The sequence below is a fragment of the Billgrantia lactosivorans genome, from assembly GCF_003254665.1.
GTDB classification, from domain to species: domain Bacteria; phylum Pseudomonadota; class Gammaproteobacteria; order Pseudomonadales; family Halomonadaceae; genus Halomonas; species Halomonas lactosivorans.
This window is the reverse complement of the sequence record NZ_QHGY01000001.1, coordinates 965,307-1,194,403: the sequence shown is the minus strand read 5'-3', so window position 1 is coordinate 1,194,403 and position 229,097 is coordinate 965,307. Positions and strand designations below refer to the sequence as shown.

The following is a 229,097-nucleotide window of genomic DNA, read 5'->3' as shown; positions in this document are numbered from 1 at the left end:
CCAGGCGCGGCGCAGCTCGGGCAGGCCGCGGCGCAGGTCGATCTCGGCCGCCGGGTCGGTGTAGGGGCCCGAGGTGTCGTAGACCAGCAGCGGCGGGTTCTGCTCATCCGGGCCCATCCCGGATGTCTTGGTCGGCGACAGCGAGATCTCGCGGAAGGGCACGCGGATGTCGGGGCGCGAGCCCGTCACAAAGACCTTGCGCGAACCGGGCAGCGGCTGGATGGCGGCCTCGTCGACCTGGGCGGTCTCGGCGAGGAAGTGGGCGGTCTTGCTCATGGGTGGGGATCCTTGTGGCGTTGTTGTCGGTCAGGGGAGCGTCAGAGGCTGCGGTCGAGCCCCATCTGCCAGAAATCGATCTCGAGGCGGGTGGCGTCGCGGAACACCTCGGCCAGCTCGGCGAAGCGCGCCGGGGTGACGTCGGCCAGGCGGGCGTCGAGCCACTCGAGCTCGGCACGCATGGCGACCTGGAAGTCGTCGCTTGCGTACATGGCGATCCAGGCGTCATAGGGATTGGCGTCGCCGCGCACGGTATCCGGCTGGGCGTTCAGCCAGTTGGCGATCTCGCCGTAGCCCACCAGGCAGGGGGCCAGCGCCACGTGCAGGTCGAGCAGGTCGCCGCGGTTGCCGGTATCGAGCACGTAGCGGGTGTAGGCCAGGGTGGCTCGGGCCTCGGGCAGTGCGGCCAGCTCCGCCTCACTGATCCCCCATTCGCGGCAGTAGCCCACGTGCAGTTCGAGCTCCACGTCGAGAATCGCCTTGAGCCCCTCATGGGCCTGGCGCAGATCACTCAGGGTGCGGCTCTTGTAGGCGGCCAACGCATAGGCGCGGGCGAAGTGGATCAGGAACAGGTAGTCCTGCTGCAGGTAGTGGCGAAAGGCGCCTTCGTCGAGGGTGCCGCTGCCCAGCCGGCGCACGAAGCCGTGCTCGATGTAGGCGCGCCAGTCGTTATGGCAGGCGTCGGTCAGGTCGGTGAAGCGATAGCCCATCTTGCCTCCGGTGTGAATGGATCCGGAGTGCGGGCGAAGGGGAAGAGTGGGTCGGGGCTGAGGAGGGAGTACTGGCGCCCTGGCCACCGCTTGATTCCTACGCCGGTACGAGCCGGATCAGGTTCAACGGGCCCCGCCGTGACGACACTCTGGTTCAGAATATCGTATGGCGATCTCAGCCGGTTCCACCGGCACCCCGTCAAGCGTTGTGGCCAGTCTAGCAGGTCGTTGGCCGCTTTCCAGCCATCTTCCTGACTTGGCGGTTCATTCGGCCTGGGCATCCAGGTGTTCGAACCAGGTCCCGCTATCGGGTAGCGTCAGCTCGCTGGCGGGCTGGCCGCTGGCGTACCACTCGCGGGCGTTGCGCAGCTGCCAGCGGCGTCGGTCGCCGTCCACTTCCATTCCCAGACGAAGCGGCCCGTAGCGGGCAAAGGCGCGGCCCGTCAGGTGAGAATCGCGCAGGGCGAGATTGGCCAGCAGCTCCAGACGCTTGCCAGCCTGCACGGCAAGGTTCTCCACTCGCACGGTATCGTCGTTCAGCATCACCCGCGCCTCGCCGTGCACCTCGCCCAGCGTCAGTCGCTCGCGCAGCCAGCGCCGCTCACGGGCGGCATCGACGAGCAGGTTGACCAGCAGGCCGCTGTCGCGCATGGCCAGGTCGAGCCGGGCGTCGAGCGCGAGCGGTGCCGTCCAGCGCAGGCGCCCCTCGGGCAGCGCGAGCCGCGCCCACCAGCCGTGGCTGAGGCTGCCGTTATCGCTCTCCAGCCGTACGTGCTCCAGGCGCAGCCGCGAGCCGGAGACGTCGAAGTCGAGAGTCTCCAGGTCGCCGTCGGCGAGATGGGTGTCGAGCTGCAGTTCGCCCTCGAGGGTGTGGCCCTGCAGCGCGAGACGGGCCTCGGGCGCCTGCAGTGCCAGGTGGCCGGTGGCATGCCTGCCCTCCAGCTGAAGGTGACTGGCGAGGCGAGCCTCGCCGGCAAGCAGCGTGAAGCCGGCATCCTCCGGCAGGTAGGCGTTGAGGGCGGCGAGGTCCGGCGTCACCAGGTGTGGCATGTCGATGCGCGTGCTCAGCCCGCGCAGCCCCTCGCGCATATCGAAGTGCCGTGCGCGGCTGTGAATCTCCAGCAGCCGGCCCTCGACCAGGTCGCTCGGCGTCTCCTGGCGGCGCAGGCCGAAGCGGGGCATCGAGAGGGCCAATGTCGCGCCAGGATCCTGCACCTCCAGGCGGAGCGAGCCGTCGCCGAAGGCCTCGTAGTGCAGGAAGCGCGCGGCGAGCCGGTCGGAGCGAACGTCGAGCCGGCTTGCCGGCGCCGCCTCGCCCTCCACGAAGCGCAGGTCGGCGCTCAGCCGTCCGCCGCCCTGGATCGCCAGGCCGTGCTCGTCGGGGAGGAAGGCGTCGAGAAAGCCGAGCCGGTCGAGCAGGCCGTCCAGTTGCAGCGTGCCGGAAAGCGGCCGGCGTGGCGCTTCGCTGCCGGGCCAGTCGAAGCCACCCTCGAGCCGCGCCCGGCGGAGTAGCAGCAGGGTGTGCAGCGGCTCTCCACGACTTGCCGCGGCGCTCAGCTCCAGCCGGCTTCCGGAGAGGTCGACCCGCTGGCGAGCGGCCACGAGGTCACGCAGCCGCAGCGTCACGTCCAGCTCGCCCTGGAAGTCTTCCTCCAGCAAACGGCCTTCGATGGCTTCGCCCGCCAGGGTGAGGCGGCCCCGGGTGCGCTCCCCTTCGATGAAGAGGTGTCCGTCGCTGCCGGCCTGGCCGTTGCGCAGCCGCAATGGGGCGGTGCGGGGAAGATAGGCGTTGAGGACGCTGACGTCGGGGATGCTTGCGCCGCGCCACGCCACCCGGCCCGTGGTGGGGCGCCCGGCCTGGGCGGCCGCCGCGAGCGCGAGCTGCTCGGCCTGGAACAGCCGGCGGCCATCCTCGAGGCGGGAGAGGTCGGCCCCGTCGAAGGCGAGTTCGACCCTTGCCTCGGGGTGGGGCTCGCCGGGCGTCAGGGTCAGGGATGCGCGCCCGTCGCCGCGCGCGAGAAAGCCGAGGAAGCGCGCGCCCAGCGCTTCGGAGCGCACCACGAGCCGGCTGCCCGTCAGCGGCTGGCCGTCGCGCACCTGGAGCACGCCATCGAGCCGGCCGCCGCCCTGCAGGGCGAGCCCGCGCCCGCCGAACAGGCCGGCGAGGAAGGGGTCGAGCACGCCGAGGTTGGCGACGCGGCTGTGCAGTTCCAGCTCGGCGGACCAGGGCAGCTCGCCACCGAGCAGGCTGCCGTCGTCCAGCTCGCGCCAGGCCAGCGGCGAGTGAAAGCGGGCCACGGGCAGTTCCAGCGTGGTGGTGAGCGGTCGTGTCTCGCCGGGAGCGGCAGCCTCGAGGTCGAAGCGGGTCCCGGACAGATCCACGCTACCGCCTGTCACGTCGAGTTCGGCAATCGGCAGGTGCAGGTCGAGCCGCCCGGTCAGCGGTCGCTCCCCGAGTCGCAGGGCGATGCGGTCGCCGCCCAGGTCGAAGCCACCCGAGAGGCGTTCGGCGTCGTAGGCGAGCCCACCCTGCAACCGAGCCGAACCGCTCTCCAGCGTCAGCGGCACGGGGGGTGGCAGGTAGCGATCGAAGAGGGCGATGTCGTGGGCCTCGGCGTTGCGCCAGCGCAGCTCGGCACCCTGCAGTTCGTCGGGTGGAGCGTGCAGGCGCAGGGCGTCCGTGGCCAGGGTGAGGCGGAACCCCTCGCCGACGAGCAGCGCTCGCGTCGAGGCGTCAGGCTCGGCCCCGAACATCGCGATGTCGTCGAGTGCCAGATCCAGGCGGGCGTGGCGGGAAACCTCGACCTCCACCGCGCCGGAGCCGTCGATCCGGTAGCGCGTTCCCGCGTCCAGCCAGCGGCGCTCGTCGAGCCGCACGCTCAAGCGGGGCGAGTCGAGGCGCAGGCGGCTGCCCGGCTGCACCTCGCCGTTCTCGATGGCGAGGTCGGCCGCCAGGTCGCCGCGGCCGCCGATCTCGAGCCAGCCCAGGTCGGCGAGGTAGGGGTTGAAGACGTCGTAGGCGTCGCTGCGGCCGGCCAGGGTGAGGGTGCCGGAGACGAAGCGCGCCGCCTCGGCGCCGGGATGCTCGGCCAGCCTCAGCGGCGCCAGCTGCAGCTCGGCGTCGAGCGCCACGCCCTCCACCAGCGGCGTATCGCCATGCAGCACGGCGCCCTCGTCCAGCTGCAGCGCGATGCGTCCAGCGGCCAGCTCACCGCCATGCCAGTGCGCGTCGGCCAGGCGCAGCGTGCCGCGGCCCTGCAGGCGGTAGGCATCGAGGCCAGCCTGGCGAATGCCTTCGGCCTCGAGTCGGCGGAGCCGTACCTCGCGGGCAAGCAGCGCGGCGAGCGACACGCGCAGGCTGGCGTGCTCGGCCTCGAGGACATAGCGGCGCTTGGCGCTGGTGCCGACCAGGGACGGCTGCGTGAGTGTCACGTGGCCGGGGAAGAGCGTCCAGGCGCGCTCCCACTCCAGCGTCAGCCACGGCGAGCGGTCGAGCTGGGCGCGGCCCCAGGCGCTGGCGAGCAGGACGTTGGCGGCAAGGAGGTAACCCCCATAGAGCAACACCAGAGGCAGAACCAGCCAGGCCAGCGCCCTGAGCGGCGTGGGGCGGGTCATGGCTGGCGCTCTCGTCCTTGAGGCATGCCTCCTCCTGGGGCCGGCGTGCGGCGGCGGTCAGTAGAGCCGATACTGGCGGTGGTTGGGCACGCCCTGCTGCTCCTCGATCACCTTGCGGTAACGCTTGTACTCCCACTGGTACTGGGCCGGGTCGAGGGCGATGGCATCCTCCACGCAGGCATTGACGCCGGTGGCGGATTCGGTCTCGTCGACGGCGTAGACCCGCTCGTCGGCGGCGAGAAAGTGGATGGCAAAGCCGCGGCCGGGAAGGCGTCGCGCCACGCCGGTGACCACCCGGGCGTCGGTGCGTGCCACCAGCTTGGGCAGCAGGGTCGCGGTGTAGGCGAGGCGATGGTAGAAGGGGGCGAACACCCCGCTGCCCCAGTCGGGCTCCTGGTCAGGCAGGATGCCCACCGCCTCGCTGCGCTTGAGCGCCTTGAGCAGGGCGGCGACGCCGCGCGGGTTGGTCGGCACCAGGCTCGCCCCCATGCGCTCGCGGCCCTGGCGGATCACAGGGTCGAGCTCGGCGATCTTCGGCGGCTCGTACATGGCGGTGAAGGGGAAGTGGCTCGAGAGCCAGAAGTTGAGCACCTCCCAGTTGCCGAAGTGCGGGGCTAGCACGATGACCCCGCGGCCCTCGGCGCGGGCGTCGTCGAGCAGCTCGCGGCCGTGGATCTCGAGAATGGCGTCCTCGACCCGCTGTGGGGCGGCCATCCAGGCGAAGCCCAGCTCGAGCATGGTGGCGGCGGAGTGGGTCAGGCTCTCGCGGGCCAGCCGACGGCGCTCGGCCCGATCCTGCCCGGGATGGACCTGGGCAAGGTTGATCTCGGTGACTTCGCGCTCGCGGCGGCTGAAGCGATGGATCAGGGGGCCGGCGAGGCGGGCCAGCCGCCACAGCGTGGCGGGTCGGCGGCCGGCCAGGGCATGCCACAGCATGGCGATGGCACGGCCCTGCAGGGAGGCGGTGGGTGGCGGCGTCTCGCTCATGGGCTCAGATCAGCCAGGCGTCCACGTTGTCGGGGGCGCGGTGCTGCTGCAGACGCTTGATGCCCTTGACGCAGCGAATGACCAGCCAGACCACCACCAGCAGCCAGGTCACGAAGCCGATCATGACCAGCATCAGCAGGGAGGAGATGGCAAGATAGAGCAGCGTGAGCCAGAAGGTGCGGATCTGGTAGCGATAGTGCTCGTCGAGCCAGTGCGGCCCCTCGCCGCGATAGACGTAGGCGATCACCACGCCGATCAGCGTCGTCAGGCCGCCGCTGACGATGCCCGCCAGGAGCAGGGCATAGACGACGATGGGCAGGGTGATGTCGGGCTCGCCGCCCGAATCGATGACGCTGCGGCTCTCGGGGCTGTCGTTCATGGGGGATCCCGTCGGTCATGGTTTGCGACAATGATACCGGCCGTGGGCGACAATGCCAGGAAGGGGACTAATCGGCAGCCTCCTTGAGCGGGCGACTGATCTCGAGCAGGTTGCCATCGGGGTCGCGCAGGTAGAGCGACTCGATGAGGCCGTTGGCACCCTGGCGGGTGACGGGGCCGAGCTCGACCTCCACGTCAAGCGCCGCCAGGTGGCGCTGGACCTCGTCCAGCGGCAGCAGGCTGCGCAGGCAGAGGTCGAGGCTTCCCGGCGTCGGGGTGGCGGCGCGCGGCTCGATGTCGGTGGCCGTCCAGTGCAGGCGCAGGGCGATGTCGCCGAGCATCAGGTCGACGCGCTCGCGATCGCGATAGCGCACCTCGAGCCCGAGCACCCGGGAGTAGAAGTCCACGGCACGGGAAATGTCGGTCACGGTGATGACCAGGTGGTCCAGACCTGACAGCATTGCCGGCCTCCTCGTTGTTTTGAGTGTTTCGCCAGGCCCAAAAGGATACGACGATGCCGACCTGCCCGCTATGCGCATCCCCGCATTCGCGACATTTTCATCGCGACGCGCGACGCGACTACTATCGCTGCGACGTCTGCCGGCTGGCCTATGTGCCGCCGGCGCAGCGCCTTGCCCCCGAGCAGGAGAGGGCGGTCTACGACCGGCACCAGAACCACCCCGACGACCCCGGCTACCGGCGTTTCCTGTCGCGGCTGTACGAACCGCTGCAGTGCCGGCTGACACCGGGCGCTCGCGGCCTCGACTTCGGCGCCGGCCCCGGCCCGACGCTGTCGCTGATGTTCGAGGAGGCGGGATACCCGATGGCGATCTACGACCCCTACTATGCCCCGGACGCCTCCGTGCTCGAGCGGCGCTACGATTTCGTCACCGCCACCGAGGTGGTGGAGCACCTCTTCGCCCCGGGGCGCGAGCTCGAGCGCCTGGCGGCCCTGCTGCCCGCGGGCGGCTGGCTGGGGCTGATGACCAAGCGGGTGACCAGCGAGGAAGCCTTCGCCCGCTGGCACTACATCCTCGATCCCACCCACGTGTGCTTCTTCAGCGAGGCGAGCTTCGAGTGGCTGGCGCAGCGGCTCGGCATGAGCCTCGAGTTTCCTGCCGCCGACGTGGCGCTGCTGCGGAAACGCTGAGAGAGGCGTTACCCTGTTTTTCAGCAGGACTTGCTGCCAGGTGAGGTGCTTGGGGTGTTTTGTACTGACATTGAGTGCGCGCAGGGAATAAGCGTTTGACACTGGCGTTGCCAGGCGTATGATTCGCGCCGCCCGGCTCGAGCGGCGCGCTTTTTTCGGCGTCGCGACGGGGGCGGTGGGCAGCGTTCCACGGCGTTTTCTGGCATCTTTTTCCCTTTACTCATCTGCTGTCGAGAGGCGCGCTCATGTCGCGGCAACTTCTGGCCATGGCCCTGGCTCCTCTGCTGGGGCTCTTCATCCTGGGCATCGGCAACGGCTTCCTGGCCACCCTGATTACCCTGCGGCTGGACGCGGCCGGGGAGTCGCCGGTGGTCATCGGCTGGGTCTCGTCGGCCTACTTCATCGGCCTGGCGCTGGGCGCCATGTTCAACGACAGGCTGCTGCTGCGTATCGGCCATATACGCGCCTATGGCAGTTTCGCCTCGCTGGTGGCGGTCACCGTGCTGCTGCAGGCGCTGATCTTCGAACCCTGGGCCTGGTTCGCCCTGCGCCTGGTCGGCGGCTGGGCCACCGTGGGGGTCTACCTGGTCATCGAGAGCTGGCTGCTCACCTCGGGCGACCAGAAGGTACGCGGGCGGCTGCTGGCGCTCTACATGATCTCGCTGTATGCCGCCGGGGTGATCGGCCAGCTGCTGCTCGGCGTCACCGATGCCATGGGCGAGACAGCGCCGTTCATGGTCATCGGCATGCTGGCCTCGCTGTCGGTGCTGCCCATGGCCATGATTCCCCGCGTCTCGCCGCTGATCGAGCATGCCGAGCCGCTCTCGCCGATGCGCCTGATCACGATGACGCCCACCGGGGTGATGGGCAGCTTCGGCTCGGGCCTGGCGGTCGCCGCCGTCTACACGCTGCTGCCGCTCTACCTGCAGCGTGTCGGCCTGTCGGTGGGGCAGGTGGGCCAGATGATGGCGGTCGTCGTGCTCGGCGCCATGCTGCTGCAGTATCCCCTCGGGCGCTGGTCCGACCGCCACGACCGCCAGATCGTGCTGATCATGATCGGCGCCTTCTGTGCGCTGATCTCGGCCGGCATGTTGCTGCTGCCGCTGTCGACCTGGGTGCTGGCGGCGCTGCTGTTCCTGCTGGGCGGCGGGGTCTTCGCGCTCTACCCGGTGGCGGTGAGCCACGCCGCCGACCGCGCGCCGGCGGGGGCGCTGGTGCGCATGAGCCAGGGCCTGCTGCTGATCAACGCCATCGGCTCGACGGTGAGCCCCCCGCTGATCTCGCCGGTGATGGCCTGGGCGGGGGATGCCGGGCTGTTCTGGGCCTTCGGCGCCATGAGCCTGTTCCTGGTGGGCTTCTTCGCCTGGCGGCGCAGCGTGCGCCCGGCGCCGGTGCCGGTGGCGCCCTTCGCACCCTCGACACCGATGTCGTCGGCGGGCGCCGAGCTTACCGTCACCGAGGAGCTGGTGCAGGGCGCCACCGAGCACGAATACGTGGAGGACCTCTCCCACGTGGTGCCGGAAGTCGACGTGGCCGAGCCCCTCGTCGGCCCACCGCCGCCGGATGAGCCGCATATCGTCTTCTACGCCGATGAGGACGATAGCGCCCCGGCGGCGGCGGATGAGCCCGAGCGAGCCGAGGCGTTCGGCGGCGAGGCGCGCCGCTGATCCGACACGTCCCTCCTGCCGCGAGAGCTCCTGTGTGCGCCCGATGCCCCGCATCGGGCGCTTTGCGTCGGGGTGCGACCTAGGGATAATGGTTAACGAAAAATAGTGAAACTACTATCGCCGTTATCATTTTTCCCGAGGTAGTGCCATGTTCCCCTTCGCCGCCTCCGTTCGTGATCTTCGCTTCGTGCTCGAGGAACTGCTCGAACACCGCTCGCTCGACCTGCCCGGCTTCGAGGAGGCCAGCCCCGACCTGGTCGAGGCCGTGCTGGAAGAGGCGGCCAAGCTGGCCGGCGAGGTGTGGGCCCCGCTCAACGCCAGCGGCGACCGCCAGGGCTGCACGCGCCGGGAGGACGGCGGCGTGACCCTGCCCGACGGCTTCGCCGAGGCCTACCGCGCCTATGCCGAAGGCGGCTGGAACGGCATCGGCGTGTCCCAGGCGCTGGGCGGCCAGGGCCTTCCCGAGGTGGTGGCGAGCAGCGTGCAGGAGATGCTGCATGGCGCCAACATGGCGCTGGGGCTGTGCCCGATGCTCACCGCCGGTGCCATCGAGGCACTGGCTCACCACGGCAGCGAGGCGCTCAAGGCGACCTACCTGCCCAGGCTGGTCGAGGGCAGCTGGACCGGTACCATGAACCTCACCGAGCCCCAGGCCGGCTCCGATCTCTCCAAGGTGCGGACTCGCGCCGTCCCCGAAGACGATCATTACCGCCTGTTCGGCCAGAAGATCTTCATCACCTGGGGCGAGCACGACGCCAGCGAGAACATCATCCACCTGGTGCTGGCGCGCAAGCCCGACGCCCCCGAGGGCAACAAGGGCATCTCGCTGTTCCTGGTACCGAAATTCCTGGTCAACGAGGACGGTTCGCTGGGCGAGCGCAACGACGTCACCTGCGCTTCCATCGAGCACAAGCTGGGCATCCACGGCTCGCCCACCTGCACCCTGAGCTTCGGCGAGCACGATGGCGCCATCGGCTACCTGGTGGGCGAGGAGGGGCGCGGCCTCAACCACATGTTCACCATGATGAACGAGGCGCGCCACAAGGTCGGCGTGCAGGGCATCGGCGTGGCCGAGCGTGCCTGCCAGCACGCCTTCGCCTATGCCCTGGACCGCGTGCAGGGCAGGGCGCGCGGCGCCGAGGCCACCATCAGCGAGCACCTCGACGTACGCCGTATGCTGCTCTCCATGCGTGCCCGCACCGATGCCCTGCGGGCACTGGCGCTCACCTGCGCCGCCCAGCTCGACGTGGCGCGCCATGCGGCCGACGCCGCCGAGCGCGAGGCCGCCCAGGCGCGGGCCGACGTGCTGATCCCGGTGGTCAAGGCGTTCTCCACCGACCAGGCCGTGGAAATCGCTTCGCTGGGCGTGCAGGTGCATGGCGGCATGGGCTATATCGAAGAGACCGGCGCCGCCCAACTGCTGCGCGACGCCCGCATCGCACCGATCTACGAGGGCACCAACGGCATCCAGGCCCTCGACCTGGCCGGACGCAAGCTTTCCCGCGATGGCGGTGCGGCGCTGAGCGGGCTGGTCGAGGAGGTCGAGGTTACCGCCGGTGAGCTGCGTGACAGCGGCGAGCTTGCCGCCCTGGGGGAGAGCCTGGCCGCCGGTGCCGCCGACCTGCGTGCCGCCATGGCTCTGGTGCTCGAGGCGGGGCGCGATACGCAAACCGGGCCGGATGCCGTCCAGGCCTACGCCACGCCGTTCCTCGCCCTGGCCGGGCACGTGCTGTGCGCCTGGCAGATGGGGCGCGCGGCGCTCAAGGCCCGCGCCGCCCTGGCCGGCGGTAGCGACGAGCCCTTCTACCGGGCCAAGCTGGCTGCCGCCGACTTCGCCCTGCGCCACTGGCTGCCGCTCGGCCGTGCCAATCGTAGCGTGATCGAGGCCGGCATGCAGAGCCTGGTCGACTTCCCGCTCACCGCCTCCTGAGGCAGCGGGCAGCGCTTTACAATAACGACACCACACCCGGAGCCCACCATGAACGACAGCATCTTCGAACAGGACTTGCCCAAGACGCCGGCCAACTTCGTCCCGCTATCGCCACTGACCTTCATCGAGCGCAGCGCCTCCATCTACCCCGACTACCCGGCGGTGGTCCACGGCGGCGTCCGCCGCAGCTGGAGCGAGACCTGGGCGCGCTGCCGCCGGCTCGCCTCGGCGCTCGGGAAGCGCGGCATCAAGCCCGGCGAGACGGTGGCCGCCATGCTGCCCAACGTGCCGGCCATGTTCGAGGCGCACTTCGGCGTGCCGCTGGCCGGCTGCGTGCTCAACACGCTCAACATCCGCCTCGACGCCGAGGCCATCGCCTACATGCTCGAACACGGCGAGGCCCAGGCGATCCTGGTCGACCCCGAGTTCGCCGGGGTGATCGAGGAGGCCGTGTCGCGGCTCGCCATCAAGCCGCTGGTGATCGACGTCGACGACGCCCTGTTCGAGGGCGAGGCGCGCCACATCGGCGAGATCGAGTACGAGGCGCTGCTGGCCGAGGGCGATGCCGACTACGCCTACCGCCTGCCCGAGGACGAGTGGCAGGCGATCTCGCTCAACTACACCTCGGGTACCACCGGCAAGCCCAAGGGCGTGGTCTACCACCACCGCGGCGCCTACCTCAACGCGGTGAGCAACATCCTCGAGTGGGCCATGCCGCACCATCCGGTCTACCTCTGGACCCTGCCGATGTTCCACTGCAACGGCTGGTGCTTCCCCTGGACCATCGCCGCCAACGCCGGGACCAGCGTATGCCTGCGCAAGGTCGATCCCAAGCGGATCATGGACCTGATCGCCGATGAAAAGGTCACCCACTTCAGCGGCGCGCCGATCGTGCTCAACGGCCTGGTCAACCTGCCGGCGGAGCACAAGCGCGAGTTCGACCACCCGGTGAAGGTCACCACCGCCGGCGCCGCGCCACCCGCCTCGGTGATCGCCGGAGTCGAGACGCTCGGCATCGAGGTGACCCATGTCTACGGTCTCACCGAGGTCTACGGGCCGGTGACCGTGTGCGCCTGGCGCGAGGCGTGGGACGAGCTGCCGCTGGAACAGCGTGCCCGGATCAAGGCGCGCCAGGGGGTGCGCTACCACATGCTGGAAGCGCTCTGCGTGGCCGACCCCAACACCCTGGAACCGGTACCCAAGGATGGCGAGACCATCGGCGAGATCCTGATGCGCGGCAACAACGTGATGAAGGGCTACCTCAAGAACGAGGCCGCCACCGAGCAGGCGCTGGAGGGCGGCTGGTACCACACCGGCGACCTCGCCGTATGGCATCCGGACGGCTACATCGAGATCAAGGACCGCTCCAAGGACATCATCATCTCCGGCGGCGAGAACATCTCCACCATCGAGGTCGAGGATGCCATCTACTCGCATCCGGCCGTTGAGGAGGCCGCGGTGGTGGCCAAGCCCGACGAGAAGTGGGGCGAGACGCCCTGCGCCTTCGTCAAGCTCAAGGTGGGCTACGGCGAGGTGACCGAAGCCGACATCATCGAGCACTGCCGTGAACACCTGGCGCGCTTCAAGGTGCCCAAGACGGTGATCTTCACCGAGCTGCCCAAGACCTCCACCGGCAAGATCCAGAAATTCGTCCTGCGCGAAGAAGCGCGCAAGCACTGAACGGGAGACAGACCATGACGCAACAGTCTATCGGCGTGGTCGGCGCCGGCACCATGGGGCAGGGTATCGCCCAGGTGCTAGTCGCGAGCGGCCTGCCCGTGCAGCTCTACGACGTGGCCGACGAACAGCTCGGCCGGGCCCAGGCCGCCATCGACAAGGGGCTGGGCAAGCTGGTGGCCAAGGAGAAGCTCGGCGAGGCCGAGAAGGGCGAGGCCATGGCGCGCCTCGAGCTGACCACCTCGCTCGAGGCCCTGCGCGGCTGCGAGGTGATCGTCGAGGCCGCCCCCGAGCAGCCGGCGCTGAAGGAGAAGCTGTTCCGCGACCTGAGCCGCCTGAGCCACGATGCGATACTCGCCTCGAACACCTCGTCGCTGTCGCTGACCCGGCTCGCCGCGGTGTGCGAGCGCCCCGAGCGCGTGGTGGGCATGCACTTCTTCAACCCGGTGCCGGTGCTCAAGCTGGTCGAGGTGATCCGCGCCGAGCAGACCTCTGACGCCACCGTGGCGCGCATCGAGGAACTGGCCAGGCAACTGGGCAAGACCCCGGTGGCCATCGCCGACTCGCCGGGCTTCGCCGTCAACCGCCTGCTGGTGCCGATGATCAACGAGGCGGCATTCCTGCTTCAGGAGGGGGCTGCCAGCGCCGAGGACATCGACCAGTCGATGAAGCTCGGCGCCGCCCACCCGATGGGGCCGCTGGCGCTCGCCGACCTGATCGGGCTGGACGTCTGCCTGGCGATCATGGACGTGCTGCAGGAGGGCTTCGGCGATCCCAAGTATCGCCCCTGCCCGCTGCTCCGACGCATGGTCGCGGCCGGCTATCTGGGGCGGAAAACGGGTCGCGGCTTCCACATCTACGAATAAGGGATTGCCGACCAACCAAGCGTTCGCTAGGGTTGGTCGGTATCGTTCCGACAACAAGCAAGGAGCCCCCATGAGCGACAAACTGATCGAGGTCGTCGACAACGCCGGCGTCGTGCGCCTGACCATCAACCGGCCCAAGGCGCTGAACGCCCTCAACAGCGCCGTGCTCGGCGAGCTGGAAACCGTGCTCACCGAGCTCGAGCAGCGCAGCGACCTGCGCGCCGTGTTGATTACCGGGGCGGGCGAGAAATCCTTTGTCGCCGGCGCCGACATCACCGAGATGCGCGAAAAGACCCCGGAGGAGGCGCGCGCCTTCGCCAGCCAGGCCCTGCGCACCATCAAGCGACTGGAGACCCTTCCGGTGCCGGTGGTCGCCCTGGTCAACGGGTTTTGTCTTGGCGGCGGCTGCGAACTGGCGCTGGCCTGCGACTGGGCCGTAGCCAGCGACAACGCCATCTTCGGCCAGCCCGAGGTGCTGCTGGGCGTGATTCCCGGCTTCGGTGGCACCCAGCGGTTGCCGCGTCGGGTCGGCCCCGCCATGGCGATCGACCTGGTTACCACCGGGCGCAAGATCGACGCCCAGGAGGCCCTGCGCATCGGCCTGGTCAACCGGGTGATGCCCCAGGCCGAGCTCGAGGCCTACGCCGAGGAACTGATCAAGCAGCTGTCAGGCAACGGTCCTCGGGCGGTACGTGCCGCCAAGCAGGCGGTGCACGACGGCATGGACCAGGACCTCGACAGCGCCCTGGCGCTGGAGACCGCGCTGTTCGCCTTCTGCTTCGCCGGCAGCGAGCAGAAGGAGGGCATGGGCGCCTTCGTCGAGAAGCGCAAGCCGAACTTCTGAGCCGGTACCCAAGCGAGTCACCCACGGGCGGCGGCGAGCTATCTCGCCGCCGCCCGTGGGTAAAAAGCGCCTCTCTCAGCTATGGTGATGCGTGCAGCTCACCCGAGGATTGAACGACTCGAGGTGAACGGTGCCGTCGTCGCTGAACCAGACATGCTGGTCGTAGTGCGGTTCAAAGCCGTGGGCTTCGTCGATCGCCGTGGCGGGGTCGTCGGCCATGGTATCCCACGAGCGTCCGGCGAACGTGGGGGGGGCGCTATTCCCGGCGGCGTGCCAGGCCTTCTGGAACACCAGGTTCTCGACCCCCGCCAGCTTCAGCGTTCCATCCTCCTGGGGTTCGTAGAGCAGGATGGCGGGGTTGAGGAAATCGGTATGGACGCCGGTGCCGTCGACTCGGGGTTCGCTCGCCGAGAGGCCGAGCAGGTCGGGGCGCAGGTAATGGATCCCCATGCCTCCCAGTTCGCCGGGCAATCCTTCCGATGCCGCGCTGATGCACCGGCCCGTAGGGTCCGGCACGTAGCCCTCCGCCAAGGCGACCTCGACGCTCTCGAAGCGTCGGGTGGCCGTGCGTATCGCTTCCAGCAAAGCCGTTGTCTCCACTGCTGTCTCGCCTGTCTCGCCTGTCTCGCCTGGCGTGTAGGCCGGGGCCTCAACCGGCATGACCAGACTCCCGCCGAGCAGCATGCTCGCCAGGAGAGTTCCCTCCCATCTCGCTTTCATGGTTCAGATCCTCGCCTCGAACGGGCTCGCCTGGCCCGCTTTCGGAGCATAGCAAGCGGCATTCGCCTGGCACGGCTGGTTCGTCTAATGCGCTGATAGGGTGAAGGCTCAGGCCGTTTCGCGCCGTCGCCAGCGGAGCATCCCGGTGGCGATGGCGGTGCCCGCCAGGGTGATGGTCATGCCGACCATGACCTGCAGGCTGAGTTGCTCGCCGAGCAGCAGATAGCCCCACAGCAGCGCGCTGACCGGCACCAGGAAGGTCACCGTCGAGGTGGCGGTGGCGCCGGCACTGGTGATCAGCCCGAAGTAGAGCAGGAAGGCGAGGGTGGTGCTGAAGGCGGCGAGCCCCAGGCCGTTGGCCCAGGCCAGCCCGCTGATCGGTTCGCTGGGCCACAGCCACAGCCCTGGCACCAGCAGGATCAGCGCCGACATGGCGGTGCTGCCGGCGGCCAGGACCCGCACCGGCAGATGCGAGAGGTAGGTCTTGGAGTAGTTGCTCGCCACGCCGTAGCAGAAGGTGGCGCCCACCGCGGCGAGGATGAACCAGCCATCGCCGCCCAGGGCGAAGTCAAGCCGATCGGCCGACAGCACGTAGACCCCGAAGAAGGCCAGCGCCAGGCCCAGGTACTGCTGGCGCTGCACCGGCGTGGTGAAGAACAGCGCGCCGAGCAGGGCGGTGAAGATCGGCGTGGTGGCGTTGATCAACGAGGTGAAGCCCGCTTCCAGGCGAAGGGTGGCCACGGCCAGCAGCACGAAGGGCAGCACGTGGTTGGCCAGCCCCAGCAGCAGCAGCCCGCCCTTGTGCTCCCACACCAGCCGGAGGTAGCGCAGGCTGAAGAGCAGCGGCAATAGCAGCAGTGAGCCGACGCCCATGCGCACCAGGATCAGCGGCACCGGGCCGAACTCGGGCACTGCCACGCGCATGAAGATGAACGACATGCCCCATAGCGTCGAGAGCAGGATCAGGCGTAGGGAATCGGCCGGTGACATGCGGCGGCGTCCTTGAGCAGGCAGTGTCGGAGAAGTGAGCGTAGTCTATGCCGCCAGCCTATGGGAAGGCTTTGATTGATCAATAATCGTGATGTCAGCCATCAGCGAAATGTGCCGTCAGGTCGCCGCGCCGATGACGACCCAGCCCGACTCGTCGACCCTCACCGGCACCGGGTCGAGGGCACAGCCGAGCCCCAGCCCGCCAAGGCCCTCTCCGGTTCGTACCGAGAAGGTGGCGTCGTGGTTGCTGCAGCGAAGCTGTTCGCCGTCGCGGCTGAGGATCCGCGCACCGCGCTGATCGAGGGGCAGGTACTGGTGAGGGCAGGCATTGACGTAGCCGAGCAGCGCATCGTCGAGGCGAATCAGCAGCAGCGGGAAGCTCCCCTTGTCGCCCGTCAGGGTCAGGCTGTGGGTGTCGCGCGGCGTCAGCTCCTCCAGCCTGACGAGGCGCGTTCCCGGCGCGGGTGCGCTACGATAGTGCTGCCATGCCTGGGCCATGCCGAAAATCCTCGTACTGAGAGCGGACCGCCATTGTCGCCAATGACGGCCAGCCTGTCAGCGCCGGGTATCGCTCGGGCCTTTACCCCCGGCGTGCAACATGGCGCCCAACGGAGGAACGGAGCGTGAGAATCAAGGAACTCAACGTCTACCCGGTCAAGTCACTGCGCGGCATCGCACTCGAGCAGGCGACCCTGGGGGTGCGTGGCCTGGCTTACGACCGCAACTGGATGGTGGTCGACCAGGTGGGGCGCTTCGTCACCCAGCGCCAGATGCCGGGAATGGCGCGGGTCACGGTTCGGCTCGAGGACGACTGGCTGGTACTCGAGCATCCCGAAGCGCAGCCGCTGGCCGTCGCGCTGGCACGCCGCGACCAGCCGCGCCTGACCGCTTACGTCTGGGACGATGCCTGCCCGGCACTGGACGAAGGGGAGGAGGCCGCCGATTGGTTGACCGGGGTACTGGGCGACCTGCGCGGCAGTCGCCTGCGCCTGGTGCGCTTCGACGACGGCCACCGGCGCCCGGTGGAGGCCCGCCACCTCCAGGGCGAAGTGGCCCATACCGCCTTTGCCGACGGTTACCCCTACCTGATCGCCTCGCAAGGCTCGCTCGATGCGCTCAACGTCGTGCTTCAGGAGAAGGGGCTGATACCGCTGCCCATGAACCGCTTCCGGCCCAATATCGTCGTCGAAGGCGCTGCCGCTTTCGCCGAGGATGGCTGGCATGAGGTGGGCTCCGTGGAGGGGCACTACCGCCTGGGACTGCGCAAGCCGTGCCAGCGCTGCAAGATCACCACCATCGACCAGGCCCGCGGTACCATCGATGTGCCCGGCGAGCCGCTGCAGACCCTGATCGAGATGAAGACCCAGCCGTTGCGCCCGGGAGCGTACTTCGGCCAGAACGCCACGCTGCTGGCCGGTGCCGGGGAATCGATCACGGTAGGGGAGACGCTGCTCGTCTGACCCGATGGCGACGTAGAGAAATGTAGCCCTGTGTTTGGATTCCATTGCCGGCGCTGTCTTCCCTCGACGGCTGAGCTAACTTGAGGAAGGAATGCCGATCGGGGCCCGGTCACACCGAGACGGTGGCACAGCTGTCGAGCGGATGCCCTGGCTCGGTGCTCTCCCCGGCGTGACGGTCTCGCGCCGGGGCCGACATCAAGGAGGATGAACATGAAGATGTACCTCAGGTTCGCCGCCATGATCCTCACATCGACGGTGATCATGTACGGCCTCATGTACCTCAATACCTTTCGTCTCGACCACCTGACGTTCAGCGAGACACGCACCTACATGGCGCTGATCATGGGCTCGTGCATGGCCATCGTCATGCTGACCTACATGATCGGCATGTACCCCAACCGCAAGTTGAATGCCGCCATCTACCTTGGCAGCGTGGTGGTCTTCGCCGGTTCGCTCTGGCTGGTCAGGAGCCAGGCCACCGTCGACGACACCTCCTACATGAGCGCCATGATCCCGCACCACTCCATTGCCATCCTGACGAGCGAGCGCGCCAACATCTCCGACCCGCGCGTCAGGGAGCTGGCCGACGAGATCATCGAAGCGCAGCGTGAAGAGATCGCCGAGATGAAGCGCTTGATCAGCGATCTCGAGAGCGAATGAACCCTGCTGGCTGGGCGCGGCCGTGATCCGCCCAAAAAGAAGCCCGCCGAGAAGCGGGCATTAAGCAAGGGACTCACGACTGCTGTGCAAGAACCGGCGTGAGTAGATTCAAGATAGCGCTGTTCCTGAAGTGAGAATGTCATCAATTCTCCTTCCGTGATGTAGGAAATTGACTACGCAGGCTGTAAGCCGGGAGCGAGGGTTGGCCGCTTGGCGCCACCCACGGCTGGCCGCGACGTCCTGCTGCACTACGCCAGTATCCTTGCTGAGCCCGAATGGCAAAGGAGTGTGCCGCGATGGGTATTACCCTCAAACGTGCCTATGAAGCGCCTTCCTCTCGGGATGGCTATCGCGTCCTCGTCGATCGCCTCTGGCCTCGCGGCGTCTCGAAGGAGGACGCCGCGATCGATGCCTGGCTCAAGGAGGTGGCCCCGAGCGACGAGCTGCGCAGGGCGTTCCACGATGGCAAGCTCCCCTGGGGCGAGTTTCGCCGTCGCTACCTGTCGGAACTGAAGGCCCAGCGGGACGTCCTGCGTGAACTGGCGGAGCGTGCACGGAAGGGCAGCGTCACGCTGGTGTTCAGCGCCAAGGACGAGCGCCGCAACAATGCCGTGGTGCTCAAGCAATACCTGGAGATGCTGCACCGCTAGGTGTCGGCAGGCTGCGATTTTTACGGCTTTTTTAGGTCGGGGTATGGTTTCATGCCTGCACGATGGGTTGCGGAGCAGGGCACCTCCTATGCGCGCCATTCAAGCTGGCAATGAGCTGGGCTTGCGTGTCAGGCACCACTGGCAGAGCTGGACTCCCGTCCTCAAGGTGATCTCCGTGATGTGGATGGTACTGGCCGTCTTCATGGCGATACCCTGGATTGTCCTCGTCGTCGAACGGGATCCCGATGCCCGCGCCTTCGGGCTGTCGATCCTGCTGGTGCTGGTAGCGGTCGGGCTGGTGTGGTTCTCCACGCTGCGTACCCAGATCGAACTCAAGCCCTGGCAGATGTTCGTGCTGACTACCCTGAGCTGGGTCAGCGTCAGCGGCTTCGCCAGCCTGCCGCTGGTGCTGGGGGCGCCGCAGTTGTCACCGACCAATGCCGTGTTCGAATCGGTGTCGGCGATCACCACCACCGGCTCCACCGTGCTGGTGGGCATCGAGGACCTCTCCGATGGCTTGAAACTCTGGCGCGGCATCATGCAGTGGCTGGGGGGGATCGGCATCATCGTCATGGGTATCGCCATCCTGCCCTTCCTCAAGGTGGGGGGCATGCGGCTGTTCCATACCGAGTCGTCGGACTGGTCGGACAAGGTCATGCCCCGCACCGGCGGCATCGCCAAGGCGACCCTGAGCATCTACTGTGGCTTCACCCTGCTCGCCATGCTGGCTTACTGGCTGGGAGGCATGAGGCCGCTGGACGCCGCCGTGCACAGCATGACGTCGCTTGCCACCGGCGGCTTCGCCAATTCCGATGCCTCCTTCGGCGCCTACGCCGACCAGCCTCACCTGTTATGGCTGGGGTCGCTGTTCATGCTGGCAGGCGCCATGCCGTTCGTGCTCTATATCCGCATGCTGCGAGGGTCGCGCCTGGCGCTGTGGCGAGACCAGCAGGTGCAGGGCCTGCTGGTGCTGCTGGCGATGGTCATCCTCGGGCTCACGCTATGGCGCATCTGGCTCGGCACGCCGGCGTTCGATGCGTTGACCCATGTCGCCTTCAACGTCATCTCGGTGGTGACCACCACCGGCTACGCTTCCGACGACTACAGCGTCTGGGGGCCGCTGGCCTACGTGGCGTTCTTCTATCTCACCTTCGTCGGCGGCTGCAGCGGTTCCACCAGCGGCGGCATGAAGATCTTCCGCTTCCAGGTCGCCACCCTCCTGCTGCGCAACCAGCTGCGCTTCCTGGTGCACTCGCATGGCGTATTCGCCTCTCGCTACAACGGCCAGCCACTCACCGACGACATCACGCGCGGGGTGGTGGCGTTCTCGTTCTTCTTCTTCCTGACCATCGCCGGCCTGGCCCTGGGGCTGGCGCTGATGGGGCTGGACATGACCACGGCGCTCTCGGGGGCCGCCACCGCGGTGGCCAACGTCGGCCCGGGGCTGGGCGACATCATCGGACCGTCGGGCAATTTCGCCACGCTGCCCGATGCCGCCAAGTGGCTGCTGTGTGTCGGCATGCTGCTCGGGCGCCTCGAGATCCTCACGGTGCTGGTCCTGCTGACGCCGATGTTCTGGCGTCAGTAGGCAGGAGGCGTCCATGAACTCATCGCCGCCACAGGACGAGCTACGCACCGGCCCGGTGGGCCCGAGGCGCCCGCAGCTGCTGGTTGCCCTGGGGGGGCGTCGCGAGGAGGATGCCGCCCTGGTGCGGGCGGCACATCGCCATGCGCAGCGCGAGGGCGTCCACTGGCTGGCCGTGCACGTGGACAACGGCCGGGCCGGACCCCGGCAGCGGCTGGCCCTGGATCAGGGGCTGGCGCTGGTGAACCGGCTGGGCGGTGAGGCGCGCATCCTGCAGGGAGCGGGGCGGGCACGAGAGCTGCACGACTATGCCATGGAGCAGGGCGTTGCCACCTTGATGGTCGGGCGGACGCGCCCTTCGGGCTGGCGCTTCTGGCGACAACCGCTGGCGGCGCAGTTGCTGCGATATGGCGGCGCCTATGACGTGGTGGTCGTTGCCGAGGCGCGTCCGCGGCGTCGGTTCCGACCCGTTCGCGGGCCGCATCCGCTGGGCTGGCGCGAGGGCATGGTCGTGGCAGGCAGCTTTCTCGCCGCCGTGGCCGTGGCCTGGGCGCTGGACTTCTGGCTGGAGCTGGCCAACCTGTCGTTGATCTTCCTTGCCGCGGTGCTGGTCAGCGCCACCCTGGCGGGCACCCGGGCCGCCATGATCAACGCCGCACTTGGCTTCGTGGCCTTCAATTTTCTTTTCACTCGACCGCGCTTCTCCCTGGCAATGGTCGAGCGCGAACAGCTGTTGACGGTCATCTTCTTCCTGCTGGTGGCGGTAGTGGTGGGGCAGCTCGCGGGAAGTGGCCGCAGGCGCCTGATGGCGCTGCGCAGCAGTCGCGAGCAGAGCCATCGGCTGCTCTCCTTCTCGCGTGCGCTCTCGGTCGCCACCGATCGGGAGCAGGTGCGCGATGTCGGCGTCTCCACCCTGGAGCGCTGGCTGGGGGTGCCGGTGGCGTTTCTTGATCAGGACGATACCGCAAGCGGCCTGGTGGTACGCAGTGCGGTACCGGCGAATGCCCGGCTTGGCGCCCAGGAGGAGGCCGCCGCGGCATGGAGCTGGCAGCAGCGCAAGCCCAGCGGCGCCGGCACGGCCACCCAGAGCTCGCTGCGCTGGCGCTTCATTCCGCTGGTCGAACAGGAGCGCATGCTGGGCATCGTGGGGCTCGAGCTCGCCGTGCGCGAGCGCCCGCTCGGTCCCGACCAGGAGACCCTGGTCACCACCCTGACGCGCCAGCTCGGCATGGCCCTGGAGCGCACCCGGCTGGTGGCCGAGCTGGGCGCCTCGCGGCTCTCGGAGGAGAACGAACGGCTGCGCTCGGCACTGCTGTCGTCGGTGTCGCACGACCTGCGTACGCCGCTCGCGTCGATTATCGGCTCGGCCAGCTCGCTGCGGGAGCTTGAACCCCAGCTCAGCCGCGCCGACAGGCGCGAACTGCTCGACGGCATCCTCGCCGAGAGCGAGCGTCTCAACCGCTACATTCAGAACCTGCTCGACATGACCCGGCTGGGCCATGGCAGCCTCAAGCTCGAGCGCGACTGGGTCGCGTTCGACGATCTCGTCACCGCCGCCCTGAAGCGGCTTGGCGCCTCACTGGAGCGGGTGCGAATCGAACGCGATGGGGCCGACGGGCTGCCGCTGCTGTACGTGCATCCGGCCCTGATCGAGCAGGCACTGGTCAACGTCATCGACAACGCCGTGCGCTTCTCGCCGGCGAACGGCCGGGTGGGGATCCATGCCCGCCTCGACGAGAGTGGCGAGTGGCTGGAGGTACGGGTCACCGACCAGGGGCCCGGCATTCCCCCGACGCAGCGCGAGGCGGTGTTCGACATGTTCTTCACCGGCGGCGAGGGCGATCGCGGTCGTCACGGCAGTGGCCTGGGCCTGGCCATCTGCCGCGGCATGCTGGGCGCCCATGGCGGCAGCGTCGAGGCCTTGCCCGGCCAAGATGGGCAGGGCACGGCCATCGTCATGCGGTTGCCGCTGACGGAGCAGCAGGAGTCCACCCGCAATGGCGATTGAACGGCCGCATATCCTGATCATCGATGACGAGCCCCAGATCCGACGCTTCCTGCGCATCAGCCTGGTGTCCCAGGACTTCATCGTGAGCGAGGCGGCAACCGGCAGGGAAGGGCTCAGCCTCGTCGCTTCCCGCGGTCCGGACCTGGTGCTGCTGGATCTCGGCCTGCCCGACATGGACGGTCAGCACCTGCTCGACGAACTGCGCCGGTCGAGCCAGGTGCCGGTGATCGTGGTATCGGTACGCGAGCAGGAGGCGGAAAAGGTGCGCGCCCTCGACTCGGGCGCCAACGACTACGTCACCAAGCCGTTCGGCATCCAGGAGCTGCTGGCGCGGATCCGCGCGCTGCTGCGACAGCAGGGCACGACGGGGGCCGTCCCGGCGACGCTGCACATCGAGCGGGCGGGGCTCGAGATCGATCTCGCCGCACGCCGCGTCAGGCTGGGTGGGCAGGATCTGCATCTCACGCCCAAGGAGTTCGCCGTGCTCGACCAGCTGTCGCGCCATCCCGGCCGGGTGGTGACCCAGACCCAACTGTTGCGGCACGTCTGGGGTCCCACCCACACCCAGGACACTCATTACCTGCGAATCGTCGTCAGCAAGCTGCGTCACAAGCTGGGGGACGACCCCTACTCGCCGCAGTTGCTGCAGACCGAGGCCGGCGTAGGCTATCGCCTGCTGGTCGATCCCGGCGACAAACGTTGAGTCACCTGGCCAGGCCGGAGGGCATCGGTTGCCGGGCGTTGGGGGCCGACGCCCGGCAGGAGCCTCACAGCGTCATGTACGGCGACGGCTGCTGATCGGTGAACTGATAGACGTTCCACTCCTCGCGCTTCGGCCCCGGCATGCCGGGCGTGCCGATGGGCATGCCAGCGAGGCCGATGCCACCGATCTTCGGGCGCTCCTCGAACAGTCGCTCCACCGCCTCGAAGGGCACGTGGCCCTCGATGGCATAGCCGCCCATCAGCAGCGTGTGGCAGGAGCCGAGCCCGTAGGGCAGCCCGGCGTCCTGCTTGATCTCGCCCATGTCCATGTCGTCGACGATATGCACCGTCACGCCGCGCTCCTCGAGCTGGCGGGCGTACTCGTCGCAGCAGCCGCACTGCGGGTTCTTGTACAGGGTGGCCTCCTCGGGCAGGGCGGCGTGTGCGGCGGTGGCGCCCAGCAGCAGGCTGGCGGAGAGCAGCAGGGAAGTGGCACGACGGTTCATGATTCGGCTCCGGTAGTCGGCTTGCGGGTGGTAAAGAGATACTTGAGCAGGGCGGCGATGCCGAGGCCCAGCAGGGCAAGAATCGCCAGGGGCATCAGCCAACCCAGCCAGCTCATGTGGCCCATCAGGGCAAGGCAGTCGGTAGTCATGTCGTCAACTCCTGTGTGGGTTGGTTCGTCGTCACTCGTCGCGATGATGATGGCCGTGGCGATGCATCAGGAAGTGCATGCCCAGGCACAGCAGCATGGGCAGCAGCAGCCAGGCGCCGCCGGCACCCTGGCCGCGCCACATCAGCAGTACGACGGCGAGCCCCATCAGCCCCAGGCAGAGGGGCATCATCCAGGCGTGGAGCCCCCGGGTCCGTGACGCCGGAGGACGACCTGCCGAGCCGGGTTCCGCGGCGGGAGACGGGGGCTGCGGGTGGGTGTCGGGACGATGGCGGTTCATCATGGCTTTCCTCCGGCGTGGTAACGGGCATGGCGGCGCTTGAGCAGCAGCGAGTTGCCGATCACCGACAGCGAGCTGGCCGTCATGGCAATCACCCCGATCATGGGGTGAAGCAGCCCGGCGGCGGCCATGGGAATCGCCGCCGCGTTGTAGCCGCTGGCCCAGAGCAGGTTCTGCACGATCTTGCGAAAGGTGGCGCGGGAGAGGTGCATGGCATCCACCACCCCGCTGAGCTCGCCACGTACCAGGGTCACGTCGGCGGCCTCGATGGCGACGTCGGCGCCGGCGCCGATGGCGATGCCGACGTTGGCCTGCTTGAGCGCGGGGGCATCGTTGATGCCATCGCCCACCATGGCGACATGGGGGCCATGCTTCTCCTGCAGCCGGCGGATGGCGTCGACCTTGCCCTCCGGCAGCACGCCGGCCTCGACCTCGTCGATACCGACCTCGTCGGCCACGGCACGGGCGGCACGTGCGTTGTCGCCGGTGATCATCACCACGTGCAGGCCGAGCGCGTGCATGCCGCGGATGGCCTCGACCGACGCCTGCTTGAGGGTGTCGGCCACCGCCACGATGCCCATGGCCCGGCCGTCGGCGGCCACGATCACGGCCGTACGGCCCTTGCCTTCGAGTGCCTGCATGGCCGCGTCCAGCGCTTCCAGACCTGTGATGTCCGCCTCCTCGAGCAGCCGGCGATTGCCGATCAGCACGTGGCGCCCTTCGACCCTGCCGGACACGCCGCGGGCGCCGGTGGAGCGGAACTCGCTGACCTCGCCGGGCCTGACGCCGCGTTCGCCGGCGCCGTCGACGATGGCCCGCGCGATGGGGTGCTCCGAGGCGTTCTCGACGCTGGCGGCCAGCGTGAGCAGCTCGTTCTCATTGATGCCCTCGGCGGCGACCACCTCGGTCAGCTTCGGCTCGCCGCGGGTGATGGTGCCGGTCTTGTCGAGCACCATCACCTTGATGTCCTTGAAGGTCTGGATCGCCTCGCCGGAGCGGATCAGGATGCCGCGCTCGGCGCCGATGCCGGAGCCGACCATCAGCGCCGTGGGGGTGGCGAGCCCGAGCGCGCAGGGGCAGGCGATGACCAGCACGGCGATGGCGGCGATCAAGGCCAGCACCGGGGTGCTGGCCTCGGGGTTGACCCACGGCAGGACAGTGGCGCCCCACTCGAGGACTGGCCGCAGGGCGCCGGGAAACAGCAGCCAGGCCGCCAGGCTGGCCAGCGAGATCAGCAGCACCACCGGCACGAAGCGTCCGGTCATGCGGTCGGCGAACTCCTGGATCGGCACCCGCGAGCCCTGGGCCTGGTCGATCAGGCGCACCACCTGGGCGAGGAAGGTGTCGCCGCCCACCCGGGTGGCGCGCACGCGCAGCCGCCCCTCCTTGTTGATGGTGGCGCCGATCACGCTGTCGCCGACGCTCTTGTAGACCGGTACCGACTCGCCGGTGGCGATCGACTCGTCGAGATGGCTCTCGCCCTCGATGACCTCGCCGTCGGTGGGCATCTTGTCGCCGGGGCGCACGACCATGATATCGCCCGGGGCGAGTTCCTTGACCGGCACCTCGATCTCCTTGCCGCCGCGCTCCACCCGGGCCGTCTTGGCGCCGAGCGTGAGCAGGCGTCGGATGGCCTGTGAGGCGCGTCCCTTGGCCAGCGCCTCGAGATAGCGCCCCAGCAGATGGAAGGTCGTGATGGTGGCGGCCATCTCGATGAACGAGGTCATCGGGTAGACGAAGCCCACCAGGCCGATCAGGTAGGGCGGCAGGCTGCCCATGGAGATCAGCACGTCCATGTTGAAGGTACCGTTCTTCAGCGAGCGCCAGCTCGAGCGGTGGGTGGCGGCTCCGCCGTAGAGGAACACCACCGGGAAGGCGAGCAGGGCGACGATGAACAGGTAGCCGGGGATCGGCTGCCAGAACATGTGCGGCATCATCAGGAGCATGATCAGCGTGGTGGGCACCCCGGCGATCCACAGCCGCTTGCGGGCCTGGGACAGGTAGCCCTCCTCGATGGCGGCCTCGGCTTCGCCGTCATGCTCGGCCTGGCCGCTCACCGCCGCGACGTCGTAGCCGGCCCCTTCGACGGCCCGTTTCAAGGCGTCGCCATCGGGGCCGTTCGCCGCGACATCGACGCTGACCCGATGGCTGGCGATATTGGTCTCGATCTCCTCCACGCCGTTCAGGCGCTGGAGGGTGGTGCGTACGATACCGGCGCAGTGGTCACTGCCCATGCCGGGCACGGTCAGGGTGATCTTCGTCGTCGCCGTGGTGCTCATCGCGGACCCTCTGTCGCGGAAGTAGGGGCGGCGTGAGCCGCCGATGCGAGGGAAGGACGCCCCCGGTCAATGATGGGCCTCATGATCGTCTGGATCGGCGGCCTCGGGGGTGGCCTGCTGCAACCGCTCGCGCTGCTCGGCGGTCATGAGGTCCTGCGTGCTGTTATGCAGGCGTACGCTTTCCGTCAGCATCTCGCCCTGCAGCTCCGCCATCCGGGCGTGGAGCGTCTGGATGGTTTCCAGTTCAGGGCGTTCGGCCTGCAAGGCGACGGCCATGTCGTCACGCAGGTTCATCAGCTGTCCCAGACGCTGCAGCTGGGCGGGGCGATGCTCGTGAATCAGCTCGCGCAGTTCGCTGCGCTGTTCGGGCTCGAGCTTCTGCATCACACTCTTGCCGCCATCCATCATCGGGCAGGGCATCATGCCGCCGCTCATCATGCCGCCGCCCATCATGCCGCCGCCCATCATGTCGCCGCCCATCATGTCGCCGCCCATCATGCCGGGGCTCCTCGTACCGTCGCCGATCGGGTCGGCGTTCATCTGCTGTGCCGTGGCGGCACTTGCCGTGGCACTCAGTACGACGGCCAGGCCGAGACAGAAGGGAAGTCGGGAAATCGTCATGTCATTCTCCTCGCGGGCATGCGCCCATGGGTAGCGCCTGTAGCAGGCGCCGGGATCTCAGGAGCCGGCGTCGTGACGCAGGCCCTTACCGTTGCCGAAGGAGTGACACTCAGGATCGAAAGCGCTCGGTTACCAGATAGAGCGGAAGCGGGGAGGGATCGGGGCGCGTTCTGGGGGAGCCCAGGGGTGAGCTTCGATGGGCCAGGGAGCCCTGCCCAGAGTCGAGCGACTCGAGAGGAGGGGCATCCAGGCTGTCGTGGCGCTCACTGCGCAGCGTGACGTCGCTTGGCTGGACGACCCGTGTTCCGTGATGGCACTCCTGACCATGATCGGCGGAGAGAGCCATGCCGCTGGACGCCTCGCCACTGGCCACGATCGCGTCCGCCTTGGCGGGAGACGCAAGGAGCAGGATGGCCAGACCCAGTGCAGCGAACAGCCAATACCGAACCCATGCACGGGCGGGTGCAGGCTGGGGTCTGGCAATGGCGGATCGTAGGTCCATGACACCACTCTGTGCGAGCCACTGGGTCACTTCAGCCTAGCCGAACCGGTCCGGGCGAGAGTTGACGCATATCAAACGATCGACACTCATGCAGCCTCGCCCGAAGGCAGGTGCTGCCTTCGAGCGGACGGGTTCACGAGACACGGCATCGGACGCCATCCAAACTTGACGTGCATCGGCAAAGACGATGGTGCAATGCGCTGAACATTCTGCGGGCCGCTTTTCGCGGTGCGACGGTAGGGAATGGGGTCGCCGACTGTCCTAACCCTCCGGGGGCGAATAGACTAGGGCGCCGATACCTTCATTCCGTGAGGAAGGACAAGCGAGTGATTACCGACATGACGCATCATGCCAACGCCGGCCAGCGCTCCGGGGCGCCGGGGCGATTGTCCGGCCTGCTTCCGCTCCTGCTGGTCATGCTGTGCGCGTTGTCGCCGACGGCGTGGGCTGACGAGGACGAGTCAGCCGAGCGCGAGTGGCCGAAGGGCCACTATCCGCTGCCCGAGCGAGGCGACGTCATCGGCGAGGATTATGTCGTCGAGGTGGAGGGCGACGAGACCCTGCTCGACGTCGCCCGCAAGCACAACGTGGGCTACGAGGAGATCCGCCGGGCGAACCCGGATGTCAGCGTCTGGCTGCCGGGCGAGGGCACCGAGGTGGTGATACCCGGACGCTTCATCCTGCCGCCGGTGGAGCGGGAGGGTATCGTGATCAACGTCGCCGAACTGCGGCTTTACTACTACCCGCCGACCGAGGGCGACGAGCCGCCGCGAGTGGAGACCTACCCGATCGGCATCGGGCGGGAGGGCTTCGATACGCCGCTGGGCAAGACCGAAGTGACCATGCGGCTGGAGGATCCGGCCTGGTACCCGCCGAGCTCGGTGCGCGAGGAGGCCGCCGAACGCGGCGAGGAGGCGCCGGCCGTGGTGCCGGCGGGGCCGGACAACCCGCTGGGCAGCCATGCCATCCTGCTCGACATCCCCGGCTATCTCATCCATGGCACCAACCAGCCGGATGGCGTCGGCATGCGCGCCAGCCGTGGCTGTGTGCGCATGTTCCCGGAGGATATCGAGTCGATCTTCGGCCGCGTGCCCGTCGGCACCCAGGTGCAGCTGATCAATCAGCCGATCAAGGCCGGCTGGGACGGCGACATGCCTTACGTGCAGGTCTACGAGCCGCTGGGCGAGCAGGATGCCGGCATGGCCGCGCTGATGGAGACCCTGGCGATGCTCGAGGGAGAAGACGAACCCGACACGCCGCTCAACTACGAGCGGCTGCGCGAGCTGCTCGAGAATCCCAGCGGCGAGGTCGTCGCGCTGGCTCCCCCCCAGGCGTCCGAGGCGGAGCCCGAAGAGCAAAATGAGGAGGACGGCGAGGAGGAAGAGAGCCGACTGTGGGAGGAACTCGCGGTCTAGCCGCGGCGGCTCGGGTGAGATCGGGCGGCGTTGTCCAAGGTGAGGCGCCACTCCAGCCGGATCCTGGCAGGCCAGGCTGAAGTGGCGTTCTCGATCAGCCGGCCATGGCGGCGCACTCCTCGGCACAACGACGGCAGGCGTCGGCGCACTCCTGGCAGTGGCCGGCCTGGTGCTTGGCGCACTCGTCACCGCACTGGCGGCAGATATCGGCACATAGCCGACAGAGCTCGCGGGCGTACTCGCTGCCCTGGGCCATGAAGGAAGCCGCCAGGCGGCAGATCTGCGCGCACTGCATGTCGAGGCGGATGCACTCCGCCATCATCTTGACATCGTCCTCCTTGAGGCACTCCGTGGCGCACTTGTCGCAGTAGGCAGCACAGACGTGGCACGCTTCGATACACGACTTGAACTTTCCAAAATCCATCTCGGTTCCTCCTGTCGAGCAGGCGTGATGTTGCCGAAAGCATCGGGACTCCGCCCGACGCTTGTGAAACCTAGATAGCCGGGAGTGGCAGCGTCAAGAAGCCTTTGTCATGGCCTGTAACAAAGGCAAAGAATAGTGAATGGCGAGCGCGCAAGAATCGGAGCTTCTCCTTTATTGCCATGACATTACGCTCCCGCACGGCATAGATGAAAAAAATCGATTCAGCCTGGGTTCAGCCAGGGCGGCTAAAAGTGTGCCTCCCCTTGATGAACGGAGAAATTTCCATGCGCACGTCGACCTGGGTTGTCCTCGGGGCCTGTTGGCCAGCCCTGGCCCTGGCTGCCACCGAGCAGGAGAGCGGTGCGGCCTCACCCGACCGTACCATCACGTTCGAGGCCAGCGAGATGATGTACGATCCCGAGGCGTTGGCCATCCAGGCGGGCGAGACGGTACGCTTCGAGATCCACAACAGCGGAGCGCTGGAGCACGAGTTCGTGATCGGCGATGCCGCGGCCCAGGAGGAGCACCGCCGCATGATGCAGGAGATGGAGGGCCACGACCACGAGCATGGCGACCACGGCGGCCACGACATGGCCGAGGGCGAGCATGGCGGCAGCATGCCGGCCGTGACCGTGGCGCCGGGCGAGACCGCCACGCTGGAGTGGACGGCCCCCCGGGGCGTAAGCCGGCTGGAATACGCCTGCAACATTCCCGGTCACTATGAGGCCGGCATGTCGGGGGAGATCACTCTCCAGGAGTGAGCACGGTGAAGGTACTGCTTGTCGAAGACGACGACCTGCTGGCCGAGAGCCTCTCCGAGACCCTGGAGGACAATGGCTATCGCGTCGATACCGCCGCGACCCTGGGCGCCGCGGAGACCCTCGTCTCGACCGAGACGTATGGCCTGGCGATCGTCGACATCGGCCTGCCGGACGGCTCGGGGCTCGATCTCGTCGCCCGCTGGCGCGCCCGCGGGCGGCAACTGCCCATCATTGCCCTGACCGCGCGCGACACCTGGGAGGACAAGGTCGTGGGGCTGCGCCGCGGCGCCGACGACTACCTCACCAAGCCCTTCCACGAGGCGGAGCTGCTGGCGCGCCTGCAGGCCCTGCTGAGGCGGCAGGCGCGCAGCCTGAGCCAGGTGCTTCGTGTCAACGGTATCCAGCTTGACGAGAGCACGCAGCAGGTCAGCGTCGACGGCAGGCGATGGCAGACGCTGACCGCCACCGAGTTCCGCCTGCTGCGTTACCTGATGCACCACCCCGACCGCGTCCTGTCCAAGGCGCAACTGCTCGACCAGCTCTACTCCCTCGAGCAGGACGCCCCCGCGCCGAACCTGGTGGAGGTCTATATCGGGCGCCTGCGCCGCCGGCTCGGCCGGGAGGCGATCCAGACCCGGCGCGGCCAGGGCTATGTCCTTGCGTCGCGTTGATCGTCGCAGCCTGCGCTTCCGCCTGCTGGCCTGGTTGGGGGGCGCAGCGCTGATCGTGGTGGGCGTCACCTGGCTGCTGCACGGCGTGCTGTTGAGCGACCTGGCACGCAGCTTCCTCGGTGAACGGCTGCGCCAGGAGGCGGAGCATACGCTGCGCCAGTTCCGCCAGGGGCAGCTCTCGACGCAGCTGTGGCGCGAGACGGAGAGCCCCGCGCTGCAAGTCTTTCATCACCTCTATGTGCTGCAACTGGACGGCGAGATCACCACTTCCCACCCGCGCTGGCTCGACACGCTGTCGCCCTACCTGGAGGGCGAGGACCAGGCGCTGGAACTCGTGACAACCGGCGAGCGTCACCTGCTGGTCTACCGCGCACGCTTCGAGTACGACGGCCGCGCTGGCGTGCTGCTGATCGGCGAGGACTTCGGCCAGGTGGAGGATGGCCTGGAGGCGCTGCACTGGTGGGTCGGCGCCATCGCCGGGTTGCTGCTGCTGCTGCTGATCGGGCTCAACCTGATGGCGGTCAACCGCGCGCTGCGCCCGCTCTCGCGGCTGCGCGGACAGCTCGACGAGCTGCGTTGCGGGGCGCGCGAACGGCTGCATCTCGAAGCGCCGTCGGAACTCGACGGCCTGGTGGCGCAGCTCAATCGGCTGATGGACGAACACGCGCGGCGTCTCCAGCGCTCGCGCGAGTCCCTGGCCAACCTGTCGCATGCGCTCAAGACGCCGCTGACCGCGGTGGTCCAGGTGCTGCGCGGCTCGCGCCCCATCGACGCCGAACGCAGGCGGAAGATGCTGCAGCGGCTCGAGGACATGCATGCCCAGCTCGAGACCGAGCTGAAGCGCTCGCGGATTGCCGGCCCCACGGCGGGGCAGCGCGCCGAGCTGCGGCGGGAAGCCGAGCAGCTCGTCGAGCTATTCTCGAGCCTCTACCCAGAACGGCAGTTCCGGCTCGCCATCGATGCCTCGCTGCCGGCCAGGACCGGCATCGAGCGACAGGACTTCGTCGAGATCCTGGGCATCCTGCTGGACAATGCCGGCAAGTGGGCCGCCCGTGAGGTCCACTGCCGCCTGTGGCGAGACGCCGCACTGAGGATTCGCGTCGAGGACGACGGCCCCGGGGTCGCGCCGGGCGACCTCGGCCGCCTGGGGCGGCGTGGCGCCCGGCTCGACGAGGGCAAGCCCGGGCATGGGCTCGGCCTGTCCATCCTGCGTCAGCTCGTCGAGCGCTACGCCGGCCAAGTGCGTTTCGCACCCTCTCCAGAGGGAGGGCTACGAGTCGAGGTCTTGCTTCCGCTGAACGAAGCGGGCTGACTGTTCAGCCTGCTTTCAGCAATCCACCGCATCATGGCGCCTGGAGTTCCCCTGACAGGAGCCACGCATGACCACCAACAACGCCGCCGGCCTGACCCTCTCCCGCCGACAGCTGCTCAAGCGCGGAGCCGCCTTCGGCCTGGGCGCCTCGGCCCTGGGACTGGCCCCGGCCTGGGCCGATCCCTGGGGGCAGAGCAACGCCTACCCGCAGGGGGCGGTGGAGGGCAACGACATCGCCCTGGCCATTCGCCGCGAGACGCTGGAGATCAACGGGCGCAGCGCGCGCCCCATCACCATCAACGGCACGAGCCCCGGGCCCATGATCCGGCTGCGGGAGGGGCAGGACGCCACCCTTCGCGTCACCAACCTGCTGGACGAGCCGACGTCCATCCATTGGCACGGCCTGATCCTGCCGGCGCAGGTCGACGGCGCCCCGGGGATCAGCTTTGCCGGGATCGACCCGGGGGAGACCTTCGTCTACCGCTTTCCGGTGGTGCAGCACGGTACCTACTGGTATCACAGCCACTCCGGCCTGCAGGAGCAACTGGGGCACGCGGGGCCGATCGTCATCGACGCCGCCGAGCGCGAGCCATTTCGCTACGACCGCGAACACGTGGTGATGCTGACCGACTGGACCTACGAGGAGCCGGCCTCGGTCTTTCGCAACCTGAAGAGCGCGGAGGGCTACTACAACCTTCAGGAGCGCACCGTCGCCGACTTTCTCGCCGAGGTGCGCGAGAACGGCTTCCGCGAGACCGCCCGGACGCGCGCGATGTGGGCGCGGATGCGCATGAGCTCCCGCGACATCGCCGACGTCACCGCCAGCACCTACACCTACCTGGTCAACGGCCAGGCGCCCGAGCAGAACTGGACGGCGCTGTTCAAGCCGGGCGAGCGGCTGCGCCTGCGCTTCATCAACGGCTCGGCGATGACCTACTTCGACGTGCGCATCCCGGGGCTCAAGATGACCGTGGTCGCCGCCGACGGCCAGCCCGTTCAGCCCGTACCGGTCGACGAGTTCCGTATCGCCGTTGCCGAAACCTATGATGTCATCGTGATGCCCGAGGCGGATACCGCGTATACGGTGTTCGCCGAAACCATGGACCGCAGTGGCTTCGCCCGTGCCACCCTGGCGCCGCGACTGGGGATGCAGGCCGAGCTTCCCGAGCGCCGCCGGATCGCCGACCGGGGCATGGAGGCGATGGGCGCGCATGACATGGACCACGCCGGCATGGAGGACATGGACCACTCGCGGATGGAGGGCATGGACCACGCCGGCATGGAGGGCATGGACCACTCACGGATGGAGGGCATGGACCACTCACGGATGGAGGGCATGGACCACGCCGGCATGGAGGGCATGGACCACTCGCAGATGGAGGGCATGGACCACTCGCGGATGGAGGGCATGGACCACTCGCGGATGGAAGGCATGGACCACTCACGGATGGAGGGCATGGACCACGCCGAGGGGCAGCGCGCCGCGTCGCCTGCCAACGCGCAGGGCGACCTGCTGCCGGCCGGGACCGCCCAGCCCGGCTCGCAGTACGATCAGGCGGGCATCGGCATCGATCCCGACGAGCGGCGCATCCTGGTGTATCGCGACCTCAAGGCGTTTCGCCCCTGGCCGGACCGCCGCGGGCCCGAACGCGAGATGGAGATCCACCTGACCGGCAACATGGAGCGCTACATGTGGTCATTCGATGGCCGGACGTTCAGCCAGGTCGATGGCCCCCTGCATTTCCGCAAGGACGAGCGCCTGCGCCTGATCCTGGTCAACGACACCATGATGGAGCATCCCATCCACCTGCACGGCATGTGGATGGAGCTGGAGAACGGCGCGGGGGAGCTCATTCCACGCAAGCACACCATCAACGTGAAGCCGGGCGAGCGGGTCTCCGCACTGATCACCGCCGATGCCGAGGGTAGCTGGGCGTTCCACTGCCATCTCCTCTACCACATGGACGCCGGCATGTTCCGGGTCGTCAAGGTCTCGTGAAGGAGTACGCATGAAAACCGGAAAAGTACTGCCCGTTGCCTGCGCCGCCCTGGCCCTGCTGGCGACGACCGGGGCGCATGCCGAGGATGGCTACGATGCCCCGGAGGAGTGGCCCTCGCCGATGGCGGCCCATCCCGTCTGGGCCGCGGGATTCGACCGGCTGGAGTATGCCTGGCCCGAGGGCGAGGAGGAGAGCCTCGTGTGGGATTTCGAGGCCTGGTACGGCGGCGACATCAGCCGGGTCTACCTCAAGAGCGAAGGCGAAAACGCCATGGGCGACGGTGACAGCGCCGAGTTCGAGGGCCTCGACCTGCGCTACAGCCATCTGGTGGCCGACTTCTGGGAGCTCCAGGGCGGCATCGGCTACCAGGGCGGCGTCGGTTCCAGCGACCACCCCGAGCGCTTCTACGGCGTCGTCGGCCTGCAGGGCACGGCGCCCTATCGCATCGAGACCAGCCTCGACCTCAAGGTCAGCGAGGACGGCGACGCCTGGGCGCACCTCGAGGCCGAGCATGACGTGCGCCTGACCCAGCGCTGGTACCTGCAGCCGCGGGTGGAGCTGGTGGCTTCCGGCACGGATGTCGAGGCGTTTCACATGGGCAGCGGCTTGAACTCGCTGAACGCCGGCCTGCGGCTGCGTTACGAGGACACCCGCAAGTTCGCCCCTTACGTCGGCGCCTACTGGGAGAAGCGCTACGGCAATACGGCCGACATGGCGCGCAGTCACGCCGAGCCCAGCGAGACGACTGGCCTGGTGGCTGGCCTCCAGCTGTCTTTCTAGCCTGGCCCAGGCAGGGCTGGCCGGGGACGACATCGCGAAGCAAGGCCAGCACGCACTGCTCGCTCCCCGGGCCATTCCGCCAGGGAAAGGAACCGGGCGCCCTGGCGGCGCCCGGTTGCGTCAATGGTCATGCGCCCGTGAGTCGCGCTCCTGCTGGTCGTGTGCCAGGCCGTGACGGATGTAGTGCACCACCGACCAGATCTCTTTCTCGTTCAACTTCTCCGCGAAGCGGGGCATGGCACTGGCAGCGTTGCCTTCATGAATGACCCAGGCATACTCGCCGGCGTCATGACCGGGTCCATGCAGCGCCAGGTTGGCGGGGCTGGGGTCGAAGGTCGCCACGGCGGGCGCCTGGCCGTCGCCGCGCCCCGTCGGACCATGACAGGTCGAGCAGAAGCGCTGGAATACCTGCTCCCCGGCGGCCAGGGTGGCAGGATCGAGCGGTAGCGGGTTGTCCCGCGAGGCCCACGCCGGGGGCACCACGCGGGCACCGGAGGCGCCGCCGTCGTGGCTGGCGTGCCCCTCCTCGGCGGAGTGAGACTGCCCCGGCGAAGGCGCGTCAGCGGCGCGGTTTCCCGCGTCATGCTCGTCCTGCGTCGGCACCTGCTCGTGCTCGGTGCGTGCCGGCTGGCCGGTGTCGTGGCCGATGTCATGTTCATGGTCGGCCGGGTGCGCTGCTTCATGGCCAGCAGGGGCCTTGGCTGGCCCGGCATGGGCGAGGCTCGGGAACGCCACGGCAATGGCGAGCGCCACGCCGGCCGCGACAAGGGCAGCGTGGAAAGGCGAGCGGGTCGGGTGGGCATTGCCAGGCCGGCAGTGGCCCGGGAGCGGGCGTGTCACGGTAAGGGCCATGTTAGCTCCTGATCGGCATGTGAAGAATAGGGTGCGGGCACCACGTCGTTCGTAGCGATCAGGCGCTTCTGGGGGGGCGCTCCTTCAGTGCAGGGGGCGGGGCCGCTCGATCCGGTGCCGGGGAAAGCGGCCGATCGGCCCTGGCGGGCAGCGGGAGCCTGGCGATGAAAGGCATGGCGCCAGCCGTGCAGTGGCTGCTGTCGAGGCAGGGCTCGTCGCTCTCCTGTGCCTGGGCCTGGCTGCACCCCGGCGGCACCTCGGCGGCGGGATGTGCCGCATGAGACGCGGCCGACACGGTATCGAAGGCAGCCGCCTGTTCGGCGAGCACCGTCGAGCCTGCCGACAGCGACAGGATCAGGCACAGGCTGAGCAGGGCAAGCAGTGTTCGGAACATGCGTGACGGCACTCGAGTCTCGATAGCGACATGATCGACGCAGACTCGGGGTCGGGCAACCCGAGGCCGCGGGCAAACCGCCAGCAATGGCGCTTTTACTGATCCCGGTCAGGTAACGGCTCGACCAGCCCCAGCGCCACGCAGAGGCGCACCAGCTCGGCCAGGTTGCCGGCCCCCAGTACCTTCATCGCCCGCAGGCGGTAGACCTCCACCGTCTTGGCGCTGACGCCGAGCCGCTCGGCGATCTCGCGGCTGGTCATGCCCTCGGCGACGTGCACCAGGATTTCGCGCTCCTTGGGGCGCAGGGCGTCGTAGCGCTCGCGCAGGGTCTCGATACGCTCACGCACCGCGCGCAGGCGCTGGTGCTCGGCCAGCGCCTGCTGCACGGCGTCGATCAGCTGCTGCTGGTTGAAGGGCTTCTCGATGAAATCGAAGGCGCCGGCCTTGAGTGCGGCGACCGCCATGGGCACGTCGCCGTGGCCGGTCATGAAGATCACCGGCGCGCTGTCGCCGCGCTCGTTGAGGCGCTGTTGCACCTGCAGCCCCGAGAGCCCCGGCATGCGCACGTCGAGCAGCACGGCGTCGCAGGCGTCGGCGCCCGCCGCCAGGAAGGCCTCGCCGTCGGCGAAGGCGCGGGTGGCGAGGCCCACGGAGTCGAGCAGCCAGGCCAGCGAGTCGCGCAGGGCCTCGTCGTCGTCGACCACGGCGATGCAGGGGGCGGCGGTGGGCTGGATCACGGCTGGCTCCAAGGCGGCTGGCGGCGGTAGGTGGGGCTGGGCTCGGCCAGCAGTGTACCGGCAAAGGTGGCGCCGCCGGAACCGTCGGCCAGGGCCAGGTTGCCGCCCATCGCCTCCATCAGCGAGCGGCTGATGGCGAGCCCCATGCCGAGCCCTTGCGGGCGGCTGGAGTGGAAGGGAACGAAGATCGCCTGGGCCTCGTCGTCGCCAATGCCGGGACCCTGGTCGCTGACGCTGAACGTGACCTCGCGCGGTCCGCTCTGGCGGGCGCGTATCGTGACGCGAGCGGCCCCGGGGTGCGCGCGGCTGGCCTCCAGCGCATTGAGCAGCAGGTTGACCAGTACCTGCTCCAGGGCGATGGGGTCGGCCTGAACGCGTGGAAGCGCTGCCTCCAGCTCGTGCTCGAGGGCGATGCCGCCCTGCTGGTACTGCCACTCGCACAGGCGACAGGCGGCGTCGACCACGTCGAGCAGGACGACGGGGCGCGGCCGGGTCTGGCCCTTGCGCACGAAGGTGCGGATATGGCGCAGCCGCTCGCCGAGTCGCTGCACCTGTTCGTCGATGCGCTCGAGGGGCAGGGCCAGGTCGCCGGCGGGGCGGTCCGGGTCGGCGCGCAGCTGCAGCATCGCGCCGCTGGCGTAGTTGGCGATGGCCCCAAGCGGCTGGTTGAGCTCGTGGGCGATGTTGGAAGCGAGCTCGCCGGTAGTCGCCAGGCGGTTGGCGTGAGCGATCTGCTCCTGATGATGGCGGGCCTGGTCCTCGGCGGCCTTGCGCAGGCCGATGTCGCGGTTGAGCAGGGAGAGATGATCGGGCTCGGCGCCGGGGCCGTGATGGGCCAGCACCACGCTGAGCACCGGCACCGGCCCCCTGGGGCCCGGCATCTCGAGCTCGCCGCTCCAGGAGCCGTAGCGCGCCACGGCGGGCAGCACGACCTCGCGCAGGATGGAAAGCGAGGCCGGCGTATAGGCCCGCTCGAGGCGGGCGTCGAGCCGCTCGCGCGGCAGTCCCAGCAGCCTTCTTGCCGCCTCGTTGGAGTAGAACAGCCGTTCGTCGCCGTCGCAGAACAGCACGTAGTCGGTGGTCGACTCCACCACCCGCGCCAGGCGCTCGCGGTTGGCCTCGGCGCGAATGCGCCGGCCCACGTCGCGCGAGACGCAGAGCACGTCGAGCAGCTCGCCGCTGACCGGGTCGCGGCGGGTGCGGCTGGTGGTCTCGAACCACACGTAGTGCCCGTCCTTGGCGCGAAAGCGATAGGTCTGCTGGTAGAAGCCGTCGTGGTAGTAGACCCGCGGCGACTTGTTGAGCAGGTCGGCGAGGTCGGAGGGGTGAAAGAGGTCGTAGGCCGAGACGCCGATCAGCTCCTCCGGTTCGTAGCCGAGCAGGTCGCGGGCGGCCTGCGAGGCGTAGAGGAAGGTGCCGTCGCGGGCGTGGCGCGAGATCAGGTCGGTGGTGCTCTCCGCCAGCCATCGGTAGTGGCGCTTCTGCTCGTCGAGCTCGGCCACGCGGGCCTCGAGCTCGCCATTGCGCCGCTCGAGCTCGGCCAGCCGCGCGCGCAGCGCCTCGGTCTCGCGGGCCATCAGTGCGCCGGGTCCACCCGGCCGCCCAGCGAGGCGTTGCGCCGGAACCAGCCGGCGATGCTGGCCCGCGGCAGGCGGGTCGGCAGCACCTCGTGGGGCACGCGCTCGGAGAGAAAGCAGGCGAAGTTGCCGGCCTCGGGTCGCACCCGTGCCAGCTCGCGCTCGGGCGCGTCGGCGGCGAAGATCGCCATCTCGCCGCCGCCGTCCGCCGGCCAGTCGGGGTTGAGGTAGCCCACCGTGGAAACCACCCGGTTGGCGCGGCCGCGGAAGCTGTCCAGGTGTTTCTTGTAGAAGGCCCCGGGCGGGTAGTGGGCGAAGTGCGCCTCGTACTCGAACAGCCCCAGGAACAGCGCCTGGTTCAGCTCGCGCTGCAGCTCGCCCATGGCTTCCAGGTAACGCCGCTGGGCCAGGCTCTCGCGGTCGAGCCAGTGGATGGCGTCGCCGCGGATGTCGCGGCGCAGCTGGTGCTCGTCGCCGCGTCCGACGCCGGCGGCGGCCAGCGCCTCGTGCTCGGCCATCTGCGTCAGCTCACGATGCAACTCGTGGCACAGCTCGGCGTCGAGGAAGGCCGTGCCGATATACCAGCCCTGCTCGACCAGGGCATCGACCAGCTGGGGCAGGGCATCGGCGGCATAGGCCGGTCGAGTATGCAGCGACATGGGCGAGGGGCAACCTCCGCGGTGGCAATGGAATCGATGAGCGATATCAGGAGAGGCGCGTCTCGGTATCGGGACGGCGCAACAGCCGCTCGGGAAAATAGCATAGCCGGCCGCGGGACGGCTCATCGAACAGGCTGATGCGGCGCCCGAATCCCTCGGCCAGCAGTTCCACCAGCATCATCGCCGAGAGGCCCCAGATCACCTGGCCCTGGGTGTGATAGCTGGGCACGTAGTGGGGGCGGCCGTCGACCGGGATCACGTCGGTGTGGTGGCGCCGGTCCTCGAGGAACAGCGAAAGCGGCACCTCGAAGATGGCGTCGAGCTCGCTCGGGTCTGGCGCCAGCGGCAGGTCGGGCGGGATCAGCCCCACGTAGGGCGTGACCAGAATGCCGTGCAGCGAGATCACGTCCGACAGGCGGCCGAGCAGCTCGACCCGCTCCGGCGGCAGGGCGATCTCCTCTTCCGATTCGCGCAGGGCGGTGGCCAGCAGGTCGCGGTCGGCGTCCTCGCGCTTGCCACCGGGGAACGCCACCTGGCCACTGTGGGTATTGAGATGGCCCGCCCGGCGGGTGAACAGCAGCGTCGGCTCGGGCCGGTCGACGATCGGCATCAGCACCGCGGCCTGGGGCATGGCAAGTCGCAGGCGGCGGGGAGCGTGCGCTTGCAGGCGCTGGCGAAGTTTCTCTAACATGGGGTTTCCATCGGATTTGGTTCCTTCTACCCGGGGGCCTTCGCCGACGTCAAGCCTGCCAGGGAGACCCATGAACTTCTGCAGCCACTGTGGCCAAGCCGTGCGCTTCGCGATCCCGGCAGGGGACGACCGACCCAGGTACCTGTGCGACGCCTGCGGCTCGATCCACTATCAGAATCCACGCATCGTCGCCGGCACCCTGCCGGTGAGCGGCACGCGCATCCTGCTCTGCCGGCGGGCGATCGCCCCGCGCAAGGGCTACTGGACCCTGCCGGCGGGCTTCATGGAGAACGCCGAGACCACCGTCGAGGCCGCCGCCCGCGAGACCCGCGAGGAGGCCTGCGCCGAGGTCGACATCCATGGACTCTATACCCTGATCAACCTGCCGCACATCAACCAGGTCTACATGATCTTCCGCGCCGATCTCGCCGGCGGCTTCTCGCCCGGACCGGAAAGCCTGGAGGTGGCGCTGTTCGAGGAGCACGAGATCCCCTGGGACGAGCTGGCCTTTCCCACCATCGAGCGCACCCTGCGCCATTTCTACGCCGATCGAAACAACGATCACTACCCGCTGCACGTCAGCGACATCACCGCCGAGGATCGCGAACGCTACTTCGGATCGGCCTGAGGGCAATCGAGAAGGAATGCCAACGTGGACAAGTTCGAGCTGAAGCTGGATCAGGCGGCACGCGCGGCCTGGCTCTCCTACGTGGGAGGGCGTACCCAGGACGAGATCGCCAGCCAGCTTGGGGTGTCGCGGCCCGGCGTGCAGCGGCTGCTGGCCCTGGCGCGCCAGGAGGGGCTGGTCAAGGTGCACATCGACCACCCGCTGGCCAACTGCATGGTAATGTCGGACGCCATCCTCCAACGCTTCGGGCTCGAGTTCTGCGACGTGGTGCCGGCCGACCCGGAAGCCCCCGAGAGCAGTGCCCACTACCTGGCGGTGGCGGGGGCGGAGCGGCTGTCCAAGCTGATCGAACGCTCCGAGCCACTGACCCTGTCGCTGGGCACGGGGCGCTCGGTGCGCGCCACGGTGGAGTCGCTCAGCCGTATCGAGCGACCCCAGCACCGCTTCGTCTCGCTGGTCGGCAACGTCGCCCGCGACGGCTCGGCCAACCGCTACGATGGCGTCATGGTGCTGGCCGACAAGACCGGCGGCGAGCGCTTCCTGCTGCCGGCGCCGGTGGTGGCCGGCACGGTGGAGGAGAAGGAGGCGATGCTTGGCCAGCGGCTGTTCCAGGCCATCGTCGAGGTCGCCAAGGATGCCGAGGCCGCCTATATCGGCGTAGGGCGCATCGACCGCCAGGCCACCCTATTCCAGGACCACTTCATCAGCGAGGCCGAACTCGACGAGCTGCTCGCTCGCCAGGCCGTGGGCGAGCTGCTCGGCTGGCCGCTCGACCGCCACGGCGAGGTAATCGACTGCTCGATCACCCGCCGGGTCACCAGCCTGCCGCTCGCCATGTTTCGCGACCAGACCCTCGTGGCCCTGGCCGGCGGCCGCGACAAGGGGCCGGCCATCCTCGCCGCGCTGCGTGGCGGTTGGCTCAAGGGGCTCGTCACCGACGAGAGTGCGGCTCGCTTCATCCTAGAGCGCGATGGCTGACCAGGCGTCGCCCTTCCTTATATAGCCTAAAGTCTAAGAGCGTTCCTTTGCCTTTTGGCGCGACGTGTTCGATCATTTGATCGTTACCTGAGTAGAATGATCAAAACAACGACTCCCGGCAATCACCAACAACAAGCGCCCCACGGGGCAAGCCCAGCACACAGGAGCCCGACATGAAGCTCGCTCATGCCTTTCCCATGGCCGGCCTGGCCATGGCCGTTGCCACCGCGGCCCAGGCCGAGACCATCACCGTGGCCACGGTCAACAACAACGACATGGTCATCATGCAGAGCCTGACCGAGGCCTTCGAGGAGGCTCACCCCGACATCGAGGTCAACTGGGTGGTGCTCGAGGAGAACGTGCTGCGCCAGCGCCTGACCACCGACATCGCCACCGAGGGCGGCCAGTTCGACGTCATGACCATCGGCACCTACGAGGCGCCGATCTGGGCCGAGCGCGGCTGGCTCGTCGCCCTCGATGACCTGCCCGAGACGTACCGGGAAGAGGATCTGCTTCAGCCGGTGCGAGACGGCCTCTCCCACGATGGCACGCTCTACGCGCTGCCGTTCTATGCCGAGAGCTCGATGCTGTACTACCGCACCGACCTGTTCGAGGAGGCCGGCATCGAGATGCCCGAGCAGCCGAGCTGGGAGCAGGTGCGCGACTGGGCGGCCGAGCTTCACGATCCCGACAACCAGCTGGCCGGCATCTGCCTGCGCGGCAAGCCGGGCTGGGGCGAGAACATGGCCTTCGTCTCGACCCTGGTGAACACCTTTGGCGGGCGCTGGTTCGACGAGGAGTGGAACCCCGAGCTCGATTCGCCGGCCTGGCAGGAGGCGATCGGCTTCTATGTCGACCTGCTCGGCAACTATGGCCCGCCGGGCGCCAGCTCCAACGGCTTCAACGAGAACCTGGCGCTGTTCTCGCGCGGTAACTGCGCCATGTGGGTCGACGCCACCTCGGCGGCAGGCAAGCTCTACAACCCGGACGAATCGCAGGTGGCCGACCGTCTCGGCTTCGCCCCGGCGCCGGTGGCCGAGACGCCCAAGGGCGCGCATTGGCTGTGGTCATGGGCCCTGGCCATTCCCGCTTCGTCGGAGAAGCAGGAGGCCGCCCAGACCTTCCTGACTTGGGCCACCTCCCAGGAGTACGTCGAGCTGGTCGGCGAGAGCGAAGGCTGGACCAGCGTACCGCCGGGCACCCGCGAGTCGACCTACGAGAATGAGCGGTACCAGGAGGAGGCGCCCTTCGCCGGCTTCGTGCTCGACGCGATCAACAGTGCCGACCCGACCGATTCGACGCTGGAGCCAAGCCCCTATGTCGGGGTGCAGTTCGTCGGCATTCCCGAATTCCAGTCGATCGGCACCCAGGTGGGGCAGACCGTCGCCTCGGCCCTGACCGGCGACATCAGCGTCGAGCAGGCACTGCAGAACGCCCAGCGCGCTACCGCGCGCACCATGCAGCGCGCCGGTTACTGAACCGGCGCACCCGACCTCGCCGGGGCCCGCCCCGGCGACAAACCCTGACGTTTCATGGTGATGCTATGAGCAAGACACGCGCCTCGGGGCGTACCGTCGGTGGCCTGCGCTCGCTGTCGCTGCAGGCGCCCGCGGTCACGCTGCTGCTGCTGTGGATGCTGGTCCCGCTGGGCATGACCGTGTGGTTCTCGCTGCAGCGCTACAACCTGCTGATGCCCGGCATGGAGAGCTTCGCCGGCCTGGAGAACTACGAGTACCTGTTCACCGACCCGGCGCTGTGGCGCGCCATGGGCAATACCCTGCTGCTGGTGGGGTCGGTGCTGGTGATCACCGTGGGCGGCGGTGTGCTGCTGGCCGTGCTGTTCCAGCAGGAGTTTCCCGGCCGCGGCATCGCCCGGGTGCTGGCCATCTCGCCGTTCTTCGTCATGCCCACGGTCAGTGCGCTGGTGTGGAAGAACATGATGATGCACCCCTCCAATGGGGTGCTGGCATGGCTGGCCGGGGTGTTCGGCCTGCCGGCGGTGGACTGGTTCTCGTCGCTGCCGCTGACCTCGATCATCATCATCGTGGCCTGGCAGTGGCTGCCGTTCGCGCTGCTGATCCTGCTCACTGCCATGCAGTCGCTCGACGAGGACCAGGTCGAGGCGGCGCGCATGGACGGGGCGGGGCCGCTAGCCATCTTCTTCTACATCACGCTGCCGCACCTCAAGCGGGCCATCAGCGTGGTGATCATGATCGAGATGATCTTCCTGCTGACGGTCTTCGCCGAGATCTACGTCACCACCTCCGGCGGGCCGGGGCTCGCCACCACCAACCTGGCCTTCCTGATCTACATCCAGGCGCTGCTCGACTTCGACGTCGGCCTGGCCTCCGCCGGCGGGGTGGTCGCCATCATCCTGGCCAATATTGTCGCCATCTTCCTGGTCCGGCTGGTGGCCAGGAACCTGGAAAGCTGAGGCGAGGAGCCGCTCATGACGACACTCAAGACCAAGCAGGCCCTGCCGGCCGAGGGCCACCTGGCCACTGCGCCAGCCAGCGAAGTGCGGGCCCGGCACACGCCGCTGGTGCCCAGCGCCGGAGCACGGCGGGTCTGGCTCACGCTGCTGGGCTGGGGGATCGCACTGCTCATCTTCTTCCCCATCCTGTGGATGGTGCTGACCGGCTTCAAGAGCGAGGCCGAGGCGATCGCCGATCCCAGCCTGATCTTCTCGCCGACGCTCGAAAGCTACATCGCCGTGCAGGCCCGGGCCGACTACTTCAAGTTCGCTCTCAACAGCGTGGTGGTGGCCTTCGGCTCGACCCTGCTGGCGCTGGTGATCGCCATTCCGTCGGCCTATGCCATGGCCTTCCTGCCCACTCGGCGCACCAAGGGCACGCTGCTGTGGATGCTCTCCACCAAGATGCTGCCGCCGGTAGGCGTGCTGGTGCCGATCTACCTGCTGTTCCGCGACGTCGGCCTGCTCGACACCCGCACCGGGCTGGTCATCGTCTACACCCTGATGAACCTGCCGATCGTGGTGTGGATGCTCTACACCTTCTTCAAGGACCTGCCGCGGGACATCCTCGAGGCGGGGCGCATGGACGGCGCCAGTACGCTGCAGGAAGTGCTCTACCTGCTGCTGCCGCTGACCCTGCCGGGCATCGCCTCCACCGGGTTGCTGTCGGTGATCCTGAGCTGGAACGAGGCGTTCTGGAGCCTCAACCTGACCTCATCCAGCGCGGCGCCGCTCACCGCCTACATCGCGTCGTTCTCGAGCCCCGAGGGGCTGTTCTGGGCCAAGCTTTCCGCCGCCTCCACCATGGCCATCGCCCCGATCCTGGTGTTCGGCTGGCTCACCCAGAAACAGATGGTACGCGGCCTCACCTTCGGCGCCGTCAAGTAACGAGGTATTTCCATGGCAACGCTACAACTTCACAACATCGTCAAGCGCTTCGAAGGCACCGAGGTGATCAAGGGCGTCGACCTGGAGGTCAACGACCGCGAGTTCGTGGTCTTCGTCGGCCCCTCCGGCTGCGGCAAGTCGACCCTGCTGCGCATGATCGCCGGCCTCGAGAACGCCACCAGCGGCGATATCATGATCGACGGCAAGCGCATCAACGAGGTCGGCCCTGCCGAGCGCGGTCTGGCGATGGTGTTCCAGAGCTACGCCCTCTACCCGCACATGACCGTCGAGGACAACATGGGCTTCAGCCTCAAGCTCGCCGGGGTGCCCAAGGAGGAGCGTCGGCGCAAGGTGCGCGAGGCGGCCTCGATCCTGCAGCTCGAGCCGCTGCTCGAACGCAAGCCCAAGGCGCTCTCCGGCGGGCAGCGTCAGCGCGTGGCCATCGGCCGTGCCATCGTGCGCAACCCCAGCATCTTTCTGTTCGACGAGCCGCTCTCCAACCTCGACGCGGCGCTGCGGGTGCAGATGCGCATCGAGCTGGCGCGCCTGCACGAGGAGCTCGACGCCACCATGATCTACGTCACCCACGACCAGATCGAGGCCATGACCATGGCCGACAAGATCGTCGTGCTGCAAGGCGGCGTGGTCGAGCAGGTGGGCTCGCCGATGGAGCTCTACCACCATCCGCGCAACCGCTTCGTGGCCGGTTTCATCGGTTCGCCGAAGATGAACTTCCTGGCGGTGGAGCGCGTCGACGCCGGACCCGATGGCGTCGAGGTGCGCCTGCCCGGCGGGGAGACCTGCACGGTGCCGGTCGACGGCAGCAGCCTTCGTGACGACGCCCTGACCCTGGGCATTCGCCCCGAACACCTCGAACTCGACCCGCAGGGGCCGCTCTCGGGGCGCATCGAGGTGATCGAGCGCCTCGGCGGGGTGACCTCGCTCTACGTGCGCATGCAGGACACCCTGATCACCGTAAGCGCCGACGGCAACGTCGCCAGCCGGGTCGGCGATACCCTGCGCTTCGGCTTCGAGCGGGCCTGTGCCCATCTCTTCGATGCCGAGGACCTGGCCCTGCCCAGCCTGGCGCGTCATCCCCTGGCGGGGCTCAACCGCCAGGACAACCGCGCCTCGTCCATGGCCGGCGGCCAATGAGCGGGGCGGGCATGGAAACGTTGATCTTCGACTGCGACGGCGTGCTGGTGGACAGCGAGGTCGTCGCCGAGGCCACGCTGGCGCAGCAGCTTAGCCTGCTGCTGCCGGACATTCCCGAGGACGTCGCCCTGCGCCAGGCGCTGGGCATGACCACCGCGGCGATCCTCGCCCGGCTGGAGCGGCAGAGTGCGCATCGGCTTCCGGCGGATGCGCTGGAGCGCATCGACAGCGCCATCGAGGCGCGCCTGGCCGAGGAGCTGCGCGCCGTCGAGGGGGTGGCGGAGACGCTGGCGCGGATCGAGTTGCCGCTGGCCATCGTCTCCAACAGCCGTCGCCGCCGGGTGCTAGCGTCGCTCGCCGTCACGGGGCTCGACGCCCGGCTGGGCGAGGTGCCGCTGTTCACTGCCGAGGAGGTCGAGCGGCCCAAGCCGGCCCCCGACCTCTACCAACTGGCGGCGCGCCGCATGGGCCGGTCGCCGAGCGACTGCCTGGTGGTCGAGGACAGTGTCTCCGGCGTTACTGCTGCGCATGCCGCCGGCATGACGGTGATCGGCTTCACCGGCGCTAGCCATATCGAGGCGGGGCACGCCGAACGGCTGCGCCAGGCGGGGGCGTGGCGGGTGCTGCCGGCCATGCACGGTCTGGAGGCATTGATCCAGCAGTGGCGCGAGCAACGGCGCACCGGCGCGAAGGTGGCCACCAGCGAAACCGACGAGGACAACCCGAGATGAAACTGCAGGACAAGGTGGCGGTAATCACCGGCGGCGCGCGCGGCATCGGCCTGGCCATCGCCGAGCGCTATCTCGCCGAGGGCGCACGGGTCGCCGTGGCCGATATCGACGTGGCGGCGGTGGAGGAAGCGGTGGCCGGCCTGCGTCCGCTGGGCGCCGAGCGCGTGATGGGCGTCCGCCTGGACGTCTGCGACGTCGACTCCATCCAGGCGATGGTCCAGGCGGTCACCCAGCACCTCGGTGCCATCGACATTCTGGTCAACAACGCCGCGGTATTCGACATGGCGCCGGTGCTCGAGGTCAGTGAAGCCAGCTTCGACCGCCAGTTCGCCGTCAACACCAAGGGCCTGTTCTTCACCCTTCAGGCGGTGGCCCGGCACATGGTGGCTCGCGGCGAGGGCGGGACGATCATCAACATGGCCTCCCAGGCGGGGCGCCGCGGCGAGGCACTGGTGAGCACTTACTGCGCTACCAAGGCCGCGGTGATCAGCCTGACCCAGTCGTGTGCACTCGACCTGATTCGCTACGGCATCCGGGTCAACGGCATCGCCCCGGGGGTGGTCGACACGCCGATGTGGGACGAGGTCGATGCGCTGTTCGCCCGCTTTGAGAATCGCCCGCTGGGCGAGAAGAAGCGCCTGGTCGGCGAGGCAGTGCCCTATGGGCGCATGGGAAAACCCGAAGATCACGCCGGGGCGGCGGTGTTCCTCGCCTCGGACGATAGCGAATATGTCCTCGCTCAAACCTTGAACGTCGATGGAGGCAACTGGATGAGCTAGGCATATACGAAAACTGGCTGCGCTTGCTCGCTGCCTTTTCGAACTCGCCTGATGCCTGCGCTTTAAGTAGGAAACAACAATGAATCCCAATATCCATGACATGGCGGTGCGTTTATTGGAGGCCGCCGAGAATCGGCAGCGCTTCATCGTCGCCCTGGCCGGGCCGCCGGGGGCGGGCAAGTCGTTCCTCTCCGAGTGGCTGTGCCGCGAACTCAACGAGCGGCAGGCGGGCATCGCTGCGGTGGTGCCGATGGATGGCTATCACCTCGACAACGCCATTCTCGAGCCGCTGGGGCAGCTGCCGATCAAGGGCGCTCCGGAGACCTTCGACCCCGATGGCTTGAAGCACGACCTGGAGCGCATTCGCCGTGCCGACAGAGCCGTAGCGGTACCGGTGTTCGACCGCCCGCTGGACCTGGCCCGGGCCGGCGGACGCCTGATCACCCTCGAGCATCGCATCGTCATTGTCGAAGGCAACTACCTGCTGCTCGACCGCGACCCCTGGCGCGAGCTGCACCCGCTGTTCGACATGACCCTGCTGCTCGAAGTCGCCGACGAAGTGCTCGAGGCGCGCCTGATCCAGCGCTGGCTGGGGATGGGGCAGGAGCAGCAGGGCGCCATCGACAAGGCGCGGAACAAGGACATGCTCAATGCCCGGCTGATCAAGCGCGAGTCCATCGCGCCGGACCTCTACTGGCGCTGACCCGCGACTCGTTCGGGCCGCCACCCATTTTCGTTCATTGCCGCCTGCGGCAAGGAGTGCCCCTATGCCTGCTCTCAGCAACGCCACGCTCGCCCGCCTCGACCCACGTGTGGCCGTGCCGCGCTATGACCGCCGTGAGGTGACGCCGGGCATCGTCCATATCGGCGTCGGCGGTTTCCATCGCGCTCACCAGGCCCTGTACCTCGACGAACTGATGAACCGCGGCGAGGCGCTTGACTGGGGTATCGTCGGCGTCGGCGTGCTGCCGGGCGACCGACGCATGCAGGAAGCATTGGCGGCGCAGGACCATCTCTATACGCTGGTGGTGAAGCACACCGATGGCGAGCGCGAGCCGCGGGTGATCGGCGCCATGCTCGACTACCTGTTCGCCCCCGACGACCCCGAGGCCGTCATCGAACGCATGGCCGATCCCGCCATTCGCATCGTCTCGTTGACCGTCACCGAGGGGGGCTACAACTTCCATCCCGTCAGCGGCGAGTTCGATCTCGACAACCCCGAGGTTCGCCACGATCTGGTCCGTCCCGATGCGCCGCGTACCACCTTCGGCCTGGTGGTCGAGGCCCTGGTGCGACGACGCCAGCGTGGCCTAGCACCGTTCACGATCCTCTCGTGCGACAACATCCAGGGCAACGGTGAGGTGGCCAGGCGCATGTTCGCCGCCTTCGCCCGGGCCCGCGACCCGGCGCTGGGCGAGTGGATGGAGACCGAGGTGGCTTTCCCCAATGCCATGGTCGACCGCATCACGCCGGTTACCCAGGAGGACGACATCGCCGAGCTGGCGAGCGAGTTCGGCGTCGAGGATGCCTGGCCGGTGGTGTGCGAACCCTTCACCCAGTGGGTGCTGGAGGACCGTTTCGCCTGCGGCCGGCCGCCCCTCGAGCGGGTCGGCGTCCAGCTGGTCGAGGACGTGGTGCCCTACGAGCTGATGAAGCTGCGCCTGCTCAATGCCAGCCACCAGGCGCTATGTTACTTCGGCACCCTGGCGGGCTATCGCTATGCTCACGAGGTATGCCGCGATCCGCTGTTCGTCGACTTCCTGCTCGGCTACATGCGCCACGAGGGCAGCCCGACGCTGGCGCCGGTGCCGGGGGTGGATCTCGAGCAGTACCGCCAGACCCTGATCGAGCGCTTCGCCAACCCCGAGATCAAGGACACCCTGGCGCGACTGTGCGCCGAAAGCTCCGATCGCATTCCCAAGTGGCTGGTGCCGGTGATTCGCGAGCAGCTCGAGGCAGGCGGCGAGATCCGCCGCAGCGCCGCGGTAGTGGCGAGCTGGGCGCGCTACGCCGAGGGCGTCGACGAGCAGGGCGAACCGATCGTAGTGGTCGACCGCCTCAAGGAGGAACTGATGGCCCTGGCCGCCGAAAACCGCCGTCGGCCCACCGCCTTCATCGACAACCGCGAGCTGTTCGGCGACCTGGTCGAGCACGAGCGCTTCCGCGACGCCTACCTGGCGGCGCTCGAGAGCCTGCACGAACGCGGCGCGCGCGCTACCCTTGAAACCCTGGTCGGGGAGTGAGGAGCGGCGGCATGTATATCGGGGTGGATTGCGGTACCCAGAGCACCAAGGTCGTGGTGGTCGACGTCGAGGGCGAGACGATCCTCGCCGAGGCGAGTCGTCCCCATCGCCTGGTGGAGGGGGCGAGCGGGCGTCGCGAGCAGGCACCGGAGGAGTGGCTCGAGGCCTTCCGCGGCGCCTTCGAGGAGGCCATGGGCCGGGCCGGCATCGCTCGCGGGGCGATCCGTGCCATCGGCGTCTCCGGCCAGCAGCACGGCATGGTGGCACTGGATGCCGAGGGCCTGCCGGTGCATCCCGCCAAGCTGTGGTGCGACACCGAGACGGCGGCGCACAACGCCGCGCTGGTCGAGCGCCTGGGCGGGGCGGCGGGCTGTCTCGACAAGCTCGGCCTGGTGCTGCAGACCGGCTACACCGCCTCCAAGCTCGCCTGGCTGCGCGATACCAACCCCACCGCCTATCGACGTATCGACACCATCCTGCTGCCCCACGACTACCTCAACTACTGGCTCACCGGCGAGAAGGTGGCGGAGGCGGGCGATGCTTCCGGCACCGGCTACTTCGATACTCGCTCGCGACGCTGGCGCCATGACGTCTTCGCCGCGATCGCTCCGGAGCTCGAGCCCTCGCGCGTGCTGCCGCGCCTGATCGACTCCCGCGAGCCCGCCGGCACGCTGCGCCCGAAGATTGCCCGCGAACTGGGGCTGGGCGAGGGCGTGCTGGTCGCGAGCGGGGGAGGCGACAATATGCTCGGTGCCATCGGCACCGGCAACATCGCCCCCGGCATCGTCACCCTGAGCCTAGGCACCTCGGGCACGGTGTGTGCCTATTCGCCCGAGCCGGTACGTGCCGAGAGCGACATGGTGGCCAACTTCTGCGCCAGCCATGGCGGCTGGTTGCCGCTGATCTGCACCATGAATGTGACCTCCGCGAGTACCCTGGTTCGCGAACTCTTCGACCTGGACCTGATCGCCTTCGGCGAGCGCATGGCCGCGGCGCCGATCGGCGCCGCGGGCATCACGGTGCTGCCGTTCTTCAACGGCGAACGGGTCCCGGCGCTGCCGCACGCCTCGGCCAGCTTCCTGGGGCTCGACAGCCGCAACCTGACCCAGGCCAACCTGTGCCGGGCGGTGGTGGAGAGCGCCACCTTCGGCCTGCGCTATGGCCTCGAACTGCTGGGTCCGCTGGCCGCCGGGGCGAGCCAGATACGCCTGATCGGCGGCGGCGCCAAGAGCCCGCTATGGCGCCAGATGGTGGCCGACGTGACCGCGACCCAGGTGGTCTGCCCGCAGGTGACCGATGCCGCCGCACTGGGGGCGGCGCTCCAGGCGGCCTGGTGTGAGCGTCCGGACGCCACGCTGCCCGCGCTGTGCGAGCGCCTGGTGCATCTCGACGAGGCCTCGCTGGCCGAACCGAAGGCGACCAGCGTAAGCGCCTACGAGACAGTCTACGCACGCTATCGCGAGGCGCTGTCCGCCCAGCACGGCATTCCGGCCTGAATCCCTTCCTTCCTCAGCCTAAGGAGCATTGTCCATGACGACGCGACTCGACGCCCTCAAGCAACATTCGCTGGTCGTCGCCGACACCGGCGACCTCGAGGCCATTCGTCGCTACCGGCCGCAGGATGCCACCACCAATCCCTCGCTGCTGCTCAAGGCCTTCGATCTGCCGGGCTACCAGGCGCTGATCGACGAGGAGCTCGCCGCGGTCATGGCCGAAGCCGGCGACCTGCAGGCCCGGGTCGAGCGCGCCGTGGACCGCCTGGCGGTAGCCAAGGGGGCGGAAATCACCCGGCTGGTGCCGGGGCGAGTATCCACCGAAGTGGCCGCCAAGCTCTCCTTCGACACCGCGGCCAGCGTGCGCAAGGCCCATGAGCTGGTCGAGCTGTACGAGCGGCGAGGCGTCGGCCGCGAGCGGGTGCTGATCAAGCTGGCTTCCACCTGGGAGGGCATTCGCGCCGCCGAACGACTCGAGCGGGAGGGCATCAATTGCAACCTCACGCTGTTGTTCAGCGACGCCCAGGCCCAGGCCTGCTTCGATGCCGGGGTGTTCCTGATCTCGCCGTTCGTCGGCCGGGTCACCGACTGGTACAAGAAGGAGACCGGCAAGGAGTACGCGCCGGACGAAGACCCCGGGGTGGAGTTCGTGCGCGGTGTGTGCGAGCGCGCCGGTCGTGGTGGCTATGACACCGTGGTGATGGGGGCGAGCTTTCGCACCAGCGGCCAGGTACTGGCGCTGGCCGGCTGTCATCGCCTGACGATCTCCCCGGCGCTGCTGGAGGAGCTTGCCTCGCAGGAGGGCGACGTCGAGCCACGGGTGACCTTCCCCGCCCCCGGCGAGCGCCCCGCGGCGCTCCCCGAGCCCACGTTCCGCTGGCAGCACAACCAGGACGCCATGGCCAACGACAAGTTGGCCGAAGGCATTCGCCGCTTCGCCGAGGACCAGGAGCAGCTCGAGCGGCGCATCGCCGCGCGGTTGGAGTGAGGCCTAAGCCAGCCTAAAAGGCTTCCAGCTTCCACACGTCGTAGGCCGGCTCCTCGTAGGGGTGCGCACGGCGCAGGGCGTCGACGGCATCGCGGATGAGCGCATCCTCGCACACCAGCTCCACCTTGAGCTCCTCGACCCGCTCCAGGTCGCCCACCGTGCCGATGTGCGGATTGGCGCCGGCGAGCGGGCGAAACTGGCCGCTACCGCGGGTCTCGAAGCAGCACGCCTCGTAGTCGCCGATGCGTCCCGCGCCGGTGGCGAACACGGCTTCCTTGACCGCGTCGGCCTCCGCGAGCGGAACGTAGAAGGCAAGCTTGTACATCTCTTTCTCCTTATCGCATGGGCATGGCGCTGGCCAGGCCGCACCGGGTCGCGCCCGGGGGCATGGCCCTGGTCCCATTGTGGCCACCGGCCCCGCCCGCGTCAGCCCTCGAGAGGAGGCCGGCGGAGGGCAAAAATAAATATTGTGCAATAGCTGTACATGATCTAGATTTCGTACAAGGCGGCGATCTGGCCGCCCGGGGTACCAAGTCAACACTGTGAGGAAACGCATCGATGAAGACGTTTCAAGTGGTTGCCGCCCGGTGGCTGGGAGCGGGCATGCTGGGGGCCATGCTGGCTGGCGGGGTGCAGGCCGATAGCCATGGCGAAAAGCAGGACATCGTCGATACCGCCGTGGCGGCAGGGCAGTTCGAGACGCTGGCCGCCGCGCTGGAAGCGGCCGACCTGGTCGAGACCCTCAAGGGGGACGGGCCGTTCACCGTCTTCGCTCCCACTGACGAGGCATTTGCCGCGCTGCCGGAAGGCACCGTGGACGAGCTGCTTGAGCCGGAGAACCGCGAGCAGCTCGCGGCCGTGCTCACTTACCATGTCGTGTCAGGCAAGGTCATGGCCGAGGATGCCATGGGGCTCGACAGCGCGACGACCGTACAGGGGCAGGACATCTCGATCTCCAGCTCGGACGGCAGCGTCATGATCAACGACGCCAACGTGATCCAGGCCGATATCGAGGCAAGCAACGGCGTCATCCATGTAATCGACAGCGTGCTGATCCCCGAGTGACAGCGTCATCCCCGCCGTGCCCGACTAGCCACCCCTCCGGGGGTGGTTTTTTTTGGCCTTGGGCAAGGGCGCCGGGCATGGCATGGTGGAGGGCTTCTGCCCGAACGAGCTGAGCGCCAAGGGGGACGCCATGGACACGACACTCGACGCACTGCTGGAAGCCACGGGGCTCTCGCCCATGGGGCCGTCACATCCGCTCGGGGGCGGCGATATCGCCGCCGTCTACCGGCTCGAGACGTCGCGGGGGCCGGTCGTGGCCAAGCGCGACGACCCCGGGCGCCTGGCCGGTGAGGCCGAGGGTCTCGAGGCCCTGCGCGATGCCGCGAGCCCGCTGATCGTGCCCGAGGTGCTGGCGCTGGGTGACGGCTGGCTGGTGATGGAGGCGCTGGAGACGGGCTCGCGCACGCCGCGCTCGGCGGCGGCGCTGGGCGAGGGGCTGCGCCAGCTGCACGCCCACACCGCCGCCGAGCATGGCTGGCCGCGGGACAACGCTTGCGGGCGTACGCCGCAGGCCAATGCGCCGTTCGCCGACGGACGTGCCTTCCAGCGCGAGCGCCGCCTGCTGCCGCTGGCCCGGGCCTGCCACGAGCGCGGGTTGTTGGACGACCGGCTGCGCGGGCGCATCGAAGCGCTGGCGGAGGGCCTGGAAACCTGGCTGCCCGACGCGCCGGCGAGCCTGCTGCACGGCGACCTGTGGGCGGGCAATGTGCTCCACACGCCGCGGGGGCCGGCGATCCTCGACCCGGCGGTGTACCGCCACTACCCCGAGGTGGACCTGGCCATGCTGACGCTGTTCGGTTCGCCCGGTGCGGCCTTCTTCGAGGCCTACTGGGACGGCAGCACGCCGGCCGACTGGCCGCGGCGCGAGGCGCTGTTCCAGCTCTACCCGCTGCTCAACCACCTGCTGCTGTTCGGTGGCGGCTATCGTGGCGGGGTAGAGCGAGCAGTCGCCAGGACCGAACGGGGTTGAAGGAGCCGCCTCGCCGGCAGGCGAGCACGGCTTCCAGCAATTCCTACCAGGCCTTGTAGGGCAGGAACTTGCCGTTGAGCGTCAGTAGTACCCGGTCGCCCTTGGGGTCCTCTACCTTGTCGACATCCATGGTGAAATCGATGGCGCTCATGATGCCGTCGCCGAACTTCTCCTGAACCACGTCCTTGAGCGTTTCGCCATAGACACCCACTACCTCGTAGAGCCGGTAAACGAACGGATCCTGTGGAATCGCCTCGTCCCAGGCCTTGACAGGAAAGGCCTGCAACGCTTCGGCGACGTCGCTTTCCACTTCGAGCACGTCGCACAGCTTGTGGGCCACGGTTTGGCTGGCGCTGTTCATACCGTAGCAGGCCGAGGCCGTCCATACCGGCGACATGCCGATGGCGCTGGCGATCTCGTCCCAGCTCAGCTTCTTGCGGGCCTTGGCGGCGAGTAGGGTATGGCGCATTTCGAGCTTATCCATGGTGGGTCTCCTTGGGAGTGAAGCTGACCAGCTTATGGGTGGTTGGATCGGTGGGCAGGCCTTCGGCCTTGCCGGAGCTGGCCGAGGCAGCCGCCTCGGCTATGGGGTCGACCTGCCGGGGGTAGTGCAGGCCGCGTGAATCGGGTTTGGCGGTGCGTAGCTCGCTGGCCCGATTCACCAGGAAGTCGACCAGGTAGTTGCGCAGGGCATAGAAGTGCGGATGCTTGACGATCTCGCCCCGTGAGCGTGGCCTCGGCAGGTCGATCTCCACGGCTTCGGCGATGCGCGCTTCGGGTCCGTTGGTCATCAGCAGGATGCGGTCGGCCAGCAGGATCGCCTCGTCGACGTCGTGGGTAATCATGAATACCGTCTGGCGATCCTGACTCCAGATCTTGAGCAGCTCGTCCTGGATTACGCCACGGGTGAGCGCGTCCAGCGCACCGAAAGGTTCGTCGAGCAGCAGTAGTTCTGGCCTGGTGGCGAACGCCCGGGCGATGCTCACGCGCTGGCGCATCCCGCCGGAAAGCTGGGCCGGCTTGCGCGTGATCACGTCCTTCAGGCCGACCATCTGCAGGTAGCGCAGGCTGTGCTCGGTGACCTGGCGCTCATCCCACTCCTTCCAGCGGGCACGCACGCCGAAACGCACGTTTTCCAGCGCCGTCAGCCAGGGCAGCAGGCTGTAGTTCTGGAATACCACGCCCCGCTCGAGGCTGGGGCCGCCGATCTCGCGACCATCCATGATCATGGCGCCGTCGCTAAGGCTGTCGAGTCCTGCCAGGGCGTTCATGATGGTCGACTTGCCACAGCCGGAATGGCCGATGATGCAGACGAATTCCCCCTTCTGCAGCTGGAAACTGACGTTCTCGAATACCGTGAGGTCGGGGCTTCCCTTGTTGCCGGGAAAGCGCTTGGCGGCCTGCTGGACTTCCACGAAGGCATGAGTCATGGCGCTTACTCCTGGTAGGTGACCAGTCGGGCGATCGATGAGAGGGCAAGATCGAGCAGCATGCCTACCACGCCGATCATCAGGATCGAGAAGATTACGCTGGTCAGGTCGAGGTTGTTCCATTCGTTCCACACGTAGTAGCCGATGCCGGTGCCGCCCACGAGCATCTCGGCGGCGACGATCACCAGCCAGGCAATGCCGATGGAGATGCGCATGCCGGTGAGGATGGTGGGGGCCGCGGCGGGCAGGATGACCTTGAAGGCCGTCTTCAATGGCGACAGCTCGTGGGTACGGGCCACATTGACCCAATCGCGGCGTACGCCGGCCACACCGAAGGCGGTATTGAGCAGCATCGGCCAGATCGAGCAGATAAAAATCACGAAGATCGCCGAGGCCTCGGAGTCGCGGATGATGAACAGCGCCAAGGGCATCCACGCCAGCGGTGAGATGGGGCGTAGCACCTGTATGTAGGGGTTGAGCGCCTTGTACATCAGCGGTGACATGCCGATCAGAAAGCCCACGGGAATGGCGATCATGGCTGCGGCCAGGTAGCCCGAAAGGACTCGAAACAGTGAATAGCCGAGCTGGATACCGATACCCTTGTCGTTGGGGCCGGCATCGTAGAAGGGGTTGGAGAGCTCGGTCCAGGCGCGTTCAATGATGGCTGAGGGCGGCGGCATCCGTGCCCTCTCGTCAGCGCCGCCCATCAGCATCTCGTACTCGCTGAGCTCTCCACCGCCGCCCAGCAAGGGTGCGCGATCGAGGCCTTCCCACAGGCCCAGGCCGACTACCAGCAACAGCACGGCCAGCACCGTCGCCCTGACATTGAGGCTCAGGTTCCATTCGGTAGTGGTGCGGTCCATGTCAGCTCCTCCGTATCGCGAAGCTCTCGACGTAGGCTTCGGGTTGGGTGTAGTCGAAGGTCTTGCCCATGATTTCGAAATTTCGAGCGTTCTCGTCCGGCGCGTCGTAGCCCAGTTCACGCATCACCTCGCGGGTCTCGGTGGCGAGGTAGACATCGCGGGCGACCTGTTGATAATCAACGTGGTCTTCGATGTAGCCCCAGCGTTTCATTTGGGTGAGGATCCATACCGCCATCGATTGCCAGGGAAAGGGGTCAAAGTCGATGCGGTCGGGCACGTTCTGCACGTTGCCCAGTCCGTCGGCGAAACGTCCGGTGAGTACCTGCTCGATCACCGACGCCGGCTGGTTGAGGTAATTCGTGGGAGCAATCGCTTCGGCGATCTCCTTGCGGTTTTCCGGGTTCGACGAGTACTGGGTGGCATCGACGATCGAGCGCAGCAGTGCGCCGTAGGTGTTGGGGTTCTCGCGGGCGAAGCGCGCACTGGTGGCAAAGGCGCAGCAGGGGTGGCCGTCCCAGATCTCCTTGGTCAGCAGGTGGATGAAGCCAATGCGCTCGAACACCGCACGCTGATTGAACGGGTCGGGCGAGAGGAAACCGTCGATATTTCCGGCACGCAGGTTGGCGACCATCTCGGGCGGCGGGATCACCCGGATCTGGAGGTCCTGGTCGGGATCGAGGCCGTGCTCGGCGACGTAGTAGCGCAGCAGGAAGTTGTGCATCGAGTACTCGAAGGGCACACCGAAGGTGAAGCCCTTCCACTGCTGCGGGGCGCGCTTGTCCTGATGGTCGTTGTGCAGCACTATCGCCTGGCCGTTGATGTTCTCCACCGCTGGCATGATGAAGTGCTCGGGGCTGGAACCGGCGCCCAGGGTCATGGCCAGTGGCATCGGGGTGAGCATGTGCGCGGCGTCGTACTCACGGTTGAGCGACTTGTCGCGGGCCACTGCCCAACCGGCAGTCTTGATCACGCTGACGTCGAGCCCGTAGCGCTCATAGAAACCCATGGGATGCGCCATGATGATCGGCGTGGCGCAGGTGATCGGCACGAAGCCGACGTCGAGCCGGGTCTTCTCCAGTGGGCCGAGATCCTCCTTCACGGCGGCCTTGATGGCGTCCATGGGCAGCAGGCTCGCCAGGGCCGCGGCCACGGTACCGCCGCCGACCAGCTTCATGAACTGGCGCCGATGCATGTCGCTATGGCCGAACATGCCGCGGACCAGGGCGCTCTCGACCATGCGGTCCATCATCGCTTCGCTGTCGTGTGGGATGTCGGCGCCGCTGCCGGTAGCGGCGCGAGCGCCTTGGTTGCACTCTTCGCAGCCGCAATGACGGGCGTGGATCAGCGACTGGCGATGGTCGAATGGGTTTCCCAGACTGTTGTGATCGTTGTTCATGTCGTTGTTCACCTCGAGTGCGCGGGGAAGTCGGTTGCCTGCACTGACCTGGTGCATGGGGACAAGGCGTGCCGGCATTCCAGCATCTCCAAGCCAGAGGCGTGCCATCGCGGAGAGTGGGTGACTTTTTGCTTTGTCTTCAGTTCGTTGCATTTGCCCGATCTGGTACGTGGAGGATCCGGGTGGGCGACGATATTTCGTCATTTACGATATCTCGTTGCTGCGTCGACGAATTTTCGTCGCTGGTACGCGGTTTGTATGGTTTCGGTAAAACGCACCGGAGCCGTCATGTCCCTGTCTGCCATCACTGACGAGGTCTTCCGTCAATCTCCCATCGCCCTGTTGCTGGTCGACCCCTCGGCCGACCGGCTGCTGGCGGCCAATGCCGCGGCGTGCTGCCTGCTAGGTGCAACCTTCGAGCGATTGGCCTCACGCCCCTTCAGTCACTGCCTCGGGCCTTCGTTGCCGCTCTGGGTGGCCTTCAGCGACGAAACCATGCAGCGTTCGCCGACTTGGTCGGACGACCTGCAACTGCACGACGTGCAGCGCGTGCCGCATCGAGTGGAGGTCTATGGCCAGGCACGCGAGGACCAGAGCCTGATTTTCGCCGTGATCGAGCTCGACAAGGCCGAGCAGCATCGGGCACGGGCCGATCTGTGGCGACGCCACCGCCGCGGCCATGTGGGCTGGGAGCGGGTCGAGCAGGTGTTCGAGCGTATCGAGCGGCAGAATCAGTTGATCCTGGGTGCTGCCGGCGAGGGCATCTACGGGCTCGATGCCGAGGGCAGGACCACCTTCGTCAACCCTGCCGCCGAACGCATACTGGGCTGGAGCAGCGAAGACATGGTGGGACACGACGCCCATCAGATGTTCCACCACACTCACGCCGACGGCAGCCACTTCCCGGTACAGCAGTGCTCCATCCACGCCTCCTTCAGCGACGGCCAGGTGCATCGGGTAGACAGCGAGGTGTTCTGGCACAAGAACGGGGAGGCGATTCCGGTCGAGTACACCAGCACGCCGATTTTCGAGACGGGGCGGCTGGTGGGGGCGGTGGTGCTGTTCCGCGACATTCGCGAGCGCAAGCGCGCCGAACAGCAGCTGCGCGATGCGCTGGCCGAGGTCGAGTCGCTCAAGCAGCGTCTGGAACTCGAGAACCAGTACTTGCAGGAGGAGATCACCGCCGAGATCAACCACCGCGAGATCGTCGGCGAGAGCCCAGCAGTTGCGCATCTGGTGCGCCAGCTCGCGCTGGTCGCGCCCACCGATGCCAATGTGCTAGTCACCGGTGAATCGGGTACCGGTAAGGAGCTGATTGCTCGGGCCATCCATGCCGCAAGCCAGCGCAGCGACCGACCGCTGATCCGAGTCAACTGTGCGGCGATCCCCCGCGACCTGTTCGAGAGCGAGTTCTTCGGCCACGTGAAAGGGGCATTCACCGGCGCGGTGAACGATCGTCCGGGACGCTTCGAGCTGGCCGATGGCGGCACGCTGTTCCTCGACGAGGTCGGCGAGATACCGCTCGAACTGCAGAGCAAGCTACTGCGCGTGCTGCAGGATCAGCAGTTCGAACGCGTCGGCGACGACCGCACCCGTGAGGTCGATGTGCGCGTGATCGCGGCAACCAATCGTCAACTGAGCGAGATGATCGCCGCTGGCCTATTCCGCGAGGATCTATACTTTCGTCTCAATGTCTTTCCCATCACCTCGGTGCCGCTGCGCGAACGCATCGGCGATGTGCCGCTACTGGCCAGTCATTTCCTGCGCCGCGCCTGCCAGAAGTTCAACAAGCCCGGCATGCGCATCCCGCCGGCTCAGATGGAGGCGCTCAAGCGCTACGCCTGGCCGGGCAACATCCGCGAACTGGAGAACGTGATCGAGCGCCAGGTGATCGTCACGCAGCGCCGCGATCTTGCCTTCGACGAGCTCCTGGCGGCGGCCGGGGCGGTGTCGTTGGCTGCGCCCGAGAGAATGTCCTGGGCGGGAGCGGTGGATCCGCCCGGGCCGCTGTCCGAGCAGGAGATGGCCCTGCGCCAGCGCGACAATGTCGTGGCGGCATTACGTGCCTGTGGCGGCAAGGTGGCGGGCCAGGGTGGAGCGGCCGAGCTGCTGGGATTGCGCCCGACGACGCTGCGCTCGCGGCTCAAGGCATGGCGCATCGAGCCGCGCGACTTCCGCGCCTAGCCTTGGGCGGCTTCCTGCCTATACTGGAGGCCTGAGGCAGGCATGCCGAGTATGACGGTGAACGCGGGAGGGCATAACCATGAAGCAGTCGGTGGGAGCCGATCGGGTACGCGCTTGCATCATGGCTATGGTGGGTTGCTGTGCCGCGGGTGCCGCCGCCTGGGCTGCGCCGGGTGAGCCGCGCCACGCGCCGGCGTTCTCCGCCTGGCAGCCGGTCCTTCAACCCTTCGCATGGCAGCGCGAGCACTGGCGGCAGCGCAGGCGACACGACCCCTCCTTCGTCATCGAGCTGCCCCCATCGCTCTTCGACCCGAACCCCAACTGGGGGCATGCGCCGACACCCGCCGTGCCACCACGCCCCGCTCCGGTAGCTTCCCAAGAGCGCGGCGAGATGTGGCGCGACGACGTGGTGGGTTCCGGCAGTGGGGGGCGGATCGAGGTGCAGCCCGAAGGACGAATACTGCGCAGCCGGCCGCGCTCGGACTGATCAGTGTCGCCCCAGCGAGATGCCAACTAAGTTGACGAGTCGGTGCCCTTGAGAGGTTTTCCCTGCCTCGCCCAGGCAAGAAACCGCTGCCACCAACTTTCTGAATAGCGCCGGGGGCTGCGGTGGGGGCGGGTGAGAAATTCGGCAATGGGCGCGACCTGGCTATCGCGGTCGAGCATCGGTGCGTGTCCGCAGCCGTGCACTTCCAGGGTAACCAGAGCGGGTTGTACTTCGGCCATCTTCAGAAGGCTCTCGGCATCCAGCAAAGGCGAGTCGGCACCGCGTATCGCCATCAGTGGGCACTGGATGGCTCGCCAGTCTGCCCAGGTGTCCCGGGGTGTGTCGTGGATAAATTGTTCGGCAATGCGGGGGTCGTAATGATAGGTCCAACTGCCGTCAGGCAGGCGCCGTGCGCTGCCAAGTGCCAACTGACGCCAGGCATCCTCGCTCTCAATGCCGAAACCGGCATAATGCTCGGTCAGCGCTGCTTGTAGCTGGGCGAAGGTGGTGAAACGATGCGGCCTGCCGAAATAGAGCGCCAGCTGCGTCAGGCCCTGGGGGTTCAATTCGGGGCCGACGTCATTGAGCACCAGGCGTTCGATACGATGCGCGCTCTCGGGGTCGGCTGCCAGCAGCATACCCAGCAGTCCACCCATGGAGGTGCCGACCCAAGGCACTTTCTCCAGCTCGAAGTGGTCCAGCACGGCCAGCGCCACCTTCTTGTAGTTGTGATAAAGGTAGTCCTGCGCCGGCATGAGCGACCAGCTCGAAAGCCCTCGCCCCGGCGTGTCGGGGGCCAGTACCCTCCATCCGGGCCCGAGCGCGCGGGCAAAACCTTCGAAATCGCCACCGTGGCGTGCCAAGCCATGCCAGACGACCACGGTTCTCGATGCGTCGGGGTGCCAGATGCGCACTGCTATTTCCAAGCTTCCGAGTGGAACCAGCTCCAGTGCATCCATTCCAACCTCCGTCATGGCCGCTATGTTGCTATGCAGCATAGCCTGTTTTTCTGCCGTCGCTCTACTGGCGGGAAGCAATGGAACCTGGCCACGACTCGTGCATACATGGCTGTAGCTATCTTCCATCGCAAGCAAGTTAACCGCATATGTCGCTACGATGGGTGTGTGGTGGCAGTGATGGAACGTGGTGCACCCCGAAGGGCGCATCCTGCGCAATCGACCGCGTGGCGACTGAGCTTTCCCGCCATTCGATTTACATCCATACATGCATGAATGTAAAATTCGCCGACCTTTGGCGTATCAACGGAAACGACGCACATCATGAAAAGAACATCTCGACTTGGCCGGGCCATGTTGATGGCCCTGGCCGCCGGTTCGTTGCTGGCCGCCTGTGGTCAGGAGGAGAACCCGCAGGATCAGCAGCAGGCCGCCCCGGAGCGTCAACCGCATCCCGTCGAGGTCGTGGCGATCGAGCGCCAGGACATCGCTATGGAGAAGTCCTATCCGTCGCTGCTGCGCAGCGACGACGAGGTCACGCTCGTGGCGCGTATCTCCGGCATCCTCGAGGAGCGGCACTTCGAACCTGGCGAAAGGGTCGAGCAGGGGGAGCGCCTCTACTCCATCGAGCCGGACGTCTACCAGGCGGCGGTCAACCAGAACGAGGCCAACCTGCAGAGCGCCCAGGCCGAGCTGTCCCGTGCCCAGCGGGATGCCGAGCGCTTCGAGCGCCTGCTGAGCCAGAACTCGGTGAGCCAGCAGCAGGTCGACCAGGCCCGCGCGGAGCTGGGCGTGGCTCGGGCCGCCGTGGCCCAGGCCGAGGCGGCACTGGCGAGTGCTCGCATCGACCTGGCCTACGCCGAGGTCACCGCGCCGGTGTCGGGGGTGATCGGGCTGTCGCAGATCAACGTCGGCAACCTGGTCAGCCCCGGCTCGGTGCTGGCCACCATTACCCCGCTGGATCCGCTGGAAGTGCGCTTCCAGCTGCCGCAGCGCGACGCGCTCGAGCTGCGCCAGCAGCTGAACGGCCGCGGCGGCGAGTCGATTCGTGCCACGCTGAACGTGCCCGGCAGCGCTGGCGCGGCCGCCCAACGCCTGGAGGGGCAGCTCGATTTCCTGGGCTCGCGCGTCGACGATCGCACCAGCACGGTTCAGGCCAGTGCCACCTTCCGCAACCCCGATACCCGCGTACTGCCCGGCCAGTTCGCCCGCGTCAGCCTGGACGGGCTCAAGCGTTTCGACGTGCTGGCGGTTCCCGAGATCGCCGTGACCCAGGGCCTGATGGGGCCCCAGGTGTTCGTGCTCGACGAGGACGAAGTGGCGCGGGCGCGTACCGTGGAGCTGGGCGAAGTGGCGGGCCCCTGGCAGATCATCCGCGGCGGCCTCGAGTCCGGCGAGCGGGTGGTGGTGGGCGACCCGGCGGGTATCGAACCCGGCACGCCCATCGACCCCCAGCCCTTCGAAGGCGATGCCGAGACCCTGGTCGAGGAAGTCGAGCAGGCCGAAGCCGAGGCGGAGCAGGAGGCCGCCGAGTCCATGCAGGAGCAGGAAGCCGCCGAGGCCATGCCGGATGAGGAAGCCGCCGAGGGTGGTGAGGACGACGCATGAATTTTTCCAACTTCTTCATCAAGCGCCCGATCTTCGCCACGGTGCTGGCGATCATCCTCACCGTGATGGGGGTGGTCAGCATGCGGGTGCTGCCCATCGAGCAGTACCCCAGCGTGGTACCGCCCACGGTGTCGGTGCGTGCCCAGTTCCCGGGCGCCGATGCCGAGACCGTGGCGCAGACGGTGGCGGCGCCGCTGGCCGAGGCGATCAACGGCGTCGAGGACATGCTCTACATGACCTCGAACAGCGGCGACAACGGCTCCATGAGCCTCGACGTGGCCTTCGACATCGGCACCGATGGCGACATCAACACCATCAACGTCAACAACCGGGTGCAGGGTGCGCTGTCGCGCCTGCCCGAAGCGGTGCAGGCCCAGGGCGTGCAGGTGGAGCTGCGCTCCAGCTCGATCCTGATGCTGGTGTCGCTGATCTCCCCCGAGGGCGACTACGACAACGTCTTCATGCAGAACTACGCCACGCTCAACATCCTCGATGAGCTGCGCCAGGTGCCCGGCGTCGGCGAGGCCGAGGTGCTGGGGGGCGGCGAGTTTGCCATGCGCGTGTGGATGGATCCCGACAAGCTGGCGCAGTACGACCTGACTCCCACCGAAGTGGCACGAGCCATCCGCGCCCAGAACACCGAGGTGCCGGCAGGTAACCTGGCAGCCACGCCGCAGCGCGATCCTCGCGCGTTCACCTACACCATCACGGCGGGCGGTCGCCTCAGCGACGTCGAGGACTTCCGCGACATCTTCCTGCGCACCAATCCCGACGGCTCCTCGCTGCGCCTGGAGGACGTGGCGCGCATCGAGCTGGGCGCCTCCTACTACGGCGTTCAGGCGCGCCTCAACGGCGCCACCATGACGCCGATCATCATCAACCAGCAGCCAGGGGCCAATGCGCTGGAGACGGCCCAGGCGGTGCAGGACACCATGGCCGAGCTGGAGTCGCGCTTCCCGCCGGGGCTCGAGTACGTGGTGCCCTACGACACCACGCTGTTCATCGATGCCTCGGTGGACACGGTGACCAAGGTGTTCATCGAGGCGTTCCTGATCGTCGGCGTGATCCTGTTCATCTTCCTGCAGAACTGGCGCTTCACGGTGATCGCCATGTCGGTGGTGCCGGTGTCGGTGCTGGCCACCTTCGCCGGCTTCTACCTGTTCGGCTTCTCGATCAACCTGCTGACGCTGTTCGCCCTGGTGCTCTCCATCGGCATCGTGGTCGACGACGCCATCCTGGTGGTGGAGAACGTCGAGCGGGTGCTCAGCGAGGACGACGAGATCACGGTGACCCAGGCCACCATCCGCGCCATGAAGGAAGTGGGCGGCCCGGTCATCGCCACCTCGCTGATCATGGCGGCGGTGTTCGTGCCGGTGGCGTTCCTGGGCGGCTTCACCGGCCAGATCTACCAGCAGTTCGCCATTACCGTGGCCGTCTCGGTGGCCTTCTCGGCGCTCATGGCGTTGACCTTTACCCCGGCGCTGTCGGCACTGTTCATCAAGCACAAGCCGAAGGGCGTGGGCGAGTCCAGGCTGAAGCGGGCGATCAATACCCCGCTGCGGCTGTTCGACCGCCTGTTCGCCGGCGTGACCGCCGCCTACATGTGGCTGGTCAAGGTGCTGGTGCGCTTCTGGGGCCTGGCGCTGCTGCTGACGGGGCTGGTCATCGGTGGCTCCTGGTGGCTCTATCAGATCACGCCCTCGACCCTGGTGCCCGAGACCGACCAGGGCATCGTGCTGGCCAGCGTCCAGCTGCCCGACTCCGCCTCCCTGGCACGCACCCAGCACTACATGGACGAGCTCAGCTCGCGCATCGAGGAGATCCCCGGGGTGCGGTACTCCACCGCGGTGGCCGGCTACGACATCCTCTCCAGCGCGGTCAACACCGCACGCGGGATCATGTTCATCAACATGGAGCCCTGGGACGAGCGCGAGCTGACCGCCACCGAACTGGTGGGGCGGATCATGCAGCTGGGCGCGGAGATCCCCGGCGGTTCGGCCATGGCCTTCAACGTGCCGCCGATCATGGGGCTCTCGACCACCGGCGGCTTCACCGGCTACCTGCAGTCGTTCGAGGGGGCCTCGCCGCAGGAGCTGTTCCAGGCTTCGGTGGAGGTCATGCAGGCGGCCAACCAGCACCCCGCCCTGCAACAGGTGTTCACCACCTTCAACGTCAACGTGCCGGGCTATCGCGCCGAGATCGATCAGCAGAAGGCCCTGAGCTACGGCGTGGCGCTGGAGGACCTGAACGCGACCCTGTCGAACACCTTCGGCAACGGTTTCGTCAACTTCTTCAGCTACCAGAACCGCAACTTCCAGGTCTACCTGCAGAACGAGGACGACTTCCGCAAGACCCCGGACGACGTCAGCAGCGTCTACGTACGCGGCGGCAACGGCGAGCGGATTCCGCTGTCGGAATTCGTCACCCTGGAACGCCAGGCCAAGCCGGCGGTGGTGTCGCGCTTCGGGGTCTACCTGGGGGCGCAGTTCCAGGGGGGGCCGGCGCCGGGCTACAGCTCGGGCCAGGCGATCGCCGCCATGGACGAGATCGTCGAGGAGACCCTCGGCGGTGGCTGGGGGATGGGCTGGACCGGTACCGCCTACCAGGAGAGCCAGCTCGGCAACACCGCGACGCTGGCCATCGTCTTCGGCATCCTGATGGTGTTCCTGATCCTGGCGGCGCAGTACGAGAGCTGGTCGCTGCCGTTGGCGGTGCTGACGGCGACGCCGTTCGCCTTCCTCGGCGGCATCGGCGGCATCGTGCTGCGCGGGCTCGACACCAGCGTCTACGTGGAGATCGGCATGCTGGTGGTGGTGGGGCTGGCGGCCAAGAACGCCATCCTGATCGTCGAGTTTGCCGAACTTCAACGCAAGGAGCAGGGCAAGTCGATCCTCGAGGCGGCGATCACCGCGGCGGAGCTGCGTTTCCGGCCGATCGTGATGACCTCGCTGGCGTTCATCTTCGGCACCCTGCCGCTGGCGTTGGCGAGCGGAGCGAGCGATGTCAGCAGCCACCACATCGGTACCACCGTGGCGCTGGGCATGGCCTCGGTGGCGGTGCTCGGCAGCCTCTTCGTGCCGAGCTTCTATGCCGTGATCGCCCGCGTTTCCGACTGGCTGCGCCGTCGGTTGCGAGGCCGGCAGGCGACCGCGAGCGAACGTTCCTGAACCATTCGCCGCAAGTGTCAGGGCGCCACCGGGAGGTGGCGCCCTTTTTCCTGATCCGGCGCAGCCCGGCCCGGGGCGCCATGGGCTAGGCTGAGGGTGAGTCGAGCGAAATCGCGAGGAGGCTGCCATGGAAGCCCTGCGTCAGATTGCCCTGAGTTTTCCGGTCGTCGTCTTCACTGCCCTGCTGCCCCTGGTGCTGCTCTACTGGCTGCTGGTGCTGCTGCGCCTGGCGCCGCTGGAGCTGTTCGCGCACGACAGCCTGAAGGGGGATCATCTGGCCAGCACCATGGTGGCGCTGGGCTTCGCCGGCGTACCGGTCTCCTTCGCCCTCAGCGTGCTGCTGGCGCTGGCGGGCGCCATCACCGTGGCCTTCGAGCTGGCCGTGCTGCGCTGGTTGCCGCTGGGCCTGTTCCGCATCCCCGTCGGCGTGGCGGTGCTATGGGCAGCCTTCGTGCTCGCCTCGCCGCTGGCGGCCGGCGTGTGCCATGCGCTGCAGCACCGTTTCCATCGGCGGGCGCTGGCGCAGCCGCGCTGCCTGCTGGGCGAGGTCGTGCAGGTACGCTCCGCGCCCGATGCGCAGGGCTGGGCGACGGCCACCCTGGTCGACGACCCGGCGTGCGAGGTTCGCCTGCACGGCAAGCCGGGCGACCTGCCCCATGCCGGCGAGCGGCGGGTGCTGGTCAAGTTCGTGGCGGGGGAGGGCGCCTATCGCAGCGTGGCCGAGAGCCGCTACTGCGAAGCGCGTGTGCACCTGCGTCGGCTGCGGCTGGCGCGCCGTGCCGCCGGGGCGGGCCATGGTGGTGCCGAGGCGCCGCTGTAGCGCTATCGCTCGGCGCGCAGCAGGTGCAGCTGGACCTCGATGAGCTGAGTGCCGCGTTCGCGCAGCGAGAACTGCTCGTAGTTGCGCAGCCAGTCGTGGAACAGACCGCCGAGAATGGCCTGCAGCAGCCTGGCGGCCACTTCCGGGGAGAGGTCCGGGCGCAGGTGGCCCATCCGGGCGGCGCTGGTGAAGTAGCCGAGCAGGGCGCCGCAGGCCTCCTCGGCCATCTCGTTCTGCATCGCCAGCGGGTCGATCTCGGCGAAGGTCTCGCAGTGGTGGATCAGGATCGCGTGCACGCGCCGGTAGCGCGGCTGCTCGAGGCGCGCGAAGCCGCTCTGGCACGCCTGACGGATGGCTTCCAGCGGCTTGTTGGCCAGCTCCGGGTCGCCGATCTCCTCGACCAGTTCCTCGAACGGCATGCGTACCCGCTGCAGCATGGCACGGAACAGGTCGGCCTTGTTCTTGAAGTGCCAGTAGACGGCGCCACGGGTCATGCCGGCCTCGCGGGCGATCTGCTCCAGCGAGGTGCGGGCCACGCCACGTTCGAGGAAGACAGCCTCGGCGGCATCGAGCAGGGCTTCGCGGGTGGCGGCGGCTTCTGCCTTGGTACGTCGGGCCATGGTGGGGCGGTTCTCCTCGGCATGGCAATGTTTCCGTCATTCTAACCCAAGCATGATACGTTTACATTCATATATGTATGTCATGCCTCGCCGCAGCCTGCCATTGCCGCCGCGCCCTCGTATTCCACGCCGGAGCAGGGTATAACGGATCGAACACTGTTCTGCTTCGGGAAGGGCCCATGCCCCGTGCATCATTCGAGCTCAATGGCGTCAGGATCAAGCCCGGCAGCCGCCTTCAGGTCGACGTGCCGGTGGCGCGACTCTACACCCATGCCCCGCTGCACATTCCCGTCGAGGTGGTGCACGGCCGCCGCCAGGGGCCGGTCATGCTGGTCTGCGGCGGCATTCATGGCGACGAGATCAACAGCGTGGAGATCGTGCGCCGCCTGATGCGCTCGAAGCAGATCCAAGGGCTCAACGGCACCCTGATCGCGGTGCCCATCGTCAACGTGTTCGGTTTCATGCAGCACAGCCGCTACCTGCCGGACCGGCGCGACCTCAACCGCTGCTTCCCCGGCAGCGAGACGGGGTCGCTGGGGGCCCGGGTGGCGGCGCTGTTTCGCGAGCAGATCGTCGACCACGCCAGCCACATCATCGACCTGCATACTGGCGCCATCCACCGTACCAACCTGCCCCAGATCCGTGCCCAGCTCAGCCCCGGCAGCGAGACCGAGCGCATGGCCAACGCCTTCGGCGCGCCGGTGATCCTCAACGCCGAGCTGCGCGAAGGCAGCCTGCGCCACTATGCCCAGACGCGCGGTATCCCGGTGCTGACCTACGAGGCCGGCGAAGCACTGCGCTTCGACGAGTGGGCGATCGCCCCGGGGGTGCGCGGCGTGCTGCGGGTCATGCGCCGGCTGGGCATGCTGGCGGGGGAGCATCGCCGGCGGCCGCCACCGGCGGCGGAGCTGGCCAACGGCTCGAGCTGGGCGCGGGCGCCCATCGACGGCATTCTGCGGCCCAAGGTGCGCCTCGGCGCACGAGTGGCCAGGGGCGACGTGCTGGGCAAGGTGGCCGACCCCTTCGGCAATGCCGAGGCCTGCGTCAAGGCCATGGCAGACGGCATCGTGATCGGCATGAGCCGGCTGCCGCTGGCCAACGAGGGCGAGGCGCTGTTCCACATCGCCCGCTTCGACGCCATCGAGGAGGCCGAGAGCGCCATCGAGACCTTCCATTCCAGCCTCGAGCCGCCGCCCGACCCGCTCTACTGATCACGCCTCGGCAAGGCAGGGCCTGGCGGCGCTCTCGTCTCTCTCCGGCACCAGGCTCAGCGCATCGTCGAACACCCGCAGGCAGGCGCCGTCGAGATGGCCGTTCTCGGAGAGGTGGCGGCGGAAGCGGCGCCCGCCCGGCTGGCCCTGGAACAGGCCCAGCAGATGGCGGGTGACGTGGTTGAGCTTGGCGCCCTCCTCGAGCCGGCGGGCAATGTAGGGGCGGAAGGCGCGGGCCGCCGCATGCCGGCTCACGGCCGGCCCGGGCACGCCGTACAGCGCCTGGTCCACGCCGGCCAGCAGCCAGGGGTTCTGGTAGGCTTCGCGGCCGACCATCACGCTGTCCACGTGGCTTAGCTGCTCGTGGCATTCCTCCAGCGTCTTGATGCCGCCGTTGATGCCGATGTGCAGCGCCGGCCGGCTGGCCTTGAGGCGGTGCACCCGGGGGTAGTTGAGCGGCGGAATGTCGCGGTTCTCCTTGGGCGAGAGCCCCTGCAGCCACGCCTTGCGCGCATGCACGATGAACGTCTCGCAGCCGGCGTCCGCCACCGTGGCGATGAAGCGCTCCAGGTCGGCGTCCTCGTCCTGGTCGTCGATGCCGATGCGGCACTTCACCGTGACCGGAATGCTCACCGCCTCGCGCATCGCGCGCACCGCCGCGGCCACCTTCTCGGGGTGGCCCATCAGGCAGGCGCCGATCAGGTTGTTCTGCACCCGGTCGCTGGGACAGCCGACGTTGAGGTTGACCTCGTCGTAACCCCATGCCTCGGCGATCGCCGCGCACTCGGCCAGCTCGCCCGGGTCGCTGCCGCCCAGCTGCAGCGCGATGGGATGCTCCACCTCGTCATGACCGAGGAAGCGCTCGCGCGGGCTGCCGTGGAGGATGGCGCCGGTGGTCACCATCTCGGTATAGAGCAGCGCCTGGCGGGTCAGGGTGCGGGCGAAGGCGCGGTAGTCGCGGGTGGTCCAGTCCATCATGGGGGCCACGGAGAACCGGCGCGCCCGTGCCAGCGGGTCGTTTCCAGTCGTGTCGCTCATTGGTGGCCTCCCGAGGTCCTGCCGTCGTAACCGTTGGATCCGGCTCACTTCGCCATCCGTCTCGCAGGGTACCGATACGTCATCGGTCCGTCGGCAACGCATGAGCGCCGCGTGACGAGAGGCAGGGGGCGGAAATGAGATGGCCGGCCATTGTACGCAAGAAGGAGCGGCGCGCCCAGAACAGCGGCGCCCGCCTTACTTCTTCTTCCTCATGAACGGCAACACCTTGCCCATGGCATCCGCGAGCACCTGGTCGAGCGGCTTGTGCTCCAGGCTCACCGCGGCTCGCGCGGCGGTATAGGTGCCCTTGTACTCCCGGGCTATCTCGCGATCGCTCATGCTGTCGGGTAGCTGCTCCTTTTCGCGGATTATGTCGATGACGGCCTTGTCCATGTCGCCCTCCCTTGAAGCCAGTTGCTGTCGAGCGTAGTGCAAAATCGCCCGGGGTGTGGCGTGCGTTGCCTCCCGAGGCCCATCGCGGTACCGGCCGTGTTGCGCTCGGCACCGATCGGGCCGCTCAGCGAGCCCCGCGCCTGTTGATGGCGGGGCGCACTGGCCTATAATCCCGCCCTCGGGAGGACGACCTCCCCCCATACCGGGCTTGGATATCGGGACGACCCGAGCGAGAAAGGGGAATCTGCCATGTCCTGGGTGCTTCTCGGTCTGGCCGGGCTGCTCGAGGTCGCGTGGGCGTTCGCCATGAAGCAGTCCCACGGCTTCACGCGCCTGCTGCCGACCGCCGTCATGCTGGTGACGATGGTGGCATCGTTCGGGCTGCTGGCGGTGGCGATGCGCAGCCTGCCGCTGGGCACGGCCTACATGATCTGGACCGGCATCGGCGCCGTGGGCACCTTCACCGTCGGTGTATGGCTGCTGGGCGAGGCCGTGTCGCCACTGCGCATCTTCGCCGCCTTGCTGATCGTCGCAGGTATCGTGACCATGAAGCTGGCGAGCTGAGCGGCAAGCCACCGGCGGGGACAGGTAGCCATGCCGCCTCAGCCACTATCGTGCCACGTCTTATCCCAGGTTAACGTTCCGTCGGCGGCGAGCTGTCATAGTGTGCCTATCGGGCAAGGAGAGCCCGGCAAGGAAGACCGAGACATGGAAGGCTCACGTCCCAGGGATGCTCGGGCAGGACGCCTGAGGAAGTGGAAAGGAAGCGAAGATGCAGCCCGGCCTCACGGCCGGGCTTTTCGCTTTATAGCGCCCTGACCGCGGGCAGCTCCTCCCAGCGGGTCGAGTAGCGCTGGGTGCGGTGCGCGCAGCGCAGATGCCAGGCGGCCCCCGGGCTGGGAGTGCCGAGCTTGAGGGTCCCGCGCCCCATCCGCTGGTTCAGCGCGTCCATCACTCTCATCAGCTTCTCGCTGCGCTGGCGCTCGGCCTCGCTCAGGGGCGTGTCGAGCAGCGAGAGCTGCTGCCGGCTGGCGTCGATCAGGTCGAGCAGCATCACGCCGCCCTTCTGGTACAGGAAGCCCGGGCGATGAATACGACGCAGGGCGATGCCGGCCGCGTGCAGGATCTCGCGGCTGTCGTCGGTGGGGCGAGGCAGCTCGACGGCCAGGCTGGGCGAATACTGGGGCAGATCGGTGCGAAACGGGTTGGTCTTGAGAAAGACCAGCACCGCGCGGGCGAGGCTGCCCTGTTGGCGCAGCTTCTCGGCGCCGCGCTGGCCGTGCTGGCGCATGGCCTCGCGGATCTCGGCCAGGTCGTCGGTCAGCTTGCCGAAGCTGCGGCTGGTCATGATGCGCTGGCGGGCTTCGTCGATGTCGTTCATCTCGATGCAGCTGATGCCCCGGAGCTCCAGGGCGGTGCGCTCTAGGGTGACGCTGAATTGCCGCCGGATCCGCTTCGGGTCGGCCTGGGCGAGATCCCAGGCGCTCTTGATGCCCATCAGGGCCAGGCGCTCGACGAGCCGCCGCCCCACGCCCCACACGTCGCCCAGGGCGAACTTTCTGAGCAGGGTCCGCGTTTCCAGACTGCCAGGCTGGAGCACGCATACGCCACCGTAGGCGGGAAGCGTCTTCGCCGCGCGATTGGCCAGCTTGGCCAGCGTGCGAGAGGGAGCAACGCCCACGCAGACGGGAATGCCGGTGTACTGGCGCACCCGGCAGTGCAGCTGCCGAGCATGCGCGAGCAGCCGTTCGTGGGCGAAGCCGTCGAGGCGCACAAACATCTCATCGATGGAATAGGGCTCGACGGCCGGGGCGAACTCCTCGAGCACCGCCAGCACCCGGGCCGACATGTCGCCGTAGAGCTCGTAGTTGCTCGACAGCAGCTGGATGCGGCCCTGGCGCACCAGGTGCTGAAGTTCGAACGCCGGCGTGCCCATGCCGATGCCGAGGGCCTTGAGCTCAGCGGAGAGCGCGATGACGCAGCCGTCGTTGTTCGACATCACGCCCACCGGCAGGCCGATGAGCCGCGGCTGAAACACGCGCTCGCACGAAACGTAGAACGAGTTGCAGTCGACCAGGCCGATCATGCTCATACCGGATACTCGTGGATGACCGAGCGCACCACGCCCCAGACCTGGCACTCGATGTCGAGCAGCGGGATCGGCGCGTAGCGTGGATTGCCCGAGCAGAGGCACGGTACCTCTCCGCGCAGCTCGTAGCGCTTGACGGTGATCTCGCCGTCGACCATGGCGACGATGATGTGCCCGGGGCGGGGCTCGAGCGAGCGGTCGACCAGCAGCAGGTCGCCCTCGTGGATACCCAGGCGCTCCATGCTGTCGCCGGTGACGCTCATGAAGAACGTGGCCGAGGGGCGCTTGACCAGCCGTTCGTTGAGGTCGAGGGTGCGGCCCTCGTAGTCCTGTGCCGGGCTGGGGAAGCCCGAGAGCCCGGCGCGGCCCAGGGCGAGGGGATAGGGGAGCGCAAGCGTTGGCGGTTCGGGATGCGCCGGGGTGGGGTTTGCCGGTGTCATGAGGAGTCCCTTTGTGAATCTGTATTTTTGTACAGTATTCTCGATGTCGTCGCTTCCAGGCAACAGGCAAGCGCTAATGCAAGTTAGCCTGATGGCGGGGCTCTGCTGCAGGGGGACGCATGGCCGCTGACTTATCTCAGGTTAAGGAACTCCCCGTTGCTGAGCTGTCACAGTGTAGGCATCGGGCAGGGAGAGCCCGGCACGGAAGACCGAGTCAGGGACGGCTCACGCACCAGGGATGCTCGAGCAGGATGCTTGAGGTTGATGTAGGGAGACGCAGACATAGCCCGGCCGAAAGGCCGGGTTTTTTCGTCAAGGCCTACGCATTTTCTCAGCCAGGAGGAAACGAGTGAGGCGAAGCAAAGCGGGCGTGCCGCTGCCTTTCGTTCCGTTACACAGGGGTACGTTTCTTTTCCATGGGAGTGTTGCTTCAGGAAGAATCCAAACTATTCTGAGGGTGTAAGCGAGGCATGGAAGCCCTCGAAGGCAGGAAGCCTCGACGGCCAGGAAGGCCAGCGGGAGGAACAGGGAAGGCCGATCGAGACAGGAGGTCAGGATGGCCAGGGAGTTCCAGCGGCGTTGAAGCATGGTGCAATTCGTCAACCCCCTTGCCCTAGGCGAGGGGGTTGTCCTTTTTTCGTACATTGTCTTGAGTTGTGGAGTCCGCTCGATGCACATTTCTTGCGCTTGATCTTGCGAAACTCGATGGGAGTGGCTGCTGCATAGGGGGCAGGTGCTTCCGCTCCACTAGCGCTTGATTGTAGGTGGTCGAGGCCGAGGATGGCCGCGGTATTACGTCTCTTGTCGGCGATGTCTTACACAGCGAAGGGAGGAAGGCGGCAGCTTTCCTTCGCCCCATCTGGCATGCTTTCCATGCTCGAGCCAGGGAGGCTCTGCAGGGAAGAAAGCACCAGGATGGTCCGGTATTCAAGGACTTGAGGAATGGACGCCGAGGATGGGTGGAAGGAGCCTGACCGAGCCCGGCTGCAAGGCCGGGCTTTTCCTCGCTGGCCGACTGGCATCGTTCGCTTGGCTTGGCTTGGCTTGGCTTGGCTTGGCTTGGCTTGCTTCGTCGGTGCAAAGGGAAAGGGTATTGTGAAAAGCTTTCGTCTGTAGAAGGACGATGAATTATGCTCATTAGCCATTGCCCCTTCCCCGGCATTAGGCTGCACGTATCTCGCAAGGAGGCGGGGAAGAGGGAAGACCGAGCAGAGGAAGCTCGATGACGCCAAGGATGCATGACAGGGTCGTCATGGTGAGCCGAAAAGGAACCAAGAATTGAAGCCCGGCCTGGTGCCGGGCTTTCTTTTTGCTGATCCTCGGCTATCCGGAACGCCTGATTTGGTTTCAGCTGGTTTACATATTATGCAGGAAGACCGGTTTTTCGATTAAATTCGTGTCATTTCGGTTAACTCAGGTTAAATCTTCTGCCGAGGAACAGTGTCACGATACCGGGGTCAGGGAAGCGTGCCGGAACGAAGCGGCCAGGAGGGCCGTCGTGTTTGGCAGCGGATGCAGAGATCGAAGCTCGGCCTGACGGCCGGGCTTTCTTGTTGTGGGACGTGCAAGACCACAACCCAGCCGAGCTGATCCCCGGCCGGCGCTCGGCGGGGCTTTTTCATCGCGGGACGGGCCGAGGCGGTCGCGGGTGGGCTCGGTATCAGCATTCAATGCGGAGTGCAAGAGAGGAAGAGAAAGCCAGACAGCAGCTGACCGGGACTCAACGCAGGAGAAGAAGAATGATCACGCTAACCAGGAAGGCAGGATCAGAATTTCTTGGCGAGAAAGGTCCTACCATCGCCATCGTCTCGATACTGGCGTTCATGGCATGGATACTGTTCTGGCCGCACGGGCTGAACACCGACATGGCCGTCGGGCAGGAGCCGGAGACGACCCGATACGAGGAGCAGAGTGGCGCCTACAGCGAGGATGCCGCCGAGCTCATGCGCATCAGCCATGAGCTCTTTACGCGCTCGCTGAGCATTCTCGACAACAAGAAATACTACTGCCTGATGCTCACGCACCTGGACGAGAGCGAGGCGACCGGTTCCCGTTCCTTTACCCTGTCCCGCTATGAGAACCTGTGCGGCATCTTCAGTGACGCGGCCGCGCTGGTCGATACCTATGCCGATCGCCTGCGCGAGCAGACGCGCTTGCAGCCGGGGTTGTATGAATTTGCCTTCCATGCGCGGGGCCAGGAGCAACGCATCGGTCCCTTCCTGAGCGTGGAGGAGTGCTCGCAGATCAGCGCTCGGCTCATGCAGCTGGGCGAGCAGGTCTTCCCCTGCCTGCCCTACGAGGAGAGCCGCTACCCCCTCGTCTTCCAGGCCGGCACGACGAACCCCTGACAGCGTGTCGCCTCCGGTGCACGATCTGCTGTGCTATTACAAGGGAGTGGGCCGTCACCAACGGAGGTTTCCCATGCAAGATCGTCAAGCCGAGCTGGAAGCGCTGCGCGATGAGCTGGTCGAGCGGGTTGACCGCTACAAGGTCCACAAGTTGCGCCTGGAGAACCCCCTCGATCGGGACATGGAGGAGCAGGCCATCGAGCTCGAGAACGAGGACGTGATCGATGCCCTCGAGGAGGAGGCCGAAGAGGAGTTGAGGCAGGTCCTGCATGCGCTCGAGCGTATCGAGGAGGGGGAGGGCGAGCTGTGTGAACGCTGCGGCGAGCCGATCGATCCCCGGCGACTCGAAGCGATTCCCTATGCCACCCTCTGCCTCGACTGTGCCGAGCTGGAAGGGGAGCCCTGACCGCCCCGGGCAGGACGTGCTGACCGCCACAATGCTAGTCTAGGGGATCGACTTTCGGTCAGGAGAAGGGCATGAGGGCTTGGCGTCGTTCCTGCGCAGGGCTGTTGGCGGTGCTGTGGCTATCGGGTTGCGGTGGCGATGACGACGGCACCCAGACCCCCCGGACGGACGGAGAGCAACAGCAGGAGCAGCAGGAGCGGCAGGAGCCGTCTGCCGACGCCACCCGGGCGGCCGAGGCGCCGGTCGCAGTGGAGCCACTATCGGTGGAGATTGCCGTGTCGGCAACGCTTCGCGAGGATCGTCGGCTCATGCTCGAAGGGGACACCAATCTGCCCGACGACGCGCGGCTTCTGATCGTGATGGAGCGGGAGCTGAGCGGCGTGCGCTGGCAATCGCGGACCTCGGTAGCGGGGCGGCGCTTTGCCGCGGGCCCCTTCGGGCCGGGTAGCGGCCTTCCCGACGGTGGCTACACCATAACCGTCAACCTGGTGGAAGCCAGCGTCCAGCCCGCCGCCGTACGAGAGCGGATCGGCGACAAGGGCGAGCACCTCGAGGGACCGCTGGTGCGAAACGGCCGTCATGGCCTGGGGCAGGTGGCGAGCTACTCGCGTCGCTACCTGATCGGCAGCGAGCCACGCCGGGCCTCCGATCAGGTGGAAATGCTGGAAGTCGAGTGAGCGTGGTAGCCCTCAGGCGCTCTCCATGCGCCAGCAAGCCAGCAGCCTTCCCACGACTCTCTCGGACGTCTCCAGCGGGACCGGCACCGCCGTGTCATCCGCTCCGCTGCTGAACAGCAGTTCGCCGCGCTCGCCCTGCTCGAGCTGGCCGATATACAGCCCTCCGGCCCCTTCGATCAGGTAACGTCCAGGCTGGTCGCAGCGTTCCGTGGGGCCGAAGGCAGCGAGATCGCCGCTATCGAGGTAATCGAACCGCTCTCCCGGCGCCGGGGTGACGAGGTAGCACTCACCCTGCCAATCGACGCCTGCCAGGATTTCATTGGAGATCATGAAACGATTGGCATTGGGGTCCAGCCATGGCACAGGAGGCTGGCCGCGCAGGTAGAGCGGTGCCGGTGTCAACCTTGCCTCGCCTTCGAGCAGCTGGGCCAGCGAACAGCCGAGGGCGTCTGCCAGTGCCACCAGCCTCTCGTGGCCGATCTGCTTGATGGCACCCGACTCCCAGTACGAGATCGTGACATCGGAAACCCCCACCTTCCTTGCCAGCGCGGCCTTGTTCAGGTTTGCCTGCAATCGTAAGTGCTTGATTCTTTCACCCAATGCATCCATTTCAATCAACCTGGCGACTGTTGGTACCGAAGTAGGGCGATAGTCAATGATCTGTGTTAACTGTGCAAATTTAACGCTTCAACGATAAATTTACTTTTCTTTGTCAGTGCCTTGCATCAGAAAATTAGAATCATTCTATGCCTGTCGGGACACATCGCCTGTCGCGAGCCAAGCGCTGGCGCGGCTGTCTGCGCCGAGCCAGGTGCGTATAATGCCGCCCTATGCATACCCCGACTGGATATAGGACGACATGACTGTACGTACTCGCATTGCGCCGTCACCCACCGGCGACCCGCACGTTGGAACTGCCTACATCGCGTTGTTCAATCTCTGCTTTGCGAGGCAGCACGGCGGGCAGTTCATCCTGCGCATCGAAGACACGGACCGGGTGCGTTCCACGCAGGAGTCCGAGCAGATGATCCTCGACTCGCTGCGCTGGCTGGGGCTCGAGTGGGACGAGGGGCCCGACGTGGGTGGCCCGCACGGCCCCTATCGGCAGAGCGAGCGTGGCGATATCTACGCCCAGTACGCCCGGCAGCTGATCGAGGCGGGGCATGCCTTCAAGTGCTACCGCACCAGCGAGGAGCTCGACGAGCTGCGCGAGGCGCGCAAGGCCTCCGGCCTGCACCTGGCGCTCAAGCCCTCGGACCTGGCGCTGCCGGAGGGGGAGGCAGCCCGGCGTGAGCGTGAAGGCTGGCCCTACGTGGTACGCATGAAGGTGCCCACCAGCGGTACCTGCGTGATCGACGACATGCTGCGGGGCCCCATCGAGGTCGACTGGGCGCAGGTGGACGCCCAGGTGCTGCTCAAGTCCGACGGCATGCCCACCTACCATCTGGCCAACGTGGTGGACGATCATCTGATGGGCATTACCCACGTGCTGCGCGGGGAGGAGTGGATCAACTCGGCGCCCAAGCACCAGCTGCTCTACGAGTACTTCGGCTGGGACATGCCGGTACTGTGCCACATGCCCCTTCTGCGCAATCCCGACAAGTCGAAGCTCTCCAAGCGCAAGAACCCGACCTCCATCAACTACTACCGGCGCATGGGCTTCCTGCCCCAGGCGGTGATCAACTACCTGGGGCGGATGGGCTGGTCGATGCCCGACGAGCGCGAGAAGTTCAGCCTCGACGAGATGATGGCCCACTTCGACATCCAGCGGGTGTCGCTGGGCGGCCCGGTCTTCGACCTGGAGAAGCTGACCTGGCTCAACGGCCTCTATATCCGTGAGGACCTCGACGACCGGGCCTTCCTCGAGGCGTTGAAGGAGTGGGCGTTCAATGAGAAGTATGTCGGCCAGATCCTGCCCCAGGTGCGTACCCGGGTAGAGACGCTGTCCCAGGTGGCGCCGCTGGCCGGCCATTTCTTCGGCGGGGTGCCCGCGATTCGCGAAGAGGATTTCGAGGCCGTCAAGCTGGACCGCGAGGAGCTGCTCAAGCTGTTGCAGTTCCTGGTGTGGCGCTTCGAGGCGGTGCCTGCCTGGCACAAGGAGACGCTGCTCGCCGAGGTCAAGGCGTTGGCGGGCCATTTCGGCCTCAAGATGAAGGACTTCCTGGCGCCGGTGTTCATCGCCGTGACCGGTTCCACGGCCAGCACCTCGGTCATGGATGCCATGGCGATCCTCGGTTCCGACGTGACCCGGGCACGGCTGCGCCATGCCATCGACGTGCTCGGCGGAGTCTCCAAGAAGCAGGCCAAGCGCTTCGAGAAGGAGTACAGGGAGCTGTAAGTCGGGCTGCGCCGCCTGAAGAAGGAGTCGCGGCGCTTCGCCCCTTGAAGAGAAGGGAAGGAAAGTGTTGACGAAGATGGGGTGAATCAGTAACCTACGCCCCGTCTTCAAGGCACGCACGTGGGGCCTTAGCTCAGCTGGGAGAGCGCGACACTGGCAGTGTCGAGGTCAGCGGTTCGATCCCGCTAGGCTCCACCAAGTGCGGCGTGCCAGTGCATGAAGGCGTTGCGTCCCATTCGTCTAGTGGTCCAGGACACCGCCCTTTCACGGCGGGAACAGGGGTTCGAACCCCCTATGGGACGCCACTTCGATTTCCGCAGCGTACTCCTGTCTGTATCTCTTTTGCGACACCCGAGCCGTCTCGGGTGATGCTGCCGCGCGCATCGTCCGCGGCAGGCTCCCGCTACGTGAAAAGTCCATTGAAGCGCCTATTTTTACTGCGTTTTGGGCTTGACTTGTCCACTTGTGCAGTGTCTCGACCATGCTCCTGTGCGTCATCCGCCGAAACGGCCGCTTTTCAGTGTGCATTCGCAAAAAACCTTGTAGTTCAATAAGTTAAGATTGATCAAAAAGTGATCAATCTAACGCCAACCCCCTTCTCATGCCGATTTGATGCCGTTTTCTTGCGGTTGTGAACAGGGTTATCCACAGAATGTGTGGAAAACGTTCAGGGCGCTCGAGAGCCGGGATTCGCTCCGTGTAAAGTGTGGGCTGTCAAGAGCGTGCTGGTACTTTTCTGGTACTTTTCGCTGAGGGGGTGTCGCGGTTAGGGGACACCCCTCGGCGTGCCGGCTCCGTGAGCCGCTAGTCGCGCCCGAGCGCACGCAGGCGGCGCAGCAGGGAGGAGGTGTCCCAGCGGCCCCCGCCCATCACCTGGACATCGCCGTAGAACTGGTCGACGAGCGCGGTGACGGGCAGGCGGGCCTGGAGGCGGCGCGCCTGCTCGAGGCAGATGCCCAGGTCCTTGCGCATCCAGTTGACGGCGAAGCCGTGCTCGTACTCGTCGGCGATCATGGTCTTGTGGCGGTTCTCCATCTGCCACGAGCCGGCGGCTCCCTTGGAGATGACGTCGACCACGCGCTGCGGGTCGAGGCCGGCCTGTTCGGCGAAGTGCAGGCCCTCGGCCAGGCCCTGGACCAGCCCGGCGATGCAGATCTGGTTGACCATCTTGGTCAACTGGCCGCTGCCGGCCGGTCCCATCAGGCTGACGGCGCGGGCATAGTGGGCCAGCACGGGCTCGGTGCGCTCGAAATCGGCCTGTTCGCCACCGCACATGATCGTCAGGGCGCCATTCTCGGCGCCCTGCTGGCCGCCCGAGACCGGGGCGTCGACGAAGCCGATGTCGCGTTCGCGGCAGGCCGCATCGAGCTGTTCGGCGAGGTCGGCCGAGGCGGTGGTATGGTCGACCAGCAGGCTGCCGGCGCGCATGGCCGAGAGGGCGCCCCGTTCGCCCAGCGTGACCTGCCGGACGTCGTCGTCGTTGCCCACGCAGACCAGCACCAGGTCGGCGCCGCGGGCGGCCTCCTCGGGCGTGTCATGGTGACTGCCGCCGTACTCGGCGACCCACGCCTTGGCCTTGGCGGCGGTGCGGTTGTAGACGCGCACCTCGCGCCCGGCCCGGGCCAGGTGGCCGGCCATGGGGTAGCCCATCACGCCCAGGCCGATGAAGGCGACGGTGGAAATGCTCTGGCTCATCGGAGACTCCTCCTGTCATGCTGACGAAAAGCGGAGAGCCGCCCGGGGGGGCGGCTCTCTGCGAGGGGTGGCGCTGCGGCAGGGCCGCGGCCTGCCGGATCACTTGGCAGGATAGTCGCGCTGCGCGTGGCCGGTATAGAGCTGGCGCGGGCGACCGATCTTGTAGTCGTCGCTGAGCATCTCGTGCCAGTGGGAGATCCAGCCGATGGTGCGCGACACGGCGAAGATCACCGTGAACATGTTGGTCGGGATGCCCATCGCCTTGAGGATGATGCCGGAGTAGAAGTCGACGTTGGGGTAGAGCTTGCGCTCGACGAAGTACTCGTCCTCCAGGGCGATCTGCTCCAGGCGCTTGGCGATCTTGAGCTGCGGGTCGTCGATGCCCAGCTCGGCCAGCACCTCGTCGCAGGTCTCCTTCATCACCTTGGCGCGGGGGTCGAAGTTGCGATAGACGCGGTGGCCGAAGCCCATCAGCTTGAACGGGTCGTCCTTGTCCTTGGCCTTGTCGATGAAGCGCTGGATGTTCTCTTCGGAGTCGTCGCCGATCTCGTCGAGCATCTTCAGCACCGCCTCGTTGGCGCCGCCGTGGGCCGGACCCCATAGCGCGGCGATGCCGGCGCTGATGCAGGCGAAGGGGTTGGCGCCGGTGGAGCCCGCCAGGCGCACCGTGGAGGTCGAGGCGTTCTGCTCGTGGTCCGCGTGGAGCATGAAGATGCGGTCCATGGCCTTGGCGTAGACCGGGTTGACCTTGTACTCCTCGCACGGGTTGCTGAACATCATGTAGAGGAAGTTCTCTGCATAGCTCAGGTCGTTGCGCGGGTAGTTGAACGGCTGGCCGACGTTGTACTTGTAGGACATCGCGGCGATGGTCGGCATCTTGGCGATCAGGCGGATCGCGCTGATGACGCGGTCTTCCTCGACGGTGATGTCAAGGTGGTCGTGGTAGAAGGCCGCCAGGCCGCCGACCACGCCGCACAGGATCGACATCGGGTGGGCATCGCGGCGGAAGCCCTTGAAGAAGTTGTTGATCTGGTCGTGGACCATGGTGTGGTTGCGGACCCGCGACTCGAAGTCGGCATACTGCGCGTCGGTGGGCAGCTCGCCGAACAGCAGCATGTAGCACAGCTCGACGAAGTTGGACTCCTTGGCCAGCTGGTCGATCGGATAGCCGCGGTGCAGCAGCACGCCCTTGGCGCCATCGATGTAGGTGATCGCCGACTGGCAGGAGGAGGTCGCCATGAAGCCGGGGTCGTAGGTGAACAGGCCTTCGGCACCGAGGCCGCGAACATCGACCACGTCAGGGCCCAGGGTACCTGAGTAGACCGGCAATTCGATCGTCTTGTCCAGGCCGTCTACCGTCAGTGTCGCTTTCCTGTCAGCCATTCTGGCCTCCTCTCGAAGTCGAATAGAACGTTAACTCATTCTTTCGCAAACCCTGTTGAAGCGCTGGCCCGCGAAAAAGGTTCGCCCACTATAGAAGCGTTCCCGGGATTGTCAATTGGGCCAAAGAGACCTGCTACTTATGCAAAGTCTTTTGTTTTGTATAATATCTGGCTGAAAAATGGTGCTCTGCACCACCGGGAGGCCTCGCCGGCGGCCGGCCTGCCGTCAGCAGCCCGCGCGGCGGTCGTCATGCGCGCGCCGGCAGGCTTGTACCATGGTCGAGTCGGGGCGGCGGGCATTTGTCACTAGGGATTCATGTCCCTATAATCCACTCCGCGCGACTGGCAGGTACTCGTTGTCATGCCCGTCCGGCAGCGGCGAGCCCCCTACCTCAAACCACCGCCCGCTCGAGCCTGGTCCCATCGGATGTAGAGCGAGCCAAGAGAGTGTGTATAGAGCCGTGAATAGCAAACGACCCGTCAACCTAGATCTCACCACGATCCACTTCCCGCTTCCCGCCTTGACGTCGATCGCCCACCGCATCACCGGCGTAATCCTGTTCGTTGGTCTCGTCTTCGCCTTCTGGGCCCTCGACAAGTCGCTGTCTTCCCCCGCGGGGTTTGCGGCCGTCAAGGATGCCCTGGCCAACAATATCCTGGCGAAGCTGATCGCCTGGGGCCTGCTGTCGGCCCTGGCCTTTCACTTCGTGGCTGGCATCAAGCATATGCTGATGGATGCCGGTTATGGCGTGACCCTTGAAGGGGGCGTCAAGAAGGCACAGGCCACCGTGGTCCTGAGTGCCGTCCTGATCATTCTGGCGGGAGTCTGGGTATGGTAACCAACATCACCAATCTGGGTCGCAGCGGCCTCTCCGACTGGCTGATCCAGCGGGTCTCGGCCATCATCCTGGCGCTCTATACGGTCTTCATCGTCGCGTACCTGCTGTTCAATCCCGGGCTCGACTACGTCACCTGGAGCCAGCTCTTTGCCCAGACCTGGATGCGCATCTTCTCCCTGCTGGCCTTCATCTCTCTCGCCGCGCACGCCTGGATCGGCCTGTGGACCGTGACCACCGACTACCTCAAGTCCACGCCCGTGCGCCTCGGTGCCCAGGTCGTCATCATCCTGGCCGTGTTCGTGTTTCTGGTCTGGGGCATTACCGTTCTGTGGGGAGCCTGATTCATGTCTAACATGCGTACCTTGTCCTACGACGCCATCATCATCGGCGGTGGCGGTTCCGGCCTGCGCGCCGCGCTCGAGCTGGCCAAGTCCGGCAAGAAGACCGCCGTGCTGTCCAAGGTCTTCCCGACCCGCTCGCACACCGTGTCCGCCCAGGGCGGAATCACCTGCGCCATCGCCTCGGCCGACCCCAACGACGACTGGCGCTGGCACATGTACGACACCGTCAAGGGCGGCGACTACATCACCGACCAGGACGCCGCCGAGTACATGTGCTCCGAGGGCCCCAAGGCGGTCTTCGAGCTCGAGCACATGGGCCTGCCGTTCTCGCGCTTCGACAACGGCCGCATCTACCAGCGTCCGTTCGGCGGCCAGTCGAAGAACTTCGGCGAAGGCGGTCAGGCGGCGCGGACCTGCGCGGCGGCCGACCGTACCGGCCATGCCCTGTTGCACACGCTTTACCAGAACAACCTGAAGAACAACACCACCTTCCTCAACGAGTGGTTCGCGGTCGATCTGGTCAAGAACGCCAATGGCGACGTGGTGGGCTGCATCGCCATGTGCATCGAGACCGGCGAAGTCGTGCACGTCAAGTCCAAGGCCACCGTCATGGCCACCGGCGGTGCGGGTCGCATCTACGCCTCCACCACCAACGCCCTGATCAATACCGGCGACGGCATCGGCATGGCGCTGCGCGCCGGCTTCCCGATGCAGGACATGGAGATGTGGCAGTTCCACCCCACCGGCATCTACGGTGCCGGCGTGCTGGTCACCGAGGGCTGCCGCGGCGAGGGCGGCTACCTGGTCAACAAGGACGGCGAGCGCTTCATGGAGCGCTACGCGCCCAACGCCAAGGACCTCGCCGGCCGCGACGTGGTGGCGCGCTCCATGGTCATGGAGATCCTCGAGGGCCGCGGCTGCGGCGAGAAGGGCGACCACGTCTTCCTCAAGCTCGACCACCTGGGCGAGGAGGTGCTCAACAAGCGCCTGCCCGGCATCAGCGAACTGTCGAAGATCTTCGCCCACGTCGACCCGACCAATGCGCCGATTCCGGTGGTGCCGACCTGCCACTACATGATGGGCGGGATTCCGACCAACGTGCACGGCCAGGCGATCATGCAGGACGCCGACGGCAACGACCGCATCGTGGGCGGCCTGTTCGCCTGCGGCGAGGCGGCCTGCGTCTCGGTGCACGGCGCCAACCGCCTGGGCGGCAACTCGCTGCTCGACCTGGTGGTGTTCGGCCGCGCCGCCGGGATGTTCATCGAGGGCGCGCTCAACGAGGGCATCGACTACCTCGACGCCTCCGAGTCCGACATCGAGGCGGCGATGAAGCGCATGACCCGCTGGAACGAATCCACCGGCGGCGAGTCCGTGGCGGCGCTCAAGACCGAGCTGCAGGGCATCATGCAGAACGCCTTCGGCGTGTTCCGCCAGGAGGATCACATGCAGGAGGGGGTCAAGAAACTGGCCGACCTGCGTGGTCGCATCGCCGAGGCGCACCTGGTCGACAAGTCCGGCGCCTTCAACACCGCCCGCGTCGAGGCGCTCGAGCTCGACAACCTGATGGAAGTGGCCGAGGCCACCGCCATCGCGGCGCTGGAGCGCAAGGAGAGCCGTGGTGCCCATTCGCGCTACGACTACCCGGACCGCGACGACGCCAACTGGCTGAAGCACTCCATGTACTTCCCGGCCGAGAAGCGGGTCGGCAAGCGCGACGTCAACTTCAAGCCGAAGACCGTCGACACCTTCGAGCCGAAAGTCCGTACCTATTAAGGGGGAGTCACGAGATGCTTCAGGTATCCATCTACCGCTACAACCCGGAAACCGACTCCGCACCCTACATGCAGGAGTACCAGCTCGACACCCAGGGCCGCGACCTGATGGTGCTCAACGTGCTGGAGATGCTCAAGGCCGAGGACACCACCCTGGCCTTCCGCCGCAGCTGCCGCGAGGGCGTGTGCGGCTCCGACGGCATGAACATGAACGGCAAGAACGGCCTTGCCTGCATCACCTCGCTGTCCGACGTGGTCAAGGACAACAAGCTGGTGCTGCGCCCGCTGCCGGGCCTGCCGGTGGTGCGCGACCTGGTGGTCGACATGGGGCTGTTCTACAAGCAGTACGAGCGCATCCAGCCGTACCTGCAGAACGACACCCCGGCGCCGGCCATCGAACGCCTGCAGTCGCCGGAGGACCGCGACAAGCTCGACGGCCTCTACGAGTGCATCCTGTGCGCCTGCTGTTCGACCTCCTGCCCGTCGTTCTGGTGGAACCCGGACAAGTTCGTCGGCCCGGCCGGCCTGCTGCAGTCCTACCGCTTCCTGGCGGACTCGCGCGATACCGCGACCCGCGAGCGCCTGGCCGAGCTGGAGGATCCGTTCAGCGTGTTCCGCTGCCGCGGCATCATGAACTGCGTCGCGGTCTGCCCCAAGGGGCTCAACCCCACGCGGGCGATCGGCAAGATCCGCGACATGCTGCTGGCGAATGCCACTTAAATCGTGGCGCGTAGCTTGCTATCATACTGGCCGCAGTTCGACCGCGACGTCGTGTCGCGGTCGGCTCGCCGACGACAAGCAAGAGAGCCGGTGCCAGAGGTACCGGCTCTTGAGCATGAATTGCAAGGATTCCGGCCTCGCGGCCGGAGCCGCCGGGATAGAGAAGACGCCCCTCCGGCAGGGCACCAGCCAAGCCGTCGCGGCTGGCCCGCAACGGCGCCGACAACACCCCATCAGTGTAGGGTGACCGAGAGATGCAACAAGGCATAATGGAGTTGATGTGGAACAGCTCCCACGTGAGCGGCAGCAACGTTCACTATGTGGAAGCGCTCTACGAGCAATACCTCGCCGACCCAGGTTCCGTGCCCGACGAATGGCGGAGCTACTTCGATCAGCTGCCGAGCGTCGATGGCAGCGCCACCCATGACGTCCCCTTGAGCACCGTGCGCGATCAGTTCCAGCAATTGGCACGCGCGCGTCGGGTCACCGCGGCCGCCGCCGACAGCGGCGAGAGCAAGAAGCAGGTCAAGGTGTTGCAGCTGATCAACGCCTACCGCTTCCGAGGTCACCAGAAGGCCGACATCGACCCGCTCAAGCTGCGCAGCCAGGCCCCCATTCCCGACCTCGACCTCTCCTTCCACCAGCTTTCACCGGCCGATCTGGACACCGAGTTCCAGACCGGCTCTTTCTTTCTGGGGATGGACAAGGCGCCGCTGCGCGAGATCGTCGAGGCGCTGGAGCAGACCTACTGTCGCTCGATCGGCTGCGAGATCATGCACATCGTCGATACCGAGGAGAAGCGCTGGCTGCAGCAGCGCTTCGAGTCGGTACGCTCGGCACCCAAGTACAGCGCCGAGGTGCGCAAGCACCTGCTGGAGCGCCTGACCGCCGCGGAGGGCCTCGAGAACTACCTGGCCTCCAAGTACCCCGGCACCAAGCGCTTCGGTCTCGAGGGCGGCGAGGCGTTCATTCCCATGATGGACGAGCTGATCCAGCGTGGCGGCGGCTACGGGGTCAAGGAAGTCGTCATCGGCATGGCCCACCGCGGCCGCCTCAACCTGCTGGTCAACATCCTCGGCAAGAACCCCTCCGAGCTGATCGACGAGTTCGACGGCAAGAAGCTGATCGAGCGTGGCTCCGGCGACGTCAAGTACCACCAGGGCTTCAGCTCCAACGTGATGACGCCGGGCGGCGAGGTGCACCTGGCGCTGGCTTTCAACCCCTCCCACCTGGAGATCGTCTCGCCGGTGGTGGAGGGCTCGGTGCGTGCCCGCCAGGATCGCCGCGACGACTTCGAGGGCACCAAGGTCCTGCCGATCAACGTGCATGGCGATGCGGCCTTCGCCGGGCAGGGCGTGGTCATGGAGACCTTCCAGATGTCCCAGACCCGTGCCTACAAGACCGGCGGCACGCTGCACATCGTCATCAACAACCAGGTCGGCTTCACCACCTCGCACCCGCAGGACACGCGTTCCACCGAGTACTGCACCGACATCGCCAAGATGGTCCAGGCGCCGATCTTCCACGTCAACGGTGACGATCCCGATGCGGTGCTGCACGCCACCCAGGTGGCGCTGGACTACCGTCAGCAGTTCCGCAAGGACGTGGTCATCGACCTGGTGTGTTACCGCCGCCGTGGCCACAACGAGGCCGACGAGCCGTCCGGCACTCAGCCAATGATGTACCAGAAGATCAAGGAGCATCCTTCAGCGCGGACGCTTTACGCGCAGCGCCTGGTGGAGCAGGGCGTGCTGTCCGAAGACGAGGCCCAGGCGATGATCGAGACCTATCGCGAGGACCTGATGGCGGGCAACCATGTGGCCAACGCCCTGGTCCAGGAGCCCAACACCTCGCTGTTCGTCGACTGGAAGCCCTACCTCGGCCACGAGTGGAGCGGTTACGCCGAGACCGGCGTCGAGATGAAGCGCCTGCAGCGGCTCGCCGCGCGCATGTGCGAGATCCCCGACGGCGTCGAGGTGCAGCGTCAGGTGGCCAAGATCTACGAGGACCGGCGCAAGATGCAGGCCGGCGGCCTGGGCCTGAACTGGGGCTTCGCCGAGACCCTGGCCTACGCCACGCTGCTCGACGAGGGGCATCCGGTGCGCATCACCGGCCAGGACGTGGGCCGCGGCACCTTCTCCCACCGCCATGCGGTGGTGCACAACCAGAAGGACGGCTCGACCTACGTGCCGCTGCAGCACCTGGCCGACGGTCAGCCGCGCTTCACCATCCACGACTCCTTCCTCTCCGAGGAGGCGGTACTGGCGTTCGAGTACGGCTACGCCACCACCGCCCCCAACGACCTGGTGATCTGGGAGGCGCAGTTCGGCGACTTCTTCAACGGCGCCCAGGTGGTGGTCGACCAGTTCATCTCCTCCGGCGAGACCAAGTGGGGCCGGCTGTGCGGGCTGACCATGCTGCTGCCCCACGGTTACGAGGGGCAGGGCCCGGAGCACTCGTCCGCGCGTCTCGAGCGCTTCCTGCAGATGTGCGCCGAGCACAACATGCAGGTCTGCGTGCCGACCACCCCGGCGCAGATCTTCCATCTGCTGCGGCGCCAGGTGATTCGCCCGCTGCGCAAGCCGCTGGTGGTGATGTCGCCGAAGAGCCTGCTGCGCCACAAGGAGGCGACCTCGAGCCTCGACGATCTGGCCAACGGCCATTTCCACATGGTGCTGCCGGACCAGGGCGATCTCGCGGCCCAGCGTGTCAAGCGGGTCATCATGTGTGCCGGCAAGGTCTACTACGACCTGGCGGCCTGGCGTGCGGAGAACGAGATCGACGATACCGCCATCGTGCGCGTCGAGCAGCTCTACCCCTTCCCCAAGGAGGAGCTGTTCGAGGCGCTGAAGGAGTACGTCAACCTCGAGAGCATGGTCTGGTGTCAGGAGGAGCCGCTCAACCAGGGCGCCTGGTACTCGAGCCAGCACCACATGCGGGCGGTGGCCGAGATGCTCAAGAGCGGCCTGGGCGGCGAGCTCAAGTTCGCCGGTCGCCCGGCGTCGGCGGCACCCGCGGCGGGCTACATGTCCGTCCACACCGAACAGCAGCGCCAGCTGGTGGAAGACGCCTTCAGCGTCTGAGCGACACCACCGGGACGAGAGAGAACATACAAGGGAAACGACATGGCTACCGAGATCAAAGCGCCCACCTTTCCGGAATCCGTTGCCGAAGGCAGCGTGGCCGCCTGGCACAAGAAGCCGGGGGATAGCGTCGAGCGCGATGAGCTGATCGTCGAGATCGAAACGGACAAGGTGGTGCTCGAAGTGGTGGCGCCCGAGGCCGGCACCCTCTCCGAGGTGCTGGTGGAGGAGGGCGACACCGTGCAGTCCGAGCAGGTGCTGGGCAAGATCGGTGAGGGCGCTGCCAAGGGTTCCGACAAGGGTGGCGAGCAGAAGCGCGAGAAGGCCGAGGACAAGGCCGAGTCGAACAGCGCAGCCACGGCCGCCCCGGCCGGCGGCGGCAAGTCCCACGAGGTGAAGGCGCCGACCTTCCCCGAGTCGATCCAGGAAGGCACCGTGGCCACCTGGCACAAGAAGGTCGGCGAGGCGGTCAAGCGCGACGACGTGCTGGCCGACATCGAGACCGACAAGGTGGTGCTCGAGGTGGTCGCGCCGGCCGATGGCGCCATCGCCGAGATCAAGGCCGAAGAGGGCAGCCAGGTCGAGTCCGAGGCGGTGCTGGCGATCTTCACCGAAGGTGCGGGTGGCGCAGGCAGCCCCGCCGAGTCCAGCGGCGACCGGGACGAGGCCGGCGCTGCCGTCGGTGCCGACGAGAAGATCGGCGACAAGATCCTCGCCCCGGCCGCGCGCAAGCTGGTCGCCGAGCACGACCTTGACGTCGGCAAGATCGAGGGCACCGGCAAGGGCGGCCGCATCCTCAAGGAGGACGTGCAGCGCGCCGTGCAGGCCGGCACGGCCAAGAAGAGCGCGGCGCCGGCCGCCGCTCCCAAGCCGTCCGGCGCCGCGGCACCGGCCTTCGAGGGCGAGCGTCCCGAGAAGCGCGTGCCGATGAGCCGGCTGCGCCAGACCATTGCCAAGCGCCTGGTCCAGGCCCAGCAGACCGCCGCCATGCTCACCACCTACAACGAGGTGGACATGGGCGCGGTGATGGAGCTGCGCGCGCAGTACAAGGACACTTTCCTGAAGGCCCACGACGTCAAGCTCGGCTTCATGGGCTTCTTCGTCAAGGCGGCCTCCGAGGCGCTCAAGCGCTTCCCCGACGTCAATGCCTCCATCGACGGCAGCGACATCGTCTACCACGGCTATCAGGACATCGGCGTGGCGGTTTCCACCGATCGCGGCCTGGTGGTGCCGGTGCTGCGCGACACCGACAGCATGAAGATCGCCGACGTCGAGAAGGGCATCGTCGACTTCGGCAAGCGTGCGCGCGACGGCAAGCTCGGCATCGACGAGATGCAGGGCGGCACCTTCACCATCACCAACGGCGGGATCTTCGGCTCGCTGATGTCGACCCCGATCCTCAACCCGCCGCAGACCGCCATCCTCGGCATGCACAAGATCCAGGAGCGACCCATGGCCGTCAACGGCAAGGTCGAGATCCGCCCGATGATGTACCTGGCCCTGTCATACGACCACCGTATGATCGACGGCAAGGATGCGGTGCAGTTCCTGGTCACCATCAAGGAGCTGCTCGAGGATCCGGCGCGCCTGTTGCTGGACATCTGACGGCGCCCGAATCAACGGACTCAAACGCGAACCGATCAACAGGAAAAGCACATGGCCGACAAATTTGATGTGATCGTCATCGGTGCGGGCCCCGGGGGCTACGTGGCCGCCATCCGCGCCGCCCAGCTGGGGCTGAAGACCGCCTGCGTCGAGAAGTGGGTCAACAAGGAAGGCAAGACCGTGCACGGCGGCACCTGCCTGAACGTGGGCTGCATACCCTCCAAGGCGCTGCTCGAGACCTCCCACAAGTTCGTCGAGGCGCGCGATCACTTCGCCGAGATCGGCATCGACCTGGAAGCGCCCAAGCCCAACGTGGCCAAGATGCTGGAGTTCAAGGACTCCGTCATCGCCAAGAACGTCGGCGGCATCAGCGCCCTGTTCAAGGCCAACGGCGTGACGGCCATCGACGGCACCGGCAAGGTGACCGGCTCCAAGCAGGTTGAGGTCACCGGCCACGACGGCGGCAAGACCACCTATGAGGCCGACAACATCGTCATCGCCGCGGGCTCGGTACCGGTGGAGATCCCGCCGACCCCGCTGCACGAGGACATCGTCGTCACCTCCACCGGCGCCCTGGAGTTCACCGAGGTGCCGGGGCGCCTGGGCGTGATCGGCGCCGGCGTCATCGGCCTGGAGCTGGGCAGCGTGTGGAGCCGCCTGGGCTCGGAGGTCGTCGTGCTCGAGGCCATGGACACCTTCCTGCCGATGGTCGACAAGGACGTGGCCAAGGAGACCCAGAAGCTGCTCAAGAAGCAGGGCCTGGACATCAAGCTCGGCGCCCGCGTCACCGGCTCCGAGGTCAAGGGCAACGAGGTGCTGGTCAAGTACAGCGACGGCAGCGGCGACCAGGAGCAGACCTTCGACAAGCTGATCGTCTGCGTCGGCCGCCGCCCCTACACCCAGGGCGTGGTTGCCGAGGGCGTCGGCGTGGGCCTGGACGAGCGCGGCTTCATCCATGTCGACGACCAGTGCCGCACCAGCGTGCCGGGCATCTACGCCATCGGCGACTGCGTGCGCGGTCCGATGCTGGCGCACAAGGCCTCCGAGGAGGGCGTGATGGTGGCCGACATCATCGCCGGCCACAAGGCCGAGATGAACTACGATGCCATTCCCAGCGTGATCTACACCTCGCCGGAAGTGGCCTGGGTCGGCATGAACGAGCAGGAGGCCAAGGCCAAGGGCATCGAGGTCAAGACCGGCTCCTTCCCGTTTTCGGCCAACGGCCGGGCGCTGGCCAACAACGCCCCCGAGGGCATGGCCAAGATCATCGCCGACGCCGAGACCGATCGCATCCTGGGCATGCACATCGTCAGCCAGCACGCCGGCGAGCTGATCGCCCAGGGCGTGATCGCCATGGAGTTCGGCTCCAGCGCCGAGGACCTGGCCCTGACCTGCTACGCGCACCCGAGCACCTCCGAAGCCATTCATGAAGCGGCCCTGGCGGTGGACGGCCACGCCATCCACATGGCCAACCGCAAGAAGCGCAAGTAAGCGAGTTCGCCAAGAGGGACAACAAGCGCCATCCGGCGGATGGCGCGTCGCGCCCGGCGACGTACCGGGTGCGGACGGGGGTGACCCGACAACGACCGTCGCAGGCGGTGTTTCGCGGTTACCGTTCGAGTCACATGCAACCAATGGCATGAATCGATGAACCTTCACGAGTATCAAGGCAAGCAGCTGTTTGCTGATTATGGTCTGCCGGTGTCCAAGGGCTTCGCGGTCGATACCCCCGAGGAAGCGGCGGAAGCCTGCAGGAAGATCGGCGGCGAGATGTGGGTGGTCAAGGCCCAGGTTCACGCCGGCGGCCGCGGCAAGGCCGGCGGTGTCAAGCTGATCAAGAGCCCGGAGGAGGCCAAGGCCTTCGCCGAGCAGTGGCTGGGCAAGAACCTGGTGACCTACCAGACCGATGCCAACGGTCAGCCGGTCGCCAAGATCCTGGTCGAGAACTGCACCGACATCGCCAGCGAGCTCTACCTGGGTGCGGTGGTCGACCGCACCACGCGCCGCGTGGTGTTCATGGCCTCCACCGAGGGTGGCGTCGAGATCGAGAAGGTCGCCGAGGAAACCCCCGAGAAGATCCTCAAGGCCGAGATCGACCCGCTGGTCGGCGCCCAGCCATACCAGGCGCGCGAGCTGGCCTTCGCCCTGGGCCTGAAGGGCGACCAGGTCAAGCAGTTCACCAAGATCTTCCTCGGCCTGTCGCGCCTGTTCCACGAGAAGGACCTGGCGCTGCTCGAGATCAATCCGCTGGTGATCACCGACGAAGGCAACCTGCACTGCCTCGACGCCAAGATCAACCTGGACAGCAACGCCCTCTATCGTCACCCCGACCTGCAGGCGATGCGCGATCCCTCCCAGGAGGACGAGCGCGAGGCGGAAGCGGCCGCCTGGGACCTCAACTACGTGGCCCTCGACGGCAACATCGGCTGCATGGTCAACGGCGCCGGCCTGGCGATGGGCACCATGGACATCGTCAACCTCAACGGCGGCAAGCCGGCCAACTTCCTCGACGTCGGCGGCGGTGCGACCAAGGAGCGGGTGGCCGAGGCGTTCAAGCTGATCCTCTCCGACACCAACGTCAAGGCGGTGCTGGTCAACATCTTCGGCGGCATCGTGCGCTGCGACATGATCGCCGAGGGTATCATCGGGGCGGTCGAGCAGGTCGGCGTCAACGTGCCGGTGGTGGTGCGTCTCGAGGGTAACAACGCCGAGCTGGGCGCCGAGAAGCTGGCGTCAAGCGGACTGAACATCATCGCTGCCACGAGCCTCACCGATGCGGCTCAGCAGGTCGTCAAGGCAGCGGAGGGCAAGTAATGAGCATCCTGATCGACAAGAACACCAAGGTCATCTGCCAGGGCTTCACCGGCGGGCAGGGGACCTTCCACTCCGAGCAGGCGATCGCCTACGGCACCAAGATGGTCGGCGGCGTGACCCCGGGCAAGGGCGGCCAGGAGCACCTGGGCCTGCCGGTGTTCAACACCGTCAAGGAAGCGGTCGAGAAGACCGGCGCCGAAGCCAGCGTGATCTACGTCCCGGCGGCCTTCTGCAAGGACTCGATCCTCGAGGCCGCCAACGCCGGGATCAAGCTGATCGTGTGCATCACCGAGGGCATCCCCACGCTCGACATGCTCGACGTCAAGGTCAAGTGCGACGAACTGGGCGTGCGCCTGATCGGCCCGAACTGCCCCGGCGTGATCACCCCGGGGGAATGCAAGATCGGCATCATGCCAGGCCACATCCACCGCCCCGGCCGCGTCGGCATCGTGTCGCGCTCCGGCACCCTGACCTACGAGGCGGTCAAGCAGACCACCGATCACGGCTTCGGCCAGTCCACCTGCGTGGGCATCGGCGGCGACCCGATCCCGGGCTCCAACTTCATCGACATCCTCGAGATGTTCGAGAAGGACCCGGCGACCGAGGCGATCGTGATGATCGGTGAGATCGGCGGCACCGCCGAGGAAGAGGCGGCGGCCTACATCAAGGCCAACGTGACCAAGCCGGTGGTCTCCTACATCGCCGGCGTCACCGCGCCTCCGGGCAAGCGCATGGGCCATGCCGGTGCCATCATCTCCGGCGGCAAGGGTACCGCCGACGAGAAGTTCGCCGCGCTGGAAGACGCCGGCGTGCGTACCGTCCGCTCCCTGGCCCAGATCGGCGACGCACTCAAGGACGTCACCGGCTGGTAAGCCGCCAGGCGAGCCGTCAGACGCACAGGGCGCCCCTCGGGGCGCCCTTTCTCTTTGCCTGGATGACGCCGCTCAGCCGAGCAGGCCGAGGTCGCTGCCATCGTGCAGGCCGAGCAGGGCGACCTGCTGGCCGTCCGTGGCGCTGATGGCGTCGAGAGAGGCCTCGTCGCCATCGGCGCGGTAGGCGAAGCGCCAGGCCTCGCCGGAATCGAGTTCGCCGGGATTGTCATCACGCACCAGGTAGGTGTCGCCGTCGCGGCTCAGTTCGCCGTTCCACAGGGTGTCGATGGTGTCGTCGGTGGCCAGGCGCAGCTCGGGCGTCGCGAGGGGCGCATCGGTAAGGTTCTCGACGAAGATCTCGGCGACGTAGCCGTCGTCCCAGCGCCGTGTCGTGCTGCCTGTCACCAGCAGCTCGGCGCCGTCGTCCACCAGGCCGGCGGGGATGGCATTGCCAGCGAGTATCTCCTCGGCATCGGGTACGTCGAGGGTATCGGCCTGGAAGGTGCCACGGGAGGCGGTGTGCAGCACGGTGCCGTCGGCGAAGCTGACCAGCTCGATTTCCTCGAGCGTGTCGGTGGCTCCCTTGTCGCTGTGGATGTTGACCCGGTCGCCGTCGAAGTCGAAGCGGTAGGCATCGATCGGGCGGGCGTAGCGTACCGTGTCCATGCCTTCGCCGCCGACCAGGCGGTCGTCGCCGTCGTACCAGTCGTCGCCGGGCCCCCCCTCCAGCAGGTCGTGGCCGGCGCCGCCGGTCAGCGTGTCGTGGCCCAGCCCGCCGTTGAGGTAGACGCCGTCGTCGCTGCCCTGCAGGACATCGCTGCGACGCGAGCCCAGCACGTAGTCGAAGCGGACTTGGTTGGCGTCGGCATCGGTGATGGCGCCGAAGCTCTCGCCGCCGGCATTGACCCACAGCGTGGGGGAGAGCTCGTCGGAATCGGCGTTGCGGATGGCCTGCGCCACCCTGACCTCGTTGTCATGGTCGCGTCCGCCGTGAAAGTTGATGTCGCGGTCGGTGAAATCGACCTCGATCTCGTTGCCGACGGAGGAGCGCCAGGAGGCGAACAGCACCCCATGGCGCATGCCGCTGTCCTCGAGATGGCTGAAGCTGCCGTCATAGCTCTCCTTCAGCTCGAAGCCGTAGCCGTTGCCGCCGCTGCCCTTGTTGAAGGCACCTTCGGCACGCAGCGAATCGGCCTCGAGATCCAGCGAGCGGGCGACATGGAAGGCCGTCGAAGGACCGTTCACGACCGCGACATCCTCCAGCCGCGCATCGGTGGTGCCATCCAGCCGAACGGCCTGGTAGCCTGTCAGGTGGCTGCGGGCATTGGAGAACGCCGAGGCGTCGGGCGTTCCCAGTTCGAAGTCGACGCTGAAACCTTCGAGCGCGGCATCGTCGACGGAAGTGAGGCGTTCGAGCTTGGCCTGGCCGCCGGTGAAGTCGAAATGGGCGCCGCGATCGAGGGTGATGGCGTCGCCGCTCACGGCGTCGACCCTTGCCATGCTGGTACGTAGCTCGGCGTTGGCCTGCTTGCGCCAGGAGGTGTCGCCGATCTCGTCGAGGAAGGCGGTGTCGTTGTCCTCCCAGATGCGCACCGTGTCGCCCCGCTCAAGGCCATGCCCGGCGTCCAGCGTCAGGCGGCGCTCGCCCGCACCGAGGTCCGCGGCGAGCGTCCCTTGCGTCTCGCCCCAGGTCTCGCTGTCGACGGAGATGGCGTAGTCGTTGTCCGCCAGGGCGGCGTCGCTGAAGGTCAGCGTGGTGGCATCGGCCCCGGCGCCCTTGAGAGTGATGTCGGAGCGCTGGATGCGCAGGGCCTGGTCGAATCGGTAGCCGCCTGATTCCAGCAGCAGGGTCGACTCGCTGGGGGCGCTGTCGATCAGTTCCTGGAGCTCTCGGGCCGATGTTCCACGGGCGACATCGATGGTCGGCATGCTGGTTTCTCCTGGTGAGCCATGTTCGGGCCCCGTGGCCTTGGCCGGTCGGGGCCTTGCGGGCGTGCGGCAAGGTGAGTCACCCCACGCTTCGCTGCGCATCCTAACGAGCCGGGAGAGGGTGACAAGAGCGCTCGGTCGATGTTCGAATGTAAGTGGGAGGGGTTTTTACATTTATTCGGGGGATCGCAGGTGGCGATTCCGGTATTTAATTGAAACGTTGGGTGTTTTCTTGATTAGGTCGAGTTAGGTTTATTTGTGGCTTACTTTTTATCTCATTAATACACAAAAATACTAATAAGTTAGCCGATAGCCCCGGGTGGGTTTGTTAGTGTGCCGTCCGCGAGCAGCGAGACGGCCTGCGTTGTCCCTTCATGTCGATCAGTGAGCGTCATGCCTCCAAGAACTCAAAGCGACTTCCAGCAAGCGCTGGGCCGTTGCCGGCCCGCCCTGCTATGGGTGGCGGGCTTCAGCCTGTTCATCAACCTGCTGATGCTGACTCCGGCGCTCTACATGCTGCAGGTCTACGACCGCGTCATCACCAGCGGCAGCAGGGAAACCCTGCTCATGCTGACCCTGGTGGCATTCTTCCTGCTGGCGGTGATGACCGGGCTGGAGCTGGTGCGCTCCCGCCTGCTGGTAAGGGTGGGCAACCAACTCGATACGCTGATCAGCCGTCGCCTCTATCGCGCCATGTTCGCGCGTGGCCTGGCGTCGCCGGGTGAAGGCCGCGGCCAACCCCTCGACGACCTGCGCACGGTACGTCAGTTCGTCTCGGGCCAGGGCCTGTTCGCCTTCTTCGACGCCCCCTGGGTGCCTCTCTACCTGGCCATCCTCTTCGTGTTCAACGTCTGGTTCGGTGTCTTCGCCACCGTCGCCGGCCTGCTGCTGCTGGGGCTGGCGATCCTCAACGAGAAGGCCTCCAAGCGCCTGCTGGCGGAAGCCGGGCATGAGCACATCCAGGCCCAGGCCCAGGCCGGCAGCAACCTGCGCAACGCCGAGGTCCTGCATGCCATGGGCATGCTGCCGGCGATCATGCGGCGCTGGGAGGCGCGGCACGTGGCGGCGCTGGTCAAGCAGTCCCAGGCCAGCGATCGCAGTAGCGGTCTGAGCAATCTGTCCAAGGGGCTGCGCATCCTGGCGCAGTCGCTGATCCTCGGGCTGGGGGCGCTGCTGGTGCTGGAGGCGAGCATCACGCCGGGCATGATGATCGCCGCCTCGATCATCATGGGGCGGGCGCTGGCTCCCATCGACCAGATGATCGCCAGCTGGAAGAGCTTCGTCGGCTGCCGCGATGCCTATGGCCGGCTCGACGCGCTGTTCCGGGACATGCCGGAGGAGACACGGCGCCTGACGCTGCCCGAGCCGCGCGGCGACGTCTCGGTGGAGGGCTTGACCCTGGCCCCCCCGGGGGCCACGGGCGCGGTGTTGCACGGCATCGATTTCCGGGTCGCGAGCGGCGAGCATGTCGGCATCATCGGGCCGAGCGCCGCGGGCAAGACCACCCTGGCCCGCGCCCTGCTCGGCATCTGGCCGCCCGAGGCTGGGGCGGTGCGGCTCGACGCTGCCGACCTGAGGCACTGGAACCGGGACGAGCTGGGTCCCCATGTGGGGTACCTGCCCCAGGACATCGAGCTCTTCGACGGCACGATCAGCGAGAACATCGCCCGCTTCGGCGAGGCCGACGATGCGCGGGTCGTGGCCGCGGCGAAGAAGGCCGGCGTGCACGAGATGATCCTGCGCCTGCCCGAGGGCTACGAGACCCGCATCGGGGCCACCGGCGGAGCGCTGTCGCGCGGTCAGCGCCAGCGGGTCGGCCTGGCGCGGGCCCTCTACGGTAGCCCCGTGCTCGTCGTGCTCGACGAACCCAACGCCAACCTCGACGATGCCGGCGAACGGGCGCTGGCCGAGGCGCTACGCCAGCTCAAGGCGGAGGGGACCACGCTGTTCGTGATCAGTCACCGGCGCAGCGTGCTGGCCGACGTCGACAAGCTGCTGGTGCTGGGCGAGGGGCGGCTTCGTCTGCTGGGGCCGCGCGAGGAGGTCATGGCGCGTCTCGCGGCGCCGGGACGCCGGCCGCCGGAGGCCGGCAGGGTATCGCGACCGCCGCGATCTCACGAGGGGCTGGCGGCAGGAGTCAGTGGCCAATGAAGACATACGACACCACGGCGTTACCCATCGATGGGCGTCGCTACCGCCAGCTGGGGCTGCTCATCCTGCTGGTCGCCTTCGGCGGCTTCGGCGGCTGGGCGCTGGCCGCCAACCTGGCGATCGCCGTCGTGGCGCCGGGCAAGGTCTCGGTCGCTTCGTACAAGAAGACGGTGCAGCATTACGAGGGCGGTATCGTCCAGGAGATCCGCGTGGCCGACGGCGACCAGGTCGACGCCGGCGACGTGCTGGTGGTGCTCGACAACACCCGCGCCGCGTCGCAGCTGCAGCTGGCGCGAACGCAGTACCTGATCAACCGGGCCAGCGAAGTGCGCCTGACTGCCGAGCTCGCCGAGGAGGCGAGCGTGACGTTTCCCGAGGAGCTGCTCGAGAGCGACTCCCAGCGCGTCAACGAGGTGCTGGCGGTGCAGCATGGCCTGTTCTTCTCGCGCCGGCAGTCGCTGCAGAGCACCCTGGAAACCCTCGACCAGCAGACCCGCCAGTACGAGGAGCAGCGCGAGGGCCTCGAATCCCTGGTGGAGTACAACCGCCAGCAGATCGCCTCACTGCGCGAAGAGGCGAGCGACCTGCGTGGCCTGTTCGAACGCGGCCACGGCGATCGGCAGCGACTGCGTGAGCTGGAGCGCGACATTCTCGAGCTCGAAGGGGAAACCGCACAGCAACAATCCGTCATCGCCCGGATCGAGGCGCAGATCAGCGAGAACTCGCTACAGCAGCAGATCCGCCGGCAGGAGTTCCAGGCGGAGGCCGGCGAGCAGCTGCGCGAGGTGCAGGAGCGTATCTCCGATGCCGAGGAGCGGATCACGGCGCTGTCCGATGAGGTGCGCCGTACCACGGTGACCGCGCCGGTGGCGGGAACGGTGGTCGGCCTGGAGCTGCACACGCTCGGCGCGGTGGTCGGCGCCGGCGATCCGATTCTCGATATCGTGCCCAACGACGAGGGCTTCGTGGTCGAGGCGCGGGTGCCGGTCAGCGATGTCGACAGCCTCTACGCGGGGCAGCCGGCGGAAATTCGCTTCAGCGCCTTCAACCAGGGGCTCACCCACGCCGTCGCCGGTGAGGTGATCCACGTCTCGGCCGACAGCTTCGAGGACGAGAGCACCGGGCGCGACTACTACCGGGCCCGGGTGCGGGTCACCGGGGAGGGGCGCGAGGAGATGACCTCGGACATGCGACTGCTCGCGGGCATGCCGGCCGAGGTCATGATCCACACCGGCGAGCGCACTTTCGCCAGCTACCTGATCAAGCCGATCGGCGACGTGCTGGCACGGGCCATGCGCGACTAGTCCCATCGAGCGTTGAGGGCGACGGCGAGCGCACGGGGCAGCATGGGTTACGCTGGAGGGAAAGCACGCGAAGGAGGCCTCCCATGCCCCAGGTACCTGCCGCCTACCAGGCGACACGAGGGTCCGTTCTCGATGTCGACCGAAGTTTCTATGCGCGACTGACCGAGCCCACGGCGAGGACGCGCGTCGACTCGCTGGTGGTACCGATTCGCCAGGGGAGGGCGTGGACGGTGCCGGCGGGGCATGTGATGCGTCTCTCCACGCTGGAGGGCCCCCAGGTCGGCGACCTCAACCTGTGGCACCTGCACAATCCTCGCGAGCGCTTCTGGGCCTCGCGCACCCGCCAGCTGCAGCGCGCTCATGTCTCCACCTACGACCGCCTGTGGTCGACGCTGCCCTACCTGCGCCCGATGACGACGATCATCGCCGACACCCTGGCGAGCTATGGCGTCGATGGCAGCGGCGTCGACGAGCAGGGAGGACGTATCCACGACCTGCTGGGGACCCGCTGCGACCCCTACGTCAATCGCCTGCTCACCGGCGAGGACTTCGATCACCACTGCCACTCCAACCTGGTGCGCGCGGTGCTGCCGCACGGCCTCACCGAGTTCGACGTCCACGACGTGCTCAACGTCTTCCAGTGCACGGGGCTCAACGACGCCGACCAGTACTTCATGAAGGCGTGCCCGGCGCGGGAGGGCGATTATCTCGAGCTGTTCGCCGAGATCGATCTGCTCTGCGCGCTGTCGTGCTGCCCCGGGGGAGACCTGTCGCAGGAACTCTGGGGGCCGAACGCGGGAGACCCGCTGCTGACCTGCCATCCCATCGGCGTCGAGGTGTTCCGTCTGGATGAGGCGCTGCTGGCGGGGTGGCGGCCGCCCGAGCCGTCGCCCTATGCCGGCGGTCACGGCCTCGCGGGGCCGACCATCGACTGGGCGGCCGAGAAGCGGAGGCGTCAGGGGCAGGGGTGACCGCGCCGATACCGCCCGGAGCCGTTGGCGGGGCGATGTCGGCGCGCGGCGGCGGGCTCACTCGCTTGGGCGTGCCACCAGCGAGCGGGTTTCCTCGCGCGCCTCGACCAGCTCGACGCGGATGCGGTCGCCGAGCTTGTAGCGCTCCTCACCCTCGATCTGGATACGGCCTTCCTTGTCGTCGATCACCACCTTGTCGCGGTCGCTGTGCAACATCGGCGCCGGGACGAAGGCGGTAGCGCCGTTGGCGACGAGGCGCACGCGCATGCCGCCGCGGCTGATGCCGAAGATCTCCGCCTCGAAGGCCTGCTGGGCCTTGGCCGCCGGCGTCAGGTAGCGCACATAGAGCCAGTCCTTGACGTCGCGCTCGGCCATGCGGTTGAGCCGGCGGCGCTCGGTGAGCTGCTCGGTCAGGGCCAGGGTCGCCTCGGCCGGGGCCTGCTCGCCCTTTAGCACGCGCTTGATCAGGCGGTGGTTGACCATGTCGCCGTACTTGCGGATCGGCGAGGTCCAGGTGGCGTAGGCGGCCAGGCCCAGGCCGAAGTGCGGACCGGGGCGGGCGGACATGCTGGTGAAGCCCTGGAAACGGCGTAGGCGGGCGTCGAGCCAGGCGTCGTCGCGGCTCTCGAGCGCCCGCTTGAGCTCCTTATAGCGCGGCAGCTCGGAGAGCGCCTCCAGCTCGACCTCGATCTGCTGGGCGGTGAGAAACTCGTGGGCCGCCTCGGTCTTCTCCGGGTCGAAGGCGCGATGCACGTTGAAGATGCCGTGTCCGACGTGCTCGGCGAGCAGGTGGGCGCAGCAGGCGTTGGCCGCGATCATCGACTCCTCGATCATGCGGTTGGCGATGCGCCGCTCCTCGATGCGAACGTCCAGCACGTTGCCCGCCGGGTCGAGGTCGAAGACGTAGTCGGGGCGGTCCCTGAACACCAGCGCATGCTCGGTGCGCCAGGCCGCGCGGGCCTCGGTCATGTCGCGCAGCGCGCGCAGCTGGTCGGCGACCTCTTCGGCGGGGGCCCACTCGCCCTGGCCCTCGAGCCAGTCGGAGACGCGATCGTAGACCAGCCTGGCCCGGGAGCGCAGGGTGGCGGCGAAGAAGCGGTAGTCGCCGAGGCTGCCGTCGGCCTCCACCTGCAGGGTGCAGGCCAGCACCGGGCGCTCCTCGCCCTCGCGCAGCGAGCACAGGTCGTCGGCGAGCTGCTCGGGCAGCATGGTGACGTTCTGCCCCGGCAGGTAGACGGTGAAGGCGCGGGTGCGTGCCTCCAGGTCGGCGGCATGGCCCTCCTCGACGTAGGCGGTGGGGTCGGCGATGGCCACCGTCAGTCGCCAGCCGCCGTTCTCGTGTGGCTCGATGCGCAGCGCATCGTCCATGTCGCGGGTCTTCTCGCCGTCGATGGTGAAGAACGGCTCGGCGGTGAGGTCCTGGCGGTCGAGCCCCTCGTCGCGCAGCGGCCAGTCGTCGCCGGCGTCGGGGCACTCCTGCTCCAGGGCATGGCGAGCCAGCGTCACCCGCCATGGCACGGCGGGGTCGTCGGCCTTGGCCACCAGTTCGTCGATCTGGGTGAAGAAGGCGCGGTCGTCGGGCTTGAGCGGGTGGCGCACCAGGCGCGCCACGACCCAGTCGCCATCGCCGATGCTCGCCTCGTCGAGGCTGTTCTTGATGCGCGCCTTGAGCGCATTCTTGATCGACGGGTGATCGGGCACCACGGCCAGGCGCCCCTCGCGCTTCTGCACCCGGGCGATGAAGCGGTCGAGGCCCGCCGCGACGAGGGTGTCGGGCTCGACGGAGATCTTGTCGCCATTCTCATGGATCGCGGCCTGGACGCGATCGCCGTGCAGCACCTGCTTCATGGCGGGCGGCGGCACGAAATAGGACTTGCCGTCGTCGGTCTCGAGGAAGCCGAAGCCCTTGTCGGTGGCCTTGATCACCCCCTCGGCGCGGGGAGTGGTCTGACGAATCTGTTGCTTGAGCTGGGCGAGCAGCGGGTTGTTCTGCAGCATGGTCACGAACGTGTGGCGGGGTAGGACGGCCACTATACGGATTCCCGCCGCCGTCGCCAAACGTTGCCGCCATGACCGCGAAGAACCAGCAGGTTGGCGGAGACGGGCGGCCGCGCCGGAGGCGTGCCCGGCACGGCGGCAAGGCTCCCTGCGGTCGAAGCGGGGTCGGGCGAGTGCCCCTGTGCAAACGGCCGCAGGCTGCGTTAGCCTCTATCGGGTACTCGATGCTATGGACGCCCATGACACCGCACCTGATCGTCTCCGACCTCGACGGCACCCTGCTGGACGCCAACCACGACCTGCACCCCGAGACCATCGAGACCCTGCGCCTGCTGGCCGAGCGCGGTCACCACCTGGCCTTCGCCTCGGGGCGCCATTTTCGCGACATGCTCGCCTTCCGCGACCGCCTGGGCGTGCCGATCCACGTCATCAGCACCAACGGCGCCTACCTGCACGGCCCCGACGGCGAGCTGCTGGCATCGCGCCACCTCGAGGCCGAACAGGCCCGCGACCTGATCGAACTGCAGCGCCACGACAGCGTACGCCTCAACCTCTATCGCGAGGACGAATGGCTGATCGACGCGCCCGAGCCGCGTCTGCTGGCCTACCACGCCCATACCGGCTTCGGCTATCGCGTGGTCGAATCGGCGAGCCTCGACGGGGAGGGCGTCGGCAAGGTGCTCTACATCGGCGAGCCGGAGCGGCTGGCGGGGCTCGAGGCCACCATCCGCGTGCGCCACGGCGAGCGCCTGCACGTCACCTATTCGACCGTCAACTCGCTCGAGATCATGGCCGGAGGCGTCAACAAGGGCACGGCGCTCGAGGCGCTGCTCGCCATGCTCGGGCTCGACAGCCGGCAGTGCCTGGCCTTCGGCGACAACCTCAACGACACCGAGATGCTCAGCCTCGCCGGCGAGGCCCACGTGATGGCCAATGCCCACCCCGAACTGGCCCGGCGGGTGCCCGTGGCGCGCCTCATCGGCCACCATGCCGAGTCGGCCGTGGCCAGGCACCTGCGGGAGCGTTTCTCCCTCTAGCGAGCTGCGACGTTGGTCTAGGCCCCCTTGCCGCGCCGGTCGTGCTTGCCCATCATCGAAGCCGAACAACGACAACGACCCACGGCGCTGCCCAAGCAGCTCCCCTGCCATCGGATGACGATGACCACAACGCCCGCCACCCTGATCGTGGTCGACGACGACCCCGAGATCCGCGAACTGCTGGTCGATTACCTCGGGCGCCACGGCTACCGCGCCCTGGCCGCCGAGGATGCCGAGGCGCTGCATCGCCTGATGACGAGCGCAGCCCCCGACCTGCTCATCGTCGACATCATGCTGCCCGGCGACGACGGCTTCACCATCTGCCGCGACATCCGCCGCGCCAGCGACGTGCCGATCATCATGCTCACCGCCAGCGCCGACGAGACCGACCGCATCCTCGGCCTCGAGCTGGGCGCCGACGACTACCTGGGCAAGCCGTTCAACCCGCGCGAGCTGCTGGCGCGGATCAAGGCAGTGCTGCGCCGCGCGCGGGGAGGCGGGGTCGCCGATCCGGCACGGGCACGGCTGGTGGCCTTCGGCCCCTGGCGTCTCGACCGCATGACCCGCGAGCTGATCGACGAGCGGGAGGCGCGCACGCCGCTCTCGGGCGCCGATTTCCAGCTGCTGCAGGTGTTCCTCGAACACCCCGAGCAGGTGCTCTCGCGCGAGGCGCTCTATGAGCTGACCCGCGGCCGCCCCTCGCCGCCGCTGGACCGCTCCATCGACGTGCACGTCTGCCGGCTGCGCCAGCGCCTGGGCGAGGATACCCACTACCATCAGCTGATCCGCACCGTGCGCGGGGCCGGCTACGTGTTCACCGCCCGGGTCGAAGCGCTGACGTGAACGAGGCGCCTTGCGTCTGCTGGCGCCGGCGTCTGGCGCGGTTCCTGCCGCGCACCCTGCGCGGACGCTTCGTGCTGATCATGCTCGTCGGCGTGCTCTCCGCGCAGCTGGCGAGCTATACCGTATGGACCGCCCAGGTGCGCTCCAGCCAGCTCGAGCAGCTCGACGAGCTGTCGCGCAATGTCGCCTACAGCGTGGCCTCGACCATGCGCTTCTTCCGCTCGCTGCCCTACGAGTACCGCCACATCGTGCTCGACCAGCTGCGCAACATGGGCGGCACGCGCTTCTTCGTCAGCGTCAACGAGCGGCGCATCCCGGTGGAGGATGTCGGCTCGGGGGCGGAGAAGGCGCTGGTGGTGGAGAATTTCCACCAGATCCTCACGGCCGAGCTGAACATCGACGATGTGCTGGTGGAGTTCTCGCGGCCCGAGACGCTGCGCGTCTACAACAACGAGGTGCTGCTGCACGACCTGCCGCCGCGCTGGGGCCAGCACAGCCTGCTGATGGAGCCGCTGTCGCCGCCGATCCTGGTGGTGCAGATGGAGCTCGGCCCCGAAACCTGGCTCTACGTGGCCACGCTGCTGCCGGTGCCCGACCTGTTCAACGAGTACCGCTGGCTCTCCGGCGAGCGGCTGCTGGCGAGCCTGATGGTGCTGCTGACGGTGATCGGCCTGTCGCTGCTCGGCATTCGCAGCGTGACCCGGCCGCTGGCCCGGCTGTCGCGGGCGGCGCGTCAGCTCGGCGACGACCTCGATGCGCCGCCGCTGCGCGAGAGCGGGCCGCGCGAGGTGGCCGCCACCGCCACGGCCTTCAACCGCATGCAGGAGCGCATCCGCGACCAGGTCGAGGAGCGCGAACGGCTGTTCTCGGCGATCTCCCACGACCTCAAGACCCCCATCACGCGGATGCGCCTGCGTGCCGAGATGCTCGACGACCCGCGGCAGCGCGAACGCTTCTGCGCCTCGCTCGACGAGCTCGACCTGCTGGTCAAGGGCGCGCTGGCCTCGGTCAAGGGCTTCGACCTGCACGAGGCGGTGGAGCCGGTCGCTCCCCGGGCCGTGCTGGACGAACTGGCGGAGGAGCTGGCGCTGCAGGGCGGCAAGGTCAGCGTGGCGGGGCACGCCGAACCGCTGCCGGTCAAGCCGCTGGCGTTCAAGCGCTGCCTGGCGAACCTGGTGGAGAACGCCGTCTTCTACGGCAAGTGCGCCGAGGTGACGCTGGTCGATGCGCCCGAGCAGCTCTCCATCCTCATTCGCGACCGCGGCCCGGGTATTCCCCAAGCCCTGCACGAACGGGTCTTCGCCCCCTTCGTGCGCCTCGAACCCTCGCGCAGCCGCAATACCGGCGGCAGCGGGCTGGGGCTCGGGATCGCGCGCCATATCGCCCGCGCCCTGGGCGGCGACATCGCGCTCGCCAACGCCCCCGAGGGCGGTCTCGAGGTCACCCTCACCCTGCCGCGTCCGGGAAATGTTACGGCCCTGTAATATGGGTTCAATACTTTGCAGGACTACGTAACCCCCAAGGAGGCCGCTCTCGGTTAGCGTTACTGGCACCCCGGTGCCCACCGGAGTCAATAACAACAGCAGGAGCATGCCGATGCCTACGTTCAAGACCTCGTTCAAGAAGACCGCGCTCGCCCTGGCCACCTCGGTGACCGCGTCGCTGGCCTTCGCCAGCGCCCAGGCGGCGGAGGTGGAAGTGCTGCACTGGTGGACCTCCGGTGGCGAGGCGCGTGCCGCCAACGTGCTCAAGGAGCTGATGGAAGCCGAAGGCTATGGATGGGAGGACTTCGCCGTGGCCGGCGGCGGCGGCGAGACCGCCATGACCGTCCTCAAGTCCCGCGCCATGTCCGGCAATCCTCCCTCGGCGGCCCAGATCAAGGGGCCCGAAATCCAGGAGTGGGGCGAGCTCGGCCTGCTCGGCGAGCTCGACGAGGTGGCCGCGGCGGAGGGCTGGGACGAGCTGCTGCCGGGCACGGTGGCCGAAGTCATGCGCCACGACGGCCAGTACGTGGCGGTGCCGGTCAACGTGCATCGTGTCAACTGGCTATGGGCCAACCCGGAGGTGCTCGAGGCAGCCGGGGTCGAGATGCCGACCACGCTCGACGAGCTGTTCGCCGCCGGCGAGGCGATCCGCGAGGCGGGCTTCATCCCGCTGGCCCATGGCGGCCAGGCGTGGCAGGACGCGACCGTGTTCGAGAGCGTGCTGCTGGCCACCGGCGGCACCGCGTTCTACCAGCAGGCGCTGGTCGACCTGGACCCCGAGGCGCTGGGCGGCGAGCAGATGGTCGAGGCGCTTACGACCTTCAAGCGCCTGCGCGAGCTGATGGACGACGACATGTCGGGCCGCGACTGGAACATCGCCACCTCGATGGTCATCGAAGGCTCCGCCGGCATGCAGCTGATGGGCGACTGGGCCAAGGGCGAGTTCACCGCCGCCGGGCTCACCGCCGGCGAGGACTACCTGTGCGCCGCCGCGCCGGGCACCCAGGACGCCTTCACCTTCAACATCGACAGCCTGGCCATGTTCCGCGTCGAGGGCGAAGAGCGCGAGGCCCAGCACGCCCTGGCGCGGCTGGTGCTGGAGCCGACCTTCCAGGAGGCCTTCAACCTGGCCAAGGGGTCGATCCCGGCGCGCCCCGACCTCGACATGAGCGAGTTCGACTCGTGCGCCCGGCAGTCGCTCGACGACTTCCAGCGCACCGCCGAGGAGGGCGGCCTGGTGCCCAGCATGGCCCACGGCATGGCCGTGCGCGCCGATGTCCAGGGCGCCATCTTCGACGTCGTGACCAACTACTTCAACTCGCGTGACATGGCCGCCGAGGAGGCCGCCCGGCGGATGGTGAACGCCGCCCAGGCCGCCCTGTAACCGTCGCCGAACGAGGGGCCGGGCCCGGGTCGCTCTCCCGCCCCGGCCCCTCGCCGGCACGCCGCCCATGTCCGAGGTTTCCGCTATGTCCCTGACCAGTCCCGCGGCGCAGCCGGCCGCCGCTTCCGGCTCCCGGCGCAGCCATGCCGGCCTGCTCCAGGCCTGGCTGCCCAAGCTGGTGCTGGCGCCGTCGGTCGCCATCTCGCTGCTCTTCGTCTACGGCTTCATGCTGTGGACCTTCATTCTCTCGTTGACCAACTCGCGCATGCTGCCCAGCTACGAGTTCGTCGGCTTCGGCCAGTACGCCCGGCTGATGGCCAACGACCGCTGGTGGGTGGCGTCCACCAACCTGGTGCTGTTCGGCGGCCTGTTCGTGGCGATCTGCCTGGTGCTGGGGCTGCTGCTGGCGATCCTGCTCGACCAGCGTATCCGCCAGGAGGGGGCGCTGCGCACCGTCTACCTCTACCCCATGGCGCTGTCGTTCATCGTCACCGGCGTGGTGTGGAAGTGGCTGCTCAACCCCGGCCTCGGTGTCCAGGCCATGGTGCGCGGCTGGGGCTTCGAGAACTTCCGCTTCGACTGGATCACCGACCCCGACATGGCCGTCTACACCCTGGTGATCGCCGCGGTGTGGCAGGCCTCGGGCTTCGTCATGGCGCTGTTCCTCGCCGGACTGCGCGGCATCGACGACAGTATCGTCAAGGCCGCCCAGCTCGACGGCGCCAGCCTGCCGCGCATCTACTGGCGGGTGGTGATCCCGTGCCTGCGCCCGGTGGTGTTCAGCGCGGTGATGATCCTCTCGCACATCGCCATCAAGAGCTTCGACCTGGTGGTGGCGCTCACCGGCGGCGGGCCGGGCTACGCCTCCGACCTGCCGGCCACCTTCATGTACGCCCATGCCTTCACCCGGGCGCAGATCGGGCTGGGGTCGGCCAGCGCCATGCTGATGCTGGGCGGTGTGCTGGCGATCCTGATTCCCTACCTCTACTCCGAGCTGAGGAACCGACGCCATGGCTGACCCGATTCGACGCCGCACCCTCGGCGCGCGGCTGGCGCGTGCCGTTCTGTACACCGTGCTGCTGCTGGCCGCGCTGTTCTACCTGCTGCCGCTGGCGGTGATGCTGATCACCTCGCTCAAGCCGCTGGCCGAGATCACCCCCGGCACGCTGCTCTCGCTGCCCCGGGAGCCGACGCTGGCGCCCTGGGCCAAGGCCTGGGGCGAGGCCTGCACCGGCATGCGTTGCGAGGGCGTGGGGGTCTACTTCTTCAACTCCATCGCCATCGTGGTACCCGCCGTGCTGGTTTCCACCATCGTCGGCGCGCTCAACGGCTATGCCCTGACCAAGTGGCGCTTCAAGGGCTCGGAGCTGCTCTTCGCGCTGATGCTGTTCGGCTGCTTCATCCCGTTCCAGGTCGTGCTGCTGCCGATGGCGCAGACGCTGGGCTGGCTGGGGCTGTCGAGTTCGCGGGCGGGTCTGATCCTGGTCCACGTGATCTTCGGCATCGCCTTCACCACGCTGTTCTTCCGCAACTTCTACGTCGCCGTGCCCACCGAGCTGGTATCGGCGGCGAAGCTCGACGGCGCCGGCTTCTTCCGCATCTTCTGGCGCATCCTGCTGCCGGTCTCGGCGCCGATCGTCGTGGTCACGGTGATCTGGCAGTTCACCCAGATCTGGAACGACTTCCTGTTCGGCGTGGCCTTCTCGGCCCACGACACCCAGCCGGTGACGGTGGCGCTCAACAACCTGGTCAACACCTCCACCGGGGTGCGCGAGTACAACGTCGACATGGCGGCGGCGATGATCGCCGCGCTGCCCACGCTGATCGTCTACGTCCTGGCGGGAAAATACTTCGTCCGCGGCCTCACGGCCGGCTCGGTCAAGGGCTGAGCAACCGAACTACGAGAGGGTATCGACATGGCAGCGCTGGAAATCAACAACGTATGCAAGGATTTCGGCAGCGAGCAGGTGCTCAAGGACGTGAGCCTGGCAATCGACTCGGGGGAATTCCTGATCCTGGTGGGCCCCTCGGGCTGCGGCAAGTCGACCCTGATGAACGCCATTGCCGGGCTCGAGCCGGTCACCTCCGGCGAGATCCGCATCGCCGGCGAGGACGTCACCTGGCAGACCCCGGCGGAGCGTGACATCGCCATGGTGTTCCAGTCCTACGCGCTCTACCCGAGCATGACGGTGCGCCAGAACATCAGCTTCGGCCTGGAGATGCGCAAGGTGCCTAGGGCCGAGCGCGAGGCCGCCGTGGAGCGGGTCGCCGACCTGCTGCAGATCTCGCACCTGCTCGAGCGCAAGCCCTCGCAGCTCTCGGGCGGCCAGCGTCAGCGGGTCGCCATGGGCCGGGCGCTGGCCCGCGAGCCCAAGGTCTACCTGTTCGACGAGCCGCTCTCCAACCTCGACGCCAAGCTGCGCGTCGACATGCGCACCGAGATCAAGAAGCTGCACCAGCGCCTGGGCACCACCATCGTCTACGTCACCCACGACCAGATCGAGGCGATGACGCTGGCCGACTGCATCGCGGTGATGCGCGACGGTCGCATTCTCCAGCTCGGCTCGCCCGACGAGGTCTACAACGATCCGGTCGACCTGTTCGTGGCCGGCTTCATGGGCTCGCCGTCGATGAACTTCATCGCCGCCACCCTGGAGGGCGAGAGTGATGCGTATCGGCTGCGGGTGGCTACGCCGGGAGAGGAGGCGCTGGTGCTGCCCTGGCCGCGCGAGCGCGAAACCGCGGCCATGGCCGGGCGGATCGGAGAGACCGTGACCCTGGGGCTGCGCCCCGAGCACTTCGCCGAGGACGACGCGCGGCTCGGCGAGTTCAGCGAAGGGGTGGCGTTCACGCCGCGCATCAGCGTGGTGGAGCCCACCGGGGCGGATATCCTGCTGCAGCTCAAGCTCGGCGAGGGCGAGGCCACGGCGCGGGTCGGGCCCAAGTGCCGGGTCAAGGCGGGCGAGCGGCTGACGCTGCGCGTCGACATGGGGCGCGCGGTGCTGTTCGATCCGACCACGGAGCAGCGCCTGGCCTGAGCCGGCGCCGCGAAAGGCCGCCGACACGGGTCGGCGGCCTGCCGGCCGACCGCTCAGCGAACGGTGATCACGGTACACTCGGCGACGTGGCTGACCTTGTGCGACACGCTGCCGACCACCAGCCCGCGCAGGTCGCTCAGGCCGCGGCTGCCCATGACGATGGCCTCGACACCGCGTCGGCGCGCCTCGCTGACGATGGCGCGGGCCGGGTCGCCCTGGCCGACCACCGTCTCGACGTGCTGGATGCCCTTGGCCCGCGCCGCCTCGGCGGCCTTGTCGACCACCTGCCGGCCGATGTCCTCGCGCTCCTGGCGGGAGGCCTCGATGGCGATGGCGCCGATGCCCCACACCAGCGTCGTCTCGTGGGTGAGCTCCTCGGGGATGTGCAGCACGTGCAGGGTAGTATCGGCCGGGTTGGCCAGCTGGCAGGCGACGTCGAGGGCCTTCTTCGCGCCCTCGGAGCCGTCGACGGGGACCAGGATGGACTTGAACATGACGCTTTCCTCATGACGCAGTGGAACGATCCGTATTCACGAGCCTAGCCGCTTGGCACGGTGGCGTCATGACCCCGGTCAAGCATTCGGCCGATTGCCGTTCACCTGGCGGGTTTCCTCGAGCCGGCGCAGCTGCTGCCAGAGTTCGCTGCGCAGGTCGGCCATGCGCGGCGCCTCGTCTTCGGCGAAGACCAGCGGGCGGGTCAGGCGCAGGGTACGCAGGCCGAGGCGGGCGCTCAGCAGGCCCACCCCCATGCCCTGGCCGGCACGCGCCGAGAGGCGGCCGGCCAGGTTCAGCGAGAGCAGCTCCATGCCGGCATCGCCGGCCATCTCGGTGGCGCCGGCGAAGGCCATGTTGTAGAGCACGTTGCGCAGCAGGCGCAGGCGGCTGGCGTAGCCGAGCTCCAGCCCGTAGAGGCGGCAGATGCGGTCGATCATGGCCAGGCTGCGCCACGCCACCAGCAACATGTCGACCAGCGTCAGCGGGCTGATCGCCACCATTACCGCCGTCTCGCCGGCCATGCGCGAGATCAGCCGCCGGGCCTGGCGATCGCGCGGGGCCAGCAGGTGGTGGGCCAGCAGCTGCTGCACCTCCGCCCCGGCGTGGTGCGGCTCGCGGGCGGCGAGGAAGGCCTGCCAGTGGGGGTGGTCGTCGTCGAGCCCGAGCTGGCGCTTGAGCACCCGGGCCAGTTCGAGCGCTTCCCGGGCATCGGCCCGAGGCAGCGTCGCCAGCCGGCTGCGCAGGGCGTCGTGACGCTTCAGGCGGCGTAGCCGCCAGGCCTCGCGCACGAGCGCGCCGGCTCCCAGGGCGATGGCGCCGAGCCCCAGCAGGTGCCAGCCGCCGCTGAGCCAGTCGCCACCGAGCAGCGCTTCAGGCAGTTGCATGACCATTTCGGCCGTGCCCAGCGCAATGCCGCCGCCGAGCAGGGCGAGTAGCCCCCAGCGGCGCTTGCGCGGGCGGCCGAGGCTGGCCTCCAGGTCGCGCTCGGCGCGGCTCGCCGGGGGCTCCTCCACGGGGCGCGTGGGCAGCTGGCTGTCGAAATCGAGGCGGGGTCGCGGCGGCTCGACGCCCGGCGAGACCGGCTCGTCGAGGGTGAAGCGGCGGGCCGGCCGCGGGCCGTCGCCCTGTGGCTCATGACGAGGGTCGCTCATTGCAGCTTGTCTCCGATCAGCCAGTCCAGCGCGGCATCGAGGCGGATATGAGGCAGCGCGCCGCCCTCCCGCGCGGCGGGGCGAAAGGCGCGGAAATCGAAGCCCTGGCGGGCCCAGAACTCGCCCTCGGGCAGCCTGGCGGGCACCTCGCCGGGGAATACCAGTACCTCCTCGCCCTCCAGGGTGGTGCCGCGCAGGGCCGGCGTGCGTTCGCCCTTGTGCGACACTTCGTGCGCCTCGGTGGCGCGGATCGCCGCCAGCGACAGCGCCTTGACCGGTACGTTGGCGTAGCGCAGGTCCTGCAACGGCTCGGCGAGCAGGGCCTCGAGCAGGGCGGTCAGGTTGGCGTGCTGCTCCGGGGTGACGTGGTCGGCCTTGGTCGCGGCGATCGCCAGCCTGTCGATGCGCGGTGCGAACAACCGCGAGAGCAGGCTGCGCTTGCCGTAGTCGAAACTCTGCATCAGCGTGGCCAGCGCCTGGGACAGATCCTCGAAGCGCTCGGGGCCGGCATTGAGCGCGCCAAGCACGTCGACCAGCACGATCTGGCGGTCGAAGCGGCGGAAGTGGTCGCGGTAGAAGGGGCGCACGATACGCTGCTGGTAATGGCGAAAGCGCGCCGCCAGGGTGGCGTAGACGCTCTCCCGCGGCAGCTTGGAAAGCGCGGCATCGTCGGCATCGGCCAGCGCCGGCAGCGGGAAGAACTGCAGCACCGGGGCACCCTCCAGGTCGCCCGGCAGCAGGAAGCGGCCCGGCTGCAGGTTGGCGAAGCCCGCCTCGCGGGCCGTCTGCAGGCTACGGGCATAGAGCGCGGCGATGTCCGCGAGCTCGGCCTCGTTGGCCTCGGCGGCGGGGTCGAGCCTGGCAGCGGCATGCTCCCACTCGGCCAGCAGGGCGCGGCGCTGCTCGCCGGCGCCGGCCAGCATGGCGCGGCTCCAGCCCGGGTAGTCATGGCCCAGCAGGGGCAGGTCGAGCAGCCACTCGCCGGGATAGTCGAACAGGTCGAGGCTGAGCTCGGCGGTTTCGCTGCGTAGCAGGCCGCGCCGCGCCGGGCGGTAACGGATCGACAGGCGCAGCTCGCTGATGCCGCGGGTCGGTTCGGGCCAGCGCGGCGGCTCGGCGTCGAGCGCCGTCATGGCCTGGTCGTAGGGGAAGCGCGGCACCCCCAGGTCGGGCTGGCTGACCCGGCGGGCGCCCAGCAGGCGCCCCTGGCGGGCCGCCGGCATCAGGTCGAGGCGCGCCTCGAGGCCGGCGTGGCGCAGCTGGTTGACCAGCGAGGTGAGGAAGGCGGTCTTGCCCGAGCGCGACAGCCCGGTGACCGCCAGGCGCAGCTGGCGGTCGCGGCCGCGTTCGACCAGGTTGGTCAGCTCCCGTGTGAGCGACTGGCGCATCGATGAGGCATCCCTTCACAGCAGTGTCAGCCGCTAATGTGAGGGTCTTGGCGGCGTCTGGCAAGGCGCTGCCAGGCCAGCAGCGCGAGAGGTACCAGCGACAGCGGCACCAGCACGGCGTTGAGCAGCGTCCAGCCGAGCAGGTTGACCAGCGGGCCCGCCAGCAGCGCGGTGACGGCCACGGTGGTGAAGACCAGAAACTCGTTGGCGGCCTGGGTGCGGGCCTTCTCCGCCGGCCGGTAGGCCTCGGTGAGCAGGCCGGTGGCCGGCAGGAAGGTGAAGTTCCAGCCCAGACCGAGCAGTACCAGCGCCACGTGGAAGCCCGTCACGCCGGCCTCGACCTGGGCGGCCAGGCCGCTCGCCGCCAGCAGCGCGCAGCCCGCGGCGATCATGCGCGGCGCGCCGAAGCGCGCGGTCAGGTGGCCGGTGGCGAACGAGGGCAGGAACATCGCCAGCACGTGCCACTGGATCGTGGTGGCGACGTGATCGAAGTGGTGGCCGGCGCCGGACATCGCCAGCGGCGTGGCGGTCATCGCCAGGTTCATCACGCCGTAGCCGATCAGCGCCGAGAGCACCGCCACCAGGAACACCGGCTGGCGCACGATCTCGCCGAGCGGCCGCGGCCGGCCCTCGCCGTGGGTCGTCTCGGGCGGCGGCAGGCGGGTCGCCAGCAGCACCAGCAGTGCCACCAGGTAGAGCGCCCCCAGGCCGAGGAAGCTGCCGAGGAAAGGGGTGGTGGCCGCCTCGCGGCTGATGCGCGCCAGCCACGGGCCGAAGAAGGCCGCCAGCACGCCGCCGCCCATGACCAGGCCGATGGCGCGGTCGCGCAGCGCCAGGGGCGCGGCTTCCACCGCGGCGAAGCGGTAGAGCTGGCCGAAGCCGATGCCGATGCCGATCAGCCAGGTGCCCAGCATGAACGGGAAGAAGGCCTCGGCCACCAGGGCCTGGGCGGCCACCGCCACGCCGATGAGGCCCAGCAGGTTGCCCAGCAGGAAGCCGCGCTTGCGCCCCAGTCGCGCCATGATCAGCGAGGCGGGAATGGTGGCGCACATCAGCCCCAGCCACTGGGTGGCGACCGGCGCCGTGGACCAGGCCGGGTCGGGCGCGAGGCGCGCGCCGATCAGCGGCGAAACCGCGATCAGCAGGATGTTGCCGCTCACCAGCAGCGCCTGGCACAGCGACAGCAGCATCACGTTGAAGGGCATGGCGTTCTCCGGGGTATCAGCGCGTTTCGTGGACAGGGCTGGCCGATCCCAGCCAGTCTCCATCCGGCAGGGAGACATTGGCAACGGCCGGCTTTCGCATCGGCTGCTGGCTTACCGGGCCAGCAGCCACTGGCCCCAGATCGGTATCGTGGCAACCAGGAAGCCCAGCCCGGCCAGGGCATGGCCCGGCCAGCGCTTCTCCAGGCGCTGGGCGAGCGTCAGGCCGACGAGGCAGATCACCAGGCCGACGAGATTGAAGACGAAGGCGAACATGCCGAGCATGGGCGTCATGGCAGCTCCCGTGGCGCGTGAAGGGTGAAAAGTGCGAAGCTCAGGGGCATGATATCAGCAGCCCACGCGACGAGGACACGACATGGACGCGAGACTGCCCGGCCGCGACGCGGTCATCGCCTTCTGGTTCGAGGAGCTCGAGCCGGCCCAGTGGTTTCGCAAGGATACCGAGCTCGATGGCACGATCCGCGAGCGCTTCGCCGCGTTGCATGGCGCGGCGGCGGCCGGCGAGCTGTGGGGGTGGCGCACCACGCCCCGGGGAAGGCTGGCCGAGATCCTGGTGCTGGATCAGTTCTCGCGCAACCTCTACCGCGACGATCCGCGCGCCTTCGCCCAGGACGCCATGGCGCTGGCGCTGGCCCAGGAGGTCGTGGCCCGGGGCTGCGACCTCGAGCTGGAGATCGACTGGCGTCGTTTTTTCTACCTGCCCTACATGCACAGCGAGTCGCTGGTCATCCACGACGAGGCGTTGCGGCTGTTCGACCAGCCCGGGCTCGAGGACAACCTGCGCTACGAGCACCTGCACCGCGACATCCTGCGGCGCTTCGGCCGCTATCCGCACCGCAACGCCATCCTCGGCCGCAGGTCGAGCGAAGAGGAGCTGGCCTTCCTGGAGCAGCCCGGCTCGTCATTCTGAGCTACGCTGGGCAGGAAAGCCGCGCTTGAGCGCCATCTAGGTCCCCCGCGGGGGCGAGTTTCGATCAAAGGGAAAGGAGAGACGACATGGGACTTATCGCCTGGCTGATCATCGGTGGGCTGGCGGGCTGGATCGCCGGCAACATCATGCGCGGCGGCGGCTTCGGCATCCTGCCCAACATCGGCGTGGGCATCGTGGGGGCGGTGATCGGCGGTTTCCTGTTCCGCCTGCTGGGGCTCCAGGCCGGCGGCTTCATCGGCTCGCTGGTCACGGCCACGGTGGGGGCGGTGGTGCTGCTGTGGATCATTTCCAAGGTCAGACAGCGCTAGCCGTAATGCCTCGATGGGGAAGCTGGCGGCCCGGGCGATGCCCGGGCCGCTTCGCGTGTGCTCGTCGCTTCAGAAAGTGCAGCTGCCGTCCACCACCGCGACCGGATCGACGGGCCTCTCGTGGGCCTCGTCATCAAGCCGCCGCGCCTATTGATAGCGACCGCGGCGGAAGCGAGCAGAAGCCGATTAACGTTTCCTTTTGTTCCCATAGCCTGGGCTGATTGGCGCTCGTGAGGGGCGTGGCTACCTTGTCAACGATGCCGGACGAACGAGGCCGCCGGGCCGCGATGGCCGCAGGCGGGTGAACCAGCCGCGCAGGGAGATGGATCGATACCGCCCGAAGGAGTAGCAGCATGGCGAACAACCCCCACACCACGCCCAACAGCGGCCAAGCCAACGACACCGACTTCAAGACCACCGAACGCAGCAAGTCGGAGCAGCTCGAGAGATACCGCAGCGACGCCACCGGTCACGACCTGCGCACCAACCACGGCGCACGCATCGCCGACAACCACAACTCGCTGAAGGCGGGAGAACGCGGGCCGACGCTGCTCGAGGACTTCGTCTTCCGCGAGAAACTCAACCACTTCGACAACGAGCGCATCCCCGAACGTATCGTCCATGCCCGCGGAGCCGCGGCCCACGGCCATTTCCAGCCCTATGACGAGGCCGCGCGGTTCTCCAAGGCGGGCTTGTTCCAGGACCCCAAGAAGAAGACGCCGGTGTTCGTGCGCTTCTCCACCGTGCAGGGCGCTCGCGGTTCCAACGACACCGTGCGCGACGTGCGCGGCTTCGCCACCAAGTTCTATACCGACGAGGGCAACTGGGACCTGGTGGGGAACAACATGCCGGTGTTCTTCATCCAGGATGCGATCAAGTTTCCCGATTTCGTGCATGCGGTGAAGCCCGAGCCGCACAACGAGATCCCCCAGGGCCAATCCGCCCACGATACCTTCTGGGATTTCGTCTCGCTGATGCCGGAATCGACCCACATGGTGCTGTGGACCATGTCGGACCGCGCCTTCCCGCGCCACTACCGCAACATGGAGGGCTTCGGCGTGCATACCTTCCGCCTGATCGACAGGCAGGGCAAGGCGCGCTTCGCCAAGTTCCACTGGAAGCCGCTGGCGGGTACCTGCTCGCTGATCTGGGACGAGGCGCAGAAGCTGTGGGGCCGCGACCCCGACTTCAATCGCCGCATGATGTGGGAGGACATCGAGAACGGCGACTTCCTCGAATTCGAACTCGGCATCCAGGTAGTGGAAGAGGAGGACGAACACCGGTTCGACTTCGATCTCCTCGATCCGACCAAGCTCATCCCCGAGGAATTGGTGCCGGTCACGCCCATCGGCAAGATGGTGCTCGACCGCAACCCCGACAACTATTTTGCCGAGACCGAGCAGGTCGCCTTCAACCCGGCCCACGTGGTGCCGGGCATCGATTTCAGCAACGATCCGCTGCTGCAGGGCCGGCTGTTCTCCTACCTGGACACCCAGATGCTGCGCCTGGGCGGACCCAACTTCAACGAGCTGCCCATCAACCAGCCGGTGTGCCCGTTCCACAACAACCAGCGCGACGCGATGCACCGCCAGACCATCAACAAGGGCCAGGCCTCCTACGAGCCCAACTCCATCGACGGCGGCTGGCCCAGCGAGACCCCGGCGGGGCCGGAGAACGGTGGCTTCGAGTCCCACTACGAGCGCATCGACGCGCACAAGATCCGTGCCCGCAGCCCCTCGTTCGGCGACCACTACTCCCAGGCCACGCTGTTCTGGAACAGCCAGACCGAGGTGGAGAAGGAGCACATCATCGCCGCCTATACCTTCGAGCTATCCAAGGTGCAGCGACCCTGGATCCGCGAGCGGGTGATCCGGGAGATCCTGCCCAACATCGACCTGGAGCTGGCCCGTCGTGTCGGCGAGAACCACGGGATCGAGGCGCCGACGCAGAAGCCGGCCGCGCCCGAGGAGCTGGGCGCGAGCTCCCAGCTCGAGTCGCCGGCACTGAGCCTGATGGCGCGCCTGCCCGGCAACATCCGCTACCGCAAGGTGGCGATCCTGGTCGCCGACGGCGTCGCCGCCGACCAGGTCGAGGCGCTCAAGAAGCAGCTCGAGGCCGAGGGCGCCCAGGGCATGGTGATCGCACCCAGCATGTCGCCGGTCCGGGCCGCGAACGGCAAGCACGTGACTCCCGATGCCATGCTCAACGGCATGCCCTCGGTGGCGGTGGATGCGGTGTTCGTGCCCGGCGGCCGCGACAGCGTGGATGCGCTGGCCCGGTCGGGGCAGGGGCGCTACTACGTGCAGGAGGCCTACAAGCATCTCAAGGCGATCGCCGCCGCCGGCGAGGGCAAGCTGCTGCTGGATGCGGCGGACGTGCCCACCGGCGAGGGCGTGCTGACCGGCGCCTCGGTGGACGAGGTGTTTCCCCCGCTGCGCGAAGCCATGGGGCAGCATCGGGTTTGGGCGAGAGACGCTCAAGCGAATGACATGCCCGCATGACTTCCAGCGCTGATACGGCATGAACGAAAACGCCCGCCGGCATCGACTGCCGGCGGGCGTGTTTCGCTGCAAGAAAGGTCAGGCGGTGGCCTTGCTGCCGACCAGCTCCTTGAGCGCGGCCTCGACGATGTCCAGGCCCTCCTCGAGGATCTCGTCCTCGATGGTCACCGGCATCAGGAAGCGGATGGTGTTGCCGTAGAGGCCGCAGGAGAGCAGGATCAACCCCATCTCGCGCGCCTTCTTGCACAGCGCGCCGGCCAGGTCGGCGTCGGGTGTGTGCTTGCTCTTGTCCGAGACCAGGTCGATGGCCGCCATGGCGCCCATGTGGCGGGCATTGTCGACGCAGTCGAAGTCGCTCTGCCACTGGGCGAAGCGCTTGGCCAGCTTGTCGCCGAGGGCCTGGCTCTTCTCGAGGATTCTCTCCTCCTCGAAGACGTCGAGCACGGCCAGGGTGGCGGCGCAGGAGAGCGGGTTGCCGGTGTAGGTGCCGCCCAGCGAGTTGGGGCCGGAGGCGTCCATCACCCGGTCGGTGCCCACCACGGCGGAGATCGGCATGCCGTCGGCCATGCTCTTGGCCATGGTGATGATGTCCGGCTCGACGCCGCTGTGCTCGATGGCGAACAGCTTGCCGGTACGGCCGAAGCCCGACTGCACCTCGTCGATGATCATCAGCATGCCGTGCTCGTCGCAGATCTCGCGGATCGCCTTGAGGAAGCTGGCGGGGGCGGGGTAGAAGCCGCCTTCGCCGAGCACCGGCTCGAGCACGATGGCCGCGGTGTCGCGGGGGTTGGCGTCGGTCTTGATCGCCATCTTCAGGCCGCGCAGCGCCTCGTCCTCGCTGACGCCGTGGTAGGGCACGGGGAAGGGAGCGCGAAAGACGTTGCCCGGCATGCTGCCGAAGTCGGTGGCGTAGGGCGCGACCTTGCCGTTCATGGCCATGGTCATGAAGGTTCGGCCGTGGTAGCCGCCGTCGAAGCAGATGACGTTGTTCTTGCCGGTGGCGGCGCGGGCGATCTTGACCGCGTTCTCCAGCGCCTCGGCGCCGGAATTGGCCAGCATTACCTTGGCGTGGCCGCGCACGGGGGTGACCTGGCTCAGGCGTTCGGCCACCTTGACGTAGCCTTCATACGGCATCACGGTCTGGCAGGTGTGCATCAGCTTGTCGAGCTGGGCCTTGACCGCCGCCACCACCTTGGGGTGGCGATGACCGATGTTGAGCACGCCGATACCCCCGGCGAAGTCGATGATCCGGTTGCCGTCGGCGTCCCAGATCAGCGCGTTCTCGGCGCGATCCGCGAACTGGGTGGCAGGGCTCGCGGCGCCGTTGGCGACGTAGCGCTGCTTGAGTTCATTGAGCTGTGCGTTGTTCATCTAGGCCTCCATGGAAAGTCGCTGCTGTCGATCACAGTCCGCCGACACAAACGTATTTTAGTTCAGTGAATTCATCCAGGCCGTGGTGGGAACCTTCGCGCCCCAGGCCGGACTCCTTGACGCCGCCGAAGGGGGCGAGCTCGGTGGAGAGAATCCCTTCGTTGACGGCCACCATGCCATACTCCAGGCCCTCCATGACATGCCAGATACGGCGATAGTCGCGGGCGTAGAAGTACGCCGCCAGGCCGAACTCCGTGGCATTGGCCATGGCGATGGCCTCGTCGTCGCTGTCGAAGCGAAATACCGCCGCCAGCGGGCCGAAGGTCTCTTCCGTGGCCACGCGCATCTCGTCGGTGACGTCGGCGATCACGGTGGGCTGGAAGAAGGTGCCGCCCAGCGCGTGAGGCTCGCCGCCGCAGACCAGGCGGCCGCCCTTGGCCAGGGCGTCGGCGATGTGCGACTGCACCTTGTCCACGGCGGCCTGGTTGATCAGTGGCCCCTGCATCACGCCGTCGTCCAGGCCGTTGCCGACCTTCAGCTCGGCGACGCGCCGGGTCAGTTTCTCCAGGAAGGCGTCGTAGACGCCGGCCTGCACCAGCAGGCGGTTGGTGCAGACGCAGGTCTGGCCGGAGTTGCGGTACTTGGAGGCCACCGCGCCTTCCACCGCGGCGTCCAGGTCGGCGTCGTCGAAGACGATGAAGGGGGCGTTGCCGCCGAGCTCCATGGAAGCCTTCTTGACCGTGCCGGCACACTGGGCGAGCAGGGTCTTGCCCACCGCGGTGGAGCCGGTGAAGGAGACTTTGCGCACCCGCGGATCGCCGGTCAGCACGTCGCCGATCGCCGCGGGGCGGCTCGCCGTGACCACGTTGAGCACCCCGGCGGGGAAGCCGACGTCCTCGGCCAGCTTGGCCAGCGCCAGGGCGGTCAGCGGCGTGGCCTCGGCCGGCTTGATCACCACCGGGCAGCCGGCGGCCAGCGCCGGCGCGCACTTGCGCGTGATCATCGCCAGCGGGAAGTTCCACGGGGTGATGGCCGCCACCACGCCGATCGGTTCGCGAAAGACCAGGATGCGCTTGTCGGCGCCATGGCTGGGCAGGGTCTCGCCCGCCATGCGCTTGGCCTCCTCGGCGTAGAACTCGACGAACGATGCGCCGTAGGCGACCTCGCCGCGAGACTCCGTCAGCGGCTTGCCCTGCTCCCGGGTCATCAGCCGCGCCAGCGGCTCCTGGTGGGTCATGATGGCATCGAACCAGGCGCGCAGCAGGGCGGCGCGCTGCTTGGCCGGCTGGCGGCGCCAGGCCGGCCAGGCCGCCTCCGCCGCCGCCACGGCATCGCGCGCGTCGTCTGCGGTCAAGTCCGGCACGCTGGCCAGCGTCTCGCCGCTGGCGGGGTCGGTCACGCTGAAACGGCGCTCGGCGTCGCGCCACTGGCCACCGATGTAGGCCTTGTCGATGACGATATCGGCAGGGAGAGTCATGGGTTTCTCCACGGAATGGTTATCTTGTTTGACGAGTGTGCATTATTTAAAACGCCGCGCCAAGCCTCCCATTGACGCGGGGCGAGGCTTTTTTGCCGCCTTGAGCCATCGGCGTGGGCCGCGCTTTCCGTTACACTAGGCGCCGATTTCCTTTGGTGCGGCAGCGCCGCGCCTTTGTCTCCGCTGGTTGAACGTCGAGGTGAGCCTTGGTCGATCCCCTTCACGCCTGGTGGGCTCAGCAGCTGGTCCTGTGCGACTGGGCCTTCGAGCCCGAGCCCGATTCGGTCGACGCCAAGGCGGCCAGCGCCAGGCTGCAGGCGCTGGGCGTCGCCGATCGCGGTGAGTTGGGCTGGCGTCTGGTCGAAGCCTTTGGCACCGGTACGGCCGATCCGGCACGCCTGCTGGCGGCACTCGAGCTGCTCGCCCTGGCCGGGTCGGCCGGCTGGCTCGGCGAGCAGCGCCTGCGCAGCTGGCTGGTGCGCCTGACCGACGAGATCACCCGTCAGTACCCCAACCTGGAGAGCTGGCTCGTGGCGCTGCGGCATGCCAAGAGCTCCGAGGGCTGGGTGCGGGGCGACGACGGCTTCTGGGAGGCCTGCGAGGCCTTGGCGGTGCTCGAGCGCGACGGCGAGGGCGTGACCTGGGAGACCCTGAGCGAATGGCTAACGCTGCAGCGCCCGGACAAGTCCCTCTCGCTCTGGCCCGAGGCTGCCGAGGACCAGGGCTGGCGCCTGCGGGCGGCCTTCGCCCCGGTGGTGGAGGCGCCCCCCGGCGAGGTGGACTGGCCCGAGGCGAAGGAGTGGCTGTGGCGCTACTGGCAGATCGACGACCGCACGGGGCTGATCCAGAGCCTGCTGTGGCTGGCCGGGTATGGCCATCGGCAGGGCTGGGATCTCGATGCCACCCGCCTGATGGCGGCGCCGGCCGACGAGCGAAAGGCGTGGCTCGAGGGGCTCTCCGGCGGCGAGCGCGACTATGGCCGGGTGCTGCTGGCCTTCATCGAGCGCGGCGAACCCCTGGAGTGGGCCGCCTGGGACTGGCTGCGGCTGGTCGACCTGGCCTGGGCCGGTGCCTGTGCGGGCTGGCTCGAGGGGAGCGAGGCTCGGGACTTCGCCAGCCACGGCGCCGATCTGGTGCTGCGCCGCTACAGCGACTGGTCGGCGATGGCACGCGCCTATCAGCGCGGCTGCAGCCTGTTCGAGGGTCATGATCGGTTATCCGACATGCAGCGTGACTGGGGGCTGCTGCTGGGCTCGTCCGTCAGCCCCTGGCGTGTCCCGCTGCAGCAACTGATGAGCGAGGAGGAACGGGAGGCATCGCGGCGTGCCATGCGGGCCTGGCGGCACCCGTCGCGACAATGGGTGCTGGCGCTGGCCTCGGTTCGCGAGCCCGAGTTCGGCATGCGCCAGGGGCCGGCGGCGGCGGTCGCCGTCGAGCGGCGCGGCGAGGCCCTGCGCTATCTCGACGAGACCCTCGGGCTGCATCCCGACGAGGGCGTGGAGGCGCTGACCCGCTACTGGCTACCGGCCCAGGCGCACCACCTCAACCAGCTGGCGGCCGATGCCGCCCACGGGGCCCTGCCCGCCGCCAACACCCCGTTCGGGCAGCCCGACGCCGCCGACCTGAGCAGCCTCGTGGCGCTGAAGCAGGCCAGCCGTCATGCGGCCACCATCCACATGGCCGAGAAGTACGCCTTCTATCTCCAGATGGCCATGGACAGCGAGGCGTTCGACGGCGAGGCGCTGGAGGGCCTGGCCGAGGCGCTGCGCGGGACCCTGTGCCGCTTCTACCCCGATGCCCGCCGCCTGCTCGAGGCCTGGGCACAGTGGGAGCGCCTGCTGCCGGAAGGGGAGCACCCGCCGCTGGTCGACGAGATCCGCTGGCACCTGGACGATCCGGGAAGCCCCTTCCACTGGCTCGATTGGCAGGCGTCCCAGTGGCGTGAGCCCGGCCCGCGGCCGACCCTGTCGCGTTTCACCGCCATGGCGCTGGTGGGGCCGCTCAACAGTGCCGCCTGGAGCGAGCCGCACGTGGAGAGCGAGCGGGAAGCGGTGTCGATCCGCGAGTGGATCGACGGGCACTACGGCCTGCATGGCGAGGCCGAGCTTCAGGAGTTCCTCGATTTCCTGCTCGAGGCGGGCGATCGCCAGGAGTACCAGATCAACTACGCGCCCTACACGCTGAACGCGCAGCGGCTGGCGTCGGAAATCGCCATGCTCGAGAGCGGGGAGTGCAGCGAGGAGGATCGCACCCACCTGCTGCGCCTGCAGCGGGTGCGCGACAACACCGATGGCTGCAACGAGCTGGACATGACCGCCTGGGACGTGGCCCAGGCGGTCGACCTGGCCATTGCCGGGCGGCAGCTCGGCTGGCTGGACGGCGCCACCTTCAGTCGTGTGCTGGAGCGTGCCCATGCGCTGGCCGCGGAACACTACGGCAGCTGGGAGGCCTATGCACGGGGCCTCTATGCGGGGTTCTCCTTCTTCATGGGCGAAACGCCCGAGCGCGAGAGCTTCCTCGCCGGCTTTCGCCAGGCCCTGGTCGCCTGGCTCTCCGGCGCGCCGCCGTTGGCCGGCCCCTGGGCGAGCCTGGATTTCCCCGGGGCCAGGCCGCGGCATTGGGCGCCGATGCATATCGACACGCTGCCGGGCGACGTCCGGACGCTGCATTAGACTCGCCCTGGTCAGGAAGAGTGGTTTATAGTCAGCGGGTTTGATGAGATGGCCCCTGTCGGGGCCTGCACGTGGAAACGAATCGCGAGCCGGCGCAAGGCCGCTCTGGCAGTGGTACGGGCACGCAAGGCCAGGCACCACTGCCACAGCGATCCTCTCGGGGCCATCAGGTAGGGCGTGTCGCCCGGCCCGAGATGGCGTACGGCTCAGGGAACGAGGAACTCGCAAGATGTTGGCCACGAGATCGAGTCGTCTGGCTGTGCTCGGTGTGTCGCTGGCGTTGCTGTCCGGGTGTGCTGGGTCGTCGAAGCCGTCGCTGGAAGCTCCGGACGACTACTTCGCCCGCCAGCTGCCCGGCTTGTCGTCTTCTTCCGACCCGCTGATGTCCCCGGTGGACAATCCCATCCTGCGGGTGAGCAGCCTGCACAACCCCTCGCCCGAGCTGGTGCGCGAAGCGCTGCTGGCGCAGCACGAACGCTGGGCCGGCACGCCCTATCGGATCGGCGGCACGGGCCCCGGCGGCATCGACTGTTCGGCGCTGGTGCAGGCCATCTTCAGCGATACCTTCCGCCTGCAGCTGCCGCGCTCCACCGGCGAGCAGGTGCAGCAGGGCACGCAGATCTCCCGCGACCAGCTGCAGGTCGGCGACCTGGTCTTCTTCCGCCCACCGGGGCGCTACGACCACGTGGGCATCTATGTCGGCGATGGCTATTTCCTGCACGCCTCCACGTCGCAGGGAGTGATGCTCTCCGAACTCGACAACAGCTACTGGCAGCGCTACTACTGGCAGGCGCGCCGGACCCTGGAGCCGACCACCCTGGCGCAGCGCCTGGGCAACCCCGGCGAAGGCTGACGCAGGGCGGCGTTCGTCGGGGGGTGGCGCGTGAGGCGCCGGCGTTGCGCCCTCATGACACCTCGCCGTGGGCGGTGACGTAGTCGACGAAGGCGCTCTCGGCCCGCGACAGGTAGGCGTCCCGCGTCCAGGCCAGTGACAGGTCGAGCCAGGCCGGGGCCTCGAAGGAGACCGCGGCCAGCTCCGGCTCGTCCACCACCCGGCGCAGGAAGGTGGTGATGCCGAAACCCTGGCGCACGATCGCCTTGGTCAGCGGGATCAGGTTGGACTGGAAGGCGATGTTGGCGGCAAGACCGGTCTGGCGCGACAGCGCGTCGACGAATTCACGATGGAAGTAGCCATCCTGGAAGAGTACCAGCGGCTCGCGGAAGAACTCCGTGGCGCTCACGTGGCTGCGCTGTGCGAAGGGGTGTGAGCGGGGCACGCAGACCACCATTTCCTCGCGCGTCAGGTGGCGTCGCTCCAGGTGGCGGCTCTGGGCGTCCTCGATCACCACGCCGAGGTCCAGCTCGCCGGCGGCGATCATGTGCTGCAAGCGTCGCGCGCCGCTCTCCACGACGGTCAGCCGGATGCCCGGATGGCGGGCCTTGAAGCCCATCAGCAGCGGCGGGAAGTAGTAGGAACCGAGCATCGAGGGGATGCCGATGCGCACCTCGCCCTTGACCAGTCCGTGGAGTTCGCGCATGGCCAGATGGGCGGCCTCGGCGCGCTCGAGCAGTTCGCGGGCATGGGCCTGAAGCGCCTCGCCCTCGGGCGTCAGGGCGATGCGCCGCTCGTGGCGGTGAAAGAGCGTCAGCTCGAGCTGGCGCTCAAGGTTGGCGATGGTCTGGCTGACGGCGGACTGGGCCACGTGGAGCTCGCGCGCGGCGGCGCTGAAGCCGGCCCGGTCGGCGACCGTGACGAAGACGCGCAGGGCACGCAGGTCGAAGGGGAGGGCCATGGCGCTCCTCGATAAGCTGAGCAGATGGTTGCTATCGTTTAATTCTGTTTGGCTTATCATACGCCATGCCCGATCATGTCCGACAGCCCCATTCCGCTCAGGTAGCCTGCATGATCGTCGCTCGTTCCCGTGCCTGGTGGCGCGCCACCCTGGCGCTCTGCCTCGGCTCCATCCTGGTCTTCGTCAACCTCTATGCGCCGCAGCCGCTGCTGCCCGACCTGCGTCAGGCCTATGGCGTCTCGACGCTGGCCGTGAGCCTGGTCATGTCGGTGGCCACGCTGTCGCTCGCCGCAGCGCTGCTGGTCTTCGGCCCGCTGTCCGACGCCATCGGCCGCGGCGGGATCATGCGCGTGACGCTGCTGCTGGCCGGGCTCTGCTCGCTGACGCTGGCCTTCGCCCCTACCTTCGAGACGCTATTGGCGGTGCGCCTGGTGCAGGGGTTCGTGCTCGGCGGGCTGCCGGCGGTGGCCATTGCCTGGATGGGCGACGAGTTCGATCGCCCGGCCCTCATGGCGGCGGTGGGACTCTACATCGGCGCCAATACCCTGGGCGGCATCGGCGGACGGTTGATCGGCGGCAGCGTCGGCGAGTTCGGCGGCGCCGGGGCCGGGTTCCTGACGGTGGGGCTGGTGACCCTGGCCGGGGTGGCGCTGTTCTGGAGGCTGCTGCCGCCGCCCCGCCAGTTCCGGCCGCGTCGCTTCGAGCTGCGTGGCGCCCTGGCGGACCTGGGCAGCCACCTGCGGCATCCGCCGCTGCTGGCCGCCTACCTGCTCGGCGGCATCAACTTCCTCATCTTCATCAATCAGTACAGCTACATCACCTTCCGCCTGGCGGAGGCGCCGTTCGGGCTGGGGTCCCGCTGGCTCGGCCTGATCTTCCTCACCTACCTGGGCGGCACCCTGAGCTCGTCGCTCTCGGGCCGCCTGACCCGCCACTTCAGCCAGCCCGCCTGCATGGCGCTGGGGGTACTCGTGCTGATGGGCGGCACCCTGATCACCCTGGCGGACTCGCTGGCCTGGATCATCGCCGGGCTGACGGTCAATGCGGTGGGGTTCTTCCTCGCCCACTCCATGGCGTCGAGCTGGGTCGGGCGCCAGGCCCAGCGCGCCCGGGGCAGCGCCTCGGCGCTCTACCTGGTCTTCTACTACCTGGGAGCGAGCCTCGGCAGCCTCTGGCTCGAGCCCTTCTGGCAGCGCGGCGGCTGGCTCGGCGTGGCCATCGGCTCGTGGCTGCTGCTCGGCGTCACCCTCGGCATCGCGTTGCGGCTGTGGCGCGGCGAACGTGCCCAGGGGCAGGCCTCACTGGCCGGCTAGGCCGCCGGCCTCGTCGCCCCAGATCTCCTCCAGGCGCTCCTCGCGACCGCACGCCGACTTGTAGAAGTTGTAGCGCACGGGGTTCTTGCGGTAGTAGTCCTGGTGGTACTCCTCGGCGGGGTAGAACGCCTCGAAGTCGCTGATCTCGGTGGCGATCTCCCTGTCGAAGCGCTCGGCGAGCTCGTTCCGCGTGGCCTCGGCCAGCTCCCGCTCTGCGGCGCCGTCGGTGTAGATCACGCTGCGGTAGCTCTCGCCCTCGTCGCAGAACTGACGGTCGACGGCGAAGGGGTCGACGTTGCGCCAGAACACGTGCAGCAGTTCGGCGTAGTCGACCGCCTCGGGGTCGTACTCCACCCGCACCACTTCGACGTGGCCGGTACCGCCCTTCACCACCTGCTCGTAGCTCGGGTCCTCGACGTGGCCGCCGCTGAAGCCGGAGGTGGTCGTCAGCACCCCCTCGACCTTGTCGAAGGCCTCCTCCACGCACCAGAAGCAGCCGCCGCCGAACACGGCGCTGGCGCTCGTCTCGTCGGCCAGGCCCTTGCCGACGGGCAGTACCAGCAGTAACGGCACCCACGCCAAGACGTTTCGTGATCTGATCATGACGCCCCCCCTCGTTGTGTTGCGTTGCACGCTGTTAGGTTGGAAGCTGTCAGGCGACACAGGTTCCGTATAACCTCTGTTAAATCTGTCCCTCCACTGCGGGAGCCGCCCGTGACGCGTCGTCGCATTCTTCTCGTGCTGGTCCTGGCCGCCATCGTGGCCGCCTATTTTCTCAGCGGTGCCGACGAGGCACTGACGCTGGCCAACCTGCAGGCGGAACAGGCGCGCTTCCAGGCCTGGCTGGCCGATGACCCGTTCACGGTAGCGGGCGGCTTCTTCCTGTTCTACGTCATCATGGCGGCGCTGTCGCTGCCCGGCGCCACCTTGCTGACCCTGCTCGGCGGGGCCCTGTTCGGGTTCGGCTGGGGCCTGCTGCTCATCTCCTTTGCCAGCACCCTGGGGGCGACCCTAGCGGCGCTGATCGCCCGCACCCTGGCTCGAGGGCCGCTGGAGAAACGCTTCGCTCCGCAGCTCGAGCGCATCAATGCCGGTATTCGGCGCGAAGGCGCCTTCTACCTCTTCACCCTGCGCCTGATCCCGCTGTTTCCGTTCTTCGTCATCAACCTGGTGATGGGGCTGACCCGCATGCCGCTGTGGACCTACTACTGGGTCAGCCAACTGGGCATGCTGCCGGGCACGGCAGTGTACGTCTACGCCGGCCGCGAGCTTGGCAGCCTGACCTCGGTGGCGGGCATCCTCTCGCCGGGCCTGATCGGCTCGTTCGTGCTGATCGGCCTGTTTCCATGGCTGGCCCGGGGGCTGGTGGCCATCGCCAAGCGCCGTCGGCTGGCCAGGCGCTTTCAGCGCCCGTCGCGGTTCGACTACGACATCGTGGTGATCGGCGCAGGGGCGGCGGGCCTGGTGGCGAGCTACATCGCCGCGGCGGTGAAGGCACGAGTGGCGCTGGTGGAGCGTGACACCCTCGGTGGCGACTGCCTGAACACCGGCTGCGTGCCGTCCAAGGCGCTGATCCGTGCGGCGCGGGTGGCGGAGGAGATCCGCGGGGCCGGTCGCTACGGCATCCGGGCCGGCGAGCCAGGCGTCGACTTCGCCGCGGTGATGGCGCACGTACGCCGCGCCGTACGCGAGGTGGCGCCCCACGACAGCCGCGAACGCTACGAGGGACTCGGCGTCACGGTACTCGCCGGGGAGGCCCGCCTGCAGGATCCGTGGCGGGTTCGCGTGACGGGCGAGGGGGGCGTGCGCGACCTCACCACCCGGCACGTGATCATCGCCAGTGGCGCAGCGCCGAAGGTGCCGGCGTTGCCCGGTCTCGAGGCCGTCGAGGTGCTCACCTCGGACAACCTGTGGCAGCTCACCGACCTGCCCGAGCGGCTGGTGGTGCTGGGTGGCGGCCCCGTCGGCTGCGAGCTGGGCCAGAGCTTTGCCCGCCTGGGCAGCCGTGTCAGCCTGGTCGAGATGGGCCCGCAGCTGCTGCCCCGCGAGGACCTCGACGCCGCCGAGGCGCTGCGGCTGCAACTCGAACGCGAGGGCATGGCGCTGTGGCTCGATACGCGTGCCGTGCGCATCGTGCCGGGCGAGGGTCACGAGCCCGGTCACGTGCTGGAGGTGGAGCGTCGCCTGGCCTCGGGCCGGTGCGAGACGCTACGGCTGCCCTTCGACCGCCTGCTGGTGGCGGTGGGGCGGCAGGCCCGGGTGGCGGGGATGGGCCTGGAGGCACTGGGGGTGGAGACGCGCGACGACGGGACCCTGGCGGTGGACGAGAGCCTGCAGAGCGTGCTGCCCAACGTCTGGGCCTGTGGCGACGTGGCCGGCCCTTTCCAGTTGACCCACGCCGGCGCGCACCAGGCCTGGCATGCCGCGGTGAATGCGCTGTTCGGCGAAATCAAGCGCTTCCGCGTCAGCTACCGCGCGCTGCCCGCGGTGACCTACACCGAGCCGGAGGTGGCGCGGGTGGGGCTCAGCGAGGGCGAGGCGCGCCGGCGCGGCATCGACTTCGAGGTGACCCGCTATGAACTGGCAGAGCTGGACCGCGCCATTGCCGAGGACCGCACCGGAGGCTTCGTCAAGGTGCTGACGGTACCGGGCAAGGACCGCATCCTCGGCGCGAGCGTGGTAGGGCAGGGGGCCGGCGAGCTGCTGGCCGAGTTCACCCTGGCGATGACCCACGGCATCGGCCTGAACAAGCTGCTGGGAACCGTGCACCCCTATCCCACCTGGTCGGAGGCGACCAAGGCCACCGCGGGGGCGTGGAAGAACGCGCACAAGCCCGAGCGGTTGCTCGGCTGGCTGGCCGGTTACTTCGCCTGGCGCCGGGGGGATTCCGCGGCGGCGAGAGGCGAGACATCACAAGCGACCAAGGGCGAGACATCACAAGCGACCAAGGGCGAGACGAGGAGGCGCGATGCTTGATCGCTGGACCATGCCCCTGAGCCAGGCGCCGCTGAAGCGCATCGCCAGGCGGCTCATGCACTGGGGCGCCCGCCCCGACCAGATCACCCTGGCGGGCTTCGCGATCGGCATGCTCAGCCTGCCGCTGCTGGCCCTGGAGTGGTATGCCGCCGCCTTGGCGGCGATCCTGTGCAACCGCCTGGGCGACGGGGTGGACGGCGCCCTGGCCCGGCTCTCGGGCCAGGCCAGCGATGCGGGCGGCTTTCTCGACATCGGCCTCGACTTCGTCTTCTACGCCGCGGTGGTGCTGGGCTTCGCCCTGGCCGACCCGGGCGCCAATGCGCTGGCGGCCGCCTTCCTGCTGTTCGCCTTCATCGGCACCGGCACCTCGTTCCTGGCCTTCGCCATCATGGCGACGCGCCACGGACTGGAACGGCCACGCTTCCAGCAGAAGGCCTTCTACTACCTGCATGGCCTGACCGAGGGTACCGAGACCATCCTGGCCTTCGTGCTGTTCTGCCTGCTGCCGAATCACTTCGCCGTGCTGGCCACGCTCTTCGCCGTGGCCTGCCTGATCACCACCTTCACCCGGCTGTGGGGGGGCTATCGCACGCTGCGGGGGGTGGACGGGACACCGCGTCCGGGGGGCCGATAGCCGCCATCAACGAAAGGGGCAGCCCTGAGGCTGCCCCTTGGTCCTGCTGGCGTTGTCGCGCTCAGTGCTGGTGGCCGCCTTCGCCATGCACGTGGCCATGCTCGATCTCCTCCTGGCTGGCTTCACGCACCTCGGAGATCTCGACGTCGAAGTTGAGCTTCTGGCCGGCCAGCGGATGGTTGCCGTCGACCGTCACGGTATCGCCTTCGACCTTGGTCACGGTGACCATCAGCGGGCCGCCCTGGGTCTGGGCCTGGAACTGCATGCCGGGCTCGACCGCCTCGACGCCCTGAAAGGCGTCGCGCGGCACTTCCTGCACGAGCTGCGGTTGCACCTCACCGTAACCCTCCTCCGGCGAGACGGTCACGTTGAGCTTCTCGCCGGCTTCACGGCCTTCGAGCTGCTTCTCGAGCCCGGGAATGATGTTGCCGGCGCCGTGGAGATAGGTCAGCGGCTGGCGGCCTTCCGAGCTGTCCAGCACTTCACCTGCATCGTTGGTCAGGGTGTAGTGGAACGCGACAACGGAATTCTGCGCAATCTGCATTGATGAACCTTTCGGTGAGTGCATGTAGACACCATGGTAACGTGCGATATCGGGGCTGTCAGGGGGGATGCGCTTTTTTCAGCTTGACGAGGCTCGTCCTGAGTCGCATTCACGCCTTTTGGCGCGGTTGCGCCCCCGGTGCCCCGCGGCTACCCTAGCGGGATTCCTTTCCTGTCATACGAACCAACCCCTTGCCTGGAGCGAGCCCATGACCGAAATCGTGATCTGGCTGATTGCCTTCGCCCTGATTCTCTATTTCAGCCTCAAGCGCTGGGAAACCTCCGTGAGTGCCGGGCTGAACAAGGTGATGCCGCGCGCGATCAAGAGCGACGACGACAATCGTTGGGTGTGGAGCCTGGCGCTCGCGGTGCTGGGGGCCACCACCCTGGTGCGTCCCATCGACATGCTGCTGACCGCGATCGTCATCGGCGTGCTGGCGCTGGTGGCCAGGAAGGTGGCCGGCTGGGCCATGGGCAAGGCCAACTTCCACTGAGGCGGTGCGTGCGCCTCGAGCGGCGGCCGACAAGCGAGAGGGCCCGCAGCCTGGCTGCGGGCCCTCTCGCATTTTCCGCGACGGGGGTCGCTCGCGACCCTCGTTCAGGCGGGTTCAGTAAGGCGCCACGCTGACGTTGGCGCCGCTGCCGATCATGCGCACGCGCTGGCCGACCTGGTAGGGGCGATCGGCCTTCTGCACGATGACCACGTTCTGGCCGTCGTCGCGGCGGATCTCCATCTCCCAGGCGCGCACGCGGTTGGCCGACTCCTCGGCGGCGCTACCCGCCACGGCGCCGCCGATGACGCCCGCGGCGGTGGCCAGCTGACGGCCCGAGCCGCCGCCCACCTGGTTGCCGAGCAGGCCGCCGATCACGGCGCCGCCACCGGTGCCGATGATGCCGCCCATGCGGCTGTCGGCCTGGATCTGCACCTGGCGCAGCGCCGTGATGGTGCCGAAGGTCACCGTCTGGGCGGTCTGGGCCTGGCTGCCACGGTAGACGTCGCCGCCCATGGTCGAGGTATTGGCGCAGCCGGCCAGGGTCAGCATGCCGAGGGCCAATACGGGGAGAACGCGCTTCATGAACACCTCCTGGGGCAAGCCGATGCCGGGAATCGCCGTTGCCATATCTAGGGAAACACTGTTTGCTAACTAGCTTAACCACTCGTCCATCGTTTGACCAGCGCGTCGGTGCGCGAGTGCCGCAAGGCGGGGCCGCAAAGCGGGCAAAGAATGAGGAAATGCCCGGCGAGGGGCGGCGTATGGGAATGGTGGTCGGCACACCATGAAAAAAGGGAGGCGCAAGGCCTCCCAAGGGTTCCAGTCGTTCTACCGTGTCGCCATGCTCAGCCGAACTGGTTCATGGTGTTGTCCTTGCCACCGGCCTTGAGTGCCGCTTCGCCGTGGAAGAACTCCTTGTGGTCGTCGCCGATGTTGGAGCCGGCCATGTCCTGGTGCTTGACGGTGGCGATGCCTTCGCGGATCTCGCGGCGCTGCACGCCCGCCACGTAGGCCAGCATGCCCTCGTCGCCGAAGTAGCCCTTGGCCAGGTTGTCGGTGGACAGCGCGGCGGTGTGGTAGGTCGGCAGCGTGATCAGGTGATGGAAGATGCCGGCCTCGCGCGAGGCGTCGCGCTGGAAGTTGCGCGTCCACTCGTCGGCCAGCTTGCCAAGCGGGGTGCCGTCGTACTCCTCGCTCATCAGCTTGCTGCGGTCGTAGGCGGAGACGTCCTTGCCTTCCTTCTCCCAGGCGTCGAACACCTGCTGGCGGAAGTTCAGGGTCCAGTTGAACGAGGGCGAGTTGTTGTAGACCAGCTTGGCGTCCGGCACCACGTCGCGGATGCGGTTGACCATGCTGGCGATCTGGCCGACATGGGGCTTCTCGGTCTCGATCCACAGCAGGTCGGCGCCGTTCTGCAGGCTGGTGATGCAGTCCAGTACCACGCGGTCCTCGCCGGTACCCGGCTTGAACTGATAGAGGCCCGAGGCCAGGCGCTTGACCTTGACCAGCTTGCCGTTCTGCTTGATCACCACGTCGCCGTTGTCGATGTCGGAGGCGGAGGTGATCTCGTCGCCGTCGAGGAAGCTGTTGTACTGGTCGCCCAGGTCGCCCGGCTCCTTGGTCACGGCGATCTTCTGGGTCAGGCCGGCGCCGAGGGAGTCGGTGCGGGCGACGATCACGCCGTCTTCCACGCCCAGCTCGAGGAAGGCGTAGCGCACGGCATTGATCTTGGCCAGGAAGTCCTCGTGGGGCACGGTGACCTTGCCGTCCTGGTGGCCGCACTGCTTCTCGTCGGAGACCTGGTTCTCGAGCTGGATGCAGCAGGCGCCCGCTTCGATCATCTTCTTGGCCAGCAGGTAGGTGGCCTCGGCGTTGCCGAAACCGGCATCGATGTCGGCGATGATCGGCACCACGTGGGTCTCGTGGTTGTCGATCTTGGCGATCAGCTCGTCGGCCTTGGCCTGGTCGCCGGCCTGCTGGGCGGCTTCCAGGTCACGGAACAGGTGGTTGAGCTCCCAGGCGTCGGCCTGGCGCAGGAAGGTGTAGAGCTCCTCGATCAGGCTCGGCACGCTGGTCTTCTCGTGCATGGACTGGTCGGGCAGCGGGCCGAACTCGGAGCGCAGCGCGGCGACCATCCAGCCCGAGAGGTAGAGGTAGCGGCGCTTGGTGGTGCCGAAGTGCTTCTTGATCGAAATCAGCTTCTGCTGGCCGATGAAGCCGTGCCAGCAACCCAGCGACTGGGTGTACTGGGCGCTGTCGGCGTCATAGGCGGCCATGTCCTCGCGCATGATCCTGGCGGTGTAGCGGGCGATGTCCAGACCGGTCTTGAAGCGGTTCTGGGCGCGCATGCGGGCGGCATTCTCGGGGCTGATGCTGGCCCACTTGCCCTGCTGGGCCTCGCGCAGTTGAGCCAGTGCCTTGATGTCGTCTTTGTATGACATGGTGCCATCCTTTCCGATCTGAGGGGGTGTCGTCGGCCTCGATCGCCATGCGGTGGCGCTCGCTGCCTCGTGGTCGCTCGTCTTCTGCATCTGCCGGTGGTCGCCGGAATCATGCTGCAACTGCGAAGTCGTATTCAGATTCAACCACCAGGGGTGAGATGTCTCTACGGCCTTGGTCGAACCTGTGCCGGCGCTTGACCTCGCTCGGGTCGGGCGGTTTTGCCGCCGTGACCGAACAGGCGTTTTAACGCGGTCATGTCACCACTATGCCCATGATGGCGGGCCTGGACAATCAGCACTTGGGGGGAAGGGGCGTTGTAGTTCGACTACAAGAGCAAGCGCATGGCGTGCATTCTTGTAGTCGAATTTCGTCGCGCGACGGTGGGGGAAGCTAGCCGTCTGACAGTGAAAGCCGCATGTTGCGATGCGGAATTCCGGCGTCGAGGAAGACCTCGCCGAAAGCGGAGAAGCCGAGGTTCTCGTAGAAGGCGAGGGCATGCGTCTGGGCGGCGAGCTCGACCTGGGCGTGGCCGAGGCGGCGCGCCGATGCGATGGCGGCCCGCATCAGCGCGGCACCGATGCCCAGCCCGCGCGCCTCGTCGAGCACGGCCACGCGGCCGATATGGCCGTCGGGCAGCAGTCGGGCGGTGCCCAGCGGTTTCCCCGCGCGCAGGGCGAGGAAGTGGCGGCAGGCGTCGTCGCGGCCGTCCCACTCCTCCTCCTGCGGCACCCGCTGCTCCTCGATGAACACCACGCGGCGGATCTCGCCGGCCTGTGCGCCGAGCTCGGCCCAGCTGCCTTCGCGTATCTCGATCTCACTGCGCATGACTCAAGCGTCCTCTTCGTCATCGGCCCAGGCCAGGCTGCCGGCGTCGAGCAGGGCGGCCAGCAGCTCGGCGGCGCCGGGTTGGGCCAGCAGCGCGGCATCCAGGGGCGCATCGCCCGCCACGGCCCGCGCCAGCGGCGCCACGCAGTCGAGGCCATCGCCGTCGGCGAACAGGGTGGCGCGGCTGCCGTTCAGCGGGCGCCAGGCGAAACGCGAGCCGGGGCTGCGCATGAGCGCCTCGCCTTCGTGTAGTAACGCGACAAGCTCGTCGACGTCCGTCGGGGTCTCGCTGGGCACCAGCTGGTCGACGTACTTGGGCTGGGTCATCACGCGGCCGAACCACTGGGCGAGCTGAACCGGGTCGTCGAGGGTCGCCAGGATCAGCCGGCGCATGCGCTCGAGCGCGGCGTCGTCGAGCTCCGCCGGGTCCGCCGGCGGGGCCATGCCGGCGTCGGCGTAGCGCAGCGAGGCGGGAAGCTGCTCGCCGAGATAGTCGGCATACGAGGTGATCGCCTCGTCGGCGGAAGGCGCGCGGAAGCCCACCGAATAGGTCATGCAGTCGTCGGACTGGCTGACGCCGTGGTGGGCCCAGCCCGGTGGCAGGTAGAGCATGTCGCCGGGTTCCAGCACCCAGTCGTCGCCCGGCTCGACCTCGAAGCGCTGGAGAATGCGCAGGTCGATCCCGTCCAGTATGGGGGCGTCGTCGGGCACCCTGCCGCCGAGCTGCCAGCGACGCCGGCCCAGGCCCTGGATCAGGAACACGTCGTACTGGTCGACGTGGGGGCCGACGCTGCCGCCCGGTGGGGCGTAGCTGACCATGATGTCGTCGAGGCGCCAGCGCGGCAGGAAGTCGAAGTGCTCGAGCAGCTCGGCGACCTCGGGCACGTAGTGGTCCACGGCCTGCACCAGCAGGGTCCAGTCGCGCTCGGGCAGCTCGCCGAAGACGGCTTCATCGAAGGGGCCGTGGCTGACCTGCCAGGGGCCGTCCGGTCCTTCCTCTTCGACCAGCCGGGCCTCGATGCCCTCCTCGCAGGCGAGCCCGGCCAGCTCGTCGGGGTCGAGGGGGCTTTCGAAGTCGGCGAAGGCACCGCGTATCAGCAGGGGCTGGCGCTGCCAGTAGTCGCGCAGGAACTCGCCGGGCGTCAGGCCGCCGAGCAGGCTGAGAGGGGCATCGCTGGGCATGGTGTCTCGCTGTCAGGCAGTTGGCACGGAAGACTGCAGGCGAACCGGCTGGCTGGCCTGCAGGGGAAAACCTCATGGTAGCGTATTGCAGTGAGCGAGGCTCAGCGGTTGGCGCCGGGCACCCACAGCACGTCGCGCTGGCCGTTGCCGTTGGCTCGCCGCGCGAGAACGAACAGCAGGTCCGAGAGGCGGTTGAGGTAGCGCAGCACCTCGGGATTGACCGACTGTTCCTCCATCAGCGCCGTGACCGCGCGCTCGGCGCGTCGGGTCACGGTGCGGGCCAGGTGCAGGTGGGCGGCCAGCGGCGAACCTCCGGGCAAGATGAAGGAGCGCAGGGTGGCGAGCTCTGCGTTGTAAGCATCAATCCGTTCTTCGAGGAATTCGACCTGGCCCGGCGTGACCCGCAGCGGCGGGTACTCGGGTGACTCCTGCTCGGGCGTGCAGAGGTCGGCGCCGAGGTCGAACAGGTCGTTCTGCACGCGGGCCAGGACCGCGTGCAGCTCGCCCTCGGCGTGGAGCTGGGCCAGGCCGATGACGGCGTTGGCCTCGTCCACCGTGCCGAAGGCCTCGACGCGCGGGTCGTGCTTGGCCACCCGGCTGCCGTCGCCGAGGCCGGTATCGCCCTTGTCGCCGGTGCGGGTGTAGATCTTGGTCAGCTTGACCATCGTTGCCTCCTGCGACTTGTTGCGCGTTGCACTCAGAGCCGGCGGGCCTGGGCCTCGGCGTTGCCGATGTAGGTGGCCGGTGTCAGCGCCTTGAGCTCGTCCTTCACGCTGGCCGGCAGTTCGAGCGAATCGATGAAGGCGGCAAAGCCGGCCTGGTCGATGCGCTTGCCGCGAGTCAGCTCCTTGAGCTTCTCGTAGGGCTTCTCGATGCCGTAGCGCCGCATCACCGTCTGGATCGGCTCGGCGAGCACCTCCCAGCTGGCATCGAGGTCCTCGGCCAGGCGCGCCGGGTTGGCCTCGAGCTTGGCGATGCCCTTGAGCGCCGCTTCGTAGGCGATCAGGCCGTAGGCCAGGCCGACGCCGAGGTTGCGCAGCACGGTGGAGTCGGTCAGGTCGCGTTGCCAGCGCGAGATCGGCAGCTTCTGCGAGAGGTGGCCGAGCACGGCGTTGGCCAGCCCCAGGTTGCCCTCGGAGTTCTCGAAATCGATGGGGTTGACCTTGTGCGGCATGGTCGAGGAGCCGATCTCGCCCTCGACGGTCTTCTGCTTGAAGTAGCCCAGCGAGATGTAGCCCCAGACGTCGCGGTCGAAGTCGACCAGCACGGTGTTGAAGCGGCAGATGGCGTCGAACAGCTCGGCGATGTAGTCGTGGGGTTCGATCTGCGTGGTGTAGGGGTTGAAGGTCAGCCCCAGGCCCTCGACGAAGGTGCGTGCGTTGGCCTCCCAGTCGACCTCGGGGTAGGTGGCCAGGTGGGCGTTGTAGTTGCCCACCGCGCCGTTGATCTTGCCGAGGATCTCCACGCGCTCGATCTGGGCGAGCTGGCGGCGCAGGCGGTAGGCGACGTTGGCCATCTCCTTGCCCAGCGTGGTGGGGCTCGCCGTCTGGCCGTGGGTGCGCGAGAGCATCGGCAGGGCGGCATGCTCGTGGGCCAGACGCGCCACCTCGTCGGCGACCCGATGCATCACCGGCAGCAGGGTCGCGAGGCCGTCGGACAGCATTACCCCGTAGGAGAGGTTGTTGATGTCCTCGCTGGTGCAGGCGAAGTGCACGAATTCGGTGATTGCGTGCAGCTCGGGCTGCCCGGCGATCTTCTCCTTGAGGAAGTACTCCACCGCCTTGACGTCGTGGTTGGTGGTGCGCTCGATCTCCTTGATGCGCTCGGCGTCGGTCAGCGAGAAGTCGCGGATCATCGCCTCGAGAAAGGCGGTGGCCTCGGCGGAGAGCGGCGGCACCTCGACGATGCCGCCCTGCTCGGCGAGGCGCTGCAGCCAGCGGATCTCGACGATCACGCGGGCGCGGATCAGGCCGAACTCGCTGAAGTGTTCGCGCAGGCTCTCGGCCTTGTTGCCGTAGCGGCCGTCGACGGGGGAGAGGGCGGTCAGGGCGGTGAGGGGCAGGGAAGCGGCTTGCATGTCGGTATCCGGTGCGTGAGAGGGTAGGGAAAAGGGTTCAGCCCAACTGGTCGAGGGCCTTTCTCAGGGCGCTGCGCTGGAACACCAGTTTCCAGCGGCGGCCGCCCTGCTGGTGCCAGAGCAGGGCGAAGCGAATGCCGCCGAGCAGGATGGCACGCACCCGCTCGGGCATCATGCGGCTCTGCAGCAGCGAGGGATCGCCCTGGACCACGATGCGGGTCTTCAGCGTCGAGAGCGTCTCCTGGTAGGCCTCGCCGAGGCTGGCGATGACGTTCTCGTGGGTGGCGCCGAAGTGTTCGGCCTGGCCCTGGATGCGGCCCAGGTGGCGACCGAGCGAGCTCATCATGGCATTGTCGTTGCGCAGCTTGTTCATCAGCAGCAGCAGCGAGAAACCGTAGCGCAGCACCGCCGGGTTGGCCTGCTTGCGCCCCACCACCGCCTCGAGCACCTCGAGACCGCGGCGCAGGTTGTTGGGGTGGCCGCCGTAGATCGCCTCGAAGCTCTCCGGGTCGGTGTCCAGGGTGGCCTGGATCAACGTTTCCCAGGGGCGAGTGTCGACCTGGCCGGTGCGGGCCAGTTCGTCGACCAGGCTGGCGGCCTGGAACACCCCGGCCAGCGCCAGGGCCTGGCGCGCCGTGGCGGAATCGGGGGCGCGATGGATGGGCGTGGTCGTCATGCGCCGACCTCCGGAGCGTTCCAGGTCTCGCGTATCACGCCGCCGCCGAGGCAGATCTCGCCGTCGTAGAGCACCAGCGACTGGCCCGGGGTGACGGCGCGCTGGGGATCAAGGAAATGAACCTCGACGCCGCCATCAGCGCGCGTGCGCATGTGGCAGGGCACGTCGCCCTGGCGGTAGCGGGTCTTGGCGGTGTAGCGGCCCTCGGCCGCGGGCGGCTCGCCGGCCACCCAGTCCATCGGCTCGGTGGCCAGCGAGTCGGTGTAGAGCAGCGCATGGTGCTTGCCCTGCACGGCGATCAGCACGTTGCGCTCGAGGTCCTTGCCCGCCACGTACCACGGCGCCTCGGGGTGGTCGGGCAGCCCGCCGATGCCGAGCCCCTGGCGCTGGCCCAGGGTGTAGTACATCAGACCCATGTGCTCGCCGATGACCTCGCCTTCGGGCGTCTCGATCACGCCTGGCTGGGCCGGCAGGTACTGCTGCAGGAAGTCGCGGAAGCGGCGCTCGCCGATGAAGCAGATGCCGGTGGAGTCCTTCTTGCGCGCGGTGGCCAGGCCGTGGCGTTCGGCGATGGCGCGCACCGCGGGCTTCTCCAGTTCACCCACCGGGAACAGCGTGCGGGCGATGGCGGCCTCCGGCACGGCGTGCAGGAAGTAGCTCTGGTCCTTGTTGGCGTCGTGCCCCTTGAGCAGCCGCGGGCGGCCGTGGCGCACGCCGCCGCGCACGTAGTGGCCGGTGGCGATCTTCTCGGCGCCGAGCATCTCGGCATACTCGAGGAACACCTTGAACTTGATCTCGCGGTTGCACAGGATGTCGGGGTTCGGGGTCCGCCCGGCCCGGTACTCGGCGAGGAAGTGCTCGAACACGTTGTCCCAGTACTCGGCGGCGAAGTTGGCACTGTGCAGCTTGATGCCGAGCTTGTCGCACACGGCCTGGGCATCCGCCAGGTCGGCCTTGGCGGTGCAGTACTCGGTACCGTCGTCCTCGTCCCAGTTCTTCATGAACAGGCCTTCGACCTGGTAACCCTGCTCCAGCAGCAGCAGGGCGGAAACGGAGGAGTCGACGCCGCCGGACATGCCGACGATCACCTTGCCTGAGGTGGCGGTCATGGGCGCTCTCGGGTTGAGTGGCTCGCAAATGGGCGGGGATTATACCTCATCTTGCCCGGGCGCTTCATCTGCCCGGGGTGGCCGGGCTGCCACGAAGCAATTGACCGGTCGGCCAGTTAGTACTATCTTCATCGCATGACTCAGAAAATCCAGACCCGTGATCCCGAACTGACCCGCGCGCGCATCCTCGACGCGGCGGAAACCTTGTTCGTCGAGCAGGGCTTCTCCGCGGTCAAGCTCAGCGCGCTGGCGCGTTCGGCCGAGGTCACCAAGAGCTTGATCCACCATCATTTCGGCAGCAAGGAGCAGCTCTGGGAGGCGGTCAAGAACCGTGCCTTCGAGCGCTACTTCACGGCCCAGATGGCGATGCTTGAGGAGGCCGGCGAGCCGGATGCCGCTCTACTGCGCAGCTCGGTGGAAGCCTACTTCCATTTCCTGCGCGACAACCCCGGGGTGGTGCGGCTTTTCGCCTGGACCCACCTGGAGGGGGACAACCATTGCGGCGAGCTCGACAACCAGCTGGTGGGGGCGGGGGCCGAGTGGGTGCGCCAGGCCCAGAAGCGCGGCCTGCTGCGCAGCGACGTCAACCCGACCCACGTGATCGCCATGTTCGTGATGACCTGCACCCAGTGGTTCGAGGCCAAGTGCCATCACCAGCACTGGCCGGGCATAGGCAGTGATGCAGCCTTCCTGGAGGATTTCCTCAAGATCTTCATGGAGGGGGTGACGCCGCGGGGCTGAGTTTTTTTGGATCGATAACTGACCGGTCGGCCAGTTTACAAGAGGGGGAGAACGATGTGGAGGGTGAGAGGGGGCCTGGCGGCCCCGCTGGCGCTGGCCGCGTCACTGCTGGCGGGCTGCGATGCGGCGCCGGCCCAGGTCGCGCGGGGTGAGGCGCCGCTGCCCGGGGTTCGGGTGGCCGAGGTGCGATTGTCCCAGGACGCGGTGAGGTACCGCTTCCCCGGCACCGTGCGGGCCAGCGAACGCGCGTCGCCCGCCTTCCTGCACGGCGGTGTGCTGCAGCAGAGGCACGTGACGCGCGGGCAGCGGGTCGAGCAGGGCGAGGCCCTGGCCACGCTGCACAATCCGGCCATGGCGCCAACACTGGCGGCCGCCGAGGCCCGCGTGCGCGAGCTCGATGCCAGCCTGAGCCGGCTGGGGCGGGACGTGGAGCGGGCGCGGGCGCTGCGTGAGCGCAACCTCAGCGCCGCGGAGGAGCTGGACCGCCTGCGCGCGGAGCGCGAGGCCACGGCCCAGGCCCGCGAACAGGCCCTGGCGCAGCGCGACGAGGCCCGGGCCCAGCTCGACGAGCTGACCCTGCGCGCGCCCTTCGCGGCAGAGGTAACCGATCTCGAGGCCGAGCCCGGCGACTTCGTCGCCGCCGGCCAAGCCATCCTGAAGCTGGCCGGCGTGGCCGGGCGCGAGGTCGAGATCCGCGTGCCGGGAGCCCTCGCCGCGCGGTTGGAGCCGGGCCAGGAGGCAACCTTGACCTCGCCATCGCAAGCGCAGCGTCTGACGGGCCGGGTGGCACACGTGGGCCGCGCGGATGGCGCCATGGCGCCCGTCATCGTCGCCATCGAGGCCGAGCCGGCCCCGGCGCTGGGGGAGTCGCTGCAGGTGCAGCTTGCGCTCGCCGCCTCGCCGCACATGCAGGTGCCGCTGGCGGCGGTGGTCGATCCCGGCGGTCATGCGCCACGCGTCCTGGCAGTGGACGATGGCGACAGGGTGCGTCATGTCGACGTGACACCGGGACGCCTGGCCGACGGCTGGGTGGCGGTGCGCACCGACGCCCTGTCGCCGGGTGACAGGGTGGTGACGGCCGGGCAGGGGCGCCTGGAAGACGCCGACCGGGTCCGGGTGCTGCCATGAGCTGGCTGCTCGCCTCGCTGCGCTACAAGCGCCTCATACTCACCGTCACGCTGCTGCTGGCCCTGCTCGGCCTGGCGGCCTGGGCGGCGATGGACCGGCAGGAGGATCCCTTCTTTCCCTATCGCTTCGGCCAGGTGCTGGTGCCCTATCCCGGCGCGGAACCGGAGCAGGTCGAACGGCTGGTCCTCAACCCGCTGGAGGAGGAACTGGCCCAGATCGAGGAGGTCAGCGACATCATCGGGACCTCGCGCCTGGGCGTGGCTCACGTCACGCTCGAGATGCACGAGCATGTCTACGACACCGATGCCGCCTGGGAGCGGGTGCGCATCGCCGTCGACCGGGCCAGCCGTGAATTTCCGGATGGCGTGGGCGAGGCCGAGATCAGCGACCGTGACTCGGATGCCCACGGCATCGTGCTGGCGGTGACCGGCTCCGACGACCTGCTCGAGCTGCGCGAGGCGGCCAAGCGGCTGCGCCGGGACCTGTTTCGTCTCAAGGAGATCGCCCGCGTCGACCTGCTGGCCGACCCGGGCCAGCAGGTCGTGATCGGCTGGGACGATGCCCAGGCCGAGCTGACCGGGCTAGACGCCCGCGCCCTGGGCGACCAGCTCGCCGCTCGCAACCTGACGTCGCCTGGCGGCAGCCTGTCGATCGGCGGACGCTCGCTGGTGCTCGACCCGCGCAGCGAGTTCGCTTCGCTGGAGGAGCTGGCCGATACGCCGATCCGCACCGCACAGGGCGACCAGCTGCCGCTCGGCGAGCTCGCCGACGTGCACCTCGCGCCCCAGGAGCCTGCTACCGCGCGGCTGTGGCACGACGGCCGGCCGGCAGTGGCGCTGGGCCTGGTGCTCGCCAACGACCGGGTCAACGCCGCCCGCTTCGGGGCGCGCCTGCGCGCGCTGGTGGAGGAGCTGCGTCCGGCCTACGCGCCCTTGGCGATCGAGGAGACCTTCTACCAGCCGCGCTGGGTCGAGCGGCGCTTGACGGAGCTCGGCGTCTCGCTGCTGATGGGCATCGGCATTCTCGGCGTGCTGCTGTTCCTGTCCATGGGGCTGCGGCTGGGGCTCGCCGTGATGGTGGTCGTGCCGCTGGTGACCTTCTCCTCGCTGGCCCTCTACGCCATGGGGGGCGGCGTGCTGCACCAGATCGCCGTGGCCGGCATGGTGATCGCCCTGGGCATGCTGGTGGACAACGCCATCGTCATGGTCGAGAACATCCAGTGGCACCGCGACCAGGGGCGCTCGGCGGCCCAGGCCGTGACCCGTTCGGTGCGCGAACTCGCCACGCCGCTGCTGGCCGCCACCGGCACCACCCTGGCCGCCTTCGTCCCGTTGCTGCTCTCGAGCGGCAACACGGCCGACTTCACCCGCGCCATTCCGATCATGGTGATGCTGACGCTGGCGGTGAGCTACGTCTATGCCGTGTTCGTCACGCCGGTGTTTGCCGCGGGGCTCCTGAAGCCGCGGCAGGGTACGCGGCGGGAGCGGCTGCAGGCATGGGGCGAGCGCGCCGGCAGGATCGCCGTGCGCTGGCCGGCCTGGGTATTGGCCGGCGCCGGGCTGCTGCTGGCGGGGGCGCTGGCGATGATGCCGCTGCTCGACCAGAACTTCTTTCCCGATACCGACCGCAACCAGCTGGTGGTCGATCTCAATTTTCCCGAAGGGACACACCTCGACACCACCGCGCACCAGGCCGAGGTGCTGGCCACGGAGCTGGCCGAACGTCCGGCGGTGCGGGCGGTGCATCGCTTCGTCGGCTTCAGCGGGCCGCGCTTCTACTACAACCTGGTCGAGCAGCCGCGCCAGCCGCACCTGGCGCGGCTGGTGGTCGAGGCCGAGTCGGCCGACGACCTGGCCGGCCTGATGGCCTGGGTGCGGGGGGTGGCACCCGACTGGCTGCCCGAGGCCGAGGTGGTGGCCCGGCGCCTGGGCCAGGGGCCGCCGCTGGAGGCACCGGTGGAGATCCGCGTTTTCGGCGAGGACCGCGTGGCGCTGGCCGAGGCCGCCGCGCGCATCCTCAGCGTGGTGCGCGAGGCCGAGGGCGCGCGCGATGCGCGCCATCGCCTGGGCGAGGGGTTGGCCACGCTGCGGGTCGAGACCGACGACGCCCGCGCCGCCGAGTACGGGCTCTCGCGGCGCGACGTGGCCCTGGCCCTGGCCGCTGCCAGCCGGGGGGTCGAGGTCAGCACCTGGCGCGCCGGGCGCGACCCGGCACCGCTGCTGGTGCGGGCGCCCGAGGGCGAGCGTTTCTCCGTCGAGGGGCTGGAGGGGCTGCGCCTCGCCGCCGCCGATGGGCGCTCGGTGCCGCTCGGCGAGATCGCCTCGTTGGCGACGGCCTGGCGTCCGGCGGTGATCCAGCATCGCGGGCTGCGCCGCATGACGGCGGTGCTGGCCGAGGTGGCCGACGGCTGGACCTACGATGGGGTGCTCGGCGAGATCCTGCCGCGCCTGGATGCGCTCGAGCTGCCGGCGGGGGTCAGCTATGCCGTGGGCGGGGCGGCCGAGTCCGCCGGCGATGCCAACACCGCGCTGTTCCAGACCCTGCCGTTCGGCGGCCTGCTGCTGGTGATCTTCCTGCTGGCGCAGTTCAACTCCTTCCGCCAGCTGGCGATCGTCCTGACCACCGTGCCGCTGTCGATCATCGGCGTGGTACCGGGCCTGTGGCTGACCGGGCAGCCGTTCGGCTTCACCGCGATCCTGGGCGTGGTGGCGCTGGTCGGCATCGTGGTCAACAACGCCATCGTGCTGATCGACCTGATGAACGCCAACCGCCGCCAGGGCTTCGGCGTGGCCGAGGCGGTCGTCACCGCGGTGGCCCGGCGCACGCGGCCGGTGCTGCTGACCACGGCCACCACCGTGGCCGGCCTGGTGCCGCTGACCCTGACCCAGTCGACGCTGTGGCCGCCGATGGCCTGGGCCATCATCTCCGGCCTGGTCGCCTCCACGCTGTTGACGCTGCTGGTGATCCCGGCACTCTACCGCCTGCTGATCAGAGAATAAGGAGCCTTGGCACAAACCGACGAGCGAGATGTAGCACAAGGCGCACGGAGCGCAAGAACCGCGGCATAGGCGTCATAGGTGAGGATTCTGACCGGGCTGGCGCACCAGCACCGCGCAGCGCAGCGATTCGCTGGCGCAGACGTTCGTGCCAGGTTTCCTCAGCGCTCGTGGATGACCTCCATGGGATACGAGTACCCCGCCAGGGCATCGCGAATGCGCTTGAGTACCATCGGGCTGCGCATGCGGCCCTCGCGCTCCAGCGCCTCGACCTCCTCGAGGGTCAGCCAGTGGACGGCAACGATGCCCGGGTCGAGGGGGTTGCCCAGGTGGGCCAGGGCCATGCCGAAGAAGGCGTGGCTGTGGAAGGTCTCGCCGCCGGGCGCCTGGTAGACGTAGAGCCCCAGGTAATCGGTGATGCCCACCTGCCAGGCGGTCTCCTCGCGCACTTCGCGCAGGGCGGCCTCCTTGATGCGCTCGCCGGGCTCCAGGTGGCCGGCGGGCTGGTTGAACAGGGTGGTCTGGCTGCCTCTCGGCGCCTCCTCCACCATCAGGAAGCGGCCGGCGCGCTCTACGACGGTGGCCACGGTAACATGCGGGTGCCAGCGGCTCATCGATGACCTCCTTGACGGCGCGGCGGGCGCCTGGGTGTATTGCGCGGGGCGTGCAGGGTCTCCCTGCGCCACTCCCCCGGGGCCAGGCCGTCCAGGCGCCAGGGGCCAATGGCCACGCGCACCAGGCGCAGGGTGGGGTGGCCGACGTGGGCGGTCATGCGCCGCACCTGGCGATTGCGCCCCTCGCTGATGGTCAGCTCCAGCCAGCTCGTGACCGGGTGTCGCTTCGCATCCACCGGTGGCGCGCGTTCCGCCAGGCCGCTCGTCGCCAGGCGCCGGACCCTGGCCGGCCGGGTCACGCCATCCCTGAGCTCGACGCCCCGGCGCAGGGCGGCCAGCGCCGCCTCGTCGGGGTCGCCCTCCACCTGGACGCGATAGGTCTTGGGCTGCTTGTGGCGCGGGTCGCTGATGCGCTGGATCAGCGCACCGTCGTCGGTCAGCAGCAGCAATCCCTCTGAATCATAGTCCAGCCGTCCGGCCGCGTAGACGCCCGGCACGTCGATGACGTCCGCCAGGGTCGCCCGCGGTGTCTCGCCCGTGCCAGCACGATCGGTGAACTGGGAGAGCATGCGGTAAGGCTTGTGCAACAGGTAGATGGCGCTCATGCGACGAAGGTCTTGCTACCATAGATTGTCGACAAATTATGGAGGCAAGCCTACTCCGAGAGTCGGGGGGAATGCTATACTCCGCGCTCCACTGAACAGACCAGACAGGGGAGTTCTCAATGGGGTTCCAGAAAATTGTCGTCCCTGAAGGCGGCGAGAAGATTACCGTCAACGCCGACAACACCCTGAACGTGCCGAACAATCCGATCATCCCGTTCATCGAGGGTGATGGCATCGGCGTCGATGTGACGCCGGCGATGAAGATCGCCATCGATGCCGCCGTGCACACGGCCTACAGCGGCCAGCGCAAGATTCACTGGATGGAAGTCTACGCCGGCGAGAAGGCCACTCAGGTCTACGACCCCGACACCTGGCTGCCCGAAGAGACTCTCGAAGCCGTCAAGGACTACGTCGTCTCCATCAAGGGGCCGCTGACGACCCCCGTGGGTGGCGGCATCCGCTCACTGAACGTGGCCCTGCGCCAGAAGCTCGACCTCTACACCTGCCTGCGTCCGGTGCGCTGGTTCGAGGGCGTGCCGAGCCCGGTCAAGAAGCCCGCCGACGTCGACATGGTGATCTTCCGCGAGAACTCCGAGGACATCTACGCCGGTATCGAATGGAAGGCGGGCAGCGCCGAAGCCGACAAGGTGATCAAGTTCCTGCGCGAGGAGATGGGCGTCACCAACATCCGCTTCCCCGAGAACTGCGGCATCGGCGTCAAGCCGGTCTCCGTGGAAGGCACCAAGCGCCTGGTGCGCCAGGCCCTGCAGTACGCCGTGGACAACGACCGCGAGTCGGTGACCCTGGTGCACAAGGGCAACATCATGAAGTTCACCGAGGGTTCCTTCAAGGACTGGGGCTACGAGCTCGCCAAGGAGGAGTTCGGTGCCGAGCTGCTCGACGGCGGTCCGTGGATGCAGTTCAAGAGCCCCAAGAGCGGCAAGACCATCGTGGTCAAGGATGTCATCGCCGACGCCATGCTGCAGCAGATCCTGCTGCGCCCGGCCGAGTACGACGTCATCGCCACGCTGAACCTGAACGGTGACTACCTCTCCGACGCGCTGGCGGCGGAAGTGGGCGGCATCGGCATCGCGCCGGGCGCCAACCTGGCCGACGCAGTGGCCATGTTCGAGGCGACCCACGGCACCGCGCCGAAGTACGCCGGCCAGGACAAGGTCAACCCCGGCTCGCTGATCCTCTCCGCCGAGATGATGCTGCGCCACATGGGTTGGGTCGAGGCCGCCGACCTGGTGCTCAAGGGCATGGAGAAGGCGATCTCCAAGGGCGAGGTCACCTACGACTTCCATCGCCTGATGGAGGATGCCAAGCTGCTCAAGTGCTCCGAGTTCGGTCAGGCCGTCGCCGACAACATGTAAGCGACTCGCCGGACCCGACGGGGCCCCCGTTCGCCAGGCGGACGGGGGCCTTTTGCGTAACAACCTGAACCCTGCCGGCCCTTCGTCGTCTAACCTGAGACTCGAGATGGCCGGCTTGTCGAGATGGTGTGTGGCTTTTATGTTCAAGACAGAAGACCCGGACCTGTGGGAGTCAGGCGGTGTCGCGGCAGGCATGACGCGGCCTCCGCAACCCGAGCAGGAAGACGATGGTGACCTGGCGGTCCAGCCGGCCGATCCCGAGGTGGCCCGCCCGCCGATGTACAAGGTGATCTTGCACAACGACGACTACACCCCCATGGAGTTCGTGGTGGAGGTATTGCAGAGCTTCTTCCACATGGACAGCGAGACCGCCGTGCAGGTCATGCTCACGGTGCACACCCAGGGCAAGGCCACCTGCGGTATCTTCACTCGTGACATCGCGGAAACCAAAAGCCACCAGGTCAATCAATATGCAAGAGAGTGTCAGCACCCGCTGCTCTGCGACATCGAGGCAGCGGACTGACTCCCGGTCTGCTCGAGACGGGGTAGGAATGGCAGTCGTTGAGTGATGAGACTTGCAACGGCAGCGTTTGTGCCCGATGTTGAAGGTGCCGGACCACGAAAGATCCGATGCAAGCCCTAAGCGGCGAGAAGGGGACTGCCATGCTGAGCAAAGAACTTGAACTGACCCTGAACACGGCGTTTACCGTGGCCCGTTCCAAGCGCCACGAGTTCATGACCGTGGAGCACCTGCTGCTGGCACTGCTCGACAATGCATCAGCGGCAGACGTGCTGAGAGCCTGTGGGGCCAACCTCGACAAGTTGCGGTCCGACCTGCAGGACTTCATCAATTCCACCACCCCTCTGATCCCCGAGGATCAGAGCGACCGCGAGACCCAGCCGACGCTGGGCTTCCAGCGTGTGCTGCAGCGTGCCGTCTTTCACGTGCAGTCTTCCGGCAAGAGCGAGGTCACCGGGGCCAACGTGCTGGTGGCCATCTTCTCCGAGCAGGAGAGCCAGGCGGTCTACTTCCTGAAGCAGCAGAACGTGGCCCGGGTCGATGCGGTGAACTACATCGCCCATGGCATTTCCAAGGTGGCCGGCCACGGCCAGAACCCCTCTTCGTCGCCCAGCGATGCCGAGGAAGCCGAGGAGGGCGGCGGCGAGACCAGCGCCAATCCGCTGACCGGCTATGCCACCAACCTCAACGAGCAGGCGCGGATGGGCAAGATCGATCCGCTGATCGGCCGTGAGCACGAACTCGAGCGGGTCATCCAGATCCTCGCCCGGCGGCGCAAGAACAACCCGCTGCTGGTGGGCGAGGCCGGCGTGGGCAAGACCGCCATCGCCGAGGGGCTGGCCAAGCGCATCGTCGAGGAGGACGTTCCCGAGGTCATCGGTGACGCCGTGGTCTACTCCCTCGACATGGGCGCGCTGCTGGCCGGTACCAAGTACCGTGGCGACTTCGAGAAGCGCCTGAAGAGCCTGCTGGCGGAGCTCAAGAAGCAGCCCAACGCGATCCTCTTCATCGACGAGATCCATACCGTGATCGGCGCCGGGGCGGCCTCCGGCGGGGTGATGGACGCCTCCAACCTGCTCAAGCCGTTGCTCTCCTCGGGCGAGCTGCGCTGCATCGGCTCGACCACCTTTCAGGAGTTCCGTGGCATCTTCGAGAAGGACCGTGCGCTGGCGCGCCGCTTCCAGAAGGTCGATGTCATGGCGCCCTCGGTGGACGACACCATCCGCATTCTCAAGGGCCTGCGCTCGCGCTTCGAGGAGCACCACCGTCTAAAGTATACCGACGCGGCGCTGGAGAGCGCGGCACGCCTGGCGGACCGCTACATCAACGACCGTCACCTGCCCGACAAGGCCATCGACGTGATCGACGAGGCCGGCGCCCACCAGCGCCTGCTGCCGCCGGAGGTGCGGGTCGACACCATCGACGTCGATCAGGTCGAGGCGGTGGTGGCCTCGATCGCGCGGATTCCGCCGAAGAGCGTCTCCAGCTCCGATCGCAAGCTGCTCGAGAATCTCGATCGCGACCTCAAGATGCTGGTGTTCGGCCAGGACGAGGCGATCGACAGCCTCTCCGCCGCCATCAAGCTGTCGCGGGCCGGTCTGAAGTCACCCGACAAGCCGGTGGGCAGCTTCCTGTTCGCCGGTCCCACCGGGGTGGGCAAGACCGAGGTGGCCCGCCAGCTGGCGCGGATCATGGGCATCGAGCTGGTGCGCTTCGACATGTCCGAGTACATGGAGCGCCACACCGTGTCGCGGCTGATCGGTGCGCCTCCGGGCTACGTCGGCTACGACCAGGGCGGCCTGCTGACCGAGGCGATCACCAAGCAACCGCACTGCGTATTGCTGCTCGACGAGATCGAGAAGGCGCACCCGGAGGTCTTCAACCTGCTGCTGCAGGTGATGGACCACGGCCGCCTGACCGACAACAACGGCCGCGAGGCGGACTTCCGCCACGTGATTCTGGTCATGACCTCGAATGCCGGGGCCGAGCAGCAGGCGCGTCGCTCCATCGGCTTCCAGACGCAGGATCACTCCACCGATGCCATGGAGGTGATCCGCAAGACCTTCTCGCCGGAGTTCCGCAACCGCCTGGACGGCATCATCCAGTTCCACTCCCTGCCCACCTCGGTGGTGCGCAGCGTGGTGGACAAGTTCCTGGTGGAGCTGCAGGCGCAGCTCGACGAGAAGCGGGTCCAACTGGATGTGGACATGGCCGCCCGCGACTTGCTGGCCGAGAAGGGCTACGACCCCAGCATGGGCGCAAGGCCCATGGCGAGGTTGATCCAGGAGAAGCTCAAGAAGCCCCTGGCGGAGCTGATCCTGTTCGGCGAGTTGTCCGAACACGGTGGGGTGGTGCACGTCACGGTGGAGGATGGCGAGTTGCACCTGTCCACGGAGTCGGAACTGGCCGACGCGCCTTGACCTCGCCGGTCATTGCCGCGACCTTCGCGCAGCGCCCTGTCTTCGGACGGGGCGTTGTCGTGTCGGGGCAGGCCAGTCGCCGTGAACCCTGCCGTGCAATCAGCGCGAGCGGTAGACGATGCGGCCCTTGGTCAGGTCGTAGGGGGTCAGCTCGACCTTGACCTTGTCGCCGGTGAGAATGCGGATGTAGTTCTTGCGCATCTTGCCCGAGATGTGGGCGGTCACGACGTGGCCGTTCTCCAGCTCGACGCGAAAGGTGGTGTTGGGAAGGGTATCGACGACGACGCCTTCCATTTCGATATGGTCTTCACGTGCCATATAGGCAGTTCCTCGCTGATGACGTTGGGTGCCGTGCCTGGTGCATCGGCGGGTGTGCAGCACGGCATCGGATGCGATTGCATGTCGCATCCGTGCCAAGGATAGCGCGATATTGTGCCGCAAGCCGGGCGTCAAGGCAAAGCAGGCCGAATCACGTGGCGGCCGCGTTCGGCACCAGGCGCCGCCAGTGGCGCCCTTCCAGCACTTCCAGCGGCCGGTAGGCTTCCTTGTAGGCCATCTTGCGGCACTCGCGGATCCAGTAGCCCAGGTAGACGTGGGGCAGCCCCTCGCGATAGGCCTCGTTGACCAGGCTCAGCACCGCGAAGGTGCCCAGCGAGCGGCGCTCCCATTGGGGCTCCGGATCGAAGAAGGTATAGATGGCGGAGAGCCCGTGCTCCAGGCGGTCGAAGGCGGAGATGGCGAGCAGGCGCTTGCCGAGGCGGAATTCGAGCAGCCGTGAATAGGGCTCGTCCAGGGTCAGGAAGGTGCGGTACTGCTCGCGGCTCGGCGGGTACATGTCGCCGTCCCAGTGGCGCGTCTCGATGTAGCGCTCGTAGAGCGCATAGTGCTCGGCGTCGAACAGCGCCGGCCGTTCGATCAGGCGCAGGTCGGCGTTGCGCCTGGCCACGCGCCGCTGGTTGCGGCTGGGCTGGAAGTCGTCGACCGGTATGCGCACCGACACGCAGGCGTTGCAGCCCTCGCAGTGGGGCCGGTAGAGGTGGTGTCCGCTGCGCCGAAACCCCAGCAGGGCGAGCGAATCGTAGATGCCGAGACCGTGGGACTCCTGGGGGTCGAGGAAGAGGGTAGTGGCTTCGCGCCCCTCCAGGTAGCTGCAGGCGTGGGGCACCGTCAGGAAGAAGCGAAGGTCCCTAATCGGGTGGCGAGGCGCATTGCTGCTCACGTGGTTCGCCTCCTAAGTGAGAGCGGTCAAGGTCTCGACGCAGGGTGGATCATCGGGCAGCGGCCAGCAGGGCAGCGGATGCTGGCTGTCCGTGGCCCCCGGCGTCGCCAGGCATGATTCAAGATAGTTGATGAACTCGGCGCGAGCGATATCCCGCGCCCCCAGGGTGACCAGGTGGCGGGTACGCATCTGGCAGTCGATCAGGCGACCGCCGCCGCTGCGCATCGCCCGTACCAGGTGGACCAGGGCGACCTTGGAGGCATCGCTGGCGCGGGAGAACATCGACTCGCCGAAGAACACCGGGCCCATGGCCACGCCGTAGAGCCCGCCGACCAGGTCGCCGTCCCGCCACACTTCCACCGAGCGCGCATAGCCTAGCCGGTGCAGCGTGACGTAGGCGGCATGCATCTCCGCGGTGATCCAGGTGCCGGGCTGGCCGCGGCGCGGGGCCGCGCAGGCCTGCACCACGCTGCCGAACCGACGGTTGAACGTCACCGTGAAGCGGCCGTTGCGCAGGCGCTTGGCCAGGCTGCGCGACACGTGCAGTTCGTCGGGGAACAGCACCATGCGTGGATTCGGACACCACCACAGGATCGGCTGGTCGTCGCTGTACCAGGGGAAGATACCACGCCGGTAGGCGGCCAGCAGCCACTCGGGGGTCAGTTCGCCGCCCGCTGCCAGCAGGCCTTCCGGGTCGCGCAGGGCGCGCGAGACGGGAGGAAAGCGCACAGGACGCTCGGGAAGCCAGGACAGCATGGCGGGGACGCTCCTCGTCGGCGTTCGGTTTCACTAGTCTGACGCCGGAGCCGATTTGGCTCAAGCGACGCTCACGGCCACTGTGCCGGGGGCTGGAGTCCCGGTATGATGGCGGCTGATTCATTCTGCTTCATGCAAGTTGGAAAGGCACCGTGGTGAAACGGTGCGAGGGGGTTGGCGAGTTGAGTGTAAAGGAAAAGGGCGCGCCGCGGCGCGCAGCGGAGGAGGACTCCCAGCAGCCGACCACACGCCTGGCGCTTCACCTGCATGGCGTGGCCCGGGAAGGGGCGACCATCATCCTGCTGGCAGCCTGCGTGTTCCTGCTGCTGGCGCTGTTCAGCTATCAGCCGTCGGACCCGGGCTGGTCCCGGCGCGGGCCGGAAACCGTCGTCGCCAACTGGATGGGGCCCTTCGGCGCCTGGCTGGCCGACGTGCTCTATTCGCTATTCGGCGCCAGCGCCCTGTGGTGGCCCGGCATGCTGGGCTTCGCCGGCTGGTGGCTGATTCGTACGCGCAAGGTGCGGATCGAATGGGATGCCACCGCCGTGGCCGTGCGCCTGGGCGGGCTGGTGCTGCTGCTGCTGGGCACGACGACGCTGGGAGCGCTGCACTTCTACAGTCCCGACAGCATGCTGCCCTATGCCTCGGGCGGTATCCTCGGCGAGGGGCTGGTCGGCGCCCTGGTGCCGCTGGTCGACTCGGGCGGTACCGGGCTGCTGGCGGTGGCGGCGATACTGTGCGGCTTTCCCCTGTTCAGCGGCCTCTCGTGGCTGACGGTGATGGACGAGCTCGGCCACCGCTTCCTGCGCCTGTGGCGCTGGGCGGCCACGCCCTTCGGCCTGTCCGGCGAGCGGCGGGAGCCGCACTGGGACGAGGACGACGAGCCCGAGGCCGTGCCGGAAGCGGCCGAGACCGAGGCACCGCGGCGCCGCTGGCGCTTCTGGCGTCGCCGCGGCCAGGTATCGCCCGCGGCACCGGCCGGACCGCGCGAGCCGGGCCTGGCAGCGTCCTTCGGTGACGACGGCGCTACCGACATCCCCTGGGACGTGCCCGAGCGAACGCCGTCGGCCAAGCGCCCGGAGGCCGCCTACAGCGCGCGGCAGGGCGAGGCGACCGCGGCCCCGCGTGCCTCTGCTGCCGCGCCGGTGCCGCCCGGCCCGGTTCCTGGCGGCGCTCCTGCTGCCGTGCCACCGGCCTCCACCACGGTTCTCAAGGCCAGTCGCGACGAAGAGCCTGCCCCGGCCTCTGCCATGCCGCTGCGCGCCACGGACGGCGACGAAACCGATGCCGCGGCCGACGCCGCTCGCAGCGACGCGCCGGAGGCCCACCGGGCCAGGCCGGGCGAGCGGCGCGATGCGGCTCGGCGCGAGCCCGAGCTTGGCGAACTGCAGCCGGAAGAACCGATGGATGATGCCGAACCGCGCCTGAGCTGGAACGACCTCGGCGGCGACGAGTACGAGGATGACGACGATCGCGACCAGGCGAGCGGTGACGATGGCGAACTGCCCTCGTCCACGGCGGCAGGTTCCGCCGAGTCCGCGTCTGCCTACGCCGATCAGGCCGAGGGCCTGCGGGCGTGGCGTGATTCGGCCCCCCGCACGCCGGACGACGCTGCCCGGGAGGGCCGCGTGGCAACCGCCGAGCAGGCGCGCGAGGCGGCTGAGGAACCGGACGGCCCGACGCTGTGGACGGTGGAGCACCTGCAGAGCCAGCGCCCCGTGCTCGAGGACATGCCGGAGCCGGACGGCGAGCTGCCCAGCCTGCGCCTGCTCACGCCGGCCGAGCCGCATCACCGGAACTACACCGAGCAGCAGCTGGCCGACATGGCCGAACTGCTCGAGACGCGCCTGCGCGAGTACGGCGTCAAGGCCGAGGTGGTGCACACCTGGCCGGGCCCGGTGATCACGCGCTTCGAGATCAAGCCCGCCGCCGGGGTGAAGGTCTCCAAGATCAGCAACCTGGCCAAGGACCTGGCGCGTTCGCTGATGGTCAAGAGCGTGCGCGTGGTGGAGGTGATCCCCGGTCGGCCGACGGTGGGCATCGAGATCCCCAACCCGCACCGGGCGATGATCCGCCTGCGCGAGGTGATCGACTCCGACCGCTACCAGCAGGAAGCCTCGGCGTTGACCCTGGCGCTGGGCCAGGACATCGGCGGCGGCCCGGTGGTGGCCAACCTGGGCAAGATGCCCCACCTGCTGGTGGCCGGCACCACCGGCTCGGGCAAGTCGGTGGGGGTCAACGCCATGCTGATCTCGATGCTGCTCAAGGCCACCCCCGAGGAGCTGCGCCTGATCATGGTCGACCCCAAGATGCTGGAGCTGTCGGTCTACGACGGCATCCCGCACCTGCTGGCGCCGGTGGTCACCGACATGAAAGAGGCGGCCAACGCGCTGCGCTGGTGCGTGGCCGAGATGGAGCGGCGCTACAAGCTGATGGCGGCGATGGGCGTGCGCAACATCGCCGGCTTCAACGGCAAGCTCGACGAGGCCGGGCGTGCCGGCGCCCAGGTCGCCGACCCGCTGTGGGAGCCGCAGCCGTGGGAGATGCACGAATCGCCCCCGGTGCTGGAGAAACTGCCCTACATCGTGGTGGTGATCGACGAGTTCGCCGACATGTTCATGATCGTCGGCAAGAAGGTCGAGGAGCTGATCGCTCGCCTGGCGCAGAAGGCGCGGGCCGCGGGTATCCACCTGATCCTGGCCACCCAGCGTCCCTCGGTGGACGTGGTGACCGGCCTGATCAAGGCCAACATCCCCACTCGCATGGCCTTCCAGGTATCGTCCAAGGTCGACTCGCGCACCATCCTCGACCAGGGCGGCGCCGAGAACCTGCTGGGCCACGGCGACATGCTCTACCTGCCCGCCGGGGCCGGCCTGCCGACCCGCGTGCACGGCGCCTTCGTCGACGACGACGAGGTGCACCGCGTGGTCGAGGACTGGAAGCGTCGCGGCGAACCGGAGTACATCGACGAGATCCTCTCCGGCGGCGTCTCGGCCGAGGCCCTGGCGGGGCTCGAGGCCGACGGCGGCGAGGGCGCGGGCGATGCCGAGCAGGACGCGCTCTACGACGAGGCGGTACAGTTCGTCACCGAGAGCCGTCGTGCCTCCATCTCGGCGGTACAGCGGCGCTTCAAGATCGGCTACAACCGGGCCGCGCGCCTGGTGGAGGCCATGGAAACGGCCGGCGTGGTCTCCTCGATGGGGTCCAATGGCGGCCGCGAGGTGCTGGCGCCGCCACCGGTCGGCAACTGACTCGCCGTCGGCGCCGGGCGACACCCCAACCATGCATCAATCATGAAAGCGCCGGCCGGCTTGCAACCCGCCGGCGCACCGCGAGTCCGAGAGACAGGATCCATTCGGGACCCGCCCAGGGAGAGACACGATGAGCATCAAGAAGACCCTAGCTGCACTGGCCCTGACCGTTCTCATGCCGGCCGCCGCGGTGGCCAGCGAGGGGGCCGAACGGCTGACCCGCCTCCTGGAGCCGCTGGAGACCGTCGAGGCGCGCTTCGAGCAACTGATCCTCGATGGCAGCGGCGAGCGCCTGCAGGAGGCCAACGGCCAGATGTGGCTGTCGCGCCCCGGCAAGTTTCGCTGGGAGGTCTCGGCACCCTATCAGCAGGAGGTGATCTCCGACGGCAGCGAGGTCTATCTCTACGATCCCGACCTGGAGCAGGTCACCGTGCAGGCGCTGGACGAGCGGGTCACCCATACGCCGGCCCTGCTGCTCTCCGGCAGTGCCCGCGAGCTGACCGAGAGCTACGAGGTGTCGCACCGCCAGGAGGGGGGCAGCGATAGCTTCCGCCTGGTGCCGAAGTCGGCCGACACCCTGTTCGAAGAGCTGCAGATGACCTTCAACGACGATCGGCTCGCCGCCCTGCAGATGATCGACAGCACCGGGCAGGAGACCGTCATCGAGTTCAGCGATGTGCAGACCAACCAGGACATCGACGACAGTCGCTTCGCGTTCGAGATCCCCGACGGTGCCGACGTGATTCGCGACACGCACTGAGTCCGCTCGTCAACGCAACCCGCCAGCGCCGCCCTCCGAGGCGGCGCTTTCGTCTCTACGCCTCGTCTTTGCCCCGGTCGGCCTGGGCGTCGAGCTCGGCGCGCCACGCCATCAGCTGGGCGTAGCGCTTCTCCTGGCCGTGTTCGCTGGGCTGGTAGAAGTTCTCGTGGGGCAGCCCTTCCGGCCAGCAGTCGTGGGCGCTGCCCGCCGGGTAGCCCTCGGCTTCGTTGTGGGCATAGCGATAACCGTGGCCGTGACCCAGCGACTCCATCAGCCTGGTCGGGGCGTTGCGCAGGTAGGTGGGCACCTCCAGGCGCGGCTGGGCGGCGACGAATGCCTTGGCCCGCTTCCACGCCTGGTCGATGGCGTTGCTCTTGGGGGCGACGGCGAGGTGGATGGCGGCGTGGGCGATGGCGCGCTGGCCCTCGTAGTCGCCCAGGCGCAGGTAGGCGTCCCAGGCCGCCATGACCAGCGGCAGGGCGCGCGGGTCGGCGTTGCCGACGTCCTCCGAGGCGATTGCCGCCAGCCGGCGGATCACGTCGAGCGGGTCGCCGCCGCCCTGGATGAAGCGGGCGATGTAGAGCAGGGCGGCGTCCTGGCGCGACGAGCGCACCGACTTGTGGATCGCCGAGAGCAGGTCGTAGTAGTAATCGCCCTGCTTGTCGAAGGCGCTGGCCTGGTGGCCGAGCGCGGCATCCAGCGCTTCGCGCGGCAGCCGCTCGCTGTCGCCCTCGGGCACGGTGAAGTCGCAGGCGGTCTCGAGCATGCCCAGGGCGCGGCGCGCATCGCCGGCGGCGGCGCGCGCCAGCATCGCGAGCAGCTCGTCGTCCACGGCGATGCGGCGCTCGCCCAGCCCGCGCTCGCGGTCGCTCAGGGCGCGGCGCATCACCTCGACCAGCTCGGCTTCGTCGAGCGCGGTGAGCACGTGCACGCGGGCCCGCGAGAGCAGCGCCGAATTGACCTCGAAGGAGGGATTCTCGGTGGTGGCGCCGATCAGCGTCAGCAGGCCCGATTCCACGTGGGGCAGCAGGGCGTCCTGCTGGCTCTTGTTGAGCCGGTGGATCTCGTCGAGGAACAGCAGCGTGGCGCGGCCCTGGGCCTGCATGGCACGGGCCCGCTCCACCGCGGCGCGAATCTCCTTGACGCCCGCCATCACCGCGGAAAGCCGCTCCAGGTGCGCACCGGAGTGCTCGGCGAGGATCTCCGCCAGGGTGGTCTTGCCGCTGCCGGGCGGCCCCCACAGGATCATCGAGCGCACGCTGCCGGTCTCGGCCATGCGCCGCAGGGGCTTGCCCGGGCCGACCAGGGCCTGCTGGCCCACGTAGTCGTCGAAGCGGCGGGGGCGCATGCGAAAGGCCAGCGGTGCGGAATCGTCGGACGCCTGGCCGAAAAGGTCCATGGAAGTTCTCCTTGTGCTGCCCGGCGCTGCCGAGGCGTGGGTGCCTAGATACTCGAGGCTGGCAATACGACCTTAGGCGATGTGCGGGATCGAGCCAAAGGGTCTAGGGTTGAGACTGCATCCTGCCATTCCGACCGTGTCTTGATTGCGACAACACCGTAGTCCAATAGCGACAAGACTGAACCTGCTTCCGTCCCGAGAATCCAACTCCTATACCCGCCCATCGTTAGAGGAGGCCTCGACATGCCCATGCTGACCCAGTTGCGTCAGGATCATGCCAATATGGCGCGCATGTTGCACGTTCTTCAGCTCAAGCAAAAGGCCTTGGTGGCTGGTGAGCGCCCCAACTTCCAGCTGGTTCGCGAGGTGGTCGACTACATCCTCGACTACATGGAAGGGTTCACCATCCCCCTGGAGCGCGTCTGCTCGGAGAAGCTGCGCACCCTGGTGCCCGAGTGCAGCGAACTCACCGAGCGCCTGTCCCGCGACTACCAGGCGCTCAAGCCGCGCCTGATGCGGCTGTCCAACGACATCGACATGATCCTGATGGATGCGGTGGTGCCGATGGACCGCTTCGCCGAGGATCTCAAGGCCTACCTCGACGCGCATCGCGCCTACCTGCGCGACGAACGTGAACTCCTCTTCCCCTTGATCCGCGACCACTTCGGCGACGATGACCTGGAGCTCCTGGCGCAGGCGCTGCCCGAGGGGGCGGCGGCCAAGCTGGAGCGGCTCCAGGAGGCCTATCCGGAACTCTACGCCGAGCTGTGTGAAACCGAGGTGCCGGCTGCCTGAGGCATTCGCCACGATGCGGACCGGGCCGGAGGCTTCTGCTCGCTCGGCATGCTGCTAGAATAGGTCCTTTCTCGTAGCTGCCGAGCGACCTCCATGAGTTCCGTTTCGCCATGCCCGGCCCGATACTGATCTTCGATTCCGGCGTCGGTGGCCTGTCGGTCGTTCCGCCGCTCAGGCGACGCCTGCCCGAGGCCGCGCTGGTCTATGCCTGCGACAACGCCATGCTGCCCTACGGCACCCGCCCCGACGACTGGCTGGTGGCGCGCATCCTGGCGGTATGCGATGCGGCGGTGGCTGCCAGCGGCTGCTGTGCGCTGGTGGTGGCCTGCAACACGGCCAGCACCCTGGCACTGGATGCCCTGCGCGCGCATCTGGCGGTGCCGGTGGTCGGCACGGTGCCGGCGATCAAGCCCGCCGCTGCCATCAGCGCCAGCCGCCATATCGGGCTGCTGGCGACCAGCGCCACCGTGTCGCGCCCCTACACCGACCGCCTGATCGAGGCCTTCGCCAGCGACTGCCGGGTCACCCGCGTGGCCGCCGATCCCCTGGTGCGCGAGGCCGAGCGTCTGCTGGCCGGCGACGAGCCGGACCACGACGTCATCCGCGCCGTCCTCGAGCCGCTGCGGCGTGCGCCCGACCTGGATACCGTGGTGCTCGGCTGCACCCACTTTCCGCTGCTCGGCGAGCGGCTCGTCGCCGCCTTCCCGCGGCCGGTTCGGCTGGTCGATTCCAGCGACGCCATCGCCCGGCGCACGGTGCAGGTGGCGGGCGACCCGGCGCCACGAACGAAGCGCGACAGCAGCCTGGCCACGGCGCCCGATGCCGGGCTTGCCCGCGCCATGGCGACGCTGGACTTCGACGAACCGCGCCTGCTGATCGTCGGCTGAATCCCTTACCTTTACCCCCGCACGCGACAGGAGATGCCGTGTCCATTCCCGTTGTCGATCCCGCCCGCTACCAGCAGCAGCTGGAGGCCAAGCGCGAGCGCATCGAACGCCAGTTCGAACGCTTCGCCCCGCCCGCGCTCGAGGTGTTCCCCTCGCCGCCGAGCCATTACCGCCAGCGCTGCGAATTTCGCCTGTGGCACGAAGGCGACGACCTCTTCTATGCCATGTTCGAGGTCGACCCCGACGTCCCCGGGCAGAAACGCGTGGTCCGCCTCGACGACTACCCCGTGGCCAGCCGCCGCATCAACGCCCTGATGCCACGCCTGCGCGAGGCGCTGCTGGAAAGCGACGTGCTGCGCCGGCGCCTGTTCCAGGTCGAATTCCTGACCACGCTGTCGGGCGAGGCCCTGGTCACCCTGGTCTATCACCGGCCGCTGGACGGTGCCTGGGAAGCGGCAGCCCGGTGGCTGCAACGGCACCTCGATATCCTCGTCATCGGCCGTTCGCGCAAGCAGCGCCTGGTGCTCGAGCGCGATCACGTCTGGGAGCGGCTGGAGGTGGAAGGGCGCACCCTGCACTACCAGCAGGTGGAGAACAGCTTCACCCAGCCCAACGCCGAGGTCAGCCGCGCCATGCTGGCCTGGGCGCGGGACGTGACCCGGGGCAGCCAGGACCGCGACCTGGTCGAGCTCTACTGCGGCAACGGCAATTTCACCGTGGCCCTGGCCGAGAACTTTCGCCGGGTGCTGGCCACCGAGATCTCGCGCACCTCGGTGGCCAGCGCCCAGCAGAACCTGGCCGCCAACGGCATCGACAATGCGGCGGTGGGGCGCATGTCGGCGGAGGAGTTCAGCGCCGCGCTCAAGGGCGAGAAGGGTGGCCGGCGCGTGAGCGAGATGGCGCTGGAGGAGTACGACTTCTCCACCGTGCTGGTGGACCCGCCCCGCGCCGGTCTCGACGAGGCCAGCTGCCGTCAGCTGAGCGAATATTCGCGAATCGTCTATATTTCATGCAACCCGGATACGTTGGAGCGCAACCTGGAGGCGCTGAGCCGCACTCATCGGATGTCCCGTTTCGCGCTGTTCGATCAGTTTCCCTGGACCCATCACTGTGAATGCGGGGTGTTGCTGGAAAGGATCCCCGCCTGACATTGCGTTTGCCCGGGTTCGGAAGGCGGCGTGGTTGTCAAGTGGCGAAACGCGCTGACTCGATGCCCAAGCGACATGCTCCATGAGAAGGCTGGCAAGTCGATAGGGTACGGCGCAGGGCTGCAGTAAGCTTCCCGTCACGTGGCCGCGAGTCACGCCGATTCTTTCCCAGGGCCGAGACACGGCCCCAGGCAGCCGAGGTGAGGGATGCAATACGAGACGATCGAAGTTGGCCGGCAGGAGATTCTCAAGCAGCTGCGCGAACGCCTGGACAGCCGGCTCGAGAAGGCGCGGGCCGAGGAGGTGGAGGCCTTCGCCCGCCATTTCTATGCCACGGTACCGCTGGAGGACCTGGCCGACCGCCGGCTGGACGACCTCTACGGCGCCACCCTGTCGGTATGGCACTTCATCCAGAACTTCGATCCCGCCTCGCCCAAGGTGCGCGTCTTCAACCCCGACTTCGAGGAGCACGGCTGGCAGTCCTCGCACACCTTCGTCGCCGTGCTGCACGAGGACATGCCGTTCCTGGTCGACTCGGTGCGCATCGAGCTCAACCGTCGCGGCCTGACCGTGCATGCGATCCACAATGCCGTGCTGGCGGTGGAGCGCAACCGCCGGCACGACCTGCTGCAGGTCGGTTCGCCGCGCGAGGCCAACGCGCCCGCCAACCGCGAGTCGCTGATCGCCATCGAGATCGACCGTCATTCCAACCCCGAGGTGCTGGCCGACATCGAGCAGTCGCTGCACGAGGTGCTGCGCGACGTGCGCACTGCCGTGGGCGACTACGAGGCGATGAACGAGCGCGCCCGCGAGGCGGTCGCCGAGCTCAAGGCGGGCCGCCCCGAGCAGATCGAGCCGAGCGACTACGAGGAGGCGATCGCCTTCCTCGAGTGGCTGGTGCGTGACAACTTCACCTTCCTCGGCTACGACGCCTTCAGCATCGAGTCCGATGCCGAGGGCGACCGGCTGGTCAAGGAGCCGGGCAGCGAGCTCGGCGTGTTCCGCCTGGACCTGCCGCGCTACCAGGAGCGCATCCGCACCGAACTCGGCATCGAGGGCAACCGCTTCGTGCTGGTGCCGCAGCTGCTCTCCTTTGCCAAGAGCTCGCACCACGCCCGGGTCCATCGGCCCACCTATCCCGACTACATCTCCGTCGATCGCTACGACGAGCAGGGGCGGGTCATCGGCGAGCACCGCTTCCTGGGGCTGTTCACCTCCAGCGTCTACAACGAGTCGCCGCGCAACATCCCGCTGCTGCGGCACAAGCTCAAGGCGGTGATGGAGATCGCCGGCTTCAACCCCAAGGGCCACAACGGCAAGCAGCTGTTGCAGATCCTCGAGGTCTACCCGCGCGACGACCTGTTCCAGATCGATACCCAGGAGCTCGCGCGCACGGCGCTGGGCATCCTCGACATCCGCGAGCGCCGTCGGGTACGGCTGTTCATCCGCACCGATCGCTCCGGGCGCTTCCACTCCTGCCTGGTGTTCGTGCCGCGCGACGTCTTCTCCACCGACCTGCGCCTGCGCATCCAGAACCTGCTGTGCGAGGAGCTCGACGCCACCTTCGGCGATTTCAACACCTATCTCTCCGAGTCGATTCTCGCCCGCATCCAGTTCATCCTGCGCTTCCGTGGCGATACGCCGCGCGAGGTCAACCTCAAGCGCCTCGAGGCCAAGGTGGCCCAGCTGGCCCGCAGCTGGCGCGACGAGCTGCACGAGGCGCTGGTGGAGGGCTTCGGCGAGGAGCAGGCCAACCGCCTGATGGACCGCTTTCGCGATGCCTTCCCGGCCAGCTATCGTGACGACTTCGGCTCGCGCACCGCGGTCTACGACCTGCAGCACATGGCCGAACTCGACGCCGGCGAGCCGCTGGCGCTCACGCTCTACCGCCTGGTGGAGGAGGAGGGCAGCGGGGTCAACCTCAAGCTGTTCCAGCGCGATCGCCCCATCCCGCTCTCCGACGTGCTGCCGGTGATGGAGAACCTGGGGCTGCGCGTGATCGGCGAGCGCCCCTACGAGTTCGTCACGCCCGAGATGCGCTACTGGTTGCACGACTTCAACCTCGAGCACCATACCGCCACCGAGGTCAGCCTGCAGAAGATGCGCGAGCCCTTCATCGAGGCGTTCAAGCGCATCTGGGCCGGGGAGGCGGAGAACGACGCCTTCAACCGCCTGGTGATCGCCGCCAACCTCGACTGGCGCGAGGTGGCCATGCTGCGCGGCTATGCGCGCTACCTGAAGCAGATTCGCTTCGGCATGTCGCAGGACTACATCGCCGCCACGCTGACGAGCTATCCCGAGATCACCCAGGAACTGGTCAGCCTGTTCAAGCTGCGCTTCGACCCCGAGCAGCGACCCGACGAGAGCGAGGTCCAGGCCTGCATCGAACGCATCACCCGTCATCTCGACGGCGTGGCCAGCCTCAACGACGACCAGCTGCTGCGCCGCTTCATGGAGCTGATCCGCGCCACCCTGCGCACCAACTACTACCAGCGCAGCGCCGACGGCGGCTTCAAGGACTATATCGCCTACAAGCTCGACCCCATGCGGGTCACCGGCATGCCCAAGCCGCGGCCGGCCTACGAGATCTTCGTCTGCTCGCCGCGGGTCGAGGGCGTCCACCTGCGCGGCGGCAAGGTCGCCCGCGGGGGGCTGCGCTGGTCGGACCGCCAGGAGGACTTCCGCACCGAGGTGCTGGGGCTGGTCAAGGCACAGCAGGTCAAGAACGCGGTCATCGTGCCGGTGGGCGCCAAGGGCGGCTTCGTCTGCAAGCGCTTGCCCGACGGCGGCGACCGCGACGCCATCCAGCGCGAGGGGATCGCCTGCTACAAGACCTTCATCCGCGCGCTGCTCGACGTCACCGACAACCTGGTCGGCGGCGACGTGGTGCCGCCCCGTGACGTGGTGCGTCACGACGACGACGACCCCTACCTGGTGGTGGCGGCCGACAAGGGCACCGCGACCTTCTCCGACATCGCCAACGAGATCTCCGCCGAGTACGGCCACTGGCTGGGCGACGCCTTCGCCTCCGGCGGCGCCAACGGCTACGACCACAAGAAGATGGGCATCACCGCGCGCGGCGCCTGGGAGTCGGTGAAGCGCCACTTCCGCAACCTCGGCCTGAACACCCAGGAGGAGGAGTTCAGCGTGCTCGGCATCGGCGACATGGGCGGCGACGTGTTCGGCAACGGCATGCTGCTCTCCGACAAGATCCGCCTGGTCGGCGCCTTCAACCACCTGCACATCTTCGTCGACCCGCAGCCCGATGCGGCGGCCACCTTCGCCGAGCGCCAGCGCCTGTTCCAGCTGCCCCGCTCGAGCTGGGAGGACTTCGACGCCTCGCTGATCTCCGAGGGCGGCGGGGTGTTCAAGCGCAGCGCCAAGTCGATCCCGATCTCGCCGCAGATGCAGGAGACGTTCGGCATCGAGGAGGAGCGCCTGTCGCCCAACGAGCTGATCCGCGCCATGCTCAAGTCCCGGGTCGACCTGCTGTGGAACGGCGGCATCGGCACCTACGTCAAGGGCAGCCAGGAAACCGACGCCATGGTCGGCGACAAGGCCAACGACGCGCTGCGCATCGACGGCCGCGAGCTCAACTGCCGGGTGGTCGGCGAGGGCGGCAACCTGGGCCTGACCCAGCGCGGCCGCATGGAGGCCGCCGCCAGGGGCGTGCTGGTCAACACCGACTTCATCGACAACGCCGGCGGGGTCAACTGCTCCGACCACGAGGTCAACATCAAGATCCTCATCGACGAGGTGGTCAAGCGCGGCGACATGACCGAGAAGCAGCGCAACCAGCTGCTGGCCGACATGACCGAGGAGGTGGCCGGTCTGGTCATCCTCGACAACTACCGCCAGACCCAGGCCCTCGACCTGTCGCAGCTGCTGTCGCGCTTCGGCATCGGCCCCTACCGGCGCTTCATCAGCGAACTGGAGGCCGCCGGCCAGCTCGACCGCGAACTCGAGTTCCTGCCCACCGACGAGGAGCTGCAGGAGCGGGCCAACGCCGACCAGGGCATGACCCACCCGGAGCTCTCGGTGCTTATCTCCTACGCCAAGAGCGTGCTCAAGGGCGACGTGCTGGTCTCCGACGTGCCCGACGATCCCTACATCCAGCAGTACGTCGAGCGAATCTTCCCGCGGGTGCTGGTCGAGCGCTTCCACGACGAGATGTACGCCCATCGCCTCAAGCGCGAGATCGTCACCACCCAGGTGGCCAACGACCTGGTCGACCACATGGGCATCGTCTTCGTGCGGCGCCTGATCGACTCCACCGGGGCCAGCCCGTCCGACATCGCCCGCGCCTACATCATCGCTCGCGACAGCTTCCAGCTCTCCGACCTGTGGGAGCGGATCGAGGCGCTCGACAACCGGGTGCCCAGCCAGGTGCAGTACGCCATGATGCTCGACCTGATGCGGCTGATCCGGCGCACTACCCGCTGGTTCCTGCGCCAGCGCCTGGGGCTCTCCACCCGCGACGCCATCGAGTACTTCGCGCCGCGGGTCGCCCAGCTGCAGGAGGGCATCGGCGAGCTGCTGCGCGGCGAGGAGCGCGGGCGCTGGGAACAGAAGCGTGTCGAGCTGCTCGACGCCGGCGTGCCCGAGGAACTGGCCGCCACGGTGGCGGCCTCGGGCAGCCTCTACGGCGCGCTCGGCATCATCCAGACCGCGCGCCAGACCGACGAGAAGCCGCAGCGCGTCGCCGAGGTCTTCTTCGAGATCGGCGACCGCCTCGAGCTGCCCTGGATGATCCAGCAGGTCAGCAACCTGGACGTTCGCGACAGCTGGCAGGCCCAGGCCCGCGAGACCTTCCGCGACGACATCGATCGCCAGCAGCTGGCCCTCACCGCCAGCGTGCTCAAGACCGAGGACGGCCGCGAGCCCGACGAGCGTGTCGACAACTGGCTGGCCATGCACGCTTCGCTGCACGAGCGCTGGTGCCGCCTGATCGCCGAGGTGCGCAGCGGCAGCCAGGCGAGCTTCCCGCTGTTCGCCGTCGCCGTGCGTGAGCTGGTCGACCTGGCCGAGAGCAACGGCGAAGCCTGATCGAGCCCGGGCCTGTCGGCCGACGCAGCGACGCGCCCCGCCTGCTGGCGGGGCGCCGTCGTCTTGGGCGGCCGGCGCTGCTATAATCCGCCCGCTTCGCCACGTGCCACCGCCAATCCCCGACCGCCAGGAGACGTCATGTACGCGCTTGCCCGTTCGATTCTGTTTCGCTTCGATGCCGAAACCGCCCACGGCCATGCGCTCTCCGCCCTCGACCTGGCACATCGCCTCAGGCTGACGGGGCTGGTGGCGGGAGGGCGCGTCGACGATCCGGTGGAACTGATGGGGCTGCGCTTTCCCAACCGGGTGGGGCTGGCCGCGGGGCTGGACAAGAACGCCGACCATCTCGATGCGCTGGGGGCGCTCGGCTTCGGCTTCGTCGAGGTCGGCACGGTGACGCCCAGGCCCCAGGACGGCAACCCCCGGCCGCGCCTGTTCCGCCTGCCGCAGCGCGGCGCGATCATCAACCGCATGGGCTTCAACAACGCCGGGGTCGACCATCTGATCGAGCGAGTGAAGGCGGCGCGCTACGACGGCGTGATCGGCATCAACATCGGCAAGAACCTCACCACGCCGGTGGAGCGGGCCGTGGACGACTACCTGATCTGCCTGGAGAAGGTTCACGCCCACGCCGACTACGTGACGGTCAATATCTCCTCGCCCAACACCCCGGGGCTGCGCAACCTGCAGTTCGGCGCGCACCTCGATGCCCTGCTCGGCACCCTGCGCGAGGCGGGCGCCCGGCTGGACCAGAGTGCCGGCCGGCGGGTGCCGCTGGCGGTGAAGATCGCGCCGGACATGAGCGCCGAAGAGGTCGCCCTGGTGGCCGAGAGCATCGCCAGCAGCGGCATCGATGCGGTGATTGCGACCAATACCACGGTGTCGCGGGAAGCAGTGGCCGGGCTGCCCCACGCCGACGAGCAGGGCGGGCTCTCGGGGCGTCCGGTGTTCGAGTCCTCCAACCGGGTGATCCGCGAGCTGCGCCGCCACCTGGCGGACTTGCCGATCATCGGCGTGGGCGGGATCGACAGCGGCGCGGCGGCGGTGGCCAAGCTCGAGGCGGGGGCCGACCTGGTGCAGCTCTACTCGGGTTTCATCTACCGCGGGCCGGCGCTGGTCGGCGAGTGCGCCCGGGCGCTCAAGGCGGCCCGGGCGCGGTAGCGGAGATAAAGTCAGCGGGCCGGCGCGGCAGCCGGCCACAAGAAAGCCCGTGCAAGGCACGGGCTTAGCTCCTTCTCGCCACTCTGGCGGTGACGAAGGGACGGTCGGTTGGAGGGAAAGTCGTTACATTACCATCGGGTTCTTGTGAATCCCGGAGACGCCGGTCATGCCGGCCCACTGGTCTCCTCGGCCTTCACGCCAACCACTCATCCAATATTCACGTATATTGACATCCTGACTGGGACAGTCGTCGCGGGAGCGCCCGGAAATGCCGGCCTTGTAGCCATGGAGGTAGGCGCGTTGGAAGCGATCACGTTTCTGTCTTTTCATCGGATGACCTCTTGTCAAGGTACCAATTTGGGGCGCACGACATGCACGCCCCGGCGTTCCGTCGATCGCCTAGCCGTTACCCAGTCCCTTGACGACGGCAGAGCGAGGTCATGCGGGCCCAATTCGAGGCCCGCCAAGTGAACGCATGCGTCTTTACAGTAGCTACCATGACTACCTTTAGCCCATCATGGGGGCCATTGTCGACCTATGTTTCGTCATAAGATCGAGACAATTTTGTAACGAAAGGAATATGCCCGGCCGAAGGGGGCGGGAACGCTGCATGAGTGAGTCATCCCAACGCGATACACGATCTTTCCTGGCCACCTGCCCCAAGGGGCTGGAAGAGTTGCTCGCCGACGAGCTGCGCACGCTGGGGGCCGAACCGCACAAGACCACGGTGGCCGGGGTCCACTTTCGTGCCGACCTCGAAGCCGCCTATCGCGCCTGCCTGTGGTCGCGGCTGGCCAACCGCATCGTGCTGAGCCTGCTGCGCGAGGAGGGCATCGAACGCCCCGAGGCGCTGCGCAACGCGGTGGCCGGCGTCGACTGGTCGCGGCACCTGCGACCCGGCGCCACCCTGGCGGTGGATTTCCACGGCCGCAGCGAGCAGATCCGCCATACCCGCTTCGGCGCCCAGACCGTCAAGGACGGCGTGGTCGATGCGCTGCAGGCGCAGGGGCGACCGCGCCCCGACGTCGACCTGCAGCGTCCCGACCTGCGTCTCTATGCCCACCTGCACCGCGGCCGGCTGACGCTGGGGGTGGACCTCTCCGGCGACAGCCTGCACCGTCGCGGCTACCGGCGCGACGTCGGCCACGCCCCGCTCAAGGAGAACCTGGCCGCGGCGCTGCTGATCCGCGCCGGCTGGCCGCAGCGCCTGCGCGACGGCGAGGCGCTGGTCGATCCGCTGTGCGGCGCCGGCACCCTGTTGATCGAAGCGGCGCTGATGGCCGCCGACATGGCGCCCAACCTCGGCCGGGCGCGCTTCGGCTTCCACGGCTGGGCGCAGCACGACGAGGCAACCTGGGCCGAACTCAGGCGCGAGGCCGAGGCGCGCGCCAGCATCGGCCGCAAGCGCTGCCGCAACCGGCTCTACGGTTTCGACGAGAGCCCGCCGGCGCTGGCGGCGGCGAAGTCCAACGCCATGCGCGCGGGGATTCCCGCCTTGATCGCGTTCTCCGGTGCCTCGCTTGCGCAGTTGCAGCGGCCCGCCGAGCTGGGCGTGGAGGCCCGGGGCCTGGTCGTCGCCAACCCGCCCTATGGCGAGCGCCTGGGCGAGTTGCCCGAGCTGGTCAGTCTCTACCGCGAGCTGGGCGAGGGGGTGCGCCGCGCCTTCCCCGGCTGGCGTCTGGCCGTGTTCACCGCCAACCCCGATCTCGGCCATCGCATCGGGCTGCGGGCCCACAAGCAGTACTCGCTCAAGAACGGCCCGCTCGAGGCCAGGCTGCTGCTGATGGAGGTGCCCGCCGACGGGGGCGAGGGGGCGGCCGAGGCTGACACCACCGGCGCGGCAGCGCGCAGCGAGGGCGCGCAGATGTTCGCCAACCGCCTGGAGAAGAACCGCAAGCGGCTAAGGAAGTGGCTGAAGCAGAGCGGCGAGACCTGCTACCGGCTCTACGACGCCGACATGCCCGAGTATGCCCTGGCGGTGGATGTCTACGACGGCCGGGTCCATGTCCAGGAGTATGCCCCGCCGCGCTCGGTGAACCCCGCCCAGGCGCAGAAGCGCCTGTTCGACGCCCTGCAGGTGATTCCCGAGGTGCTCGACGTCGACTCGCGGCAGGTGGTGATCAAGCGTCGCGAGAAGCAGAGCGGCAAGGCCCAGTACCGCAAGCAGGCGGCCACCGGCGAGCGCTTCCAGGTGCGCGAGGGGCGCGCTCGGCTGTGGGTCAACCTGCGCGACTACCTCGATACCGGGCTGTTCCTCGACCACCGCCCCGTACGGCGCCTGCTGGGCGAAATGGCGGCGGGCAAGCGCTTCCTCAACCTGTTCTGTTACACCGCCGCGGCCACCGTGCAGGCCGCGCTGGGCAGCGAGGAGGGGGGCGGCGCCGCCGACAGCATCAGCGTCGACCTCTCCAACACCTACCTCGAGTGGGCGCGCGACAACTTCGCCCTCAACGGGCTCGACCCCGCCCGCCACCGGGTGGTGCGCGACGACTGCCTGCGCTGGCTGGAGACCGCCCGCGCCGAATTCGACCTGATCTTCCTCGACCCGCCGACCTTCTCCAATTCCAAGCGAATGGAGGGCACGCTCGACGTGCAGCGCGACCACGCGCGCCTGGTGACGCTGGCCATGGCGCGACTGGCCCCGGGCGGCAGCCTGGTGTTCTCCAACAACCAGCGCCGTTTCCAGCTCGATGAGCAGCTGACAGAGCGCTTCGCGGTGGAGGACATATCGGCGCGCACCTTCGACCCCGACTTCACGCGCCGCCCCGACATCCATCATGTGTTCCTGATTCGCCAGCGGGAGGGAGCATGAGCCACCTGACCCTCTACACCACCCTGGGCTGCCACCTGTGCGAACGGCTCGAGGCGCTGCTGGCCGAGCTGCATCGTGGTGAGTACCGCCTGGAGCGGGTCGAGATCAGCGAGGACGAGGCGCTTTTGGCGCGCTATGGGGTTCGCATCCCGGTGCTGGTCGACGAAGCGGGCGCGGAGCTCGACCAGGGCTTCGAGCCGCCGCGGCTGGCGGCCTGGCTGGAGCGGCGTGGCCGGCTCGACGCGGCCGCCTGGCGCCGGCTGCAGGCGGGCGAGCCGGTGGCGGAGCCGGGGCGGGAGTCGGCGGCCCCGCGAGCCGCGGGCCGGCGTTACCTTAGGTGAGCCGGCTACGTTGACCCAACGTAGGCCGGGGCGCGGCGTTTCGGTGGTGCAATGCCGCGGTATTGACAACAATCACCAGTCATGGGCCCGAACGCACAGGGGGTGGACATGAGGGCACCGCAACGAAGGCGGTGGCAGGACACTGCCCTGTGCGGTTGGTTGTTGCTGGGCCTTGTCGCCCCCGGGCAGGGGGCCGCGGAGCCGGGCGGGATAGGGCTGACCGAGGAGGAGCGCCGTTTTCTGGACGAGAACGAACCGATCGTGTTCGTCAGCCAGAGTCGCTATCCCCCCTTCGAATTCCTCGACGGCAACGACGAGCGGCACGGCATGATGGTGGAACTGGCCCAGTGGATCGCCACCGAGGCCGGGTTCCACGCCCAGCTGACCGATACCCACTTCCAGCAGGCGCAGGAGCGCGTGCTGAGCGGCGACGCCCATGTCCTGACGAGTCTCTTCCACAGCGAGGCCCGCGACCGGCGCTTCGATTTCACCCAGACGGTGTTCGAGGTGCCCGCCGCGATCTTCGTCGCCGTGGAGCGCCCCGACATCGCCCTGGCCGAGGACCTCGACGGCAAGCGTGTCGCCACCCAGCGCGGCGACTATGCCCAGGAGTACCTGGCCTCGCGGGATATCGAGGTCGAGCTGGTCGAGACCGACGACTTTGCCAGCGCGGCGCGCGCCGTGATGGCGGGCGACGCCGACGCCATGGTGGGCGACGAGCAGATCGTCTTCTACTACCTCTACAGCAGCGGCCTGCAGGGATCGATGAAGCGGGTCGGGGAGCCGCTCTATGTCGGGCTCAACGCCATGGCGGTGGCGGAGGGCAACGCGCTGTTGCAATCGATCCTCGACAAGGGGATCGACCATGCCCGCGCCAGCGGAACGCTCGACCGGCTGAGCGAGAAGTGGGTCGGCGCCGAGCTGCCCGGCAGCGAATTCGACTGGCGTAGGTATTGGCCCTACGGGGCCGGGCTGGCGCTGCTGGTGGCCCTGATCGTGGCCTGGAACGTCAGGCTGCGGCAGGTGGTCAGGCGCAAGACCGCGGAGCTCCGGCTCGTTGCCAGCGTGTTCAGCCACGCCCGGGAGGGCATCGTCATCACCGATGCCAAGGGCGACATTCTCGAGGTCAACGAGGCTTTCACGCGCATCACCGGCTATCGCCGGGACGAGGCCCTCGGCAGGAATCCGCGCTTTCTCCAATCGGGCCGTCAGGAACGGGGCTTCTACCAGGCCCTGTGGCGGGAACTGCTGGAGAAGGGGGCCTGGGAGGGCGAGATCTGGAACCGGCGCAAGAGCGGCGAGACCTTTCCCGAGCTGCTCACCATCTCGAAGGTCTGCGACAGGCAGGGCCGGATTTCGCACTTCGTGGCCGTGTTCACCGACATCAGCCGGCATAAGGACTACGAGCGACAGCTGCAGAACATGGCGTTCTTCGACAGTCTGACCGAGCTGCCGAACCGGATTCTGCTGTCCGACAGGCTGCGCCAGGCGATGCTGGCGGCGCGGCGCAGCGGCTGCAAGGTGTCGTTGGCCTACCTCGACCTCGACGGCTTCAAGGAGATCAACGATCGCCTGGGCCACGATGTCGGCGACCGGGTGCTGGTGAGGATCGCCGAACGCCTGACCTCGGCCCTGCGTGAGGCCGATACGGTGGCCCGGCTGGGGGGCGACGAGTTCATCATCGTGCTGCCGGAACAGAGCGATGTGGCGAGCGTGGCCCGGCTCATCGCGCGCCTGCTGCGTCGCATCGCGGAGCCGATCGAGATCGAGGGGGACAGCCTCTACGTTTCCGGCAGCATCGGCGTGGTGCATTTCTCGCCCGAGGACGAGATCGAGCCCGAGCAGCTCATCCGCCAGGCGGACCAGGCCATGTACCAGGCCAAGCAGGCGGGCAAGAACCGCTTCCACATCTTCGATGCCGAGCACGATCGGGCCGTGCGCGGGCATCACGAGAGCGTCGAGCGCATTCGCGAGGCCCTGGCCCATGACGAGTTCGTGCTCTACTACCAACCCAAGGTCAACATGGCCAGCGGCGAGGTCGTCGGCGTCGAGGCGCTGGTCCGCTGGCAGCATCCGGCACGGGGGCTGCTGGCGCCGGCCGCCTTCCTGCCGGTGATCCAGCAGCACCCCCTTGCCATCGACCTGGGCGAGTGGGTGCTGGCCCAGGCGCTGGGCCAGTTCGAGACCTGGGCCAGCGCCGGCATCCGGCTACCGGTCAGCGTCAACATCGATGCCATCCACCTCCAGCAGGCCGATTTCGTCGAGCGTCTGCGCCGCGAGATCGCGCGACATCCCAGCGTGACGCACGGCGACCTCATGCTCGAGGTGCTCGAGACCAACGCGCTCGAAGACGTCGCCCATGTGGCGAGCGTGATGAAGGCATGCCGGGCGTTTGGCGTCGAATTCGCGCTGGACGACTTCGGTACCGGCTATTCGTCGCTGACTTACCTGCGCCATTTCCCCGCCAGCATGCTCAAGATCGACCGCAGCTTCGTCCACGACATGCTCGACGATCCCGAGGACCTGACGATTCTCGAAGGGGTGCTCGGGCTCGCCGTGGCGTTCCGCCGGGATATCCTCGCCGAAGGCGTGGAGACGCTGCTGCACGGGCGCTTGCTGCTGGCGATGGGCTACCAGCTGGGGCAGGGCTACGCCATCGCCCGGCCCATGCCGGCGAAGGCGATACCGGCCTGGCTCGAGTCGTGGCGCCCCGACCCGGCCTGGCGCCATCGTGAGCGCGCCCGGCCGGAAGAGCTGCAGGCCATCTATGCCCTGGTCGACCATCGCGCCTGCGCGGCGGGGCTGCTGCGCTACCTGAAGGGCGAGCGCAGCGAACCGCCCGCGGTGAGCTGCCGCAAGAGCCGGCTGGAGCAGTGGCTGTCCGCCCTGGATGGCTCGCCGGTCAAGGGGGGCGAGCATACGGCGCGCATCGCGGCGCTCTGTGCGGCCTACGACCGGCTTGCCGAGGAGGCACTGGAACTCAAGGCGCACGAGGACGACGAGCAGGTCAAGCAACATGCACGGAGGATGGAGGGGGTGAGCGAGGAGCTGCTCGGCCTGCTGCAGTACTGGATCGATGCCAGCGAATCCGTGCGCGAAGACCTGTAGCGGGCAGCCCGCCCCACGCCGCCCTAGAGCGAATCCAGCAGCGAGAGCTGGCGCACCGCGGCCTGGCCTTCGGCGCTCTCGGCGTCCACTTCCAGCACCTTGCGCAGGCCACGGGAGGACTGGATCGTGGCCTCGTCGCCGAGCCACATCAAGGCCTGGTCGTGATCGTCGGCCAGCATGTGCTTGAGCCCGCCGAACTGGGTGCCGATCTGCCCCCAGGCGCGGCTGAAGATCCAGTCGCCGAACATGTCCTGGTGAATGTGCACCAGCACGTAGTCGTGTTCACTTTCCCAGCGGACGATCACGAAGGCTCCACAAGCATCGGGGCGCGGCCGGGCGGCAGCGCGTTGGGTTCGTGCGGTATTGTAAGGTTTCACGCCGACGGCACAAGTCACGCCGGCGGCCCTTGTCACTTTTCCACAGGAGGGAAGATGCGAATACTCGTCGACGCCAACGTTCCCGGTGCCGAGGCCTGCTTCGGCCCGCTGGGCGAGGTGATACGCCGCCCGGGGCGCGAGATCGCTCCCACCGACCTGCACGACGTCGAGGCCCTGGTGGTGCGCTCGATCACCCGGGTCGATGAAGCGCTGCTGGCCGAGGCGTCGCGGCTGCGCTTCGTGGGTACCTGCACCATCGGTACCGATCATGTCGACACCCGGGCCCTGGCCGAGCGCGGCATCGCCTTCGCCAGCGCCCCGGGCTGCAACGCCGAGGCGGTGGTCGACTACGTGCTGGGCAGCCTGCTCACCTTGGCCGAACGTCAGGCGTGGTCGCTCGCCGAGCGCCGCGTGGGGATCGTCGGCGTGGGCAACGTGGGCGGTCGGCTGCGGGCGCGGCTCACCGCCATGGGCATCGAGTGCCTGGCCTGCGACCCGCCTCGCGCCGAGCGGGAGGGCAGCGCAGGCTTTCACGACCTCGAGACGCTGGTCGACGCCTGCGACGTGCTCTGCCTGCATACCCCGCTGGTCCGCGAGGGCCCGCATACGACGCGCCATCTGCTCGATGCCCGGCGCATCGCCGAACTCGCCCCCGGCATGCTGCTGCTCAACGCCGGGCGCGGCGACTGCATCGACGGCCAGGCGCTGCGCCAGCGCCTGGCCGGGCAGGGCGACATTTCGGCGGTGCTCGACGTGTGGGAAGGCGAGCCGGCCATCGACCCGGCGCTGCGCGACCTCGCGGAACTGGCCACGCCGCACATCGCCGGTCACAGCCTCGACGGCAAGCTGCGCGGTACGCACCAGATCTATGCGGCACTCTGCCATCATCTGGGCTTGCCGGCCCGGCTCGGCCTGGGCGACCTGCTGCCGGCGCCCCCCGTATCCCGGCTAGCGCTCGAGGGCGGGCTGAGTCAAGACGAGGCCCTCAGGCTCTGCCTGCGCACGGTGTACGACGTGCGCCGCGACCACGACAGCCTGCTGCGCGAGAGCCGCCGGTGCGGCATGGCCCAGGGCTTCGATGCCTGCCGCACGCACTACCCGCTGCGCCGGGAACTCTCGACGCTCACGGTCGAACTGGGCGAGGAAGCCGTGCCCCATGCCGCCTGGCTGCAGGGGGCGGGGCTGAACCTGGCCTGACGGCCTCCTCGGTCGCAACCCCGGCAACGCGAAGGGATCGCTCAACGGTAGGCGGACTCCTTCAATGCGCGGATACGGTCGTCCAGCGGCGGGTGGCTGGCGAACAGCCGCTCCATGATCTTGCGCGTCTGGCCGGCGTTGATGCCGAAGGCGGTCAATGACTCCGGCATCTGGTTGGGCATGTCGCTCTCGGCCTTGAGGCGGGCCAGTGCGTTGATCATCGCTCCGGTGCCGGCGAGCTGGGCGCCTGCCGCATCGGCGCGGTACTCGCGGAAGCGCGAGAACCAGGCGACGATGGCCGAGGCGATCAGGCCGAAGACGATCTCGGCGACGATCACCACGGCGAAGTAGCCCATGAAGCCGAGCCCCGCGCCTTCGTTGCGCGAGCGCAGGAAGTTGTCCACCACATGGGCCACCACGCGGGCGAAGAACATCACGAAGGTGTTCACCACGCCCTGTATCAGCGCCAGGGTGACCATGTCGCCGTTGGCCACGTGGCCGATCTCGTGGGCCAGCACCGCGCGCACCTCTTCCGGGCGCATGCGGTTGAGCAGGCCGGCGGAGACGGCCACCAGCGCATCGTCCTTGTTCCAGCCGGTGGCGAAGGCGTTGGACTGCTGCGCCGGGAAGATGCCGACCTCGGGCGTCTTGATCCCGGCCTGCTGGGAGAGTTCGGCCACGGTGTCGAGCAGCCACTTCTCGGTGGCGTTGCTCGGCTGCGTGATCACCACCGTGCCGGTGCCGCGCTTGGCCATCCACTTCGACAGGAACAGCGAGATCATCGAGCCGGCCATGCCGACGACGAAGCAGAAGATCAGCAGGGCGTTGAAGTTCATGCCCTGCTCGGTCAGGTAGCTCTCCACCCCGAGCAGGCGCAGCGTGATGCTGGCAACGACTATCACCGCCAGGTTGGTGCCCAGGAAGAGCAGTATTCTCATCATCGTCAGGAGTCTCCGGTGGCAAGGGGCGGGCCGCCGTGGCGGCCCCTGAAAATCTGCTGAATTAGATACGGCCCGTTAACGGAGGTTTCAAGTCCGCTCTGAAAAAAACCGCTGCGCTCCGGCGGTTACTGGCGATAGCGCGCCAGGAAGCGGGCGAAGCGATCCAGGGCGTCACCGAGCTGGTCGGCCCAGGGCAGGGTGACGATGCGCACGTGATCCGGCTCCGGCCAGTTGAAGGCGGTGCCCTGCACCAGCAGGATCTTCTCCTGCAGCAGCAGGTCGAGCACCAGCTTCTGGTCGTCGTGAATGGGGTAGACCTTGGGATCGAGCCGGGGGAAGGCGTAGAGCGCGCCCTTGGCCTTGGTGCAGCTCACGCCGGGAATCGCGTTGAGCTTGTCGAAGGTGATGTCGCGCTGGGCCAGCAGCCGGCCGCCGGGCAGGATCAGGTCGTTGATCGACTGGTAGCCGCCGAGCGCCGTCTGGATGGCGTGCTGGGCCGGCACGTTGGCGCACAGGCGCATCGAGGCGAGCATGTTGATGCCCTGGAGATAGTCGCGCGAGCGCTGCATCGCCACGCTGCCCGAGAGGATCATCCAGCCGGAGCGGAAGCCGGCGCAGCGGTAGCTCTTGGAGAGCCCGTTCATGGTCACCACCAGCTGGTCCTCGTCGGCCAGCGCCCCGGTGGAGACGTGTTCGGCGTCGTCGTAGAGGATCTTGTCGTAGATCTCGTCGGAGAACACCACCAGGTCGTGCTCGCGGGCGATGGCCAGCAGCTCGCGCACCACCTCGGGTGGGTAGACCGCGCCGGTGGGGTTGTTGGGGTTGATGATCACGAGGGCGCGGGTGTGGCCGGTCACCTTGGCGCGCACGTCGGCGATGTCGGGCGCCCAGTCGGCCTGCTCGTCGCAGCGGTAGTGCACGGCGTGGCCGCCGGCGAGGTTGGCGGCGGCGGTCCACAGCGGGTAGTCGGGCGCGGGGATCAGGACCTCGTCGCCATCGTTGAGCAGCGCCTGCAGGGCCATCACGATCAGCTCCGAGACGCCGTTGCCGATGTAGATGTCCTCGATGCCGACGCCCGGAATCTCCTTGCGCTGGCACTCCTGCATGATCGCCTTGCGCGCCGAATAGAGTCCCTTGGAATCGCAGTAGCCCTGGGCGGTGGGCAGGTTGCGCATCACGTCCTGGAGGATCTCCTCCGGCGCCTCGAAGCCGAACGGCGCGGGGTTGCCGATGTTGAGCTTGAGGATGCGCTGGCCTTCGTCCTCCAGCCGCTTGGCGTGCTCGAGCACGGGGCCGCGGATGTCGTAGCAGACGTTGTCGAGCTTGTGCGATTTCCTGAACAGGGGGGGCGTGTCCATGGGGTGTCCGAGATTCCAGTGGTGTCCGGTGGCTCCGGTCAGGCGCGCCGCCGGAACTCAGTGATTATGCTGAAGTATCGTCAGCGCCGCTATCGTTGTTCGCGAAGGCGGCGTTCGCTTCCTCGTGCTCGGCAGGGAGCGGGATGTCGGCCGGTGTCTCCAGCGTCAGGCGGCCCAGCTTTCCGTCGCGCAGTTCGTGCAGCAGCACCTCGGCGCCGCGGTGCAGGTCGACTTCGCCACCGGGGCGCAGGCCGCCGCGGCGGCGGGCGATCTCGCTGAGGATCGCATGGCCGTCGAAGCCGGCCACGGCGAGCAGGTCGAGACGCCGGGGCCCGTCGGCCTCGACCCGCTCCGCCTCGGGGTGGGCGGCGTAGGGCGGCAGTTCGGCCAGCTTGTAGCGGGCCTTGAGCGCCTCGGGGTAGCGCCGGGCCAGTTCGGCGGCGGTGACCACGGCGACGTCGACGTAGTCGATGGCGGTATCGCGGATGGCGCCGGTGGCCGCCAGGCGGTAGGCGCTGGCCTGGTCCTCGATCTTGGGCCACAGCACCCCGGGGGTGTCGATCAGCGCCACGCGGCCCGGGATACGCACCTTCTGCTGGCGCTTGGTCACCGCCGGCTCGTTGCCGGTCCTGGCGATGGCCTTGCCCGCCAGGCCGTTGATCAGGGTCGACTTGCCGACGTTGGGGATGCCCATCACCATCACCCGCACGTCGCGGTCGGCGCGCACCTGCCCGGCCAGTTCATGGCACAGCTTGGGGATGCGCTTGAGCTCGCGGGCATTGGTGGTGGTCACGGCCAGCGCCCGGGTGTCGGGCTGCGCATCGAAGTGGGCGACCCACTCGCGGGTGCGCTCCGGGTCGGCCAGGTCGGCCCGCGAGAGGATCTTCAGCACCGGCTTGTGGCGGGTCAGGCCGGCGAGCATGGGGTTGGCGCTGGAGTAGGGAAGGCGAGCGTCGAGCACCTCGATCGCCACGTCGATCTCCGGCAGCGCCTCCTGGATCTGGCGGCGCGCCTTGTTCATGTGTCCCGGGTACCAGCCGAGCATGTGCCACTCCTGCAAACCTGACGAGGCCGCCCATCATAGCAGAAGGGCGGCCTCGGCAGGGCAGGGGGCTATTCGCCGGGGTGGAAGGCGATGGCCACCGAGTTGATGCAGTAGCGCAGCCCGGTGGTTTCGGGCGGGCCATCGGGGAAGACGTGCCCCAGGTGGGCGTCGCAGTGCGCGCATACCACCTCGGTGCGGCGCATGCCGTGGGACTCGTCGAAGCGCTCCTCCACGGCGGCCTGGCCGAGCGGGCGGTCGAAGCTGGGCCAGCCGCAGTGGGCTTCGAACTTGTGCTCGTTCTCGAACAACGGGGCATTGCAGCACACGCAGTGGTAGATGCCGTGCTCCTCGCTCACCTGATAGTCGCCGCTGAAGGGCGGTTCGGTGCCCTGCTGACGGGTCACACGGTACTGCTCCGGCGTCAGCTGGGCTCGCCACTCGGCATCGCTCTTCTCGATCTTCTTACGCATGGCCTCTCTCCTGCTGGTGCGGGTCTTGCTCAGTCACTCCATAGCTTGGCTGTTTTCCATGGCTTCGGCCAACCCAGGCCGACAGTTGACAGCTTCGGGGGGCTTGAGTAACATTCGCGCCACCTCGTTGAGGCAGAGAGCGAGACGGCTGCGTCCCATTCGTCTAGTGGTCCAGGACACCGCCCTTTCACGGCGGGAACAGGGGTTCGAACCCCCTATGGGACGCCACTCGTTTCACGCTCGTTTCGACAGGTACCGGAGTGCAGGACCGAAGTGCGGGAATAGCTCAGTGGTAGAGCATCGCCTTGCCAAGGCGAGGGTCGGGAGTTCGAATCTCCTTTCCCGCTCCAAATTCTGTTTCGGCAGAATGCGCAGGTTCGCTCCAGCTGCGTCCCATTCGTCTAGTGGTCCAGGACACCGCCCTTTCACGGCGGGAACAGGGGTTCGAACCCCCTATGGGACGCCATCTTCCGGTTGCATCCGCCATGGCGGCTGCTGCGTTGTTGGCATAGACTTTCGTGCGTGCGGGAATAGCTCAGTGGTAGAGCATCGCCTTGCCAAGGCGAGGGTCGGGAGTTCGAATCTCCTTTCCCGCTCCAAATCCTGTTTCGGCAGGTGAGTAGGTCAGGTGAGGGTCGGGAGCTGGTGCGCCAGCCCGGTCGATCTCCTTTCCCGCTCCAGCGCACTGTCTGGCTGCTGCGTCCCATTCGTCTAGTGGCCCAGGACACCGCCCTTTCACGGCGGGAACAGGGGTTCGAACCCCCTATGGGACGCCACCTTTCGGTTATACTGCATGGCAGGCACGACCGAGGCCGATCAAGCGGGAATAGCTCAGTGGTAGAGCATCGCCTTGCCAAGGCGAGGGTCGGGAGTTCGAATCTCCTTTCCCGCTCCATTTTTTACCTATCTCGAAGATGCCAAGGCTCGGGCCGGAAGCCGGGGCGCCGGACCGTCGAATCTCCTTTCCCGCTCCAAATTCTTCTGCACCCATCAAGGTGCCAAGGCTCCCTTCTCACACTCTTCGATGACCTTGCCCATGGGTGGGGTACGCTGCGTTTTTCCCGGCCGCGACTTGAAAAATCCCTTCGCGCCCTAATGTTCAGAACTCGTTTACCATCCCAACGCAAGGATGTCTCATGGCCGAACCGGCGCTGTCGATTCGTGGCCTGACCAAGGTCTACGGCAACGGCTTCCACGCCCTCAAGGGCATCGACCTCGACGTCGAGCAGGGCGACTTCTTCGCCCTGCTGGGGCCCAACGGGGCCGGCAAGTCCACCACCCTGGGGGTGGTGTGCTCGCTGGTGCAGAAGACCGCCGGCCAGGTCTCGATCTTCGGCATCGACATCGACCGCGACTTCGCCCGCGCCAAGTACCACCTGGGCGTGGTGCCCCAGGAGTTCAACTTCAACCAGTTCGAGAAGGTCCTCGACATCGTGCTGGCCCAGGCGGGCTACTACGGCATGCCGCGGCGCGAAGCGCTGCCGCGGGCCGAGCGGCTGTTGAAGGACCTCGGCCTGTGGGACAAGCGGGGCGGCAGCGCACGCATGCTCTCGGGCGGCATGAAACGCCGGCTGATGATCGCCCGCGCGCTGATGCATCGGCCCAGGCTGCTGATTCTCGACGAGCCGACCGCCGGCGTCGACATCGAACTGCGCCGCAGCATGTGGGAGTACATGCGCCGCATCAACCGCGAGGAGGGCACCACCATCATCCTCACCACCCACTATCTCGAGGAGGCCGAGAGCCTCTGTCGCAACGTGGCGATCATCAACCACGGCGAGATCGTGCGGAACACCAGCGTGCGCGGCCTGCTCGCCGAGCTCGACACCGAGACCTTCCTGCTCGACCTGGCGCATCCGGTGGCAGAGGCCCCGGCGATCGAGGGCTTCGAGGTCAGGCAGGTCGACAGTGCCCAGCTGGCCGTGGTGGTGCACCGCGGCCAGCGCCTCAACGACGTGTTCACCGCGCTGGGCGAGCGCGGCATCGAGGTGGTCTCCATGCGCAACCGTGCCAACCGGCTGGAGGAGATGTTCGTGTCGATGGTGGAGCAGGGCAGCGACGCACGTGCCAGGGCCGAGCAGGTAGAGGTGGGCCAATGAACCCCGCACAGGTCGCCATTGCCCTCTGGACCCTGGTCGTCAAGGAGATCAAGCGCTTCACGCGGATCTGGCCGCAGACCCTGCTGCCGCCGTCGATCACCATGGCCATGTACTTCATCATCTTCGGCAGCCTGATCGGCTCGCGCATCGGCCAGATGGACGGCTTCAGCTACATGGACTTCATCGTCCCCGGGCTGATCATGATGGCGGTGATCACCAACAGCTACTCCAACGTGGCCTCGAGTTTCTTCTCCAACAAGTTCCAGCGCAGCGTCGAGGAGATGATGGTCTCGCCGATGCCCAACTGGGTGATCCTGTCGGGCTTCGTGCTGGGCGGCATGGCGCGCGGGCTGGGCGTGGGCCTGATCGTAACGCTGGTGTCGCTGTTCTTCACCCGCATCAGCGTGGCGCACCCGCTGCTGACCGTCGGTGTGGTGGTGCTCACCGCGGCGCTGTTCTCCATTGGTGGTTTCATCAACGCGCTGCTGGCCAACAAGTTCGACGACGTCTCCATCGTGCCGACCTTCGTGCTCACGCCACTGACCTACCTGGGCGGGGTGTTCTACTCGATCTCGCTGCTGCCGACTTTCTGGCAGAACGCCTCGCTGCTCAACCCGATCCTCTACATGGTCAACGTGTTCCGCCACGGCTTCCTGGGGGTTTCCGACATACCGGTGGGCTGGGCGCTGGCCGCCATCGTTGCTTTCATCATCGTGCTCTTCACCGTCGCCCTGTGGATGCTGGAGCGCGGCAAGGGGATACGTTCATGACACATCGCCCCGATACGCTCGAGCACGCCCCGCTGGGGCGCGAGTCCGCCTACCCGGAACACTACGATGCCGGGCTGCTCTATCCCATTCCCCGCGCAGCCAACCGCACGCCGCTGGGCATCGAAGCGGGCAGGCTGCCCTTCGTCGGCGAGGACGAGTGGCACGCCTTCGAGGTGAGCTGGCTCAACCCGCGCGGCAAGCCGCGGGTCGCCGTGGCGCGCTTCCGCCTGCCGGCTGAATCGCCCCACCTGATCGAGTCGAAGTCATGGAAGCTCTACCTCAACGGCTTCAACCAGACCCGCTTCGACAGCCGCGAGCAGGTGATCGAGACCCTCGAGCGCGACCTGGCGAAGGCGGCCGGCGCCCCGGTGGCCGTCGAGCTGTTCGATCTCGATGACCCGGCGCTGGCAGTCTGCCGGCTGCCCGGCGAGTGCCTCGACGACCTCGATATCGAAATCGACGCCTACATACCCAGCGCCGAGTGTCTCACGGTCGGCGAGGAGATCGTCGAGGAAACGCTCTATTCGCACCTGCTCAAGTCCAACTGCCCGGTCACCGGCCAGCCCGACTGGGGCAGCGTGCTGATTCGCTATCGCGGCCCCAGGCTCGAGCGCGAGGGCCTGCTGCGCTACCTGATCGGCTACCGCCAGCATCAGGACTTCCACGAGCACTGCGTCGAGCACATCTTCATGGACCTGATGGCCCGCGCGAAGCCCGAGCGCTTGCTGGTGCTGGCACGCTACGTGCGCCGTGGCGGGCTCGACATAAGCCCCTGGCGCGCCACCCCTGGCGAGCGCCCGCCCGAGCCGCTGCGCCTGTCGAGGCAGTAGGCCTGGCGAGCCCCTCGGCCCGGCACGACAGCAAGCGGGGCAGCTGGTAGAGTTTGATCGATCTCTTTCGACGACTTGGCATGGGAAATGGTATGGACGCAATGACCCTGTTGCACCAGCGCAGTTCGATGGGCAAGTTGACCGGCCCGGCACCGAGCCCCGAGCAGATGGAAGCGATCTATCGCGCCGCACTGCGCGCGCCGGATCACATGGAGCTGCGCCCTTGGCGCTTCATCGAGTTCACAGGCGAGGGGCTCGAGCGGCTGGGCGAACTCTTCGCCGAGGCCGAGTACCGCGAGGACCCGAGCATCGAGGATGCCGCCCTGGACGCCGCCCGCAAGAAGCCGCTGCGTGCGCCGATGATCATCGCCGTGATCGCCAAGGTCACCCCCGACGTGGACAAGGTGCCGAAGATCGAGCAGGTGATCTCCGCCGGCTGTGCCGGCCACGCCATCCTGCTCGCCGCCCATGCCCTCGGGCTCGGCGCCATGTGGCGCAGCGGCAAGTACGCCTTCGATCCCACGGTGCGCAAGGGGCTCGGCCTGGAGGAGGAAGACGAGCTGATCGCCTACCTCTACCTGGGCCAGCTCGGCGGGCGTCACAAGCCCATCGCCGAGCACCGTATCAGCGACTTCGTCGAGCGCTGGACCTGACGCCATGCGTGAAGTCGGCGTTCCCCATCCGCGCCTGCCGCTGCCCGTCCCCGGCGAGCGCGACGACCCGCAGGCCTTCCTCGCCTGGCTGAGTGATGCCATCCCCATGGTCGAACACCTCGGCATCCGCGAGATGCGCTGGGAAGGGGAGCGCCTGGTGTGGGAACTCTCGCTCGTGCCCAACCTCAACGACAAGGGCACCGGCTTCGGCGGGGCGCTCACCGCCCAGACCACCCTGCTGGGCTGGTGCTGGACCACGCTATGGCTGCGCCAGTGCGGCCATGCCCGCGACGTCGTGGTGGCCGAGGCCCGCCAGCGCTTCCTGGCCCCCGTTACCGGCGACTACCGCCTGACCTGCGTGCCCGAGAGCGAGCAGGGCCCCGAGACGCTGGCGGAGCGCCTGGCGAGCCGCGGGCGCGGTCGTATCGCTCTCGTTCAGCAGCTCTGGTGCGGCGACACCCTATGCCTGGAAGCCCACGGCGACTACGCCGTGCTGCCCGTCTCCTGACGGTGGCGAAAGCCGAAAACCGGCTTGCAAACGCGTACTTAAGCCGTTAGACTTTGCGCCGTTCTGACGCACAAGGGCACTGCCCCAGGTGGAAGAACCACAATGTGGAGGGGTGTCCGAGTGGTCGAAGGAGCACGCCTGGAAAGTGTGTAAGTCGAAAGGCTTCGAGGGTTCGAATCCCTCCCCCTCCGCCACGAGATTTTAAAGGGGAATCAGCTATTTATGCTGATTCCCCTTTCTCGTTTTTGCCCTTGGGAAAGGGTTTGGAACAATCCTGGGAATGGTCAGAGTTCGAGGAGCTTCTCTATCATCGCTGGGACGTCCTGGCCGTCGCCGCGGATCCATTTGCCGTAACGTTGCTGGACCATGTTGTTCGTCGCGTGGCAGACATGGTTTGAGATCTAGTGCAGCGGCACCACGCCCAGGTAGATCATTTTCCGCCATGCAAGAGGCCCGGGTTTCGGGTTACCGCCAGATCACTGATGCCGCTACGGGCGGTGAGCGAGATCAGTACCTCTACAGCGTCAAGGTCTCCCGTGCCCAATGGGAGAAGATCCACTTCGATAAACTGGATCAGGTCGACCCGGTTGCCGCCATGGAGATTTTCGCGCTGCGCCGTGACATGACCAAGACCGGCATCTTCCGCGACATCAATCCATTCAAGCTGGTGTGATTAGCTCCAAGCACCGCCTGCCTGGTGATCATGAAAAAGTCTGCCGTTATCCACCATTGATGATCTGAAGCGCGTATTCTGTCTCCTCTCCATCTCGATGCCGTATGGCCTTCAAATAACGATCGCGTATCCCGGTGGGCTCAATGATGATCTGGCTGCCATTTTTCAGCGTCAGGCGGTAGAGCTTCCCCTTGATCTGATCGATATTGTGCTCCCCAACTGGCGCATATTCGTTTATATCAGATGCCTCGATATAATTTTCCGCATATTGAGGTGGCTTGGGCTTAGTAACAGCGTGCGCGGCCTTGATAAAACGACAGTTCAGGTCGGACTCATGTGCCAAAATGACCAACCTGGCCTTGGCACGGCTGAAAGCTACGTTGATCATCTCCTTTGATAGCGTCTCGGTCAGGAAGCGATTGCTGCCGGAGAGATTGATTACATCCAGAATGACTGTGTGGTACTCCTGACCTTGTGCTTTATGTATCGTCGAGCAAGGTATGGTCGAGATGCCTGATTTTCTAGTCGTTTCACGAATCAACCTCAGCTGCGAGTGCAGTGGTGCCAGAATCACGGCATCCGAGCCAAGCGCCTCACGCTCTTCAGCCAGGGTCTGGTAGATCTCGACAGCCTTGTTGGCCGAGGCCATCCTGACTTCACCCATGAACCGCTTCATCCAGCGCGATGTTTCTTCGACAAAGATCACTTCAATCGGCTTCGCGTGTTTCTCGCTGACTAGCTTACGTTCCATGAACCAGGCTTTGCGTTTTTTTCCTCTGCCTGTGTGTTCGTTGACCAGACGACCTACGTAAAATTGCTGGCTGACTAACTCGCATATCTTCTTCACCATCCTGTTTTGCTCGTTGAGCTCAACGATGGCGTCCTGGGGAAATTTCTCTCGTTTGCTGAAGATCGACTTGCCTATCCAGCGCTTCGCTTGCGTATTCTGGTGGGCCACGCAGACTGGTGGCAGCTGCCGGTCATCGCCGCAGAACAGGTAGCGCTTGCCCAATGGCAACAGGGCGATGGTCTGGTAGAGCGAAACCTGACTGGCCTCATCGAAGACCAGCCAGTCGAAGCCAGCCTTCAGCAGCTGCTCAAAACGGAAGCTAGCACTGGAGGCAGTGGTGGCCACCAGCGGAAGCTTGTTAATCAGGGCGCGTGTATGATCATCGATCTCCTGGCGCACATTGTTATACTGGGTTAGCCAGGCATCGTAAGCTGCGGCATCCTTCTGGTCGGGCTTCTTCTTTTCCAGCGTTTTCAGCTTTTCCGTCAATTTCTGGCTGGAAGGCAGCAGGTGCTCGCGGCCTTCGTAGCGGCCCATTGCGAAATTGCTGCCGATCCGCACACACCGCTCGTTGCGCTTCCTGTCTCCCAGCTTCTCAAGTGCCGCGTCTACCTTGACGATAGCGTCATCCACAGCGGCATTGCTGTTGGAGAGCAGCAACACCCGCTGATTGGGCTCATGCAGCAGGAACTGGGCGATGATCGCCGCCAGACTGAAGGTCTTGCCAGTGCCTGGCGGCCCGATTAACAGAGCGTGGCTAAGGTAGGGCAGGCGCAAGGCGTCCTTTTGGCGCTCACGAAGGGGCAGGGCATCGGGAAGGGGAAGCTCCTTTCTACCCTGGTTGGGCTCCACGCGGCTGGTCAGCCCCTTGAAGATCGTCAGCCCCGCTTCCTCATGATCCGGCGAGTAGTATATCTTACGCACTGCCTTGATAAAGTCAGGCGGGTAGATACGCAGGCGGGCGTCCACCTCCGGTAGTTCGCCCTGAATGCCCGTCAGGTGCAACTCGTTATCTTCAGGGAAGACGGAGAGTACGCGGGCTTCGCCATTGCGCCCCCCCTCCAAGGGCCACCAAGCGCTGGCGGCTTCCATGCTTTCGCTCAAGGTATCGCTGCTACGTTGCTCATCGTCGGCGGCAACTTTTATGGTAGCAAGCCGGCTGTTGATCCGTGTGGCCCTGGCCACCTTGAAGATGTATGTGCTGCGCTGCTTTTCCTGCTCGACGGCGATGGCCTCGCGAATTTCCGTCAGATGCATGCCCAGCCCTTCTGTGTGGTCTTATGACTCCCTTCTATCAGGCGTGAACCACACGCCTCAAGTATTCTTTGGTGCTGGACGTTTTCAGTAAGTTTGGCTGGGCGCACGAAGAGCATGCAGCTTGCTGTAGTTCAATGAGCCGCTGCGCTTCATGATACTAAGCCCTTGCTATAAGCTTGAGGCCATTGCTCAACCAGAATGACGAGACCGCCCTCAGGCGGCCAGGTAACCGCAGGGGAGCCGTACCATGGAGATCATCGACAACGTCAGCCGACTGCTCGGCGACGATCTGAAGGACACCCTGCGCCCTGGTGCCCGGCTCAAGATCGCGGCCTCCTGCTTCTCGATCTACGCCTACGAGGCGCTCAAGGATGAGCTGGAGGCGCTGGACTCGGTCGAGTTCATCTTCACCTCACCCACCTTTGTTCCTGACCAGGCGAGCGACAAGTTCCGCAAGGAGCACCGTGAGTTCCACATCCCCAAGGCGGAGCGCGAGCGCAGCGTCCACGGCAGCGAGTTCGAGATTCAGCTCAAGAACAAGCTGACCCAGCGGGCCATCGCCCGCGAGTGCGCTGACTGGATGCGCCGCAAGGCCCGCTTTCGCTCCAACCGTGGCCAGGCGGCCATGCAGCCCTTTGCCGGCGTTGCAGCCCAAGGCGGCGACACCGTCTACATGCCCCTGCAGGGCTTCACGGCGGTGGACCTGGGCTACCAGCAGGGCAACGCGGTCTCCAACTTCGTTACCCGCTTCAGCGAGCCGGGCCACACCTCTCAGTTCATGGCCCTCTTCGACCAGCTGTGGCAGGACGAAGAGAAGCTCGAGGATGTGACCGAACGGCTGCGCGAGCATATCGCCTCGGTCTACCGGGAGAACCCGCCGGAGCGGATCTACTTCCTGATGCTCTACCACATCTTCCACGAGTTCCTGGAAGACATCAGCGAGGACGTGCTGCCCAATGACCGCACCGGCTACCAGGACAGCGTCATCTGGCAGAAGCTGTTCAATTTCCAGCGCGACGCGGCCACCGGCGTTATCAACAAGCTGGAGACCTACAACGGCTGCATCCTGGCCGACAGCGTAGGGCTCGGGAAGACCTTCACCGCCCTGGCGGTCATCAAGTACTACGAGCTACGCAACCGCTCCGTGTTGGTGCTATGCCCCAAGAAGCTCGCCGATAACTGGCTGACCTATAACCGCAACCTGACCACCAACGTGCTGGCCCAGGACCGCCTGAACTACGACGTGCTCTGCCATACCGACCTGCAGCGCACCCGTGGGGAATCCTTCGGCATGCCGCTGGATCGCGTGAACTGGGGCAACTACGACCTGGTGGTAATCGACGAGTCGCACAACTTCCGCAACAACGACGTCTACAAGGATCGCGAGACGCGCTACCAGAAACTGATGAATCAGGTGATCCGCGCGGGCGTGAAGACCAAGGTGCTGATGCTCTCGGCAACGCCGGTCAACAACCGCTTCAATGACCTGAAGAACCAGCTGGCCTTGGCCTACGAGGGCGAGGCCGAGAACCTGACTCGCCATCTCAGCGGCGCCAAGGACATCGAGGGCATTTTCCGCCGCGCCCAGGCCACCTTCAACGAGTGGTCGGCGCTTCCACCGGAGAAGCGCACCACGGGCGCGATCCTGCAGGCGCTGGACTTCGACTTCTTCGAGCTGCTGGACAGCGTCACCATCGCCCGCTCACGTCGGCATATCGAAACCTTCTACGACACCAGCGATATCGGCAGCTTCCCGGAGCGCCGCAAGCCGCTCTCGTTTCACTGCCCCCTCACTCACCGAACCGATGTGATCGGCTTCAACGAGATCTTCCAGCAGCTCTCCCAGCTCAAGCTCTCCGTCTACGCCCCGATCAGCTACATCCTGCCCAGCCGCCTCAAGAAGTACGAGGAGATGTACGACACCGAAGTGTCCAGTGGAGGCGGTAGCTTCAAGCAGGTGGACCGGGAGAAGAGCCTGCAGGCCCTGATGACAACCAACCTGCTCAAGCGCCTGGAGAGCTCGGTGGCGGCGTTTCGCTTGACCCTGGAGGGGCTGCAGGATAGCTACACGACCATCCTGGATAAGATCGAGGCCTTCAAGAAGACTGGGCGTTCGGAGAGCTTCGCGGATATCACCGGGTCCTTCGAAGACGCTGACCCCGACGACGACAGCATTCCCATGCCCGGCGATACCACGGTGGGCAAGAAGGTCCAGATCAGCCTGGAGGACATGGACCTGCCGTCCTGGGAGCATGACCTGAGCACCGACCTGGTGTGGATCGAGCTGCTGCTGGAGGAAATGGCCAAGGTCACCCCGTCCGACGATGCCAAGCTGCAGCACCTCAAGACGCAGATTGCCAGCAAGCTGGCCTCGCCGATCAACCCCGGCAACCGCAAGGTAATGATCTTCACCGCCTTCGCGGACACCGCCAAGTACCTCTACGACAACCTGGCGCCGGTACTGCTGGAGAGCCAGGGCGTGCACACCGGCCTGGTGACCGGCAGCGAAGCCCCGAAATCCACCATCGGCGCCATGCCCAGCAGCCGCCAGCATTATGACTTCCAAGGCCTGCTGACGCTGTTCGCCCCGCAGGCCAAGAGTAAGGCCATGGTATACCCCGGTGAGCCCCGCGAGCTGGACATCCTGATCGGGACCGACTGCATCTCGGAAGGCCAGAACCTGCAGGACTGCGACTACCTGATCAACTATGACATCCACTGGAACCCGGTGCGCATCATCCAGCGCTTCGGGCGCATCGATCGCATCGGCTCGCCCAACGCCAGCATCCAGCTGGTTAACTACTGGCCGGACATCAGCCTGGACGAGTACATCAACCTCAAGGAGCGCGTCGAGAACCGCATGGTGATCGCCGACGTCACCGCCACCGGCGACGACAATGTGCTCAATGCCCAGTCCAACGATGTTGCCTACCGGCGCGAGCAGCTGCGTCGGCTACAGGATGAAGTGGTGGAGATGGAAGACCTCAAGTCCGGCGTGTCGATCACCGACCTCGGCCTGAATGAATTCCGCATGGACCTACTGGGTTACATGAAGGAGAACGGCGACCTGAGCCGTATCCCCAACGGCCTGCATACCGTGGTACCGGCCCGGCCCGAGAGGGGCCTGCAGCCCGGGATCATCTTCACCCTGCGCAACCTCAATCAGCGGGTAGGGCACCATGGCAGTGGCCTGCAGCAGCAGAACCGCCTGCACCCCTTCTACCTGGTCTATATCAGCCATACCGGCGAAGTGATCAGCGACTACACCGAGGTCAAGCGCCTGCTCGATCTCGCCCGCACCGCGTGCAAAGGGCTGGTCGAGCCCGTCGAAGCCGTCTATCGGCCCTTCAACGAGGAAACCCACGATGGCCGGGAGATGCACGCCTATTCAGCGCTACTGGATCAGGCCATCCGCTCGATGATCGAGGTGAAGGAAGACAGGGACATAGACAGCCTGTTCAGCGGCGGCGAGACCACGGCGCTGGTCGATACCATCGAAGGGCTAAACGACTTCGAGCTGATCACCTTCGTCGTCATTCGTGACGCGGGTTCGACCATAGACACAGGTATGGAGCGCCATGCGGCCAGCAGGGATAGCGAGAGTAAAGCACCATGACGGTACCGCTCTACCAGTACCCTGCCAAGGCGCTGCTCGGTCGTGTGGTGGCCAAGCAGCGCATTCTTGCGCATGTGAGGGCCACCGCCAAGCTCAGGGAGCGCCTGCGGGATGAGGTCGGCCAGATCACCTGGCATGCCAAGCTAGCTCATAGCACGCTTAATCTGCCTGGCACCGACGATGTGCCGGAGCTGCAGGTCTTCGTGATCACCCTCAAGGGCGAGGACCTACACCGAGACGTGCTGCGGGCCATCGACCGCGCCATTCCCTTTCCGATCCTGTTCGAGCTAAACGGCGCCCGCGGCATCCGTGTCACCGCCGCCTACAAGCGGCCCAGCCAGGCCGATCCCAGTAAATGGGTGCTGGATGATCACTACGCCAGCAGCGACTGGCTGTCAACTGAGACGCCGCGACAACCGTTGCCAACAGCCATCGACCTGAAGCAGCTCTACCAGCAGCTGCTGCGCAGCCTGCTTCCCGAACCGGCGCGGCAGGGCGAAGCCTTGCCGGATCAGCTGGAGCGCTTGAGGGCCCTGGAAGCCCTCAAGAAAGACGCGGCCGCCCTCGAGAAGCGCCTGCGCAACACGAAACAGTTCAACCGCAAGATCGAGATCAACGCCGAGCTGCGCTCGATACGCGAGAAAATTGCCGACTATGACACCTGATCACGACCACAGAGGTCCGGAGACACGCGACACCATGGACAAGCTGAAGATGCACTCCCCCAACCTGACCGAGGCCAACATCGCCAAGCTGGCCGAGCTGTTCCCCAGCTGCGTTACAGAAGCACGGGATGAGCAAGGGCGAGTGAAGCAAGCCATCGACTTCGACCAGCTGCGCCAGGAGCTCTCCGAGCATATCGTCGAGGGACCCCAGGAGCGCTACCACCTCAACTGGCCCGGCAAGCGCGAAGCCCTGCTGGCAGCCAATGCGCCGATTGCCAAGACATTGCGTCCGTGTAGGGAAGAGAGTGTCGACTTTGATAATACCAAGAACCTGTTTATAGAAGGGGATAATCTTGAGGCTCTAAAGCTTCTCCAGGAAACATATCTTGGAAAAGTAAAGATGATCTATATTGATCCGCCATATAACACTGGCAATGATTTTGTTTATAAGGACGACTTCTCTACTTCTTCAGAAGGTTATTTCTTGTCATCTAACCAGGTTGACGAAGTGAAAGGAAGGTTGGTCGCAAACCCAGAAAGTAACGGGCGCAGGCACTCTGATTGGCTTTCGATGATGTATGGCAGGATAAGGCTTTCAAGAAATTTACTGAGGGATGATGGGCTGATATTTATCTCTATCGACGATAATGAGCTTGCCAATCTAATTAAGATTTGCGATGAAATTTTTGGCGAAGAGAATCTTGTTGCAAACTTTGTTTGGGAGAAAAGGACTAATAGGGAAAACAGGAAAGTTGTTTCTTCAAGGCATGATTATTTGGTTTGCTATTGTAAAAATATTCACCATGGTGGTCGTGTCCTCAAACAACTACCCATGAGTGAAAAGGCACTTGCGAACTATAAAAACCCAGATAATGATCCTCGCGGCCCATGGAAGTCAGACCCTGCTACGGCTCAGGCTGGCCATGGCACCAAAAGTCAGTTTTACACTTTTGTGGCTCCAAACGGTACGAAGCATGAGCTTGAAAGTGGCCGTTGCTGGCTTTATACAGAAGAGGTTATGAAAAAGGCTGCTGAAGAGGGTAGGTTGTGGTTTGGCAAAGAAGGAAGCGGCGTTCCAAGAATTAAAACGTATTTGAATGAAAAGGAAAGGGGTTTAACACCTGAATCCATTTGGTTTGCTAGAGATGCTGCGACTAATGAGCAAGCAAAAAATTATCTAAAAAAGCTTTTTGATGGAAAGTCGGTTTTTGATACTCCAAAGCCAATTGATCTTATCGAAATTGCGTTAAGAGTTTCGACAGATGAAGATGATCTGGTTTTAGATTTTTTCGGCGGCTCGGCAACTACAGCTCATGCCGTAATGAGGCTAAATAAATCGGACGCGGGTAGGCGCAGGTTTATTGTTGTTCAACTAGATGAGCCATGCCTTGAAAGTAGCGATGCTTTCAAGAATGGATACGAAACAGTCTCTGAAATAGCTTTGGATAGAATTAAAAGAGCTGCTAAAGACCTGTCGGATGACTTGGTCGATAACCAAGGTATTGACTTTGGCGTCCGGATTTTAAAGATTGGCCCTTCAAATATGAAGGATGTTTATTATAATCCTGATATCCTTGTTCAAGATTCACTTAAAGGAATGGTAGACAATGTCAGGGATAATTCTCTTCCCGAAGACCTTCTCTTTCAAGTCTTGCTCGATTGGGGCGTAGACCTGTCACTTCCCATCTCTCGCCAAGAGGTTGATGGAAAAACCATCTTCCTCGTCGACGGGGCCGAGAAGCATATGGCCCTGGCCGCCTGCTTCGACCTGGATATCGACGAGGCATTCGTCAAACAGCTCGCCGAGTACGAGCCGCTGCGCGTGGTGTTCCGCGATGCCGGCTTCGCCAGCGACAGCGTCAAGATCAACGTCGAGCAAATCTTCGCCCAGAAGTCGCCCAATACCGACGTCAAGGTGATCTAGGCCCATGAGCATGGACGAGCAGGCGCTGAAGCAGTTGCTGCACTCCCTAATCGAGCGCTGGGAGAGCGAGGTGGTCGAGTTCAAGCGCGGTGGCAAGGGCTTCTCCACCTCGGATCTCGGCAAGTACCTCTCGGCGCTGGCCAACGAGGCGAATCTGCGTGCCAGCGAAAGCGCCTGGCTGGTCTTTGGCATCGACGACAAGACCCGGCGCATCCTGGGGTCCGAGTACCGCCAAGCCCCCGGCGAGCTCGACAAGCTCAAGATGCAGATAGCTGACGGCACCGAGCCCAGCATCACCTTCCGCGACATCCACGAGCTGGAGACCCCAGAAGGCCGGGTGCTGCTGTTCGAGGTTCCACCTGCACCGATGGGCATGCCCATCGCCTGGCAAGGGCACTACTTTGCTCGCGCCGGGGAGAGTCTGACCGGCTTGGGCCTGGACAAGCAGGATGCGATCCGGCGACAGACCGACGCCACCGACTGGTCCGTGCAGTTGGTGCCGAATGCCACGCTCGACCATCTCGACCCCGAGGCGGTCAACAAGGCCCGAGAGTCCTTCGCCAAGAAGTACGCCAACCGCTTCGAGCCCGGCGAAGTAATGGGGTGGCCGCTGGCCACCTTCCTGGATCGCGCCAAGCTGACGCTGGACGGCAAGGTGACCCGGGCGGCCCTCCTGCTGCTCGGCAAGGAAGAGGCGGTGCCGCTGCTATCCCCTCATCCCGCTCAGCTGACCTGGAAGTTGGAGGGACCGGAGCGGGCCTACCAACACTTCGGCCCGCCGTTCCTGCTGGCCACGACGCGGCTCTACCAGCAGATCCGCAACGTGCAGGTGCGAATCCTGCCGGAGGACCAGCTGCTGGGCGTGGAGCTGGCCAAGTACGACCAGCGGATCGTGCTGGAAGCGCTGCACAACTGCATCGCCCATCAGGATTACGCCCGCAACGGCAGGGTCCTGGTCACCGAAGAGCCGGACCGGCTCATCCTGGAAAACGCAGGGGGCTTCTTCGAAGGCAGGCCGGAGGACTACGTCACCGGCCACAAGACACCGATGCACTACCGCAATCCCTTCCTGGTAAACGCCATGGTCGAGCTGAACATGATCGACACCATGGGCTACGGCATCCACGAGATGCACCTGGGGCAGGCCAAACGCTACCTTCCCATGCCGGACTATGACGTAACCGACCCCTCCCGGGTGAGGCTGACGATCTACGGCAGCATCGTCGATCCGGCCTACACGCGCATGCTGATCAAGAAGACCGAGCTCTCCCTGCAGGAGATCCTGGCCCTGGATCGCGTGCAGAAACAGCTGCCGCTCGACAAGGAGATGACGAGTCGTCTGCGCCGCGCCAAGCTGATCGAAGGCCGGCAGCCCAATCTGCGCGTCTCCGCCGAGATCGCGACAGCAACGGCGACCAAGGCCCAGTACATCCACACCCGTGGGCAGGATGACGCCTTCTACGCCAAGCTGGTGACTGGTTATCTGGCCAAGTTCGGCTCCGCCAGCCGCCAGGAGATCGACACCCTGCTGTGGGACAAGCTCAGCGATGCCCTGGATGAGCCAAAGAAGAAGGCAAAGGTGGGCAACATCCTGACCAAGCTGCGACGCGCTGGCCAGATCCGCAATGCCGGCAGCCGCGGTGCGCCGGAATGGCGACTGGTGCAGGACGATGCAGAAAGGTCTGCAGAAAGAAACGGCGGCTCTGCAGAAAGAGACTGAACGAATTTTTGTTTAAGCCATTGATTTTAAAATTAAAGCATCGAGAGCCCTTTCTGCAGGCTCCGATGCCGGTGCAGAAAGGAAGGCCATGAAGCTCAAGTTCAAGACTCAGGAGTACCAGACGCGGGCAGTCGAGGCGCTGGCGGACTGCTTTGCTGGCCAGCCCTTCAGCAGCGGTATCCGCTACCGTATCGATCCGGGCGAGGCAGCGCCCCTGGCGCAGCCAATGCAGCGTGACATGTATGCCTCGCCAGATTCCGACGACGCCGGCTTCAAGAACGCCGCGCTGGAGCTGACGGAGCTTGAGCTCCTGAACAACATCCGGACCGTGCAGCGCCGCCAGAACCTGCCGCTCTCCGACGGCTTGAAGAAGGATGACAAGACCGGCTGCCCCTACAACCTGGATGTAGAGATGGAGACCGGCACCGGCAAGACCTACGTCTACCTGAAGAGCATGTTCGAGCTGAAGCAGCGCTACGGCTGGAGCAAGTTCATCGTGGTGGTGCCCAGCATCGCCATCCGCGAGGGGGTCTACAAGTCGCTGCAGATCACCGCCGACCACTTCCTGGAGAGCTACGGGGAGAAGGCGCGCTTCTTCATCTACAACTCGAAGCAGCTGCACAACCTGGAAAGCTTCTCCTCGGATGCCGGCATCAGCGTGATGGTCATCAACGTGCAGGCCTTCAACTCTCGTGGTGCCGACAACCGCCGCATCTACGATGAGCTGGATGACTTCCAGTCGCGCCGCCCCATCGACGTCATCAAGGCCAACCGACCGATCCTGTTCCTCGATGAACCGCAGAAGATGGAAGGGGGCAAGACGCTCAGCTCACTGAGCGAGTTCAACCCGCTGTTCATCGTCCGCTACTCGGCGACCCACAAGACGACCTACAACAAGATCCACCGCCTGGATGCCTTGGACGCCTACAACCAGAAGCTGGTGAAGAAGATCTCGGTGCATGGCGTCACCACCAAGGGCCTCACCGGCACCGATGCCTACCTCTACCTGGAAAATATCGAGACGGCCAAGAACAAGCCTCCTGTGGCCTGGGTCGAGTACGAGGAGAAGTCGGCCAGCGGCGTGAAGCGCAAGCGCCGCAAGCTGGGCAAGGGTGACAACCTGCATGAGCTGTCGGATGGGCTGGACCAGTACAAGGGATTCGTCGTCTCGGATATTGATGCCAGGATCGATCAGCTCAGCTTCACCAACGGCGTCGAGCTCACCGCTGGAGAGGTCACCGTCGATGTCACCGAGAAGGCGCTGCGCCAGATCCAGATCCGCGAGGCGGTCAAGGCACATTTCAAGAAGGAGCAGTTGCTGTTCTCCCAGGGGGTCAAGGTGCTCACCCTGTTCTTCATCGACGAGGTGGCCAAGTACCGCCAGTACGATGAGGGCGGTGAGGTGCTGGGCGAGTACGCCCGGATCTTCGAGGAGGAGTACAACCACCAGCTCAACCAGGTGCTGACCCTGGAAGACAGCGAGTACAACCGTTACCTGAAGGGCATCAGCGCATCGGATACCCACAACGGCTACTTCTCCATCGACAAGAAGTCCAAGCGCCTCGTCGACCCCAAGACCAAGGCGCGCTCGACCGAGACGGACGATGTCGATGCCTACGACCTGATCTTGAAGGACAAGGAGCGCCTGCTCTCCTTCGAGGAGCCCACGCGCTTCATCTTCTCCCACTCCGCACTGCGGGAGGGCTGGGACAACCCCAACGTGTTCGTCATCTGCACGCTGAAGCACAGCGACAACACCATCTCCCGGCGCCAAGAGGTCGGGCGCGGCCTGCGCCTGGCGGTCAACCAGCTGGGGGACCGCATGGACGACCCGCTGACGGTGCACGACATCAACGAGCTGACGGTGGTCGCCAGCGAGAGCTACAAGGACTTCGTCACCGCCTTGCAGCGCGATATCAGCAACGATCTCTCCGAGCGCCCGCGGGTCGCCGATGAGGCCTACTTCATCGGCAAGCTGCTCGTGTCGGATGAGGGCGAGGTAGAGGTCACGTCGGCTATGGCCAAGGAGATCTACCGCTACCTGCTCAAGCACGACTACACGGATAGCGCAGACCACATCACCGAGGCCTACCATCAGGCCAAGGAAGAGGGCACCCTGGCCGATCTCCCGGAGTCGCTGCAGCCCCATGCACAGCAGGTCTTTCAGCTGATCGACAGCGTCTTCAGCAACGCCCAACTGCCGCACATCGAGGATGGTCGCAAGGCGAAGCTGAATCCGCTCAACGACAACTTCCACAAGAAGGAATTTCAGGAGCTCTGGGAGCGCATCAACCGCAAAGCGGCCTACTCCGTCAGCTTCGACTCCAACGAGCTAATCGAGAAATGCGTGGGCTACCTTGACCTGAAGCTCGGTGTGAAGCGCCTGGAGTACCAGGTGGAGCGCGGCACCCAGAAGGCCGAAGCCAGCTACCAGGACATGACCAGCGGGCAGGCCTTCACCGTCAACGAGAGCGAGCGGGTCAAGCATGACGGTTCGCTTCACTCGGCGGTCCAGTACGACCTGATCGGCCGCCTGGCCGAGGCCACGCAGCTGACGCGGCGCACCGTCGCGGCGATTCTCTCCAAGATCCAGCCGAAGACCTTCAAGCAGTACCGGATGAACCCGGAAGACTTCATGGCCCAGGCTGCCAGGCTGATCAACGAGCAAAAGGCCACTATGGTGGTCGAGCACATCAGCTACGACCCCATCAACGAGCAGCACGGCCGGGAAATCTTCACTATCGAGAAGCCAGAGAACCATCTGGATCGAGCCTATAAGGCCAAGCGGCATGTCTTCGACTACGTGGTAACCGACTCCAAGATCGAGCGTGACTTCGTCGAGGAGCTCGACACCGGCAAGGAAGTGGTGGTCTACGCCAAGCTGCCGAAAAGCTTCTTCATCCCGACGCCGGTGGGTAATTACAACCCTGACTGGGCCATCGCCTTCAGCGAGAACGACGTCAAGCACGTCTACTTCGTGGCCGAGACCAAGGGCAGCATGTCATCACTAGAACTGCGAGAGCTCGAGCAGGCCAAAATCAAGTGCGCCACGGAATTCTTCGACACTATCGCCACGGCGAAGGTGAAGTATGATGTCGTGGATTCCTATGACAAGCTGATGGATTTGGTTAGATAAAGAAAAAAAGCCAGGCCCTACAAAGGCCTGGCTTTATGTCGGAATTGAGATAAGGAAAGTTTTGTGGCTAGAGTTGTACTAGTGAGAAGCCCGATTGAATTAGCAAAAATAGATAAGGTCGGGTATGGCTGGTCTCAGATGAATTTTTCAGAGCATCCATCTGATGACTCTCTCATGGCAGAGTTTCGTGAGAAGGATGTCGAGGTAGGTAGAAAAGGGAACCAAATTAGGCGATTCTTTAATATTCGTGCCGGTGACTTGATAGTGGTGCCCGTCGCTCGCGCTATCCTCCTTGCCAGAGCTACTGGTCAGAAGAGCTTTGGATTAGACGTTGGCTATGGCGAAAATCGCGTCGGTGCAGAATTTTTGAGAGACCCAGATGGGACAATCAAAAGGGTTCCTCGCGATGATCTCTCCACTGCGCTTGCAACACGTTTAAAAATTCGAATGGCAGTTGCATCGCTGGATGAGTTTTCAGATGAGCTGGAAACTCTATATGCTCGGCTAGAATCTGGCGGATTCAGTAACATAAACAGCCAGCATGAAGTTGAAAATATTGAAGCAATTGAAGTTTTCAAGAGGAGACTGCTAGATCGCATCCAACAAGGTAATATTTTTCTTTCTGGAGGCGGGAATGGTATGGAAATGCTGGTGATGGAGCTCTTTAAGCTGGAAGGGTATGATGTTCACCGGCCAAGCAAGCGGCACTACGAAGGTATTGCAGATGCAGATATTGAGGCTTACCGAAAGGATCGGTTCAATCCTACCAAACTTATCATTCAAGTGAAGCATCATCAAGGCGTCACAGGGAAGCACGGCATCCGGCAGCTCGCCGCAATTGATGAGGAGGATGCCCAGCGCTGGCTGATCACGACTGCCGTTACAGGTGAAAGCACCAAGGCTTTGGCCGAGAAAGATGGAATCCAGATAATGGATGGCATTGATTTTGTGGATTGGCTATTTGAGCATTGCCAAAATTTATCTGTAATTACACGAAGTCGACTTGGGTTATCCGATGCCCCCGTGCTGCTATAGATATTTTTAGTATGAATTTTGATGAACTATGCACAGATTACGATCAGGCCAGTTAGTGATGGGGTGCTTGTTGAAAAATTGCTGTTAAACGGTCTTGGTAAGTTTTTTCTTTCCCCCTCCTTGAAGGAGGGGGCGCTGCCTTGCGTTTGCTGTCTGCTTTTGCAGTGGCTGTTTCAAGTGAGTAACATGAATGCTGCTGCTTGCGCTAACTAAACCAGCGTAAGAGAGTTTCCTTTGCTTTTTCTGCGTGCTCGTCTTTGATGTGGGCCGCTACCACTCCGATTGCTCCAACCAAAATTCCTATGTCATCGGTATAACCTAATACCGGCGTTAAATCAGGTATTGCATCTACTGGGGAAATGAAATAACCTAAAGCTCCATACATTGTGGTTTTTGCCCACGTAGGCGTATCTGGGTCTTGTGCCGAATAATAGAGCTTCATCGCAGGCGACAGGGTTTTTTCGCCCGCTTTTTTTGCATATTTAGTGACTTTTTTCCAGAACCCCTCGTCTGAATAATTTTTTTCGTTCTCGCTTATTTCTCTATTTATTTCTTCGCTTGCTTTCTCTTCATTCGTGCTTTTAGTATTGGTTTTTATGGCTGTTTCTTGCGGTAGGGTTTCTTGTTCGTGCTCCTTTTTTTCGGGGCTATGATTAGGAATATCTTCCATGGTTGCTCTGGCGCCGCTCAATGAAATTTCCTCATCGGAAATGCTTGTTAGAACATCATGGGTATTGGTTTTACTCATTTCATTGTCGCCTTGGTGAATTCTAAAACAATTGTTTCTGATTAAATTTTATTTATGCCTGCTGGTGTTGTCTGGATAAAATTTTCCTAGCACATGAAAGTATTTCCTCCTTCCAGTCCTGTGGCTCAATGACCTCTACGCTGGCACCCATCCCTCTCAGCCACCACAGGGTTTGCTGATCATTCGGCACTAACGCTTCCAATTGGTACCAGTCGCTGTCGGAAAGTGGTGTGAGGGTCTGCTTTTCGGCCAGCGGTGTTTCCGTCAGCAGCCAGGCGACCTGGGGCTCGATGTGGGCGACCAGCCGGACGTCAGCCTTCCCTTGCGGGTAGCCGAAGGCACCGCTCGCGATGTAGTCGTCCAGGTTGAAGTCCGCGGACTCCCGCCACGCGGCCTCGCTGAAGGCAGCGGCTTCAATGCGCTGCATGGCGAACTGGCGGATATCGTTGTAGTCGTTCACGGTGGCGAGCAGGTAGGTCACGCTGTGGCGGCTGACCATGCCCTGCGGATGTAGGGTGAACGTCTTGCGCTCCTCCCGACTGCGCGAGAGGTAGGTCACATCCAGCGACCGCTGCTCCAGCAGCGCCTGGGCAACGGTCTGCCAGGTGGCTTCCTCGAGTTGGGCGGGGATGAGGGCCTTGCCGTTGGGTATCGCGCGCACGCGCCTGGCCCACTGGCTCAGCCCGTTGCGCTGCATCTCATCCAGAAGTTGCCGTGCGCTTCGGAATTGTGGCGCCAACTGGCCGATCACAACCGGTGGTAGCAACCCCTTCAGGTATTCTTCGGCCAGCACAAGGGTCAGAGCGCTCGGTACGTCGAGTGCCGGCAGGTCGCAGTGGTAGTCGCGATCGAAGTACCAGCGGTAGGGCTTCTCGCTGTCGTCGCAGCCAAGGGGGAAGAACCGCGAGAGCCGTCCGCGCAGGTCGCGCTGCAGGGAGCGGTTGTCGATGACGAAGCCTCGCTCGTGCAACTTTTCCAGCAAGACCGGCGTGCTGATGCGGCCGGGATAGCGCGGGATCAGCTGCAGCATGGTCAAAAAGCGAAACAGAGTATCACGGCTCTCGGACATGGCTTTCCTTGGAGTTATAGCGGAACTCGATGGCTTCCTCAGGCTAACGGTGCCGTACGGTAGCCATGATGCGCTGGATCAACCAAAGCGCCTTTCGCGTGCTGTTTGCCGAGGCGACCTCGGGCGTTGCCAGCAGCGATTCGACGCGATTGCTCCACTGCCGGGCGAGCGCCGTGCAATTCATCTCAGCAGGCTCTAATTGATCCACTAATTCTTCTTCGGCCAAATGGGGGTGAAACTTTAGCCATTCGTGTATCTCGATCAGTGGCTTGCCGATGCAGGCGGGAAAGAAGGTGGCCTTGCCGGGTAGAGCGATACCCAGCAGCAGCAGTACGGCATTGACTTCATGGTCGCAGGCCAGGTGCCAGCGATGGTGATCGGTGACAGGGGCAGGGAGGAAATGCCCGGCAACGCAGTGCCAGACCAGGTGGGCGTGAATGTGACACCGGGTGGCATCGTCCAGGCCGCCACTCCATAGGGGGTTGAAGCGAATGCGGGTGCCATCGGTGGTGGCCGTGTCGAGTGTCGTATCCATGGCCAGGGGAAGGTATCCGGCCAAGGCCCAGGTCAGGGGTTGGTGCTGTTGCCAACGCGCTCGATCGGTGAGCCATTTGTCCAGTTGGTAGGCGTCGCGTTCGTGTGTCCTTGTCGCCACGGTGAGAGTCGGGTGCGTCATGATGGCCTCCTGGCAAGTGCACTTGCCTGACTATCGCACCGTGTAGCGACAACTCTCGTCGCACCACTCAGCTGGCGGCCAGCGCGAATATCGCCACCCCCAGGGCCAGGCCGGCGCCGATGGCGGCAAAGCGGCGGGTGCGGCGGCGATCCTGGCGCGACGAACCGGCGGCGTAGTCGAAGCGCTCGTAGAGGATGCGCCGCATCGGCATGCCCACGTCGAGAAGCGCGTCCGAGACCGCCGTGACCATCCCGCCGGGGCCGCACATGAGCACGACAGAGCGTGTCGGATCGAGCCCTTCGAGAAGCGTGGAAAGCCGTTGCCGATCGAGCCGGCCGACCTCTCCTCGATAGCCGGGGGCGGTGGTCTCGGAAAGCAGGAGCACGCGAAGGTCGAGACGCGCGCGGGCCGCTTCGATCTCGTCGAGGCAGGCGAAGTTCGCCGGGGCGCCGACGGCGTAGGCGAGCCGCACGGGACGCCGCTCGCCCCGCGCCAGCATGTCGCGCAGCAGACCCATGATCGGTGCGATGCCGACCCCGCCCGCGATCAGGATCACGGCCTTGGCGTCGCTGCCCTCCAGCACGAATTCGCCGTAGGGTCCGTCGAGCCCGATCGGCGTACCGGGAATCAGCGTGCCCACCGTACTCGTGAAGTCCCCCACCTCCTTGATGATCAGCCTGGTGCCGGGGTCGAGGGGGCTGTCGGAGAGCGAGAAGGGGTGGTCCAGGAGCGGAAACCGTCGCCGCCCGACGGTCAGCCAGACGAACTGGCCGGCGTGGTAGACCAGGGGTGGCGTGCCGGGGGCGGGCTCGACATGCAGCTGCCACATCCGGTCGGCGACGCGCGAGACGCTGGCGAGCGTCCACGGATGCCGGTGCAGCTTGTACCAGCGCCAGCCATAGAGCACCCCGACCACCGCCGCGACGGCGGCGCCGGTGGCGAGCCAGATCGGCGGCAGCGGCGCGGCGGCGGTGAACCGGCCGGCCGCGAAGGCATGGTGGAGGCTGCCCGCCACCGCCAGGACCCCGAGCGGCAGGTGCGTGGCGCGCCAGGTCTCGTAGCGCCACGGCAGTTTCTCGCGAAGCAGCGACGTGACGAGCAGCAGCGCGAAGGCGGCCCAGGCCACGACCCCGCTGCGGTAGTGCGGCGAGGTCAGGTAGACCTCGAGCCGCTCGCGCCCCAGCGCCGGTGCGTCGAGCCAGGTGGGCAGGACGTAGAACAGCGGATGCAGCACCACCGCGACCAGGACCCACCACGCCGCGATCTTGTGGAACGCCATGATCTTGTCGATGCCGAGATGGCGCGAGACGCGATCAAAGCGGCCCGAGGTCACGAACTGTACCGCCATCGCGACGACCGCGACCATGCCGAGGGCCGCCGCCGCCCGCTCCCAATGATCGCCCGGCGCGGCGCGGCCGAACAGCGCCACCGCGAGCGGCAGCAGGACGACGCCGAGGTAGAGGGCGGCAAGGACGGGGCCCGGCAGGCGAATCGCATGGTGGCCGGTCTCATGGGAGGCGCTGTCTTCAGGGTCTGTCATTGTGTTTCCGAATGTAAGTCCCTCGTCTATGATCGAAGATAGACCAAACCCGGACGACACGGGCCTCGGGCGCCCGTGCTATCCGGCTGCGGGGCAGCAGCAAGGGGAGGGCGGCGCTATGTGGAGCCAGTGTATTCGTCGTATTGCCGTCATTGCGACGCTTGCCTTGGCATCTCCTGCCCTGGCGCAGGATGACGACGCGGCGCTCTCCGCGATCGTCGCGGCGTGGCTCGCGGCGCCGCACGGCGACTACCGCTCGCCGGCGTTCACGTACTGGAATGCGGAAGGCGAGGTACCGACGAGCTGCGCGGCCTGCCATTCCCAGCCGGGCTTTATCGACTACCTGGGCGCAGACGGCAGCGCGGCGGGCGCCGTCGACGCCCCGGCGGCGATCAATGCGCCGATTGGCTGCGCCTCCTGCCATACCACCGCCGCGCATGAGCTCGACGCGGTGACGTTTCCGTCGGGTGCCAGCGTCACGGCGCTGGGCGAGGCGGCGGTCTGCACGGCCTGCCATCAGGGGCGTGCGTCCAGCGACACGGTCGCCGCACGGGTCGAGGGCCTCGACGAGGACGCGGTCGTCTCCGAGCTCGGCTTCATCAACGTGCACTATGCTGTCGCGGCGGCGACGCTGCACGGCGCGCACGTTCGCGGCGGCTACCAGTATGCCGGGCGCGACTATGTGGGGCGCTTCCCGCACGTGCCGAGCGCGAGCAACTGTACCTCCTGCCATGATCCCCACACGACCCGGGTCGCCACCGAGACATGCCTGAGCTGTCACCGCGGCGTCGACGAGATCACTGCAATCCGCACACGCCACGGCGACTTCGACGGTGACGGTAACACCGCCGAAGGCATTCACGGCGAAATCGAGACCCTGCGCGCCCGCCTCGGCGAGGCGATCGTCCGTTACGCCGCCGAAGTGACCGAAAGGCCGATCGGCTACGCCGCGGATACCTTCCCCTATTTCTTCGCCGACAGCGACGGAAATGGGGACATCAGCCCCGACGAGGCCGTCTTTCCCAACCGCTATCAGAGCTGGACACCGCGCCTGTTGAAGGCGGCCTACAACTACCAGTTCGCGAAGAAGGACCCCGGCGCCTACGTTCACAACCCCGGCTATGTATTGCAACTGCTCCATGACAGCCTCGCCAGCCTGGCGCAGCGCATCGAGGTGGAAGTGCCGTCAATTCGGCGGCAATGACCCGACTGCCGCGGAGGCAAGTCAAACCTGGTCACCCGCCACAGGTCGGGTTCAGGTGCGTAGCGAGAAGCGACGATTCGTGCCGCCTGGCAAGCCAAGCCTGGCGAGACTCGCACGCAGAGGCGGCATGGACGAGACGAAAATGCCCCGACCGGAGGTCGGGGCGAAGGATCGAGAGACAGAGACTTGTGTTGCTGGAATCGCTATCGGGATGAAGGCGGAATTGCTTCCGCCCATACCATCAGAAGTCGTACTTGACCATGCCCTGCAGGCGCATCGCGTCGCCGTCACGGCCGTCCACAACTTCACGGCTGTGCCAGCTCGCCTCGATGCCGTAGCTGATACGGTTGCCCGGCGACCAGATGTAGTTCAGCCAGACATCCTCGAACTGAGCATTGTCGTCTGCGGTGGCATTGCTTTCGTCCAGATCGGGGTCGATCAGGGTATAGGCAAGGTTGATCGCGCCCGGGCCGACATTGAGGCTGGCGCCGACGGTGCCGCCGGTGGCCTCGATGGTCTCCAGGTTGCCGTCTGCGTCGACGATGGCCGGGGCAGCCGGGTTGCCGTGCAGGTAGCCGCCGATGCCGTCACCGTGGGCGATGCCGCCGCGCAGGGTCAGCGCGTCGCTGACGGCCAGTGAGGCGTCGAAGCCCATGCCCCAGCCGGTTGCCGTATCGTCGGAGCCGCCCACCGTATCGTACTCGAGACGGCGCAACAGGCCGGAAACGGAGTAGCTGAAGTTGCCGGCATTGCCCTGGTAGCGCGCGGTCAGGTCGGGAAGCTGGTTCTTGGCGTCGTCATTGACGGGGCTCCCGCCCAGCTTGTCGGGATCCTCGATGGCCATGGAAAAGCCGCCGGTGGTATAGCGCAGCTGCGCCTGACGATCCAGCACGGCGCGGCCACCGATGCCGGTGAAATCGATGGTCGGCGTGCCGGCGAGGAAGCTGCCGAAGTTGGTCCAGGTCTGACCGGCAAGAATTCCGTTCCACTCGCCAAAGGCGTGGCGCAGGCGGAATTCCGGGGCGTTGGCGGTACCGCCGTAGAAGTCGCCCTCGATGGTGGTCTTCAGGGTGCTGCCGGAAACCGGGGTGGAGGTGGAGAAGCCGATACGGCTCTCGGCCGCATGCAGGTTGGTGTGGCCGTCGCTGGTCTCTTCACCGTCGAGGGCGATGTCACCGCGTGCCACGCTCTTTTCGCCGATCTCGTTGTCCACGTCGTAGATCACGTCGAGCTTGGCGTAGCCATAGACCGAGACGGTGGTGTCGCCTGCCTCGAACTCGAAGGCGTTTGCGGCGCTTGCCACGGCGAGGGCGAGGGCGCTGGCGGAGAAGATGGCAGTCTTCTTGAGATTCTTGTGAAATGTCACGTGCAGTTCCTTGTTATTCGCCGGTGCTTCGGCGGCCGAGCACCGGGCTCATGCGTTGTGATTTATAGTGATTGACGATGTGGCATCCCCACCCAGGCATGCGAAATGCTTAGGCTTCCCTACGAAAGTTACAGGAACAACCATCATCGGAAACCGACCTTAACGAGGCGAAACGTTGATTACAATTTTGTAAGCAAAAATTACGACAAAAGGATGAGATGGGGCTTGATAGGAGGGCGGAACTGGCTGAAAGGCCCAGATAGGGGCTCGCGCCTCGGGCAGCAATTTGTCCAATGCGCTGCGCGCTCTGGCAGGCTGCTGCTGGAAAGCGCTTGACCAAGCGTCGTATGGCCCTTCAGGACGATGCAGGCAATAGGGCCGAATGGGGGGCGAAGTGAACCGCGAAAATCAGCACGGCTTCGCTGCCACCGAGTTGCCTCTCAGCGGCAGCGAGCCAGCTGAATGACGCCATTTTCAGCCCACGCGCTCTCTCGGTACCTGGCGCAGGTGGCTGGCGGTCTGGCCGCCGGGCAGCGCGGCGATACGGTCGGCGGCGAGAAGCAGCCGGGGCAGGTCGATGCCGGTGTCGACCCCGCCCCCCTGCAGGGCGTAGAGCAGGTCCTCGGTGGCGGTGTTGCCGGTGGCGCCGGGGGCGAAGGGGCAGCCCCCCAGGCCCGCGCAGGCCGTGTCCACGGCCGTGGCGCCGTGATGAATGGCGAACAGCGCATTGGCCACGCCCATGCCGTAGGTGTCGTGGCCATGGAAGGCCCACTCCAGCCCCGGGCGGGCATGCCGTTCGCGCAGGCGGGTGAAGTGGTCGGCCACCTGGTAGGGCGTCGCACGGCCGGTGGTGTCGCACAGCGCGACCTCGGTGGGCAAATCGCCGATCCGCTCAAGCGCCTTGCCGAGCACGCGGTCGACCTGCTGCCAGGCGATGGTGCCCTCGAAGGGGCAGTCGAAGCTGGTGCCCAGATCGAGGCGCAGGCGCGTGCCTTCGCTCTGCTGCAGACGCTCGATCACCCGGGCCAGATCGCCGAGCGACTCCTCGGGGGTGCGGCGCACGTTGCTGCGGTTGTGGGATTCGGACACCGACACCACGTAGACCACTTCACGGATGCCATGTGCCAGCGCCAGCTCGGCGCCCTTGAGGTTGGGCACCAGCGCCGAGAGGCGTACCCCGGGGCGTTCGGCGAAGGCCGCCACCAGCTCGCCGGTGTCGGCCATCTGCGGGATGGCCCTGGGGCTGACGAAGGAGCCGATCTCCAGGCGCGTGACACCGGCATCGAGCAGCGCCTCGATACAGCGCTGCTTGTCGGCGGTGGGCAGCGGATCGCGGATGGACTGGAAGCCGTCGCGCGGGGCGACCTCGACGATCGCCACGCGTTGCGGTGGCCTGAGTGCCGTCATGTCACGTTCTCCTCAGGAGACGAAGCCTTGCGTTGTCGCAGCCAGTTGATCACCCCGCCGGCCGTGAGGATCGCCACCTGACGGGGGCTCAGCTCGTGCATCAGCGTGAGGGGCGCGCCGTCGAGCGTGGCCTGGATGCGCTGCCCGGCAGCCAGCTGACCGCGCACATCGTCGATGACCAGGGTCTGGCCACGCGCGATGCGGCCGTAGTCCGCCGGGTCGCGGAAGGTCAGCGGCAGCACGCCGAAGCATGGCAGGTTCTGCCAGTGGATGCGCGCGATGCTCCTGGCGATGACCACCTGCAGGCCGAGCAGGCGCGGCACCAGCGCGGCATTCTCGCGGCTCGAGCCCTGGCCGTAGTTGTTGCCGCCGACGATGGCATGGCCGGCATCGCCACGCGCTCTGGCGCGTGCCACGTAGTCCGGGTCCAGCGCCTCGAAGGTGTGCTCGGCGGAGGCGTAGACGTTGCTCCAGATCGGCAGCACGCGCGCCCCGGCGGGCATGATGTCGTCGGTGGAGACGTTGTCGCCGGCCTTGAGCAGCACCGGCACCTCGATGCGCTCGGGCAGCGGGGTCAGCGCCGGCAGCGGTGGCGTGTTGTCGGTGGCGAGCAGCGAGACGTGCCGCGCGCGCTCCGCGGGCAGCGGCGGCACGAACCAGTCGTCGCTGACCGCCATTCGCGCAGGCTCCCGCACCCGGGGGCAGGGCATGCCGAGGCTGCGCGGGTCGGTGATGACGCCGGCTAGTGCCGAGGCGGCAGCGGTCTCGGGGCTGCACAGGAAGACGCTGTCCTCGCGCGTGCCGGAGCGGCCGGGAAAGTTGCGCGGCACCGTGCGCAGGCTGTTGCGCCCGGCGGCGGGCGCCTGGCCCATGCCGATGCAGCCGTTGCAGCCCGGCTGGTGCAGGCGCGCGCCGGCCTCGACCAGGGCGGCGAGGTGGCCCTCGCCGATCAGGGCGGAGAGCACCTGGCGTGTCGAGGGGTTGATGTCCAGCGAGACCTCGCTGGCCACGCGCCGGCCCTTGACGATCTCCGCCACCACGGCGAAGTCGCGATAGCCGGGGTTGCCGGAGGAGCCGATGTAGGCCTGGTAGAGCGGCTCGCCGGCGACCCGGGACACCGGCACCACCTTGTCGGGGCTGGAGGGCAGTGCGATCAGCGGCTCCAGCGTCGAGAGGTCGATGCGTTCGCTGCGGTCGTAGCGGCAGCCCGGGTCGGCGGCCAGCGGTCGCCAGTCGGCCTCGCGGCCGCGCGAGCGCAGGAACTCGCGGGTTACCTCGTCGCTGGGGAAGACGCTGGCGGTGGCCCCCATCTCGGTGCCCATGTTGGCCAGCACATGGCGGTCCATGGCATCCAGCGCGGCCAGGCCGGGGCCGTGATACTCGAGGATGCAGTTCTTCGCCCCGGCGACGCCGTGGCGACGCAGCAGCTCGAGAATCACGTCCTTGGCGCTGACCCACTCGGGCAGATCGCCTTCCAGGCGCACGCCGATGACCTCCGGCATCGGCAGGTAGAGCGGTTCGCCGGCCATGGCCATGGCCACCTCGATGCCGCCGGCGCCGATGGCCAGCATGCTCAGGGCGCCGGCCGCGGTGGTGTGGCTGTCGCAGCCGACCAGGCTCTGGCCGGGCACGCCGAAGCGCTCCATGTGCACGGGGTGGCTGATGCCGTTGCCCGGCCCGCTGTACCACACCCCCAGCCGCTCGCAGGCGCTCTTCAGGAACAGGTGAGCGTCGGCGTTGATATTGTCCGGCTGCAGCAGGGTGTGGTCGATGTACTGCACGCTGGGGTCGGTGCGTACCCGATCGATACCCATGGCGTCGAGCTCCAGCATCACCAGGGTGCCGAGGATGTCCTGCAGCAGCGTCTGGTCCATGCGCAGGGCGATCTCGCTGCCGGGCGTCATCTCGCCGTCGAGCAGGTGCGCGGCGATCAGCTTGTGGCTGAGCGTTTCAGACATCGGTTGGCACCTCCTTCGATGGGGCTGGCGTCGTTTCGGGGTGCAGGCAGCGGTAGCCGGATCGGCACACGTCGATCAGGAACTGCAGCCCGAGCAGGCCGAAACCGATGGGCAGCATGGCGTAGGGGATGCCGGTCGGGGTGCCCAGCGCGCTGGAGACGCGCTCGCCGTATTCGAACGCCTGCATCGTCATGATGCCCCCGCGCCACACCATGATGAAGCTGAAGGTGGCGCCGAGCAGGCCGGTGATCACGCCGATCAACGCCTGCAGGCGCAGCGGCATCTTGTCGGCGAAGAACTCGATGCGGATGTGGGCCTCGTTTCGCTGCGCCTCGGCGGCGCCCATCACCGCCAGATAGACCAGCAGGAAGGAGTTGATCTCCAGGCTCCAGCTGGTCGGCGCCGAGAAGGCGTGGCGCATCAGGGCGTCGTAGCAGATGGTCAGCGCCATGAAGACGAGCATCAGGATCGAGGCGCCGCGCAGGACGGCCATCAGGCCGTCCCAGCTGCGTAGGGCATTGACGCTCATGGCAACCTCCTCAGGCCTCGCCGAGGGCCAGGGCGATGGCGCGTTCGCCGACCTCCTCGCCGACTTCGCCCTTCCAGTGCTCCCATCCCGCCTCGGTGTGCTCGTTGAAGGCGGCCAGGTCCTCCTCGCTGGGCTCGATCACCTCGATGCCGGCTTCCTCCATCATCGGCCAGTACTCGTTGGGGTAGACGTCGTTGTTGCAGTGCTCGATGAAGTTGTCGTCGTACCACTGGGCGGCCTCCTGAAGGGCGTTGCGCACGTCGTCGTCGAGGCTGTCCCAGCGGTCGCGCAGCATGAACGGGGCGACCGTGAAGGCCGTCACCGGCAGCTTGTAGCAGGCGGCCAGCTGTTCGTGCAGGCTGCGGCCCACCACCGTGGAGATATTGAAGATGCCGGCATCCACGGTACCGCGCTGCAGCGCCTGGTAGGTCTCCGAGGAGGGGATGCGGGTGGCACCGATGTCGTAGTTCTCCAGCGCGGTGGTGGCCTCGTAGCCGACCACGCGGATCTTCTTGCCGCGCATGTCCTCGAGGGAGCGAATCGGGTTCTCCTCGGTGCTCCAGATGTACTCCGGCTCGAGGATGCCGCCGCCGGAGCAGAGCATGTAGAGGTTCTCCTCGGCGAGCTGCTCGTTGATCAGCTCCATCAGCGGGCTGCCCAGCTTGAGCCGCTCGGGATGCTGGTACAGCTCGTCGACCACGCCGGGCAGGCCGGTGATGCCGAGGATCGGCAGCGAGCGGGTGATGTAGGAGAGGGTGTGGAACATGAAGTCCACGCTGCCGGCACGCAGCCCCGGCAGCTGCTCGTCGGCGGTCAGCAGCTGGCCGGAGTGGTGGTAGTCGAAGTCGATGACGTCGGCGTGGTTCTCTTCCAGGAACTTGACGAAGCCGTCGGAGCCGTAGCTCAGCGCCTTGTAGGAGGGCGTGATGTAGTTCACCCCGGTCAAGGCCGTGGCGGCCATGGCGCGGGGCGCGAACAGGCTGTGCCCGCCGAACAGGCTGGCGCCGGCGGTGGCGAAGGTGCCGTACTTGAGCAGTTGGCGGCGTGTGATGGTCATGGTGAGTCTCCTGCTTGTTGTTGTACTCGGCTCGCGTTGCGAGCGATGGGTTTGCGGCCGGGGCCGCGCTCTTGCCGGACTACATGAGCCCCGGCAACCACAGGCTGAGGCTGGGGAAGAACACGAACAGCATCAGCACCAGGAACTGCACGGCGACGAACGGCAGGGAGCTGCGGATGATCTCCTCGATGGACAGGTCCGGACACACGCCGCGCAAGGCATAGAGGTTGAGCCCCACCGGCGGGGTGACCACGGCGATCTCGAGGTTGAGCACCATGACGATGCCGAACCACAGCGGGTCGTAGCCCAGCGCCTCCACCAGCGGCAGCAGCACCGGCGTGGTGACCACGATCAGCGACACCGCGTCCACCAGCATGCCGAGCAGGATCAGCAGCAGCATCACCGCCAGCAGGATGGCCCAGGCGGGCAGGCCGCTGTTGGTCAGGGTCTCGGTGAGCAGTTGCGGCACGCGCACCATGTTGAGGTAGTCGCCGAAGATCTTGGCGCAGCCCATGATCAACAGGATGGCGCCGCTGATTCGCGCGGTGGTGCCGAGGATCTGGAGCAGCCGGGCCCAGCTCAGGCTGCGGAAGACCACCGCGGCGATGAGGAAGGCGCCCAGCGCCCCGACCCCCGCCGCCTCGCTGGGCGTGGCGAAGCCGGTGTAGATCGACCCGAGCACCGCCAGCACCAGCAGCGCGGCATGCCAGATCTGGCCCAGGCTCTCGAAGCGTTCGCGCCAGGTGAAGCGCTGCTCGGCAACCGGTGCCTCCTGCGGGTTCAGGCTGACGCGCACGAAGATGTAGGCCGACAGGGCCAGGGCCAGCACGATGCCGGGCACGATGCCGCCGATGAACAGGTCGGCCACCGAGACGCTGGAGACCGCGCCGTAGATGATGAAGGGCACGCTGGGCGGAATCAGCATCGCCAGCGCGCCGGCGGTGACCACCGAGCCGGCGGCCAGGGTTCGGCTGTAGCCGCGCTCGAGCATCTGCGGCACGGCGATGGAGCCGACCGCGGCCACCCCCGCCAGGCTGACCCCCGAGACGGCGCCGAACATCGCCGAGGCACCCACCGAGGAGATCGCCAGGCTGCCGCGCAGCCAGTTGAGCCAGCGCACCGCCGCCTGGAACAGGTTGGCGCCGACCGGCGTGGCGCCGAGCAGGCTGCCCATCAGGATGAACAGCGGCAGCGCGACCATCTCGAACACGTTGAGCTGGCCGAACAGCGACGACGGGGCGAAGAAGAACGCCAGCGAGCCGCGCGCCGTGTACAGGCCGATCAGGCCCGCGACGCCCAGCGAGAGGAAGATCGGCACGCCCAGGCCGATCATGGCGACCAGGGCGAGTATGACCAGTGCGGTTTCCATGAGCGTCTCCTAGATCACCTGGTCGCGGCGCAGCGCGTCGAGCGCGGCCGTGTCGTAGCCGAGCCAGCCCGACAGGATCGCCTCGGTGTGCTCGCCGAGCGCCGGCCCCACGTGGCGTACCCGTCCGGGGCTGTGCGACAGCCGCGGAAAGACGTTCTGCATGGGCAGCGGCCGGCCGTGGCGGTCGGGCACCTCGACGATCGCCTCGCGGGCCTGGAAGTGCGGGTCGGCCAGCATGTCGGGGGCGCGGTAGACCAGCCCTGCCGGGACCCCGGCCCGGGCCAGGATGTCGACCACCTGCTGGGCGTCGTGCTGGCGTGTCCAGGTGGCCACCAGGTCGTCGATGGCCTGCTGGTGCTCGCCGCGGGCGCGGTGGGTGGCGTAGTCGGGGTGGTCGGCCAGGCCCGGCTGGCCCATGGCCTCGCACAGGCGGCGGAACACCGTGTCCTGGTTGGCGCCGATGATCACGTCGCGCCCGTCGCGGGCCGGGTAGGCGTTGGAGGGAGCGATCTTGGGCAGGAAGCTGCCGCTGCGCTCGCGCACCTTGCCGGCGCGGGCGTACTCGGGGACCAGGCTCTCCATCATCGCCAGCACCGACTCGAAGATCGAGCTGTCGACGACCTGGCCGCAGCCGCTGCGGGCGCGCTGGTGCAGGGCCATCATGGTGCCCAGCGCGGCATGTACCCCGGCCAGGGTGTCGCCCAGCGAAATGCCGACGCGCACCGGGGGGCGGTCGGGATAGCCGCTGATGTAGCGCAGGCCGCCCATCGCCTCGCACACCGAGGCGAAGCCGGCGCGCGAGGCGTAGGGGCCGTCCTGGCCGAAGCCGGTGACGCGCACCATGACCAGGCCGGGGTTGTCGCGGGAGAGCGCCTCGTAGCCGAGCCCCCAGCGCTCCATGGTGCCGGGGCGGAAGTTCTCGATGACCACGTCGGCCTGGCGGGCCAGCTCGCGCAGCAGCGCCTGGCCGCGCGGCTGGCGCAGGTCGAGCGTCAGCGACTGCTTGTTGCGGGCGATGACGTTCCACCACAGCGGCTCGCCGTCCTGGGGATCTGCCTCGCCCCACTGGCGCATGGCGTCGCCCTTGCCGGGCGGTTCCACCTTGACGACCTGGGCGCCGAAGTCGGCCAGTACCTGTCCGCAGTAGGGGCCGGCGATCAGTTGTCCCAGCTCGAGCACCTTGACGTCATCGAGAGGGGGCGGAGTCGGGTTGTCGTGTGGAGTCATTGTTGTTGTATGGCCTCTTTATGGTTATCCGCCGAGCGAGCCGGCTCGAGGGCGCCGGTTCAATCGGGCGATGCCCTGGTGACATCGGGAGGGTCGGGAAAACGCACATGCAGGGCGCGGGCGGCCAGCAGGTGGGCGCGCATCACGCTCTCGGCCCACTCGGCGCTGCCGGCGGAGATGGCCTCGAGGATCTCGCGGTGATGACGCATGCTGCGGCGCAGGTTGGCGAGATCGTAGTTGCCGAAGTTGCGCCGGATCACCGAGGTGCGCACCACACTGTCGAGCACCGCGGCCAGGCGCTGGTTGTCGCTGGCCGCAATCAGCTCGCGATGGAAGTCGTGGTTGAGGAAGGCGATCTCGTTGCGCACCTCGGGTTCGCGTTCGATGCGCTCGACCAGCGCTTCCATGCGGTCGGCCAGCGCCTCCAGCTGCGCCAGGCGCGCCAGGTCCATGCGCTCGCTGGCCAGCCCCACGGCCATCGGCTCGAGTACCAGGCGCAGCTCGAACACCTCCCGCGCATCCTTCTCCGTCCAGGCCACGACCCGCGCGCCGTGGTGCGGGATCGCCTCGAGCCAGCCCTCCGAGACCAGCTCGCGCAGCGCCTCGCGCACCGGGGTGCGGCTCACGCCCAGCTCACGGGCGATGCTCGCCTCGCGCACGTACTCGTGGGCTCGGTAGTGGCCGTCGAGAATCCGCTCCTTGATCACGTTATGGACCTCGGCGGTGGCGGTCCGCGCCATGCGCGGCCCTTCGACGATTGCGGGTTGCGTCATCTTTGCCTCACACATTGCATGCAATAGTGACTATAGGCGCAGTGGTTGTGCGGCATTAACTCGACATTGGTCGAAGATTGCATGCAATGTGCGGTTGGTTCGGGCACGAACGCGCCCTCGGGGCTCGGCGGGCCGCCACCGAACGCAACGCGGCGGCTTGCCAGGGCAAGCCGCCGCGTCTCGTTCGGCAGGGGCGGAGGTCAGGCCGCCTTCAAGCTCGCCATGTCGATCACGAAGCGGTAGCGCACGTCGCCTTTCTGCATGCGTTCAAAGGCCTCGTTGATGTCGTGGATGTCGAGCATCTCGATATCGCAGCGGATGTCGTGCTCGGCACAGAAGTCGAGCAGCTCCTGGGTCTCGGCGACACCGCCGATCAGCGAGCCGGCAAGCACGCGGCGCTTGAACACCAGGTTGAAGGCGTTGATGGCGGGCTCGATGGGGTCGAGCAGGCCGACCAGGATGTGGGTGCCGTCGTACTTCAGCGCCGCCAGGTAGGGGTTGAGGTCGTGCTGCACCGGCACCGTGTCGAGCATGAAGTCGAAGGTCTCGGCCACCGCTTCCATCTGGGCGGGGTCGCTGGAGACGACCACGTGGTCGGCGCTGTGGCTCCTGGCCTCCTCGACCTTGGCCTCGGAGCGGGTGAACACGGTCACCTCCGCGCCCAGCGCCTTGGCCAGCTTGACGCCCATGTGGCCGAGACCGCCCATGCCGATCACTCCGACCTTGTGGCCGGCCTTCACGCCGTAGTGCTTGAGCGGCGAGTAGGTGGTGATGCCGGCGCACAGGATCGGCGCGGCGGAGGCGAGGTCGATGCCCTCGGGCATGCGCAGCACGAAGGGCTCGCTGACCACGATGTTGTCCGAATAGCCGCCCTGGGTGAAGCTGCCGTCCTGGCGATCGTCGCTGCCGTAGGTCATGGTGAAGCCCTCGAGGCAGAACTGCTCGACACCGTCGCGGCAGGGCCGGCAGTCGCGGCAGGAATCGACCATGCAGCCCACCCCGACCAGGTCGCCGGCCTTGAAGCGGGTGACCTGTTCGCCCACGGCGGTGACGCGGCCGACGATCTCGTGCCCCGGCACGACGGGGTAACGGCTCATGCCCCAGTCGTCGCGGGCGAAGTGCAGGTCGCTGTGGCAAACGCCGCAGTAGAGGATCTCGATGGCCACGTCGTCCGGGCGCGGCCGGCGGCGCTCGAACCGGTAGGGGGCCAGGGGCTGGTCGGGTGCGTGGGCGGCGTAGGCGCGAGTCTGGCTCATGGATAGCTCCTTTCGTTGAGTCAAGCCTCGTCGTTGAGGCCATGGCACCTTCAAGGGTCAGAGAGGAGCCGGCGCTAAAGGTTCCCTTGCGGGGCTCGAAAGCGGCAGCCGCGTGGCACGGCACCGTCGGCATGAGACGGTCCTGGTACCATGGGTATGAGACGTCCTGGTAGCGTTGTCGTAGGCATTTTTACGACACAGCCTGTCAGAGATTTCCTACAACGAAGCCTATCCCAGGTTAACTGCATTTTGCCGCTTGTCTGCCAAGCTGTAAGCAAGGGCAGGGAAGCTCCGCAAGGAAGCCGGGTCAGGACGACGCAAGACCCAGGGAGGTCCGGTCAGGAAGACCGGTAAGAGTGCAAGGAAGCAAGTGTTCGCCCGGCCGCAAGGCCGGGCTCTTTGCGTTTCAGTGCCACGCCGTGGTCCCCGGGTGGCGGTGCAGGCGCCCGGCGCTGGCTTGATGTTCGTCATTTCCCGCCTTCGACGGTTCTGTTTCGATGAAGGAAAAAATCGACCTGCATCGGCCCTCACGCTCGCGCCGGTCGCAGAGCGATGCGCGGAAAAGCCGCCCTCCGGGGGCTGAATCTTTGCTTTCGCTTCGTCGCGGCAGGCGTGAAGATGGAGAGTCGGCTGCCATGGGAACGAAGGGACGGTGCCGATGGAGCGGGGCGGATCGTTGACGTTAGCGTCGACCGGCCGATCGGTTATTTTAGATTTCTCTGCTATAACTGAGCGTATCCTTTCCAAGGGTGACGGGATGTCCAATTCAGAGTGGCGGGTCACGGCTCGTCGATTCGTTCTTGCCGGGTCTTTGGCGGGCCTGCCGTCGGCCGCCTGCGCCTCGGCGCAGGCGGGGGGCGTGCCCACGGCTGGCTGGGGCGTGATGGGGCTGGTCGTGGCGGCGCTACTGGCGCTGGCAGGCGTGGCCTACCGCCGCAGGCTGCTGCGCGAAGTCGAACGGCTGCGGGCCAGCCACGAGGAACTGACGACCATCCTCGACAGCGTCGACGCCTGCATCTACGTCAAGTCGAGCGACTTTCGCTACCAGTACGTCAACCGCAAGGGCAGCGAGATCGTCGGCCTGCCCGCCGCCGCGGTGCTGGGCAAGACCGACGCCGATCTGTTCGATTCCGTCACCGCGGCGGAACTGCGCTTCAACGACCGGCGGGTCCTGGAGCAGGGCGAGAAGGTCGTGGTGGAAGAGGGGTACGTGCAGGGCGAGGAGTCGTCCGTCTTCACCTTCCTCTCGATCAAGCTGCCGCTGCGCCGCGCCGACGGTTCGATTCGCGCCCTCTGCGGCATCTCCACCGACGTCAGCGAGTACCGCGACATCCAGGAGTGCAAGCACCGGCTGACCTTCTACGATTCGCTGACCGGGCTGCCCAACCGGCGCCTGCTGCTCGACCGCCTGGAGATGGTGGTCAAGGGGACGCGGCGCAGCGAGCGCTATGCGGCCCTGCTGTTCATCGACCTGGACGATTTCAAGGTCATCAACGAGACCCAGGGGCTGCAGCGCGGCGACCGCTTCCTGCGCCAGGTGGCCCACACGCTGGGAGAGGTGGTGCGCGAGAGCGACACCCTGGCGCGGCTGGGGGCCGACGAGTTCGTGCTGCTGATCCACGACCTCGGTCTCGACGTGGAGCAGGCGGCCCATGCCGCCGAGCGCGTGGCCGAGAAGCTGCTCGGCCAGATCACGAGTGCCCAGGTCGACGACGAGCAGGCGCTGACGCTGCCCATCTCGGCGAGCATCGGCATCACCCTGTTCGCCAACGGCCAGGCGAACGTCGACGATGCCATGCGCCAGGCGGACATCGCCTTGCAGCAGGCCAAGCTGGCGGGCGGCAACACCCTGCGCTTCTTCAATGCCGACATGCAGGCCGACGTGATGGAGCGGGTGCATCTCGAGGCCGACCTGCACCAGGCGCTGGCTCGCGATGAGCTGCGCCTGCACTATCAGGTCCAGGTCAACGACCGCGCGGAGGTGACTGGGGTCGAGGCGTTGTTGCGCTGGCAGCACCCGCGGCGCGGCCTGGTGCCGCCTGGCCAGTTCATCCCGCTGGCCGAGAAGAACCGCCTGATCCTGCCGATCGGCTACTGGGTACTGGAGACCGCCTGCCGCCAGCTGGCCGCCTGGGCCCGGCAGGGTGACAGGCAGGCGCTGACCATTTCGGTCAACGTCAGCTCGGTGCAGTTCCACCAGCCCGACTTCATCGCCCGCGTCCAGCATACCCTGGAGGAAACGGGCGCCAACCCCGCTCGCTTGATGCTCGAAGTCACCGAGAGCCTGCTGATGGAGGAGCCGGAGCGGGTGCGCAACATCATGCTGCGCCTGAGCAAGCTCGGCATCCGCTTCGCCCTGGACGATTTCGGTACCGGCTACTCGTCGCTGAACTACCTGAAGCGGCTCCCGCTGGATGCGCTCAAGATCGACAAGTCGTTCATCGATGGGGTGCTCGACGACCCGGTGGATGCCGCCATCGTCACCACCACCATCACCCTGGCCAACAGCCTCGGGCTCGAGGTCACCGCCGAGGGCGTCGAGACGGAGGCGCAGCACCGCTGGCTGCAGGAGCACGGCTGCATGGCCTTCCAGGGGTACCTGTTCGGCCGGCCGCTGGCCCTGGAGGAGCTGTCGTTGACCGAGCCGCTGCGCCCCATGTCCACCTGACACGACCCCCGCGCGTCGCGCTCGCTCCTTTTCCGGCCGCCGCTGGGGTAAGCTGTGGGTGTCGCGTCGCAGGAGAAGCCCGCTTCTTCGCCCCGTCTATCATCAATGGAGACCTTTCATGTCCTTACGACCCTTGCTTGCCGCCGCCGTGCTGCTGCTGCCGCTCACGGCCCTGGCCGAGTCGCCCAATATCGTGCCGGGCCAGTGGGAGTTCACCAGCACCACGACCGTCAAGGGCGACGTGCCGATTCCCGACCAGACCGACAGCCAGCAGGAGTGCATCGCCCAGGGGGACCTGGACGACGCCGATTTCCAGTTCCTCGAGGTGGAGGAGGGCTGTGAGCTGCTCGAGCACAATGTCTCTGAGGATGGGGTCGACTACAAGATGATCTGCCGCGCCGAGGGGGGCGAAGCCAACATCGACGGCCGCATGGAATTCCTCGGCGAGCGCGTCGAGGGCAACGTGAACATCGACACCGAATCGTCGATGGGCCAGATGCTGCTGGAAACCAGCATCGAGGGCGAACGCCTCGGTGATTGCTGAAGCGGCGCTGCCGCCCGACGCATGAAGGCCACCCCAGGGTGGCCTTCATGCGTGTCGGGCTCAGTGACGCTCGGCAGGCGCCCGGGACATTTCGCGTTCCAGGCGCTGCTTCACCACGCCGGGCGAACCGGTGCGGCGAGCCAGCAGGTCGTAGGCCACCGGCACCACGAACAGGGTGAAGAAGGTGGCGGCCGCCACGCCCGCCATGATCACCGTGCCGATCACCATGCGCGCCTCGGCGCCCGCGCCGCTGGAGACGATCAGCGGGATGGCGCCGGCCATGGTGGTCACCGCCGTCATCAGGATCGGCCGCAGGCGCGTCACCGAGGCCTCGAGCAACGCATCGCGGAAGGCAAACCCCTGGTCGCGCAGCTGGTTGGCGAACTCCACGATCAGGATGCCGTTCTTGGCCGCCAGCCCGATCAGCATCACCAGGCCCACCTGGCTGTAGATGTTGAGCGACTGGCCGGTGAGCAGCAGGCCAAGCAGGGCGCCGCTCATCGCCAGCGGCACGGTGAGCATGATCACGAAGGGGTGGACGAAGCTCTCGAACTGCGCCGCCAGCACCAGGAACACCACCAGCGCACCCAGTACCAGCAGGAAGGTGGTGGCGCCGCTGGCCTCGCGGTAGTCCCGCGAGGGGCCGGCCACGCTGGTCTGGGCCTCGGCGGGCAGGATCTCGGCGGCCGTCTGCTCGAGGTACTCCAGCGCCTCGCCCAGCGGGTAGCCGTCCACCAGGTTGGCCTCGATGGTGATGGCGCGGATCCGGTTGAAGCGGTTGAGCGTGCTGGCGCCGGCGAAGTCGGTCAGCGTCACCAGGCTCGCCAGGGGGATCAGTTCGCCCGAACGGGCCGAGCGCACCTGGATGTTGTCCAGCGCGCGCGGGCTGTTCTGCCTGGCCCGGTCGCCCTCGACGATGACGTCGTACTCCTCGCCGTTGTCGACGTAACGGGTCACGTTGCGCCCGCCCAGCAGCACCTCCAGCGTGCGCCCGATTTCGGTCACCGTGACCCCGAGCGACGCCGCGCGCTCGTAGTCGATGTCCACGCGCAGCTGCGGCTGGGTCTCCCGGTAGTCGCTCTCCACGCCCGCCAGGCGCGGGTTGTGCTCGCGGATGTGCTCGAGCATCAGGTCGCGCCACTCGGCGAGCTGGTCGTAGGTACCGCCGCCGAGCACGAACTGCACGGGCTTCTGCACCCGCTGGCCGAAGCCCTGGCGCATGACCGGGCTGGCCTCCACGCCGGGCAGGTCGGCCAGGCGCTCGCGTACCTCGTCCATGATCTCCCAGGCGCTGCGGCGCGCGCCCCAGTCGGCCATGTTGATGATGGCGAAACCGCCGTTGAAGTTCTCGATGTTGCCGAAGCCCCGCGGGGCACGCACCACCACGCGCTCGATCTCGCCCGAATCGACCAGCGGCTGCAGGCGCAGCTCGATCTCGTCCATGTAGTCCATCATGTAGTCGAAGGTGGCGCCCTCGGGGCCGTTGACCAGGATGAAGAAGTTGCCGCGATCCTCGCGCGGGGTGTACTCGTTGGGCAGCTGCTCGGCCATCCACAGGGTGGCGGCGATCAGCGCGACGAACAGGGCCAGCACCGCCAGGCGCGCCTTGAACACCGCCTCGAGGAGCGTGCGGTAGAGGCGCTGCGACAGCTCCAGCAGCCACTGCACGCCGCGCGCGGCCAGGCTGTCGCCCATGCCGGGCTTGAGGATCTTCGAGGCCATCATCGGCGTGAGGGTAAGCGCCAGCAGGCTCGAGATGGCCACCGCCGCGGCCATGGTCAGGGCGAACTCGGAGAACAGCCGGCCCACGTTGCCCTGCAGGAAGCTGAGCGGCACGAACACCGCGATCAGCACCAGGGTGGTGGCGATGACGGCGAAGGCGATCTGGCGGGTGCCGCGGAAGGCCGCCACCAGCGGCGTCTCGCCATAGTCGTGCATGCGCCGGTTGATGTTCTCCAGCACCACGATGGCGTCGTCGACGATCAGCCCGATCGCCAGCACCAGCGCCAGCAGCGTGAGCAGGTTGATCGAGAAGCCCATTACCGCCAGCGCGCTGAACGAGCCGATCACGGCGATCGGCACCGTCACCGCCGGCACCAGGGTGGTGCGCACGTTGCCGAGGAACATGAAGATCACCACCACCACCAGCCCCATGGCGATGAACAGCGTCAGAACCACCTGCTTGATGGCGCCGGCGACGAACAGCGAGGCATCGAAGTTCAGGCTCAGCCGCATGCCCTCGGGCAGGCTGGCCTGCAGCCGCTCCATCTCCGCCTGCACGCCCTGGGAGAGCTCCAGCACGTTGGCGGTGGACTGCATCATCATGCCCAGGCCCACCATGGGCACCCCGTTGGCGCGAAAGATCGAGCGATCGTCCACCGAGCCGACCTCGACCCGGGCGACGTCGCCCAGGCGTATCAGGTAGCCGTCGCTGCCCTGGCCGATGGCCAGGCGCTGGAAGTCCTCGGCCACGGCGAAGCTGCGCGGCAGGCGCACGATGAACTGCCGCTCGCGGGATTCGATGGCGCCGGCGGGAAGCTCGACGTTCTCGGCGCGCAGCGCGCTCTCCACGTCGCTGACGGTGAGGTCGCGCGCCGCCAGGGCGTTGCGGTCGATCCACACCCGCATGGCGTAGTCGCGGCCCCCGCCCACCCGCACGCGGGCCACGCCGGGCTGCACGGAGAGCCGGTCGACGAGGTAGCGGTTGGCGTAGTCGGTCAGCTCCGACATGGAGTAGCCCTCGCCGGAGAGGCTCAGCCACAGCACGACCTCCTCGCTGGAATCGGTCTTCTGCACCTCGGGCGGGTCGGCGTCGTCGGGCAGGTTGCGCTGGGCGCCACTGATGCGATCTCGCACGTCGTTGGCCGCGGCGTCGATGTCCATGTCGAGGCTGAATTCGATGTCGATCCGCGACTGGCCGTCCTCGCTCGACGAGGTCACTACCTCGATCCCCTCGATGCCGGCGATGCGGTCCTCCAGCACCTGGGTGATGCGCGACTCGACCACGCTGGCCGCCGCGCCGGGGTAGCGCGTGTCGATGCTGACCACCGGCGGGTCGATGGCGGGATACTCCTGCAACGACAGGCGCTGCAGCGAGAGCAGCCCGAAGGCGACGATCAGCAGCGCCAGCACCGTCGCCAGCACCGGCCGCTGGACGGAAATGTCGGACAGACGCATCAGGCGTCTCCCTCGTCGCGATGCGCCTCGAGAATCTCGCGAATGGAACGCTCCTCGCCGGCGATGCCCAGCAGCCGCACGCGATCGCCCTCGCGGGCGCGCTGTACCCCGTGGGAGACCACCAGCTCGTCGGCCTCGAGCCCCTCGAGTATCTCGGCCTGGCCGGTGCGGCGCTCGCCGACGCGCACCTCGCGCCGCGCCACGCGATTCTCGTCGGCCTCGTCGATGACCAGCACGAACTGGCGGTCGCCGCTGGGAATCAGCGCCGACTCGGGCACCACCACGGCCTGCCGCGGGCTGCGCTGCAGCACGACCTCCATCAGCATGCCCGGGCGCAGGCGGAGCTCGGGGTTGTCGAGCTCGGCGCGCACCGTGATGCTGCGGCTCACCGGGTCGACCCGCGAGCCGACGCTGGCCACCTCGCCCTCGAACACCGCATCGGGAAAGGCCACGCTGCGTGCCGTGAGCGGCAGCCCCGGGGCGAGGATCGACAGGTAGATCTCCGGCACGCTGAAGTCGAGCTTCATCACGTCGAGCTTGTCCAGCGTGACCAGCTCGGTGCCGGGGGTGACCAGGCTGCCGAGGCTGATGTTGCGGAAGCCCACCACGCCGTCGAAGGGGGCGCGCAGGCGGTAGTTGCTCAGCCGCGCCTCGAGCGCCTGGATCTCCGCCTCCACCTGGCGCAGCCGCGCCTGGCTGTCCTCCACGTCGGCCCGCGGCGCCATGTTGCGGCTCTGCAGCTGGCTCAGGCGGTCCACCGAACTGCGCCGCTCGTCGCGCAGGGCCTGGGCGACGCGCAGCTGGGCGCGCTCCTCATCGTCCTCCAGCCGGATCAGCAGCTGGCCGGCCTCCACGGCTTCGCCGTCGCGAAAGTTCAGCTCGGCGACGATCTCGGTCACCGTGGCCGAGAGCGTCACGCTCTCGTCGGCGCGCAGGGTGCCGAGCGCCTCCAGCGGGTCTGACCAGGGCTGGAGGCCGGCGCGGGCGCCGATCACGGCGGTGCGCTCCTGGGCCGCCGCGGGCAGCGGGGCGGCCAGGGCGAGGCCGGCGGCCAGCCACGCCAAGCCGGCCAGCGAGGCCAGCCGCCGGGCCGGTGAAACGAGGAAAAGGCGCGATGTGTTCATGTGCTCTCTTGTCGTGGTTCGGCAGTCGGGGCGCATCCGTGGCCATTCCTGATACAGCCTACTCGCCCTGGCGGCCTTGAATGTGACAACAAATTCACAACGACGGTTCTACCTTGTGGGTTTGAATGTACAGCTAACGTACAAGATCGACGCTTTATGCGCCAGCGCGCATCTTTTTGCCGGTTTTCGCAAGATACTTCCAAGGGTCCTGCAAGATTCTCCAAGCGTAACCACTTTGTAACGACGATGCTGAGTCACGTGAGCGCTCGGAAACGCCGACGCTCCCGAAAGACACCGTGCAAGGTTACTGACGCAATCCGAAGGAGAGAAGTCATGAACAAGCTGATGCAAGGGATCGAGCGTTTCTGGAAGGAAGAGGAAGGCACCGAAGTGGTGGAGTGGGCTTTGGTAGGAGGGCTAATTGTGGCTGTTGGGGCGGCAATATTTGCATCCATTGGAGGCGAAGTAAAAACAGTTCTTGGATATTTGGAATCAGCATTAAAAGATGTGGATCCTCCAGCCACAACCACGCAGTAATGGTTCGTATGGCGCCGATAAGGAGGTTGGCGTCATCAAGTTTCTCTTGGTTAAGGGGATTAAAGTGGACGAAGAATTTAAGCTAATCTCTGCTGGAATTTTATTGGCGCTGGCTGCGTTAATCGATTTGCGTAGCCAGATCATCCCCAATCCTCTCATCATGGCCGGGGTTTCAGTGGGTATCCTATTGCAGCTTATCTTGGCAGGAACCGATGGTTTTATTGCCGGAATGTATGGCCTCCTTGTTGGGTTGGCGATTCTTTTGCCAAGCTACTTAATGGGTTTTACTGGCGCCGGTGATGCCAAGTTAATGGGGGCTGTCGGCACCTTTCTGGGTCCATTGGGCGTCTTGCAGGCGGGTCTCGCCAGCATTTTAGTCGGTGGGGTTATCGGTCTGCTGTTTGCCGCATCGGCAATGATTAATCGCAATACGCTATCCCCCTGGAGCCGCTATGGCCTGATGCTCAAGACGCTGGTGGTCACGGGAAGGCCGATCTATATCGCGCCTCAGGAGGGAGAGGTGATGGGCAAGAAGTTTCCCTTCGCGGTATCGATCGCGCTCGGCACGACGGGATGGATGATCTGGCAATGGCCGCTGGTCCAATAAGGAAGGTACGCCGGGAAGCCATAACAAACGACCAGCGGTCATTGCCAGGCCATCGAACGAATTACACAAAACGTAACGTAATGTGAGGCCCGCCATGCTTCAGCCAGCGCCAGGATTGCACCCCACCGATGCCGAGGGCATGGCCGCCCGGCGTGCGCCGCGCCCCGCCACGGTGGCCGAGACCGGGCTCTCGCTGCTCTACCTGGGCGACCTGCTGGTCAAGCAGCTCTTCGAGCTGGGCGTGCTCGACCTGCACCAGCTGGGCCGCGAGAGCGCCCTGGCCGGCAGCGTGGTGGAGGAGGTGTGCCGCTTCCTGCGCGAGGAGGGGCGAGTGGAGGTGCGCGGCCAGGGGGCGAGCGGGGCGCTGCGCTTCGGCCTCACCGACCGCGGCCGCGCCTCGGCGCTGGAGGCGCTCGCCCGCGACGGCTACAGCGGCAAGGCGCCGGTGACCCTGGAAGCCTACCGCGAGCGGGTGCGCGAGCAGGCCCTCGGCGAGGTGGGCATATGCCGCGAGGCGGTCATGGCGGCCTTCGCCGACACCGTGATCGACCCGGCGCTGCTCGACCAGCTCGGCCCCGGGCTGCACTCCGGGCGGGCCATGTTCATCCATGGCCACGCCGGTACCGGCAAGAGCTACATCGCCCGCCGCCTGGTGCGGCTGCTGGCGGGCGAGGTGCTGGTGCCCCACGCCATCCTGGTGGGCGGCAAGGCGCTGCGCTGCTTCGATCCCGCCGTGCACCACAGCCTGGAGGACCCGGCGGGGTCGTCGCCCGCCGCCCGGCTCTATCTCGAGCACGGCCACGACCCGCGCTACGTGCGCTGCCGCCGCCCCTGCGTGGTCACCGGCGGCGAGCTGACCATGGAGCGCCTGGAGATCCAGTACGACGCCGCCACCCATATCCACCAGGCGCCGGTCCAGCTGCTGGCCAACAACGGCATGCTGGTGATCGACGACCTGGGCCGCCAGCGCATGCCGCCCAGCGAGCTGTTCAACCGCTGGATCGTGCCGCTGGAGGAGCGCCGCGACTTCCTGGCGCTGGCCAACGGCTACCACTTCAGCGTGCCCTTCGACGTGGCGCTGGTGTTCTCCACCAACCTCGACCCGCTGACGCTGGCCGATGCCGCCTTCCTGCGCCGCATCGGCTACAAGATCCGCTTCGCGCCCCTCGGGCGCGAGGCCTACCGGGCCATCTGGCGGCAGCAGTGCGAGGCCCTGGGGCTGCCCTTCGAGCCGGTGCTGGTCGAGTTCGCCATCGACGAACTGCATGCCCGCCACGACGTGCCGCTGCTCGCCTGCCACCCGCGCGACATCCTGAGCCTGGCCCAGGACCAGCTCGACTACCAGGGCCGCCAGGCACCGGACCGCGAGGTCCTGCGCTGGGCCTGGCAGACCTACTTCGGCGAATTCTCGCAGGCCCCCGACGCGGGGCGTGACGGGGAAAGCGCCGCTCACCGGAGGGATGCACCATGAAACGCAAGGGGATCTTCGCCATGTTCGGGCTCTCGCTGGTCATGGCGCTGGGGGCCGCCACGCTGGCCATGAACTGGATGCAGGCGCAGGACGGGGACGGCGAGCGCGATGATGTCGCCCAGGTGGTGGTGGCGGCGCTGCAGGTGCCGTTCGGCACCAAGGTCGAGGCTTCCGACCTCAAGATGGTGAGCATGCCCAGGGACGTGGTACCGCCGAACAGCTTCTCGGACATCGACAGCGTGGTGGGCCGGGTCAGCAACCAGATGATCTACCCGGGCGAGGTGGTGCTGGAGGGGCGGGTCTCCGAGCACATGGGCGGCAGCGCCCTGGCCGCGCTGCTCGACCCCGGCAAGCGCGCCATGAGCGTGCGCGTCGACGACGTGGTCGGGGTGGCCGGCTTCCTGCTGCCGGGCAACCGGGTCGACGTGGTCTCCACCCGGCGCAACGGCAGCCGCGACAGCGTCGAGTCGAAGACGGTGCTGCGCAACCTCAAGGTGCTGGCGGTCGACCAGCTCGCCAGCCAGGAGCGCGATGGCCCGGTGATCGTGCGCGCCGTGACCCTGGAGGTGTCGACCCAGCAGGCCGAGACCCTGGTCAAGGCCACCCAGGAGGGCAAGGTGCAGCTCACCCTGCGCAACCCCCTGGAGCAGGAAGAGGACGACCTGATGACGGCGCAGCGCTCGACGCTGAACCTGCCGGAGCTGGAGCCGCGCGCCGAGCCGGCACCGCCGCCGCGCCGCGCCGCCCCGGTGCAGCGCCGGGTGGACGTGCTGCGCGGCACCCAGATGAGTTCGGTCAATGTACGCAACTAGCCGGCCCCCCTTGGCAGGGAAGGGCAGCACCTACGAGCAGGCTCCATCTGCAAGAGCCGGGGAGACAGCCATGATCATCAAGGACAAGTCCAGGGGACATCGCGGCGCCGTGAAGTGGCTGGCGCTGGCGCTGGGGGCGCTGCTGGCGGCGGGCTGGGGCATGCAGCTGCCGGCCCAGCAGGGCCAACTGGCCGACAACGCGCGCCGCGTCTCCATGCCGATCGAAGGGCGGGCGGTGTCGGTGGCCGTGGCGATCAACAAGGCCCAGGTGCTGGAGTTCCCGCGCCCGGTGCGGGTGGTCTCGGTGGGCAACCCCGAGATCGCCGACATCGTGGTGATGGGCTCGCGCCAGCTCTACGTGCTGGGCAAGTCCACCGGCACCACCAACGTGGTGCTGTGGGACCAGTCGGAGCGCGTCGAGGGGGCGCTCAACGTCACCGTCACCCACGACCTCGAGACCCTCAAGAGCAACCTCCACGAGCTGCTGCCCGGCGAGAGCGTGCAGGTGCGCTCCACCCAGGAAGGCATCGTGCTCAGCGGTGAGGTCTCCAGCGCCGAACGGCTCGAGACCGCGCTGCGCCTGGCCAATCGCTTCGCCGGCGGCGAGGAGGGCTCAGTGCTCAACCTGATGCAGGTGGGCGGCGCCCAGCAGGTGATGCTCGACGTCAAGGTGGCGGAGGTGTCGCGCTCGCTGGTCAAGCGCCTCGAGGCCAACTTCAACGTCTTCAACGTCGGCTCCTCGGCCTTCCGCGGCGGGGCGGTCAGCGGCGGAGCCACCTTCCCGGATGCCGTCTTCGAAGGCGCCGACGGGCTGGGGGGACGGATTCCGGTCTTCGGCGACGGCACGCCGATCGGCCCGGTGGTGTCGGAATTCTCCCCGGCCACCGCCACCATCGAGGACACCGGCATCTTCGCCAGCTACCAGCGCGGCGACTACCTGCTCAACCTGGTGCTGGACGCCGCCAGCCGCGAGGGGGTGGCCAAGATCCTCGCCGAGCCCAACCTCACCACCCTCACCGGCGAGCAGGCGCGCTTCCTGGCCGGCGGCGAGTTCCCCATTCCCGTGCCCCAGGGCGACGGCCAGGTGGCCATCGAGCACAAGGAGTTCGGCGTGGGGCTCGGCTTCCTGCCGGTGGTGCTGGACTCCGGCACGATCAACCTTCGCGTGGATGTCTCGGTTTCCGACCTGGTACCGGCCAACAGCCTGCAGGTGGGGGTGGGCAGCGGGGTGGGGGCGCAGTTCTTCGTGCCGGCGCTGAGCAAGCGCAGTGCCAGCTCCACCGTGGAGCTGACCACCGGCCAGACCATCGCCATCGCCGGCATGCTCAACGAGAGCCTGCGCGAGAATGTCTCCAAGCTGCCGGGCCTGGGCGAGCTGCCCATCCTCGGGGCGCTGTTTCGCAGCCAGGAGTACATCAAGGAGCAGACCGAGCTGGTGATCTTCGTCACCCCGCGCCTGGCCCGCTCCTTCGAGACCGCCGAGGTGCGCCTGCCGACCGGCTCCTTCGTGCCGCCCAGCGACCTGGAGTTCTACCTGCTGGGCAGCTTCCAGCACCTGGAAGGAGAAGGCGAGCCGCGTCCGCGTCCCTCCAGCTTCGACCTGGAGCTGATGTCGAGCCGCCCGGAGGGCGGTACCGAAGGGCGCTTCGGCCATGACCTCTGAACGTCCTACCACGTCGCGCCGGCACACGGCACGGCTCAGACAGGGAGACCGCACCATGTCCCGTTATCCCATGCGAAAGCCCGCGGCCTTCGCCGCCAGCAGCGCCAGGCATCGGCTCTTCCGGGGGCTGGGGCTGGCCGCGCTCCTCTTGGCCCTGGCCGGCTGCATGGCGCCGCGCCCGGGGGCCGACCTGCCCCCCTACGGCGACAGCGTGCGCCACACCAAGGCGATCCAGGCCTATTCCCCGGGCGACGAGGTGCCAGCGCTGAACGGCGACAAGGCGGCCTCGGCGATACGCGCCTATCGCACCTCGGCCGGCGGCGGCAGCCCGGCCTCCGGCGGCGGCACGTCGGACGGTGTGATCGGCATCTTCAGTGCACCGCCGGGCGGGAGCATGCCGTGAGCCAGCGGTGGCGCTCCCGGGACAGGCGGATTTCAACGACAGGCAGGTGACACGATGCGCAAACGACTCGAAATACTGCTGGCGGGTCGGGCCCGTGAGGAGCTGAAGGCCCTGGAGGCGCTGCTGTGCAGCCAGGGCGATATCCAGGTGATCACCCGGCTGATGGTCAACGGCCATGTCGACGTGCTGGAGGACATCAGCCCGCTGCCCGATGCGCTGGTGCTGATGGTGGGGGAGTACCACTGGGAAGCCGAGCTGATGGCGCTGTGCGAACGGCCGGCCAGCCAACGCCCGCCGCTGCTGGTGGTGGGGCCCAAGGGCAACGTCGAGCTGATCCGCCTGGCCATGCGCGCCGGGGCGCGGGACTTCTTCTCGCCGCCCATCGACGACAGCGAGATCATCCAGTTCCTGCGCGAGCTGGCGCGCGATCGCCAGATGGAGCCGGACAGCGTGGCGCGCACCACCGCGGTGATCAACGCCAAGGGGGGCTCGGGCGCCAGCCTGGTGGCGGCCAACCTGGCCCATCGCCTGGCCCGCCAGGAGTGCGCCACGGTGCTGGTCGACATGGACGTGCAGTTCGGCTCCCTGCCGCTCTACTTCAACCTGGTGCCGGACCATGGCCTGGTGCGGGCGCTGGAGTCGGCCGACAGCCTCGATGGCCTGGCGCTGGAGGCCTACCTGCAGCGCCACGACAGCGGCCTCGGGCTGCTTGCCTCCTCGCCGGGCGACCACCTGGGGGTCGGCGAGGTGCCCGAAACGCGGGTCGAGCAGCTGATGCAGGTGCTGAGCGGCATCAACGACGAGGTGGTGGTCGACCTGCCGCGCTGGCTCAACGGCGCCAACGCCTGCGTGCTGGAGCATGCCGATCGCGTGCTGATGGTGATGCAGCAGAGCGTCGCCCACCTGCACGATGCCCAGCGCCTGCGCGACGTGCTCGTGCATGAACTGCGTATCTCGCCGACGCGCATCAGCGTGGTGGTCAACCGCTACGACAGGAAGCACGACGTCGATCTCGGCTCGATCGGCGATGCCCTGCCGGGCCTGTCGTTGCACACCCTGCCCAACGACTTCAAGCGCGCCAGCCACAGCATCAACATGGGCAGCCCGCTGCACGATTTCGCCCCCAAGGCACCGCTGACGCGCCAGCTCAAGTCATTGGTCGAGGCGCTCGAGCAACCTTCGCCGGGCCATTACCCGGCCAGGAAACGCTCCCTGCTGGGCTGGGCGCTGCCTCGCCGGCACTGAGCGGCGCAGCGGCCATTTGCATGACGAGGCGCAAGGCATCGGGAACCACTGGGACCACTCGGGAGAACGACCATGAATCTGCGTGAGCGAACACCCACTTCGACCAGCGACGAGATGCGTGCCGGCTGGGCCGGGCGCGGTGCCGGGCGGCTGTCGCAGGAGGAGCAGGAGTACAAGCAGAAGCTCTTCCGCAAGCTGGTCAAGGTGATGGATCTCACCCTGCTGAGCACCCTCGACGAGCGCGAGGCGCGCCTGCAGGTGCAGCAGGTGTGCGAGTCGCTGATGAGCAAGGAGACGCTGCCGTTCAACGCCGGCGTGCGTCAGCGCATCGTCAACGAGCTGCAGGACGAGGTGCTGGGCCTGGGGCCGCTGGAGACGCTGCTCGCCGACAAGACCGTGTCCGATATCCTGGTCAACGGCACCACGCCGATCTACGTGGAACGGCGCGGCAAGCTGGAGCAGACCACCCTGCGCTTCGACAGCGATGCCCACCTGATGACCATCATCGATCGCATCGTCTCGAGCGTGGGGCGGCGCATCGACGAGTCCTCGCCGATGGTGGACGCGCGCCTCAAGGACGGCTCGCGGGTCAACGCGGTGATCCCGCCACTCGCCATCGACGGCCCGATGCTCTCCATCCGCCGCTTCGCCGTGGAGCGCCTGGGGGTCGAGAGCCTGGTCGAGTACGGCAGCATCTCGCCGGAGATCGCCCGGCTGCTGGAGAAGGTGGTCAAGGCGCGGCTCAACGTGCTGGTTTCCGGCGGCACCGGCGCCGGCAAGACCACGCTGCTCAACATTCTCTCGGGCTTCATCCCCCACGACGAGCGCATCGTCACAATCGAGGACTCGGCGGAGCTGCAGCTGCAGCAGCCCCACGTCGGGCGCCTGGAGACGCGCCCGCCGAACATCGAGGGCAAGGGCGAGATCAGCCAGCGCGACCTGGTGCGCAACAGCCTGCGCATGCGCCCCGACCGCATCGTGGTCGGCGAGGTGCGCGGCGGCGAGGCCTTCGACATGCTGCAGGCGATGAACACCGGGCATGACGGCTCGCTGACCACCATTCACGCCAACACGCCCCGCGATGCCCTGACGCGGATCGAGAACATGGTCGCCATGAGCGGCTTCCAGCTGCCGCCCCAGGCGCTGCGCTCGCAGATCGCCTCGGCCATCGACGTGGTGGTGCAGGTCGAGCGCCAGGAGGATGGCGTGCGCCGGCTGGTCAGCGTGCAGGAGGTCAGCGGCCAGGAGGGCGAGATCATCACCATGTCGGAGATCTTCCGCTTCGAGCGCGAGGGCGTCGACGCCGACG

General features: G+C 67.1%; 194 protein-coding genes, 9 tRNA genes and 1 riboswitch (2 of these 204 cut by a window edge). Of the genes, 120 read left to right on the top strand and 83 right to left on the bottom strand.

The genetic code is table 11. The annotated features are described in order from the left end of the window. The 6 genes from thiC to DIS04_RS05300 all read right to left on the bottom strand — a co-directional run. Positions 1–276: the beginning of a phosphomethylpyrimidine synthase ThiC gene (thiC, locus tag DIS04_RS05325; RefSeq protein WP_111412677.1), read on the bottom strand. 1,620 nt of this gene lie to the left of the window's left edge; the window shows 276 of its 1,896 coding nt (coding positions 1–276); the start codon lies at positions 274–276; its stop codon lies off the left edge, out of view. A gap of 41 nt (positions 277–317) precedes the next feature. Beyond that, positions 318–986: a thiaminase II gene (gene tenA, locus DIS04_RS05320; protein ID WP_111412675.1), complete on the bottom strand. Its 669-nt coding sequence runs from the start codon at positions 984–986 to the stop codon at positions 318–320. 77 nt (positions 987–1,063) lie between these two features. Further along, positions 1,064–1,195, bottom strand: a riboswitch (TPP riboswitch). 55 nt (positions 1,196–1,250) lie between these two features. Next, complete coding sequence (locus tag DIS04_RS05315; RefSeq protein ID WP_111412673.1) at positions 1,251–4,601, bottom strand: hypothetical protein; 3,351 nt, start codon at positions 4,599–4,601, stop codon at positions 1,251–1,253. A 57-nt stretch (positions 4,602–4,658) separates the two neighbouring features. Beyond that, a complete protein-coding gene (locus DIS04_RS05310) occupies positions 4,659–5,588 on the bottom strand; it encodes a lysophospholipid acyltransferase family protein (protein ID WP_111412671.1) in 930 nt (309 codons plus the stop codon). Positions 5,589–5,592: 4 nt separating this feature from the next. Beyond that, positions 5,593–5,967 (bottom strand): DUF4870 family protein, encoded by a 375-nt coding sequence (locus DIS04_RS05305; protein WP_111412669.1) that lies wholly within the window; start codon positions 5,965–5,967, stop codon positions 5,593–5,595. A 67-nt stretch (positions 5,968–6,034) separates the two neighbouring features. Beyond that, positions 6,035–6,427, bottom strand: a complete 393-nt coding sequence (locus DIS04_RS05300; RefSeq protein WP_111412667.1) for a VOC family protein — start codon at positions 6,425–6,427, stop codon at positions 6,035–6,037. Positions 6,428–6,480: 53 nt separating this feature from the next. On the opposite strand from DIS04_RS05300, the gene DIS04_RS05295 reads away from it, so the two are divergent. The 6 genes from DIS04_RS05295 to DIS04_RS05270 all read left to right on the top strand — a co-directional run bounded on the left by DIS04_RS05295 (position 6,481) and on the right by DIS04_RS05270 (position 14,100). After that, complete coding sequence (locus DIS04_RS05295; RefSeq protein ID WP_111412665.1) at positions 6,481–7,116, top strand: class I SAM-dependent methyltransferase; 636 nt, start codon at positions 6,481–6,483, stop codon at positions 7,114–7,116. 245 nt (positions 7,117–7,361) lie between these two features. Beyond that, on the top strand, positions 7,362–8,783 hold the full coding sequence (locus DIS04_RS05290; RefSeq protein ID WP_111412663.1) for an MFS transporter: 1,422 nt from the start codon (positions 7,362–7,364) through the stop codon (positions 8,781–8,783). Positions 8,784–8,931: 148 nt separating this feature from the next. Then, positions 8,932–10,713 (top strand): acyl-CoA dehydrogenase, encoded by a 1,782-nt coding sequence (locus tag DIS04_RS05285; RefSeq protein WP_111412661.1) that lies wholly within the window; start codon positions 8,932–8,934, stop codon positions 10,711–10,713. Between the two features lie 48 nt (positions 10,714–10,761). Continuing rightward, on the top strand, positions 10,762–12,393 hold the full coding sequence (locus DIS04_RS05280; protein WP_111412660.1) for an acyl-CoA synthetase: 1,632 nt from the start codon (positions 10,762–10,764) through the stop codon (positions 12,391–12,393). A 14-nt stretch (positions 12,394–12,407) separates the two neighbouring features. Beyond that, a complete protein-coding gene (locus tag DIS04_RS05275) occupies positions 12,408–13,256 on the top strand; it encodes a 3-hydroxybutyryl-CoA dehydrogenase (protein WP_111412658.1) in 849 nt (282 codons plus the stop codon). Positions 13,257–13,326: 70 nt separating this feature from the next. Then, positions 13,327–14,100: an enoyl-CoA hydratase-related protein gene (locus DIS04_RS05270; RefSeq protein WP_111412656.1), complete on the top strand. Its 774-nt coding sequence runs from the start codon at positions 13,327–13,329 to the stop codon at positions 14,098–14,100. A gap of 75 nt (positions 14,101–14,175) precedes the next feature. Here DIS04_RS05270 and DIS04_RS05265 read toward each other — a convergent pair whose 3' ends face one another. The 3 genes from DIS04_RS05265 to DIS04_RS05255 form a co-directional block, all read right to left on the bottom strand. After that, positions 14,176–14,820 carry a hypothetical protein gene (locus DIS04_RS05265; protein ID WP_218938125.1) on the bottom strand — a complete coding sequence of 215 codons (645 nt, stop codon included), beginning with the start codon at positions 14,818–14,820 and terminating at the stop codon, positions 14,176–14,178. A gap of 108 nt (positions 14,821–14,928) precedes the next feature. After that, a complete protein-coding gene (locus DIS04_RS05260) occupies positions 14,929–15,810 on the bottom strand; it encodes a DMT family transporter (protein WP_111412654.1) in 882 nt (293 codons plus the stop codon). A gap of 117 nt (positions 15,811–15,927) precedes the next feature. Beyond that, entirely contained in the window at positions 15,928–16,308 is a 381-nt protein-coding gene (locus tag DIS04_RS05255; protein ID WP_111412652.1) for a Rieske (2Fe-2S) protein, read from the bottom strand. 125 nt (positions 16,309–16,433) lie between these two features. Between DIS04_RS05255 and DIS04_RS05250 the strand changes: the two genes are divergently transcribed. The 6 genes from DIS04_RS05250 to DIS04_RS05225 all read left to right on the top strand — a co-directional run bounded on the left by DIS04_RS05250 (position 16,434) and on the right by DIS04_RS05225 (position 22,876). Continuing rightward, positions 16,434–17,270, top strand: coding sequence for an MOSC domain-containing protein (locus tag DIS04_RS05250; RefSeq protein ID WP_111412650.1), 837 nt, complete (start codon positions 16,434–16,436; stop codon positions 17,268–17,270). Positions 17,271–17,480: 210 nt separating this feature from the next. Continuing rightward, the gene (locus DIS04_RS05245) at positions 17,481–17,930 is read left to right on the top strand and encodes a DUF305 domain-containing protein (protein ID WP_111412649.1); all 450 of its coding nucleotides are present in this window, start codon (positions 17,481–17,483) and stop codon (positions 17,928–17,930) included. A 296-nt stretch (positions 17,931–18,226) separates the two neighbouring features. Next, a complete protein-coding gene (locus DIS04_RS05240) occupies positions 18,227–18,580 on the top strand; it encodes a DUF488 domain-containing protein (RefSeq protein ID WP_111412647.1) in 354 nt (117 codons plus the stop codon). A 121-nt stretch (positions 18,581–18,701) separates the two neighbouring features. Continuing rightward, entirely contained in the window at positions 18,702–20,168 is a 1,467-nt protein-coding gene (gene trkI / locus DIS04_RS05235) for a Trk system potassium transporter TrkI (RefSeq protein WP_422667544.1), read from the top strand. A 13-nt stretch (positions 20,169–20,181) separates the two neighbouring features. Beyond that, entirely contained in the window at positions 20,182–22,173 is a 1,992-nt protein-coding gene (locus DIS04_RS20715; RefSeq protein ID WP_111412644.1) for an ATP-binding protein, read from the top strand. Further along, positions 22,163–22,876: a response regulator gene (locus tag DIS04_RS05225; protein ID WP_111412642.1), complete on the top strand. Its 714-nt coding sequence runs from the start codon at positions 22,163–22,165 to the stop codon at positions 22,874–22,876. Before DIS04_RS20715 ends, DIS04_RS05225 begins: the two co-directional genes overlap by 11 nt. Before the next feature lie 64 nt (positions 22,877–22,940). Here DIS04_RS05225 and DIS04_RS05220 read toward each other — a convergent pair whose 3' ends face one another. From DIS04_RS05220 to DIS04_RS05210, 5 genes are all read right to left on the bottom strand, one after another. Further along, positions 22,941–23,381 (bottom strand): DUF411 domain-containing protein, encoded by a 441-nt coding sequence (locus tag DIS04_RS05220; RefSeq protein WP_111412640.1) that lies wholly within the window; start codon positions 23,379–23,381, stop codon positions 22,941–22,943. Beyond that, entirely contained in the window at positions 23,378–23,530 is a 153-nt protein-coding gene (locus DIS04_RS20560) for a hypothetical protein (RefSeq protein ID WP_179951216.1), read from the bottom strand. Before DIS04_RS20560 ends, DIS04_RS05220 begins: the two co-directional genes overlap by 4 nt. A gap of 31 nt (positions 23,531–23,561) precedes the next feature. Next, the gene (locus tag DIS04_RS20415; RefSeq protein WP_162623016.1) at positions 23,562–23,828 is read right to left on the bottom strand and encodes a flagellar basal body-associated FliL family protein; all 267 of its coding nucleotides are present in this window, start codon (positions 23,826–23,828) and stop codon (positions 23,562–23,564) included. Beyond that, positions 23,828–26,107, bottom strand: coding sequence for a heavy metal translocating P-type ATPase (locus tag DIS04_RS05215; RefSeq protein WP_111412639.1), 2,280 nt, complete (start codon positions 26,105–26,107; stop codon positions 23,828–23,830). Before DIS04_RS05215 ends, DIS04_RS20415 begins: the two co-directional genes overlap by 1 nt. Before the next feature lie 66 nt (positions 26,108–26,173). Then, positions 26,174–26,728: a periplasmic heavy metal sensor gene (locus DIS04_RS05210; protein WP_111412638.1), complete on the bottom strand. Its 555-nt coding sequence runs from the start codon at positions 26,726–26,728 to the stop codon at positions 26,174–26,176. A gap of 840 nt (positions 26,729–27,568) precedes the next feature. On the opposite strand from DIS04_RS05210, the gene DIS04_RS05200 reads away from it, so the two are divergent. After that, the gene (locus tag DIS04_RS05200) at positions 27,569–28,645 is read left to right on the top strand and encodes a L,D-transpeptidase family protein (RefSeq protein WP_111412792.1); all 1,077 of its coding nucleotides are present in this window, start codon (positions 27,569–27,571) and stop codon (positions 28,643–28,645) included. 94 nt (positions 28,646–28,739) lie between these two features. Here the strand turns inward: DIS04_RS05200 and DIS04_RS05195 are convergent, their stop codons facing one another. Next, positions 28,740–29,069 carry a four-helix bundle copper-binding protein gene (locus DIS04_RS05195; protein WP_111412636.1) on the bottom strand — a complete coding sequence of 110 codons (330 nt, stop codon included), beginning with the start codon at positions 29,067–29,069 and terminating at the stop codon, positions 28,740–28,742. Between the two features lie 284 nt (positions 29,070–29,353). Between DIS04_RS05195 and DIS04_RS05190 the strand changes: the two genes are divergently transcribed. From DIS04_RS05190 to DIS04_RS05170, 5 genes are all read left to right on the top strand, one after another. Beyond that, positions 29,354–29,830 carry a cupredoxin domain-containing protein gene (locus tag DIS04_RS05190; protein WP_245904485.1) on the top strand — a complete coding sequence of 159 codons (477 nt, stop codon included), beginning with the start codon at positions 29,354–29,356 and terminating at the stop codon, positions 29,828–29,830. Positions 29,831–29,835: 5 nt separating this feature from the next. Next, positions 29,836–30,501, top strand: a complete 666-nt coding sequence (locus DIS04_RS05185) for a response regulator transcription factor (protein WP_111412632.1) — start codon at positions 29,836–29,838, stop codon at positions 30,499–30,501. Then, positions 30,482–31,813 carry an ATP-binding protein gene (locus tag DIS04_RS05180; protein WP_111412630.1) on the top strand — a complete coding sequence of 444 codons (1,332 nt, stop codon included), beginning with the start codon at positions 30,482–30,484 and terminating at the stop codon, positions 31,811–31,813. The genes DIS04_RS05185 and DIS04_RS05180 overlap by 20 nt, the downstream gene beginning before the upstream one ends. A gap of 67 nt (positions 31,814–31,880) precedes the next feature. Next, the gene (locus DIS04_RS05175; protein WP_111412629.1) at positions 31,881–33,812 is read left to right on the top strand and encodes a copper resistance system multicopper oxidase; all 1,932 of its coding nucleotides are present in this window, start codon (positions 31,881–31,883) and stop codon (positions 33,810–33,812) included. Between the two features lie 10 nt (positions 33,813–33,822). Then, positions 33,823–34,593 (top strand): copper resistance protein B, encoded by a 771-nt coding sequence (locus tag DIS04_RS05170; protein WP_111412627.1) that lies wholly within the window; start codon positions 33,823–33,825, stop codon positions 34,591–34,593. A gap of 120 nt (positions 34,594–34,713) precedes the next feature. Here the strand turns inward: DIS04_RS05170 and DIS04_RS05165 are convergent, their stop codons facing one another. The 6 genes from DIS04_RS05165 to DIS04_RS05140 all read right to left on the bottom strand — a co-directional run bounded on the left by DIS04_RS05165 (position 34,714) and on the right by DIS04_RS05140 (position 39,503). Then, complete coding sequence (locus DIS04_RS05165; protein WP_111412626.1) at positions 34,714–35,445, bottom strand: c-type cytochrome; 732 nt, start codon at positions 35,443–35,445, stop codon at positions 34,714–34,716. 58 nt (positions 35,446–35,503) lie between these two features. Further along, positions 35,504–35,839 (bottom strand): hypothetical protein, encoded by a 336-nt coding sequence (locus DIS04_RS05160; protein ID WP_111412625.1) that lies wholly within the window; start codon positions 35,837–35,839, stop codon positions 35,504–35,506. Positions 35,840–35,934: 95 nt separating this feature from the next. Further along, positions 35,935–36,576: a response regulator transcription factor gene (locus DIS04_RS05155; RefSeq protein ID WP_111412623.1), complete on the bottom strand. Its 642-nt coding sequence runs from the start codon at positions 36,574–36,576 to the stop codon at positions 35,935–35,937. Next, positions 36,573–38,153 (bottom strand): PAS domain S-box protein, encoded by a 1,581-nt coding sequence (locus tag DIS04_RS05150; RefSeq protein ID WP_111412621.1) that lies wholly within the window; start codon positions 38,151–38,153, stop codon positions 36,573–36,575. The genes DIS04_RS05155 and DIS04_RS05150 overlap by 4 nt, the downstream gene beginning before the upstream one ends. Then, positions 38,153–38,812 (bottom strand): 2OG-Fe(II) oxygenase, encoded by a 660-nt coding sequence (locus DIS04_RS05145; protein WP_111412620.1) that lies wholly within the window; start codon positions 38,810–38,812, stop codon positions 38,153–38,155. Before DIS04_RS05145 ends, DIS04_RS05150 begins: the two co-directional genes overlap by 1 nt. Positions 38,813–38,858: 46 nt before the next feature. Beyond that, entirely contained in the window at positions 38,859–39,503 is a 645-nt protein-coding gene (locus DIS04_RS05140) for a CoA pyrophosphatase (protein WP_111412619.1), read from the bottom strand. Positions 39,504–39,573: 70 nt separating this feature from the next. Here DIS04_RS05140 and DIS04_RS05135 point away from each other — a divergent pair, with 70 nt between their 5' ends. The 12 genes from DIS04_RS05135 (at position 39,574) to tal (ending at position 51,859) form a co-directional block, all read left to right on the top strand. Further along, a complete protein-coding gene (locus tag DIS04_RS05135) occupies positions 39,574–40,131 on the top strand; it encodes an NUDIX hydrolase (protein WP_111412617.1) in 558 nt (185 codons plus the stop codon). Positions 40,132–40,155: 24 nt separating this feature from the next. Then, positions 40,156–41,109: a sugar-binding transcriptional regulator gene (locus DIS04_RS05130; RefSeq protein WP_111412616.1), complete on the top strand. Its 954-nt coding sequence runs from the start codon at positions 40,156–40,158 to the stop codon at positions 41,107–41,109. Positions 41,110–41,282: 173 nt separating this feature from the next. After that, a complete protein-coding gene (locus DIS04_RS05125) occupies positions 41,283–42,587 on the top strand; it encodes an ABC transporter substrate-binding protein (protein WP_111412614.1) in 1,305 nt (434 codons plus the stop codon). 65 nt (positions 42,588–42,652) lie between these two features. Then, on the top strand, positions 42,653–43,543 hold the full coding sequence (locus tag DIS04_RS05120; RefSeq protein WP_111412613.1) for a carbohydrate ABC transporter permease: 891 nt from the start codon (positions 42,653–42,655) through the stop codon (positions 43,541–43,543). 15 nt (positions 43,544–43,558) lie between these two features. Then, positions 43,559–44,470 carry a carbohydrate ABC transporter permease gene (locus tag DIS04_RS05115; RefSeq protein ID WP_111412611.1) on the top strand — a complete coding sequence of 304 codons (912 nt, stop codon included), beginning with the start codon at positions 43,559–43,561 and terminating at the stop codon, positions 44,468–44,470. Between the two features lie 12 nt (positions 44,471–44,482). Next, positions 44,483–45,625 carry an ABC transporter ATP-binding protein gene (locus tag DIS04_RS05110; RefSeq protein ID WP_111412610.1) on the top strand — a complete coding sequence of 381 codons (1,143 nt, stop codon included), beginning with the start codon at positions 44,483–44,485 and terminating at the stop codon, positions 45,623–45,625. An 11-nt stretch (positions 45,626–45,636) separates the two neighbouring features. Continuing rightward, positions 45,637–46,356 carry an HAD family hydrolase gene (locus DIS04_RS05105; RefSeq protein WP_111412609.1) on the top strand — a complete coding sequence of 240 codons (720 nt, stop codon included), beginning with the start codon at positions 45,637–45,639 and terminating at the stop codon, positions 46,354–46,356. Beyond that, the gene (locus DIS04_RS05100; RefSeq protein ID WP_111412608.1) at positions 46,353–47,135 is read left to right on the top strand and encodes an L-iditol 2-dehydrogenase; all 783 of its coding nucleotides are present in this window, start codon (positions 46,353–46,355) and stop codon (positions 47,133–47,135) included. Before DIS04_RS05105 ends, DIS04_RS05100 begins: the two co-directional genes overlap by 4 nt. Positions 47,136–47,214: 79 nt before the next feature. Then, complete coding sequence (locus DIS04_RS05095) at positions 47,215–47,838, top strand: nucleoside triphosphate hydrolase (protein WP_111412606.1); 624 nt, start codon at positions 47,215–47,217, stop codon at positions 47,836–47,838. A 64-nt stretch (positions 47,839–47,902) separates the two neighbouring features. Beyond that, positions 47,903–49,378 (top strand): mannitol dehydrogenase family protein, encoded by a 1,476-nt coding sequence (locus tag DIS04_RS05090; protein WP_111412605.1) that lies wholly within the window; start codon positions 47,903–47,905, stop codon positions 49,376–49,378. A gap of 11 nt (positions 49,379–49,389) precedes the next feature. Next, the gene (xylB, locus tag DIS04_RS05085; protein WP_111412604.1) at positions 49,390–50,874 is read left to right on the top strand and encodes a xylulokinase; all 1,485 of its coding nucleotides are present in this window, start codon (positions 49,390–49,392) and stop codon (positions 50,872–50,874) included. Positions 50,875–50,908: 34 nt separating this feature from the next. Next, the gene (gene tal, locus DIS04_RS05080; RefSeq protein ID WP_111412602.1) at positions 50,909–51,859 is read left to right on the top strand and encodes a transaldolase; all 951 of its coding nucleotides are present in this window, start codon (positions 50,909–50,911) and stop codon (positions 51,857–51,859) included. Positions 51,860–51,872: 13 nt separating this feature from the next. Here the strand turns inward: tal and DIS04_RS05075 are convergent, their stop codons facing one another. Then, positions 51,873–52,184: a YqfO family protein gene (locus tag DIS04_RS05075; RefSeq protein ID WP_111412600.1), complete on the bottom strand. Its 312-nt coding sequence runs from the start codon at positions 52,182–52,184 to the stop codon at positions 51,873–51,875. A 233-nt stretch (positions 52,185–52,417) separates the two neighbouring features. Between DIS04_RS05075 and DIS04_RS05070 the strand changes: the two genes are divergently transcribed. Together DIS04_RS05070 and DIS04_RS05065 are read left to right on the top strand one after the other, a co-directional pair. Continuing rightward, positions 52,418–52,924, top strand: a complete 507-nt coding sequence (locus tag DIS04_RS05070; protein ID WP_111412599.1) for a fasciclin domain-containing protein — start codon at positions 52,418–52,420, stop codon at positions 52,922–52,924. Between the two features lie 130 nt (positions 52,925–53,054). Continuing rightward, positions 53,055–53,894: a fructosamine kinase family protein gene (locus DIS04_RS05065; RefSeq protein WP_111412791.1), complete on the top strand. Its 840-nt coding sequence runs from the start codon at positions 53,055–53,057 to the stop codon at positions 53,892–53,894. A 43-nt stretch (positions 53,895–53,937) separates the two neighbouring features. Here DIS04_RS05065 and cynS read toward each other — a convergent pair whose 3' ends face one another. From cynS to DIS04_RS05045, 4 genes are read right to left on the bottom strand one after another with little or no spacing between them, the layout of a single operon-like run. Further along, the gene (cynS, locus tag DIS04_RS05060; protein WP_111412598.1) at positions 53,938–54,378 is read right to left on the bottom strand and encodes a cyanase; all 441 of its coding nucleotides are present in this window, start codon (positions 54,376–54,378) and stop codon (positions 53,938–53,940) included. Continuing rightward, positions 54,371–55,324 carry an ABC transporter ATP-binding protein gene (locus DIS04_RS05055; protein ID WP_111412596.1) on the bottom strand — a complete coding sequence of 318 codons (954 nt, stop codon included), beginning with the start codon at positions 55,322–55,324 and terminating at the stop codon, positions 54,371–54,373. Before DIS04_RS05055 ends, cynS begins: the two co-directional genes overlap by 8 nt. 5 nt (positions 55,325–55,329) lie before the next feature. After that, positions 55,330–56,187 (bottom strand): nitrate ABC transporter permease, encoded by an 858-nt coding sequence (ntrB, locus tag DIS04_RS05050; RefSeq protein ID WP_111412595.1) that lies wholly within the window; start codon positions 56,185–56,187, stop codon positions 55,330–55,332. Between the two features lies 1 nt (position 56,188). Then, entirely contained in the window at positions 56,189–57,661 is a 1,473-nt protein-coding gene (locus DIS04_RS05045; protein ID WP_245904484.1) for a CmpA/NrtA family ABC transporter substrate-binding protein, read from the bottom strand. Between the two features lie 210 nt (positions 57,662–57,871). On the opposite strand from DIS04_RS05045, the gene DIS04_RS05040 reads away from it, so the two are divergent. Together DIS04_RS05040 and DIS04_RS20410 are read left to right on the top strand one after the other, a co-directional pair. Then, positions 57,872–59,767 (top strand): sigma-54 interaction domain-containing protein, encoded by a 1,896-nt coding sequence (locus tag DIS04_RS05040; RefSeq protein WP_245904483.1) that lies wholly within the window; start codon positions 57,872–57,874, stop codon positions 59,765–59,767. A gap of 79 nt (positions 59,768–59,846) precedes the next feature. After that, the gene (locus tag DIS04_RS20410; protein WP_162623015.1) at positions 59,847–60,254 is read left to right on the top strand and encodes a hypothetical protein; all 408 of its coding nucleotides are present in this window, start codon (positions 59,847–59,849) and stop codon (positions 60,252–60,254) included. A 26-nt stretch (positions 60,255–60,280) separates the two neighbouring features. Here the strand turns inward: DIS04_RS20410 and DIS04_RS05035 are convergent, their stop codons facing one another. Beyond that, positions 60,281–61,213: an alpha/beta fold hydrolase gene (locus DIS04_RS05035; protein WP_111412591.1), complete on the bottom strand. Its 933-nt coding sequence runs from the start codon at positions 61,211–61,213 to the stop codon at positions 60,281–60,283. Positions 61,214–61,534: 321 nt separating this feature from the next. On the opposite strand from DIS04_RS05035, the gene DIS04_RS05030 reads away from it, so the two are divergent. The 3 genes from DIS04_RS05030 (at position 61,535) to DIS04_RS05020 (ending at position 66,805) form a co-directional block, all read left to right on the top strand. Next, positions 61,535–62,818 (top strand): efflux RND transporter periplasmic adaptor subunit, encoded by a 1,284-nt coding sequence (locus tag DIS04_RS05030; protein WP_111412589.1) that lies wholly within the window; start codon positions 61,535–61,537, stop codon positions 62,816–62,818. Beyond that, the gene (locus tag DIS04_RS05025) at positions 62,815–65,985 is read left to right on the top strand and encodes an efflux RND transporter permease subunit (RefSeq protein ID WP_111412588.1); all 3,171 of its coding nucleotides are present in this window, start codon (positions 62,815–62,817) and stop codon (positions 65,983–65,985) included. Before DIS04_RS05030 ends, DIS04_RS05025 begins: the two co-directional genes overlap by 4 nt. A 127-nt stretch (positions 65,986–66,112) precedes the next feature. Continuing rightward, the gene (locus DIS04_RS05020; RefSeq protein WP_111412586.1) at positions 66,113–66,805 is read left to right on the top strand and encodes a hypothetical protein; all 693 of its coding nucleotides are present in this window, start codon (positions 66,113–66,115) and stop codon (positions 66,803–66,805) included. 2 nt (positions 66,806–66,807) lie between these two features. Here DIS04_RS05020 and DIS04_RS05015 read toward each other — a convergent pair whose 3' ends face one another. Then, positions 66,808–67,425: a TetR family transcriptional regulator gene (locus DIS04_RS05015; RefSeq protein ID WP_111412584.1), complete on the bottom strand. Its 618-nt coding sequence runs from the start codon at positions 67,423–67,425 to the stop codon at positions 66,808–66,810. A gap of 179 nt (positions 67,426–67,604) precedes the next feature. On the opposite strand from DIS04_RS05015, the gene DIS04_RS05010 reads away from it, so the two are divergent. Next, positions 67,605–68,636 (top strand): succinylglutamate desuccinylase/aspartoacylase family protein, encoded by a 1,032-nt coding sequence (locus DIS04_RS05010; protein ID WP_111412583.1) that lies wholly within the window; start codon positions 67,605–67,607, stop codon positions 68,634–68,636. Here the strand turns inward: DIS04_RS05010 and dusA are convergent, their stop codons facing one another. After that, the gene (gene dusA, locus DIS04_RS05005; RefSeq protein WP_111412581.1) at positions 68,637–69,674 is read right to left on the bottom strand and encodes a tRNA dihydrouridine(20/20a) synthase DusA; all 1,038 of its coding nucleotides are present in this window, start codon (positions 69,672–69,674) and stop codon (positions 68,637–68,639) included. A 195-nt stretch (positions 69,675–69,869) separates the two neighbouring features. Further along, a complete protein-coding gene (locus DIS04_RS05000; protein WP_111412579.1) occupies positions 69,870–70,067 on the bottom strand; it encodes a hypothetical protein in 198 nt (65 codons plus the stop codon). Positions 70,068–70,316: 249 nt separating this feature from the next. Here DIS04_RS05000 and DIS04_RS04995 point away from each other — a divergent pair, with 249 nt between their 5' ends. Beyond that, complete coding sequence (locus DIS04_RS04995; RefSeq protein WP_111412578.1) at positions 70,317–70,631, top strand: DMT family transporter; 315 nt, start codon at positions 70,317–70,319, stop codon at positions 70,629–70,631. A gap of 241 nt (positions 70,632–70,872) precedes the next feature. Here the strand turns inward: DIS04_RS04995 and DIS04_RS04990 are convergent, their stop codons facing one another. Beyond that, entirely contained in the window at positions 70,873–72,153 is a 1,281-nt protein-coding gene (locus tag DIS04_RS04990) for a Y-family DNA polymerase (RefSeq protein WP_179951229.1), read from the bottom strand. Positions 72,154–72,155: 2 nt separating this feature from the next. Next, the gene (locus DIS04_RS04985) at positions 72,156–72,596 is read right to left on the bottom strand and encodes a LexA family protein (protein ID WP_111412576.1); all 441 of its coding nucleotides are present in this window, start codon (positions 72,594–72,596) and stop codon (positions 72,156–72,158) included. A 1,739-nt stretch (positions 72,597–74,335) separates the two neighbouring features. Between DIS04_RS04985 and DIS04_RS04980 the strand changes: the two genes are divergently transcribed. From DIS04_RS04980 to DIS04_RS04970, 3 genes are all read left to right on the top strand, one after another. Further along, positions 74,336–74,944 (top strand): hypothetical protein, encoded by a 609-nt coding sequence (locus tag DIS04_RS04980; protein WP_111412574.1) that lies wholly within the window; start codon positions 74,336–74,338, stop codon positions 74,942–74,944. Between the two features lie 73 nt (positions 74,945–75,017). Beyond that, the gene (locus tag DIS04_RS04975) at positions 75,018–75,350 is read left to right on the top strand and encodes a TraR/DksA family transcriptional regulator (protein ID WP_111412573.1); all 333 of its coding nucleotides are present in this window, start codon (positions 75,018–75,020) and stop codon (positions 75,348–75,350) included. Between the two features lie 71 nt (positions 75,351–75,421). Beyond that, the gene (locus tag DIS04_RS04970; RefSeq protein ID WP_111412572.1) at positions 75,422–76,027 is read left to right on the top strand and encodes a hypothetical protein; all 606 of its coding nucleotides are present in this window, start codon (positions 75,422–75,424) and stop codon (positions 76,025–76,027) included. A gap of 12 nt (positions 76,028–76,039) precedes the next feature. Here the strand turns inward: DIS04_RS04970 and DIS04_RS04965 are convergent, their stop codons facing one another. Then, positions 76,040–76,636 (bottom strand): helix-turn-helix domain-containing protein, encoded by a 597-nt coding sequence (locus DIS04_RS04965; protein WP_111412571.1) that lies wholly within the window; start codon positions 76,634–76,636, stop codon positions 76,040–76,042. Between the two features lie 250 nt (positions 76,637–76,886). Between DIS04_RS04965 and gltX the strand changes: the two genes are divergently transcribed. From gltX to DIS04_RS04950, 3 genes are all read left to right on the top strand, one after another. Then, positions 76,887–78,365 carry a glutamate--tRNA ligase gene (gene gltX / locus DIS04_RS04960; RefSeq protein WP_111412569.1) on the top strand — a complete coding sequence of 493 codons (1,479 nt, stop codon included), beginning with the start codon at positions 76,887–76,889 and terminating at the stop codon, positions 78,363–78,365. 122 nt (positions 78,366–78,487) lie between these two features. Continuing rightward, a tRNA-Ala gene (locus tag DIS04_RS04955) sits at positions 78,488–78,563 on the top strand. A gap of 31 nt (positions 78,564–78,594) precedes the next feature. Continuing rightward, positions 78,595–78,670: transfer RNA gene (locus DIS04_RS04950), tRNA-Glu, on the top strand. Positions 78,671–79,169: 499 nt separating this feature from the next. Here DIS04_RS04950 and DIS04_RS04945 read toward each other — a convergent pair. After that, entirely contained in the window at positions 79,170–80,060 is an 891-nt protein-coding gene (locus DIS04_RS04945; RefSeq protein WP_179951215.1) for an NAD(P)-dependent oxidoreductase, read from the bottom strand. 99 nt (positions 80,061–80,159) lie between these two features. Beyond that, complete coding sequence (gltA, locus tag DIS04_RS04940; protein ID WP_111412567.1) at positions 80,160–81,443, bottom strand: citrate synthase; 1,284 nt, start codon at positions 81,441–81,443, stop codon at positions 80,160–80,162. Positions 81,444–81,903: 460 nt separating this feature from the next. Between gltA and sdhC the strand changes: the two genes are divergently transcribed. The 9 genes from sdhC to sucD all read left to right on the top strand — a co-directional run bounded on the left by sdhC (position 81,904) and on the right by sucD (position 93,491). Beyond that, positions 81,904–82,281, top strand: coding sequence for a succinate dehydrogenase, cytochrome b556 subunit (gene sdhC / locus DIS04_RS04935; protein ID WP_218938124.1), 378 nt, complete (start codon positions 81,904–81,906; stop codon positions 82,279–82,281). Further along, complete coding sequence (gene sdhD / locus DIS04_RS04930; protein ID WP_111412564.1) at positions 82,275–82,622, top strand: succinate dehydrogenase, hydrophobic membrane anchor protein; 348 nt, start codon at positions 82,275–82,277, stop codon at positions 82,620–82,622. The genes sdhC and sdhD overlap by 7 nt, the downstream gene beginning before the upstream one ends. 3 nt (positions 82,623–82,625) lie before the next feature. Beyond that, positions 82,626–84,398, top strand: a complete 1,773-nt coding sequence (sdhA, locus tag DIS04_RS04925; RefSeq protein ID WP_111412563.1) for a succinate dehydrogenase flavoprotein subunit — start codon at positions 82,626–82,628, stop codon at positions 84,396–84,398. Between the two features lie 14 nt (positions 84,399–84,412). Next, positions 84,413–85,117, top strand: coding sequence for a succinate dehydrogenase iron-sulfur subunit (locus tag DIS04_RS04920; RefSeq protein ID WP_111412562.1), 705 nt, complete (start codon positions 84,413–84,415; stop codon positions 85,115–85,117). A gap of 254 nt (positions 85,118–85,371) precedes the next feature. Then, positions 85,372–88,200, top strand: coding sequence for a 2-oxoglutarate dehydrogenase E1 component (locus DIS04_RS04915; RefSeq protein WP_111412561.1), 2,829 nt, complete (start codon positions 85,372–85,374; stop codon positions 88,198–88,200). A gap of 42 nt (positions 88,201–88,242) precedes the next feature. Further along, positions 88,243–89,805, top strand: a complete 1,563-nt coding sequence (gene odhB / locus DIS04_RS04910) for a 2-oxoglutarate dehydrogenase complex dihydrolipoyllysine-residue succinyltransferase (RefSeq protein WP_111412560.1) — start codon at positions 88,243–88,245, stop codon at positions 89,803–89,805. Positions 89,806–89,856: 51 nt separating this feature from the next. Further along, positions 89,857–91,296 carry a dihydrolipoyl dehydrogenase gene (lpdA, locus tag DIS04_RS04905; RefSeq protein ID WP_111412559.1) on the top strand — a complete coding sequence of 480 codons (1,440 nt, stop codon included), beginning with the start codon at positions 89,857–89,859 and terminating at the stop codon, positions 91,294–91,296. 156 nt (positions 91,297–91,452) lie between these two features. Continuing rightward, the gene (gene sucC / locus DIS04_RS04900; protein WP_111412558.1) at positions 91,453–92,619 is read left to right on the top strand and encodes an ADP-forming succinate--CoA ligase subunit beta; all 1,167 of its coding nucleotides are present in this window, start codon (positions 91,453–91,455) and stop codon (positions 92,617–92,619) included. Next, positions 92,619–93,491, top strand: a complete 873-nt coding sequence (sucD, locus tag DIS04_RS04895) for a succinate--CoA ligase subunit alpha (RefSeq protein ID WP_111412557.1) — start codon at positions 92,619–92,621, stop codon at positions 93,489–93,491. The genes sucC and sucD overlap by 1 nt, the downstream gene beginning before the upstream one ends. Positions 93,492–93,563: 72 nt before the next feature. Here the strand turns inward: sucD and DIS04_RS04890 are convergent, their stop codons facing one another. After that, positions 93,564–95,420 (bottom strand): cellulose binding domain-containing protein, encoded by a 1,857-nt coding sequence (locus tag DIS04_RS04890; protein WP_111412556.1) that lies wholly within the window; start codon positions 95,418–95,420, stop codon positions 93,564–93,566. 393 nt (positions 95,421–95,813) lie between these two features. Here DIS04_RS04890 and DIS04_RS04885 point away from each other — a divergent pair, with 393 nt between their 5' ends. The 3 genes from DIS04_RS04885 (at position 95,814) to DIS04_RS04875 (ending at position 99,846) form a co-directional block, all read left to right on the top strand. Then, positions 95,814–97,571 (top strand): type I secretion system permease/ATPase, encoded by a 1,758-nt coding sequence (locus tag DIS04_RS04885; protein WP_111412555.1) that lies wholly within the window; start codon positions 95,814–95,816, stop codon positions 97,569–97,571. Next, positions 97,568–98,875: an HlyD family type I secretion periplasmic adaptor subunit gene (locus DIS04_RS04880; protein WP_111412554.1), complete on the top strand. Its 1,308-nt coding sequence runs from the start codon at positions 97,568–97,570 to the stop codon at positions 98,873–98,875. Before DIS04_RS04885 ends, DIS04_RS04880 begins: the two co-directional genes overlap by 4 nt. A gap of 83 nt (positions 98,876–98,958) precedes the next feature. Next, complete coding sequence (locus tag DIS04_RS04875; RefSeq protein ID WP_111412553.1) at positions 98,959–99,846, top strand: urea carboxylase-associated family protein; 888 nt, start codon at positions 98,959–98,961, stop codon at positions 99,844–99,846. A gap of 57 nt (positions 99,847–99,903) precedes the next feature. On the opposite strand, the gene DIS04_RS04870 is transcribed toward DIS04_RS04875, so the two are convergent. Further along, positions 99,904–101,844 (bottom strand): exoribonuclease II, encoded by a 1,941-nt coding sequence (locus DIS04_RS04870; RefSeq protein WP_111412788.1) that lies wholly within the window; start codon positions 101,842–101,844, stop codon positions 99,904–99,906. Between the two features lie 239 nt (positions 101,845–102,083). Here DIS04_RS04870 and DIS04_RS04865 point away from each other — a divergent pair, with 239 nt between their 5' ends. From DIS04_RS04865 to DIS04_RS04835, 7 genes are all read left to right on the top strand, one after another. Next, positions 102,084–102,881 carry a Cof-type HAD-IIB family hydrolase gene (locus tag DIS04_RS04865; RefSeq protein ID WP_111412552.1) on the top strand — a complete coding sequence of 266 codons (798 nt, stop codon included), beginning with the start codon at positions 102,084–102,086 and terminating at the stop codon, positions 102,879–102,881. A gap of 120 nt (positions 102,882–103,001) precedes the next feature. Further along, positions 103,002–103,724, top strand: a complete 723-nt coding sequence (locus DIS04_RS04860) for a response regulator (protein ID WP_111412787.1) — start codon at positions 103,002–103,004, stop codon at positions 103,722–103,724. An 80-nt stretch (positions 103,725–103,804) separates the two neighbouring features. Next, positions 103,805–105,208 carry an ATP-binding protein gene (locus DIS04_RS04855; RefSeq protein ID WP_111412786.1) on the top strand — a complete coding sequence of 468 codons (1,404 nt, stop codon included), beginning with the start codon at positions 103,805–103,807 and terminating at the stop codon, positions 105,206–105,208. A gap of 106 nt (positions 105,209–105,314) precedes the next feature. After that, positions 105,315–106,592 carry an ABC transporter substrate-binding protein gene (locus tag DIS04_RS04850; protein ID WP_111412551.1) on the top strand — a complete coding sequence of 426 codons (1,278 nt, stop codon included), beginning with the start codon at positions 105,315–105,317 and terminating at the stop codon, positions 106,590–106,592. Positions 106,593–106,677: 85 nt separating this feature from the next. Next, positions 106,678–107,610: a carbohydrate ABC transporter permease gene (locus DIS04_RS04845; protein WP_111412550.1), complete on the top strand. Its 933-nt coding sequence runs from the start codon at positions 106,678–106,680 to the stop codon at positions 107,608–107,610. Continuing rightward, on the top strand, positions 107,603–108,481 hold the full coding sequence (locus DIS04_RS04840; protein WP_111412549.1) for a carbohydrate ABC transporter permease: 879 nt from the start codon (positions 107,603–107,605) through the stop codon (positions 108,479–108,481). The genes DIS04_RS04845 and DIS04_RS04840 overlap by 8 nt, the downstream gene beginning before the upstream one ends. 27 nt (positions 108,482–108,508) lie before the next feature. Next, positions 108,509–109,630, top strand: a complete 1,122-nt coding sequence (locus DIS04_RS04835) for an ABC transporter ATP-binding protein (RefSeq protein ID WP_111412548.1) — start codon at positions 108,509–108,511, stop codon at positions 109,628–109,630. Positions 109,631–109,683: 53 nt separating this feature from the next. On the opposite strand, the gene DIS04_RS04830 is transcribed toward DIS04_RS04835, so the two are convergent. The 5 genes from DIS04_RS04830 to DIS04_RS04810 form a co-directional block, all read right to left on the bottom strand. Then, positions 109,684–110,124: a universal stress protein gene (locus DIS04_RS04830; RefSeq protein WP_111412547.1), complete on the bottom strand. Its 441-nt coding sequence runs from the start codon at positions 110,122–110,124 to the stop codon at positions 109,684–109,686. Positions 110,125–110,202: 78 nt separating this feature from the next. After that, complete coding sequence (locus DIS04_RS04825; RefSeq protein WP_111412546.1) at positions 110,203–111,276, bottom strand: YcjF family protein; 1,074 nt, start codon at positions 111,274–111,276, stop codon at positions 110,203–110,205. Further along, the gene (locus DIS04_RS04820; RefSeq protein ID WP_111412545.1) at positions 111,273–112,664 is read right to left on the bottom strand and encodes a YcjX family GTP-binding protein; all 1,392 of its coding nucleotides are present in this window, start codon (positions 112,662–112,664) and stop codon (positions 111,273–111,275) included. Before DIS04_RS04820 ends, DIS04_RS04825 begins: the two co-directional genes overlap by 4 nt. Before the next feature lie 26 nt (positions 112,665–112,690). Beyond that, entirely contained in the window at positions 112,691–113,869 is a 1,179-nt protein-coding gene (locus tag DIS04_RS04815; RefSeq protein ID WP_111412544.1) for an MFS transporter, read from the bottom strand. Positions 113,870–113,980: 111 nt separating this feature from the next. After that, positions 113,981–114,160, bottom strand: coding sequence for a hypothetical protein (locus tag DIS04_RS04810; protein ID WP_111412543.1), 180 nt, complete (start codon positions 114,158–114,160; stop codon positions 113,981–113,983). A gap of 82 nt (positions 114,161–114,242) precedes the next feature. On the opposite strand from DIS04_RS04810, the gene DIS04_RS04805 reads away from it, so the two are divergent. The 3 genes from DIS04_RS04805 to katE all read left to right on the top strand — a co-directional run bounded on the left by DIS04_RS04805 (position 114,243) and on the right by katE (position 117,627). Then, positions 114,243–114,797 (top strand): DUF924 family protein, encoded by a 555-nt coding sequence (locus tag DIS04_RS04805; RefSeq protein ID WP_111412542.1) that lies wholly within the window; start codon positions 114,243–114,245, stop codon positions 114,795–114,797. 86 nt (positions 114,798–114,883) lie between these two features. Continuing rightward, positions 114,884–115,126, top strand: coding sequence for a GlsB/YeaQ/YmgE family stress response membrane protein (locus DIS04_RS04800; protein ID WP_111412541.1), 243 nt, complete (start codon positions 114,884–114,886; stop codon positions 115,124–115,126). 353 nt (positions 115,127–115,479) lie between these two features. Next, on the top strand, positions 115,480–117,627 hold the full coding sequence (katE, locus tag DIS04_RS04795) for a catalase HPII (RefSeq protein ID WP_111412540.1): 2,148 nt from the start codon (positions 115,480–115,482) through the stop codon (positions 117,625–117,627). A gap of 78 nt (positions 117,628–117,705) precedes the next feature. Here katE and gabT read toward each other — a convergent pair whose 3' ends face one another. Both gabT and DIS04_RS04785 read right to left on the bottom strand, forming a co-directional pair. After that, complete coding sequence (gene gabT, locus DIS04_RS04790; RefSeq protein WP_111412539.1) at positions 117,706–118,998, bottom strand: 4-aminobutyrate--2-oxoglutarate transaminase; 1,293 nt, start codon at positions 118,996–118,998, stop codon at positions 117,706–117,708. A 31-nt stretch (positions 118,999–119,029) separates the two neighbouring features. Continuing rightward, positions 119,030–120,475 (bottom strand): NAD-dependent succinate-semialdehyde dehydrogenase, encoded by a 1,446-nt coding sequence (locus tag DIS04_RS04785; protein WP_111412538.1) that lies wholly within the window; start codon positions 120,473–120,475, stop codon positions 119,030–119,032. 206 nt (positions 120,476–120,681) lie between these two features. Here DIS04_RS04785 and DIS04_RS04780 point away from each other — a divergent pair, with 206 nt between their 5' ends. Both DIS04_RS04780 and DIS04_RS04775 read left to right on the top strand, forming a co-directional pair. Next, a complete protein-coding gene (locus DIS04_RS04780) occupies positions 120,682–123,147 on the top strand; it encodes a DUF1266 domain-containing protein (protein ID WP_111412537.1) in 2,466 nt (821 codons plus the stop codon). Positions 123,148–123,463: 316 nt separating this feature from the next. Next, the gene (locus DIS04_RS04775) at positions 123,464–124,000 is read left to right on the top strand and encodes a C40 family peptidase (RefSeq protein ID WP_111412785.1); all 537 of its coding nucleotides are present in this window, start codon (positions 123,464–123,466) and stop codon (positions 123,998–124,000) included. A 52-nt stretch (positions 124,001–124,052) separates the two neighbouring features. Here the strand turns inward: DIS04_RS04775 and DIS04_RS04770 are convergent, their stop codons facing one another. Then, positions 124,053–124,940 carry a LysR family transcriptional regulator gene (locus DIS04_RS04770; protein ID WP_111412536.1) on the bottom strand — a complete coding sequence of 296 codons (888 nt, stop codon included), beginning with the start codon at positions 124,938–124,940 and terminating at the stop codon, positions 124,053–124,055. A gap of 110 nt (positions 124,941–125,050) precedes the next feature. On the opposite strand from DIS04_RS04770, the gene DIS04_RS04765 reads away from it, so the two are divergent. Beyond that, complete coding sequence (locus tag DIS04_RS04765; protein WP_111412535.1) at positions 125,051–126,253, top strand: MFS transporter; 1,203 nt, start codon at positions 125,051–125,053, stop codon at positions 126,251–126,253. On the opposite strand, the gene msrA is transcribed toward DIS04_RS04765, so the two are convergent. Further along, on the bottom strand, positions 126,239–126,856 hold the full coding sequence (msrA, locus tag DIS04_RS04760) for a peptide-methionine (S)-S-oxide reductase MsrA (RefSeq protein ID WP_111412534.1): 618 nt from the start codon (positions 126,854–126,856) through the stop codon (positions 126,239–126,241). The genes DIS04_RS04765 and msrA overlap by 15 nt on opposite strands. A gap of 111 nt (positions 126,857–126,967) precedes the next feature. Here msrA and DIS04_RS04755 point away from each other — a divergent pair, with 111 nt between their 5' ends. Then, a complete protein-coding gene (locus DIS04_RS04755; protein WP_111412533.1) occupies positions 126,968–129,229 on the top strand; it encodes an FAD-dependent oxidoreductase in 2,262 nt (753 codons plus the stop codon). Continuing rightward, on the top strand, positions 129,222–129,863 hold the full coding sequence (locus DIS04_RS04750) for a CDP-alcohol phosphatidyltransferase family protein (protein WP_111412532.1): 642 nt from the start codon (positions 129,222–129,224) through the stop codon (positions 129,861–129,863). Before DIS04_RS04755 ends, DIS04_RS04750 begins: the two co-directional genes overlap by 8 nt. A 61-nt stretch (positions 129,864–129,924) precedes the next feature. Here DIS04_RS04750 and DIS04_RS04745 read toward each other — a convergent pair whose 3' ends face one another. Then, positions 129,925–130,407 carry an FKBP-type peptidyl-prolyl cis-trans isomerase gene (locus DIS04_RS04745; protein ID WP_111412531.1) on the bottom strand — a complete coding sequence of 161 codons (483 nt, stop codon included), beginning with the start codon at positions 130,405–130,407 and terminating at the stop codon, positions 129,925–129,927. A 208-nt stretch (positions 130,408–130,615) separates the two neighbouring features. Between DIS04_RS04745 and DIS04_RS04740 the strand changes: the two genes are divergently transcribed. Beyond that, positions 130,616–130,900, top strand: coding sequence for a hypothetical protein (locus DIS04_RS04740; RefSeq protein ID WP_111412530.1), 285 nt, complete (start codon positions 130,616–130,618; stop codon positions 130,898–130,900). Positions 130,901–131,014: 114 nt separating this feature from the next. On the opposite strand, the gene DIS04_RS04735 is transcribed toward DIS04_RS04740, so the two are convergent. The 8 genes from DIS04_RS04735 to mnmA all read right to left on the bottom strand — a co-directional run bounded on the left by DIS04_RS04735 (position 131,015) and on the right by mnmA (position 139,211). Next, positions 131,015–131,482: an outer membrane lipoprotein gene (locus tag DIS04_RS04735; protein ID WP_111412529.1), complete on the bottom strand. Its 468-nt coding sequence runs from the start codon at positions 131,480–131,482 to the stop codon at positions 131,015–131,017. Positions 131,483–131,745: 263 nt separating this feature from the next. Beyond that, positions 131,746–133,341, bottom strand: a complete 1,596-nt coding sequence (locus tag DIS04_RS04730) for an isocitrate lyase (protein ID WP_111412528.1) — start codon at positions 133,339–133,341, stop codon at positions 131,746–131,748. Positions 133,342–133,732: 391 nt separating this feature from the next. Further along, entirely contained in the window at positions 133,733–134,167 is a 435-nt protein-coding gene (locus DIS04_RS04725) for a GNAT family N-acetyltransferase (protein ID WP_111412527.1), read from the bottom strand. 3 nt (positions 134,168–134,170) lie between these two features. After that, positions 134,171–135,349, bottom strand: coding sequence for a cupin domain-containing protein (locus DIS04_RS04720; RefSeq protein WP_111412526.1), 1,179 nt, complete (start codon positions 135,347–135,349; stop codon positions 134,171–134,173). A gap of 101 nt (positions 135,350–135,450) precedes the next feature. Next, positions 135,451–136,014 (bottom strand): cob(I)yrinic acid a,c-diamide adenosyltransferase, encoded by a 564-nt coding sequence (locus DIS04_RS04715; RefSeq protein WP_111412525.1) that lies wholly within the window; start codon positions 136,012–136,014, stop codon positions 135,451–135,453. 32 nt (positions 136,015–136,046) lie between these two features. Next, the gene (gene purB, locus DIS04_RS04710; protein WP_111412784.1) at positions 136,047–137,411 is read right to left on the bottom strand and encodes an adenylosuccinate lyase; all 1,365 of its coding nucleotides are present in this window, start codon (positions 137,409–137,411) and stop codon (positions 136,047–136,049) included. A 52-nt stretch (positions 137,412–137,463) separates the two neighbouring features. Further along, on the bottom strand, positions 137,464–138,102 hold the full coding sequence (gene hflD, locus DIS04_RS04705) for a high frequency lysogenization protein HflD (RefSeq protein ID WP_111412524.1): 639 nt from the start codon (positions 138,100–138,102) through the stop codon (positions 137,464–137,466). Further along, entirely contained in the window at positions 138,099–139,211 is a 1,113-nt protein-coding gene (gene mnmA, locus DIS04_RS04700) for a tRNA 2-thiouridine(34) synthase MnmA (RefSeq protein WP_111412523.1), read from the bottom strand. The genes hflD and mnmA overlap by 4 nt, the downstream gene beginning before the upstream one ends. 135 nt (positions 139,212–139,346) lie before the next feature. On the opposite strand from mnmA, the gene DIS04_RS04695 reads away from it, so the two are divergent. The 3 genes from DIS04_RS04695 to DIS04_RS04685 are packed head-to-tail and all read left to right on the top strand — an operon-like array spanning position 139,347 to position 144,079. Continuing rightward, positions 139,347–139,952 carry a TetR/AcrR family transcriptional regulator gene (locus tag DIS04_RS04695; RefSeq protein WP_111412522.1) on the top strand — a complete coding sequence of 202 codons (606 nt, stop codon included), beginning with the start codon at positions 139,347–139,349 and terminating at the stop codon, positions 139,950–139,952. 54 nt (positions 139,953–140,006) lie between these two features. Then, positions 140,007–141,080, top strand: a complete 1,074-nt coding sequence (locus tag DIS04_RS04690; RefSeq protein WP_111412521.1) for an efflux RND transporter periplasmic adaptor subunit — start codon at positions 140,007–140,009, stop codon at positions 141,078–141,080. Further along, the gene (locus DIS04_RS04685; RefSeq protein WP_111412520.1) at positions 141,077–144,079 is read left to right on the top strand and encodes an efflux RND transporter permease subunit; all 3,003 of its coding nucleotides are present in this window, start codon (positions 141,077–141,079) and stop codon (positions 144,077–144,079) included. The genes DIS04_RS04690 and DIS04_RS04685 overlap by 4 nt, the downstream gene beginning before the upstream one ends. Positions 144,080–144,237: 158 nt before the next feature. Here the strand turns inward: DIS04_RS04685 and DIS04_RS04680 are convergent, their stop codons facing one another. Both DIS04_RS04680 and DIS04_RS04675 read right to left on the bottom strand, forming a co-directional pair. Then, complete coding sequence (locus DIS04_RS04680) at positions 144,238–144,690, bottom strand: NUDIX domain-containing protein (protein ID WP_111412519.1); 453 nt, start codon at positions 144,688–144,690, stop codon at positions 144,238–144,240. Then, positions 144,687–145,295: a pseudouridine synthase gene (locus DIS04_RS04675; protein WP_111412518.1), complete on the bottom strand. Its 609-nt coding sequence runs from the start codon at positions 145,293–145,295 to the stop codon at positions 144,687–144,689. The genes DIS04_RS04680 and DIS04_RS04675 overlap by 4 nt, the downstream gene beginning before the upstream one ends. Positions 145,296–145,414: 119 nt before the next feature. On the opposite strand from DIS04_RS04675, the gene icd reads away from it, so the two are divergent. The 3 genes from icd to clpA all read left to right on the top strand — a co-directional run bounded on the left by icd (position 145,415) and on the right by clpA (position 149,611). Then, the gene (gene icd / locus DIS04_RS04670) at positions 145,415–146,671 is read left to right on the top strand and encodes an NADP-dependent isocitrate dehydrogenase (protein WP_111412517.1); all 1,257 of its coding nucleotides are present in this window, start codon (positions 145,415–145,417) and stop codon (positions 146,669–146,671) included. 139 nt (positions 146,672–146,810) lie between these two features. After that, positions 146,811–147,194 carry an ATP-dependent Clp protease adapter ClpS gene (clpS, locus tag DIS04_RS04665; RefSeq protein ID WP_111412783.1) on the top strand — a complete coding sequence of 128 codons (384 nt, stop codon included), beginning with the start codon at positions 146,811–146,813 and terminating at the stop codon, positions 147,192–147,194. 140 nt (positions 147,195–147,334) lie between these two features. Continuing rightward, complete coding sequence (clpA, locus tag DIS04_RS04660) at positions 147,335–149,611, top strand: ATP-dependent Clp protease ATP-binding subunit ClpA (RefSeq protein ID WP_111412782.1); 2,277 nt, start codon at positions 147,335–147,337, stop codon at positions 149,609–149,611. Positions 149,612–149,710: 99 nt separating this feature from the next. Here clpA and infA read toward each other — a convergent pair whose 3' ends face one another. The 3 genes from infA to aat form a co-directional block, all read right to left on the bottom strand. Then, positions 149,711–149,929, bottom strand: coding sequence for a translation initiation factor IF-1 (gene infA / locus DIS04_RS04655; RefSeq protein ID WP_010627817.1), 219 nt, complete (start codon positions 149,927–149,929; stop codon positions 149,711–149,713). Between the two features lie 151 nt (positions 149,930–150,080). Continuing rightward, positions 150,081–150,830: an arginyltransferase gene (locus DIS04_RS04650; protein ID WP_111412516.1), complete on the bottom strand. Its 750-nt coding sequence runs from the start codon at positions 150,828–150,830 to the stop codon at positions 150,081–150,083. A gap of 12 nt (positions 150,831–150,842) precedes the next feature. Next, entirely contained in the window at positions 150,843–151,586 is a 744-nt protein-coding gene (gene aat / locus DIS04_RS04645) for a leucyl/phenylalanyl-tRNA--protein transferase (protein WP_111412515.1), read from the bottom strand. A gap of 182 nt (positions 151,587–151,768) precedes the next feature. Between aat and DIS04_RS04640 the strand changes: the two genes are divergently transcribed. Both DIS04_RS04640 and lolA read left to right on the top strand, forming a co-directional pair. Continuing rightward, positions 151,769–154,837: a DNA translocase FtsK gene (locus DIS04_RS04640; RefSeq protein WP_111412514.1), complete on the top strand. Its 3,069-nt coding sequence runs from the start codon at positions 151,769–151,771 to the stop codon at positions 154,835–154,837. A gap of 130 nt (positions 154,838–154,967) precedes the next feature. Beyond that, positions 154,968–155,597 (top strand): outer membrane lipoprotein periplasmic chaperone LolA, encoded by a 630-nt coding sequence (gene lolA, locus DIS04_RS04635; protein WP_111412513.1) that lies wholly within the window; start codon positions 154,968–154,970, stop codon positions 155,595–155,597. A gap of 55 nt (positions 155,598–155,652) precedes the next feature. Here the strand turns inward: lolA and DIS04_RS04630 are convergent, their stop codons facing one another. Further along, complete coding sequence (locus DIS04_RS04630; protein WP_111412512.1) at positions 155,653–156,996, bottom strand: replication-associated recombination protein A; 1,344 nt, start codon at positions 156,994–156,996, stop codon at positions 155,653–155,655. A gap of 249 nt (positions 156,997–157,245) precedes the next feature. On the opposite strand from DIS04_RS04630, the gene DIS04_RS04625 reads away from it, so the two are divergent. The 5 genes from DIS04_RS04625 to DIS04_RS04605 all read left to right on the top strand — a co-directional run bounded on the left by DIS04_RS04625 (position 157,246) and on the right by DIS04_RS04605 (position 166,033). Next, on the top strand, positions 157,246–157,791 hold the full coding sequence (locus tag DIS04_RS04625) for a hemerythrin domain-containing protein (protein ID WP_111412781.1): 546 nt from the start codon (positions 157,246–157,248) through the stop codon (positions 157,789–157,791). A 110-nt stretch (positions 157,792–157,901) separates the two neighbouring features. After that, positions 157,902–158,678 carry a glutamate racemase gene (gene murI / locus DIS04_RS04620; RefSeq protein ID WP_111412511.1) on the top strand — a complete coding sequence of 259 codons (777 nt, stop codon included), beginning with the start codon at positions 157,902–157,904 and terminating at the stop codon, positions 158,676–158,678. Positions 158,679–158,716: 38 nt separating this feature from the next. Beyond that, positions 158,717–159,826, top strand: coding sequence for a tRNA (uridine(54)-C5)-methyltransferase TrmA (gene trmA, locus DIS04_RS04615; protein ID WP_111412510.1), 1,110 nt, complete (start codon positions 158,717–158,719; stop codon positions 159,824–159,826). Positions 159,827–160,033: 207 nt separating this feature from the next. Continuing rightward, positions 160,034–164,872, top strand: coding sequence for an NAD-glutamate dehydrogenase (locus DIS04_RS04610; RefSeq protein WP_111412509.1), 4,839 nt, complete (start codon positions 160,034–160,036; stop codon positions 164,870–164,872). Between the two features lie 138 nt (positions 164,873–165,010). After that, positions 165,011–166,033: a quinone-dependent dihydroorotate dehydrogenase gene (locus DIS04_RS04605; protein ID WP_111412508.1), complete on the top strand. Its 1,023-nt coding sequence runs from the start codon at positions 165,011–165,013 to the stop codon at positions 166,031–166,033. 123 nt (positions 166,034–166,156) lie between these two features. Here DIS04_RS04605 and rmf read toward each other — a convergent pair whose 3' ends face one another. Beyond that, entirely contained in the window at positions 166,157–166,363 is a 207-nt protein-coding gene (rmf, locus tag DIS04_RS04600) for a ribosome modulation factor (protein WP_111412507.1), read from the bottom strand. 280 nt (positions 166,364–166,643) lie between these two features. Here rmf and rlmKL point away from each other — a divergent pair, with 280 nt between their 5' ends. The 3 genes from rlmKL (at position 166,644) to DIS04_RS04585 (ending at position 172,294) form a co-directional block, all read left to right on the top strand. After that, positions 166,644–168,845 carry a bifunctional 23S rRNA (guanine(2069)-N(7))-methyltransferase RlmK/23S rRNA (guanine(2445)-N(2))-methyltransferase RlmL gene (gene rlmKL / locus DIS04_RS04595; protein ID WP_111412506.1) on the top strand — a complete coding sequence of 734 codons (2,202 nt, stop codon included), beginning with the start codon at positions 166,644–166,646 and terminating at the stop codon, positions 168,843–168,845. After that, positions 168,842–169,186 (top strand): glutaredoxin family protein, encoded by a 345-nt coding sequence (locus tag DIS04_RS04590; protein ID WP_111412505.1) that lies wholly within the window; start codon positions 168,842–168,844, stop codon positions 169,184–169,186. Before rlmKL ends, DIS04_RS04590 begins: the two co-directional genes overlap by 4 nt. 108 nt (positions 169,187–169,294) lie before the next feature. After that, positions 169,295–172,294 carry an EAL domain-containing protein gene (locus DIS04_RS04585; protein ID WP_218938123.1) on the top strand — a complete coding sequence of 1,000 codons (3,000 nt, stop codon included), beginning with the start codon at positions 169,295–169,297 and terminating at the stop codon, positions 172,292–172,294. Positions 172,295–172,317: 23 nt separating this feature from the next. Here DIS04_RS04585 and DIS04_RS04580 read toward each other — a convergent pair whose 3' ends face one another. After that, on the bottom strand, positions 172,318–172,599 hold the full coding sequence (locus DIS04_RS04580) for a hypothetical protein (protein WP_111412504.1): 282 nt from the start codon (positions 172,597–172,599) through the stop codon (positions 172,318–172,320). A 126-nt stretch (positions 172,600–172,725) separates the two neighbouring features. Between DIS04_RS04580 and pdxB the strand changes: the two genes are divergently transcribed. After that, complete coding sequence (gene pdxB, locus DIS04_RS04575; protein WP_111412503.1) at positions 172,726–173,868, top strand: 4-phosphoerythronate dehydrogenase PdxB; 1,143 nt, start codon at positions 172,726–172,728, stop codon at positions 173,866–173,868. 41 nt (positions 173,869–173,909) lie between these two features. Here the strand turns inward: pdxB and htpX are convergent, their stop codons facing one another. The 4 genes from htpX to msrB all read right to left on the bottom strand — a co-directional run bounded on the left by htpX (position 173,910) and on the right by msrB (position 177,682). Beyond that, positions 173,910–174,809, bottom strand: coding sequence for a protease HtpX (gene htpX, locus DIS04_RS04570; RefSeq protein ID WP_111412502.1), 900 nt, complete (start codon positions 174,807–174,809; stop codon positions 173,910–173,912). 125 nt (positions 174,810–174,934) lie between these two features. After that, positions 174,935–176,167 (bottom strand): pyridoxal phosphate-dependent aminotransferase, encoded by a 1,233-nt coding sequence (locus DIS04_RS04565; RefSeq protein WP_111412501.1) that lies wholly within the window; start codon positions 176,165–176,167, stop codon positions 174,935–174,937. A gap of 64 nt (positions 176,168–176,231) precedes the next feature. Beyond that, entirely contained in the window at positions 176,232–177,212 is a 981-nt protein-coding gene (gene ylqF, locus DIS04_RS04560) for a ribosome biogenesis GTPase YlqF (protein WP_111412500.1), read from the bottom strand. A 68-nt stretch (positions 177,213–177,280) separates the two neighbouring features. Then, the gene (msrB, locus tag DIS04_RS04555) at positions 177,281–177,682 is read right to left on the bottom strand and encodes a peptide-methionine (R)-S-oxide reductase MsrB (RefSeq protein WP_111412499.1); all 402 of its coding nucleotides are present in this window, start codon (positions 177,680–177,682) and stop codon (positions 177,281–177,283) included. Between the two features lie 152 nt (positions 177,683–177,834). Here msrB and DIS04_RS04550 point away from each other — a divergent pair. The 13 genes from DIS04_RS04550 to DIS04_RS04490 all read left to right on the top strand — a co-directional run bounded on the left by DIS04_RS04550 (position 177,835) and on the right by DIS04_RS04490 (position 183,215). Then, a tRNA-Glu gene (locus DIS04_RS04550) sits at positions 177,835–177,910 on the top strand. A gap of 47 nt (positions 177,911–177,957) precedes the next feature. Next, positions 177,958–178,032 (top strand) — tRNA-Gly (locus tag DIS04_RS04545). Between the two features lie 40 nt (positions 178,033–178,072). Beyond that, positions 178,073–178,148 (top strand) — tRNA-Glu (locus tag DIS04_RS04540). 58 nt (positions 178,149–178,206) lie between these two features. Then, positions 178,207–178,281 (top strand) — tRNA-Gly (locus tag DIS04_RS04535). 101 nt (positions 178,282–178,382) lie between these two features. Next, positions 178,383–178,458 (top strand) — tRNA-Glu (locus DIS04_RS04530). Positions 178,459–178,502: 44 nt separating this feature from the next. After that, positions 178,503–178,577, top strand: a tRNA-Gly gene (locus DIS04_RS04525). Between the two features lie 241 nt (positions 178,578–178,818). Next, positions 178,819–179,781 carry an ABC transporter ATP-binding protein gene (locus DIS04_RS04520; RefSeq protein WP_111412498.1) on the top strand — a complete coding sequence of 321 codons (963 nt, stop codon included), beginning with the start codon at positions 178,819–178,821 and terminating at the stop codon, positions 179,779–179,781. After that, a complete protein-coding gene (locus DIS04_RS04515; protein ID WP_111412497.1) occupies positions 179,778–180,551 on the top strand; it encodes an ABC transporter permease in 774 nt (257 codons plus the stop codon). The genes DIS04_RS04520 and DIS04_RS04515 overlap by 4 nt, the downstream gene beginning before the upstream one ends. After that, the gene (gene queF, locus DIS04_RS04510; RefSeq protein WP_111412496.1) at positions 180,548–181,381 is read left to right on the top strand and encodes an NADPH-dependent 7-cyano-7-deazaguanine reductase QueF; all 834 of its coding nucleotides are present in this window, start codon (positions 180,548–180,550) and stop codon (positions 181,379–181,381) included. The genes DIS04_RS04515 and queF overlap by 4 nt, the downstream gene beginning before the upstream one ends. Before the next feature lie 92 nt (positions 181,382–181,473). Continuing rightward, on the top strand, positions 181,474–182,034 hold the full coding sequence (locus DIS04_RS04505; protein ID WP_111412495.1) for a nitroreductase family protein: 561 nt from the start codon (positions 181,474–181,476) through the stop codon (positions 182,032–182,034). Between the two features lie 4 nt (positions 182,035–182,038). Then, positions 182,039–182,542, top strand: a complete 504-nt coding sequence (locus DIS04_RS04500) for a YiiD C-terminal domain-containing protein (protein ID WP_111412494.1) — start codon at positions 182,039–182,041, stop codon at positions 182,540–182,542. A 106-nt stretch (positions 182,543–182,648) separates the two neighbouring features. Continuing rightward, positions 182,649–182,736, top strand: a tRNA-Ser gene (locus tag DIS04_RS04495). 248 nt (positions 182,737–182,984) lie between these two features. Further along, positions 182,985–183,215, top strand: coding sequence for a hypothetical protein (locus DIS04_RS04490; protein WP_245904481.1), 231 nt, complete (start codon positions 182,985–182,987; stop codon positions 183,213–183,215). A gap of 46 nt (positions 183,216–183,261) precedes the next feature. On the opposite strand, the gene DIS04_RS04485 is transcribed toward DIS04_RS04490, so the two are convergent. Further along, the gene (locus DIS04_RS04485) at positions 183,262–185,262 is read right to left on the bottom strand and encodes a DEAD/DEAH box helicase (RefSeq protein ID WP_111412493.1); all 2,001 of its coding nucleotides are present in this window, start codon (positions 185,260–185,262) and stop codon (positions 183,262–183,264) included. A gap of 247 nt (positions 185,263–185,509) precedes the next feature. Between DIS04_RS04485 and DIS04_RS04480 the strand changes: the two genes are divergently transcribed. The 6 genes from DIS04_RS04480 (at position 185,510) to DIS04_RS04455 (ending at position 197,358) form a co-directional block, all read left to right on the top strand. Next, entirely contained in the window at positions 185,510–188,878 is a 3,369-nt protein-coding gene (locus DIS04_RS04480; protein WP_111412492.1) for a helicase-related protein, read from the top strand. Then, positions 188,875–189,543, top strand: coding sequence for a DUF4391 domain-containing protein (locus tag DIS04_RS04475; RefSeq protein ID WP_111412491.1), 669 nt, complete (start codon positions 188,875–188,877; stop codon positions 189,541–189,543). The genes DIS04_RS04480 and DIS04_RS04475 overlap by 4 nt, the downstream gene beginning before the upstream one ends. Positions 189,544–189,577: 34 nt before the next feature. After that, entirely contained in the window at positions 189,578–191,467 is a 1,890-nt protein-coding gene (locus tag DIS04_RS04470; protein WP_179951213.1) for a site-specific DNA-methyltransferase, read from the top strand. 4 nt (positions 191,468–191,471) lie between these two features. Then, the gene (locus DIS04_RS04465; protein ID WP_245904480.1) at positions 191,472–193,187 is read left to right on the top strand and encodes an RNA-binding domain-containing protein; all 1,716 of its coding nucleotides are present in this window, start codon (positions 191,472–191,474) and stop codon (positions 193,185–193,187) included. 88 nt (positions 193,188–193,275) lie between these two features. Further along, positions 193,276–196,323: a type III restriction-modification system endonuclease gene (locus DIS04_RS04460; RefSeq protein WP_111412490.1), complete on the top strand. Its 3,048-nt coding sequence runs from the start codon at positions 193,276–193,278 to the stop codon at positions 196,321–196,323. Between the two features lie 63 nt (positions 196,324–196,386). Next, positions 196,387–197,358 (top strand): restriction endonuclease, encoded by a 972-nt coding sequence (locus DIS04_RS04455; RefSeq protein WP_162623014.1) that lies wholly within the window; start codon positions 196,387–196,389, stop codon positions 197,356–197,358. A 205-nt stretch (positions 197,359–197,563) separates the two neighbouring features. Here DIS04_RS04455 and DIS04_RS04450 read toward each other — a convergent pair whose 3' ends face one another. The 4 genes from DIS04_RS04450 to DIS04_RS04435 all read right to left on the bottom strand — a co-directional run bounded on the left by DIS04_RS04450 (position 197,564) and on the right by DIS04_RS04435 (position 201,391). Beyond that, positions 197,564–198,106, bottom strand: a complete 543-nt coding sequence (locus tag DIS04_RS04450; RefSeq protein WP_245904479.1) for a YkvA family protein — start codon at positions 198,104–198,106, stop codon at positions 197,564–197,566. 52 nt (positions 198,107–198,158) lie between these two features. Then, positions 198,159–199,175 (bottom strand): helix-turn-helix transcriptional regulator, encoded by a 1,017-nt coding sequence (locus tag DIS04_RS04445; RefSeq protein WP_111412488.1) that lies wholly within the window; start codon positions 199,173–199,175, stop codon positions 198,159–198,161. A 43-nt stretch (positions 199,176–199,218) separates the two neighbouring features. Beyond that, positions 199,219–199,851 (bottom strand): DUF2201 family putative metallopeptidase, encoded by a 633-nt coding sequence (locus DIS04_RS04440; protein ID WP_111412487.1) that lies wholly within the window; start codon positions 199,849–199,851, stop codon positions 199,219–199,221. Between the two features lie 67 nt (positions 199,852–199,918). Next, on the bottom strand, positions 199,919–201,391 hold the full coding sequence (locus DIS04_RS04435) for a ferric reductase-like transmembrane domain-containing protein (protein ID WP_111412486.1): 1,473 nt from the start codon (positions 201,389–201,391) through the stop codon (positions 199,919–199,921). A gap of 118 nt (positions 201,392–201,509) precedes the next feature. Between DIS04_RS04435 and DIS04_RS04430 the strand changes: the two genes are divergently transcribed. After that, positions 201,510–202,595: a cytochrome c3 family protein gene (locus DIS04_RS04430; RefSeq protein WP_218938122.1), complete on the top strand. Its 1,086-nt coding sequence runs from the start codon at positions 201,510–201,512 to the stop codon at positions 202,593–202,595. Positions 202,596–202,836: 241 nt separating this feature from the next. On the opposite strand, the gene DIS04_RS04425 is transcribed toward DIS04_RS04430, so the two are convergent. From DIS04_RS04425 to DIS04_RS04385, 9 genes are all read right to left on the bottom strand, one after another. Further along, entirely contained in the window at positions 202,837–203,961 is a 1,125-nt protein-coding gene (locus tag DIS04_RS04425; RefSeq protein WP_111412485.1) for a DcaP family trimeric outer membrane transporter, read from the bottom strand. A gap of 474 nt (positions 203,962–204,435) precedes the next feature. Then, entirely contained in the window at positions 204,436–205,368 is a 933-nt protein-coding gene (locus DIS04_RS04420; RefSeq protein WP_111412484.1) for a hydroxymethylglutaryl-CoA lyase, read from the bottom strand. Beyond that, a complete protein-coding gene (locus DIS04_RS04415) occupies positions 205,365–207,326 on the bottom strand; it encodes an aconitate hydratase (RefSeq protein ID WP_111412483.1) in 1,962 nt (653 codons plus the stop codon). The genes DIS04_RS04420 and DIS04_RS04415 overlap by 4 nt, the downstream gene beginning before the upstream one ends. Then, positions 207,319–207,855: a TRAP transporter small permease gene (locus DIS04_RS04410; protein WP_111412482.1), complete on the bottom strand. Its 537-nt coding sequence runs from the start codon at positions 207,853–207,855 to the stop codon at positions 207,319–207,321. The genes DIS04_RS04415 and DIS04_RS04410 overlap by 8 nt, the downstream gene beginning before the upstream one ends. Before the next feature lie 10 nt (positions 207,856–207,865). Continuing rightward, a complete protein-coding gene (locus tag DIS04_RS04405; RefSeq protein ID WP_111412481.1) occupies positions 207,866–208,912 on the bottom strand; it encodes a TRAP transporter substrate-binding protein in 1,047 nt (348 codons plus the stop codon). Between the two features lie 79 nt (positions 208,913–208,991). After that, positions 208,992–210,281: a TRAP transporter large permease gene (locus tag DIS04_RS04400; RefSeq protein WP_111412480.1), complete on the bottom strand. Its 1,290-nt coding sequence runs from the start codon at positions 210,279–210,281 to the stop codon at positions 208,992–208,994. A 9-nt stretch (positions 210,282–210,290) separates the two neighbouring features. Further along, positions 210,291–211,508, bottom strand: a complete 1,218-nt coding sequence (locus DIS04_RS04395; protein ID WP_111412479.1) for a CaiB/BaiF CoA transferase family protein — start codon at positions 211,506–211,508, stop codon at positions 210,291–210,293. A 59-nt stretch (positions 211,509–211,567) separates the two neighbouring features. Further along, positions 211,568–212,281 carry a GntR family transcriptional regulator gene (locus DIS04_RS04390; RefSeq protein ID WP_245904478.1) on the bottom strand — a complete coding sequence of 238 codons (714 nt, stop codon included), beginning with the start codon at positions 212,279–212,281 and terminating at the stop codon, positions 211,568–211,570. 200 nt (positions 212,282–212,481) lie between these two features. Further along, positions 212,482–213,537 carry an NAD(P)-dependent alcohol dehydrogenase gene (locus tag DIS04_RS04385; RefSeq protein ID WP_111412477.1) on the bottom strand — a complete coding sequence of 352 codons (1,056 nt, stop codon included), beginning with the start codon at positions 213,535–213,537 and terminating at the stop codon, positions 212,482–212,484. Positions 213,538–214,396: 859 nt separating this feature from the next. On the opposite strand from DIS04_RS04385, the gene DIS04_RS04380 reads away from it, so the two are divergent. Continuing rightward, a complete protein-coding gene (locus DIS04_RS04380) occupies positions 214,397–216,205 on the top strand; it encodes a putative bifunctional diguanylate cyclase/phosphodiesterase (protein WP_245904477.1) in 1,809 nt (602 codons plus the stop codon). Between the two features lie 118 nt (positions 216,206–216,323). Beyond that, the gene (locus DIS04_RS04375) at positions 216,324–216,749 is read left to right on the top strand and encodes a DUF3617 domain-containing protein (RefSeq protein WP_111412476.1); all 426 of its coding nucleotides are present in this window, start codon (positions 216,324–216,326) and stop codon (positions 216,747–216,749) included. Positions 216,750–216,809: 60 nt separating this feature from the next. On the opposite strand, the gene DIS04_RS04370 is transcribed toward DIS04_RS04375, so the two are convergent. Together DIS04_RS04370 and DIS04_RS04365 are read right to left on the bottom strand one after the other, a co-directional pair. After that, positions 216,810–219,926 carry an efflux RND transporter permease subunit gene (locus DIS04_RS04370; protein WP_111412475.1) on the bottom strand — a complete coding sequence of 1,039 codons (3,117 nt, stop codon included), beginning with the start codon at positions 219,924–219,926 and terminating at the stop codon, positions 216,810–216,812. Next, positions 219,926–221,050 carry an efflux RND transporter periplasmic adaptor subunit gene (locus DIS04_RS04365; RefSeq protein ID WP_111412474.1) on the bottom strand — a complete coding sequence of 375 codons (1,125 nt, stop codon included), beginning with the start codon at positions 221,048–221,050 and terminating at the stop codon, positions 219,926–219,928. The genes DIS04_RS04370 and DIS04_RS04365 overlap by 1 nt, the downstream gene beginning before the upstream one ends. 333 nt (positions 221,051–221,383) lie before the next feature. Between DIS04_RS04365 and DIS04_RS04360 the strand changes: the two genes are divergently transcribed. The 8 genes from DIS04_RS04360 to DIS04_RS04325 form a co-directional block, all read left to right on the top strand. Then, on the top strand, positions 221,384–221,587 hold the full coding sequence (locus tag DIS04_RS04360; RefSeq protein ID WP_111412473.1) for a Flp family type IVb pilin: 204 nt from the start codon (positions 221,384–221,386) through the stop codon (positions 221,585–221,587). Beyond that, positions 221,556–222,194, top strand: a complete 639-nt coding sequence (locus DIS04_RS04355; RefSeq protein ID WP_111412472.1) for an A24 family peptidase — start codon at positions 221,556–221,558, stop codon at positions 222,192–222,194. Before DIS04_RS04360 ends, DIS04_RS04355 begins: the two co-directional genes overlap by 32 nt. A gap of 94 nt (positions 222,195–222,288) precedes the next feature. Next, entirely contained in the window at positions 222,289–223,665 is a 1,377-nt protein-coding gene (locus tag DIS04_RS04350) for an AAA family ATPase (RefSeq protein WP_111412471.1), read from the top strand. Further along, positions 223,662–224,477: a Flp pilus assembly protein CpaB gene (gene cpaB / locus DIS04_RS04345; RefSeq protein ID WP_111412470.1), complete on the top strand. Its 816-nt coding sequence runs from the start codon at positions 223,662–223,664 to the stop codon at positions 224,475–224,477. The genes DIS04_RS04350 and cpaB overlap by 4 nt, the downstream gene beginning before the upstream one ends. Before the next feature lie 70 nt (positions 224,478–224,547). Next, positions 224,548–226,140 (top strand): type II and III secretion system protein family protein, encoded by a 1,593-nt coding sequence (locus tag DIS04_RS04340; RefSeq protein ID WP_245904476.1) that lies wholly within the window; start codon positions 224,548–224,550, stop codon positions 226,138–226,140. Positions 226,141–226,195: 55 nt separating this feature from the next. After that, a complete protein-coding gene (locus DIS04_RS04335; protein WP_111412469.1) occupies positions 226,196–226,543 on the top strand; it encodes a hypothetical protein in 348 nt (115 codons plus the stop codon). Positions 226,544–226,597: 54 nt separating this feature from the next. Next, positions 226,598–227,788: a CpaE/TadZ family protein gene (locus DIS04_RS04330; protein WP_111412468.1), complete on the top strand. Its 1,191-nt coding sequence runs from the start codon at positions 226,598–226,600 to the stop codon at positions 227,786–227,788. A 72-nt stretch (positions 227,789–227,860) separates the two neighbouring features. After that, positions 227,861–229,097: the 5' portion of a TadA family conjugal transfer-associated ATPase gene (locus DIS04_RS04325; protein ID WP_111412467.1), read on the top strand. Its footprint extends 131 nt past the window's final position; 1,237 of the gene's 1,368 nt are visible here — the first part of the coding sequence; it begins with the start codon at positions 227,861–227,863; its stop codon lies beyond the right edge, outside the window.

Bases quoted from the DNA above. Each gene is read 5' to 3' on its own strand.
- DIS04_RS04360 (WP_111412473.1), top strand. From the start codon at position 221,384: ATGAACAAGCTGATGCAAGGGATCGAGCGTTTCTGGAAGGAAGAGGAA.
- DIS04_RS05020 (WP_111412586.1), top strand. From the start codon at position 66,113: ATGGAAGCCCTGCGTCAGATTGCCCTGAGTTTTCCGGTCGTCGTCTTC.
- DIS04_RS05315 (WP_111412673.1), bottom strand. From the start codon at position 4,601: ATGACCCGCCCCACGCCGCTCAGGGCGCTGGCCTGGCTGGTTCTGCCT.
- DIS04_RS04715 (WP_111412525.1), bottom strand. From the start codon at position 136,014: ATGGTCAAGCTGACCAAGATCTACACCCGCACCGGCGACAAGGGCGAT.
- DIS04_RS04920 (WP_111412562.1), top strand. From the start codon at position 84,413: ATGCTTCAGGTATCCATCTACCGCTACAACCCGGAAACCGACTCCGCA.
- DIS04_RS05175 (WP_111412629.1), top strand. From the start codon at position 31,881: ATGACCACCAACAACGCCGCCGGCCTGACCCTCTCCCGCCGACAGCTG.
- DIS04_RS04735 (WP_111412529.1), bottom strand. From the start codon at position 131,482: ATGAAGCGCGTTCTCCCCGTATTGGCCCTCGGCATGCTGACCCTGGCC.
- DIS04_RS04865 (WP_111412552.1), top strand. From the start codon at position 102,084: ATGACACCGCACCTGATCGTCTCCGACCTCGACGGCACCCTGCTGGAC.
- DIS04_RS04375 (WP_111412476.1), top strand. From the start codon at position 216,324: ATGTCCTTACGACCCTTGCTTGCCGCCGCCGTGCTGCTGCTGCCGCTC.
- gabT (WP_111412539.1), bottom strand. From the start codon at position 118,998: ATGAACAACGCACAGCTCAATGAACTCAAGCAGCGCTACGTCGCCAAC.
- DIS04_RS05105 (WP_111412609.1), top strand. From the start codon at position 45,637: ATGGAAACGTTGATCTTCGACTGCGACGGCGTGCTGGTGGACAGCGAG.
- DIS04_RS05075 (WP_111412600.1), bottom strand. From the start codon at position 52,184: ATGTACAAGCTTGCCTTCTACGTTCCGCTCGCGGAGGCCGACGCGGTC.
- DIS04_RS04815 (WP_111412544.1), bottom strand. From the start codon at position 113,869: ATGCCCTTCAACGTGATGCTGCTGTCGCTGTGCCAGGCGCTGCTGGTG.
- DIS04_RS04520 (WP_111412498.1), top strand. From the start codon at position 178,819: ATGGCCGAACCGGCGCTGTCGATTCGTGGCCTGACCAAGGTCTACGGC.
- DIS04_RS04885 (WP_111412555.1), top strand. From the start codon at position 95,814: ATGCCTCCAAGAACTCAAAGCGACTTCCAGCAAGCGCTGGGCCGTTGC.
- DIS04_RS04585 (WP_218938123.1), top strand. From the start codon at position 169,295: ATGAGGGCACCGCAACGAAGGCGGTGGCAGGACACTGCCCTGTGCGGT.
- DIS04_RS05255 (WP_111412652.1), bottom strand. From the start codon at position 16,308: ATGGCCCAGGCATGGCAGCACTATCGTAGCGCACCCGCGCCGGGAACG.
- DIS04_RS04490 (WP_245904481.1), top strand. From the start codon at position 182,985: ATGCAAGAGGCCCGGGTTTCGGGTTACCGCCAGATCACTGATGCCGCT.
- DIS04_RS05210 (WP_111412638.1), bottom strand. From the start codon at position 26,728: ATGACGATTTCCCGACTTCCCTTCTGTCTCGGCCTGGCCGTCGTACTG.
- DIS04_RS04385 (WP_111412477.1), bottom strand. From the start codon at position 213,537: ATGAGCCAGACTCGCGCCTACGCCGCCCACGCACCCGACCAGCCCCTG.
- DIS04_RS04675 (WP_111412518.1), bottom strand. From the start codon at position 145,295: ATGAGCGCCATCTACCTGTTGCACAAGCCTTACCGCATGCTCTCCCAG.
- DIS04_RS05045 (WP_245904484.1), bottom strand. From the start codon at position 57,661: ATGCCGGCACGCCTTGTCCCCATGCACCAGGTCAGTGCAGGCAACCGA.
- DIS04_RS04420 (WP_111412484.1), bottom strand. From the start codon at position 205,368: ATGACGGCACTCAGGCCACCGCAACGCGTGGCGATCGTCGAGGTCGCC.
- DIS04_RS04435 (WP_111412486.1), bottom strand. From the start codon at position 201,391: ATGACAGACCCTGAAGACAGCGCCTCCCATGAGACCGGCCACCATGCG.
- DIS04_RS04830 (WP_111412547.1), bottom strand. From the start codon at position 110,124: ATGTTCAAGTCCATCCTGGTCCCCGTCGACGGCTCCGAGGGCGCGAAG.
- DIS04_RS04805 (WP_111412542.1), top strand. From the start codon at position 114,243: ATGGACGCGAGACTGCCCGGCCGCGACGCGGTCATCGCCTTCTGGTTC.
- DIS04_RS05090 (WP_111412605.1), top strand. From the start codon at position 47,903: ATGCCTGCTCTCAGCAACGCCACGCTCGCCCGCCTCGACCCACGTGTG.
- DIS04_RS04470 (WP_179951213.1), top strand. From the start codon at position 189,578: ATGGACAAGCTGAAGATGCACTCCCCCAACCTGACCGAGGCCAACATC.
- DIS04_RS05135 (WP_111412617.1), top strand. From the start codon at position 39,574: ATGAACTTCTGCAGCCACTGTGGCCAAGCCGTGCGCTTCGCGATCCCG.
- DIS04_RS04990 (WP_179951229.1), bottom strand. From the start codon at position 72,153: ATGATCGGCCTGGTCGACTGCAACTCGTTCTACGTTTCGTGCGAGCGC.
- DIS04_RS04765 (WP_111412535.1), top strand. From the start codon at position 125,051: ATGATCGTCGCTCGTTCCCGTGCCTGGTGGCGCGCCACCCTGGCGCTC.
- DIS04_RS20560 (WP_179951216.1), bottom strand. From the start codon at position 23,530: ATGACTACCGACTGCCTTGCCCTGATGGGCCACATGAGCTGGCTGGGT.
- DIS04_RS04465 (WP_245904480.1), top strand. From the start codon at position 191,472: ATGAGCATGGACGAGCAGGCGCTGAAGCAGTTGCTGCACTCCCTAATC.
- DIS04_RS04450 (WP_245904479.1), bottom strand. From the start codon at position 198,106: ATGAGTAAAACCAATACCCATGATGTTCTAACAAGCATTTCCGATGAG.
- DIS04_RS20410 (WP_162623015.1), top strand. From the start codon at position 59,847: ATGAAGCAGTCGGTGGGAGCCGATCGGGTACGCGCTTGCATCATGGCT.
- DIS04_RS04415 (WP_111412483.1), bottom strand. From the start codon at position 207,326: ATGTCTGAAACGCTCAGCCACAAGCTGATCGCCGCGCACCTGCTCGAC.
- DIS04_RS04965 (WP_111412571.1), bottom strand. From the start codon at position 76,636: ATGGATGCATTGGGTGAAAGAATCAAGCACTTACGATTGCAGGCAAAC.
- DIS04_RS04565 (WP_111412501.1), bottom strand. From the start codon at position 176,167: ATGGACACGCCCCCCCTGTTCAGGAAATCGCACAAGCTCGACAACGTC.
- DIS04_RS04370 (WP_111412475.1), bottom strand. From the start codon at position 219,926: ATGCGTCTGTCCGACATTTCCGTCCAGCGGCCGGTGCTGGCGACGGTG.
- DIS04_RS05120 (WP_111412613.1), top strand. From the start codon at position 42,653: ATGAGCAAGACACGCGCCTCGGGGCGTACCGTCGGTGGCCTGCGCTCG.
- DIS04_RS05030 (WP_111412589.1), top strand. From the start codon at position 61,535: ATGAAAAGAACATCTCGACTTGGCCGGGCCATGTTGATGGCCCTGGCC.
- msrB (WP_111412499.1), bottom strand. From the start codon at position 177,682: ATGCGTAAGAAGATCGAGAAGAGCGATGCCGAGTGGCGAGCCCAGCTG.
- DIS04_RS04840 (WP_111412549.1), top strand. From the start codon at position 107,603: ATGGCTGACCCGATTCGACGCCGCACCCTCGGCGCGCGGCTGGCGCGT.
- DIS04_RS20715 (WP_111412644.1), top strand. From the start codon at position 20,182: ATGAACTCATCGCCGCCACAGGACGAGCTACGCACCGGCCCGGTGGGC.
- DIS04_RS04945 (WP_179951215.1), bottom strand. From the start codon at position 80,060: ATGAGCCAGAGCATTTCCACCGTCGCCTTCATCGGCCTGGGCGTGATG.
- DIS04_RS05215 (WP_111412639.1), bottom strand. From the start codon at position 26,107: ATGAGCACCACGGCGACGACGAAGATCACCCTGACCGTGCCCGGCATG.
- DIS04_RS05040 (WP_245904483.1), top strand. From the start codon at position 57,872: ATGTCCCTGTCTGCCATCACTGACGAGGTCTTCCGTCAATCTCCCATC.
- DIS04_RS05280 (WP_111412660.1), top strand. From the start codon at position 10,762: ATGAACGACAGCATCTTCGAACAGGACTTGCCCAAGACGCCGGCCAAC.
- sucD (WP_111412557.1), top strand. From the start codon at position 92,619: ATGAGCATCCTGATCGACAAGAACACCAAGGTCATCTGCCAGGGCTTC.
- icd (WP_111412517.1), top strand. From the start codon at position 145,415: ATGGGGTTCCAGAAAATTGTCGTCCCTGAAGGCGGCGAGAAGATTACC.
- DIS04_RS04995 (WP_111412578.1), top strand. From the start codon at position 70,317: ATGTCCTGGGTGCTTCTCGGTCTGGCCGGGCTGCTCGAGGTCGCGTGG.
- DIS04_RS05000 (WP_111412579.1), bottom strand. From the start codon at position 70,067: ATGGACAAGGCCGTCATCGACATAATCCGCGAAAAGGAGCAGCTACCC.
- DIS04_RS04810 (WP_111412543.1), bottom strand. From the start codon at position 114,160: ATGACGCCCATGCTCGGCATGTTCGCCTTCGTCTTCAATCTCGTCGGC.
- DIS04_RS04405 (WP_111412481.1), bottom strand. From the start codon at position 208,912: ATGACCATCACACGCCGCCAACTGCTCAAGTACGGCACCTTCGCCACC.
- DIS04_RS05180 (WP_111412630.1), top strand. From the start codon at position 30,482: ATGTCCTTGCGTCGCGTTGATCGTCGCAGCCTGCGCTTCCGCCTGCTG.
- DIS04_RS04460 (WP_111412490.1), top strand. From the start codon at position 193,276: ATGAAGCTCAAGTTCAAGACTCAGGAGTACCAGACGCGGGCAGTCGAG.
- DIS04_RS05150 (WP_111412621.1), bottom strand. From the start codon at position 38,153: ATGGCCCGCGAGACCGAGGCGCTGCGCGCGCGGCTGGCCGAGCTCGAG.
- DIS04_RS05300 (WP_111412667.1), bottom strand. From the start codon at position 6,427: ATGCTGTCAGGTCTGGACCACCTGGTCATCACCGTGACCGACATTTCC.
- DIS04_RS04590 (WP_111412505.1), top strand. From the start codon at position 168,842: ATGAGCCACCTGACCCTCTACACCACCCTGGGCTGCCACCTGTGCGAA.
- DIS04_RS04835 (WP_111412548.1), top strand. From the start codon at position 108,509: ATGGCAGCGCTGGAAATCAACAACGTATGCAAGGATTTCGGCAGCGAG.
- DIS04_RS04505 (WP_111412495.1), top strand. From the start codon at position 181,474: ATGGACGCAATGACCCTGTTGCACCAGCGCAGTTCGATGGGCAAGTTG.
- DIS04_RS04480 (WP_111412492.1), top strand. From the start codon at position 185,510: ATGGAGATCATCGACAACGTCAGCCGACTGCTCGGCGACGATCTGAAG.
- queF (WP_111412496.1), top strand. From the start codon at position 180,548: ATGACACATCGCCCCGATACGCTCGAGCACGCCCCGCTGGGGCGCGAG.
- murI (WP_111412511.1), top strand. From the start codon at position 157,902: ATGCCCGGCCCGATACTGATCTTCGATTCCGGCGTCGGTGGCCTGTCG.
- DIS04_RS04340 (WP_245904476.1), top strand. From the start codon at position 224,548: ATGATCATCAAGGACAAGTCCAGGGGACATCGCGGCGCCGTGAAGTGG.
- DIS04_RS04475 (WP_111412491.1), top strand. From the start codon at position 188,875: ATGACGGTACCGCTCTACCAGTACCCTGCCAAGGCGCTGCTCGGTCGT.
- cpaB (WP_111412470.1), top strand. From the start codon at position 223,662: ATGAAACGCAAGGGGATCTTCGCCATGTTCGGGCTCTCGCTGGTCATG.
- DIS04_RS04970 (WP_111412572.1), top strand. From the start codon at position 75,422: ATGAGGGCTTGGCGTCGTTCCTGCGCAGGGCTGTTGGCGGTGCTGTGG.
- DIS04_RS05200 (WP_111412792.1), top strand. From the start codon at position 27,569: ATGACGCATCATGCCAACGCCGGCCAGCGCTCCGGGGCGCCGGGGCGA.
- DIS04_RS04880 (WP_111412554.1), top strand. From the start codon at position 97,568: ATGAAGACATACGACACCACGGCGTTACCCATCGATGGGCGTCGCTAC.
- DIS04_RS04485 (WP_111412493.1), bottom strand. From the start codon at position 185,262: ATGCATCTGACGGAAATTCGCGAGGCCATCGCCGTCGAGCAGGAAAAG.
- DIS04_RS04720 (WP_111412526.1), bottom strand. From the start codon at position 135,349: ATGCCCAGCGATGCCCCTCTCAGCCTGCTCGGCGGCCTGACGCCCGGC.
- DIS04_RS05245 (WP_111412649.1), top strand. From the start codon at position 17,481: ATGAAGATGTACCTCAGGTTCGCCGCCATGATCCTCACATCGACGGTG.
- DIS04_RS04730 (WP_111412528.1), bottom strand. From the start codon at position 133,341: ATGTCATACAAAGACGACATCAAGGCACTGGCTCAACTGCGCGAGGCC.
- ylqF (WP_111412500.1), bottom strand. From the start codon at position 177,212: ATGCTCGGCTGGTACCCGGGACACATGAACAAGGCGCGCCGCCAGATC.
- tal (WP_111412602.1), top strand. From the start codon at position 50,909: ATGACGACGCGACTCGACGCCCTCAAGCAACATTCGCTGGTCGTCGCC.
- DIS04_RS04610 (WP_111412509.1), top strand. From the start codon at position 160,034: ATGCAATACGAGACGATCGAAGTTGGCCGGCAGGAGATTCTCAAGCAG.
- DIS04_RS04605 (WP_111412508.1), top strand. From the start codon at position 165,011: ATGTACGCGCTTGCCCGTTCGATTCTGTTTCGCTTCGATGCCGAAACC.
- DIS04_RS04330 (WP_111412468.1), top strand. From the start codon at position 226,598: ATGCGCAAACGACTCGAAATACTGCTGGCGGGTCGGGCCCGTGAGGAG.
- DIS04_RS04335 (WP_111412469.1), top strand. From the start codon at position 226,196: ATGTCCCGTTATCCCATGCGAAAGCCCGCGGCCTTCGCCGCCAGCAGC.
- DIS04_RS05220 (WP_111412640.1), bottom strand. From the start codon at position 23,381: ATGAACCGTCGTGCCACTTCCCTGCTGCTCTCCGCCAGCCTGCTGCTG.
- rlmKL (WP_111412506.1), top strand. From the start codon at position 166,644: ATGAGTGAGTCATCCCAACGCGATACACGATCTTTCCTGGCCACCTGC.
- DIS04_RS04410 (WP_111412482.1), bottom strand. From the start codon at position 207,855: ATGAGCGTCAATGCCCTACGCAGCTGGGACGGCCTGATGGCCGTCCTG.
- tenA (WP_111412675.1), bottom strand. From the start codon at position 986: ATGGGCTATCGCTTCACCGACCTGACCGACGCCTGCCATAACGACTGG.
- katE (WP_111412540.1), top strand. From the start codon at position 115,480: ATGGCGAACAACCCCCACACCACGCCCAACAGCGGCCAAGCCAACGAC.
- DIS04_RS04785 (WP_111412538.1), bottom strand. From the start codon at position 120,475: ATGACTCTCCCTGCCGATATCGTCATCGACAAGGCCTACATCGGTGGC.
- DIS04_RS05285 (WP_111412661.1), top strand. From the start codon at position 8,932: ATGTTCCCCTTCGCCGCCTCCGTTCGTGATCTTCGCTTCGTGCTCGAG.
- DIS04_RS04870 (WP_111412788.1), bottom strand. From the start codon at position 101,844: ATGCTGCAGAACAACCCGCTGCTCGCCCAGCTCAAGCAACAGATTCGT.
- DIS04_RS05295 (WP_111412665.1), top strand. From the start codon at position 6,481: ATGCCGACCTGCCCGCTATGCGCATCCCCGCATTCGCGACATTTTCAT.
- msrA (WP_111412534.1), bottom strand. From the start codon at position 126,856: ATGATCAGATCACGAAACGTCTTGGCGTGGGTGCCGTTACTGCTGGTA.
- DIS04_RS05100 (WP_111412608.1), top strand. From the start codon at position 46,353: ATGAAACTGCAGGACAAGGTGGCGGTAATCACCGGCGGCGCGCGCGGC.
- DIS04_RS05125 (WP_111412614.1), top strand. From the start codon at position 41,283: ATGAAGCTCGCTCATGCCTTTCCCATGGCCGGCCTGGCCATGGCCGTT.
- xylB (WP_111412604.1), top strand. From the start codon at position 49,390: ATGTATATCGGGGTGGATTGCGGTACCCAGAGCACCAAGGTCGTGGTG.
- DIS04_RS04845 (WP_111412550.1), top strand. From the start codon at position 106,678: ATGTCCCTGACCAGTCCCGCGGCGCAGCCGGCCGCCGCTTCCGGCTCC.
- DIS04_RS04365 (WP_111412474.1), bottom strand. From the start codon at position 221,050: ATGAACACATCGCGCCTTTTCCTCGTTTCACCGGCCCGGCGGCTGGCC.
- DIS04_RS05010 (WP_111412583.1), top strand. From the start codon at position 67,605: ATGCCCCGTGCATCATTCGAGCTCAATGGCGTCAGGATCAAGCCCGGC.
- hflD (WP_111412524.1), bottom strand. From the start codon at position 138,102: ATGACGACCACGCCCATCCATCGCGCCCCCGATTCCGCCACGGCGCGC.
- DIS04_RS05145 (WP_111412620.1), bottom strand. From the start codon at position 38,812: ATGTCGCTGCATACTCGACCGGCCTATGCCGCCGATGCCCTGCCCCAG.
- DIS04_RS20415 (WP_162623016.1), bottom strand. From the start codon at position 23,828: ATGAACCGCCATCGTCCCGACACCCACCCGCAGCCCCCGTCTCCCGCC.
- DIS04_RS04850 (WP_111412551.1), top strand. From the start codon at position 105,315: ATGCCGATGCCTACGTTCAAGACCTCGTTCAAGAAGACCGCGCTCGCC.
- clpS (WP_111412783.1), top strand. From the start codon at position 146,811: ATGTTCAAGACAGAAGACCCGGACCTGTGGGAGTCAGGCGGTGTCGCG.
- ntrB (WP_111412595.1), bottom strand. From the start codon at position 56,187: ATGGACCGCACCACTACCGAATGGAACCTGAGCCTCAATGTCAGGGCG.
- DIS04_RS04750 (WP_111412532.1), top strand. From the start codon at position 129,222: ATGCTTGATCGCTGGACCATGCCCCTGAGCCAGGCGCCGCTGAAGCGC.
- DIS04_RS05110 (WP_111412610.1), top strand. From the start codon at position 44,483: ATGGCAACGCTACAACTTCACAACATCGTCAAGCGCTTCGAAGGCACC.
- pdxB (WP_111412503.1), top strand. From the start codon at position 172,726: ATGCGAATACTCGTCGACGCCAACGTTCCCGGTGCCGAGGCCTGCTTC.
- DIS04_RS05070 (WP_111412599.1), top strand. From the start codon at position 52,418: ATGAAGACGTTTCAAGTGGTTGCCGCCCGGTGGCTGGGAGCGGGCATG.
- DIS04_RS05240 (WP_111412647.1), top strand. From the start codon at position 18,227: ATGGGTATTACCCTCAAACGTGCCTATGAAGCGCCTTCCTCTCGGGAT.
- DIS04_RS05270 (WP_111412656.1), top strand. From the start codon at position 13,327: ATGAGCGACAAACTGATCGAGGTCGTCGACAACGCCGGCGTCGTGCGC.
- DIS04_RS04515 (WP_111412497.1), top strand. From the start codon at position 179,778: ATGAACCCCGCACAGGTCGCCATTGCCCTCTGGACCCTGGTCGTCAAG.
- DIS04_RS05165 (WP_111412626.1), bottom strand. From the start codon at position 35,445: ATGGCCCTTACCGTGACACGCCCGCTCCCGGGCCACTGCCGGCCTGGC.
- lpdA (WP_111412559.1), top strand. From the start codon at position 89,857: ATGGCCGACAAATTTGATGTGATCGTCATCGGTGCGGGCCCCGGGGGC.
- DIS04_RS04855 (WP_111412786.1), top strand. From the start codon at position 103,805: ATGCTCGTCGGCGTGCTCTCCGCGCAGCTGGCGAGCTATACCGTATGG.
- rmf (WP_111412507.1), bottom strand. From the start codon at position 166,363: ATGAAAAGACAGAAACGTGATCGCTTCCAACGCGCCTACCTCCATGGC.
- DIS04_RS04980 (WP_111412574.1), top strand. From the start codon at position 74,336: ATGATCACGCTAACCAGGAAGGCAGGATCAGAATTTCTTGGCGAGAAA.
- DIS04_RS04395 (WP_111412479.1), bottom strand. From the start codon at position 211,508: ATGACTCCACACGACAACCCGACTCCGCCCCCTCTCGATGACGTCAAG.
- DIS04_RS05140 (WP_111412619.1), bottom strand. From the start codon at position 39,503: ATGTTAGAGAAACTTCGCCAGCGCCTGCAAGCGCACGCTCCCCGCCGC.
- DIS04_RS04890 (WP_111412556.1), bottom strand. From the start codon at position 95,420: ATGCCGACCATCGATGTCGCCCGTGGAACATCGGCCCGAGAGCTCCAG.
- DIS04_RS05225 (WP_111412642.1), top strand. From the start codon at position 22,163: ATGGCGATTGAACGGCCGCATATCCTGATCATCGATGACGAGCCCCAG.
- sdhD (WP_111412564.1), top strand. From the start codon at position 82,275: ATGGTAACCAACATCACCAATCTGGGTCGCAGCGGCCTCTCCGACTGG.
- DIS04_RS05065 (WP_111412791.1), top strand. From the start codon at position 53,055: ATGGACACGACACTCGACGCACTGCTGGAAGCCACGGGGCTCTCGCCC.
- DIS04_RS04680 (WP_111412519.1), bottom strand. From the start codon at position 144,690: ATGAGCCGCTGGCACCCGCATGTTACCGTGGCCACCGTCGTAGAGCGC.
- DIS04_RS05310 (WP_111412671.1), bottom strand. From the start codon at position 5,588: ATGAGCGAGACGCCGCCACCCACCGCCTCCCTGCAGGGCCGTGCCATC.
- odhB (WP_111412560.1), top strand. From the start codon at position 88,243: ATGGCTACCGAGATCAAAGCGCCCACCTTTCCGGAATCCGTTGCCGAA.
- DIS04_RS05265 (WP_218938125.1), bottom strand. From the start codon at position 14,820: ATGAAAGCGAGATGGGAGGGAACTCTCCTGGCGAGCATGCTGCTCGGC.
- sucC (WP_111412558.1), top strand. From the start codon at position 91,453: ATGAACCTTCACGAGTATCAAGGCAAGCAGCTGTTTGCTGATTATGGT.
- DIS04_RS04745 (WP_111412531.1), bottom strand. From the start codon at position 130,407: ATGCAGATTGCGCAGAATTCCGTTGTCGCGTTCCACTACACCCTGACC.
- DIS04_RS05025 (WP_111412588.1), top strand. From the start codon at position 62,815: ATGAATTTTTCCAACTTCTTCATCAAGCGCCCGATCTTCGCCACGGTG.
- gltA (WP_111412567.1), bottom strand. From the start codon at position 81,443: ATGGCTGACAGGAAAGCGACACTGACGGTAGACGGCCTGGACAAGACG.
- DIS04_RS05095 (WP_111412606.1), top strand. From the start codon at position 47,215: ATGAATCCCAATATCCATGACATGGCGGTGCGTTTATTGGAGGCCGCC.
- DIS04_RS04860 (WP_111412787.1), top strand. From the start codon at position 103,002: ATGACCACAACGCCCGCCACCCTGATCGTGGTCGACGACGACCCCGAG.
- DIS04_RS04740 (WP_111412530.1), top strand. From the start codon at position 130,616: ATGACCGAAATCGTGATCTGGCTGATTGCCTTCGCCCTGATTCTCTAT.
- DIS04_RS05055 (WP_111412596.1), bottom strand. From the start codon at position 55,324: ATGACTCATGCCTTCGTGGAAGTCCAGCAGGCCGCCAAGCGCTTTCCC.
- DIS04_RS05305 (WP_111412669.1), bottom strand. From the start codon at position 5,967: ATGAACGACAGCCCCGAGAGCCGCAGCGTCATCGATTCGGGCGGCGAG.
- DIS04_RS04430 (WP_218938122.1), top strand. From the start codon at position 201,510: ATGTGGAGCCAGTGTATTCGTCGTATTGCCGTCATTGCGACGCTTGCC.
- DIS04_RS04400 (WP_111412480.1), bottom strand. From the start codon at position 210,281: ATGGAAACCGCACTGGTCATACTCGCCCTGGTCGCCATGATCGGCCTG.
- DIS04_RS05170 (WP_111412627.1), top strand. From the start codon at position 33,823: ATGAAAACCGGAAAAGTACTGCCCGTTGCCTGCGCCGCCCTGGCCCTG.
- DIS04_RS05035 (WP_111412591.1), bottom strand. From the start codon at position 61,213: ATGGATGCACTGGAGCTGGTTCCACTCGGAAGCTTGGAAATAGCAGTG.
- DIS04_RS04440 (WP_111412487.1), bottom strand. From the start codon at position 199,851: ATGACGCACCCGACTCTCACCGTGGCGACAAGGACACACGAACGCGAC.
- mnmA (WP_111412523.1), bottom strand. From the start codon at position 139,211: ATGACCGCCACCTCAGGCAAGGTGATCGTCGGCATGTCCGGCGGCGTC.
- DIS04_RS04500 (WP_111412494.1), top strand. From the start codon at position 182,039: ATGCGTGAAGTCGGCGTTCCCCATCCGCGCCTGCCGCTGCCCGTCCCC.
- DIS04_RS04985 (WP_111412576.1), bottom strand. From the start codon at position 72,596: ATGACACCGGCAAACCCCACCCCGGCGCATCCCGAACCGCCAACGCTT.
- DIS04_RS05275 (WP_111412658.1), top strand. From the start codon at position 12,408: ATGACGCAACAGTCTATCGGCGTGGTCGGCGCCGGCACCATGGGGCAG.
- DIS04_RS04685 (WP_111412520.1), top strand. From the start codon at position 141,077: ATGAGCTGGCTGCTCGCCTCGCTGCGCTACAAGCGCCTCATACTCACC.
- DIS04_RS05160 (WP_111412625.1), bottom strand. From the start codon at position 35,839: ATGTTCCGAACACTGCTTGCCCTGCTCAGCCTGTGCCTGATCCTGTCG.
- htpX (WP_111412502.1), bottom strand. From the start codon at position 174,809: ATGATGAGAATACTGCTCTTCCTGGGCACCAACCTGGCGGTGATAGTC.
- DIS04_RS04820 (WP_111412545.1), bottom strand. From the start codon at position 112,664: ATGCGCCAGTCGCTCACACGGGAGCTGACCAACCTGGTCGAACGCGGC.
- DIS04_RS04915 (WP_111412561.1), top strand. From the start codon at position 85,372: ATGCAACAAGGCATAATGGAGTTGATGTGGAACAGCTCCCACGTGAGC.
- DIS04_RS05260 (WP_111412654.1), bottom strand. From the start codon at position 15,810: ATGTCACCGGCCGATTCCCTACGCCTGATCCTGCTCTCGACGCTATGG.
- DIS04_RS04630 (WP_111412512.1), bottom strand. From the start codon at position 156,996: ATGGACCTTTTCGGCCAGGCGTCCGACGATTCCGCACCGCTGGCCTTT.
- clpA (WP_111412782.1), top strand. From the start codon at position 147,335: ATGCTGAGCAAAGAACTTGAACTGACCCTGAACACGGCGTTTACCGTG.
- sdhA (WP_111412563.1), top strand. From the start codon at position 82,626: ATGTCTAACATGCGTACCTTGTCCTACGACGCCATCATCATCGGCGGT.
- dusA (WP_111412581.1), bottom strand. From the start codon at position 69,674: ATGAGCGACACGACTGGAAACGACCCGCTGGCACGGGCGCGCCGGTTC.
- DIS04_RS04695 (WP_111412522.1), top strand. From the start codon at position 139,347: ATGACTCAGAAAATCCAGACCCGTGATCCCGAACTGACCCGCGCGCGC.
- DIS04_RS04800 (WP_111412541.1), top strand. From the start codon at position 114,884: ATGGGACTTATCGCCTGGCTGATCATCGGTGGGCTGGCGGGCTGGATC.
- DIS04_RS04350 (WP_111412471.1), top strand. From the start codon at position 222,289: ATGCTTCAGCCAGCGCCAGGATTGCACCCCACCGATGCCGAGGGCATG.
- DIS04_RS05190 (WP_245904485.1), top strand. From the start codon at position 29,354: ATGCGCACGTCGACCTGGGTTGTCCTCGGGGCCTGTTGGCCAGCCCTG.
- DIS04_RS04770 (WP_111412536.1), bottom strand. From the start codon at position 124,940: ATGGCCCTCCCCTTCGACCTGCGTGCCCTGCGCGTCTTCGTCACGGTC.
- DIS04_RS05015 (WP_111412584.1), bottom strand. From the start codon at position 67,425: ATGGCCCGACGTACCAAGGCAGAAGCCGCCGCCACCCGCGAAGCCCTG.
- DIS04_RS04355 (WP_111412472.1), top strand. From the start codon at position 221,556: ATGTGGATCCTCCAGCCACAACCACGCAGTAATGGTTCGTATGGCGCC.
- DIS04_RS05115 (WP_111412611.1), top strand. From the start codon at position 43,559: ATGACGACACTCAAGACCAAGCAGGCCCTGCCGGCCGAGGGCCACCTG.
- aat (WP_111412515.1), bottom strand. From the start codon at position 151,586: ATGCTGTCCTGGCTTCCCGAGCGTCCTGTGCGCTTTCCTCCCGTCTCG.
- DIS04_RS04875 (WP_111412553.1), top strand. From the start codon at position 98,959: ATGCCCCAGGTACCTGCCGCCTACCAGGCGACACGAGGGTCCGTTCTC.
- DIS04_RS04445 (WP_111412488.1), bottom strand. From the start codon at position 199,175: ATGTCCGAGAGCCGTGATACTCTGTTTCGCTTTTTGACCATGCTGCAG.
- DIS04_RS04625 (WP_111412781.1), top strand. From the start codon at position 157,246: ATGCTGACCCAGTTGCGTCAGGATCATGCCAATATGGCGCGCATGTTG.
- cynS (WP_111412598.1), bottom strand. From the start codon at position 54,378: ATGGATAAGCTCGAAATGCGCCATACCCTACTCGCCGCCAAGGCCCGC.
- DIS04_RS05195 (WP_111412636.1), bottom strand. From the start codon at position 29,069: ATGGATTTTGGAAAGTTCAAGTCGTGTATCGAAGCGTGCCACGTCTGT.
- lolA (WP_111412513.1), top strand. From the start codon at position 154,968: ATGAGCATCAAGAAGACCCTAGCTGCACTGGCCCTGACCGTTCTCATG.
- DIS04_RS04725 (WP_111412527.1), bottom strand. From the start codon at position 134,167: ATGCGCAGTGAGATCGAGATACGCGAAGGCAGCTGGGCCGAGCTCGGC.
- DIS04_RS05290 (WP_111412663.1), top strand. From the start codon at position 7,362: ATGTCGCGGCAACTTCTGGCCATGGCCCTGGCTCCTCTGCTGGGGCTC.
- DIS04_RS04825 (WP_111412546.1), bottom strand. From the start codon at position 111,276: ATGAGCGACCCTCGTCATGAGCCACAGGGCGACGGCCCGCGGCCGGCC.
- DIS04_RS04975 (WP_111412573.1), top strand. From the start codon at position 75,018: ATGCAAGATCGTCAAGCCGAGCTGGAAGCGCTGCGCGATGAGCTGGTC.
- gltX (WP_111412569.1), top strand. From the start codon at position 76,887: ATGACTGTACGTACTCGCATTGCGCCGTCACCCACCGGCGACCCGCAC.
- DIS04_RS04390 (WP_245904478.1), bottom strand. From the start codon at position 212,281: ATGACGCAACCCGCAATCGTCGAAGGGCCGCGCATGGCGCGGACCGCC.
- DIS04_RS04690 (WP_111412521.1), top strand. From the start codon at position 140,007: ATGTGGAGGGTGAGAGGGGGCCTGGCGGCCCCGCTGGCGCTGGCCGCG.
- infA (WP_010627817.1), bottom strand. From the start codon at position 149,929: ATGGCACGTGAAGACCATATCGAAATGGAAGGCGTCGTCGTCGATACC.